This window comes from Methylobacterium sp. WSM2598 (genome assembly GCF_000379105.1).
In the GTDB taxonomy this organism is placed as follows: Bacteria; Pseudomonadota; Alphaproteobacteria; order Rhizobiales; family Beijerinckiaceae; genus Methylobacterium.
Genome location: NZ_KB900609.1, coordinates 5,868,395 through 6,042,583, shown reverse-complemented (window position 1 = coordinate 6,042,583; position 174,189 = coordinate 5,868,395). Strand labels below are relative to the sequence as shown.

General features: G+C 72.8%; 148 protein-coding genes, 1 tRNA gene and 2 pseudogenes. 74 read left to right on the top strand and 77 right to left on the bottom strand.

Going from position 1 to position 174,189, the window contains the following annotated elements; translation table 11 throughout:
* The 3 genes from MET2598_RS37515 to MET2598_RS0128185 all read left to right on the top strand — a co-directional run.
* Positions 1 to 1,553 (top strand): TonB-dependent receptor (locus tag MET2598_RS37515; RefSeq protein ID WP_018263142.1); only part of this gene is annotated, 1,553 nt, incomplete at its 5' end.
* 81 nt (positions 1,554 to 1,634) lie between these two features.
* Positions 1,635 to 3,065 (top strand): ATP-binding protein, encoded by a 1,431-nt coding sequence (locus tag MET2598_RS0128190; RefSeq protein WP_012336399.1) that lies wholly within the window; start codon positions 1,635 to 1,637, stop codon positions 3,063 to 3,065.
* A complete protein-coding gene (locus tag MET2598_RS0128185) occupies positions 3,062 to 3,700 on the top strand; it encodes a response regulator (protein WP_012336400.1) in 639 nt (212 codons plus the stop codon). Before MET2598_RS0128190 ends, MET2598_RS0128185 begins: the two co-directional genes overlap by 4 nt.
* Positions 3,701 to 3,762: 62 nt before the next feature.
* Here MET2598_RS0128185 and pyk read toward each other — a convergent pair whose 3' ends face one another.
* The 3 genes from pyk to MET2598_RS0128170 all read right to left on the bottom strand — a co-directional run bounded on the left by pyk (position 3,763) and on the right by MET2598_RS0128170 (position 7,762).
* Entirely contained in the window at positions 3,763 to 5,175 is a 1,413-nt protein-coding gene (gene pyk, locus MET2598_RS0128180; RefSeq protein ID WP_012336401.1) for a pyruvate kinase, read from the bottom strand.
* Between the two features lie 180 nt (positions 5,176 to 5,355).
* Complete coding sequence (locus MET2598_RS0128175; RefSeq protein WP_018263141.1) at positions 5,356 to 6,432, bottom strand: tartrate dehydrogenase; 1,077 nt, start codon at positions 6,430 to 6,432, stop codon at positions 5,356 to 5,358.
* A 31-nt stretch (positions 6,433 to 6,463) separates the two neighbouring features.
* Positions 6,464 to 7,762 (bottom strand): MFS transporter, encoded by a 1,299-nt coding sequence (locus tag MET2598_RS0128170; RefSeq protein ID WP_018263140.1) that lies wholly within the window; start codon positions 7,760 to 7,762, stop codon positions 6,464 to 6,466.
* Positions 7,763 to 7,941: 179 nt separating this feature from the next.
* Between MET2598_RS0128170 and MET2598_RS0128165 the strand changes: the two genes are divergently transcribed.
* Both MET2598_RS0128165 and MET2598_RS39955 read left to right on the top strand, forming a co-directional pair.
* Positions 7,942 to 8,646 carry a GntR family transcriptional regulator gene (locus tag MET2598_RS0128165; RefSeq protein WP_012336404.1) on the top strand — a complete coding sequence of 235 codons (705 nt, stop codon included), beginning with the start codon at positions 7,942 to 7,944 and terminating at the stop codon, positions 8,644 to 8,646.
* A 782-nt stretch (positions 8,647 to 9,428) separates the two neighbouring features.
* Positions 9,429 to 10,493: an acyltransferase family protein gene (locus MET2598_RS39955; protein ID WP_157182275.1), complete on the top strand. Its 1,065-nt coding sequence runs from the start codon at positions 9,429 to 9,431 to the stop codon at positions 10,491 to 10,493.
* A 202-nt stretch (positions 10,494 to 10,695) separates the two neighbouring features.
* Here MET2598_RS39955 and MET2598_RS0128155 read toward each other — a convergent pair whose 3' ends face one another.
* The 13 genes from MET2598_RS0128155 to MET2598_RS0128095 form a co-directional block, all read right to left on the bottom strand.
* A complete protein-coding gene (locus MET2598_RS0128155) occupies positions 10,696 to 12,930 on the bottom strand; it encodes a putative bifunctional diguanylate cyclase/phosphodiesterase (protein WP_018263138.1) in 2,235 nt (744 codons plus the stop codon).
* 329 nt (positions 12,931 to 13,259) lie between these two features.
* A complete protein-coding gene (coaA, locus tag MET2598_RS0128150) occupies positions 13,260 to 14,267 on the bottom strand; it encodes a type I pantothenate kinase (RefSeq protein ID WP_012336407.1) in 1,008 nt (335 codons plus the stop codon).
* Complete coding sequence (locus MET2598_RS0128145; protein WP_012336408.1) at positions 14,264 to 14,587, bottom strand: phosphoribosyl-ATP diphosphatase; 324 nt, start codon at positions 14,585 to 14,587, stop codon at positions 14,264 to 14,266. The genes coaA and MET2598_RS0128145 overlap by 4 nt, the downstream gene beginning before the upstream one ends.
* A gap of 204 nt (positions 14,588 to 14,791) precedes the next feature.
* Complete coding sequence (gene hisF, locus MET2598_RS0128140) at positions 14,792 to 15,568, bottom strand: imidazole glycerol phosphate synthase subunit HisF (RefSeq protein ID WP_018263137.1); 777 nt, start codon at positions 15,566 to 15,568, stop codon at positions 14,792 to 14,794.
* A gap of 81 nt (positions 15,569 to 15,649) precedes the next feature.
* Positions 15,650 to 16,411 carry a 1-(5-phosphoribosyl)-5-[(5-phosphoribosylamino)methylideneamino]imidazole-4-carboxamide isomerase gene (hisA, locus tag MET2598_RS0128135; protein ID WP_012336410.1) on the bottom strand — a complete coding sequence of 254 codons (762 nt, stop codon included), beginning with the start codon at positions 16,409 to 16,411 and terminating at the stop codon, positions 15,650 to 15,652.
* Positions 16,412 to 16,441: 30 nt separating this feature from the next.
* Positions 16,442 to 17,104 (bottom strand): imidazole glycerol phosphate synthase subunit HisH, encoded by a 663-nt coding sequence (gene hisH, locus MET2598_RS0128130; protein ID WP_012336411.1) that lies wholly within the window; start codon positions 17,102 to 17,104, stop codon positions 16,442 to 16,444.
* A gap of 23 nt (positions 17,105 to 17,127) precedes the next feature.
* Positions 17,128 to 17,613 carry a DUF2628 domain-containing protein gene (locus MET2598_RS0128125; RefSeq protein ID WP_012336412.1) on the bottom strand — a complete coding sequence of 162 codons (486 nt, stop codon included), beginning with the start codon at positions 17,611 to 17,613 and terminating at the stop codon, positions 17,128 to 17,130.
* Positions 17,614 to 17,666: 53 nt separating this feature from the next.
* Positions 17,667 to 18,269, bottom strand: coding sequence for an imidazoleglycerol-phosphate dehydratase HisB (gene hisB, locus MET2598_RS0128120; RefSeq protein ID WP_012336413.1), 603 nt, complete (start codon positions 18,267 to 18,269; stop codon positions 17,667 to 17,669).
* 257 nt (positions 18,270 to 18,526) lie between these two features.
* Positions 18,527 to 19,402 (bottom strand): S-methyl-5'-thioadenosine phosphorylase, encoded by an 876-nt coding sequence (locus tag MET2598_RS0128115; RefSeq protein WP_018263136.1) that lies wholly within the window; start codon positions 19,400 to 19,402, stop codon positions 18,527 to 18,529.
* A 196-nt stretch (positions 19,403 to 19,598) separates the two neighbouring features.
* Positions 19,599 to 20,495, bottom strand: coding sequence for a cytochrome c1 (locus tag MET2598_RS0128110; protein WP_026190986.1), 897 nt, complete (start codon positions 20,493 to 20,495; stop codon positions 19,599 to 19,601).
* Positions 20,496 to 20,594: 99 nt separating this feature from the next.
* Complete coding sequence (locus MET2598_RS0128105; RefSeq protein ID WP_018263134.1) at positions 20,595 to 21,881, bottom strand: cytochrome b; 1,287 nt, start codon at positions 21,879 to 21,881, stop codon at positions 20,595 to 20,597.
* 110 nt (positions 21,882 to 21,991) lie between these two features.
* Positions 21,992 to 22,555, bottom strand: a complete 564-nt coding sequence (gene petA / locus MET2598_RS0128100) for a ubiquinol-cytochrome c reductase iron-sulfur subunit (RefSeq protein WP_018263133.1) — start codon at positions 22,553 to 22,555, stop codon at positions 21,992 to 21,994.
* 266 nt (positions 22,556 to 22,821) lie between these two features.
* Positions 22,822 to 24,108, bottom strand: coding sequence for an MFS transporter (locus tag MET2598_RS0128095; protein ID WP_018263132.1), 1,287 nt, complete (start codon positions 24,106 to 24,108; stop codon positions 22,822 to 22,824).
* Between the two features lie 271 nt (positions 24,109 to 24,379).
* Here MET2598_RS0128095 and ribH point away from each other — a divergent pair, with 271 nt between their 5' ends.
* The 4 genes from ribH (at position 24,380) to MET2598_RS0128075 (ending at position 28,834) form a co-directional block, all read left to right on the top strand.
* The gene (gene ribH, locus MET2598_RS0128090; RefSeq protein WP_018263131.1) at positions 24,380 to 24,925 is read left to right on the top strand and encodes a 6,7-dimethyl-8-ribityllumazine synthase; all 546 of its coding nucleotides are present in this window, start codon (positions 24,380 to 24,382) and stop codon (positions 24,923 to 24,925) included.
* Positions 24,922 to 25,392, top strand: coding sequence for a transcription antitermination factor NusB (gene nusB / locus MET2598_RS0128085; RefSeq protein ID WP_012336420.1), 471 nt, complete (start codon positions 24,922 to 24,924; stop codon positions 25,390 to 25,392). The genes ribH and nusB overlap by 4 nt, the downstream gene beginning before the upstream one ends.
* Positions 25,393 to 25,483: 91 nt before the next feature.
* Positions 25,484 to 26,470: a thiamine-phosphate kinase gene (gene thiL / locus MET2598_RS0128080; RefSeq protein ID WP_012336421.1), complete on the top strand. Its 987-nt coding sequence runs from the start codon at positions 25,484 to 25,486 to the stop codon at positions 26,468 to 26,470.
* A 216-nt stretch (positions 26,471 to 26,686) separates the two neighbouring features.
* On the top strand, positions 26,687 to 28,834 hold the full coding sequence (locus MET2598_RS0128075) for a sodium-translocating pyrophosphatase (protein WP_018263130.1): 2,148 nt from the start codon (positions 26,687 to 26,689) through the stop codon (positions 28,832 to 28,834).
* 273 nt (positions 28,835 to 29,107) lie between these two features.
* Here MET2598_RS0128075 and MET2598_RS0128070 read toward each other — a convergent pair whose 3' ends face one another.
* From MET2598_RS0128070 to adh, 10 genes are all read right to left on the bottom strand, one after another.
* Positions 29,108 to 31,270, bottom strand: coding sequence for a molybdopterin-containing oxidoreductase family protein (locus tag MET2598_RS0128070; protein ID WP_018263129.1), 2,163 nt, complete (start codon positions 31,268 to 31,270; stop codon positions 29,108 to 29,110).
* 436 nt (positions 31,271 to 31,706) lie between these two features.
* Entirely contained in the window at positions 31,707 to 32,912 is a 1,206-nt protein-coding gene (locus MET2598_RS0128065) for a pyridoxal phosphate-dependent aminotransferase (RefSeq protein ID WP_018263128.1), read from the bottom strand.
* A gap of 253 nt (positions 32,913 to 33,165) precedes the next feature.
* Positions 33,166 to 35,466: a 1,4-alpha-glucan branching protein GlgB gene (gene glgB, locus MET2598_RS0128060; RefSeq protein ID WP_018263127.1), complete on the bottom strand. Its 2,301-nt coding sequence runs from the start codon at positions 35,464 to 35,466 to the stop codon at positions 33,166 to 33,168.
* A complete protein-coding gene (treS, locus tag MET2598_RS0128055; RefSeq protein ID WP_018263126.1) occupies positions 35,463 to 38,729 on the bottom strand; it encodes a maltose alpha-D-glucosyltransferase in 3,267 nt (1,088 codons plus the stop codon). The genes glgB and treS overlap by 4 nt, the downstream gene beginning before the upstream one ends.
* A 164-nt stretch (positions 38,730 to 38,893) precedes the next feature.
* Entirely contained in the window at positions 38,894 to 42,262 is a 3,369-nt protein-coding gene (locus MET2598_RS0128050; protein ID WP_018263125.1) for a maltotransferase domain-containing protein, read from the bottom strand.
* 232 nt (positions 42,263 to 42,494) lie between these two features.
* A complete protein-coding gene (locus MET2598_RS0128045; RefSeq protein ID WP_018263124.1) occupies positions 42,495 to 47,438 on the bottom strand; it encodes a malto-oligosyltrehalose synthase in 4,944 nt (1,647 codons plus the stop codon).
* Positions 47,438 to 49,255 carry a malto-oligosyltrehalose trehalohydrolase gene (treZ, locus tag MET2598_RS0128040; RefSeq protein ID WP_026190985.1) on the bottom strand — a complete coding sequence of 606 codons (1,818 nt, stop codon included), beginning with the start codon at positions 49,253 to 49,255 and terminating at the stop codon, positions 47,438 to 47,440. The genes MET2598_RS0128045 and treZ overlap by 1 nt, the downstream gene beginning before the upstream one ends.
* Positions 49,256 to 49,694: 439 nt before the next feature.
* Entirely contained in the window at positions 49,695 to 51,803 is a 2,109-nt protein-coding gene (gene glgX / locus MET2598_RS0128035; protein WP_018263122.1) for a glycogen debranching protein GlgX, read from the bottom strand.
* Between the two features lie 64 nt (positions 51,804 to 51,867).
* The gene (locus MET2598_RS0128030; RefSeq protein WP_012336431.1) at positions 51,868 to 52,233 is read right to left on the bottom strand and encodes a DUF779 domain-containing protein; all 366 of its coding nucleotides are present in this window, start codon (positions 52,231 to 52,233) and stop codon (positions 51,868 to 51,870) included.
* Between the two features lie 187 nt (positions 52,234 to 52,420).
* Positions 52,421 to 53,941, bottom strand: a complete 1,521-nt coding sequence (gene adh / locus MET2598_RS0128025) for an aldehyde dehydrogenase (protein ID WP_012336432.1) — start codon at positions 53,939 to 53,941, stop codon at positions 52,421 to 52,423.
* Positions 53,942 to 54,204: 263 nt separating this feature from the next.
* On the opposite strand from adh, the gene MET2598_RS0128020 reads away from it, so the two are divergent.
* Positions 54,205 to 56,088, top strand: coding sequence for a sigma-54-dependent Fis family transcriptional regulator (locus MET2598_RS0128020; protein WP_018263121.1), 1,884 nt, complete (start codon positions 54,205 to 54,207; stop codon positions 56,086 to 56,088).
* 24 nt (positions 56,089 to 56,112) lie between these two features.
* Here the strand turns inward: MET2598_RS0128020 and MET2598_RS0128015 are convergent, their stop codons facing one another.
* The 7 genes from MET2598_RS0128015 to MET2598_RS0127985 all read right to left on the bottom strand — a co-directional run bounded on the left by MET2598_RS0128015 (position 56,113) and on the right by MET2598_RS0127985 (position 61,600).
* On the bottom strand, positions 56,113 to 57,399 hold the full coding sequence (locus tag MET2598_RS0128015; RefSeq protein WP_018263120.1) for an adenylate/guanylate cyclase domain-containing protein: 1,287 nt from the start codon (positions 57,397 to 57,399) through the stop codon (positions 56,113 to 56,115).
* A 326-nt stretch (positions 57,400 to 57,725) separates the two neighbouring features.
* Positions 57,726 to 58,274 (bottom strand): RBBP9/YdeN family alpha/beta hydrolase, encoded by a 549-nt coding sequence (locus MET2598_RS0128010; protein ID WP_012336435.1) that lies wholly within the window; start codon positions 58,272 to 58,274, stop codon positions 57,726 to 57,728.
* A gap of 45 nt (positions 58,275 to 58,319) precedes the next feature.
* Complete coding sequence (locus MET2598_RS0128005) at positions 58,320 to 59,387, bottom strand: UV damage repair endonuclease (protein ID WP_018263119.1); 1,068 nt, start codon at positions 59,385 to 59,387, stop codon at positions 58,320 to 58,322.
* A gap of 66 nt (positions 59,388 to 59,453) precedes the next feature.
* Positions 59,454 to 60,224, bottom strand: coding sequence for a hypothetical protein (locus tag MET2598_RS0128000; RefSeq protein WP_018263118.1), 771 nt, complete (start codon positions 60,222 to 60,224; stop codon positions 59,454 to 59,456).
* A gap of 52 nt (positions 60,225 to 60,276) precedes the next feature.
* Positions 60,277 to 60,678: a DUF3618 domain-containing protein gene (locus MET2598_RS0127995; RefSeq protein ID WP_012336438.1), complete on the bottom strand. Its 402-nt coding sequence runs from the start codon at positions 60,676 to 60,678 to the stop codon at positions 60,277 to 60,279.
* Entirely contained in the window at positions 60,675 to 61,070 is a 396-nt protein-coding gene (locus MET2598_RS0127990) for a phage holin family protein (protein ID WP_012336439.1), read from the bottom strand. The genes MET2598_RS0127995 and MET2598_RS0127990 overlap by 4 nt, the downstream gene beginning before the upstream one ends.
* An 11-nt stretch (positions 61,071 to 61,081) precedes the next feature.
* Positions 61,082 to 61,600, bottom strand: a complete 519-nt coding sequence (locus MET2598_RS0127985; RefSeq protein WP_012336440.1) for a hypothetical protein — start codon at positions 61,598 to 61,600, stop codon at positions 61,082 to 61,084.
* Between the two features lie 335 nt (positions 61,601 to 61,935).
* On the opposite strand from MET2598_RS0127985, the gene MET2598_RS0127980 reads away from it, so the two are divergent.
* Positions 61,936 to 63,357, top strand: a complete 1,422-nt coding sequence (locus MET2598_RS0127980) for an alpha,alpha-trehalose-phosphate synthase (UDP-forming) (RefSeq protein ID WP_018263117.1) — start codon at positions 61,936 to 61,938, stop codon at positions 63,355 to 63,357.
* 16 nt (positions 63,358 to 63,373) lie between these two features.
* Here MET2598_RS0127980 and MET2598_RS0127975 read toward each other — a convergent pair whose 3' ends face one another.
* Positions 63,374 to 64,300 (bottom strand): LysR family transcriptional regulator, encoded by a 927-nt coding sequence (locus tag MET2598_RS0127975; protein WP_018263116.1) that lies wholly within the window; start codon positions 64,298 to 64,300, stop codon positions 63,374 to 63,376.
* A 92-nt stretch (positions 64,301 to 64,392) separates the two neighbouring features.
* Here MET2598_RS0127975 and MET2598_RS0127970 point away from each other — a divergent pair, with 92 nt between their 5' ends.
* Entirely contained in the window at positions 64,393 to 65,601 is a 1,209-nt protein-coding gene (locus MET2598_RS0127970) for an MFS transporter (RefSeq protein WP_018263115.1), read from the top strand.
* 1 nt (position 65,602) lies between these two features.
* Entirely contained in the window at positions 65,603 to 66,751 is a 1,149-nt protein-coding gene (locus MET2598_RS0127965) for a serine hydrolase domain-containing protein (protein ID WP_018263114.1), read from the top strand.
* Between the two features lie 227 nt (positions 66,752 to 66,978).
* Here the strand turns inward: MET2598_RS0127965 and MET2598_RS0127960 are convergent, their stop codons facing one another.
* Both MET2598_RS0127960 and MET2598_RS0127955 read right to left on the bottom strand, forming a co-directional pair.
* Positions 66,979 to 69,252, bottom strand: a complete 2,274-nt coding sequence (locus MET2598_RS0127960; RefSeq protein WP_012336445.1) for a CDC48 family AAA ATPase — start codon at positions 69,250 to 69,252, stop codon at positions 66,979 to 66,981.
* Between the two features lie 139 nt (positions 69,253 to 69,391).
* A complete protein-coding gene (locus tag MET2598_RS0127955; RefSeq protein ID WP_012336446.1) occupies positions 69,392 to 70,288 on the bottom strand; it encodes a metallophosphoesterase family protein in 897 nt (298 codons plus the stop codon).
* Between the two features lie 373 nt (positions 70,289 to 70,661).
* Between MET2598_RS0127955 and MET2598_RS0127950 the strand changes: the two genes are divergently transcribed.
* Complete coding sequence (locus MET2598_RS0127950; RefSeq protein ID WP_018263113.1) at positions 70,662 to 71,963, top strand: 3-deoxy-D-manno-octulosonic acid transferase; 1,302 nt, start codon at positions 70,662 to 70,664, stop codon at positions 71,961 to 71,963.
* A gap of 2 nt (positions 71,964 to 71,965) precedes the next feature.
* The gene (lpxK, locus tag MET2598_RS0127945; RefSeq protein ID WP_018263112.1) at positions 71,966 to 72,964 is read left to right on the top strand and encodes a tetraacyldisaccharide 4'-kinase; all 999 of its coding nucleotides are present in this window, start codon (positions 71,966 to 71,968) and stop codon (positions 72,962 to 72,964) included.
* Positions 72,965 to 72,968: 4 nt separating this feature from the next.
* Here the strand turns inward: lpxK and MET2598_RS0127940 are convergent, their stop codons facing one another.
* From MET2598_RS0127940 to MET2598_RS0127925, 4 genes are all read right to left on the bottom strand, one after another.
* A complete protein-coding gene (locus MET2598_RS0127940) occupies positions 72,969 to 73,187 on the bottom strand; it encodes a DUF2093 domain-containing protein (protein WP_012336449.1) in 219 nt (72 codons plus the stop codon).
* Positions 73,188 to 73,255: 68 nt separating this feature from the next.
* Positions 73,256 to 73,771, bottom strand: a complete 516-nt coding sequence (ldtR, locus tag MET2598_RS0127935; RefSeq protein WP_012336450.1) for a transcriptional regulator LdtR — start codon at positions 73,769 to 73,771, stop codon at positions 73,256 to 73,258.
* A gap of 167 nt (positions 73,772 to 73,938) precedes the next feature.
* The gene (locus MET2598_RS0127930; RefSeq protein ID WP_018263110.1) at positions 73,939 to 74,406 is read right to left on the bottom strand and encodes a DUF6163 family protein; all 468 of its coding nucleotides are present in this window, start codon (positions 74,404 to 74,406) and stop codon (positions 73,939 to 73,941) included.
* A 1-nt stretch (position 74,407) separates the two neighbouring features.
* Positions 74,408 to 75,469: an enoyl-CoA hydratase/isomerase family protein gene (locus tag MET2598_RS0127925; protein ID WP_018263109.1), complete on the bottom strand. Its 1,062-nt coding sequence runs from the start codon at positions 75,467 to 75,469 to the stop codon at positions 74,408 to 74,410.
* Between the two features lie 197 nt (positions 75,470 to 75,666).
* On the opposite strand from MET2598_RS0127925, the gene hemB reads away from it, so the two are divergent.
* From hemB to MET2598_RS0127900, 5 genes are all read left to right on the top strand, one after another.
* Positions 75,667 to 76,719 (top strand): porphobilinogen synthase, encoded by a 1,053-nt coding sequence (gene hemB, locus MET2598_RS0127920; RefSeq protein WP_012336453.1) that lies wholly within the window; start codon positions 75,667 to 75,669, stop codon positions 76,717 to 76,719.
* Positions 76,716 to 77,087 carry a hypothetical protein gene (locus MET2598_RS0127915; protein ID WP_018263108.1) on the top strand — a complete coding sequence of 124 codons (372 nt, stop codon included), beginning with the start codon at positions 76,716 to 76,718 and terminating at the stop codon, positions 77,085 to 77,087. The genes hemB and MET2598_RS0127915 overlap by 4 nt, the downstream gene beginning before the upstream one ends.
* A gap of 127 nt (positions 77,088 to 77,214) precedes the next feature.
* Complete coding sequence (locus tag MET2598_RS0127910) at positions 77,215 to 78,456, top strand: threonine ammonia-lyase (RefSeq protein ID WP_018263107.1); 1,242 nt, start codon at positions 77,215 to 77,217, stop codon at positions 78,454 to 78,456.
* Positions 78,457 to 78,614: 158 nt separating this feature from the next.
* Positions 78,615 to 79,148, top strand: coding sequence for an RDD family protein (locus MET2598_RS0127905; RefSeq protein ID WP_018263106.1), 534 nt, complete (start codon positions 78,615 to 78,617; stop codon positions 79,146 to 79,148).
* 117 nt (positions 79,149 to 79,265) lie between these two features.
* Positions 79,266 to 80,012 carry an arginyltransferase gene (locus tag MET2598_RS0127900; protein ID WP_012336457.1) on the top strand — a complete coding sequence of 249 codons (747 nt, stop codon included), beginning with the start codon at positions 79,266 to 79,268 and terminating at the stop codon, positions 80,010 to 80,012.
* A gap of 28 nt (positions 80,013 to 80,040) precedes the next feature.
* Here MET2598_RS0127900 and MET2598_RS0127895 read toward each other — a convergent pair whose 3' ends face one another.
* The 3 genes from MET2598_RS0127895 to MET2598_RS0127885 are packed head-to-tail and all read right to left on the bottom strand — an operon-like array spanning position 80,041 to position 82,488.
* The gene (locus MET2598_RS0127895; RefSeq protein ID WP_018263105.1) at positions 80,041 to 80,856 is read right to left on the bottom strand and encodes a hypothetical protein; all 816 of its coding nucleotides are present in this window, start codon (positions 80,854 to 80,856) and stop codon (positions 80,041 to 80,043) included.
* Positions 80,853 to 81,908, bottom strand: a complete 1,056-nt coding sequence (locus MET2598_RS0127890) for an AAA family ATPase (RefSeq protein WP_236728826.1) — start codon at positions 81,906 to 81,908, stop codon at positions 80,853 to 80,855. The genes MET2598_RS0127895 and MET2598_RS0127890 overlap by 4 nt, the downstream gene beginning before the upstream one ends.
* Before the next feature lie 4 nt (positions 81,909 to 81,912).
* A complete protein-coding gene (locus tag MET2598_RS0127885) occupies positions 81,913 to 82,488 on the bottom strand; it encodes a hypothetical protein (protein WP_236728825.1) in 576 nt (191 codons plus the stop codon).
* A 186-nt stretch (positions 82,489 to 82,674) separates the two neighbouring features.
* Here MET2598_RS0127885 and purB point away from each other — a divergent pair, with 186 nt between their 5' ends.
* From purB to MET2598_RS0127860, 5 genes are all read left to right on the top strand, one after another.
* Positions 82,675 to 83,982 (top strand): adenylosuccinate lyase, encoded by a 1,308-nt coding sequence (gene purB / locus MET2598_RS0127880; RefSeq protein WP_018263102.1) that lies wholly within the window; start codon positions 82,675 to 82,677, stop codon positions 83,980 to 83,982.
* Between the two features lie 147 nt (positions 83,983 to 84,129).
* Complete coding sequence (locus tag MET2598_RS0127875) at positions 84,130 to 84,978, top strand: D-amino-acid transaminase (protein WP_018263101.1); 849 nt, start codon at positions 84,130 to 84,132, stop codon at positions 84,976 to 84,978.
* Positions 84,979 to 85,060: 82 nt separating this feature from the next.
* A complete protein-coding gene (locus MET2598_RS0127870; RefSeq protein ID WP_012336463.1) occupies positions 85,061 to 85,429 on the top strand; it encodes a hypothetical protein in 369 nt (122 codons plus the stop codon).
* Between the two features lie 195 nt (positions 85,430 to 85,624).
* A complete protein-coding gene (locus MET2598_RS0127865) occupies positions 85,625 to 86,917 on the top strand; it encodes an adenylosuccinate synthase (protein WP_012336464.1) in 1,293 nt (430 codons plus the stop codon).
* A gap of 110 nt (positions 86,918 to 87,027) precedes the next feature.
* Entirely contained in the window at positions 87,028 to 88,287 is a 1,260-nt protein-coding gene (locus tag MET2598_RS0127860) for a hypothetical protein (RefSeq protein ID WP_018263100.1), read from the top strand.
* 207 nt (positions 88,288 to 88,494) lie between these two features.
* On the opposite strand, the gene rpoH is transcribed toward MET2598_RS0127860, so the two are convergent.
* Positions 88,495 to 89,385 carry an RNA polymerase sigma factor RpoH gene (rpoH, locus tag MET2598_RS0127855; protein WP_012336466.1) on the bottom strand — a complete coding sequence of 297 codons (891 nt, stop codon included), beginning with the start codon at positions 89,383 to 89,385 and terminating at the stop codon, positions 88,495 to 88,497.
* Between the two features lie 223 nt (positions 89,386 to 89,608).
* Complete coding sequence (locus tag MET2598_RS0127850; RefSeq protein WP_018263098.1) at positions 89,609 to 90,619, bottom strand: RluA family pseudouridine synthase; 1,011 nt, start codon at positions 90,617 to 90,619, stop codon at positions 89,609 to 89,611.
* Positions 90,620 to 90,712: 93 nt separating this feature from the next.
* Between MET2598_RS0127850 and MET2598_RS0127845 the strand changes: the two genes are divergently transcribed.
* Positions 90,713 to 90,788 (top strand) — tRNA-Glu (locus MET2598_RS0127845).
* 515 nt (positions 90,789 to 91,303) lie between these two features.
* On the opposite strand, the gene MET2598_RS0127840 is transcribed toward MET2598_RS0127845, so the two are convergent.
* Positions 91,304 to 91,666 carry a hypothetical protein gene (locus tag MET2598_RS0127840; protein WP_018263097.1) on the bottom strand — a complete coding sequence of 121 codons (363 nt, stop codon included), beginning with the start codon at positions 91,664 to 91,666 and terminating at the stop codon, positions 91,304 to 91,306.
* A 122-nt stretch (positions 91,667 to 91,788) separates the two neighbouring features.
* Here MET2598_RS0127840 and MET2598_RS0127835 point away from each other — a divergent pair, with 122 nt between their 5' ends.
* On the top strand, positions 91,789 to 93,618 hold the full coding sequence (locus MET2598_RS0127835; RefSeq protein ID WP_236728824.1) for a hypothetical protein: 1,830 nt from the start codon (positions 91,789 to 91,791) through the stop codon (positions 93,616 to 93,618).
* A 344-nt stretch (positions 93,619 to 93,962) separates the two neighbouring features.
* On the opposite strand, the gene MET2598_RS39940 is transcribed toward MET2598_RS0127835, so the two are convergent.
* Both MET2598_RS39940 and MET2598_RS0127830 read right to left on the bottom strand, forming a co-directional pair.
* Positions 93,963 to 94,283, bottom strand: coding sequence for a hypothetical protein (locus MET2598_RS39940; RefSeq protein WP_084673942.1), 321 nt, complete (start codon positions 94,281 to 94,283; stop codon positions 93,963 to 93,965).
* A gap of 669 nt (positions 94,284 to 94,952) precedes the next feature.
* Positions 94,953 to 95,273 (bottom strand): GYD domain-containing protein, encoded by a 321-nt coding sequence (locus MET2598_RS0127830; RefSeq protein WP_012336533.1) that lies wholly within the window; start codon positions 95,271 to 95,273, stop codon positions 94,953 to 94,955.
* Between the two features lie 736 nt (positions 95,274 to 96,009).
* On the opposite strand from MET2598_RS0127830, the gene MET2598_RS0127820 reads away from it, so the two are divergent.
* Positions 96,010 to 96,693, top strand: a complete 684-nt coding sequence (locus MET2598_RS0127820) for a helix-turn-helix domain-containing protein (protein WP_018263094.1) — start codon at positions 96,010 to 96,012, stop codon at positions 96,691 to 96,693.
* A 193-nt stretch (positions 96,694 to 96,886) separates the two neighbouring features.
* On the opposite strand, the gene MET2598_RS0127815 is transcribed toward MET2598_RS0127820, so the two are convergent.
* From MET2598_RS0127815 to MET2598_RS0127785, 7 genes are all read right to left on the bottom strand, one after another.
* On the bottom strand, positions 96,887 to 97,225 hold the full coding sequence (locus MET2598_RS0127815) for a c-type cytochrome (RefSeq protein ID WP_012336535.1): 339 nt from the start codon (positions 97,223 to 97,225) through the stop codon (positions 96,887 to 96,889).
* 232 nt (positions 97,226 to 97,457) lie between these two features.
* Positions 97,458 to 98,771 (bottom strand): NRAMP family divalent metal transporter, encoded by a 1,314-nt coding sequence (locus tag MET2598_RS0127810; protein ID WP_012336536.1) that lies wholly within the window; start codon positions 98,769 to 98,771, stop codon positions 97,458 to 97,460.
* Between the two features lie 354 nt (positions 98,772 to 99,125).
* Complete coding sequence (locus MET2598_RS37510) at positions 99,126 to 99,809, bottom strand: class I SAM-dependent methyltransferase (protein ID WP_150108789.1); 684 nt, start codon at positions 99,807 to 99,809, stop codon at positions 99,126 to 99,128.
* Positions 99,810 to 99,979: 170 nt separating this feature from the next.
* Positions 99,980 to 101,401 (bottom strand): hypothetical protein, encoded by a 1,422-nt coding sequence (locus tag MET2598_RS0127800; RefSeq protein ID WP_236728823.1) that lies wholly within the window; start codon positions 101,399 to 101,401, stop codon positions 99,980 to 99,982.
* Positions 101,388 to 105,068, bottom strand: coding sequence for a glycosyltransferase (locus MET2598_RS0127795; RefSeq protein ID WP_018263091.1), 3,681 nt, complete (start codon positions 105,066 to 105,068; stop codon positions 101,388 to 101,390). Before MET2598_RS0127795 ends, MET2598_RS0127800 begins: the two co-directional genes overlap by 14 nt.
* Positions 105,069 to 105,943: 875 nt before the next feature.
* The gene (locus MET2598_RS0127790; RefSeq protein WP_026190983.1) at positions 105,944 to 107,512 is read right to left on the bottom strand and encodes a hypothetical protein; all 1,569 of its coding nucleotides are present in this window, start codon (positions 107,510 to 107,512) and stop codon (positions 105,944 to 105,946) included.
* A gap of 366 nt (positions 107,513 to 107,878) precedes the next feature.
* Entirely contained in the window at positions 107,879 to 108,511 is a 633-nt protein-coding gene (locus MET2598_RS0127785; RefSeq protein WP_018263089.1) for a class I SAM-dependent methyltransferase, read from the bottom strand.
* Between the two features lie 496 nt (positions 108,512 to 109,007).
* Between MET2598_RS0127785 and MET2598_RS0127780 the strand changes: the two genes are divergently transcribed.
* From MET2598_RS0127780 to MET2598_RS0127765, 4 genes are all read left to right on the top strand, one after another.
* Positions 109,008 to 109,556, top strand: coding sequence for a hypothetical protein (locus MET2598_RS0127780; protein WP_018263088.1), 549 nt, complete (start codon positions 109,008 to 109,010; stop codon positions 109,554 to 109,556).
* 99 nt (positions 109,557 to 109,655) lie between these two features.
* Positions 109,656 to 109,982, top strand: coding sequence for a hypothetical protein (locus tag MET2598_RS0127775; RefSeq protein ID WP_018263087.1), 327 nt, complete (start codon positions 109,656 to 109,658; stop codon positions 109,980 to 109,982).
* Positions 109,983 to 110,129: 147 nt separating this feature from the next.
* Positions 110,130 to 110,357, top strand: coding sequence for a hypothetical protein (locus tag MET2598_RS0127770; protein WP_018263086.1), 228 nt, complete (start codon positions 110,130 to 110,132; stop codon positions 110,355 to 110,357).
* A 98-nt stretch (positions 110,358 to 110,455) separates the two neighbouring features.
* Positions 110,456 to 111,187: an FkbM family methyltransferase gene (locus MET2598_RS0127765; RefSeq protein WP_018263085.1), complete on the top strand. Its 732-nt coding sequence runs from the start codon at positions 110,456 to 110,458 to the stop codon at positions 111,185 to 111,187.
* A 12-nt stretch (positions 111,188 to 111,199) separates the two neighbouring features.
* On the opposite strand, the gene mutY is transcribed toward MET2598_RS0127765, so the two are convergent.
* Positions 111,200 to 112,417 carry an A/G-specific adenine glycosylase gene (gene mutY / locus MET2598_RS0127760; RefSeq protein WP_018263084.1) on the bottom strand — a complete coding sequence of 406 codons (1,218 nt, stop codon included), beginning with the start codon at positions 112,415 to 112,417 and terminating at the stop codon, positions 111,200 to 111,202.
* A 120-nt stretch (positions 112,418 to 112,537) separates the two neighbouring features.
* Between mutY and MET2598_RS0127755 the strand changes: the two genes are divergently transcribed.
* The 9 genes from MET2598_RS0127755 to MET2598_RS0127715 all read left to right on the top strand — a co-directional run bounded on the left by MET2598_RS0127755 (position 112,538) and on the right by MET2598_RS0127715 (position 121,342).
* Entirely contained in the window at positions 112,538 to 113,023 is a 486-nt protein-coding gene (locus MET2598_RS0127755; RefSeq protein WP_012336546.1) for a DUF721 domain-containing protein, read from the top strand.
* A 99-nt stretch (positions 113,024 to 113,122) separates the two neighbouring features.
* The gene (locus MET2598_RS0127750; protein WP_012336547.1) at positions 113,123 to 113,767 is read left to right on the top strand and encodes a DsbA family protein; all 645 of its coding nucleotides are present in this window, start codon (positions 113,123 to 113,125) and stop codon (positions 113,765 to 113,767) included.
* A 267-nt stretch (positions 113,768 to 114,034) separates the two neighbouring features.
* Positions 114,035 to 117,469, top strand: a complete 3,435-nt coding sequence (locus MET2598_RS0127745) for a chromosome segregation SMC family protein (protein ID WP_018263083.1) — start codon at positions 114,035 to 114,037, stop codon at positions 117,467 to 117,469.
* A gap of 158 nt (positions 117,470 to 117,627) precedes the next feature.
* Complete coding sequence (locus MET2598_RS0127740) at positions 117,628 to 118,005, top strand: AtpZ/AtpI family protein (RefSeq protein ID WP_012336549.1); 378 nt, start codon at positions 117,628 to 117,630, stop codon at positions 118,003 to 118,005.
* 88 nt (positions 118,006 to 118,093) lie between these two features.
* A complete protein-coding gene (locus tag MET2598_RS0127735; RefSeq protein WP_012336550.1) occupies positions 118,094 to 118,849 on the top strand; it encodes a F0F1 ATP synthase subunit A in 756 nt (251 codons plus the stop codon).
* A gap of 112 nt (positions 118,850 to 118,961) precedes the next feature.
* Positions 118,962 to 119,189 carry a F0F1 ATP synthase subunit C gene (locus MET2598_RS0127730; RefSeq protein ID WP_012336551.1) on the top strand — a complete coding sequence of 76 codons (228 nt, stop codon included), beginning with the start codon at positions 118,962 to 118,964 and terminating at the stop codon, positions 119,187 to 119,189.
* Between the two features lie 167 nt (positions 119,190 to 119,356).
* Complete coding sequence (locus tag MET2598_RS0127725; protein WP_012336552.1) at positions 119,357 to 119,920, top strand: F0F1 ATP synthase subunit B; 564 nt, start codon at positions 119,357 to 119,359, stop codon at positions 119,918 to 119,920.
* Positions 119,921 to 119,937: 17 nt separating this feature from the next.
* Positions 119,938 to 120,423 (top strand): F0F1 ATP synthase subunit B family protein, encoded by a 486-nt coding sequence (locus MET2598_RS0127720; protein WP_018263082.1) that lies wholly within the window; start codon positions 119,938 to 119,940, stop codon positions 120,421 to 120,423.
* A gap of 661 nt (positions 120,424 to 121,084) precedes the next feature.
* Positions 121,085 to 121,342 carry a DUF6894 family protein gene (locus tag MET2598_RS0127715; protein WP_012336554.1) on the top strand — a complete coding sequence of 86 codons (258 nt, stop codon included), beginning with the start codon at positions 121,085 to 121,087 and terminating at the stop codon, positions 121,340 to 121,342.
* A 5-nt stretch (positions 121,343 to 121,347) separates the two neighbouring features.
* On the opposite strand, the gene MET2598_RS0127710 is transcribed toward MET2598_RS0127715, so the two are convergent.
* Positions 121,348 to 122,112 carry an alpha/beta fold hydrolase gene (locus MET2598_RS0127710; RefSeq protein WP_012336555.1) on the bottom strand — a complete coding sequence of 255 codons (765 nt, stop codon included), beginning with the start codon at positions 122,110 to 122,112 and terminating at the stop codon, positions 121,348 to 121,350.
* A 244-nt stretch (positions 122,113 to 122,356) separates the two neighbouring features.
* On the opposite strand from MET2598_RS0127710, the gene MET2598_RS0127705 reads away from it, so the two are divergent.
* Positions 122,357 to 123,208, top strand: a complete 852-nt coding sequence (locus MET2598_RS0127705; RefSeq protein WP_012336556.1) for an FkbM family methyltransferase — start codon at positions 122,357 to 122,359, stop codon at positions 123,206 to 123,208.
* A gap of 109 nt (positions 123,209 to 123,317) precedes the next feature.
* Here the strand turns inward: MET2598_RS0127705 and sfsA are convergent, their stop codons facing one another.
* Entirely contained in the window at positions 123,318 to 124,028 is a 711-nt protein-coding gene (gene sfsA / locus MET2598_RS0127700) for a DNA/RNA nuclease SfsA (protein WP_026190980.1), read from the bottom strand.
* 357 nt (positions 124,029 to 124,385) lie between these two features.
* On the opposite strand from sfsA, the gene MET2598_RS0127695 reads away from it, so the two are divergent.
* The 8 genes from MET2598_RS0127695 to soxA all read left to right on the top strand — a co-directional run bounded on the left by MET2598_RS0127695 (position 124,386) and on the right by soxA (position 129,857).
* Positions 124,386 to 125,138: a competence/damage-inducible protein A gene (locus MET2598_RS0127695; protein ID WP_012336558.1), complete on the top strand. Its 753-nt coding sequence runs from the start codon at positions 124,386 to 124,388 to the stop codon at positions 125,136 to 125,138.
* Positions 125,139 to 125,151: 13 nt separating this feature from the next.
* Positions 125,152 to 125,658 (top strand): xanthine phosphoribosyltransferase, encoded by a 507-nt coding sequence (gpt, locus tag MET2598_RS0127690; protein WP_012336559.1) that lies wholly within the window; start codon positions 125,152 to 125,154, stop codon positions 125,656 to 125,658.
* Between the two features lie 122 nt (positions 125,659 to 125,780).
* Complete coding sequence (locus MET2598_RS0127685) at positions 125,781 to 126,608, top strand: formate/nitrite transporter family protein (RefSeq protein ID WP_026190979.1); 828 nt, start codon at positions 125,781 to 125,783, stop codon at positions 126,606 to 126,608.
* A 51-nt stretch (positions 126,609 to 126,659) separates the two neighbouring features.
* Complete coding sequence (locus tag MET2598_RS0127680) at positions 126,660 to 127,670, top strand: SDR family oxidoreductase (RefSeq protein ID WP_018263079.1); 1,011 nt, start codon at positions 126,660 to 126,662, stop codon at positions 127,668 to 127,670.
* A gap of 76 nt (positions 127,671 to 127,746) precedes the next feature.
* A complete protein-coding gene (gene soxX, locus MET2598_RS0127675) occupies positions 127,747 to 128,289 on the top strand; it encodes a sulfur oxidation c-type cytochrome SoxX (protein ID WP_018263078.1) in 543 nt (180 codons plus the stop codon).
* A complete protein-coding gene (locus MET2598_RS0127670; RefSeq protein WP_018263077.1) occupies positions 128,286 to 128,747 on the top strand; it encodes a SoxY-related AACIE arm protein in 462 nt (153 codons plus the stop codon). The genes soxX and MET2598_RS0127670 overlap by 4 nt, the downstream gene beginning before the upstream one ends.
* A gap of 4 nt (positions 128,748 to 128,751) precedes the next feature.
* On the top strand, positions 128,752 to 129,072 hold the full coding sequence (gene soxZ, locus MET2598_RS0127665) for a thiosulfate oxidation carrier complex protein SoxZ (RefSeq protein WP_018263076.1): 321 nt from the start codon (positions 128,752 to 128,754) through the stop codon (positions 129,070 to 129,072).
* Positions 129,069 to 129,857: a sulfur oxidation c-type cytochrome SoxA gene (gene soxA, locus MET2598_RS0127660; protein ID WP_018263075.1), complete on the top strand. Its 789-nt coding sequence runs from the start codon at positions 129,069 to 129,071 to the stop codon at positions 129,855 to 129,857. The genes soxZ and soxA overlap by 4 nt, the downstream gene beginning before the upstream one ends.
* 7 nt (positions 129,858 to 129,864) lie before the next feature.
* Here soxA and MET2598_RS40520 read toward each other — a convergent pair.
* Positions 129,865 to 131,000, bottom strand: a pseudogene (locus tag MET2598_RS40520) (IS630 family transposase).
* Between the two features lie 368 nt (positions 131,001 to 131,368).
* On the opposite strand from MET2598_RS40520, the gene nthA reads away from it, so the two are divergent.
* From nthA to MET2598_RS0127630, 3 genes are read left to right on the top strand one after another with little or no spacing between them, the layout of a single operon-like run.
* Complete coding sequence (gene nthA / locus MET2598_RS0127640) at positions 131,369 to 132,004, top strand: nitrile hydratase subunit alpha (protein ID WP_012336565.1); 636 nt, start codon at positions 131,369 to 131,371, stop codon at positions 132,002 to 132,004.
* Positions 132,001 to 132,744 (top strand): nitrile hydratase subunit beta, encoded by a 744-nt coding sequence (gene nthB / locus MET2598_RS0127635; protein ID WP_026190977.1) that lies wholly within the window; start codon positions 132,001 to 132,003, stop codon positions 132,742 to 132,744. The genes nthA and nthB overlap by 4 nt, the downstream gene beginning before the upstream one ends.
* Complete coding sequence (locus MET2598_RS0127630; RefSeq protein WP_012336567.1) at positions 132,741 to 133,049, top strand: nitrile hydratase accessory protein; 309 nt, start codon at positions 132,741 to 132,743, stop codon at positions 133,047 to 133,049. Before nthB ends, MET2598_RS0127630 begins: the two co-directional genes overlap by 4 nt.
* A gap of 86 nt (positions 133,050 to 133,135) precedes the next feature.
* Here MET2598_RS0127630 and rpsT read toward each other — a convergent pair whose 3' ends face one another.
* A complete protein-coding gene (gene rpsT, locus MET2598_RS0127625) occupies positions 133,136 to 133,402 on the bottom strand; it encodes a 30S ribosomal protein S20 (RefSeq protein ID WP_012336568.1) in 267 nt (88 codons plus the stop codon).
* 347 nt (positions 133,403 to 133,749) lie between these two features.
* Here rpsT and speB point away from each other — a divergent pair, with 347 nt between their 5' ends.
* From speB to recF, 4 genes are all read left to right on the top strand, one after another.
* Entirely contained in the window at positions 133,750 to 134,754 is a 1,005-nt protein-coding gene (speB, locus tag MET2598_RS0127620) for an agmatinase (RefSeq protein WP_012336569.1), read from the top strand.
* 600 nt (positions 134,755 to 135,354) lie between these two features.
* Complete coding sequence (gene dnaA, locus MET2598_RS0127615) at positions 135,355 to 136,839, top strand: chromosomal replication initiator protein DnaA (RefSeq protein ID WP_012330007.1); 1,485 nt, start codon at positions 135,355 to 135,357, stop codon at positions 136,837 to 136,839.
* A gap of 205 nt (positions 136,840 to 137,044) precedes the next feature.
* Positions 137,045 to 138,166, top strand: coding sequence for a DNA polymerase III subunit beta (gene dnaN / locus MET2598_RS0127610; RefSeq protein WP_026190976.1), 1,122 nt, complete (start codon positions 137,045 to 137,047; stop codon positions 138,164 to 138,166).
* Between the two features lie 173 nt (positions 138,167 to 138,339).
* Positions 138,340 to 139,488, top strand: a complete 1,149-nt coding sequence (gene recF, locus MET2598_RS0127605) for a DNA replication/repair protein RecF (RefSeq protein WP_012330009.1) — start codon at positions 138,340 to 138,342, stop codon at positions 139,486 to 139,488.
* A gap of 158 nt (positions 139,489 to 139,646) precedes the next feature.
* On the opposite strand, the pseudogene MET2598_RS39930 reads toward recF, so the two are convergent.
* Positions 139,647 to 139,838 (bottom strand): annotated as a pseudogene (locus MET2598_RS39930) (type II toxin-antitoxin system VapB family antitoxin); the annotation flags it as partial.
* A 120-nt stretch (positions 139,839 to 139,958) separates the two neighbouring features.
* Here MET2598_RS39930 and recQ point away from each other — a divergent pair.
* The 7 genes from recQ (at position 139,959) to MET2598_RS42390 (ending at position 146,939) form a co-directional block, all read left to right on the top strand.
* On the top strand, positions 139,959 to 141,806 hold the full coding sequence (gene recQ, locus MET2598_RS0127595; RefSeq protein WP_012330010.1) for a DNA helicase RecQ: 1,848 nt from the start codon (positions 139,959 to 139,961) through the stop codon (positions 141,804 to 141,806).
* Positions 141,807 to 142,024: 218 nt separating this feature from the next.
* Positions 142,025 to 144,238 carry a phosphoribosylformylglycinamidine synthase subunit PurL gene (gene purL, locus MET2598_RS0127590; protein WP_018263069.1) on the top strand — a complete coding sequence of 738 codons (2,214 nt, stop codon included), beginning with the start codon at positions 142,025 to 142,027 and terminating at the stop codon, positions 144,236 to 144,238.
* A 40-nt stretch (positions 144,239 to 144,278) separates the two neighbouring features.
* Positions 144,279 to 144,515, top strand: coding sequence for a BolA family protein (locus tag MET2598_RS0127585; RefSeq protein ID WP_012330012.1), 237 nt, complete (start codon positions 144,279 to 144,281; stop codon positions 144,513 to 144,515).
* Between the two features lie 55 nt (positions 144,516 to 144,570).
* On the top strand, positions 144,571 to 144,909 hold the full coding sequence (gene grxD / locus MET2598_RS0127580) for a Grx4 family monothiol glutaredoxin (protein ID WP_012330013.1): 339 nt from the start codon (positions 144,571 to 144,573) through the stop codon (positions 144,907 to 144,909).
* Between the two features lie 122 nt (positions 144,910 to 145,031).
* Entirely contained in the window at positions 145,032 to 145,931 is a 900-nt protein-coding gene (locus MET2598_RS0127575; RefSeq protein ID WP_012330014.1) for an NAD(P)/FAD-dependent oxidoreductase, read from the top strand.
* A gap of 151 nt (positions 145,932 to 146,082) precedes the next feature.
* On the top strand, positions 146,083 to 146,268 hold the full coding sequence (locus MET2598_RS37500; RefSeq protein ID WP_036270574.1) for a hypothetical protein: 186 nt from the start codon (positions 146,083 to 146,085) through the stop codon (positions 146,266 to 146,268).
* Positions 146,269 to 146,762: 494 nt separating this feature from the next.
* Entirely contained in the window at positions 146,763 to 146,939 is a 177-nt protein-coding gene (locus MET2598_RS42390) for a hypothetical protein (RefSeq protein ID WP_018263067.1), read from the top strand.
* A 3-nt stretch (positions 146,940 to 146,942) separates the two neighbouring features.
* Here the strand turns inward: MET2598_RS42390 and MET2598_RS0127560 are convergent, their stop codons facing one another.
* Together MET2598_RS0127560 and MET2598_RS0127555 are read right to left on the bottom strand one after the other, a co-directional pair.
* Positions 146,943 to 147,830 carry a hypothetical protein gene (locus tag MET2598_RS0127560; RefSeq protein ID WP_018263066.1) on the bottom strand — a complete coding sequence of 296 codons (888 nt, stop codon included), beginning with the start codon at positions 147,828 to 147,830 and terminating at the stop codon, positions 146,943 to 146,945.
* Between the two features lie 118 nt (positions 147,831 to 147,948).
* Positions 147,949 to 150,000, bottom strand: a complete 2,052-nt coding sequence (locus MET2598_RS0127555) for a M3 family metallopeptidase (RefSeq protein WP_018263065.1) — start codon at positions 149,998 to 150,000, stop codon at positions 147,949 to 147,951.
* Between the two features lie 160 nt (positions 150,001 to 150,160).
* Here MET2598_RS0127555 and MET2598_RS0127550 point away from each other — a divergent pair, with 160 nt between their 5' ends.
* Complete coding sequence (locus MET2598_RS0127550) at positions 150,161 to 150,958, top strand: extensin-like domain-containing protein (protein ID WP_018263064.1); 798 nt, start codon at positions 150,161 to 150,163, stop codon at positions 150,956 to 150,958.
* A 61-nt stretch (positions 150,959 to 151,019) separates the two neighbouring features.
* Positions 151,020 to 152,033 (top strand): L,D-transpeptidase family protein, encoded by a 1,014-nt coding sequence (locus tag MET2598_RS0127545; protein ID WP_018263063.1) that lies wholly within the window; start codon positions 151,020 to 151,022, stop codon positions 152,031 to 152,033.
* Positions 152,034 to 152,041: 8 nt separating this feature from the next.
* On the opposite strand, the gene MET2598_RS0127540 is transcribed toward MET2598_RS0127545, so the two are convergent.
* The 5 genes from MET2598_RS0127540 to MET2598_RS0127515 form a co-directional block, all read right to left on the bottom strand.
* Positions 152,042 to 153,145 carry a hypothetical protein gene (locus MET2598_RS0127540; RefSeq protein ID WP_018263062.1) on the bottom strand — a complete coding sequence of 368 codons (1,104 nt, stop codon included), beginning with the start codon at positions 153,143 to 153,145 and terminating at the stop codon, positions 152,042 to 152,044.
* Positions 153,146 to 153,386: 241 nt separating this feature from the next.
* Positions 153,387 to 154,427 (bottom strand): phytanoyl-CoA dioxygenase family protein, encoded by a 1,041-nt coding sequence (locus MET2598_RS0127535; protein ID WP_036270571.1) that lies wholly within the window; start codon positions 154,425 to 154,427, stop codon positions 153,387 to 153,389.
* A gap of 455 nt (positions 154,428 to 154,882) precedes the next feature.
* Complete coding sequence (locus tag MET2598_RS0127530; protein WP_018263060.1) at positions 154,883 to 155,617, bottom strand: ABC transporter permease subunit; 735 nt, start codon at positions 155,615 to 155,617, stop codon at positions 154,883 to 154,885.
* The gene (locus MET2598_RS0127525; protein WP_018263059.1) at positions 155,614 to 156,765 is read right to left on the bottom strand and encodes an ABC transporter permease subunit; all 1,152 of its coding nucleotides are present in this window, start codon (positions 156,763 to 156,765) and stop codon (positions 155,614 to 155,616) included. The genes MET2598_RS0127530 and MET2598_RS0127525 overlap by 4 nt, the downstream gene beginning before the upstream one ends.
* A gap of 303 nt (positions 156,766 to 157,068) precedes the next feature.
* Positions 157,069 to 158,010, bottom strand: coding sequence for a glycine betaine ABC transporter substrate-binding protein (locus MET2598_RS0127515; RefSeq protein ID WP_012330024.1), 942 nt, complete (start codon positions 158,008 to 158,010; stop codon positions 157,069 to 157,071).
* Positions 158,011 to 158,307: 297 nt separating this feature from the next.
* Here MET2598_RS0127515 and MET2598_RS0127510 point away from each other — a divergent pair, with 297 nt between their 5' ends.
* On the top strand, positions 158,308 to 158,622 hold the full coding sequence (locus MET2598_RS0127510; RefSeq protein WP_415926925.1) for a response regulator: 315 nt from the start codon (positions 158,308 to 158,310) through the stop codon (positions 158,620 to 158,622).
* Positions 158,623 to 158,900: 278 nt separating this feature from the next.
* On the opposite strand, the gene MET2598_RS0127505 is transcribed toward MET2598_RS0127510, so the two are convergent.
* Together MET2598_RS0127505 and rsmI are read right to left on the bottom strand one after the other, a co-directional pair.
* A complete protein-coding gene (locus MET2598_RS0127505) occupies positions 158,901 to 159,302 on the bottom strand; it encodes a YraN family protein (RefSeq protein WP_012330027.1) in 402 nt (133 codons plus the stop codon).
* Positions 159,289 to 160,242, bottom strand: coding sequence for a 16S rRNA (cytidine(1402)-2'-O)-methyltransferase (gene rsmI, locus MET2598_RS0127500; RefSeq protein WP_026190974.1), 954 nt, complete (start codon positions 160,240 to 160,242; stop codon positions 159,289 to 159,291). The genes MET2598_RS0127505 and rsmI overlap by 14 nt, the downstream gene beginning before the upstream one ends.
* A gap of 253 nt (positions 160,243 to 160,495) precedes the next feature.
* On the opposite strand from rsmI, the gene MET2598_RS0127495 reads away from it, so the two are divergent.
* Positions 160,496 to 161,710: a penicillin-binding protein activator gene (locus tag MET2598_RS0127495; RefSeq protein ID WP_026190973.1), complete on the top strand. Its 1,215-nt coding sequence runs from the start codon at positions 160,496 to 160,498 to the stop codon at positions 161,708 to 161,710.
* Positions 161,711 to 161,777: 67 nt separating this feature from the next.
* Here MET2598_RS0127495 and hemW read toward each other — a convergent pair whose 3' ends face one another.
* From hemW to MET2598_RS0127475, 4 genes are all read right to left on the bottom strand, one after another.
* Positions 161,778 to 162,941, bottom strand: a complete 1,164-nt coding sequence (hemW, locus tag MET2598_RS0127490; RefSeq protein ID WP_026190972.1) for a radical SAM family heme chaperone HemW — start codon at positions 162,939 to 162,941, stop codon at positions 161,778 to 161,780.
* A 194-nt stretch (positions 162,942 to 163,135) separates the two neighbouring features.
* On the bottom strand, positions 163,136 to 163,450 hold the full coding sequence (locus MET2598_RS0127485) for a YkgJ family cysteine cluster protein (protein WP_012330031.1): 315 nt from the start codon (positions 163,448 to 163,450) through the stop codon (positions 163,136 to 163,138).
* Positions 163,447 to 163,701, bottom strand: a complete 255-nt coding sequence (locus MET2598_RS0127480) for a hypothetical protein (RefSeq protein ID WP_012330032.1) — start codon at positions 163,699 to 163,701, stop codon at positions 163,447 to 163,449. The genes MET2598_RS0127485 and MET2598_RS0127480 overlap by 4 nt, the downstream gene beginning before the upstream one ends.
* Positions 163,702 to 163,776: 75 nt before the next feature.
* On the bottom strand, positions 163,777 to 164,196 hold the full coding sequence (locus MET2598_RS0127475; RefSeq protein WP_012330033.1) for an acyl-CoA thioesterase: 420 nt from the start codon (positions 164,194 to 164,196) through the stop codon (positions 163,777 to 163,779).
* Positions 164,197 to 164,603: 407 nt separating this feature from the next.
* On the opposite strand from MET2598_RS0127475, the gene MET2598_RS41620 reads away from it, so the two are divergent.
* The 6 genes from MET2598_RS41620 (at position 164,604) to MET2598_RS0127445 (ending at position 170,588) form a co-directional block, all read left to right on the top strand.
* Positions 164,604 to 164,813 carry a hypothetical protein gene (locus tag MET2598_RS41620; protein WP_150108554.1) on the top strand — a complete coding sequence of 70 codons (210 nt, stop codon included), beginning with the start codon at positions 164,604 to 164,606 and terminating at the stop codon, positions 164,811 to 164,813.
* An 83-nt stretch (positions 164,814 to 164,896) separates the two neighbouring features.
* A complete protein-coding gene (locus MET2598_RS37495) occupies positions 164,897 to 166,120 on the top strand; it encodes a caspase family protein (protein WP_036270569.1) in 1,224 nt (407 codons plus the stop codon).
* A gap of 134 nt (positions 166,121 to 166,254) precedes the next feature.
* On the top strand, positions 166,255 to 166,668 hold the full coding sequence (gene rpoZ, locus MET2598_RS0127460; protein WP_012330036.1) for a DNA-directed RNA polymerase subunit omega: 414 nt from the start codon (positions 166,255 to 166,257) through the stop codon (positions 166,666 to 166,668).
* Between the two features lie 228 nt (positions 166,669 to 166,896).
* A complete protein-coding gene (locus MET2598_RS0127455; RefSeq protein ID WP_012330037.1) occupies positions 166,897 to 169,098 on the top strand; it encodes a RelA/SpoT family protein in 2,202 nt (733 codons plus the stop codon).
* Between the two features lie 59 nt (positions 169,099 to 169,157).
* On the top strand, positions 169,158 to 169,748 hold the full coding sequence (gene pyrE, locus MET2598_RS0127450; protein ID WP_018263054.1) for an orotate phosphoribosyltransferase: 591 nt from the start codon (positions 169,158 to 169,160) through the stop codon (positions 169,746 to 169,748).
* Positions 169,749 to 169,937: 189 nt separating this feature from the next.
* A complete protein-coding gene (locus MET2598_RS0127445; protein ID WP_012330039.1) occupies positions 169,938 to 170,588 on the top strand; it encodes a LabA-like NYN domain-containing protein in 651 nt (216 codons plus the stop codon).
* A gap of 127 nt (positions 170,589 to 170,715) precedes the next feature.
* Here the strand turns inward: MET2598_RS0127445 and MET2598_RS0127440 are convergent, their stop codons facing one another.
* The 3 genes from MET2598_RS0127440 to MET2598_RS37490 form a co-directional block, all read right to left on the bottom strand.
* Positions 170,716 to 171,672: an NAD-dependent epimerase/dehydratase family protein gene (locus MET2598_RS0127440; protein WP_018263052.1), complete on the bottom strand. Its 957-nt coding sequence runs from the start codon at positions 171,670 to 171,672 to the stop codon at positions 170,716 to 170,718.
* A 10-nt stretch (positions 171,673 to 171,682) separates the two neighbouring features.
* A complete protein-coding gene (locus MET2598_RS0127435) occupies positions 171,683 to 172,687 on the bottom strand; it encodes a glycosyl transferase (protein ID WP_018263051.1) in 1,005 nt (334 codons plus the stop codon).
* A 182-nt stretch (positions 172,688 to 172,869) separates the two neighbouring features.
* A partial coding sequence (locus MET2598_RS37490; protein ID WP_036270568.1) for a methylmalonyl-CoA mutase family protein occupies positions 172,870 to 174,189 on the bottom strand: 1,320 nt, incomplete at its 5' end.

Below are 174,189 nucleotides of genomic sequence, written 5' to 3'. Positions count from 1 at the left end.
TGACGCCGGGCTGGGACCTGGCGGGCAACGCCTACCTGCGCCGCTTCAGCCAGCGCTACGTGGACGGCAACGACGGCAACTTCGAGAATTGCAGCACCCGCTCCAATTTCCGCGGCTTCCTTTGCTACCAGGACGACGGGTTCACCGCCGCGCCCGGCCAGACCCAGGCCCAGTTCCGCAACCAGTTCCTGCTGCTCGGCGCGGGCAACGCGCCGATCCCGTTCCGGGCGGGCATTCCCTGCGCCACCCTCGACACGGTCAAGACCGAGGCGACCGGCTGGGGCGGCTCGCTCCAGGCCACCAACCGCGACCGCCTCCTCGATCACGGCAACACCTTCATCCTCGGCGGCAGCATCGACGTCGCCGATTACAGCTTCAAGTCCGCCAGCCTGCTCGGCCTCATCAACCCGGATCTGAGCGTCACCACCAACCCGCTCAACCTCACCTACGGGCTCGTCCCGGGCCTCGGCACCGGGCCCCTGCGCACCGCCGCCGCCCTCGGCATCGCTCCCAGCAGCGTGATCGGCTCCAACCTCTCCATGGGCCTCTACGCCCTCGACACTTTCGACCTCACCGAGCAACTCTCGCTCACCGCCGGCGCCCGCCTGAACTTCGCCCGCATCGCGACCCGGGACCTGACCGGCTTCTCGCCCGACGTCACCGGCACCCGCTACTACACCCGCGTCAACCCGGTCGCCGGCCTGACCTACAGGGTCGCGCCCTGGCTCAGCCTCTACGGCGGCTACTCCGAGTCCAACCGCGCCCCGACCCCGCTCGAACTCGCCTGCGCCAACCCGAACCGGCCCTGCCTGCTGCCCAACTCGCTGGTCGCCGACCCGCCGCTCAAGCAGGTCGAGGCCCAGACCTACGAGGCGGGCCTGCGCGGCGCGGTGCCGGACTTCTACGAGGGCGGGCTGCTGAGCTACAAGCTCGGTTTGTTCCGCACCGACCTGACCCACGACATCCTGCAGGTAGCGGTGCCGGGCAACGCGGCCCGGGGCTACTACGTGAACGTGCCGGCGACCCGGCGCCAGGGTGTGGAGGTGGCGGCGGAGTACGCGGCGGAGCGGGTGAGCCTCTATGCCAACTACGCGCTGATCGACGCGACCTTCCAGTTCCAAGGCGAGTTGTCGTCGCCCAACAACCCCCTGGCGAGCGGGGACGGGCTGATCCGGGTGCGTCCGGGCAACAAGGTTCCGCTGGTGCCCGAGCACCAGATCAAGGCGGGGTTCGAGGTCGCGGTGACGCCGGAGTGGCGGCTCGGGATGAACGTGGCGGCGTTCTCGTCGTCGTTTTTCCGGGGTGACGAGTCGAACCTGAACCGGAAGCTGGCACCCTACGCGCTGGTGAACCTGACGACGAGCTATCAAGTGTCGCGGGAGGTGCAGCTGTTCGGTCTGGTGACGAACCTGACCAACACGCGGGTGGCGAATTTCGGGACGTTCATCGAGCCGAGCGCGGCCTTCGCGAACCGCTACGCGCTGACCGACCCGCGCAGCACGACCCTGCTGCAGCCGCTCTCGGTCTACGGCGGCATGCGCGTGACCTGGTGAGGGCGGCGCGCGTGGCCTGAGGCGGCCCGGCCGGGTCGGAGCGCCCCTGGCCGCGCCCCGCGCCGTACCGTATCATCCGGCATGCTCTCCGAGGCGACCCTTCCGCCGCAGCCCCGGCGCCTGCGCGTCCCGGCCCTGTGGTCCGGTCGGCCGATGCGCGCCCGACTGATGGGGGTGGTCGTCGTCATCAACCTCGTCGCGGCGGCGGTCTCGGGTGCGGTGATCATCCTCAAGGCGCGCACGGCGACGCAGGTCGAGACTGCCGCCTCGATCGCGGTGGTCGAGCCGCTCGTCGCCGAGACCCTGCAGATGATGCCCGACCTGCCCGTGGCGGGCGTGTTCCGGGTCCTGGCCGCCCGGTTCGAGACCCTGCGCCACGTGCGGGTGCGCCTCCTCGACGCCGGCGGCGCGGTGGTCGGGGACGGCCCGCCGCCGACGCCCGAGGGCCGGCGCAGGGCGCCGCGCTGGTTCGCGCGCCTGATCGCGCCGCCGGTCCTGCGCCACGCGGTGCCGCTCGTGGTGCGGGGGCAGCCGGTCGGCACCGCCCTCGTCACCACCGAGCCCTCGGACGAGATCGACGAGGTCTGGGGCTACGCGGTGGCGCTCGGCCTCACCGGCGCGGCGCTCAGCCTCGCCATGCTGGCGACCCTGTTCGTCGCCTTCGGGCGGCTGCTGCGACCGCTGGAGCGGGTCGCCGAGGGGCTCACCCGCCTGGAGCAGCGCGATTACAGCCCCCGCCTCGACCGCCCCGACACGCCGGAACTCGCCGTGATCGCCGCCCGCTTCAACCGGCTCGCCGAGGCGCTCGAGGGCGCCCGGGCGGCGAACCGCCGGCTCAACCGCGAATTGCTCACCGCGCAGGACGACGAGCGCCGGCGCACCGCCCTCGAACTGCACGACGAGTTCGGACCCTGCCTGTTCGCCCTGGAGGCGAATTCCGCCTCGATCGCCCGGATCGCCGCGACCCTCGACGAGCCGGCCCGCGGCCGCCTGCAGCAGCGCACCGACGACATCGCCGGCATCGTCAAGCGGGTCCAGGTCATCAACCGGGCGCTGCTGAGCCGCCTGCGGCCGGCCGGGCTCGGGCAGGCGCCGCTGGAGGCCTGCCTCGACCTGTTGCTGCGCGACCTCGCGCGGCACAATCCCGGCATCCGCATCGAGGGCCGCTTTCCCGGCCTGCGCCGCAGCTACGGCGACCTCGTCGATCTCACGGTCTATCGCTGCGTCCAGGAGGGCGTCACCAACGCCCTGCGCCACGCGCGGGGCCGGCGCGTCACCGCCGCGGCCGACGAGGCGGACGGGATCCTGCGGGTCCGCGTGGCGGATGACGGGGTCGGCCTGCCCGCGGCGCCCGGGGCCGGGCGCGGCCTGCCGGGCATGCGCGAGCGCGTCGAGGCCCTGGGCGGCACGCTCGTTCTCGGCCCCGCCCCGGAGGGAGCCGGGACGCTCCTCCTCGCCGCGATCCCGGTCGAGCCGGAGACCTCGCCCGCGCCGGAGACGCTGCCCGCATGAGCGGCATCCTGGTCATCGACGACCACCCGATCGTGCTGCAGGGCTGCCGCCGGCTGCTGGAGGATGGCGGCGCGGAGGTGCGGGTCGCCGCCTGCCTCGCGCAGGGCTACCGCGCCGTCCTGCGCCACCGGCCCGCGGTGGCGCTGGTCGACCTCGCCTTCGCGGGCGCGCCGCTCGCCGGCCTCGCGCTCCTGCGGCGCGTGGCCGGGCGCCGCCTGCCCACCCGCTGCCTCGTCTTCAGCATGCACGCCGACCCGGCCGTGATCGCGCAGGCGCTGGAGAGCGGCGCCCTCGGCTACGTGCTCAAGGACGCGCCCGCCGCCGAGCTGCTCCGGGCCGTCGACCGGGTCCGGGCCGGGCGGCCCTACCTCGACCCCTCCCTGGCCGCCGAGGTGGCGTTGCTGCGCCGGGATCCCGCCCGCAGCCCTCTGCAGCAGCTCAGCCCGCGCGAGCGGCGCATCCTCGCCCTGCTCGCCGAGGGGCGCACCCGCGCGGCGATCGCCGCCGACCTGTCGGTGAGCTACAAGACGGTGACCAATGCCTGCGCGGCCCTGCGCCGGCGCTTCGACCTCGGGTCGCACACCGAACTCACGCACCTCGCGGTCCGGCACGCCCGCGACCTCGGCGAGGTCTGAACGCGACCGGCCCGGCGCGCGCCTTCGGCGCTTCCGACCGGGCCGCCCGATCGGAAGGCGCGTCAGAGTTGGATGACGCGGATGTTGTTGGTGTTGCCCGCCGTGTGGAAGGGAATGCCGGCCGTCGCGACGATGAGGTCGGCGCGCCGGGCGAAGTCTTCCTGCTCGGCGGCGCGCGCGGCCTTGGACGTCATCTCCTCGTAGGAATCCACGTCCTCCGTGTGGACGCTGTGCGCGCCCCACATCAGGCAGAGCCGCCGCGCCGTCGCGAGGTTCGGGGTCAGCGCCAGGATCGGCACGGCCGGCCGCTTGCGGGCGACGCGCGCCGCGGTCGTCCCGCTCGTCGTGTAGGTCACGATCACCCGGGCGTGGACCGCCTCGGCGAGCGTGGCCGTGGCGGTCGCGACCGCGTGGGGCGGCGTCTCCTCCTCGCCCGGATCCGAGGCGGCGACGATCGAGCGGTAGAGCTTGTGCCCTTCCACGCTCCGGATGATGCGGTCCATCATCCCGACCGCCTCGACCGGGTACCGGCCCGTGGCCGACTCGGCCGAGAGCATGACCGCATCCGCGCCGTCGTAGATGGCGGTCGCCACGTCCGAAGCCTCCGCCCGGGTCGGAGCGGGGGCGGCCACCATCGAGTCGAGCATCTGGGTCGCCACGACGACGGGCTTGACCGCGAGCCGGCAGGCCCGGATCAGCTCCTTCTGGCGCCCGGGCACGTCCTCGTGCGGGATCTCGACGCCCAGGTCGCCGCGGGCGACCATCACGGCGTCCGACAGCCGGATGATGTCCTCGATCCGCTCCAGCGCCTGCGGCTTCTCGATCTTCGCCATGATGCCGGCGCGGTCCCCGATCAGGGCGCGCGCCTCCACCACGTCCGAGGGCTTCTGCACGAAGGACAAAGCCACCCAATCGACGCCGAGGTCGAGCCCGAAGGCGAGGTCCGCCCGGTCCTTCTCGGTGAGCGGGGAGAGGTCGAGCAGGGTGCCCGGCAGGTTCACGCCCTTGCGGTTGGAGATCGCTCCGCCGGTGATCACCTCCGCGGTGAGCGTGTCGGACCCGAGGCCGACGACGCGCACCCGCACCCGGCCGTCGTCGATCAGCAGGTCCTGGCCCGGCGCGGCCGCGGCGAAGATCTCCGGGTGGCGCAGCGGGATGGCCTGCTTGTCGCCCTCGCCGCCCTCCAGCACGAAGCGCACGGTCTCACCCGCCGCGAGGTCGAGCCGGCCGTCCCTGACCGTGCCGATCCGGATCTTGGGTCCCTGCAGGTCCTGCAGGATGCCGATCGGGCGGCCGACCTCCCGCTCCAGGGCGCGGATCGCGGCGTGGACCTTGGCGTGGTCCTCCTGCAGGCCGTGGCTGAAGTTGAGGCGGAACGTGTCGACGCCCGCGAGGAACAGGGCCTTCAGCCGGTCCGGGGCGGAACTCGCGGGGCCGACGGTGGCGACGATCTTGGCACGGCGGTGACGGCGCATGGGCTCTCGGCCCTGTGCGGGCCGCCTCTGCTGGGGCTTGGGACGATCAGGACGGCGCGGACATCGCTCAGGTTGGTCGGGGTCGGGGCGTCGGGACCGTCCGGTCGCCGGCGCGCGCGGATCCGCGGCGGCCGCGAACGGCCGCCCCGGGAGATCCCCGGGCGCGGCCGCGAGCTCACCTCACTCGTTGTCGCCCTGGACGGCGGCGATCACGGCGTCGGTGACCTGGCGCGTGGTGGCCTTGCCGCCGAGGTCGGGCGTGTGCAGGTTCGGATCCGCGGTCACGCGCTCCACCGCCCGCATCAGGCGCGCCGCCGCGGCCGGCTCGCCCAGGTGCTCCAGCATCTGCACGGCGGTCCAGAAGGTCGCGATCGGGTTGGCGATGCCCTTGCCGGTGATGTCGAAGGCCGAGCCGTGGATCGGCTCGAACATCGACGGGAACTTGCGCTCCGGGTTGATGTTCGCGGTCGGCGCGATGCCGAGCGAGCCGGCGAGCGCGGCGGCGAGGTCCGACAGGATGTCGGCGTGCAGGTTCGTCGCCACGATCGTGTCGAGGGTGGCCGGCTTCATCACCATGCGCATGGTCATGGCGTCGACCAGCATCTTGTCCCAGGTCACGTCCGGGAAGTCCTTGGCCACCTCGGCGGCGATCTCGTCCCACATCACCATGGCGTGGCGCTGCGCGTTCGACTTCGTCACCACGGTGAGGAGCTTGCGCGGACGGCTCTGCGCCAGCCTGAAGGCGAAGCGGATGATGCGGTCGACGCCCGCGCGCGTCATCATCGAGACGTCGGTGGCGACCTCCTCCGGGTGGCCCTGGTGCACGCGCCCGCCGACGCCCGCGTACTCGCCCTCGGAATTCTCGCGCACGATCACCCAGTCGAGCTCCGGGCCGCTCACGTGGCGCAGCGGGCTGGTGATGCCCGGCAGGATGCGGGTCGGGCGCACGTTGGCGTACTGGTCGAAAGGCTGGCAGATCGCGAGCCGCAGGCCCCACAGGGTGATGTGGTCGGGCACGTCCGGCGCGCCCACCGCCCCGAAGAAGATCGCGTCGTGGTTCCTGATCTGCTCGCGGCCGTCCGCGGGCATCATCACGCCGTGCTTCTTGTAGTAGTCCGAACCCCAGTCGAAGTGATCGAACCTGAACTTGAAGCTGCCGGACTTCTCGGCCAGCGCCTCCAGCACCTCGATGCCGGCGGCGATGACCTCGACGCCGATGCCGTCGGCGGGGATGGCGGCGATGGTGTAGGTCTTCATGAAGGGTCTCCGTGAGAGCGAGGGGAGGGTTTCAGCGCGCGACGGCGCCCGCGGGCGCGGAGCGCCGCCCCGCGCGGGCGACGACGAGGGTGAGGATCGCGGAGAGGACGAGGAGCGCGGCCACGAAGATCAGGCCGCCGGTGAAGCTGCCCGTCCGGTCCTTGATCCAGCCGATCACCCAGGGACCCGCGAAGCCGCCGAGGTTGCCGATCGAGTTGATCGTGGCGATGCCCACCGCCGCGGCCGAGCCGGACAGGAACATCGTCGGCATCGCCCAGAGCGGCGGCTTGGCCGCGCTGATGCCGATATTGACCAGGCTGAGGGCGGCGACCACCGCCGCGACCGAGGAGGCGCCGCCGGCGAGCATCAGGCCCGCGGCCGCGACCAGGCAGGCGATGACCACGTGCCAGGTGCGCTCGCGCGTCCTGTCGGAATGGCGCGCCCACAGGATCATCGCCGCCACCGCGACCGTCGGCGGCACGGCGTTGAGCAGGCCGACCGTCATCGTGGACAGGCCGAAGCTCTTGATGATCTGCGGCGCCCAGATGCCGAGCGTGTAGAGGCCGGCCGAAGTGCCGAAATAGACGAGCGCCAGCGCCAGCACGCGCGGATCGGCGAGGCCGCTCACGAGGCCGTGCTTGGCGGTCGGCCCCTTGCGCGCGTGTTCCTCGTTCATCTCGGCCACCAGCCACGCCCGCTGCTCCTCGGCGAGCCACGTCGCCTTCTCGGGCCGGTCCGTCAGGTAGAACAGCACCGCGATGCCGAGCAGCACGGCCGGGATCGCCTCCAGGATGAACATCCACTGCCAGCCGTGGAGGCCCATGATCCCCTCCATCTCGAGCAGCGCGCTGGAGATCGGCGAGCCCAGGACCACCGAGAGCGGGGCCGCGGCCATGAACAGCGAGACGACCCCCGCCCGGTAGCGCGCCGGGAACCAGTAGCTCAGGTAGAGGATGATGCCGGGAAAGAACCCCGCCTCCGCCACCCCGAGCAGGAACCGCAGGACGTAGAAGCTCCACTCGCCCTTGATGAAGGCGAAAGCCGCGGAGGTGATGCCCCAGGTGATCATCACGCGGGCGATCCACAGCCGCGCGCCGACCCGCTCGAGGATGATGTTCGAGGGCACCTCGAACAGGAAATATCCGAGGAAGAACACGCCGGCCCCGAAGCCGAAAACGGCCGACGAGAAGCCAAGGTCCTTGTTCATCGTCAGCGCGGCGAAACCGATGTTCACGCGGTCGATGAAGGCGATGAAGTAGAGAAGGCAAATGAATGGGACCAGGCGCCACGCGACCTTGCGCATGGTGGCCTGCTCGAGCGAGGCGTCCATCGTTTCCTCCGTGAGGGCGCCTGCACCGCGCGCCAGCTTTCGTGCCAGCTTCCATGCAAGCTCGCATGGCGTATGGCAGCGCGGGGAAGGAGCGTCAACCCTTCCGTTGCAACTTGCATGGAAGCTGGGAAACTTGCGCGGAAGCTGGTAAGTCGGCGGGGCGTGACGGGAGGGCGGGGATGGCGCGGTCGAGGGCGGCACGGGACGCGGAGGGCGAGAAGCGTCCCTCGCTCGTCGATGATGCTTACGCGGCCATGAAGCGGGCGATCCGGAATTCCGAATTCGCCCCCGGCTACCAAGCCTCCGAGCAGGAGATCGCGCTGCGGCTCGGCATGAGCCGGACCCCGGTGCACGAGGCCGCGATCCGCCTCCAGGAGGACGGGCTGGTGCGGGTGCTGCCGCGCCGCGGCATCCTGATCTGCGCCGTCGCGCCGGAGGACATGCGCGAGATCTACGACGTGATCATCGCCCTCGAAGGCCAGGCGGCCGAGCTGGTGGCCCGCCTGCCGGAGGCCGAGCGGATGCGCGCCGCGGGCGAACTCGCGGCCCACACGGACGCGATGGCGGCGGCGCAAGCCTGCGGCGATCTCCCGGCCTGGGGCGCCGCGGACGAGGGCTTCCACCGGACGCTCGTCGAGCGGGCCGGCAACGGGCGCCTGATCCGGATCATGCAGACCGTCAACGACCAGTCCCATCGCGCGCGGATGCTGACGCTCCGGCTCCGGCAGGAGCTCGACGCCTCCGTGGCCGAGCACCGCTCCATCATCGCGGCCATTCGCGCGGCGGACGCGGCCGGCGCGCACCGGCACGCCCGCGCGCACCGCATCCGCGCGCGCGACAACCTGCTTCCGCTGCTGGAGGATTTCGGGTTGCGGCACCTCTAGGGCGGCACCCGATCACGTTGCAATCGGGTGCCGCTCTCGATCTTTGATCCTGCCGCATTGTCCGCGACGAACCGGCATCCCCTTCGTCGGAAAATGCTCTAGCGCATGTCCCGCCGAAGGGGATGCCGGTTCAGCGTAGAAGCTGGGCTGAGATCAGAGACCTGGAGCAGGCGTCGGGCTCCGATCTGAGCGAAGTCCGCTCTCGCGGCGCTGCACTTGGTTGCTCTCGTCCGCCCGATGCTCGACCAAGTGGCTCACCGTTCCGGTCCAGGCGACGAGACCAGCGGCGCGATGGGCGCAGGCCGATCGGTCGTAGCGCGTCGCGGCGCGCCGCCAGGTCCCGAGGCGGCCGGTCGCCTTGACCCTGTGACGGGCTGCTGAGGGTGGGAAGCGCATGCCCAGGGTCACTGCGGCCGACACCCGGTCCGGGTTCAGCGCGATCTCTGGCGATCGCCGCGATCCCGATGTCAGCCGCCGTGGTGACCGTGGAGGCGAGTGACCGTTGCTCACGCGGGTCGGCCATCTCGGGACCTCCGACGCCATCGGGAAGCGAGGCAGCTCGCTTCGTGCACCCTTCGCGCCGTGACGCGGGATCTTCGAAGGGCAGTGCGGGGCAGTGGACGACGGCGTGCCCGCGTCTCGTGGAAGCCGCCGGCACCCGTCGCGCCCTCAAGCCAAGTGCCGGCCCACTTCCCGCTTGACGGATCTGTGCAGCGGCATCAAGTCGGTCTTTGCTGACAAACTCGGCCTTTAGAAAAAAATCAACTGCGTGGGGGGTGTTCATGCCGAAAGAAATTATTGGCATTCAGTACCTTAGAGGAATGTCCGCTTTATCGGTCGTATTTTTTCATATCGAACTTCAATTAGCTCATATCTACGAGGGATATAAAGCGCTGGAGAGCTTGCAGGCCGGCGTTGACGTCTTCTTCGTGATCAGCGGATTTGTGATGTATCACTCAACAAATGGCGGCTCGGCGCTGACCGGGCGCGAGTTCTTCGTTCGTAGAATAATTAGAATTGTTCCGCTGTACTGGCTTGCAACTTTGTCGATGGTATCGATAATCGTATTTGTCCCGCATCTTGGACAATCAGTGAAATCGTCGTTTGTGAATCTTGATCATCTTCTCGCATCTCTGTTTTTCTTTCCGATGACAAGCCCTGTCGCGCCGAATTTATTCCTTCCTCTCTTGCCAACGGGTTGGACACTCAACTACGAAATGTTTTTCTACTCCTTATTCGCGGTCGCGATTGCTTGCGGTGCTCGGCGGCAGGGCCGCGTGGTGACGATCGTTGTCGCGGCACTTGGGGCACTGGCGCTGGTGGGTATCCTGAACGATGCGCCGGGGCCGCTGGGGTTCTATACGGACCCGATCGTCCTCGAGTTCTGCTTCGGAATGATCGCCGCGTCGGTCTGGCGGCGCTGGACGATTCGGAGCCAGCCCGTCGCGTGCGCGGTGTTCGTTCTGGCGTGCGCGCTCATCATCTCCCTGCCCATCGTGGATCCGGCCTACCGCGTCCTGCGCTTTGGCCTCGTCGCCGCAGCCCTGGTATTCGCTGCCGCATGCATCTCTTGGAGGTCGTTCAATTTTCTCAAACTCATGGGCGACGTGTCCTATACAATGTATCTCTCCCACATGTTCGTTCTTGCAGCAGTCGTGCAGGTGTGGCGGAGGTTAGGTCCTCAGGTCGGATCCGGGCACATCCCGATCCTGTACACCGTCGCCGTGCTCACGGTGATTTGCGGCAGCATTGTCATCTGGCGTCTCATCGAGAAGCCTATCGACGCGGCGCTCAAATCCGCACTGCAGCGAAACTGGGCGTCGACGCCCGACGCCGCGATGAGCTGATGTCCGCTCCAGGGGAGAGCCTGGCCGAAGCGGATCCCGGATCCCAAGCCTGCGCGGTGCCTGAGCGCGGCGCCTGAGCGACGCCGACATCCGCATGGCCGAAATGGGAGAGGGCGAAGCCATCAACCGGATGTCGTATGACAAGCCGGCCCCTCGCCGCGCGACGGGCCGCCGGCGACGAGGCGCCGGGACCTCCGGCGGCTCACGCGACCCGGTGGCTGCGCGTGTCCGGGGCGAGCCACGCCTCCGCGGCCTCGGGCGCCAGCGGCGCGGCGAAGCGCGGCCCCTGCCCGACCGGGCAGCCGAGGGCGAGCAGGCCCTCGTGCTGGGCCTCGGTCTCGATGCCGTCCGCGATGACCTCGATCGCGAGGCCGGCGCAGAAGCGCAGGATCGCGTCGAGCACGGCCCGGTCGAGGGGCGAGGCCAGGAAGCGGCCCACCAGCGCGCGGTCGAGCTTCACCGCGTCGACCGGGTCGCTGCGCAGGCGGCCGAGCACGCCCGCGATGCTCGCCGAGGCGTCGAGGACGATGCGGACGCGCCGCGCGCGCAGCTGCGCCAGGGCGGCCCGCATCGGCCCGGGATCGGGCTGGACGAACAGGGCCTCGGTCACCTCGACCTCGATCATCTCCGGGGTGAGGCCGTGGCGCTGGATGCGCGCCGCGAGATCCTCCGCGAAGCCCGGCTCGCGCAGCTGCGGCGCGCAGGCCCGCAGCGCCAAGCGCCGGCCGGCGAGGCGCGCCGCCGTCCAGTGCCCGGCTTGCCGGAGGCTGCGCTCCGTGATCCAGGCGGCGATCCGGGCCGTCACGGCGGGCTCCGAGGCCGCGGCCGCGAGGGGATCCTGCCCGCTCGGTCCCGCGAGCCTGGGGACGGCCTCGAAGCCGACGAGGCCGCCATCCGCGAGGCGCAGCCGCGGCTGGAAGCGGATCTCGATCCGCTCCGCGCCGAGGGCGGCGGCGGCCTCCGCGGCGGCGGCGGCCTGCTTCTCGCCCGAGCTGCGCAGGTCGGGGGTGAAGCACCGGAAGGTGTTCTTGCCCGCGGCCTTGGCGGCGTAGAGGGCGAGGTCGGCGCGGATGAACAGGTCGGCGCTGCCGCAGCCATCCGCGAGCGCGATCCCGACCGAGGCGCCGAGCTGGAACACCTGCCCGCCCGGCGCCATCGGCGCGGCGAGCGCCCGCAGCACCCGCGCGGCGACCCGCTCGGCCGCCGCCGGCCCGCCCGAGGGGCCGATCAGGATGGCGAACTCGTCGCCGCCGATCCGCGCCACGAGGTCGGCCTCGCGGCAGAGGGCGCGCAGCCGCGCCGCGACCTCGACCAGGCAGGCATCCCCGGCCGCGTGGCCGAACGTGTCGTTGACCGGCTTGAACCCGTCGAGATCGACGAGCAGCAGGGCGCCGGGCCCCCGCTCCCGCGCCTGCGGCCCGTCCAGGGCCGAGAGCCGCGCCTGGAACACGCTGCGATTGGCGAGCCCAGTCAGCACGTCGGTCTCGGCGAGGAAGCGCGTCCGCTCCCAGAGCGTGTGCTCGGCCGTGATGTCCTGCTTGGTCCCGAAGAGGCGCAGCGGCCGGACGCCGTCGCACTCGACATTGCCGGTGAGGCGCATCCAGCGCCGGTTGCCGCAGGCGGTCACGATCTCGGCGTCGAGCACGAAGGTGCCGCGCTCGCGGATCGCCCGCGCCCGCGCGGCTTCCATGGCGGCGAAGGAGTCCGGGGCGTAGAGCCGGGCGATCTCCTCCCGGAGGATCGGGCTGCCGCGCGGCAACTCGAACAGGTCGTAGACCGTGTCGGTCCAGGACAAAGCCCCGGTGGCGAGGTCGCAGGACCAGACGCCGATCTTGGCGGAGTGACAGGCGCGGTCGAACAGGCTCTGCCGCTCCGCCATCTCGGCGCCGAGCCGGCGCAGCGCCGCCGCGGCGGCATCGCGCTCGCGCGCGGCGCGGCGGGCCTCGGCGTGCCGCGCGAGCACCCCTTCGGCGAGGGCCGCCAGGGCCCGGAGCTGGTCGCCCTCGGCCGGGCTCAGCCGGCGCGGCCGGCGCCCGAGCAGGGCCAGCACGGCCGGGCCCTCCGGCCCGGCGACCGGGCTGCCGGCATAGAAGCGCCAGCCCGCCGCCCGGCGGGCCTCCTCCGCGGGCGCCGCCGCGCGCAGGTCCGGCACGACGAGGAGGTCGCCTGCCCGCGCGACCCACCCGGCGAGCGCCTCCGCGAGCGCGCCCGCCTCGCCCGGCTCGCATCCCGCCGCGGGATCGCATCCCGCCGCGGGATCGCGTCCCGCCGCGACCACGGGCGGCGCCGCGGGCCGGGTCAGGATCGCGACCGGGACGCGCAGGCTGGTGCGCGCGAGCGTCGCCAGCCGTCCGAGATCGGCGACGAGGCGGTCCTCGCCCGTGTCACCACCGGCCACCCGCGGGTCGTCCTCGTCGCGGATGGGGGGCTGCTGCATGGGTCGGGCGCGGCTCCGGCGATGACGTCACCCGCTCACCTACGCGCCATTCGGTTAACGAGCGGTTACGGGCCGCTCATGCCCCAGTGGAGCGGCGGGCCGATACCGCACTTCAGCGCGAGGGACTAGGCCAGGACGCTAGGTTATGGGTCGGCCGGTGCTTGCAAGCGATGATCGAAACGGCGTGAGCGCTGCAACCGGGTGCCAGGCCGGCGAACGGATCGCGGCGCGGCCTGCCGCCTCGAGCGGACCTGCGTCGCGCGATGCTGCCCGGATCCCTGCTCCCGCGTGGTTCCTGCCGCCGAGCGGGTCCCTTCGGCGAAGGATGCTCAGAGCCGCCGCAGGGCCACGCTCTCGATGCGGTGGCTCGCGCCCTTGGCGAGGATCAGGCTCGCCCGCTGGCGGGTCGGCACGATGTTGTCGCGCAGGTTCGGCAGATTGATGCGCGACCACAGCCCGTCCGCGATGGCGATCGCCTCCTCCTCGCTCACCTCGGCGTATTTGCGGAAGTAGGAGAGCGGGTCGCGGAAGGCGGTGTGGCGCAGGCGCAGGAAGCGGTTGACGTACCAGCGGTGCAGGTCGTCCTCGTGCGCGTCCAGGTAGACCGAGAAGTCGAAATAATCCGACACGAAGGGGATCGCGGTGCCGTCGCGCGGCAGCCGCGCCGGCTGCAGCACGTTGAGCCCCTCGACGATCAGGATGTCCGGCCGGTCCACCACCGTGCTCTCGCCCGGCACCACGTCGTAGACGAGGTGGGAGTAGAGCGGCGCCGCCACGTGGCGCTTGCCGGCCTTGATGTCGGCGAGGAAGCGCAGCAGCGTCGGCGTGTCGTAGCTCTCCGGGAACCCCTTGCGCTCCATCAGGCCGAGCCGGGCGAGTTCCGCGTTCGGGAGCAGGAACCCGTCCGTGGTGACGAGGTCGACCTTCGGGGTGTTCGGCCAGCGCGCCAGCAGCGCCTTCAGCACCCGGGCCGTGGTCGACTTGCCGACCGCCACCGAGCCGGCGACGCCGATGATGTAGGGCACCTTCACCTCGCGCTCGGCGAGGAGGAAGCGCTGCGTCGCCTTGAACAGCCCCTGCGTCGCCGCGACGTAGAGGGAGAGCAGCCGCGAGAGCGGCAGGTAGATGGCGATCACCTCCTCGAGGGAGATGGGATCGTTGAGGGATTGCAGCCGCAGCACCTCCTCGGCCGTGAGGGTCAGCGGCGTGTCGGCGCGCAGCCGCGCCCACTCGTCCCGCGAGAAGACCCGGTAGGGCGAGAGGTGGTCGGTGGCCTCGTCGAGGCGCGCGGCGAGCTGCGCCTGCGGGGCGCTCGGGGCCGCCGCCCGCTCGTTCACGGCCGCCCCCGCGACGCCTTCTCGGCGAGCCCGCCCTGGGCCGTGCGCCGCTCCAGCTCCGCCATCACGTCCTCCAGCGCGACGCCGCTCCCGACGAGCACCACCAGCAGATGATAGAGCACGTCGGCGGCTTCCGACACGAGTCCGGCGCGGTCCCCCTGCACGGCCGCGATCGCGGCCTCGACTGCCTCCTCGCCGAGCTTCTTGGCCGGTTTCGCCGGCCCGGCCGCGACGAGCTTGGCCGTGTAGGACTGGTCCGGAGAGGCCGCGGCGCGGCTGCGGACGATCCTGTCGAGGTCGGCGAGGCTGAAGGCGGTCATCGGGTCCGTCGCGTCGGGGCCCGGCCGGAACCGGCCAGGCGATTGAGCCTTGTGTCCTGGCTGATCGCTGGTCAAGCGCGGCCGCTCGAAATCCCCTTCACCGCGCTCCCGCCCCGGCCTCGTGCGCCGCGATCCTCGCCGGCCCGGCGCCGGGGACGATGCCGGACCGAGACCCTCGGCGGCATGGCCCCGCGCATCTCCGCCTTAAGGGTCGAGCCGCATCGCCAGCCCCGCCGCCGCCATGTGGGCCTTGGCCTGCGCCACCGTCGCCTCGCCGAAATGGAAGATCGAGGCCGCCAGCACCGCGCTGGCATGGCCCTCCGCCACCCCGGCCACGAGGTCGTCGAGCCCGCCGACGCCCCCCGAGGCGATCACCGGCACGCTCACCGCGTCGGCGATGGCCCGGGTCAGGCCGAGATCGTAGCCGGAGCGCATCCCGTCCCGGTCCATCGAGGTGACGAGGAGCTCCCCCGCGCCCCGCGCCGTCACGGTGCGGGCGAAGGCGATCGCGTCGAGGCCGGTGGCGCGCCGCCCGCCATGCGTGAAGATCTCCCAGCGCGGCGCCTCGCCGGGGCCGGAGACGCGCTTGGCGTCGATCGCCACCACGATGCACTGGTTGCCGAACTTCTCCGCCGCCTCCGCAACGAAGTCGGGGTTGTTCACCGCCGCGGTGTTGATCGAGACCTTGTCGGCGCCCGCGAGCAGCAGCGCGCGGATGTCCTCCACGCTGCGCACCCCGCCCCCGACCGTGAGCGGCATGAAGCAGGCCTCCGCCGTGCGCTGCACGACGTCGAGGAGGATGCCGCGCGCCTCGTGGCTCGCCGTGATGTCGAGGAAGCAGAGCTCGTCCGCGCCCGCCGCGTCGTAGGCCTTGGCGGCCTCGACCGGGTCGCCGGCGTCGCGCAGCGCAAGGAACTGGACGCCCTTGACGACGCGGCCGTCCTTGACGTCGAGGCAGGGGATGACGCGGGTCTTGAGCACGCTCTCGTCACTCGATCCAGGGGAGGCGGCGTCCCGCGATCCCGCGTGAGGAGGGGCCCGGCGGCCCCCCGTTCAAGGCTATCACGCCCCGGCCCCGCGCGCCTGCTCGGCCCGCCGGATGGCGGCGAGCGCCTCGCGCGGGTCGATGCGGCCGTCGTAGAGGGCCCGCCCGGTGATCGCGCCGGCGAGCAGGGCGCAATCGGGCTCCAGCAGCCGGTGGATGTCGGCGATCGAGGCGAGCCCGCCCGAGGCGATGACCGGGATGCTCACGGCCTGCGCGAGCGCCAGCGTCATCGGGATGTTGAGCCCCTTGAGCACCCCGTCGCGCGCGATGTCCGTGTAGATGATGGCGGCGACGCCCGCATCCTCGAAGCGGCGGCCGAGCTCGTCGGCGGTGACCGTCGAGGTCTTGGCCCAGCCCTCGACCGCGACCTTGCCGTCCTTCGCGTCGATGCCGACCGCGATCTTCCCCGGGAAGCGGCGCGCCGCCTCGCGCACGAAGGCCGGGTCGCGCACCGCCGCGGTGCCGATGATGACGCGGCTGACGCCCTTGCCGAGCCAGCCCTCGACCGTGCGCATCTCCCGGATGCCGCCGCCGAGCTGGACCGGGATCGCGACCGCCGCCAGGATGGCGTCCACCGCCGCGGCGTTCATCGGCGCGCCCGCGAACGCCCCGTCGAGATCGACCACGTGCAGCCAGGAGAAGCCCTGGGCCGCGAAGGTCGCTGCCTGCGCGGCCGGATCGTCGCTGAACACGATCGCCTGGGCCATGTCGCCCTGCACGAGGCGGACGCAGCGCCCCTCCTTGAGATCGATGGCCGGAAACAGGATCACGTGCGTCACCGCGGGGCTGAAAGGGGGAAGGGGCGGTCCTCAGGGCCGCCAGCGCAGGAAATTGGCGATCAGCGCGAGGCCGAGCCGCTGGCTCTTCTCGGGGTGGAACTGCGTGCCCGCCACGTTCCCGCGCGAGACGATCGCCGTCACCGGCCCGCCGTAGTCGCTGGTCGCGACGACGTCGCCGGGCTCGCGGGGAGTCAGCGCGTAGCTGTGCACGAAATAGGCGTGGAGCCCGCCCTCCCCGGTCGGGATGCCGTCGAGGAGCGGCGTCGCCCGGTGGGCCCGCAGGGTGTTCCAGCCCATGTGCGGCACCTTGAGGCTCGGATCGGCCGGGCGGATCGGCGCCACGTCGCCGGGCACCCAGCCCAGGCCCTCGGTGGTCTCGTATTCGAGGCCCCGCGAGGCGAGGAGCTGCATGCCGACGCAGATCCCCAGGAAGGGCCGCCCGCGCTCCTGCGCCGCCTCCGTCATGGCCGCGACGAGGCCCGGCACCGCGTCGAGGCCGCGGCGGCAATCCGCGAAGGCGCCGACGCCCGGCAGCACCACCCGCTCGGCCCCGGCCACCACCTCCGGGTCGGAGGTCACGGTGATGCGCGCATCGTCGAGGCCCGCCTCCCGCGCCGCCCGCTCGAAGGCCTTGGCGGCGGAGTGCAGGTTGCCCGAGCCGTAATCGATGATGGCGACCGTGCCGGTGCTCACGCGGGTCTCTCCTCGCAGGGGCGTCACCGCCGCGCATCCGCCTCGGGGAAGAGGCCGAGCGCCGGGCTCCCGGTCTTGGCGAAGGGCGGCACCCGCGGGGGCACCGCCGCCGCCGGGGCGGCGTGGCGGGTGAGCCAGCGGCCGACCAGCTTCACCTCCGCCTCGGTCGAATCCGCCGCCGTCACCGCGTCCCGGGCCGGGCTGCCGCGCCGCTCGTAGGTCCAGCGGCGCAGGGAGGGCGCCTCGTAGCCGATCAGCACCGAGAGGAGCAGCGTGACCAGGAAGCCCGCCGGCGGGGACAGGTTGAGGGCGAGGCCCGCGCCCCACACCGCCACCTCGGCCACCAGCACCAGCAGCCCCGCGAGCCAGAGCCGGTGCCAGAAGAACCACAGGGCCGTGAAGGCGAAGGCCGACCAGATGAAGCGGTCGGGCACCAGCTTGGCGCGGTCGAGCGCGTCCGGCGCCCCGGGATCGACCTCGTCGGGCAGGTGCAGCGTGTAGGTGGACATCGTGCTCTCCAGGCCTGCTCTCTCGGGCTCCCGGCGCCGCAAGCGGGCGCCCGTCAGAGCGAGCCCTTCGTCGACGGGACCCGGTCCCCTTCCCGAGGGTCGACGGACACCGCCTGACGCAGGGCGCGTGCCAGCCCCTTGTAGCAGCTCTCGGCGATGTGGTGCTGATTCTCGCCGTAGAGCGTCTCCACGTGGAGCGTGATCCCGGCATTCATCGCGAAGGCCTGGAACCACTCGCGCACCAGTTCGGTGTCGAAGCCGCCAATCTTCTCGCGCGCGAAGTGGGTGCGGAATACCAGGAAGGGCCGGCCCGAGATGTCCACGGCGACGCGGGTCAGCGTCTCGTCCATCGGCAGGTGCAGGTCGGCGTAGCGCCGGATGCCGCGCTTGCTGCCGAGGGCCTGCGCGAAGGCCTGGCCGAGGGCGATGCCCGCATCCTCCGTCGTGTGGTGCTGGTCGACGTGCAGGTCGCCCGTCACCGCGACGTCGAGGTCGAACAGGGCGTGCCGGGCGAACAGCTCCAGCATGTGGTCGAGGAAGCCGATGCCGGTCGCGACCGAGGCGCGGCCGCTGCCGTCGAGGTCGAGGGCGACGGTCACGTCGGTCTCGGCGGTCCGCCGGCTGACCCGGCCGGTCCGGGAGGAGGTGTCGGTCATCGCGTGATCGGAATGAGAGCCGGCTGCCTTTTAACCGGGCAGCCCGGCGGAAAGCCAGCGGAGAGTCCGGCCCCGGTCGCCGGAGCGGCGGGGGACGGAGCGGAGCCGCCTCGGGCCGGTCCGCTCACGTGACATCCGGCTGATGGCTTCGCCATCTCCGATTTCGGCCATGCGGATGTCGGCCTCGCTCAGGCGCCGCGCTCAGGCGCCGCGCGGGCTCGGGATCCGGGATCCGCTTGATCAGAGCGGATCCCATATCAGCCCCCGAGCACGCGGCCCGCCACGGCGTCGAGCTTGGCGACGAGCGCCGGGTCCCGGTGCTCGGGCGGGGTGAGCAGGGCCCCGTCGAGGGCGCGGTCCGAGCGCACCGGGCAGGGCTCGTGCTCGGCGGGGAAGTCGCGGGCGAGCCGGCTCACGAGGCGCGCCGCCTTGGCGGCGTTCGCCCGCGCGACGGCGATCACCGCCGAGACCTCGACCGCGTCGTGCTCCTGATGCCAGCAGTCGAAATCCGTCACCATCGCGATGGTCGCGTAGGTGATCTCGGCCTCGCGGGCGAGCTTGGCCTCCGGCATGTTGGTCATGCCGATCACGTCGTAGCCCAGGCTCTTGTAGGTGATCGACTCGGCGTAGGTGGAGAATTGCGGCCCCTCCATGCAGACGTAGGTGCCGTTGCTGCGCACCGGGATCTCCTCCGCGTGCGCCGCCTCCAGGATGCGGGCCTGCAGGCCCGGCCCGACCGGATGGGCCATCGAGACGTGGGCGACGCAGCCGTCGCCGAAGAAGGACGAGGCCCGGCCGTGGGTGCGGTCCACGAACTGGTCGACGAGCACGAACAGGCCCGGATAGAGCTCCTGCTTGAACGAGCCGCAGGCCGAGAGCGAGACGAGGTCGGTGACGCCCGCCCGCTTCAGCACGTCGATGTTCGCCCGGTAATTGATGCCGGAGGGCGACAGCCGGTGGCCGCGCCCGTGCCGGGCTAGGAACACCACCGGGGTCGCGCCGATCCGCCCGATCCGCAGCGCGTCCGAGGGGTCGCCCCAGGGCGAGGCGATCCGCTCCTCGCGCAGATCCTCCAGTCCCGGCAGGTCGTAGACCCCGGACCCGCCGATCACCCCGAGCACCGCCTTCGCCATCGTCGTCTCCCGAAACCTGCCCAAACGAGAAGAGGCCCCTCGCGGGGCCTCTTCAAGGAGCGTGCCGCGCCTCATCCCAACGGCCCAGGATGCGGACGCATCGGGCCGCCGACCGTCTCGAAGGGTCGACGCCAGGCCGAAGGCGTGGCGGCCCTTCGAGAACGGAACCGACGGTCATGAGACGCGACCGCCGGGATCAGCCCGCCTTGTGCAGCTCGGGCTGCAGGCCGTGCGTCTCGCCGCCGACATCGGCCCACACCTTCTTCTTCACGTAGTAGAAGAGGCCGGCGAGGACCAGCAGGAACAGGATGGCGCGCAGGCCGAGCTGCTTGCGGGCGATCAGGTGGGGCTCGGCCGTCCACATCAGGTAGGCGATGACGTCGCGCGAGTACTGATCGACCGTCTCGGGCACCACCGGCTTGCCGTCCGCGCCCTTGGCGTAGGTGATCTGGCCGTCGCTGAGCGGCTTGGGCATCGCGATGATGTTGCCCGGGTAATACTTGTTGTAGTGGCCGCCGTCCGGCACCTGCACGCCGTGGGGCGGGGTCTCCTCGTAGCCGTTGAGGAGCGCGTGGATGTAGTCGGGCCCCTGCTCGGTGTAGCCGACGAAGGGCAGCCAATCGATCAGGAACCACAGCCCGCCGCGGCTGAAGGTGCGGGCCTTGGCCATCAGCGACAGGTCGGGCGGCGCCTTGCCGCCATTGGCGACCGCGGCGGCCTGCTCGTTCGGGAACGGCGCCGGCAGCTTGTCGGCGGGGCGGCCGGGCCGCTCGAACATCTCGCCCTGGTCGTTCGGGCCGTCCTTGACCTTGTACTCCGCGGCGAGCGCCTTGACCTGCGCCTCCGTGAAGTCCGGCCCGCCCTCCTCCGCGAGGTTGCGGAAGCGGACGTAGTTCATGCTGTGGCAGTTCGAGCAGACCTCGCGGTAGACCTGATAGCCGCGCTGCAGCTGCGCCTGGTCGAAGGTGCCGAACACGCCCGAGAAGGTCCACTTCTCGCGCGGGGGAAGGCTGCCGTGCTCCTCCGCGAGGGCGGCGGTGCCGGACAGGATCGCGGCGAGCGCGGCTGCCACGAGAGCGCGTGTTCTGATCATTCCCTCGATGTCCCTTGCCCTCGATGCCCCTTGCGGCGTCGTCATCGGCCAGTGTGGTTCAGGGGCGGGCCGCCTCGGGGGCGGCCCGCGATCGGCCCGTCAGCCCTTGGTCGGCGGGGCGGCGGCGGCGCCGGCCGGCATGCCGGAGGCCCCCACCTGCTTGCCCGGGCCCGTGACGCTCTCCAGGATCGAGCCCGGGAGGGGCCTGGGCGTCTCGAACAGGCCGACCAGCGGCATCACGATCAGGAAGTGGGCGAAGTAGTAGACCGTGGCGATGCGGGCCGCGATCACGTAGCCCCCCTCCGGCGGCTTCGCGCCGAGCCAGCCCAGCAGGAAGCAGCAGAAGATGAACACCCAGAAGAACTGCCGGTAGATCGGCCGGTAGTTCGAGGAGCGGACCCGCGAGGTGTCGAGCCAGGGCGCGAAGGCCAGGATGATCACCGCGCCGAACATCAGGATCACGCCGCCGAGCTTGTCCGGCACCGCGCGCAGGATGGCGTAGAACGGCAGGAAGTACCATTCGGGCACGATATGCGCGGGGGTCACGCCCGGATTCGCCGGGATGTAGTTGTCCGCGTGGCCGAGGTAGTTCGGCTGCAGGAAGATCCAGTAGGCGAAGAAGATGAAGAACACCACGACCGCGAACACGTCCTTGATCGTCGCGTAGGGCGTGAACGGGACCGCGTCCTTGCCGCTCTTGATCGGGATGCCGGTCGGGTTGTTCTGGCCCGTGACGTGCAGCGCCCAGACGTGCAGGACGACGACGCCGGCGATCATGAACGGCAGCAGGTAGTGCAGCGAGAAGAAGCGGTTGATGGTCGGGTTGCCGACCGAGTAGCCGCCCCAGAGCAGGCTCTGGATGGTGTCGCCGACGATCGGGATCGCCGCCAGGATGTTGGTGATCACGGTCGCGCCCCAGAACGACATCTGGCCCCAGGGCAGCGTGTAGCCGAGGAAGGCGGTCGCCATCATCAACAGGTAGATGATCACGCCCAGGATGTAGAGCACCTCGCGCGGGGCCTTATAGGACCCGTAATAGAGGTTGCGGAACATGTGCACGTAGACCGCGATGAAGAACATCGAGGCGCCGTTGGCGTGCATGTAGCGCAGCAGCCAGCCGAAATTCACGTCGCGCATGATGTGCTCGACGGAATTGAAGGCCTCGTTGGCCGAGGGCTGGTAGTGCATGGCCAGCCAGACCCCGGTGAGGATCTGGGAGGCCAGCATCACGATCAGGATCGCCCCGAACGTCCAGAAGTAGTTCAGGTTGCGGGGGACCGGGAAGGCGACGAAGGAGGAATGGACGAGGCCGACGATCGGCAGCCGCGCCTCGAACCACTTGGCTAAGCGGCTCTTGGGCACGTAAGTCGTGGCGTGTGCGCTCATGGGGACAGCCCGCTTCTTGGTTTCCGGGCATCGTCCGCGGGACCGGGGGTCCGCCGCCGACGATGCGGCACTCTCAACACATGCGCGGCCGGTCGGCCGCGTCCGCCGCGTCAGGCCGCCGCGCCCTCGCCGATCCGCACCTTGGTGTCGCCCTGGAAGGCGTAGGGCGGGATCGGCAGGTTGATCGGCGCCGGCCCGCGCCGCACCCGGCCGACCGCGTCGAACTGCGAGCCGTGGCAGGGGCAGGCCCAGCCCTCGAAATTGCCCTGGTGGCCGATCGGCACGCAGCCCAGGTGGGTGCAGTTGCCGTAGCTCACGAGCCACTGGTCGTGACCCTCCTTGACCCGGGCGTAGTAGGGCGCCGGGTCGATCAGGTCGCCCATCTTGACCGCCTTCATGTCCTCGATCTCCTTGGCGGAGAGGCGGCGCACGAAGATCAGCTTGCCGCGCCAGAACACGTTGATGATCTGGCCCTCGCTGATCGGCGAGAGGTCGACCTCGATCGGCGCGCCGGCCGCGATGGTCTCGGCGTCCGGGGCCATCGAGGAGACGAAGGGCCAGACCAGGGCGGCCGCACCGACCACGGCGCCCGCCCCGGTGGCGAGGAAGAGGAAGTCCCGGCGGGTCGACCCGTGCGGATGGGCGGCGTCAGAGGGGGCGACGGTGGTGGCCAAGTTCCGGCTCTCCCGAGAATCGTGAAGGGCGAGGATCCGCGCGGGCGCGGGGCGCCACGCATGGACCACATTCCTAGGGCTGGCTCCGAGGAGGCCCCTCGGTCCGGCGGACCGAAGCACCAGGCCCACGGCGCGTGCAATGCGACCGGGCGTCGCCCGCGCGGCCGCTCTCTGCCACGCTTCTAATCTGCGCGCCAGCGTGACGCGGCCCCGCCCGCCGGTTTTTTGCTGCGCTGCGGCGTCATCCGGCCGCGGGCGCCGCTCCTCTATTCGGCCGCCGGCACCGCGTGGCGGGCCCGCGCGTTGCGCAACCAGAGCACGAGCAGGATGCCGACGAGGCCCGCTGCCGAGATGACCAGCAGCCCGCCGGTGAAGTCGCCGGTGCGGTCCTTGATCGCGCCCACCACGTAGGGCGCGACGAAGCCCGAGAGGTTGCCGATCGAGTTCACCACCGCGATGGCGCCGGCCGCCGCCGCCCCGGAGAGCGCCTCGGTCGGCAGCGTCCACACCACCGGCAGGGCCGCGAAGATGCCGAAGGCGGCGCCCGAGAACAGCACCATCTTGAGCACCGGATCGGTCACCAGGGCGGCGCCGATCGTGCCCAGCGAGGCGCAGGCGAGCGCCGCCACGAGGTGGAAGTGGCGCTCCCGCCGGGCGTCGGAGCGCCGGCCCCACCAGATCATCCCGACCGTGCCCGCGATGTAGGGGATCAGCGTGACGAAGCCGGTCTGCAGGTTCGAGAGGCCGAAGGCCTTGACGATCTGCGGCAGGAAGAAGCCGAAGGCGTAGAGGAGCGCCACCGCCCCGAAATAGATGAACGCGATCGCGATCACGCGGGGATCGAAGATCTCGCGGGTGAGCGGCCGGTGGGCGGTGGGGCCGCGCGCGGCCTCCTCGCGCATGCGCGCCTCGAGCCAGGCGCGCTCCTCGGCCGGCAGCCACCGCGCCTCGGACGGCCGGTCCGTGAGGTACAGGAAGGTCGCGACCGAGAGCACGATCGCCGGCACCGCCTCGATGATGTAGAGCCACTGCCAGCCCTTGAAGCCGAGGAGCCCGTCGAGTTCGAGCAGCGCGCCCGAGACCGGCGCGCCGATCAGGCTCGACAGCGGGATCGCCACCATGAAGGCGCTGACGATCCGGGCCCGGTAGGCGGCCGGGAACCACAGGGTGAGGTAGAAGATGATGCCCGGAAAGAACCCGGCCTCCGCCGCGCCGAGCAGCAGGCGCATGATGTAGAAGCTGGTCTCGCCGCCCACGAAGGCCATGCCGCCCGAGATCAGGCCCCAGCTCAGCATGATGCGGGCGATCCAGCGCCGCGCCCCGAACCGCTCCAGGAACAGGTTCGAGGGCACCTCGAAGATGAAGTAGGTGAGGAAGAACAGGCCCGCCCCGAGCCCGTAGGCGGTGGCCGAGATGCCGAGGTCGCGGTTCATCGTGAGCGACGCGAAGCCGACGTTCACCCGATCCAGGTAGGCCACGAAGTAGCAGACGATCAGGAACGGGATCAGGCGTCGGCTGACGCGGCGGATCGTGCGGGTCTCGAGTTCGCTCATCGGCGGGGCGCATCCTCCCTCCGGGCTCGTCGGCCCGGCTCCCCCGCGCCTTGGACCGAAGCGGGCGCGCTGGCAAGCGCCGCGGCGCGCCGTGTCGCGCTTGTCCGCAACGGCGCTTCGGTCTAGTGCTCGCCCCTCCGGTCGGGACCGGCATCCGGTCGGGGCGCGCCGCAACGGTGGCGGCCCCGCGCGTTCGCCGCGAGTCGCCTCCGCACGTTCACCGCCGCAGGTTCACCTCTAGGTTTCTCAACCGTCCGATCGGGATCGCGAGATGGTCACGCCACGCCGAGACAGCGGGAAGGACCGCCCGTCGCTCAAGGATGCGCGCATCCTGGTCGTCGAGGCCCGCTACTACGAGGACATTGCCGACGAGCTCCTGCGCGGCGCCACGGCGGCGATCGCCGCCGCGCAGGCCGAGGCGGAGGTCGTGACCGTGCCGGGCGCGCTGGAGATCCCCCAGGCGGTGGCGATCCTGGTCGAGGCCGCCGCGCGCGAGGCCAGGCCCTACGACGCCGTGGTGGCGCTCGGCTGCGTCATCCGGGGCGAGACCGGACATTACGACATCGTGGCGGGCGAGAGCGCGCGGGCGCTGATGGACCTCTCGGTCCTGCTGCGCCTGCCGCTCGGCAACGGCATCCTCACGGTCGAGACCGAGGCGCAGGCGCAGGCGCGGGCCCGCGTCTCGGAGATGAACAAGGGTGGGGGCGCCGCCGAGGCGGCCCTCGCGGTGCTCGCGCTCAAGCGCGCGAAGGCCGCCGAGCGCCCCGACCGGACCATCGGCTTCACCCCCCGCCGCGCCGCGGAGACGCAGGAATGAAACCCGCCGAGCGCAGCGGCGCCCGCCTCGCCGTGGTCCAGGCCCTCTACGAGATGGAGATCTCCGGCAAGGGCGTCATCGACGCGCTGGCGGAGTTCGAGGCCTTCTGGATCGGCCAGGTGGTCGATGGCATCGAGCATCCCCCGGCCGAGACGGCCTTCTTCCGCGACGTGCTGCGCGGGGCGGTGGAGGAGCAGCGGCTCATCGACCAGCGCCTCGACGGGGCGCTCTCGGCCGGCTGGCCGCTGCGCCGGATCGAGGCGGTCCTGCGCGCGATCCTGCGGGCCGGCGCCTACGAGGTGATCTTCCGCAAGGACGTGCCGGTGCGGGTGGCGATCTCCGAATACGTGGACGTCGCCCACAGCTTCTACGGCGGCGACGAGCCGGGGCTGGTCAACGCGGTGCTCGACAAGGTGGCCCGGGCGGCGCGGGCCGAGGAGCTCGACAAGGCCGCCCGCGACGGGTGACGAGCGGGCGAGGCGCCGCCCGGTCCCGGCCCCGGCCCAGGGCCCGGCCTTCCGTCCCGCGCGGACGCGGCGCGCAGGGGAGCGAGTCCCGATGACCCCCCGCCCCTCCGAGGACGCGCTGATCGCCCGCTACTTCGCCCCGCTCGCCGGGCCTGGCGGGCTCGGGCTGCGGGACGACGCGGCGGAACTCGCGCCCTCCCCCGGCCACGACCTCGTCCTCACCACCGACGCGGTGGTGGCGGGCGTCCACTACTTCCCCGACGATCCTCCCGCCTCGATCGCCGTGAAGGCGCTCGGCGTGAACCTGTCCGACCTCGCCGCCAAGGGCGCGCGGCCGCGCGGCTTCCTGCTGACCCTCGCCCTCGCGGAATCCTGGACCGAGGCGTGGCTCGCCGCCTTCTGCGCCGGGCTCGGCGCGACGGCGCAGCGTTGGGGCTGCCCGCTCCTCGGCGGCGACACGGTCCGGGCGGCGGGCCCGACCCTGATCGGCGTCACGGCCCTCGGCGAGGTCCCGGCCGGCCGGATGGTGCGGCGCTTCGCGGCGAAGCCCGGGGACCGGCTCCTCGTCTCGGGCACGATCGGGGACGCGGCGCTCGGGCTGCGTCTGCGCGCGGAGCCCGCCTGGGCCGGCGCCCTCTCGGCGGCGGAGCGCGATCACCTCGCCGACCGCTACCTGCATCCGCGCCCGCGCCTGCCGCTCGCGCCCGCCCTCCTCGCCCATGCGGGCGCCGCCATGGACGTCTCGGACGGGCTGGTGGGCGACCTCGCCAAGATGCTGCGCGCCTCCGGGGCGGGCGCGGAGGTCGACCTCGCCGCGATTCCCCTCTCGCCCGCGGCCCGCGCCGCGCTCGCGGCCGAGCCGGGCCTGCGCGAGGCGGCCCTGACTGGCGGGGACGATTACGAGCTGCTCTGCGCGGTGCCGCCCGCCCGCCTCGGGGCGATCCGGGCCGAGGCCGAGGCGGCCGGGATCCCCCTGACGCCGATCGGCACCGTGACCGAGGGCCCCGCCCCGCCCCGGTTCCGGGACCGCGACGGCAGCGACCGGATCTTCGCCGGCGGCTCGTTCAGCCACTTCTGAGCACGACTTTCGTCGGGGTCGCCGGGCTGTCCGCACCCTTCCGGCGGTGGAGAAGCTTAAGAGCGTTTGCGCTCGCCCTGGAAGTTTGGCACTCAGGACCGGCGAGCCGGGATCAGGCCGGGCCGCTCATCTGGGGAGGGACACCCGCACGGGACGCCGCTCGCCACCAAGGCCGTCAACCGTCGCGGGGCATGGCCCGACATCAAGGACGGTAGAATGACCGCACTCCTGCTCATCATCCTGGGCGGCCTCTGCGCCGTTGCCTACGGCATTTACACCATCAACGACGTCATGCGGCGCGACGCGGGCACCCAGCGCATGCAGGAGATCGCGGGTGCCATCGCCGAGGGCGCCCAGGCCTACCTGCGGCGGCAATACGTCACCATCGCGGTGGTCGGCGTCGCGCTCTTCGCCCTGCTCTCCTACTTCCTCGGGATCAAGGTCGGGATCGGCTTCCTGATCGGTGCGGTGCTGTCGGGGGCGGCCGGGTTCATCGGCATGAACGTCTCGGTGCGGGCCAACGTGCGCACCGCCCAGGCCGCCACGCAGTCGCTCGGCGGCGGCCTCGACGTCGCCTTCAAGTCCGGCGCGGTCACCGGCATGCTGGTGGCGGGCCTCGCCCTCCTCGGCGTCGCCCTCTACTACACCTACCTCACGCGCCAGCTCGGGCTCTCGCCCGCGAGCCGCGAGGTCATCGACGCGCTGGTGGCGCTCGGCTTCGGCGCCTCCCTGATCTCGATCTTCGCCCGCCTCGGCGGCGGCATCTTCACCAAGGGCGCGGATGTGGGCGGCGACCTCGTCGGCAAGGTCGAGGCCGGCATCCCGGAGGACGATCCGCGCAACCCCGCCACCATCGCGGACAATGTCGGCGACAATGTCGGCGACTGCGCCGGCATGGCGGCCGACCTGTTCGAGACCTACGCGGTGACGCTGGTCGCCACCATGGTGCTCGCCGCGATCTTCTTCTCGGGCCAGACCGAGGTCGGCGGGCGCAACGTGCTCGAGACGATGCTGCTCTACCCGATGGCGATCGGCGCGGCCTGCATCGTCACCTCGATCATCGGCACCTTCTTCGTCACGCTCGGCGCCAACCAGTCGATCATGGGCGCCCTCTACAAGGGCCTGATCGGCGCCGGCGTGCTCTCCGTCGCCGCCATCGCGGGCATCAACTTCGTCCTGTTCGGCGGCTTCAACACCAGCTTCACCACCAACACGGGCGTCACCTTCACCTCGCTCAGCCTGTTCCTGTGCGCGGTGATCGGCCTGGTGATCACGGCGCTGATCGTGGTGATCACCGAGTACTACACCGGCACCAATTACCGCCCGGTCAAGTCGATCGCCTACTCGTCGGTGACCGGTCACGGCACCAACGTGATCCAGGGGCTCGCGATCTCCCTCGAATCGACGGCGATGCCCGCCATCGTGATCGTGGCCGGCATCATCTCCACCTACATGCTGGCCGGTCTGTTCGGCATCGCGGTGGCGGTCACCGCCATGCTGGCGCTCGCCGGCGTGGTGGTGGCGCTCGACGCCTTCGGGCCGGTCACCGACAATGCCGGCGGCATCGCCGAGATGGCCGGCCTGCCCAAGGACGTGCGCAAGTCGACCGACGCCCTCGACGCGGTCGGCAACACCACCAAGGCCGTCACCAAGGGCTACGCGATCGGCTCGGCCGGTCTCGGCGCCCTGGTGCTGTTCGCGGCCTACACGTCGGACCTCAACTACTTCGTGCAGAACGCGAGCCCGACCCAGTACCGCTACTTCCAGGGCGTGAGCGTCGATTTCTCGCTCTCCAACCCCTACGTGGTGGTGGGCCTGCTGCTCGGTGGCCTGATCCCCTACCTGTTCGGCGGCATCGCCATGACGGCGGTGGGCCGGGCGGCGGGCGCGGTGGTCGAGGAGGTGCGCCGGCAATTCCGCGAGAAGCCCGGCATCATGAAGGGCACGGACCGGCCCGATTACGGCCGGGCCGTCGACATGCTCACCCGCGCGGCGATCCGCGAGATGGTGGTGCCCTCCCTGCTCCCGGTGCTGTCGCCGGTGGTGCTGTTCTTCGTGATCAACCTCATCGCGGGCAAGGCCCAGGCCTTCGCGGCGGTGGGCGCGATGCTGCTCGGCGTGATCCTGACCGGCCTCTACGTGGCGGTCTCGATGACGTCCGGGGGCGGCGCCTGGGACAACGCCAAGAAGTACATCGAGGACGGCCATCACGGCGGCAAGGGCTCGGACGCCCACAAGGCGGCCGTGACCGGTGACACGGTCGGCGATCCCTACAAGGACACCGCCGGCCCCGCCGTGAACCCGGCGATCAAGATCACCAACATCATCGCGCTGCTGCTGCTGGCGGTGCTGGCGCACAGCTGAGCGGCAGCCGACCCGGAGCGAGGATGGGGCGCCCTCTCCCGAGGGCGCCCCATCGCACGTTCGGGGCGGTCGTCGCCCGAATCACTCTTGTCTCGGTCGCTATCGGTCGGGCCGCCACGGCGTCGGGGCGAGGGAGCCCGGTCGCCGCGGGGCGGCGCGCGGCCGGGTGCGCGCGGCAACCGGCGGCTGCGACGCGGGGGCGCGACAATCCCGTTTCCCTGCCCGCATCCCGCTCGGGGCGCCCCGCCCCCAGCGGGGCGGGGCGCCGTCGCCTCAATTGACGCGCGAGACCTCGACGAGGTTGTCGGAGAACGAGGGCGCATGCCCCATGTCGGTGAAGGCCGACGACGAGATGCTGTTCACCGTGCCCTCGTTGAGCTGGCGCCAGTAGCCGAGCGTGGCCACCACGATCCCGGACTTCACGTCGTCGGTGACGCGCGCCACGCCCTTGAAGCCGCCGCGGCCGTTGGCGACCCGCACGCGGTCGCCATCCACGATGCCGCGCGCCTCGGCATCCCGGGGGCTGATCATCACGAACTGCTCCCCCTGCCCCTTCTGCTTGTCCTCCATGTTCGCGTAGCAGGAGTTCAGGAAGTAGTGGCTCTTGGGCGAGACGATGTTGAGCGGGTAGCGCGCGGCGAGGTCGGGGTCGCTCGCGGGGGACTCGCGCGGGCCGAGATAGTCGGGCAGCGGGTCGAGCGCCTCGCCGGGCTGGAACCCCTCGTACATCTGCCGGAACGGCGGGGCGACGAAGTTCGTGGCGCCCTCGACCTTGAACATGCACTTGCCGGTCGGCGTCGGGAAGTTGCCCTCGCGGTGCGGCGCCCGGTCGTCGGGCGTGCCGACCTTCAGCCGGGCGAAGCCGTGCTCGCGCAGGTATTGCAGGTCGATGCCCTCGCAGGCCGGAGAGTTCCAGTCGACGTAGCGCTCCAGGCACTCCGCGTCCGACCACTTGAAGTTTTCCTCCTCGAAGCCGAGCCGGGCGGCCAGCCTCCGGAAGATCTCGTTGTTGGGAATGGCCTCGCCGGGCGCTTGCGCGCACTTGGTATTGTAGGTCAGGTAGAGGTGACCCCAGGAGAGGATCATGTCCTCCATCTCGGCGCCCATCGCGGCCGGCAGCAGGATGTCGGCGTAGGAGGCCGTGTCCGAGATGAAGTGCTCGGCCGAGACCAGGAACAGGTCCTCGCGCATCAATCCCTCGACGATCTTGTCGGTCTCGGGCGCCTGGGTGACCGGGTTCGAGTTCCAGCACATCATCGACATGATCGGGGGGTCGAGCTTCAGCTCGCCGGTGAGCGCCCGACCGATCTGCAGGTTGCTGACGACGCGGGTGCCCTCCGGGATCAGGTCGGGACGGCAGATGACGTCGAACTTGTAGGGATGCTCCCAGACCCCGAACTGCGTGATGCCGCCGCCGACGTGGCGCCACGCGCCGGTGAGCGCCGGGATGCAGGCGACGGCCCGGATGGTCTGGCCGCCGCCGTAGTGGCGCTCCAGCGCCACGCCGATGCGGATGCCCACCGGCTGGGCGGTCGCCATCTCGTAGGCGAGCTTGCGGATGTCCTCGGCCGGGACGCCGGTGATCTCCGCGGCCCATTCCGGCGTGCGCGTGCGCGCGCGCTCCTTGAGATCCTCGAAGCCGATCGTGTGGTTGTCGACGTAATCCTGGTCGACGAGGCCCTGCGCGATGATCGCGTTGATCAGCGCCATCGCCAGTGCGCCGTCGGTGCCGGGCTTCGGTGCGATGTGCCAGTCGGCACCCTTGGCGGTGCGCGAGGCGTAGGCGTCGATCACGACGACCTTGGCACCCTTCTGCTGGGCGTCCTTGACGATCGCCCAGTGGTGCAGGTTCGTGCTGACCGAGTTGCAGGCCCAGATGACGATGTACTTGGAGTGGATGTAGCTGTCCGGGTCGAGGCCCGCGGTCGGGCCGACCGTGAGCAGCCAGGCGGTGCAGGAGCCCTCACCGCAGAAGGTCCGCTCGGTGACGGTGGCGCCCAGGCGGTTGAAGAACGCGTCGCCGCCGTTGAGCCCGTGCACGAGCCCCTGGTTGCCGAGGTAGCTGTAGGGGGCGATGGCCTGCGGGCCGTAACGGTCGATGATCGCCCTCCACCGGGCGACGATCGTGTCCAGCGCCTCGTCCCAGGTGATGCGCTCGAACTGCTTCGAGCCCTTCGGGCCGACCCGGCGCATCGGGTAGAGAAGACGGTCCGGGTGGTAGTGGCGCTTCTCGTAGTCCTTCAGCTTCACGCAGAGGCCGCCGCGGGTCATCGGATGGTCGGGGTTGCCGCGCACGCCGAGGAGTTCGCCGTCCTTCACCTCGAACAGCATCGAGCAGGTGTCGGGGCAGTCGTGCGGGCAGCCGCCGAAGAAGGTCCCGGTCCGTCTCTCGGACTCGGCGCCGATCAAGGAATCGGGGTCGACGATCTCGTTCATGTTTCCTCCGCGGTCGAGCGCACAGCCTTCTTGTTCTTGGCGGGCCTGCCCGGTGCGGTGCCAGGATGCACTGATTGTCGGGCAAGTCCAAATGCGCGTTCGATGAAACGGCCGCCCCGGCGCGGGAACCGGGGCCGGCGCGGCGCGGAGCGGCACGCGGGAGCCGCGGCCGGGCGCCGGCCTCGCGAGGAGCCTGTCGTCCTGCGGGCGGGAAGACCGAGCGGCGCGCGGCCCGGCACAGCCCCGCGCCCGCCCAGGTGCGCCCGCCCAGGTGCGCCCGCCCAGGTGCGCCCGCTCAGGTGCACCCGCCCAGGTGCACCCGCTCAGGTCGGGGAGGGGCCGCTCCTCCCGGGGCGCGGTCCCTCGCGTGCCGGCCGCGCATCTGGACCGTGGGGGCTGCACCGCACCGCGGTGCGGACCGCGACCGCCCCGCCCATCAGCGGGCGAGCACCGGGGCGAGCCGCCGCACCGCCTCCTCCAGGTCGGCGGCGCCGCGGGCGAAGCAGAGCCGCAGGAAGCGCTCGCCGCCCGGGCCGAAGGCGGTGCCCGGGGCGACGCCCACATTGGCCTCGTCGACGAGGCGCATGGCGAGGCGGCGCGCATCGGGCTCGGCGGGAACCCGCGGGAAGGCGTAGAAGGCGCCGGCCGGCGGCGGCAGTTCGACGCCCGGCAGCCGCCCCAGTCCCTCGACCAGGATGCGCCGCCCCTCGCGGGCCTGGGCGATCTGGCCGGCGACGAGCGCCCCGCCCTCGCGGATCGCCGCCACGGCCGCGTGCTGCAGGAACGTCGCCACGCCGGAGGTCCCGTAGAGGACGAGCCCGTCGACGATCCGCCCGAGCGCCACCGGTCCTTCGAGCCAGCCGATGCGCCAGCCCGTCATCGCCCAGTTCTTCGAGAAGTTCTGGACGAAGAGCAGGCGGTCGCGGTCCTCGGGCTCCCAGACGTCGCGGAACGAGGGCGCGCGCCCGAGGGCCGCGTGGGCCGGGTCGAAGCTGAAGCGCCCGTAGATCTCGTCGGCGATGATCCAGAGGCCGTGGCGCCGGGCGATGGCCAGGACGGCGCGCAGGTCGTCGCGGCTCGCGGTCCAGCCGGTCGGGTTGGCGGGCGAGTTGAGCACGATGGCGCGGGTCGCCGGCGTGACCGCGGCGGCGAGGCGCTCCACGTCGAGGGCCCAGCCGGAGGCCGGGTCGAACTGCATCGGCACCATGACGCGGCGGGCGCCGTGCGCCGCGATGGCGCCGAAGAAGTTCGGCCAGGTCGGGGTCGGGATCACGACCTCGTCGCCGGGGGCGGCCGCGATCGCGAGCGCCACCTGGAACGCCTGCATGCCGCCGACCGTGACGAAGATCCGCTCGGGCTCCGCCGGGCCGCCGTAGACCGCCGCCACGTCATCGGCGATCGCCTCGCGCAGCGGCGGGATGCCGAGCATCCTCGTGTAGAAGGTGTGCCCGTCCCGGATCGCCCGGGCGGCGGCCTCGCCGATGAAGGCCGGGGTCGGCCGGTCGCCCTCTCCCACCCAGAGCGGGATCAGGCCCTCGCGGTCGGCACCGTAGGCGATCAGTTCCCCGATCCCGCTCGGCAGGACGCCGGCCGCCGCGGGATTCATCGGCGGCATGAGGGCGGGCACGGGGGTCGGGATCATGGGCGCGGCTCGCGGCAGGGAGGGACGACCCCCGAGCCATGCCCTCCCGGGCCGCCCGACTCAACCCTCATGCGCGCGCGGGCGCCCCGCGGCCGGGGAGAGGCGACGCGCCCGCGAGAGCCCCCGCGGGGATCATCCGAAATCCGACGGATTGCGTCGCCATCTCCCATTTCGGCCATGCGGATGTCGGCTCCGCTCACGCGCCGCGCGGGCTCGTCAGACGCTGTCCGGACGATCACGTCCGGACAGCGTCTCAGCCCTCGCGCACCAGGATCACGGTCCCCAGCGGCGGCAGCGACAGGGTCAGCGAGCAGGATTGCCCGTGCGAGGGGTCGCAGGACGCCTCCAGGCCCCCGTAATTGCCGACGTTGCTGCCGCCGTAGGCGGCCGCGTCGGTGTTGATCGCCTCCCGGTAATAGCCCGGGGCCGGCACGCCGATGCGGTAGCCGTGGCGGGGGATCGGGGTGAAGTTCGACACCACGATCGCGACCTGCCCCGCCTCGCGGCCCTTGCGGGCCCAGGCGATCACGCTGTTGTCGGCATCGTCCGCCACCAGCCACTCGAAGCCGGCCGCCTCCGTGTCGCGGGCGTGGAGGGCCGGCACCGCCGCGTAGAGGTGGTTGAGGTCGCGCACGAGGTCCTTGACGCCGCGATGGAACGCGTCGTCGAGCAGGTGCCAGTCCAGGCTCTGGTTGTGGTTCCACTCCCGCTCCTGGCCGAACTCGCCGCCCATGAACAGCAGCTTCTTGCCGGGATGGCCCCACATGAAGCCGAAATAGGCGCGCAGGTTGGCGAATCTCTGCCAGCGGTCGCCCGGCATCTTGCCGATGAGCGAGCCCTTGCCGTGCACCACCTCGTCGTGGGACAGCGGCAGGATGAAGTTCTCCGAGAAGGCGTAGAGCAGCCCGAAGGTCAGGTCGTTGTGGTGGTAGCGGCGGTGCACCGGGTCCTTCGAGATGAAGCGCAGGGTGTCGTGCATCCACCCCATGTTCCACTTGAAGCCGAAGCCGAGCCCGCCGGTATAGGTCGGGTGCGAGACGCCGGGCCAGGAGGTCGATTCCTCCGCCACCGTCATGGTGCCGGGGGCGTGCGCGTAGGTCGCCTCGTTGGTCCGGCGCAGGAAGTTGATCGCGTCGAGATTCTCGTTGCCCCCGTACTGGTTGGGGATCCACTCGCCGGCCCGCCGCGAATAGTCGAGGTAGAGCATGGAGGCGACCGCGTCCACGCGAAGCCCGTCGAGGTGGTACTCCTCCAGCCAGAAGCGGGCATTGGCCGCCAGGAAGGCCGAGACCTCGGTGCGCCCGAAATTGTAGATGTAGGTGCCCCAATCCTGGTGGAAGCCCTGGCGGGGATCGGCGTGCTCGTACAGGTGGGTGCCGTCGAAGAGCCCGAGCCCGTGCGCGTCGAGGGGGAAGTGGCCCGGCACCCAGTCGAGGAGGATGCCGAGGCCCGCCTCGTGGGCGGCGTTGACGAACTCGCAGAAATCCTCGGGCGAGCCGAAGCGGCTGGTCGGCGCGAAGAGCGAGACCGGCTGGTAGCCCCAGGAGCCGTCGAACGGGTGCTCGGTGATGGGCAGGAGCTCGATATGGGTGAAGCCCATCTCCTTGACGTAGGGGATCAGCCGCGCCGCGAGTTCCCGGTAGGTGAGGTAGCGGTTCCCCTCCTCCGGCACCCGCGCCCAGGAGCCGAGATGCACCTCGTAGATGCTGATCGGGCTGTGGCGGTGGTCGGCCTTGCCGCGGCTGCCCATCCAGGCCCCGTCGCGCCAGCGCGGCTGCGGCCGCCCGTTGAGGCGCGAGGCGGTCTCGGGCGGCTGCTGGGCCGCGAAGGCGACCGGGTCCGCCTTGAGCGGCAGGACCGCGCCGTCCGGGCCGCGGATCTCGAACTTGTAGTTCGTGCCCTTGGGCAGGTCGGGGATGAAGAGTTCCCAGACGCCGCCGTCGTGCCACAGGCGCATCGGGTGGCGGCGCCCGTCCCAGTCGTTGAAGTCGCCGACCACGCTGACGCGCCGGGCATTGGGCGCCCAGACCGCGAAGCGGAAGCCCGGCACGCCGCCGATCGTGACCGCCTGCCCGCCGAGCACCCGCTGCACCGCGTCGTTGCCGACGTCGCGCAGGAGCCCGATCTCGGCCTGGTTCAGCGTGGTGCCGAACTCGTAGGGGTCGCGCCGCAGCCGCTCGGTGTTGTCCCAGGCCTCGACCGCGATGCGGTAATCCGGGCGGCCCTCATGCGCGAAGGCGCCGACGAAGAAGCCGGCCGGGTGGCGGCGCTCCATCTCGATCCGGGCCTCGCCGAGGATCAAAGCCGCGGCGCGCGCCTCGGGCAGCACGGCCCGCACCTCCCACCGGCCGGGCGAGACCTCGTGCGGACCCAGGACCGCGAACGGATCGCCGTGGCCGGCCGCCATGATCGCCTCGACGGCGTCCGGGTGGAGCCCGGCGTGGCGGGCCGGCACGGCGGGGCGGGGCGCCTGGCCCGGCGCGTCCGGGGCGGCCGCAGGAATCGTCCGGGAGGGCGGGGCCGGCGGGCGGGCGCGGGTCGCGTCAACCGTCATTCGGGCACCTTTCTCATATGGTCCAGCAGGGAGAGCACGCCGCGGGCCGGAATCTCGATCCAGTCCGGGCGGTTGTTGGCCTCGTAGTCGATCTCGTAGAGCGCCTTGTTCAGCAGGCAGAGGCGCAGCAGGCGCTCGTGGGTGACGTCGTCCGCGACGGCGGCCCGGCTGCCGCGCACGGTGTGCCCGTAGGCCTCCAGGAAGGCGCCCTCGATCAGGCCGCGCCAGGCCGCGACCGCCGCGACCGTGCGGTCCTCGGCCTCGGCGAAGCGGGAGACGATCTCCCGGGTCACCGTCTCGCCGCCATACGCGAAGGAGCGCAGCACGCCGGCGACGTCGCGCAGCGGCGTCGCCTTGGCCCGCCGCTCCTCGACCGGCCGGGACGGCTCGCCCTCGAAGTCGACGATGATGAGGTCGTCCTGGGAGGCGAGCACCTGGCCGAGATGGTAATCGCCGTGGATGCGGGTCTTGTGGGCCCCGACCGGATCGAGGCGCCCGAGCCGGGTGATCAGCGCCTCGATCTCCTCGCGGGCGGCGAGGATCGCCGCGGCCGCCTCGCGGGCGCTCGCGGAGGCCGTGGCGGGGATCCCCGCGACGCCGCGCATCGCCTTCTCGCCCTGGCGGCGGGTATCGGCGACGAGGGCGGCGAGGTCCTCCGACGTGAAGGGCTCGGCCGCGAAGGCCGGGTCGTCGGTCTCCATCGCGAAGGCGCGGTGCATCTCGGCGGTGCGCTGGCCGAGCAGGCTCGCCCAGCGCAGGTGGGTGCCGAAGACCTCCTCGGGCGCCTGCGCCTCGCTCTCGGGCACGAGCACGATCGCGTCGAGGTCGCGGCGCAGGTACTCGCGCATCAGCGCCCACGCGTCGCCCTGGTTGCGCACGAAGGCCTGCAGCAGGGCGAGCGCCGTGCGGGTGCCGTCCCGGCCGACATGCTCGACCGTGCCGAGGAGCGCCGGCGTGTTGCGGAACCCCGTCACCTCGGTGAGGAAGCGGCCGACCTCGACCTCGGGATGGGTCCCGGTCTGGAGGCGGCGCAGGAGCTTCAGCATCAGCCGCGAGCCGAAGGCGATCGAGGTGTTGCTCTGCTCGGCCGAGAGCCGGCGGATGTCGGCCGGGTCGAGGTCGAGATCCGGGTCGAAGAGCGAGGTGGCGCGGAATTCGAGCCGCCCCTCCTCGGAGGGCAGGTCGCGGCCCTCCCGCATCCCGTCGACGACCGCGAGGGCGAAGTCCGGCGAGGAGGCCGCCCCGTACAGGAGGCCCATCCGCGGCCCGCGCCGCACCCGCGCGACGGCGTGGTCGAGGAGCGCCTCGTCCTCCCGGCCCTCGTCCACCGCGAGCGGCGTGAAGTATTCCTGGCGCTCGCCGCTCGAGAGCGACACGGACAGGCGCGGCAGCAGGTAGCCGCTCCGGCCCGAGCGGGCGGGCAGGACGGCGCTGTCGACGACCTGCACCTGCCGGATGCGCGAGCCCTTGGCCCCGAACCAGCGCCGCGAGCCGATGAAGCGCGGCGCCACCGTGCGCTCGAAGGCCTGCCGCTCGCGGCCCTGGATCAGGGTCTCGACGCCTCCGGTGAGCACGAGGGTGAAGAGTTCGGGCGCCTCCTGGCGCGGCGCCGCCTCGGCGTGGCCCTGCGCCAGCTTGAACCAGTAGAAGCCGTAGGCCGGCAGCGTCAGCAGGTAGGGCAGGTCGCCGATCGGCGGGAAGGAGGTGCCGCCCGTGAGCTCCACCGGCACCGCCGTGCGCAGCTCCGAGAGGTCGAGCTGCACCGCCTGCGGCGCCCGCGACAGGTTGGCGACGCAGAGCACCTTCTCGTCGTCGAACTCACGCAGCCAGGCCAGCACCTTGCGGTTGTCCGGGTAGAGGAAGCGCAGCGTGCCGCGGCCGAGCGAGCGGTGGTTGTTGCGGATGGCGATCATCCGCCGCGTCCAGTTGAGCAGGCTGGTCTGGGCGCGGCTATGGGCCTCGACGTTGACGGCGTCGAAGCCGTAGATCGGGTCCTGGATGGTGGGCAGGAACAGGCGCGCCGGGTCGGCGCGGGAGAAGCCGCCGTTCCGGTCGGGCGACCATTGCATCGGGGTGCGCACCCCGTCGCGGTCGCCCAGGTAGATGTTGTCGCCCATCCCGATCTCGTCGCCGTAATAGAGCACCGGGGTCCCGGGCATCGACAGCAGCAGGAACTTCATCAACTCGATCTTGCGCCGATCGTTCTCCAGCAGGGGCGCGAGGCGGCGGCGGATGCCGAGGTTGATGCGGGCGCGGCGGTCGGCGGCGTAGAAGCTCCAGAGGTAGTCCCGCTCCTTGTCGGTGACCATCTCGAGCGTCAGCTCGTCGTGGTTGCGCAGGAAGATCGCCCATTGGCAGCCCTCCGGGATCTCCGGCGTCTGCCGCATGATATCGGTGATCGGGTGCCGGTCCTCCTGCGCGATCGCCATGTACATCCGCGGCATCAGGGGAAAGTGGAACGCCATGTGGCACTCGTCCCCGTCGCCGAAGTACTGCGCGGTCTCCTCGGGCCACTGGTTGGCCTCGGCGAGCAGCATGCGGTCCGGGTAGCCGGCGTCGAGGGCGGCGCGGATCTTCTTGATGACGTCGTGCGTCTCGGAGAGGTTCTCGCAGTTCGTGTCCTCGCGCTCGATCAGGTAGGGGATCGCGTCGAGGCGCAGGCCGTCCACCCCCATGTCGAGCCAGTAGCGCATCACCTCGATCACCGCCTCCAGCACGCGCGGATTGTCGAAGTTCAGATCCGGCTGGTGCGAGTAGAAGCGGTGCCAGTAATAGGCCTTGGCGACCGGGTCCCAGGTCCAGTTCGAGGCCTCGGTGTCGAGGAAGATGATGCGCGTGTCGCGGTACTTCTCGTCCGTGTCGGACCAGACGTAGAAGTCGCGCCACTTGGAGCCCTTGGGGGCGCTGCGGGCGCGCTGGAACCAGGGGTGCTGGTCCGAGGTGTGGTTGATGACGAGCTCGGTGATGACGCGCAGGCCGCGCTCGTGCGCCTCGCGGACGAAGCGCCGGAAATCGCGCATCGTGCCGTAGGACGGGTTGATGCCCTTGTAGTCGGCGATGTCGTAGCCGTCGTCCCGCAGCGGCGAGGGGTAGAACGGCATCACCCAGATCGCCGTCACCCCGAGGTCGCGGATGTAGTCGAGCTTGGCGGTCAGGCCGTCGAAGTCGCCGATGCCGTCGTTGTTGGCGTCGAAGAAGGATTTGACGTGGACCTGGTAGATGATGGCGTCACGGTACCATTGCGGATCGCTGCGATCGATCATCGCGTCAGAGCCTCGTTCGACCGGGTTCCGTGCGCCGCGCGGGGACGGTCTCGTCCCGCATGAGCGCCTCTCGCCGGGAGGGAGTTCGGGAAACGACGGGTGCGGGTCGGCTCAGGGCGGGGGCCGCCGCGAGCCGCGAGCGGGTCGTGCTGCCACGCGCGGCCTCAGACCGCAACCCGGCGCAGCCGCCAGATCACGACCGAGCGCTCGGCCGGGTCGAGGGCGATGCGGTGGGTCCTGCCGCGCAGCTGGAACTTGTAGCCGAGCAGCAGGTCCTCGACCTCGACGGCGCCGTCGTCCGGCAGGCCGAATTCCCAGAGCGGCACGTCGTAGCTGCATTCCTGCCGGTTCCTCGGGTCGAGATTGACCATGACGAACACCGCGTTGTCCCGCTCCGGCGTCGCCCGCAGGTAGGCGAGGATCTGGTCGTTCCAGGCCGGCGTGAACACCACGTTCCGGAAGTCCCAGAGCGCCGGATTCTCCCGGCGGATGCGGTTGAGCTTGATGATGTGGTCGCGGATGTGGCCGGGCCGGTCGTAGTCCCAGGCCTTGATCTCGTACTTCTCGGAATCGAGGTATTCCTCCTTGCCGGGGATCGGGGTGCCCTCGCAGAGCTCGAAGCCGTTGTAGATCCCGTAGACGCTCGACAGGGTGGCGGCGAGCGTGCCGCGCACGATGAAGCCCGGCCGCCCGCTCGTCTGCAGGTAGAACGGGTTGATGTCCGGCGTGTTGGCGAAGAAGTTCGGGCGGTAGTACTCGCCCATCTCGCCGGCGAGTTCCTCGGAGTAGCTGGTCAGCTCCTGCTTCGTGTTGCGCCATGTGAAGTAGGTGTAGCTCTGCTGGAAGCCCGCCTTGGCCAGCTTCTTCATCATCTTCGGCCGGGTGAAGGCCTCGGCGAGGAAGAGCACGTCGGGGTAGCGGTCGTTGATGTCGCGGATCATCCAGTCCCAGAACGGGATCGGCTTGGTGTGCGGGTTGTCGACCCGGAAGATGCGCACCCCCAGCTCGACCCAGACGAGCACGGTGTCGCGCAGCGTCAGCCAGAGCGAGGGCAGGCTGCCCTCCCGGTAGAAGTCGACGTTGACGATGTCCTCGTACTTCTTGGGCGGGTTCTCCGCGTACTTGATGCTGCCGTCCGGGCGCCAGTCGAACCATTCCGGGTGCTGCGCGATCCAGGGATGGTCGGGCGAGCACTGGATGGCGAAGTCGAGGGCGACCTCCATGCCGTGGGCGTGGCTCGCCGCGACGAGGCGGCGGAAATCGTCGAGCGTGCCGAGCTGCGGGTGGACCGCGTCGTGGCCGCCCTCCTCGGCGCCCACCGCGTAGACCGAGCCGACGTCGCCCTCGCGGGCCCTCAGCGAGTTGTTCTTGCCCTTGCGGTTCTTGCGGCCGATCGGGTGGATCGGCGTGAAGTAGAGCACGTCGAAGCCGAGTTCGCGGATGGCGGGGAGCCGGGCGATCACGTCGTCGAAGGTGCCGTGGCGGTTCGGGTCGCCCGATTGTGAGCGGGGGAAGATCTCGTACCAGGCGGAGAAGCGGGCCGCGAGCCGGTCGGCGAACACTTCCAGCACCACCGGGTAGCGCGAGAGGTTCACCTTCTCGGAATTGCGGTGGATCAGGCGCTGGTGGTCCAGGATGCGGCGGCGCTGCGCGTCGGAGCCCGGCGCGTCGGCGTCGAGGGCGGCGACGAGGCCCCGCAGCGCGTCGGCGTCGCTGCCGTCCGCGAGCTCCGCCGCGCGCCGGACCAGGGCCACGCCCTCGATGGTCTCGAGATGCACGTCGACGCCCGCGAGGCGCTTCTTCTCCAGGCCGCGCAGCCAGGACGAGAAGTCGTCGCGCCACGCCTCCACCGTGTACTCGTAGCGGGCATTGCGCAGGAGCGGGAAGGAGCCGCCCCAGCGGTCGTTGTCGATGAACACCATCGGGTCGCGGCGCCACTCGCGCTCGCCGGCCAGCCGCGACAGCACCGCCGCGTTGATGACCTCGTGCCCGTCCGTGAAGATGTCGGCCTCGACCCGCAGGCGCTCGCCCACGACCCGCTTGACCGCCGAGCGGCCCCCGTCGATCTCCGGCGACACCGCCTCGATGACGACGCGCCCCTCCCCGCCCGGCTCGGATTTGCGCCGCTTCGGCGGCACCTGGGCGGCGATGCGCCGGGCCGCCAGGATGTGGACGGCGCCGGGGGGCAGGTCGACCGAGACGTCCGGCCGGAAGGGGAGCGGCGCCGCCTCGGGCGTGAGGTCCTCGAAGGGCCCGAGCTCGCCCCCCGTGCGGGCGATGAGCGGGCCGGGATCGACCGCGACGGCGGCCTCGCCCGGGTTGAACAGCACGATCACCGCGTGGTTCGCCGAGCCCGGATGGCCGGTATCGAGGCGCAGCAGCGCCACGTAGGGCGCGTCCGGCGCCGAGAGCCGCCACTGCGCGCCCTCGACGTTGGCGGCCGGCAACTCGGCCCGCAGGCGGTTGACGGCGCCGATGAAGCCCGAGATGTCGATGCCGCTGTCCGGCTCGCGGGAGGCCGGGCTCGTCTCGACCACGTGGAGCGGCTGCCGGTAGCCCCACTCGTAGCCGATCGGCATCAGCACCCCGGCCGAGAAGAAGGCCGCCAGCGCGTAGCGGGTCTTGAGCCGCCGCGCCACCGCCTCCGGCCCCCCCGCCACCCCGGCGGCGAGCCGGGCCATGTCGTGATTCTCCGGGAAGGCGATCGAGGGCGCGAGGATGCGCAGGCGGTCGTACTGCTCCAGCGCCCAGGGCGCCTTCAGGTCCCACCACGCGAAGCTGTTGAACAGGTAGTCGAAGCCGGCGCCCGCGGTGGCGCGGGCCTCCTCGAAGGTGCAGCCGAGCGTCTCGGCCGCGAAGAGCACCGCGTGGTCGCGGCCCTTCGCGGCGCCGATCAGCGCGCGCCAGACCTCCGGGGGCACCTTGTAGGCGGCGTCGCAGCGGAAGCCCCGCACGCCGAGCCCCTGCAGCCGGGCGACGTAGCGGTCCCAGAACCCGGTCAGCGCGGCGCGCGGGCCCTCCGCGTGGTAGTCGAACTCGGCGAGGTCGCCCCAGACCGTCACCTTGCTCGGGTCGTCCGGGTCGACCGCGGCCGGGCTCACCGGGGTGCCGGTCGCGTCGCGCAGGAAGAGGTCGGGCCGCTCGCGCACGAGGCGCCCGTCATTGGCCGCGTGGTTGACGACGAGGTCGGTCATCACCCGCAGGCCGGATTCGGCCGCCGCGGCCACGAAGCGGCGGATCTGCTCGTCGTCCGGCGCGCCGTCCGGGTCGCGGAAGCGGTCGTCGAGCCGGTCGGGATCGGCCACCGCGTAGAGCGAGCCCGAGCCGCCGGTCTGGTGGAACGGGTTGAGGTAGACCCAGTCGAACCCCATCGCGGCGATGCGCGGCAGCTCCGCGGTCCAGTCCCGCACCCGCCCGACGAGGAGCGGGAACAGGTTGTAGATGCGGGGGCCCGTGGCGGGCGGCGCGAGGTTGGCGGGCAGCGGCGTCACGGCGCGCTCGGCGGGCGTGGTGCTGGTGCGGGGTGCGTTCATCGGACCGATCCTGCCTGCAACCTCTCTGGAGCCTCGCATCGTGTGCCGCACGGCCGCGACGCCGCCGTGACCTTGGCCGGGGCGGGATTCGGCGCGGTTCCGCCCTCCCCCGGCCGGGGCAGGGTCCTGGAATCCTGGAATCCCCCGGGATTCTCGAATCCCCTGGGATCCTGGAATCCCCGCCCCGCTCCCGTCCGGGAGGGGGCGCCCGCGTCCGAACCCCGGCCGCGGCTCAACTCGATGCCGTTACCCGCCGCAGGACCGCGACGGGAAGCCTCCGGAAGAGGCGGTCGAGCGGAAGACGCCCGCCCTCCTCCCCCAGTTCCTCTCCGGTGACGAGATCGCGCCAGCGGCTGCCCTCCGGAACCGGGAGCGCGCTGCCGGCGAAGGCCCCGGCCAGGCGCGGCAGGTCGCCCGCCGCCTCGTCCTGCAGCAGGCTCTCCACGTGGCGCGGCAGCGCCACCAGGAGCTCGCCCCCGCCCGCCGCCTCGCCGCGCAGGAAGGCGAAGGCCTGCCCGGCGCGCGGCCCCTCCGCGGCGAGCGGCCGGTAATCGGCCTGCGCGTAGAAGCCCGGCGCCGCGGCGCGGTCGGCGAGGAGGCGCGCCAGCACCGCCTGCTTGATCCGCCCGTCCGGCCAGTGCGCCAGCATCTCCTCGACCGAGCCGCCCTCGGCGAGCGCCCGTGCCCGGGCCGCGTAGTCGACCGGGCGGCGGTTGTCGGGATCGACGAAGGAGAAGTCCCAGAACTCCGTGCCCTGGTAGGTGTCGGGCAGGCCCGGCAGGGTGCATTTCAGCGCCGTGCGGGCGAGCCCGGTCACCATGCCGATGCGGGCGAGCCGGGCCGCGAACGGCCGCAACGCCGTGAGGAAGGCGGAATCCGGGGCGATCAGCGCGTCGAGGAGCCGCGCCACCGCGCCCTCGTAGGCCTCGTCGACGTTGACCCAGCTCGACCAGCGCTTGCTCTCGCGCAGGGCCTTCTCCGCGTAGGTCCCGAGCCGCCCGCGGAACGCCGCCACCGCGCCCGCGTCGGAGACGTCCTCCAGGAGTTCGAGGGGCCACGCCCCCAGGATGGCCTGGAGGAGCATCCACTGGTCGTTGGCGTCCGGCGCCGGCTCGCCCTCGACCTCGCCGAGATGCGGCCCGGCGATCTCCCGCCAGCGCGCCCACTCGGCCCGCCACGCCTCGGGCATCGCCGAGAGGGCGAGCAGCCGGGCGCGGGCATCCTCGCCGCGCTTGGTGTCGTGGGTCGCCGTGGCGATCTGGGCGTTCGGCCAATCGCGGGCGCGGGCGGCCTGGAGGGCGTGGAAATGCTCCGCCGCAAGCCCGTACTCGCCGGGATCCCCGCCCACCTCGTTGAGCGCGAGGAGTTCGACGTAGCGGTAGAACAGCGTGTCCTCCAGGCTCTTGGCCATGACCGGGCCGGTCAGCTGCTGGAAGCGGCGGCGCACGCGGCGCACGATTTCGGGCGAGGGCCGGCCCGGGCCGTCGGTGTCGATGCGCCCCAGCAGCACGCCCTGGGCGAAGTCGTGCACCGAGCGGTCCGGCAGCCGCGAGTGCCGCTTGGCCCGGCGCACCGCCCCCTCGATCAGCCGCACGTCCTCCGGCTCCAGGTCGCCCTCGTCGAGGTCCTGGGGCATGTAGCTGCGATAGACCGGGAACCGCGCCACGATCTCGGTCAGGGCCTGGCGCAGGGCGTTGACCGAGAAGTCGCGGGTGCGCCGGTCGGCGTCGGCCACGCGCTTGAGGTCGGAGGTCAGCACCTCGAGCTCGCTCGCGAAGCTCGTCTCCAGGATCTCGGCCTTCACCTGGCGCAGGAGCAGGCCGTAGGACTCGTCGGTGCCGGTCGCCTCCGCGTAGAGGGCGCGCACCGCCTCCTGCTTCGCGCGGTCGACGAAGAGCCCGTCGATCTGGTTGAGCACGTCGTAGCCGGTGGTACCCGCGACCGGCCATGGCCGCAGGCGCTCGCCGGGCTCCAGGATCTTCTCCACCACGATGTAGAAGCCCGGCCCCACGGCGGCCTGGAGGGCGCGCACGTAGCCGGCCGGGTCGGCGAGGCCGTCGATGTGGTCGATGCGCAGGCCGTCGATCCGCCCCTCGCGGATGTGGCGGAACAGCATGGCGTGGGCGCCCTCGAACACCGCCGGGCGCTCGACCCGCAGGCCCGCGAGCGAGTTCACGTCGAAGAAGCGGCGGTAGTTGATGTCGCTCGCCGCGACCCGCCAATGGGCGAGCCGGTAGGATTGCGCCTCCAGGATGCGGTGGAGCGCCCCGAAACTGTCGGGGTGGCCCTTGAAGCCGTTCACCAGGGTCACGGCCCGGTCGATGGCGTGGCGCAGCTCCGGGGCGTGCGCCACCGCCTCGGCGAGGCGCTGCTTGAGGCCGTCGGCCTCGGCCGGGAAGCCCGCGAGGCGCGCCTCCTCGGTCTCCTCGCTCATCCGCCGCAGGCGCTCGGAGATCGACAGCACGGTCGCGGCGGCCTCGTCCCCGGCCTCCGGCAGGGCCGCGAGCGCCCGGTCGAGGATGATCGGGTAGCTGAGCGGGGAGATCGGGAATTTGTGCTCGTAGTGCCAGACCGAGAAGCCGCCCTCGGCCGGGTCGAAGGTGAGCGTGAGGTCGCCCTTCTCCAGCGCCTCGCCGTAGCGGGTGCCGAGGAAGGGCACGACGAGCTTGTTGTGGGCGCCGAGGCGCTCCCAATCGATGTCGAAGGCCTGCGCGGCGGGCGAGAGCGGCCCCCATTCGAGGACCGAGAGCCACCAGGGATTGTCGGCGCCGCCGACCCCCATGTGGTTGGGCACGATGTCGAGCAGGAGCTTCAGGCCGTGCGCCTTCAGGGCGTCGCTGAAGCGGATGAAGGCCTCCTCGCCGCCGAGTTCCGGGTTGATCTCGCGGTGGTCGACGATGTCGTAGCCGTGGGTCGAGCCGGGCCGGGCCTTGTGGATCGGCGAGGCGTAGACGTGGCTGATCCCGATCCCGGCGAGGTAGGGCACGATCCCGACCGCGTCGTCGAAGGTGAAGTCCTTGTGGAATTGCAGCCGGTAGGTCGCCCGCGGGGGCTCCGAGGCGAGGCGCGCGGCGCCCGAGCGCGGCCCGCGATCCTCCGAGGCCAGGGAGGCGGCGAGCTTGGCGAGCGGCCCACCCGGGGCCGCGATCGCGTCGAGGTCGCGGTCGAGCTTGCGGCGCCAGTTCGGGTAGCCGTCGGTGATGCCCGGCATGTTGGCCTGGCTCACCTCGCCGAGCACGTCCTCGTACTGCACGGCGGTCAGCACCGAGGGCGCGCGGGCGAGGTAGCGGGCGGCGGCGTCGAAGGGCGGCTGGTCGGGCGGCTCGGCGCCGGGCTGCAGGTTCTCGCCGTGCAGCGCCTCGGAGAGGCGGCGGCGCTCGGTCACCCGCTCGGCCCGCTCGCCCTCCGCCCGCTCGGCGTCGTAGAGCCCGAGCGACTGGCGCAGGTCCGTGTCGACGCCCCGCCACCAGCCCACGAAGGTCGGCAGGTCGTGGGTGGTGATCGCGCAGAGCGCGTCGCGCGGATAGGCGCCCGGGCTCTTGAAGGAGCCGCCCTCCCCGCGCTCGAAGGCCAGGATGCGGTAGCTCAGGATCCCGGCCTGCATCAGCGCGTCGGAGAAGCCCTCCGGCGCGGTGCCGAGATCCTCCGCGATGACGAGGCACTTCGCCCGGTGGCTCTCCAGCCGCAGCACCGCCAGCATCGGCCCGAACGGCATGGCCACGTAGGCGCCGTTCCTCGCCCCGCGGCCGAGCGGGATCAGGTAGAGCCGGGCGAGCTGGAAGGCGTGGTCGATCCGGATCGCCCCGGCATGGCGCATGTTGGCCTGGACGAGGGCCCGGAAGGCCGCGAGGCCGTCGCGCTCCAGCGCCAGGGGGTCGAAGGGCGGCAGGCCCCAATCCTGGCCGCTCGGGGCGAGGAGGTCGGGCGGGGCGCCGATCGACAGGCCGGCGGCGAAGCGCTCGGGATGCGACCACACTTCCGAGCCGCCCCGGTCGGCGCCGACCGCGAGGTCGCGGTAGAGGCCGAGCCGCATGCCGGACGCCTGCGCGGCCGCGGCGGCCTCGGCGAGCTGCCGGTCGGCGAGGAATTGCAACCAGGCGTAGAAGGCGATGCGCTCCGGGTTCTCCCGCACGAAGGCGCGCACCTCCGGGGTGCCGTTGCGCCGGTAGGGCTCCGGCCACTCGCCGAGCCAGTGGGCGCCCTGGCGGCGGAAATGCTCGGAGAGCGCGTCGAAGCTGGCGTGGGCCTCCAGGCTCTCGCCGCCCGCGGCGCGGAAGGCGAGGAAGTCGGTGTCCCGCCCGGCCCGGGCGCGGGACTCCTGCCAGAGCGCGTCGAGGACCGGCCCCAGCACCTCCCAGACGCCCGCGTGGTCGACGAGGGCCGCGTCGCGCAGGCGCGCGATCTCCGGGCGCCTCTCCTCCAGGAGCGCGGCGGCCCGGCTGCCGGCAAAGCCCGGCACGGCGGCCGGGTCGATGTAGAGCGTCTCCAGGAAGAGCCGCGAGGAGGGCGAGTAGGGCGAGACCTTGTGGCGGTCGCTCGGGAACAGGGCGTGGACGGGGCTCAGGCCCAGGAAGGCGGCGCCGCGCGCGCCCGCGTCGCTCGCCGCCCGGGCGGCGTCCGCGTAGGTGCCGATGCCGAGATTGCCCGCCGAGCGCATGCCGTAGAGCTGCACGGCGAGGCCCCAGTCCCGGGCGCCCTCCTCGCCGAGCGCCCGCGGCCGCCAGCAGCGATGCGGCGCGGCGATCACGGTCGCCTCGGCACGCTGCTCGCCGAGGCCGACGGAGAGCCGGTGGTAGCCCGGCGTCAGGGGCGGCAGGTCGAAGCCCGAATCCGCGTCGCCCGCCGCCACGAGGGCGCGGCCGTCGCGGGCGCTCCCGCGCTCGTCGACGAGGCGCCAGGTGAGGCTGCCGCCGCCGCGCGCCCGCACCGGCACCCGGGAGGCCCGGCGCGCCTCGACGGGCAGGAGCGGCGGCACGAGGCCGCGGCGCAGGGCCTCGACCCGTGCGAGGCTCGCGCGCGCCTCCTCCTCGGTCCCGCAGGGCAGGCCCATGGCGGCGAGCACGCCGCAGCGCACCTCCAGCGGCGTCTCGACCCGCTGGCCGAAGGCGTCCGTGTAGCTGGCGGCGACGCCCGCGAGATCGGCGAGCCGCGCGACCACATCCTCGGACACCGCCATCACGCCACCCCTCTCGCGAAGAACCCGGTCCAGGCCGGCAGGACGATCTCGCCGCCCTCGCGGCAGGTTGCAGCGGGCGAGACCCAGATCAAGCGCCCCTCCGGCGTCGGCAGGGCGAACTCCGCACCGAAATTGGCGACGAAGCGCAGCGTGCCGCCCGCGAAGCGCCAGGTGACGTCGACGACGTCCGGCCGCGGCAGCCGCGCCGTGCCGCCTTGCCAGCCCGACCGCGTCAGCGGCACGACCTCCCGCGCGCGCGTCGCCAGCAGCGCCCTGGTGTCGGCCAGCACCTCGCGGTGGGGCGAGCGCTCCCGCTCCGCCCAGTCGATCGTCGAGCGCCGGAAGGTCGCCTCCGCGGTCGGGTCGGGGATCGCCTTGGCCTTCTCCTCGTCGGCGAACGCGGCGAAGTGGCGGAATTCCCGCCGCCGCCCCTCGCGCACCGCCTTGTTCAGCGCCTCGTCGGGCGCGAAATCGACGAAGAACTGGAAGGGCGCGGAGGCCGACCATTCCTCGCCCATCCAGAGCATCGGGATCTGCGGGGCGAGCAGCAGGCCGGCGCGGGCCAGCGCCAGCCGGTCGGGATCGGCGAGGTGGCTCAGGCGCTCGCCCATCGCGCGGTTGCCGACCTGGTCGTGGTTCTGCAGGAAGGTGACGAAGGCCGAGGGCGGCAGGTGACCCGAGGGCTCGCCGCGCGGGTGGTTGTCGAGGGTGCGGAAGGGCTCGCCCTGATAGGCGAAGCCCTCGGCGAGGCTGCGGGCGAGGTGCGCGACCGGCCGGTCGGCGAAGCTGCCGTAATAGCCGGCCGCCTCGCCGGTGAGCAGCACGTGCCAGCCGTGATGGAGGTCGTCCGCCCATTGCGCGGTGTGCAGGGTTGGCCTGCCCCCCTCCCCGCGCTCCAGCCAGCGGGCCTGGTTGGCCTCGTTCTCCAGGATCAGGTGAACCTCGCGGTCGCCCGCGGCCGCGCGGATGCGGGAGCCGAGTTCCGCCAGGAAATGGGTGTGGGAATCGTCGAGGATCGCGTGGACGGCGTCGAAGCGCAGGCCGTCCGCGTGGAATTCCTCGATCCAGTACAGGGCGTTGTGCAGGAAGAAGTCCCGCACCACGCGCCCGCTCTCGCCCCCGTCGAAGTTGATGCCGGCGCCCCAGGGCGTCTGGTGGCGCTCGGTGAAGAAGGTCTTGGCATAGGCGTGGAGGTAGTTTCCGGCCGGGCCGAAATGATTGTAGACGACGTCGAGGAAGATCATCAGCCCGAGCCCGTGGGCCCGGTCGATCAGGCGCTTGAGGTCGTCGGGGGTGCCGTAGGCGGAATCGGGCGCGAAGGGCAGCACGCCGTCGTAGCCCCAGTTGCGCGAGCCCTTGAAATCGGCGAGCGGCAGGAGCTCGACCGCGGTGACGCCGAGGTCGCGCAGATCCTCGAGCTTGGCCGCCAGCGCCGCGTAGGTGCCCTCCGGGGTCGCGGTGCCGACATGGGCCTCGTAGACCACCGCCTCCTCCCAGGGCCGCCCGCGCCAGCCCTCGTCCGTCCAGGCGAAGGCGCCCGGATCGACGACCTGGCTCAGGCCCGCGACGTCCTCGGGCTGGAAGCGCGAGGCGGGGTCCGGGACGACGAGGTCTCCGTCGATGCGAAAGCCGTAGCGGGCGCCGGCCCTGGCCTCGGGCCGGGTCAGGCGCCGCCAGCCCGCGCCGACCTCCGGCATCGGGTGCTCGGCGCCGTCGAGGACGAGGGCGACCTCGCGCGCGGTCGGCGCCCAGAGCGCGAAGCGCACGCCCTCCGGCTCGACCTGTGCGCCGAAAGGCATGCTGTGCGCGCGCCGCATCGAATTCACCCTTCTCGTGCCGGTCGGAGGCGATTGGCCCTGCGCCGGGCCCCTCGACGAGGCAATCCGCCGAGCTTCCGCCGGTTCCGCCCCGCTGCCGGGCTTCGCGCCCGCAGCCGGGCGGTGGGGCGGCGGCGCCACACCGGGTGCCGGGGGGCCATCCCCGGCCCGCCGCATGGCCGGTTTCATGGCCGGTTTCATGGCTCGCTGCGTCGACGGATCCGCCCGATCACCGGATCCGTCACCCTCGCGCCATGCCCTCGCGTCGTCCGGCAGGGTCGGCCGGCCGGCGACGAGCGCGTGCCGGGGAGGGACGTGCTCAAACGACATCCGGTTGATTGCGTCGCCATCTCCCGTTTCGGCCATGCGGATGCCGGCTTCGCTCAGGCGCCGCGCAGGCGTGTGATCCGGGATCCGCTGCGATCAAGCGGATCCCGGATCACACCCCCGGGCTGCGCCCCGGCCGCGCCATCGGCCGGCCGAAGACCAGGAGCGCGCGGCCCGGCAGGGTCACGGTCGCGCCCGTCCGCACCGGCTCGTGATGCGCCGGAATCCCGTCCGGAACGGTGGTGTCGAAGAGCGGCGTCCAGGGCCCCCCGATCGCCCGGGCGAGGTGGAAGGCGACCGGGTCCGGCGAGGCGTTCGCCAGCAGGAGCAGCCGCTTGCCGTCCGGCGCGTCATTGCCGATCTGCATCCCGAAGGAGCGCCGCGCCCCGTCCGCCCAGGCCGCCGCGTCCATCTCCTGCCCGCAGGGCGAGAGCCAGTGCACGTCCTTGAGGCCCGCCGGCGTCACCGTCTCGCCGGTGAGGAACTTGCGGCGGCGCAGGGCCCGGTGCGCGCGCCGCAGCGCCAGCAGGTTCGCCAGGAACCCGGTCAGGGCCGGGTCGCCCCCGTCATCCTCCCAGTCGACCCAGGAGATCGGGTTGTCCTGGCAATAGGCGTTGTTGTTGCCGCCCTGGCTGCGCGAGCGCTCGTCGCCCATCAGCAGCATCGGCACGCCCTGGGCCAGCACGATCGTGGCCAGCATGTTGCGCTTCTGGCGCGCCCGCACGGCCAGGATCGCCGGGTCGTCGCTCGGACCCTCGGCGCCGTAATTGCACGAGACGTTGTGGCCGTGGCCGTCGCGGTTCTCCTCGCCGTTCGCCTCGTTGTGCTTGCGCTCGTAGGCGACAACGTCGGCGAGCGTGTAGCCGTCGTGGGTGGTGATGAAGTTGATGCTCGCCCCCGGACCGCGGCCGGAGGGGGCGAAGATCTCCCGGGAGCCGGTGAGGCCCTGGGTCAGCCGCGGCAGCGTGCCGTCGTCGCCGCGCCAGAAGCCCCGGGCGGCGTCGCGGAACTGGTCGTTCCAGTCGCTCCAGCCGATCGGGAAGCCGCCGAGCTGGTAGCCGCCCATGCCGAGGTCCCAGGGCTCGGCGATCAGCTTCACCCGCGACAGCACCGGATCCTGCAGCATCGCCTGCAGCACCGCGGCGCGAGGGCTGAAATCGTGCGGGCTGCGCGCGAGGCTCGACGCGAGGTCGAAGCGGAACCCGTCCACCCGGTAGGTCTGGACCCAGTGGCGCAGCGAATCGAGCACCATCTGCATCACCCGCGGGTGGGCGACGTCGAGGGTGTTGCCGCAGCCGGTAAAGTCGAGGCAGTCGCGCCGGTCGTCCGGCCGCAGCTTGTAGTAGGCGGCGTTGTCGATGCCCCGGAAGGACAGGCTCGGCCCTTCCCGGTCGGCCTCGCAGGTGTGGTTGTAGACGACGTCGATCAGCACCTCGATCCCGGCGGCGTGGAGCTGGCGGATCGCCGCCTTGAGGCCGGGCGGGCCGGCCGTGCCGAGATAGCGCGGCTCGGGCGCGAAGTAGTTGAGCGGCGAGTAGCCCCAGAAGTTCGACAGGCCGCGATCGACCAGGAAGCGGTCGTCGACGAAGGCCTGGACCGGCAGGAGCTCGATCGCGGTGACGCCCAGGCGCAGGAGGTGCTCGACGACGGCCGGGTGGCCGAGCGCCGCGAAGGTGCCGCGCCAGGGCAGCGGCACGCCCGGATGGGTCTGCGTCAGCGCCTTGACGTGGGCCTCGTAGATCACGCTGTCGACGAGGGGCCGGCGCAGCGGCGGGTCGTCGGCGACCTCGGCCTCGGGCGCCGCGACCACGCCCTTCGGCATCATGGCGGCGCTGTCGCGCCGGTCGATGAGGTCGTCGCGGTGCAGGCCGCGCCGGTAGGCGTAGAGCGCGTCGTGCCAGCGCACCTTGCCGTGGATCTCCCGCGCGTAGGGGTCGAGGGAGAGCTTGTGCGGGTTGAAGCGGTGGCCCTGCCCCGGGTCCCAGGGCCCGTGCACCCGGTATCCGTAGAGCTGGCCCGGCAGCAGGCCGGCGACGTAGCCGTGCCAGACGTCGTCGGACCGCCGCGGCAGGCGGATCACGTCCGTCTGGTGGCGCCCGGTCGGGTCGAACAGGCAGAGGTCCACGGCCGTGGCATGGGCCGAGAACAGGGCGAAGTTCACCCCGCGCCCGTCGAAATGGGCACCGAGGGGGGCCGGCAGGCCGTCGTCGAGGGCGATCATCCGGCTTTCATCGGCGCGGCGATGGCCTACGGTCAAGCCTCCCGCAGGGATCGCGCGGCGGGCCTCAGCCGTTCAGGGCCCGGCTCTCCGCATCGGTGAACACCCGCGAGCGCACGTGGAAGCGCACGTCCCGGCCGTTCTCCAGCGAGAACATGCCGCCGCGGCCCGGCACCACGTCGATGATGAGCTGCGTGTGCTTCCAGTACTCGAACTGGGCCCGGCCGATGTAGAAGTCGGCCCCGCCGATCCGGCCGAGGTGGACGTCGCCGTCGCCGATCAGGAAGTCGCCGACCTGGTAGCACATCGGCGAGGAGCCGTCGCAGCAGCCGCCGGATTGGTGGAACAGGATCGGGCCGTACTCGGCCCGCAAGGTCTCGATCAGGGCGAGCGCCGCGTCGGTGGCGGTGACGCGCGGGGGGAGATCGGTCATCGGCGCTCCTCCGGGATGCCTGCTTGTGTCCTGCGCCGGGGCGGGTCTCCGGCGTGATCGGCCGGGACCGAGGCCTCCCGGCGCAACCTCGCTGAGATGGGCAACACGCCGGGGCACGAGGGGGTTGCGGGTCCGGGCGGGTCGGGACGGCGCCCGCCGGCCCGAAGGCCGGCGGGGGAGCGGGGTCTCAGAAGAAGCCGAGGGCCTTGGGCGAGTAGCTGACCAGGAGGTTCTTGGTCTGCTGGTAGTGGTCGAGCATCATCTTGTGGGTCTCGCGCCCGATGCCCGACTGCTTGTAGCCCCCGAACGCCGCGTGGGCCGGGTAGGCGTGGTAGCAGTTCGTCCACACCCGGCCGGCCTGGATCTCCCGCCCGAACCGGTAGGCCCGNGTCCCGTCCCGCGTCCACACCCCGGCGCCCAGCCCGTAGAGCGTGTCGTTGGCGATCGCCAGCGCCTCGGCCTCGTCCTTGAACGTCGTCACCGACAGCACCGGCCCGAAGATCTCCTCCTGGAAGATCCGCATCCGGTTGTGGCCCCGGAACACCGTCGGCTTCACGTAGAAGCCCTCGGCGAACTCGCCCGCCAGCACCGCCCGCTCGCCGCCGGTCAGCAGCTGCGCCCCCTCCTGGCGGCCGATGTCGATGTAGGACAGGATCTTGGCCAGCTGCTCGCCCGAGGCCTGGGCGCCGATCATCGTGGCCGGGTCGAGCGGCGAGCCCTGCCGGATCGCCTCCACCCGCGCCACCGCCTTCTCGATGAAGCGCTCGTAGATCGATTCCTGCACCAGCGCCCGGCTCGGGCAGGTGCAGACCTCGCCCTGGTTGAGGGCGAACATCGCGAAGCCCTCCAGCGCCTTGTCCAGGAACGCGTCGTCCCGCGCCATCACGTCCTCAAAGAAGATGTTGGGCGACTTGCCCCCCAGCTCGAGCGTCACCGGGATCAGGTTCTGGCTGGCGTACTGCATGATCAGCCGCCCGGTCGAGGTCTCGCCCGTGAAGGCGATCTTGGCGATGCGCGGCGAGGAGGCCAGCGGCTTGCCCGCCTCCAGGCCGAAGCCGTTGACGATGTTGAGCACGCCGGCCGGCAGCAGGTCGCCGATGATCTCGGCCAGGACCAGGACCGAGGCCGGGGTCTGCTCGGCGGGCTTGAGCACCACGCAGTTGCCGGCCGCCAGGGCCGGGGCGAGCTTCCAGACCGCCATCAGGATGGGGAAGTTCCACGGGATGATCTGGCCGACCACGCCGAGCGGCTCGTGGAAGTGGTAGGCGACGGTGTCGTGGTCGATCTCGGAGAGCGAGCCCTCCTGGGCGCGCACGCAGCCGGCGAAGTAGCGGAAATGGTCGATGGCCAGCGGGATGTCGGCGTGGGTGGTCTCGCGGATCGGCTTGCCGTTGTCCCAGGTCTCGGCCAGCGCCAGCAGGTCGAGGTTGTCCTCCATGCGGTCGGCCATCCTGGTGAGGATGCGGGCGCGCTCGGCCGGGGCGGTGCGGGCCCAGGCGTCCTTGGCGGCGTGGGCGGCGTCGAGGGCGCGCTCGATGTCCTGGGCGTCGGAGCGGGCGACCTCGCAGATCAGCCGCCCGGTGAGCGGCGACGTGTTCTCGAAGTAGCGGCCCGCCGCCGGCGCCACCCACTGCCCGCCGATGAAGTTGTCGTAGCGCGCCGCGAACGGCGAGGCGGTCTGGCCGCGCAGGAATTCCGGCTTGTTCATGGTGTCCTCCCAGGATCGTCGCCCTCGTCGGGTGCGGGGCGAGCCGTCCTGTCCTGAGCAGCCCGCGTGCCAGGCCGCCGCCGCCGCCCCGCCGCCGGATCTTGCGGCGCGGTAAGTCCCTGGCAATGCTTCGGTCGACCGGAATTGCGGGCGTCCGACCGAGATCTGCGACGACGCTTCTCGGTGATGGTGCCAGATTTCCCTCGACTGAGGCTGCGACAGCTGCAACAGCTGTCGCAACATGCGACAGAGGGAGGCTGAGCATGGAGAGCCGCGTGGCGACGCCCCGCACGCTCCTCGCCGCGCGCCAGCGCATGGTCGGCAAGGGCGGGCTGGAGGGGGTGCCGGACCCGATCCTGCGCTCCTGGGAGCGTTGCGCGGCGCTCGGCCTCGATTTCGGCACGAGGCCGCGGGTCGAGCCGGTCACCGAGCGGGAATTGCGCGAGGCCTGCGAGCGCAACGAGGCGCTGCGCCGCCGCTGCCGCCCCGAGATCGAGGCGCTCCACGCCGACGCGCAGGCGACCGACAGCCTCGTCATCCTCACCGACGCGGAGGGGCTCGTCCTCGACACGCTCGGCAGCACGACCTTCGCGGGCCGCGCCGCGCAGGTGGCGCTGCGGCCCGGCGTGCCCTGGAACGAGGCCGCCACCGGAACGAACGCGATCGGGACCGCCCTGGTCGAGCGGCGCCCCGTCGAGGTGCGCGGGGCCGAGCACTACTTCGAGCCGCACCGGATCCTCAGCTGCGCCGCGATGCCGATCCTCGGCTCGCGGGGCGAGACGCTGGGCGCCCTCGACCTGTCCGGGCCGGCCGCGGTCCACCACATGCACGCGCTCGGCCTGATCCGCCTCGCGGTGGACGCGATCGAGCACCGGCTGTTCGACGCGGTCGCGTCCGACCGGGCGGTCCTGCGCCTCCACGCGGACCCGGCGCTGCTCGGGACGCCGCGGGAGGGCGTGCTGGTCTTCGACGGGGCGCGGCTCGTCGGCGCCAACCGCGCCGGGCTGGCGCTCCTCGGCCTCGACTGGAGCGCCATCGACCGCGCGGATCTCGACCGGCTCTTCCCCGACCTGCGCGCGCCGGTCCCGGGCCCGCTCCAGCTGCGCGACGGGGCGGGCCGCCTGCTGCACGGGCGGCTCCAGGCGGAGCCGGCCCGCCCGCGCCCGCGACCGGGCCGCGCCCCGGCGGTGCCGGCGGGCCCCGACGCACCGGTCTTCGACGCGGCCACCGCCGACCTGCTGGCGCGGGCCGTGCGGCTCCTCGACGCCGGCATCGCGGTCGTGGTCGAGGGCGAGACCGGCACCGGCAAGGAGGTCTTCTCCCGCGCGGTCCACGCCGCCTGCGCGCGGGCGCGGGCGCCCTTCGTCGCGGTGAACTGCGCGGCCCTGCCCGAGAGCCTGATCGAGGCGGAGCTGTTCGGCTACGAGCCGGGCGCCTTCACGGGCGCCGCCAAGCACGGCGCCAAGGGCCTGCTGCGGCAGGCGGATGGCGGGCTCCTGTTCCTGGACGAGATCGGCGACATGCCGCTCGCCCTGCAATCGCGCCTGCTGCGGGTGCTCCAGGAGCGCGAGGTGCAGCCGGTCGGCGGCGGCCGCCCGGTCACGGTCGATTTCGCGCTGATCTGCGCCACCCACCGCGACCTCGGCCAGCTCGTGGCGGAGGGGCGCTTTCGGGCCGACCTGTTCTACCGCATCGCGCCCTACCGGGTGACGCTGGCGCCCCTGCGCGCGCGGGCCGACCGCCGCGAGGTCGTGCAGCGCCTCTGGGAGCGCCTCGGCGGCGCGGCCCGGGGGATCGCCCTGGCGCCCGCCTGCGCGGCGCTCCTCGCCGAGGCGGAGTGGCCGGGCAATTTCCGGCAGCTCGTCGGCACGCTGCGCGCCCTCCTGGCCCTCGCCGATCCGGGCGACGTGGTCGGGCCGGAGCGGCTGCCCGACAGCTTTCGGGCGCGACCGCCGGCACTGCCCGCGGCTCCGGCGGCGCTCGCGGCTCCCGCCCCCTCCGCCGCGGCCGAGAGCCTCGACGCGATCGCCCGCGACGCGATGCGGGCGGCCCTCGACGCGGCGGGCGGCAACGTCTCGGAGGCCGCGAGGCGGCTCGGGATCAGCCGCAGCACCCTCTACCGGCGCTGCCTGTCGGAGCGGGCCTGAGCGGCCGTCGCGGCCGGCCCCGCCTCAGGCGATGGCGGCGACCGGCGGGGCCGTCCCTTCCGCGGCCGGCGCGTAGTAGGCCATGGCCTCGCGGCGCCCGCGCAGGGGGGCGCGGCTGACCTCCCGCCACGCCCCGCCGCGCGCGCCCGCCGCGCGGCAGGCGGCCTCCGAGGCCAGGATCGCCACCCCGTGCACCTTGGTGGCCTGCTCCAGCCGGGCCGCGACGTTGACGGTGTCGCCGAGCACGGTGAATTCCAGCCGCGCCTGCTGGCCGATGATGCCGCAGAAGACCTCGCCGTAATGCACGCCGATGCCGATCCCGTGCGGGCGCGCCCAGCGCGCGCTCGGGCGGCCGGCCAGCGCCGCGAGGCTGCGCGCGAAGGCGAGCGCCCGGGCGGCGTCGTCCGGCCGCGGCTCGGGCAGGCCGAAGACCAGGAGCGCCCCGTCGCCGATGAACTTGTCGACCACCCCGCCGTGCAGGCGCGCGAGCCGGATGATCCGGCGGCGGAAGGCGGTGAGCAGCACCGAGAGCGCGTGGGGATCGAGCCGCTCGGCCAGGCCCGTGGAGCCGCGCAGGTCGACGAAGACGATCGCGGCGAATTGCCGGCGCCCGGCCCGCAACCCCTCGACGTCGTCCGCCAGGCGGGTGACCAGCTCCTCCGGCAGGAAGCGCGACAGCGAGGCCCGCCGGCCGGCCTCCCGGACGGCCGAGACGGCGAGCACTGCCAGCAGCGTCGCCACGAGCGCGACCAGCACCCAGATCGTCAGCGCGACCCGCGAGACCTGGGCCCGGCGCGCCTCCATCAGCGCCGCCTCCTGCTGCTCCATCTGCCGCAGCAGGCCCCGGATCTCGTCCATCAGCGGCTTGCTCGGGCCGCCCGCCAGGGCCCGCGCGACGGCGTCCCGCCCGTCGCGCAGGGACAGGTCCACCGTGGCCGCGAGATCGGCGCGCTTGGCGGCGATCAGGCCGCGCAGCCGCTCGGCCCGCGCCCGCTGCTCGGGAGCATCGCGCACCAGGGCCTCGAGCTCCTCGAACTCGTCGGCGATCATCGCCTCGCTCGCCGCGAAGGCGTCCAGGAATCGGGCGTCGCCGGTCAGCAGGAAGCCGCGCTGCTGCGTCTCGGCCTCCTGCACGGCCGAGAGGAGGTGGCCGAGCTGCGCGTCCACCATGACGGTGTGGCGGACCGCCTCGGTACCCTGGTGCTGGTACACGAACGCGCCGAGCGCGATCAGCATCATGCCGATCAGCGCCGCGAAGCCGGCGCTCATCCGGACGGCGCCCGGGCTGCGGAGGAGGCGGAGGCGGCGCACGTCCCGTCGTTTCCTTCCCGAACACCTTCTCGCGGAGTCTTGCCCGAAGCCGTGAAGAACCGGTTCCTCGCGACGCGGCGGCCGGGCGATCCGGCGCGAGAGCCGGACGGACCGGATGTCGAACGGGACCGGCCCGGGCCGGTTCCCCTGCCCCGGCGCCGCAGGACGCGGTCATGCGACAGCCGATTGATGGCTTCGCCATCTCCGATTTCGGCCATGCGGATGTCCGCGTCGCTCAGGCGCCGCGCGGGCTTGGCATTTCGGCTTCGCTCAAGCGCCGCGCGGGCTTGGGATCCGGGATCCGCTGCGATCACGCGGATCCCCGATCAGAGCCCGCGCAGGAAGCCCGCGAAGCGCATCAGCCCCTCGGGCCAGGGGCCGTGGCCGCTCTCGCCGTTCAGGTGCCCGGCCTCGCCCGCATCGACGAGCTCGGCGCCCCAGGAGGCCGCGAAATCCTCGGCCCGGTCATAGGCGGTCCAGGGATCGGAGCGGCTCGTGACCAGCAGGGCCGGGAAGGGCAGCGGCTCGCGGGGGATCGGCGCGAAGGCGCGCAGCAGGGCCGGCGCGTCCGGCCGCTCCACGTCCGGCAGCGCGACCAGGAAGCCGCCCCGCACGGCGCCCGGGGGCAGGAAGGGGGCGGCCTGGACCGCCGAAACCACCCCGAGGCTGTGCGCGACGAGCACGACCGGCCGCTCGGCCGCCCGCACCGCGGCGACGACCGCGTCGCGCCACGGCTCGGGCTCCGGGCGGTCCCAGTCCGGCATCCCCACCCGCCGCGCCGTGGAGAGCCGCTCCTCCCACCGGCTCTGCCAATGATCGGGCCCGGAATTGGTGTAGCCCGGGATGACGAGGATGTCGCAATCGGCGCTTCGCATGGTGCCCGAGCGATAGCGCGTGCGGGCGCAGCCGTCGAGGCGGGCTCACTCGGCCGCGAGGGCGAGCGGGCCGCCGACCTGACGGGCGAGGCCGGTCGAGGCGAGGTTCTTCAGCTTCGCCTCGATCTCGAAATCGCTCCAGGCGAGGTGGAGGGCCACGACGTCGTTCAGCGCCCGGTTCCACATCAGGTCGGAATGGGCCGCGAGCGCCCGGCCGCTCAGGCCCGCCGCCAGCAGCGCGGCGAAGTCCGGGAGGGCATCCGGGTCGTGGCCGACCAGCAGGTCCTCGCGCGAGACGCTGACGTGGCTCACCGGCCGCACGCCCCGCCAGGACTCCCGGATCCGGGCGATGCGCGGATCGTCCGGCGCGATGTAGTGGCCGCGGCTGTGGATCCAGTGGTGGTGGAGATCGAGGACCACCGGCACGAGGTCGCCGAGTTCCAGCACGTCGTCGAGCCCGAAGGAATCCTCGTCGTTCTCCACGGTGACGAGGTGGCGCGCCGCCTCGCTCACCCGCGGCAGGGTGGCGCGGAAACCCGCGAGGCCGGGCTCGCGGGCGCCGACATGGATGTTCACGTGGGCCCCGTGCGGGTGCCAGCCGGCGCCGTAGCCCATCATCGCCATGACCTCGGCGTGGTAGTCGAGTTCCGCGATGCCGTTGGCCAGGGCCGCCGGGTTGCGCGCGGCGAGGATGCAGAAGGGCCCCGGATGCATGCTGAGCCGCACGCCGCCCGCCCGCGCCGCCTCGCCGATTCCCGCGAGCCCCGCCTCGATGGACCGGCGGAAATCCGGGTCGGCGTAGAGGTCGCGCACCTCGGGATGGGTGTAGCCGGGCAGGATCGCGCTCGCGAGGCGCAGGAGCCGCTCCAGCGGCGGGCGCGCGGCGACCCAGCCGATCTGGCGCCGCAGGGCCGCGAGGTTGTGGCCCACGACCGCGGCCAGCTTGTCGCGGGCGCCGGCGGGGTCGAGCCGGCGCAGATGCGCGATGGTGACGCTGGTGACGTTCATCGCCAGCGCCGCCTCCTTGGCGGCCTTGAGCGTCGGGTGGGTGCCGGGCGCTTCGTCGGGGATGAACTTGCAGCAGAAGCCGAGGCGGGGGCTGTCGTCCGTCATGGGCCGACAACGCCGGGGCCCGGGCCGGGTTCGGGGCGCGGTCCGCCCGCGCCCCGGGAAATCGGCTCAGTGCGTCTGGATCGTCGGCCCGCCCGGGCGCGGCGTCGCGCCGCCCTGATCGGCCTGGCGCAGCTCGTCCGTGGCCGCGTGCGCCGCCGCGGAGGCCGCGTCCTGCGCTTGGTCGAGGGCGGATTCGACGAACTGGCGGCCGCGCTCGGTCGCCTCGCGGGCGTAGCGCAGGCCCTGGTCGCGCACCTCGTCCGCCCAGGCGCCGACCGTCTCGTCCTCGCGGCGCGTGCGCGGCAGGAGGGCGCCGATCATCAGGCCGGCTGCCAGGCCGACCACGCCGACGAGGAGCGGGTTCTCGCCCACGAAGCGCTCGACCGCGCTCTGGCCGCGGGAGATCTGCGCCGAGCTCCGCTCGCGCAGGTCGGCGTAGCGCCGGGCGCCGGACTCGATCGCGTCGTTGGCGTAGTCGCGGGCGCGGTCGAGGGTCTCCGAGCCGCCCTGCTGGAAGCTGCCATAGGCCTGGCTGGCGCGCTGGTGGGCCTGCGAGACCGCGTCGCTCGCCGTCCGCCGCAGGCGCTCGGCCGCGGCGTCGGCGGCCTGCCGGATCTGCTCGGCGGTCTGACCGGCGGTGTCGCCGACCTTCGCGGCGAAGTCCGAGGCTTGGCTCGAGGCTTGGCCGGTGCCTTGGCCCGGTGCCTGTCCGCCGGCCGTCCCGGCCTGCGCCCGGGCGGTGTCGTGGTCCTGGTGGAGATTGCGCTCCGGCCCGGCGCCCGGGACGTGGGCGGAGGGGGCGTCCGGAGTTGCGGGCTTGATGGTGTGGTCGGCCATGTCGTGCATCCTTGTCGTGCAGCCTTGGCTTGCGGGCGCGGTCCGGCCCGCGTCAGATCTGCGCGGCCTCCGGACGGGCAACCCCGTCGGCGGCCGGGTGGTCGGTCGGGCGGTCCGGGTCGTAGATGCGCACGGCGCCGTCGTTCAGCACCGGCACCGTCGCGGCGCGCGCCGCCGTCGCTTCCTGGTGGAGGCGGCGGCGATTCTCCTCGGAGACGCGGTGCAGCAGCCAGCCGACGCCTGCCACGATCAGCATCACGGGCACCGGGTTGCGCCGAACCGCCGCCAGCGCCCCGTCGTAGAGGCCGCTCATCGGCGACTGGCGCACCGTGCCGAGCATCTCGTCGACGATGCTGGCGGGCGACAGCCGGTCCTGGATGCGGTCGATCGTGTGATCGAGCCGGGCCCGGGTCTGCTCGATCTCCTGTTCGAGCTCCGAGATCGACTGGGTCATCCGGACACCCTCTCGGACAGGACTCGCGCGTCCTGGCGCACTTGGCGGGTCGTGCGGGTGGGCGTGAGGGTCGAGAGCGACATCGCGCGGCTGCCCGCCAGGGCGAGGCCCACCGCCACGACCAGGAACACGCCGCCCACGATGAGGGCGGCGAGCGCCTCGGAATGGACCAGGGTGGCCAGCCACTTCACCAGCGCGTCGACCAGGACCAGCAGCGCGACGACCGCGAAGACCGCCGCCCCCACCACCATGCCGAGCCCGAGGAACAGCGTCCTCAGATTGTTCGACATCTCGGTCCGGAAGAGGGCGATCTCCTTGCGGGCGAGGTCGGTGGTCTCGCGCAGGGCCTCCGCGAGGAGACCCTGGATGCTGCCATTGCTCGGTTCAGCCATCGCCGCCTCCGTCAGACAGGGCCACGCCCGCCCGCCCGGCGCTCGGCCGCGAAGGCCTCGCGGCCCGGCATGGCATGGCGCGGATGGGCCGAGGACTTGATGAAGCGCGCCGCCAGGAAGCCGGTCACGAAGGTGGCGATCGCCACGGCGGCCGGGCGGCGGCGCGCCGCGGCCTCGATGTCGCTGTAGAAGTCCTCGAAGCTGCGCTCGCGGATCGAGCCGGAGAGCTGCTCCAGGCCCTCCGCGGCGCTGTCGAAGAAGGCCCGCACGTTCGGCTGGCTCTCCAGGCCCTTGCCCGATTCCCTGAGAGCCCGGGCGAAATCCTCGACCGATTGCGCCGCGTCGTCCTTGCGCCGCGCGACGTAGCCGGTGACCTGCTCGCGCGCCGCGTCGACCAGGCCGTAGCCGCGCTCCACCGCGACGTCGCCGAGCTGGCGCACGTCGTCGCGCAGGCCCGTCCAGCCGGCCGGATGGTCCGCGCCCGGCCCCGGCCCGGCCTGATGCTGCCCGTTCTGATAACCCGCGCTCATCACCCAAGACTCCTTGAGACATCATCATGGCGCGTCGGACGCCCGCCCGGCGCGGTCTACGATTGAGCGAGTAACCGCAGCCGGGTCGCCCGGTTCCGCTGCGGATGCAAGGCCCGTTCTCGTCCGGCCCGCGGCCGCGCCGCAGCGCGGCGAAACCGGGGCGATTCCTGTGGAGCGCCGTGCCCGGCGGAAAGCGCCGCCGTGCAACCGATGCGTTCCGCGAGGGTTGACCAAGGGCCGCGGATCGCGCTTGCATTCCGCCCATCCTACGCTCGCGCCGTGAGGGAGGGGCCGGGGCCCGGAACCCTCCCCCGCTCAGGGAGTCCGTAACCGCCGTGTCACGCCTGATCATCGTCTCGAACCGCGTCGCCGTCCCGGAAGCGGGATCGAAGGCCGTCGCGGCGGGCGGCCTCGCGGTCGCGTTGAAGGAAGCGTTCACCGCGTATCGGGGGCTGTGGTTCGGGTGGAGCGGTAAGATCGCCGAGCAGCCCTCGGGCGCGCCGGCCATCGCGGATCGCGGCCGGGTGCGCTACGCGGTGATGGACCTCTCGCCCCAGGATCACCGGGAATATTACAGCGGCTTCGCCAACCGGGCGCTCTGGCCGATCATGCACTACCGGCTCGGCCTCGCCGCCTACTCGCGGGCCGACTACGCGGGCTATCAGCGGGTCAACCGCATCTTCGCGCAGGCCCTGGCCGGCCTGATCGAACCCGGGGACCTGATCTGGGTGCACGATTACCACCTGATCCCCCTCGCCTCGGAGCTGCGCGGCCTCGGCGTGGCCAATCCGATCGGCTATTTCCACCACATCCCGTGGCCCTCGGGCGAGGTGTTCAACACGCTCCCGGCCTCGAACGAGCTGCTGCGGGCGGTGGCCGATTACGACCTGATCGGCCTCCAGACCGAGTGCGACGTCCACAATCTCTCGCGCAACCTCGTCGACGAGCTGCGGGCGATCCCGCTCGGCGGCGGCTCGCTGATGGTGGATGGGCGGCGCACCCGCATCCGCAGCTTCCCGATCGGCATCGACGTCGAGGGCTTCCGGCAGGCGGCGGACCGGGCCGGCATGAACCGGACGGTGCGGGACACGATCGCCGGGCTTCGCACGCGCAAGTTGCTGATCGGCGTCGACCGGCTCGACTATTCCAAGGGCGTGCCGGAGCGGATGGAGGCGGTGGAGCGCTTCTTCGCCTCCAACCCCGACCAGCGCGGCAACGTCGTCTTCCTGCAGATCGCCCCGAAATCGCGCACCGAGGTGCCCGAGTACGAGCAGCTCAGCCGCGACGTGAACGAGGTCCTGGGCAACATCAACGGCTCGCTCGGCGAGCCGTCCTGGACGCCGATCCAGTACGTCACCAAGGCCTATCCGCGGGCGGTGCTGGCGGGCCTGTACCGGGCGGCGCGGGTCGGCCTGGTGACGCCGATGCGCGACGGGATGAACCTCGTCGCCAAGGAATACGTGGCGGCCCAGAGCGAGGACGATCCGGGCGTGCTCGTCCTGTCGAAATTCGCCGGCGCGGCGCGCCAGCTGCCCGAGGCGCTGCTGGTCAACCCCTACGACCGGTTCGAGGTGGCGGAGGCGATCCGGGCCGCCCTCTACATGCCCAAGGCCGAGCGGCTGGAGCGCTGGAAGCCGATGGTCGAGCGGCTCGGCCGCGAGGACGTGGATTGGTGGGCCCGCACCTACCTGACCGAGCTCGAAGCCTTCCGCACCATCGAGCGCGAGCCGCCGACGGCCGCCGAGGCGGCGCAGTAGCCGCGGGACGCGGCGCTCAGGAATCCTGCGCATCCTGCCGGCAGCGGAGCGGATCGGTCTCGCGCAGCAGGTTCTCGCCCATGAAGGCCACGAAGGCGGCGAGCTTGGGCGAGGGGTGGCGGCTCGCCGGCCACAGGATGTGGAAGGCGCCGACCTCGCGCAGGTGATCGCGAAGGACGGCGACGAGCGCGCCGCGCCGCAGGGACCGCTGCACCGCGAAGAGCGGCAGGCAGGCGAGGCCGAACCCCTCCTCGGCGAGGCAGAGCTGCGGTTCCAGGGTGCTCGCCACCGCGGTCACCGGCAGGGCGAGGTCGAGATCCGCGCCGTCCCGCACCAGGGGCCAGCGCTGCAGCTTGCCCGTCGTGGGATAGCGGTGGTGCAGGCAGGCATGGGCGAGCAGGTCCTCCGGCGCGCGCGGCGTGCCGCGGGCCGCGAGGTAGTCGGGCGAGGCGACGATCCGGTGCGAGAAGGCGCCGAGCCGGCGCATCATCAGCCGCGAGTCGCGCGCCTCGCCGGTGCGGATCACGGCGTCGAAGCCCTCCTCGATCACGTCCACCAGCCGGTCGGTGAAGTCGAGATCGAGGGTGATCTCCGGATAGGCCCGCATGAAGGCCATCACCGCCGGCATCATCAGCATGCCGATCAGGGGCAGGCTGACGCGCAGCGTCCCGCTCGGGGCGCGCCGGGTCCGGGAGAGTTCGATCTCGGCGGCCTCGATCTCGGAGAAGATGCGCCGGCAGCGGTCGAGGAACATGGCGCCCTCCGGGGTGAGCGTGAGCGAGCGCGTGGAGCGGTGGAAGAGCCGGACCGCGAGCCGATCCTCCAGCCGCGCCACCGCCTTGCCGACCGCCGAGGCGGAGAGGCCGAGCCGCGCCGCGGCCGGCGCGAACCCGCCCGCCTCGGCCGTCTGCACGAAGGCGTTGAGTGCGCCGAGATGCTCCATGGGCCCCCCCCGATTGCGGACGCGGATGTCCGCGATGTCGGGAATTCTAGCCTCATTCCGCAGGGTCAGCGAGGCCCCTACCCTCCCGGGCCATGAGAACGCCCCCCGCCTCCCACCCCTCCCGCGGCGAGGGCCTGCCGCTCCCGGGCCTCCTCGCCCTCGCCATGGCGGGTTTCATCACCATCCTCACCGAGGCGTTGCCGGCCGGCCTGCTGCCGCAGATCGGCGCGGATCTCGCCGTCTCCGAGGCCGTCGCCGGGCAGTTCGTCACGGTCTACGCCGCCGGCTCGCTCCTCGCCGCCATCCCGGTGACCGCGGCGACGCGGCCGCTGCGGCGGCGCCCGCTGCTGATCGCCGCGATCGCCGGCTTCGCCGTCGCCAACACCGTGACGACCCTGTCCGGCTCCTACGCCCTGACCCTCGCGGCGCGCGCGGTCGCCGGCATCTCGGCGGGGCTGCTCTGGGCGCTCCTGGCCGGTTACGCGGCCCGGATGGTGCCCGAGGCCGCGCGGGGCCGCGCCATCGCGGTCGCCATGGCCGGCACGCCGCTGGCGCTGTCGATCGGCATCCCGGCCGGCACCTTCCTCGGCGCCCTGATCGGCTGGCGCGCCTGCTTCGGCCTGGTGACGGGGCTCAGCGGTATCCTGATCGTCTGGGTTCTGGCCGCCCTGCCCGATCCTCCCGGACAGGCGGCCGGCCGCGGGCTGCCGCTCTCCCGCGTGGCGTCCATGGCCGGGATCCGGCCGGTCCTCGCCGCGACGCTGACCTTCGTGCTCGCGCACACCATCCTCTACACCTACATCGCGCCGTTCCTCGACGCGGCGGGGCTCGGCGCCCGCACCGATCGCGTGCTGCTCGTCTTCGGCGCGGCCTCGGTGCTCGGCCTCGGCATCGTCGGCCTCCTCGTCGATCGCCGGTTGCGGACGCTGACGCTCCTCAGCACGGCCCTGTTCGGCCTCTCGGCGCTGGGTCTCGCCCTCGGCGGCGGCGCGGCGCTCCTGATCGCGGCGGTCGCCGCCTGGGGCCTCGCCTTCGGCGGCGCCGCGACGCTGTTCCAGACGGCCCTCAGCCGGTCCGCCGGGGAGGAGGCGGACGTCGCGCAGGCGATGCTGGTGACGACCTGGAACCTCGCCATCGCGGGGGGCGGCCTCGTCGGCGGCCTGCTCCTGGAGCGGGTCGGCGCCCAGGGCCTGCCGCCGGCGCTCATGATCCTGCTCGTCCCGAGCTTCCTCGTCGTCCTGCGCGCCCGGCACCACGGCTTCCCGCCGGCCGCGCCACCCTCACCCCTCGAAGGAGCGTGACATGTCCGCGACCTCGCTGATCCTGCGGCTCGACCGCGTCATCGACGGCGCCCTGGCGGCCGAGCGCATCGTCGGCGCCGTCGTTCTGGTGGGCCGGGACGGAGAGACCGTCTACGCCCGCGCCGCCGGGCTCGCCGACCGCGAGGCGGCGGCGCCGATGCGGCCGGACACGATCTTCCGGCTCGCCTCCGTGTCGAAGCCCTTCGTGGCCGCGGCCGCGCTGGCCCTGGTGGCGCAGGGTCGGCTCGCGCTCGACCGCCCGATCACCGAGTGGCTGCCGGATTTCGCGCCGCGCCACGAGGGGCGGCCGGCGCGCATCACGCTCCGCCACCTCCTCAGCCACGCCTCGGGGCTCGGCTACGGCTTCCTCGAACCCGCGGACGGGCCGCTGCACCGAGCCGGCGTTTCGGACGGGATGGACCGCTGCGGCCTGACCCTCGCGGAGAACCTGCGCCGCCTCGCGGGCGTGCCGCTGCTGTTCGCGCCGGGCACCGGCTTCCGCTACGGGCTCGGCCTCGACGTCGCCGGGGCCCTGGTGGCGGCCGCGACCGGCCTGACGCTGCCGGAGGCGGTGCGCCGCCTCGTCGCGGAGCCCCTGGGCCTGCGCGACACCGGCTTCGCCCTCGGCGACGCCTCCCGCCTCGCCGCCGCCTACGCGGACGGGGTGCCGCTCGCGCGCCGGATGCGCGAGCCGGACACCCTGCCCTTCGGGCCGGGCCTGGCCGGCATCGCGATGGATCCGGCCCGCATCTTCGATCCGGAGGCCTTTCCGTCCGGCGGCGCCGGGATGGTCGGCACGGCCGCGGAGGTGATGCGCCTCCTGGAGGCCCTGCGCGGGGGCGGCGCGCCGCTGATGCCGCCCGACCTCGCGGCGGAGATGGGCCGCGACCAGGTCGCCAAGATCGACCTCGAAGGCTCGCCCGGCTGGGGCTACGGGCTCGGATTCGCGGTGCTGCGCGATCCGCGGGCGGCGGGGGTCGCGGAGACGCCCGGGACGTGGCGCTGGGGCGGCGTCTACGGCCACAGCTGGCTCGTCGACCCGGCCCGCGGCCTCACGCTCGTGGCCCTGACCAACACCGCCCTCGAGGGCATGTGGAGCAGCGGGCGCTTCGCGCTCGACCTCAGCCGGGCGATCGCGGCGGCCCCGTGACCGGCCGTGGGCGCCGCCCGATCGATCCCGGCCGCGCGGCGCTTGAGCGAAGCCGACATCCGCATGGCGAAGCCATCCGTCGAATGTCGCATGCCAAGCCCGCGCGGCGCTTGAGCGAAGCCGACATCCGCATGGCGAAGCCATCCGGCGGATGTCGCATGCCAAGCCCGCGCGGCGCTTGAGCGAAGCCGACATCCGCATGGCGAAGCCATCCGTCGGATGTCGGATCACTCGGCCGCCTGCCGGATCGGCATGAACCCGATCGGCTGGCGCTGCGGTCCCTCCTGCTTGAGGGTGCGCAGCATCGTCTCGTAATCCTGCTCCATCTCGGGCGTCACCGAGGGGCGCGTCTCGTGCAGCGCGGCCTCGAAATGCGCCCGCGTCACCTCGCTCGCCGCGAGGTCCGCCCGCAGCGCCATCAGGCCGGCCCGGCGGGTGAGGTCCTCCAGGTCCGCCCCGGTGAAGCGCACGGTGCGGGCCGCGAGGTCGTCGAGGTCGACGTCGCGGGCGAGCGGCATCCCGCGGGTGTGGATGCCCAGGATGTGGCGGCGGCCCTCCGCGCTCGGCACCGGCACGTAGACGAGTTCGTCGAAGCGGCCCGGCCGCAGCAGGGCCGGATCGACCAGGTTCGGCCGGTTGGTGGCGGCGATCACCACCACGCCCTGCAGCTCCTCCAGCCCGTCCATCTCGGCCAGGATCGTGTTGACCACCCGCTCGGTCACGGCGGGCTCGCCGAGGCCGCCGCCGCGCACCGGCGCGAGCGAGTCGATCTCGTCGATGAAGATCACGGTCGGGGCGACCTGCCGGGCCCGGGCGAACAGGCGCGAGACCTGCTGCTCGGATTCGCCGTACCATTTCGAGAGCAGGTCCGAGGACTTCGTCGCCACGAAATTCGCCGAGGCCTCCCGCGCCACCGCCTTGGCGAGCAGCGTCTTGCCGGTGCCGGGCGGCCCGAACAGCAGGAAGCCCTTGGCCGGCCGGATGCCGATGCGCCGGAACGCCTCCGGGTTCTTGAGGGGCAGTTCCACGCCCTCGCGCAGGCGGGTCTGGACGTCGCCGAGCCCGCCGACGTCGTCCCAGCCGACATTCGGCACCTGGATCATGATCTCGCGCAGCGCCGAGGGCTGGACCCGCTTGAGGGCGTTGAGGAAATCCTCGCGGCAGACCTGCAGGGTCTCGAGGATCTCCGGCGGGATCCCCTCCTTCAGGTTGATCTGCGGCAGCACGCGCCGCAGCGCGTCCATGGCCGCCTCGCGGGCGAGCGCCGCGAGGTCGGCCCCCACGAAGCCGTAGGTGGTGCGGGCGATCTCGTCGAGGTCGACGGTGTCGCCGAGCGGCATGCCGCGGGTGTGGATGGTCAGCACCTCGCGCCGGCCCGGTTCGTCGGGCACGCCGATCACGATCTCGCGGTCGAAGCGGCCGGGCCGGCGCAGGGCCTCGTCGATCGCGTCGCGCCGGTTCGTCGCCCCGATCACCACGATGTTCTGGCGCGGCTCCAGCCCGTCCATCAGGGTGAGGAGCTGGGCGACGATGCGGCGCTCCACCTCGCCGCGGGCCTCCTCGCGCTTCGGCGCGATCGAGTCGATCTCGTCGATGAAGATGATCGCGGGCGAATTGCGCTGCGCGTCGGAGAAGATCTGGCGCAGGCGCTGCTCGGATTCCCCGTACTGGCTGCCCATGATCTCCGGGCCGGCGATGTGGAAGAACTGCGCCTCGGTCTCGTTGGCGACCGCGCGGGCGAGCAGGGTCTTGCCGGTGCCGGGCGGGCCGTAGAGGAGCACGCCCTTGGGCGGGTCGATGCCGAGACGCTGAAACAGCTCGGGGTGGCGCAGCGGCAGCTCCACCATCTCGCGCACCTGGTCGACGGTGCTGCCGAGCCCGCCGATGTCGTCGTAGGTGACGTCGGCGCGCCGCGCCTCCTTGGGCTCCTCGTAGATCGGCCGCAGGTCGATCTCGGTCTCGGCCGTGACCTGCACGATGCCGCGCGGCTGGGTCGAGACCACGACCAGGCGGATCTCCTGAAGGCCGTAGGCCGGCAGGTTGAACATCGAGCGCAGCTCGGGCGGCACGTCGTCGTGGCCCATCCGCGACTGCACCGAGGTCGAGATCACGTCCCCGGCCATCAGCGGCCGCCGGAAGAAGGTGCGGCGCAGGGCCTCGGCCGAGCCCTGCAGGCGCAGGTTCTTCTGGGCCGGGGCGAGCACGACGCGGTTCGCGGGCCGCACCTCGGCGCGCTTGATCTCGACGTGGTCGCCCGAGCTCACCCCCGCATTGACGCGCTGGAGGCCGTCGAGGCGGATGATGCTGAGGCCCTCGTCCTCGGCGCCGAGGGCGATGGCGAGCGCCGTGGTGTGGCGCTTGCCGACGATCTCGATCGGGTCGCCCTCCTGCAGGTGCAGGCTGCGGAGAACCGCCGCGCCCACCCGGGCGACGCCGCGCCCCACATCCTGCGCCCGCGCATTCGCCACCTGCGCGCGCACGCTGCCCGTGTCTTCCGCCATCCCGATCCGCCTCTCGCTGCGCGGGCGCCCGGGCGCCCGCGGCGCCGGGCGGGGAGCTCGCCCGTCCGCGTGGGGCCCCGTTCGGCGGGAGAACGCGGGGGCCGCGCGGATTGTTCGGCGCGCGGCGAATCGCGCCCGCTCAGCCGTAGAGGGTGAGGATTCCGAGGTCGCCGATGCGGTCGTCCGGGAGCAGGCCGCGCAGGGTCGCGGTGACGGCGTAGCCCGTCGCGGTCCGGGCGAATTCGTAGAGGTGGTAGCCGGCGCAGTGGCTCAGCGCGCCGCCGCGGGCCGAGGCGGAGGGCGCCCCGATCACCGGCACGCGCCGCCCGTCCGGCCCGATCACGAAGGCGACCGAGCCGACGTGGTTGTGGCCGTGCAGGACGAGGTCCGCGCCGACCCGGCGGATCATCGCCTCGACGGCGGACGCGTCGGTCAGGTTGCGCCCGGGCAGGGCCCCGCCGACATGGGGCGGGTGGTGGATCATCACCACGCGGCAGGGCGCCTCCGGCTCGCGGGCGAGGCTGCCGAGCAGCGCTTCGGCCGCCGCGATCTGGCGGGTTCCGAGCCGGCCGCTCGCCACGAAGGGCGCGGTCGGGATCGCCGAGGACAGCCCGACCAGGGCGAGCGGCCCGCGGCGGCGCAGGTAGGGGAAGGCGCGCTCGCCTCCGGCATCGTCCCGCGTCCAGGGGCCGACCGCGTCGAGGAGCCCGTCGAGGGAGCCGCGCACGTAGGCGTCGTGGTTGCCCGGCACGAAGCTCACCGCCTCGGGCCCGCCCAGCGCCTCCAGGAACATCCGGGCGGTCTCCCACTCGCTCGGCAATCCGATGTTGCAGAGGTCGCCCGTGCAGGCGATGTGGTCGGGCGCGGCCGCCCGCAGGTCGGCGACCAGCGCCTCCAGCACCGCCATGTCGTGCGTCAGCTTGCGGCCGCGGCTCCAGTTCACCCAGCCGGTCGCGCGCTTGCTGAGCAGCTGGCGCAGGCGCGGGCGCGAGAGCGGCCCGACATGGGGATCGGTGAGGTGGGCGAGGCGGAACATCGCGACGGCGAACGCGGGGGCGCCTCCGGTGGCGGCCCGGAACGACTCCCCGCCGCCGGGCGGCTTATGACCAAGGCCGCGCGGCGCCGCAAGCGCCCGCGGCGCCCGCACGCCCCGCCGCGACGCGCGGATCGGGGCCCGCGCGAGGTTGCGCCCTGCACTCAGGGGGCGCTAGACGGCGGGCTCCGGAAGCGGGATACGGCGGGTGGGGTCCGAGTCGGTCCCCCGCGGCGCCGGCTCCCCGCGGCCTCGCCCGAGGTCCGCCGCAGCGTCATCTCATGAGCCCTGTCCTCCGCACCGGCCGCCTTCCCACCGGCTGTCCCGGCGGTCCGTCCGCCCCTTCCCGCGAGCGCGGGCCGGAGCGGGGCGCCGGATGAGCGCCCCCGCCATGCCGTTCCTGCTGCGGGCCTACCATCACGGGCTCCTCGCCCTCGAACCGGCCCTGATCGGCCTGCTCGCCTGGCGCCGCCGCAAGGGCAAGGAGGATCCGGAGCGGCTGCCCGAGCGCGTCGGGCGCGCCGGCAAGCCGCGCCCCGCCGGGCCCCTCGTCTGGGCGCACGGCGCCAGCGTCGGCGAGGCCCTGATGCTGCTGCCGCTCGTCGACCGCCTCGCCCGCCGCGGCTTCACGGTGCTGGTCACCTCCGGCACCCGAACCTCGGCCGACCTCGTCGCCGCCCGCCTGCCCGCGGGCGCCCTGCACCAATTCGCGCCCCTGGACGCGCCGCGCTACGTGGCGCGCTTCCTGGACCATTGGCGGCCGGACCTCGCCATCGTGGCGGAATCGGAACTGTGGCCGAACACCATCCTGGCCCTCGATGCCCGCCAGGTGCCCCTGATCCTCGTCAACGGCCGCATGTCGGAGCGCTCCGCCCGGGGCTGGGCCCGGCTGCCGGCCTTGGCGCGGGCGGTGCTCTCGCGCATCGCGATCTGCCTCGTCCAGACCCGCGAGGAGGCCGAGCGCTTCCTCCGGCTCGGGGCGCCGCGGGTCGTCGTGTCCGGGAACCTGAAATTCGACGCCCCCGCCCCGCCGGCCGACCCGCAGGCCCTGGCCCAGTTCTCGGCGATGCTGGCCGGGCGGCCGGTCTGGCTCGCGGCCAGCACGCATCCGGGCGAGGAGGCGGGCATCATCGCGGTCCATCGGCGCCTCGCCGCGCAGCGCCCCGGCCTGATCACCCTCGTCGTGCCGCGCCATCCGCGCCGCGGCGCCGAGATCGCCGCGGCGGGCCGCGCCGCCGGCCTGCGCGTCGCGCTGCGCAGCCGGGGCGGCCTGCCCGACGCGCGCACCGATCTCTACGTCGCCGACACGATCGGGGAGCTCGGCCTGTTCTACCGCCTCGCGCCCGTCGCCTTCATCGGCGGATCCCTGGTCGAGCGCGGCGGCCAGAACCCGATCGAGCCGGCCCGGCTCGACACCCCGATCCTGCACGGGCCCCATGTCCGGAACTTCGCCCAGGCCTACGCGGTGCTGGGACAGGCCGGGGCCGCCTTGGCGGTGGCTGACGAGGACGCCCTCGCGGAGGCCCTGGGCCGGCTCCTCGCCGACCCGGCGCGCCGCGCCGCGATGGCGGCGGCCGGGCGCCGCGCGGTGACGGCCTGCGGCGGCGCCCTCGACCGGACCATGGCGGCCCTCGAACCCTTCATCTGCCAGATGAAGATCAGCGGCCGGTTCGGCTGAGGATGCGGGCCCCGGACTTCTGGTGGCGCGATCCGCCTTCCCTGCCGGCCCGGCTGCTCGCGCCAGTCGGGGCGCTCTACGGCGCCGCCGCGGCGCGGCGAATGGCCCGGCCTGGCGCGCCGGCCCCCTGCCCGGTCGTCTGCGTCGGCAACGTCACCCTGGGCGGGGCCGGCAAGACCCCGACCGCCCTGGCGCTCGCGGCCCTGCTGCGGGAGCTCGGCGCGCGCCCCGCCTTCCTGAGCCGGGGCTACGGCGGGTCCCTGCCGGGGCCGCTGCGCGTCGATCCCGCCGCCCACGGCGCCGCCGAGGTCGGCGACGAGCCCCTGCTCCTCGCCCGCGCGGCGCCCACCATCGTCGCCCGGGACCGCCCGACCGGCGCTGCGGCCTGCGCGGCCGCCGGCGCCGACGTGATCGTGATGGATGACGGGCTGCAGAACCCGTCCCTGCGCAAGGATTGGTCCCTGGCCGTCTTCGACGCCGGGGTCGGCATCGGCAACGGCCTGCCCTTCCCGGCCGGGCCGCTGCGGGCGCCGCTCGGCGCCCAGTGGCCCCTCGTCTCGGCCGTGCTGGTGATCGGGGACGCGGCGCAGGGTCGCCCGCTCCTCGCGGCGGCGGCGGCGCGCGGCCTGCCCGCCCTGCGCGGGCGGCTCGCGCCGGACGCGGCGGCCGCCGCGGCGCTGCGCGGCCGCCCCGTCCTCGCCTTCGCGGGGATCGGCCGGCCGGACAAGTTCTTCGAGAGCCTGCGCGCGGTCGGGGCGGAGCTGCGCGGGACGCGCGCCTTCCCGGACCATCACGCCTACCGGGCGGGGGAGATCGCGGCGCTGGAGCGGGAGGCGACGCGGCGGGGCCTGACCCTCGTCACCACCGAGAAGGACCGCGTGCGCCTGCCCGCCGCCATGGCGGTGGCGGTGCTGCCGGTGCGGCTCGCGCTCGCGCCGGACGACGCCGCACTCCTGCGCGCGCGCCTCGCGGCCCTGCTGAGGGGGCGGGCCGGGCCCTGACCGCTCAGGGCCGCCCCGTCTCCCGCAGCCGCTGCATCACCGCCTCCGGCCCGGCATAGGCCTCCTGGCGGGCCACGCTCCAGTAGCGCAGGTCGTCGAGGGCGATCTCCGCGCCGGTCACCGCGCAGCGCACGAAGCGGCCAGGGCGCACCACCCGCAGGTTGCTGTCGCCGTACTCGACCACCGCCTCGCCCGTTCCGCCCCGATCCATCCGTCCCAGCATCGCGTCCTCCGGCCCGATCTCCGCGTGTAGGACGCCGCGGCCCGGCTGTCGACGGGGGCCGCGCGGGCTCACAGGCGGTAGCGGATCTGGTCGGTCCAGAACCGCTCCAGGCGGGCCAGCGACTGGTTCAGGCGGACGAAATCGTCCTCCGAGATGCCGCCGATCGGCTGGATCGTCCGGGCGTGCTTGTCGTAGAGGCCGCGCACGATCTCGTGCACCTCCCGGCCCTTGTCGGTCAGGCTGATCCGCACCGAGCGCCGGTCGGTCTTCGAGCGGGCGTGGTGCAGGTAGCCGGTCTCGACCAGCTTCTTCACGTTGTAGGAGACGTTCGAGCCGAGATAGTAGCCGCGGGTGCGCAGCTCGCTCGCGGTCAGCTCCTTGTCGCCGATATTGTAGAGCAGCAGCGCCTGCACGCTGTTGACGTCCTCGCGGCCGCGGCGCTCGAACTCGTCCTTGATGACGTCGAGCAGGCGGCGGTGCAGCCGCTCGACGAGGTGCAGGGCCTCCAGGTATTGGTTGCGCACCACCGGCGCGGCTTCCGGGGCCCGGGCCTGCTCGGCCACCTTCAACGCCTGGTTCTTCATGGTTTCGCCTCTCTGTACTGCCTGCTGGGCGGTGTTGTCCGCTCCGCTTATGCAGCCAACCTAGGAGGGCCCCGTGAATGTGGGTTTAAACGATACGCTAAATTCTCGATTTACCGATGTGGGTAAATCGACGATAAAGCCGCCGGTCGCGGCCCCGGCGTCCCCGGTCACCGCATCTCGCGCGAGGCGAGCCAGGAGACGGTGAAGTAGAGGACGACGATCGTCCCGTCGAAGGCAAGGTTCGGCACACTCATCGGCAGGAGCTGCGGGGTGAGCAGCGCCAGCACGAAGGCCGAGGTCGCGGCGAGCAGCCAGACGACGCCGCCCCAGGCGGTGCCGAGCCAGAGCCCGACCGCGGCCAGGAGGTCGATCACCCCGAAATAGATGATGACCGCCTGACGCCCCACCGGCGCGCCCTCGAAGGGCTGGGCGCCGGGCCGGGCGCCCAGGATCTCCGCCCAGGCGCTGAGGCCCTTGATCATCCAGATCACCGCGACGATGCGCATGAGCCAGATCAGCACCACGTCCCAGCGGGTGCCGGGCGGCTGAGGATTGCGCTCGATGCGGTCGCCCCCGTCCTCCGACAGGGCGAGGCCGCGCGAGGGGCCGCTGCGGGCCCTGGGGAGGCCGCGCATCTCAGGTGAACCGGGGCTCGTCGGGCAGGGGCGCGAAATGCGCCTCCACCGCCTCCGCCGTGACCGCCTCGAGGCGCTCGGGCCGCCAGCGCGGGGCGCCGTCCTTGTCGATCAGGGTGGCGCGCACCCCCTCGTAGAAGTCGTGTCCTTCGAGGATGCGGGTGACGATCCGGTACTCGGTCAGCATCGCCTCCGGGAAACTCATGGCGATGCCCCGGCGCATCTGCGCGAAGGCGACGGCGACGCTGGTGGGCGAGCGCGTGCGGATCGTGGCGGCGGCCTTGCCCGCGAAGGCGGAGCCCTCCCGCGCCGCCGCGTCGAGCCGGGCCAGCACCGCCGCCACGCTCTCGGCCGAGAAGCAGGAATCGATCACCTCGCGGGCGGCGTGGAGCGGCCCGGGCGGGGGCGCCTCGCTCTCGCCCAGCGCCGCCTCGACCGGCTCCCCCGCGGCGAGCCGCTCCGTGATCGCCTCGAAGGCGGCGGCCGGCGCCGCCCGCGTCGCGAGCCCGAAGGCGAGGCCGTCCCCCGGCCCGACCCGGTCGCCGGTGAGGGCGAGGTAGGTTCCGAAGGCGCCCGGCAGGCGCGGCAGCGCGTAGGTCGCCCCGACATCCGGGAAGAAGCCGATCCCCACCTCCGGCATCGCGAACAGGTAGCGCTCCCCCGCGACGCGGTGCGCGCCGTGCAGCGACAGCCCGACGCCCCCGCCCATCACGATCCCGTCGATCAGCGACACGATCGGCTTGGGGTAGCGGTGGATCAGGGCGTTGAGCGCGTATTCCGCCCGCCAGAAGGCGTCGGGCGCCCGCGGGCCCCGCGCCCGCGCCTCGTCGTGGAGGTGCCGGATGTCGCCGCCCGCGCAGAAGGCGCGCCCGGCGCCGCGCAGCACGATGCGCGTCACCCCGGGATCCGCCAGCCACGCGTCGAGGGCGGCGCGCAGGCGCCGCACCATGCCGAGATCGAGCGCGTTGAGGGCCTGCGGGCGGTTGAGGGTGAGGCACCCCGCCGTCCCCCGCCGCTCGACCAGGACGTGGGTCTCCGCGTCGCCCGCCATATCGCCCGCCATCGGCATCCTTCCTGACCTGCTGGGGCCGTAAACCAGCCGCCGGGGAGTGCGTCAACGCGACGGGCGCGCCCGTTTGCTGCCTGCCATGCGGCCGGGGCCGTCCCGGACGGGTTCCGAGGCGGCGCGGGTCTGTGCTAGGGCTTCATGAGAAGAATGACAGCGGCCCGTGCCCGCGGGTCCGGGAGGTCTCGAATTCGATGTCGCAGATCCAGCCCTTCGTCCGGCCCCTCGCCCGCGACGCCGCCCGGACCGAGACCGCCCCCGGCCTGTCCCTGACCCAGCGGCCGCGCCGCAACCGCAAGGCGGAGTGGTCGCGCCGGCTCGTGCGCGAGACCGTGCTGACCCTCGACGACCTGATCTGGCCGCTCTTCGTCATCGAGGGCGAGCGCCGGCGCGAGCCGGTGCCCTCCATGCCGGGCGTCGAGCGGCTGAGCGTCGACGAGGCGGTGCGCGAGGCCGAGCGCGCGGCCGCCCTGCGGATCCCGGCCATCGCCTTCTTCCCCTACGTCGAGCCCTCGCTGCGGGACGAGACCGGCTCGGAGGCGCTCAACCGCAACAACCTCGTCTGCCGGGCGGTGCGGGCCGTGAAGGCGGCGGTGCCGGAACTCGGCGTGATCACGGACGTCGCCCTCGACCCCTATACCAGCCACGGCCATGACGGGCTCCTCGACGACACCGTGATCGTCAACGACGAGACCGTGGCGCTCCTGGTCGAGCAGAGCCTGATCCAGGCCGAGGCCGGCACCGACGTGATCGCCCCCTCCGACATGATGGACGGGCGCGTCGGCGCGATCCGCGCGGGGCTCGACCGCTCGGGCTTCCGCGACGTGCAGATCATGGCCTACGCGGCCAAGTACGCGAGCGCCTTCTACGGCCCGTTCCGGGACGCGATCGGCACCAGCGCGACGCTCAAGGGCGACAAGCGCACCTACCAGATGGACCCCGGCAACACCGAGGAGGCGCTGCGCGAAGTCGCGCTCGACCTGGAGGAGGGGGCCGATTCCGTGATGGTGAAGCCCGGCCTTCCCTACCTCGACATCATCCGGCGGGTGAAGGAAGGCTTCGGCGTGCCGACCTTCGCCTACCAGGTCTCGGGCGAGTACGCGATGATCGCGGCGGCGGCCCAGAACGGCTGGCTCGACGGCGAGCGCGCCATGATCGAGAGCTTGGTGGCCTTCAAGCGCGCGGGCGCGGACGGCATCTTCACCTATTTCGCGCCGCGGGTCGCGGAGCGCCTGCGGGCCGGGTGAGGACGGCCGTCATCCTCGCCGCGTCGGCGGTCGCCCTCGCGGCCTGCGCGCCCGACCTCGACCCCGCCCAGGAGCGGGTCTGCCGGCGCGTGCTGCCGACCCTGGTGGCGGAGGGCGGGCGGGCGCGGGTGCTCGGCGCCGCGCCCGGGCGCGCGCCCCGCAGCATCCGCATCGACTTCGTCGAGGAGCGCCCCGGGCGCCCGCCCCTCACCCGCTGGGTGGTGTGCCGCTTCTCGGAGATGAGCCGCGTCGATCTCGGCGGGGTGCTGAGCGACCGCGGCCAGGTCGGCGAGGCCGCCCTCTACCTCCTCAAGCACTACTACCTCGACACGCCCGACGCGGCGGCGGCCGAGCCCGCCCCCGGCTGACGCCGCGGCCGGGCGATCGCCCCTGGCCGGTGGGCCGTGCCGACGCGCGCATCGACTCCGCGGGCGGCCGGGATCATTCTGACGGCGGGAATCGCCGCGGATGCGGCGCCGAGCGCGAGGGCGTGTCTTGAGCGAACCCTACGTCATCGGCCCGGACGACGTCGCCCGGGCCGCCGAGACCATCCGGGGCCACGTGCTGCGCACGCCGCTGGTGCCGGCGCCGCGCCTGTCGGAGGTCACCGGCGCCCGGGTCTTCGTCAAGCACGAGAACATGCAGGCGACCGGGGCCTTCAAGGAGCGCGGCGCGGCCAACCGCCTGAGCCGGCTCGACGCCGACGAGCGCCGCCGCGGCGTGGTGGCGATGTCGGCCGGCAACCACGCCCAGGCGGTGGCCTATCACGCGAGGCGCCTCGGCATCCCGGCCACGATCGTGATGCCGGCCACGACCCCCCTCGTGAAGGTCGAGAACACCCGCGCCCACGGCGCCACCGTGCTCCTGGAGGGCGAGACGCTGGTCGAGGCGGCCGAGACCGCCCGCGACCTCGTCGAGACGCGGGGCCTCGTCCTGGTCCACCCCTACGACGACCCGGCCGTGATGGCCGGCCAGGGCACGGTCGCCCTGGAGATGCTGGAGGATGCGCCCGACCTCGACTGCCTCGTGGTGCCGATCGGCGGCGGCGGGCTGATGGCCGGGATGGCGGTCGCCGCCTCCGCCCGGCCGGACCTCGACCTCTACGGCGTCGAGGCGGCCTTCTACCCCTCCTTCCTGAACGCGATCGACGGCGGCGCGCGCCCGATCGGCGGGCCGACCCTGGCGGAGGGCATCGCCGTCAAGACGGTCGGGCGGTTCACCCTGCCGATCATCCGCGACCGGGTGCGGGAGATCCTCCTCGTCGGCGAGCCCGAGATCGAGCGCGCGGTGCACGACTACGCCACCCTGCAGCGCAGCCTCGCCGAGGGGGCGGGGGCGGCCGGGCTCGCGGCCTTGCTGGCCCATCCCGACCGCTTCGCCGGGCGCAAGGTCGGCCTCGTGCTCTGCGGCGGCAACATCGACGCGCGGCTCCTGGCCTCCGTGATGGTCCGCGAGCTGGAGCGGGAGGACCGCATCGTCTCCTTTCGCCTGACCGCGAGCGACCGCCCCGGCGTGCTCGGGCGGGTGACCGGGCGCCTCGGCGAACTCGGCGTCAACATCCTGGAGGTGTCGCACGGGCGCCTCCACCTCGACGTGCCGGCCAAGAGCGTGACGATCGACGTGACCATCGAGACCCGCGGCCCCGGCCACACCGCCGAGATCCTGGCGACGCTCGCGGCCGAGGGCCTCGATCCGCGCCGCATCGGCCCGCACGGCACCGCCACGGCGACGGCCTGAGCAGACTTGCGCGGGGCAAGTCTGCCGGGAATCTTGCTCCCGCGCCATTCCTGCCGCCGACCCGGCGACCCCCGCCCGATGATGCGAAGGGCGGGTCTTGAGCGAGGCCGGCCGCGACGCCACTTGATCTTCGGAACGCACCCGAGGGAGCGCGGGCGATGGCGAATTCGTGGCAGGGCAACAACTGGCAGGACCCGTCCTGGCAGGGGCAGGGGCAGGGCTGGCAGGGGCAGGGCTACCCGCAGGCCGCGCCCGGCTACGGCACGCCTTTGCCCGTCGCGCACGCCTCGCTGACGCGGCGCTTCCTCGCCTACCTCCTCGACATCCTCTTCATCTTCGGCTTCACCTGCCTGCTCTGGCTCGCGATCGCCTTCCTGGGCGTGATCACCTTCGGCCTCGGCTGGACCCTGTTCGCGATCCTGCCGGCGAGCGGCATCCTCTACAGCGCGATGACCCTGGGCGGGGCCGGACAGAGCACCTACGGCATGCGGATGCTGGGATTGCGCGGCGTGCAGGCGGAGACCGGCGCCCCGGTCGACTGGATCACCGCGGGCGTGCACGCGCTGCTGTTCTACGTGGCGGTCTCGACCTTCCTGCTCTGGCTGTGCGACCTCGGCATCGGTCTCCTGCGGGCGGATCGCCGCACCGGCCACGACCTCGTCGTCGGCCTCGCGATCGTGCGCGTGGCCTGAGCGGGGGCTGGGGATGAGCCGGGAGCTTCGTGCGTGGGGCCTTGTTGAGCCGCCGAACGGGAGTGCTATGGTGGGGTCCGCGGTGCGCGCGCGCCGCCCCAGCGAGCGGTCCCCAGCGTGACGAGCCATCCGCGCGACGCCCCTCAGTTCTACCTCACGGCGCCCTCGCCCTGTCCCTACCTGCCGGGTCAGCACGAGCGGAAGGTGTTCACGCACCTGGTCGGGCGGCGCGCCCGCGACCTCAACGAGATCCTCACCCAGGGCGGCTTCCGCCGCTCGCAGACCATCGCCTACCGGCCGGCCTGCGAGACCTGCCGGGCCTGCGTCTCGGTGCGGGTGGTGGTGGGGGATTTCGAGCCGAGCGCGAGCCAGCGCCGGGTGCTGAAGCGCAACCGGGACCTCGTGGGCCAGCCGCAGCCGAACCGCCCGGCCTCGGAGCAGTACGCGCTGTTCCGCCGCTACCTCGACGCCCGGCACGGCGACGGCGGCATGGTCGACATGACCGTGCTCGACTACGCCATGATGGTCGAGGACAGCCACGTCGAGACGCACCTCGTCGTCTACCGCAAGCGCGGGCCGGACACGGCGATCAACGGCCGCGGGGTCGGGGCGCCGATCGCCGTCTGCCTGACCGACGTCCTCTCGGACGGGCTCTCGATGGTCTATTCCTTCTACGAGCCGTCCGAGGCCGACCGCTCCCTCGGCACCTTCATGATCCTCGACCACATCGAGCGGGCGCGGCTGCTCGGCCTGCCCTACCTCTATCTCGGCTACTGGGTCGAGGGTTCGCGCAAGATGGATTACAAGGCCAAGTTCGGGCCCCAGGAGCGCCTGATGCCGCAGGGCTGGGCGCGGGTGGGCTGAGTTCGCCGAGGGAAGGCAGCCCGGTCGGTCATTCGGCGCGGTGGGGCGGCAGGATCGGGCGCAGGATCTCCCCTGGGCGGGCCGGCAGCGGGGTCGCGTCGCCGGGGCGGCGCACGAGGACGACGCCCCGCGCCGGACCGACCGGCTGGCCGTTGCGCCAGCACCCGAAGTACGCGGTGATGCGGTAGAGGCCTGGCGTCATGTCCAGCGCGACCGGCGGGACGTCGCGCGTCGTCCCCTCGCCGAGGTTCACGCTCACGACGGAGAACAGCCGCTGGCCGGCGACGATCAGGCGGCGCAGGCAATCGGCCGGCGGACCCGCGCCGCGCTCGATCCGCATCGCGAAGCCGTAGGAGCCCGGATCCTGCACGGCCAGGAGGGCATTCGCCGTTCCGAGGTAGTTCGCGGGCGCGGCCGCGACGCTCGCGGTCAGGATCGGCCCCACGTCGAGTTGCGCGTCCTCGACCGTGAACCGGCCCGAGGGGGCCGGCGCCACGGTGATCTCCAGGCTCGGGCTCATCTCCACCTTGTGCAGGGTCCCGTACCAGCCCGTCTCGTAGCCGACATAGCCTCCGCCCGCCCGCGCGGCGGGCAGCGGGGCGACCGGCGGTTCGGCGCGCAGGGGCCCGGACGGAAGCGGGCCGGCATGCGGCTCCGCCCAGGGAGGCGGGGCTGGGCGCGCCGGCGCGGGCGCCTCCGCCACCGCGAGGCCGAACCAGAGCGCGGCCGCGACGGCGGCGCCCAGCAGCGGCATCGGCCCGAGCAGGAAGGCGGCCCGATAGGTGCCGTCCCGCTGCCAGAGACGGCGGTGGATGTAGGCGAGCTTGGCAAGGGCCGCGCTCATGCGGCACGCCCCGTCGCCGCCTCGACGTCGTCGGCGGTGAGGGTCGCGAGATCGACGCTGCCGGCACCGAGAAGCGGCCCGATCCTGACCGCCTGCGCCTCCCGCGCGCGTTCCAGCAAGGTTCGGGCGGTCCGGGCATTCGCGAAGCTCGGTCGCGCGCGCTCGCGCGCGAAGGAGGCCCTCAGGCGCGCGTCGCACCCGTCCTCGAAGCGCAGCCCCTCCGCTTCGGCCATCGCCCGGATGATCGCGAGCAGTTCGTCGTCGTCGTAGGGCGCGAAGGAGAGGGTCTTCGTGAAGCGCGAGGGCAGGCCGGGATTGCTGTGCAGGAAGTCCTGCAGCGGTTCCGGGTAGCCCGCGACGATGACGACCAGCCGGTCGCGCTGGTCCTCCATCTCCTTGAGGAGGGTGTCGATCGCCTCCTGGCCGAACGCGTCGCCCTGCCGCGGCGCGAGCGCGTAGGCCTCGTCGATGAACAGCACCCCGTCGAGCGCCTCGGCGATGCGCTGGCGCGTCTTGAGCGCGGTCTGGCCGACATAGCCCGCCACCAGCCCGGAGCGGTCGGTCTCGACGATGTGGCCGCTCTCGAGAACCCCGAGTTCGCGCAGGGCGGCGCCGTACAGGCGGGCGACGACGGTCTTGCCGACGCCCGGCGGGCCCGTGAACACCATGTGCAGGGAGAGGGGGCTGACCGGCATCCCCGCGTCGCGGCGGGCGGCCTCGACCTTGAGGCGCTCGATCAGCGTGCGGAGTTCCGCCTTCACCTCGGCGAGGCCGATCAGCCGGTCGAGCGAAGCGACGGCCTCGTGCGGGCCGGTCGGGACGACGCGGAAGGCGCCCGGGCGCATGCCGGCGACAAGCGGCCAGAGCCGCATCACGCGCGCGACCGCGCAGGCATTCGCACCCGCGACCAGGGTTGCGAGCGAGCCGTAGCCCAGCCAGGCCGGGACGGTCGGCGTGATGCGGAACACCGACAGGATGGACAGGCCCACCATCGCGAGCATGCACAGGCTGACGACCGGTGTCGGACCGAGCTGGTCGCGAAGCCACCTCAAGGGCTTAGCCATCCGCGCGGCCGCAGCGCGCGGAGGGGCGCCACGTCACCGGCTGGGTCGCCTCGCCCGCTCCCGGCGGGACCTGCCACGCCGGCATCAGCGCGAGGGTCGCGGCGCCGCCCGCGCGGAAGACCGCGAGGGTGCCGCGTCCCGCCTCGTAGGGTGCCGGATAGGGGATCGCGACGCGGCGCGGGGCATCGGGCAGGCTGAAGGCGGTAGAGACGTAGGGGCCCGACCGCAGCCGGATCGACCCCGCCGCCGCCTTCGGTGCGCGCACGATCGACACCCAGGCGAGCCTCACGGCGCAGCGTTCGCGCCGCTGCCGGATCTGCGCGACCAGGGGATCCGACGGGTCGAGCGTCGCCACGGCATCCTGAAGATCCTCCGGGGCGACCTCGTCGAGGAGGCTCACCGACGCGGCGTCTGGACCGGTCGCCTGCCGCGTGGCGGGCAGGATCCAGAACCAGCCGAGGAGCGCGGTCAGCACCGCGACCGCGGCGGCCGGCCCGGCACCCGGCCATCCGGCCGCCTCCCGACCCGCCGCGCGGGCATTCCCGTCCGGTCCGGCCAATCCAGCCATGCTCCGCATCCCGAAGACAGCGCCTCGCCGCGGCGACGCATCCCAACTGCCGCTACGTCAAGTTAGGGCATGCGGTCGCCTCGCGGGTCAAGGCGGTTCGCGGCGGCGCGGCGGCGCGTTGAGCCCCTCCCCGCCCCGTGCTACCCGCGCCCGCATGCTCAGATCCTTCCGCATGCGAGGCGCCCGATGATCCCCCGTTACAGCCGCCCCGAGATGACGGCGATCTGGTCGCCGGAGACGCGCTTCCGGATCTGGTTCGAGATCGAGGCGCACGCCACCACGGCGCTCGCCGAGATCGGCGTCGTGCCGAGGGAGGCCGCGGAGAAGGTCTGGGAGAAGGGCCGCGACGCGGTCTTCGACGTGGCGCGCATCGACGAGATCGAGCGCGTCACCAAGCACGACGTGATCGCGTTCCTGACCCACCTCGCCGAGATCGTCGGGCCGGAGGCCCGCTTCGTCCACCAGGGCATGACCTCGTCGGACGTGCTCGACACCTGCCTCAACGTGCAGCTGGTGCGCGCCACCGACCTCCTCCTGGCGGATCTCGACGGGCTGCTCGCCGCCCTGCGGCGCCGGGCCTTCGAGCACAAGCTCACCCCGACCATCGGCCGCTCGCACGGCATCCACGCCGAGCCGGTCACCTTCGGGCTGAAGCTCGCCCAGGCCCACGCGGAATTCGCCCGCGCCCGCGAGCGGCTCGTCGCGGCCCGGCGCGAGGTCGCGACCTGCGCGATCTCGGGCGCCGTCGGCACCTTCGCCAATATCGACCCGCGGGTCGAGGAATACGTGGCCGAGAAGATGGGCCTGACGCCCGAGCCCGTCTCGACCCAGGTCATCCCCCGCGACCGCCACGCCATGTACTTCGCGACGCTCGGCGTGATCGCCTCCTCGATCGAGCGGCTGGCGATCGAGGTGCGCCACCTGCAGCGCACGGAGGTGCTGGAGGCGGAGGAGTACTTCTCCGAGGGCCAGAAGGGCTCCTCGGCCATGCCGCACAAGCGCAACCCGGTCCTGACGGAGAACCTGACCGGGCTCGCCCGCATGGTGCGCGCCTACGCGCTGCCGGCGATGGAGAACGTCGCCCTCTGGCACGAGCGCGACATCTCGCATTCCTCGGTCGAGCGGATGATCGGGCCGGACGCCACCGTCACCCTCGACTTCGCCCTGGCGCGGCTCACCGGGGTGATCGACAGGCTGCTCGTCTATCCGGACAACATGCAGCGCAACCTCGACCGGCTCGGCGGCCTCGTCCACTCGCAGCGCGTGCTGCTGGCCCTGACCCAGGCCGGCCTGTCGCGGGAGGACGCCTATCGGCTCGTGCAGCGCAACGCGATGCCGGTCTGGCGCGGCGAGGGCGAGTTCCTGACCCTGCTCAAGGCCGATCCGGAGGTGAGCGCGGCGCTCTCGCCCGAGGCGATCGAGGCCTGCTTCGACCTCGGCTACCATTACAAGCACGTCGACACGATCTTCCGCCGCGTCTTCGGCGAGAGCTGAGGGCCGCTCGGCCCCCCGGGGACGCCCCTCCCCGAGCCCCGGGGCGGCGCAACCGCCTCCCCCGCATGCCGGAGGCCCGCGGAATGCGCTTGCGGCGGGATCGTCTCCGATGCTTGAAGGAAAAGCTGCCCCGCAGGACCATCACCCATGTCGCGCATCGTCTACGTCAACGGCCGCTTCCTCCCCTACGCCGAGGCGGCGATCCCGATCATGGATCGCGGCTTCCTGTTCGCGGACGGGATCTACGAGGTCAGCGCGGTGCTGAACGGCCGGCTCGTCGACAACGCGGCGCATCTCGCCCGCCTCGACCGCTCGCTCCGGGAGATCGGCATCACCAATCCCTTCGATCAGGAGGGCTGGACCGCCCTGGAGGAGGGGCTCGTGGCGCGCAACAGCCTCAAGGAAGGCCTCGTCTACATGCAGGTCACGCGCGGCGTCCACGAGCGGGACTTCCCCTTCCCGCCCGCCGGCACGCCCCCGACCGTGGTGATGTTCACGCAGGAGAAGAGCGTCGCGGCCAACCCCCTGGCCGAGCGCGGCGCCAAGGTGATCTCGGTCGAGGACCTGCGCTGGAAGCGCCGGGACATCAAGTCGGTGGCGCTCCTCGCGCAGGTGCTGGCCAAGCAGCAGGCGGCGGCGGCCGGCGCCAACGAGGCCTGGATGCACGAGGACGGCTTCGTCACCGAGGGCGGCTCCTCCACGGCCTTCATCATCACGGAGGACGGGCGCATCGTCACCCGGCCGCTCTCGACCGCGATCCTGCCCGGCATCACCCGCCAGGCCGTGATCCGCCTCGCCGCCGAGGCCGGCCTGACCATCGAGGAGCGCCCCTTCTCCCTCGACGAGGCGCTGCGGGCCGCGGAGGCGTTCTTCACCAGCGCCTCGGCCCTGGTGATGCCGGTGGTCGAGATCGACGGCCAGCGCGTCGGCGGCGGCCAGCCCGGGCCCCACACCCGCCGCCTGCGCGGGCTCTACCTGGAGATGGCGACCGCCTGAGGTCCCGCGCCGGCCTCCTGAGCTTTGCCGGAACCGGACGGCGCCCCGCCCGGTTTCCCTGGCGAGACCTCAGGAGAGAGAGATGCCGAAGCTGACGCACGGTGCCGTGCTCGCGCTCGCCGCGCTGATGGGCACCGCGGGCCTCACCACCGCGGGCTTCACGACCGCGGGCTTGGCCCAAACGCCCGGCGCGCCGCTCCAGGGGCGGGACACCTCGCCCCTGCCGCCGCCGAACGAGCGCATCCCCGAGAAGATGCGCCCGCCCTCCGATACCGACGCGACCGGCTCGACCCTCAGCGACAGGCTGGAGAGGTCGGACGGCGTGCTGAAGCCGCCGACCTCCGCCACGCCCGACATGACCGTGAAGCCGCCGGTGCCCGACCCGAACTCCACCCGGGTGATCAGGCCGGGCGACCTGCCGGGCAACGGGCCGGCGACCGAGGCCAAGTAGGCGCGAGGCCAAGCAGGCGAGGCCAAGTCGGCGCGAGGCCAAGTCGGCGCGAGGCCGAGCAGGCGGGTCGGGCGGCGCGCGGCGTTCCCCGGCCTTCCTTGATTTCCCGGCCCGGATCGCCCAAGACCGCCCGATGCGACAGCCCCGGCCCGCCGCCGGGGCTGTCCGTCTGCGTGCACAGGATCGGATCAGAGGATGGCGAACGTCGTCGTCGTGGGCGCCCAGTGGGGCGACGAGGGCAAGGGCAAGATCGTCGACTGGCTCGCCGAGCAGGCCGACGTGGTGGTGCGCTTCCAGGGCGGCCACAATGCCGGCCACACGCTCGTGATCGACGGGGTGACCTACAAGCTGTCGCTGCTCCCCTCCGGCGTCGTGCGCGGCGGGACGCTCTCGGTGATCGGCAACGGGGTCGTGGTCGATCCCTGGCACCTCGTCGACGAGATCGCGCGGATCGGCACGCAGGGCGTCTCGATCACGCCCGAGACCCTGCGCATCGCGGACAACGCGACCCTGATCCTGCCGCTGCACCGCGAGCTCGACCATTTCCGCGAAACCGCCAACGCCACCCTGAAGATCGGCACCACGAAGCGCGGCATCGGCCCGGCCTACGAGGACAAGGTGGGGCGGCGCGCCATCCGGGTGGTCGACCTCGCCGACGAGGCGCTCCTCGGCGCCAAGATCGAGCGGCTCCTCGCCCACCACAACGCCCTGCGGCGCGGCCTCGGCATCGAGGAGGTGGACGGGGCGGCGCTCAAGGCCGAGCTCCTCGCGATCGCTCCCAAGATCCTGCCCTACGCCGACACGGTGTGGGTGCTCCTCGACGAGGCGCGGCGCGGCGGCCAGCGCATCCTGTTCGAGGGGGCACAGGGCGCGCTCCTCGACGTCGATCACGGCACCTACCCCTACGTCACGTCCTCGAACATCGTCGCCGCGCAGGCCGCGACCGGGTCGGGCCTCGGCCCCTCGGCGATCGGCTACGTGCTCGGCATCGTCAAGGCCTACACGACCCGGGTGGGCGAGGGCCCCTTCCCGACCGAACTCACCGACGCGATCGGCGAGAAGATCGGCGAGCGCGGCCGCGAGTTCGGCGTGGTCACGGGCCGCAAGCGCCGCTGCGGCTGGTTCGACGCCGCCCTCGTCCGCCAGACCGTGCGCACCTCCGGCATCGACGGGATCGCGCTCACCAAGCTCGACATCCTGGACGGGTTCGAGACGATCAAGATCTGCACCGGCTACCGCCTCGACGGCAGGCTGATCGACCACCTGCCGGCGAGTCAGGCGGACCAGGCCCGGGTCGAGCCGGTCTACGAGACCATCGACGGCTGGTTCGAGACCACCGCGGGCGCGCGCTCCTGGGCCGAACTGCCCGCCCAGGCGATCAAGTACGTGCGGCGCATCGAGGAGCTGATCGGCGCCACGGTCGCCCTGCTGTCGACCTCGCCCGAGCGCGACGACACCATCCTGGTCCACAATCCCTTCGAGGATTGAGGCCGGTCGGCTTTGCCCTTCGGGGATTGAGGCCGGTCGGCTTTGCGGCCGGGTGTGGCGCCGCGAAGCTTGACGCGGCCGCTCTGCCGCGACATGGCAGGCGCCGGATCATGGCAGATTACTATCCCCTGCTCGCCCGGGCGCTCGACGCGCTGCCCGACCGCTCGCCGGACATGCGCGAGGCGGTCTACGAGCGCGCGCGCGCGGCCCTGACCGGGCAGCTGCGCTCCCTCGACCCTCCCCTCTCCGAGGAGGACATCGACGCGGAGCGCCGCTCCCTCGACGCCGCGATCGGCCGGCTCGAGGACGAGTTCGGCGCGAAGGTGCCCGAGCCTGCCGCCGCGGCCGCCGTCCCCGGCGAGGCGCCCGCGGCGGCGGTCGCGCCGGCGGCGGTCCCCGCGGCCGCGGAGCCGCCTCCCCCGTCCGAGCCCGACCTGCCCGAGCCCGGGCCCCCGGTCGCCCTGAAGCTGCCCGAGCCCGAGCGCCCGCGCCCGGTCGAGACCGCGGCGGACTTCGCCCCCGACGATTCGCCGGCCCGGCAGCGGCCGCGCATCGACGTGGTGCGGCCCAAGGGGGACCGCTCGCGCCTGTTGCGCAACGGCATCGTGGCGGCGGCGCTGGCGGCCGTGATCGGCGCCATCGCGGCGGCGGCTTGGTCGCTGCGCGACACCCCCGCGACCGTGCAGTCGAAGATCAGCGAGAACGCCGCCGAGCGCCCGCCCGAGCCGCAGGATTCCAAATTCGCCGACCGCGTCGGGGGCGAGCGCGCGCCGGCCGCGCCCCCCGTGGCGGCGGCGGCCCCGCCGCCGACCCGCGCCGGCGCCCCCGACATCACCATCGCCCAGCGCGCCACCCTCTACGAGGAGGCCGGCGGACCGAATAACGGACCGCGGGCGGCCGCCGGCCAGGTGGTCTGGCGCCTCGATGCGGTCAATGCCGGCCAGGGTCAGCCGCTGCAGACGGTGGTCCGCGCCACCGCGGAAGCGCAGGAGGCCGGCCTGACCGTGGCCATGGTGATCCGCCGCAACACCGACGCGACGCTGCCGGCCTCGCACGTGATCGAGCTGACCTTCACCCCGACCGACCCCTCGCGCAATGTCCGCGACGTCGGCCTGCTGCAGTTCAAGGACGACGAGAGCGCCCGCGGCTCCCCGGTCTCCGGCCTGCCGGTGCCCGTGCGCGAGAACATCTTCCTGATCGGCCTCTCGAACCTCAAGGGCGACATCGAGCGCAACACCGACCTGATGCTGCGGCGCAACTGGATCGACCTGCCGATCCGCTACGCCTCGGGCGGGCGGGCGATCCTGACCTTCGAGAAGGGCAGCGCCGGCGACCGGGTGATGCGCGAGGCCTTCGAGCAGTGGAAGTGAGCCGCGCGGCGTCGCACGGCCCGCCGGGCACGGCCTGATCCGCTTCCCGGACGGTCACGTCCGGACAACGTCCGACACGCCCGTGCGGCGCCTGAGCGAAACCCAAATCCGCATGGCGACGCAATCCGTCGGATCTCGTACGACCCGTCGCGACGCGCCCCAGGGCGCTTCGCGCCGTCGCGGAACGGCGCCGCCGGCGGAAGGTCTCTAGGCCGGCACGCTCGTCCGCGCGGTCTCGCGGCTGGCGAGGTTGCGCTTCACGGCGTCCTGAACCTTCTCGAACGCCCTGACCTCGATCTGGCGCACCCGCTCGCGGGAGACGCCGAACTCGCTCGACAGGTCCTCCAGGGTGATCGGCTCCTCGGCGAGGCGCCGGGCCTCGAAGATGCGCCGCTCGCGCGGGTTGAGCACGCTGAGCGCGTCCCGCAGGGCGGCGAGGCGGTTCTGCCCCTCCTCCTCGCGGGCGAGCACGGCTTCCTGGCTCGGGCTGTCATCCACCAGCCAATCCTGCCACTCGCCCTCGCCCTCCTCGCGCAGGGGGGCGTTGAGCGAGGCGTCGCCGCTGAGGCGGCGGTTCATCTCGATCACGTCCTGCTCGGGCACGCCGAGGCGCGTGGCGATCTGCTTCACCTGCTCGGGGCGCAGGTCGCCCTCGTCGAGGGCCGAGATGCGGCCCTTCGCCTTGCGCAGGTTGAAGAACAGCTTCTTCTGGTTCGCGGTCGTGCCCATCTTCACGAGCGACCACGAGCGCAGGATGTATTCTTGAATCGCCGCCTTGATCCACCACATGGCATAGGTGGCCAGGCGGAAGCCCTTGTCGGGGTCGAAGCGCTTCACGGCCTGCATCAGGCCGACATTGCCCTCGGACACGACCTCGCCGATCGGCAGGCCGTAGCCGCGATAGCCCATCGCGATCTTGGCGACGAGGCGCAGGTGGGACGTGACCAGCTTGTGGGCCGCCTCGCGGTCTCCGTGCTCGCGCCAGCTCTTGGCGAGCATGTACTCCTCCGTCGGCTCCAGCATCGGGAAGCGACGGATCTCGTCGAGATAGCGGGACAGGCCCCCCTCATTGGCGAGCACCGGCAGTGCAGCAGCCATTCAAACCTCCTGGAAGCTCCCCGGCGAGGGCGAGCGCGAACGGCCTCCGAGCGGCCGGCCGTCCGAACGGCCTTTATAGCAGGCCGGGGCGCCGGCGGGTAGCGACGGACGGGTGGTCCGCCGCGATCAACGCGCAACCCTCGGGTTGGTGCATGCGTCGCGATGCGCCGCCCCGCCGCCGGCGTTGGGGCGGCGGAGGCGCGGGAGCGCGCCGCTGCGGCGCTCAGACGCGGGCCGCGCCCCCGGCATGCGGGCCGAGCGCCGCGACGAGCCGCGCGAGGTCGGCGGGCAGCGGGCTCTCGAAGCGCAGGACCGCGTGGCTGCGCGGATGGAGGAAGCCCAGCACGGCCGCGTGCAGCGCCTGCCGGCCGAGGGCGTCGAGGGCCTCCCGCGCCTCCGGATCGAGGCGGGCGGCCTTGGTGCGGAAGGCCGCCCCGTAGGTTCTGTCGCCGAGGAGCGGGTGACCGCGATGCGCGAGGTGGACGCGGATCTGGTGCGTGCGTCCCGTCTCCAGCCGGCAGCGGATCTGGCCGACCGGCTCGCGCGCCCCGAGGACGGCCTCGGTGCGGTAATGCGTGACCGCATGGCGGCCCTGCTCCGCGCGCACGACCGCGATCTTCTCGCGGTTGCGCTCGGAGCGCGCCAGGGCGGCGTCGATCGTGCCGTTGCGGGGCTCGGGCACGCCCCAGACCAGGGCGAGGTAGGCGCGCTCCAGCATGCCCGAGCGCCCGTGATCGGCGAATTGCAGGCTCAGGCCCGCATGGGCGAGGTCGTTCTTGGCGACCACGAGGAGGCCGCTCGTGTCCTTGTCGAGGCGGTGCACGATGCCGGGCCGGCGCACCCCGCCGATGCCCGAGAGGCTGGCCCCGCAATGGGCGAGCAGGGCGTTGACGAGGGTCCCGTCCGGATGTCCGGGCGCCGGATGCACGACGAGGCCGGCGGGCTTGTCGATCACGATGAGGTCGTCGTCCTCGTAGACGATGGCGAGATCGCGCGCCTGCGCCACGGGCGTCGCCGGCAGGGCCTGCGGCACCGCGACCGCCACGCGCTGCCCGCCGGCGACCTTCACGGCCCCGTCCCGGATCTCCGCCCCGTCGAGGCGCACCCCGCCCTCGCGGATCAGTCCCTGGAGGCGGTTGCGCGAGAGGTCGGGCCACAGGCGGGCGAGCGCGCGGTCGAGGCGCTCGGGCGCCCCGCCTGCCGGAATCTCCGAGACCCTGACCTCGTTCTCCACCCTGCACTCCCGTCGAAAAGCGTCCGCCCGCTGCGTTTTCAGGCTTGTGCAGCCGGGAGCCCGTCGCTATACCCCCGCTCACCGCTCGGGCAAGCTCCCATCGTCTAGCGGTCTAGGACGTCGCCCTCTCACGGCGAAAACAGGGGTTCGAGTCCCCTTGGGAGCGCCATCTCTATCAAGCTCTTGGCTTGTCGTCGCCCGACCCGAACTCAACACATCTGCCATCGATCGGCATGGACAGAGGCGGACAGGGATCCTGTCCAGTGCCATGTCCGAACGGGGATCGATCTCAGCTCCGAGCCCTCCGGCCCGCGCCCCTTTCGGAACCGGCAGCGACCCCCTGATCCGGGATCCGCTTTGGTCAAGCGGATCCCGTATGACATCCCCGATCCAGCGGTCGGTCGGTGCAGCGATCGCCCGGGCTCCGCCCCGCAGCGAGCCCGGCCGCCGCAACCGTCGGGCGACAGCCCGCCATGGGACCTCGCTTGCATGGCGGCTTGCGCGGACCGGCCCAGGGCGAGGGTGAGTGGAGGCCCCGCCTTCCCCGGCCCGACTGGACCGGCGAGTGTGGCACGGCGGCGCGGGGCGGCGTTGATCGGGATGAAGCGCCACCGACGAGCTGCGCGGGTGGGTGAGGCGGAAAGCGCCCGTGCCCGCCATCAGGGCACGCCCGGGGCCGCCGCGTCACCGGCAGCGGTAGAAGAACGTCTTCTGCCCGTCCTCGGTCTGAACCAGCATCGCGCCGCCTGCGCCGACTTGCCACTGGGCAGCGCGGGTCCAGCGGTCTGCGCCGGAGGCACACTGCATCGTGACCGCGACCTCGTCGCCCTGAGGGCGCTTGCTCACGAGCTTGCAGCGCATGTCGTGGCCCAAGACCTCGGCCGACGTGATCCTGACCGCCGTGATGTCGGGGTTGGCCACGCCCGCCTTGGCGGTGGCGCACTGGTCCTGCATCGCGGCCCACAGCCCCTCCCAGGGCGAGGCCGCGTGGGCGGGAGCGGGGAGGACGGCGACCAGGGCGAGAACGCGACCGCGATAACCAATCACCTTTGATCCTCCTGCCTATCCTTCTCGCCGGCCGCTTACCCGACTCGGATGCGCAACGCGACCGACGGCCTCGGGATGCGCGGCTGCCGGCATCGCCGCTGCGTGCTCGTCCCGGGGAGCATTTGACCGACGTCGGGGCTTGCCTCAACGGGCTGCTTCGACTACCGCACGGGCCCGTTGGACGGAGAAGCGCTCGCCCTCAAGCAGGGGCGCCCCACTGTATCCGGATGTTGCGCTCGATCCTCCCCCGACTGACGCGCCTTCTTCGCTCCGCGCGTCGGTCATCGCCCAGCCTTGGGACGATCGATCGCGTCGAGATCACGGGCGAATGTCTGGAGATTGAGGGCTGGGGAAGCGATCGCGCCCCGGTTCTCCGCTACGACGGCCGGATCGTGCCCCTCGCCCACCGGCAGGTGCCGCGGCCTGATCTGACGCCGATCTTCGGCGCCGGCTCCGAGCGCTGGGGCTTCGCTCTCACCGCCAAGCTGCCCCACCCGGACCCGGATCTCTCCAAGCTCACCCTGCGTCTGAGCCGGACCGTCGTGCTTGATGCGAGCAGGAACCCCGGACTGTTCGTGCGCGACGGCGAGGTGCAGGCCCGCGCCGCTGCCCTGGCGGCGCAGCCCGGCCCGGACGCCATCGCCGCGCTGATCGACGACGCGTCCCGGGCCGGCGCGCACCGGCTCGTTCACCGGGTGGCGCTCCGCCTCCGCGACGCAGGGCAGGCCACCCTCGCCGAGGAGGTCCTGCGGGCCGGGCTCGCGGTCGCGGCGATCCGCCACCTGTGCCTGCGGGATCTCATCACGCTGAGCGCCGAAGCGGGCCGATCCGAGGACGTCGTCGCCTTCGCGGAAGAGGCCCTGGCGGAGCACGACCTGCTCCCCGCGCTCAAGCTGACCGCGGCGATCCACCTTGCCCGCTGCGGACGAGCCCAAGCCGGAGAGGCGCTGCTGCGCGACGTTCTCGCTGCTGATCCGACCAGCCGGCGCGACGTCGCGATCGCGGAGCAGACGATCCGCCTGTTGCGGGAGGTCGACGAGGCCGGCTTGACCGCGCTGCTGGACCGTGTCGAGGGGACCTACCGCAGGGTCGGCCCGCAGGACGTCGTCGAGGAGGCGGCCCGCTGCCTCGACGCCGAGGCGCCCTATCTGGTCCTGCGCCTGGGTGATGGGGAGGCCGCCTACATCACGCTCGGCAGCGACGACGAGGCGACCTATCCCGATTTGTACAGTCAGAACCGCGAGGCTCTGGCCGAGGTCTGGTTCCGCGACACGGCTTTCGCGCACGACCCGCGGCTGCCCGAGATGCTCGGCAGCTTCGATGCCGCCCTGGCCGAAGCGGATTGCCTCGGCGTCTGCAGCCGGCATGTGGCCCGGGAGCTCCACGCCAAGGCGACCGGCCGAAGCCTCATCTGGGCGATCAACCCCTTGCGCAAGCTCGCCCAGCTTGCCGAGCTCGATCCGGCCAGCACCCCGCATCGGACGCTCTGCGACCCCTACATGCACTTCGTCCTCGCCTCGAGCGGCGGCCTCGCGCGCCTCATCGAGGGGCGGGCGCAGGTCGGGATCGTCACCTGCCACGCCGATCTCGCGACGGCCTTGCAGCACCATTACCGCATCGGCCACGTGGAGCTGATCCAGGTCCCGGGCGAGAAGAGCCACGGCGCGGTGCTCGGGGCGGAGATCATCGCCGGCCGCCATTGGCCCGACCGCTACGATGCAGTTCGCGCGCTGCTTCGGCACGGCAACCGCCGTGGCCAACTCTGGCTCCTGGCCGCGGGCTTCCTCGGCAAGATCTACGGCGGCGACCTGAGGCGGTCGGGTGCCGTGGTCATCGACATCGGCTCCATTGCCGACCTGTGGATGGGCAAGGCAACCCGCAACTTCCCGACCCTGTCGCCGGAGCTGATTCCGGGGACGAGCATGGCGCGGATGCAGCGAAGAGGCGAATGACGATCGGCAGCGACAAGCGATGCGCCTGATCGTGGGGCGTCGCGCGCCCCGCGCCTGTACCCAGGGTTAGGGGCAACGGAAGAGGTCGCCGCTCGCCTTGCTGGCGAACAGCGTGGACCGGCGCCGGCGGGCTGTGCGGATGCCGATCGGGCGCGAGCACCGCGGCTTCGACCCGATCGACCGGCGCGAGCTCTCGGTGGTGATCTGCTTCCGGCGTGCGGGCGGACTTTGCGAGGGCTGCGGGCGGCCGCACCTGCCGCCGGTGGTCCGCCTCCGGGTCGGGGATCAGGACGCGCCAGGCCGAACGGCTGCGCCGGCCTCCCGGCGCAGCCGCCCCGCACAGCTCAGTAGTAGCGGTGGTGACCCCAACCGTGGTGACGGTAGTGGCCCCAACCGTGGTGATAGTGATGGCGGCCCCAGCCGCCCCACACCGGGCGGTAGTGGTGGTGATGGTGATACCCCCAGCCGCCCCAGTAGGGTCGATGATGGCGATGGTGTCCGTACCACTGCACCTCGTGCAGACTGGCCGTGTCGGTCTGCCCAGCCAGGCTCACCGCCGCACCAAGCGGTGAGGCCTGAGCGTTGCCGATCGACACGGCGGGTGTCAGCTGGACCAGGGCAGCAACGGTGAGCGATGATAGCACCGTCAGAGATCGGTTGAACATAACAGTCTCCTCCCCCCTCAGGGGGCATTCGGGCGTGGCTGAACAACTTGCCAGCGCCACGCGGCCTGACCTGCCCGCGACCAGGTGTCATTTGCTGGCAACGAGACACGGTTGCATGCAAAGTGCTACGAGATGGCCGGCAGCTGACAGATGATGCTTTGCATGATCGTGTCTTTGCTGTGTCGAATGACACTTTGCTCCGTTCCAGATGAGCGGTTGCTGAACGAATTCAGGGGAGCGCTGCCGCTGGAATGGGCGTCACGTGAGGCGATCACTTCCCCGGCCCCTGCCCGGCTGGCCGCCCCAGCGGACAGCGCGCCGGCGGGGTTCGGCCGAGCCGCAGCCGGTGACGCTCACACCCGCCGTGCCGATCAAGGGGTCCGTCGCCCCGGACGCCGGCCGAGAACGGCTGACCTCGAAAGAGGGGGGATGGTGGGGAGCGGCAAGGCCGTGGCAAGCTTTCTTGCCGCGCCGTTCACCGCGCTCCTTAGCCGGTGGTTCAAGATTGTCTCCTACCCTGCCCTCATGACTTCGGGGCTGGGAGGCAGAACCCGAGGCGGCCGGGCAACGTCCCGGATCGACGGAGACCAGAGGTGGAGAAGGCCCCGTCCGCTCGGCCGAAGCCGGCGGTGGGGCCTGCTTCGTCTCAGGCGCCGACAGCCGGTCAGATCAGGCGCGCCAGCGTGGCGGCTCCTCGTAGGAGAGAGACTGAACGATCTGACGGTAGGCGGCCTCCGGGAAGGCTTTCAGGGTCTGCGCCCGGATGTTGCCGAGCATGCCAAGCTGCAGGCTGAAGCGAGCCGCCACGGCGTCGTCCGGCGCTTCGTAGACCGCCACGATATCGTAAGCCCCCATGGTCAGGAAAAACTGCTTGAAGTTTCCGCCCATGTCCGCCAGCAGCCGCTTGGCAGCATCGAGCCGGGCGGGCGAGTCGGACGCCGAGCGTGCGCCCTGATCAGTCCAGTTCGCCAGCATGATGTAAGTGGTCATCGCACACCTCAAGTTTCGAGCATGACCGAGCCGTCATTCTACAACAGATTGCGCTCGGGCGAACATGAAAGATCGTGCCCTGCCCGCTCGCTTAGTTCAGGCCGGCGTTAAGAGCGCGCAACGAAACGGGGCTGGCGGCGGCGGACTATGGCGAGGGGGAGACTGCTACCAAATCCGCTTGATCCCTTCGGGATGGCGGATTTGGGCTTCGCTCAGGCGCCGCGCGGGCTGGTGATCCGCTTGATCCCTTCGGGATGGCGGATGTGGGCTTCGCTCAGGCGCCGCGCGGGCTGGTGATCCGCTTGATCCCTTCGGAATGGCGGATGTGGGCTTCGCTCAGGCGCCGCGCAGGCGTGTGACACGGGAGGAACCGGCCGGCATGGCTGGCTGCACTTGCTGAGCAATATCCCTGACGCGGCCGAGCCGGACGCAATCGTTTTCGAGCCGGTCTTGCCGCCCAACGACGGGTCGGTCCTCGATGCCGCCACGCGGGAGCGGCTGGGACGGGAAGTGCAGCCCCTCCGCGCCGCCGTCCTCGGCGGCCGGCAGGGAGCCGGCGGCCGCGAGCCGGCCGAGCGGCCTCGTGGCGGCTGCTCCCGCGGCGAGGCGCGCCGGAAGGGCACCTCCGCGCCTAGGTGGATGTCCTTAGGCGCTTGCGCTTAAGAGACCGCCCGGAATGTCGCCTCGCCCGCTTTCGGGTCACTCTCCTCATCCAATCAGGACGAGGACGGAACCGATGGCACTCGACACCGCAGCTCTGCACCCCCGCGCGGTCGAGAGCGCCTCCTGCCCCAGCCTGCACGACGGTGACCTCTTCGCCGGCTGCCCCGAGCTCATCGGCTCGCCCTCGACCTTCGCCCGTGACGAGGAGATCTACGGCGAGGACGAGGACGCCGAGTTCGTCTACAAGGTGATGACCGGCGCGGTGCGCACCTACAAGATCCTGGGCGACGGCCGGCGCCAGATCACCGGCTTCCACCTGCCCGGCGACCTGTTCGGCTTCGAGCCGGGCGAGGTCCGCGGCCACACGGCCGAGGCGATCTGCGACACCAGGGTCGTGGTCTTCAGGCGCCGCCAGATCGAGCGGGTCGCGGCCGCGCGCGCCGAGGTGGCCGTCCAGCTCTGGGGCTTGGCGACGCGCGATCTCAGTCAGGCGCAGCACCACATGCTCCTGCTCGGGCGCGGCTCGGCGCAGGAGCGGGTGGCGGCCTTCCTGCTCGCGGTGGGCGAGCGGCTCGGCAGCACGGGGAGCGTCGCGCTGCCGATGACGCGCCGGGACATCGCCGACTACCTCGGCCTCACCCTGGAGACCGTGTCGCGCACGATCTCGCAGCTCGAGGGCGCGGGCGCGCTGGTGCGCGCGGGTGCCCGGCAGGTCACGCTTCGTCGCGGCCGCATGCGGCGGCTGACGGAGGAGTGAGACACCGTCACGCGGATCGGGGGAATTCTGGACCCGCGGCGGCTCGGACCGCTCCGGGTCCCTTCGCGTGAGAGGGCGGCCCGCGGCCGACGACGTCCCTCGCTGGATCCGCCGCCCATGGCGGCTCATCGCTGCCGATGGAAGGGTTCAGGTCGGCCCGCGATCCTGCGCCGTCGTTGGGCGGCCGCCCGGCTCACCGCTCCAGACTTGTGAGGTAGCGGATCACGTCCTCGACCTGCCCCGGATCGAGCTGGAACTCCGGCATGCCCGGGTGACCCGTCCGGATGCCCTCCGCGAGCGCCTCGGCAAGATCCGTGACGGGATAGCGGGTGTGGAGGTCGCGAAAGCGCGGCGCCTGGGCCAGCGGGCTCTCGCCGACGCGCCCGACCGCGTGGCATCCGGCACAGTGGACCCGCACGAAGGTGCGCCCGCGCGTGACGTGGGGGTCCTCGGCCGCCTCCGCCCACCCCGCGTGCAGGCTCAGGACTGCGAGAAGCCCGACCGCGGTCAGGACTGAGGTGGGCACGCGCATTGGTATCTCCCGCTGGTTGCCGGCGCGGCGACTTTCCGGACAACCTCGTCCGGGTGCAAGCCTCGGCATTCCGTCTCATCCGCCGTCCGGACGAGCACGTCCGGACGGCGTCTGCCAAGCCCGCGCGGCGCTTGAGCGAAGCCGACATCCGCATTGCCGAAATGGGAGATGGCGACGCAATCCGTCGGATGCCGCATGATTTGAGATCCGGTTGATCCTAGCGGATCCCGGATCACAAGGACGTCGCGACCATGCCGACGACGGCAACCGCCATCACGGCGGTGGCGAGCCAGCCGAGCCCCTTGAGCCATCCCGTCACCGCGAAGCGCCCCATCACCTCGGGCCGCGCCGCGACCCACATCATCACGGCCATCACCGGCACGGCGACGACGCCGTTCAGCACCGCGCTCCAGAACAGCGCCCGCACCGGGTCGAGGCTCGGCGTCAGGCTGATCAGCATGCCGACCAGGGTCGCGAGACCCACCACGCCGTAGAAGGCCTTGGCCTCCTGCACGCGGCGCGCGTAGCCGACCGGCCAGCGCCACGCCTCGCCGACGGCGTAGGCGGAGGAGCCCGCGAGCACCGGCACGGCGAGCAGCCCCACCCCGACCACGCCGAGCGCGAAGACCGTCTCGGCGAAGGGTCCGGCGATCGGCCGCAGCGCCGCCGCCGCCTCCGCGGAGGTGCGGATGTCCACGGTCCCGTGCGCGTGGAGGGCCGCCGCCGCGGTGCCCAGGATCGCGAGCGCCACGAGGTTCGACACCGCCATGCCGGCGAGGGTGTCGACCTCGATCCGGTGCAGGGCCGTGCGCCCCTGCTCGGGCGCGTGGATCAGCTCCCGCCGCCGCGGATGCACGTGCAGGTCCTCGGCCTCCTGGGACGATTGCCAGAAGAACAGGTAGGGGCTGATGGTGGTGCCGAAGATCGCGACCACGGTCGTGAGCGCCTCGCGGTCGAGGCCGATCCGCGGCAGCAGCGTTCCGAGCGCGAAGGCGCGCCAGTCCACCCGCGTGGTCGCGAGCGCGGCGAAATACGCGAACAGCGCGAGGGTCAGCCACTTCAGCACCGCGACGTAGCGCGAATAGGCGAGGAGCATCTGCAGCACCACGCAGATCCCGGCAAAGAGCAGTACCAGGAGCCATCGCGGCGCGCCGGGGAGCAGCAGCGTCGCGGCATCGGCCATGGCGCCGAGATCCGCCCCGAGATTGACGGTGTTGGCGATCACCAGGAGGGTCACGGTCACGCGCAGCAGCCCGGCCGGGGCGTGGCGCTGCAGCACTCCGGCGATGCCGTGGCCGGTGGTGCGCCCGATCCGGGCCGAGATCATCTGCACGGCGGCCATGAGCGGGTAGCTGTAGAGGAGCGTCCAGCCGAATCCGTAGCCGTAGGCCGCCCCGGCCTGGGCATAGGTGGCGATGCCGCTCGGGTCGTCGTCCGAGGCGCCGGTGATGAGGCCGGGGCCGAGCACCCGCAGGAGCCGCGGCTTCGACGGCCCCACGACCGCGCTCGTCTCCTCGGGATCGTCGTCTCGGCTGACCTGCTGCATCCGGCCCTCACGCACCCATTCGGACGACGGCGCTCCCGCGGCCGCGCGGCCGTCGCGAAGCGCCACCGTACCGTGCTCACCGCCGCCGTCGAGGTTGAGTCCGCGGCCCGCTCGGGCGCCATCGAGCGCCGCGACCCGGTGCGAGGGTTGCGGCGGCACACGACCCGGCCCTCTCGCGTCGATCACGGCGGCGACAGGCCGCCACCCGCCCGCGTTCGGGTTACGCAGCTTGGGTCCCGCGGTGACGGTTCACGGGTGCGCTCGGGCCGGGATCGCCTCGCGGGGCACCTGCGATGGTCGGCCCGGCCGCAGGAGCCGCCCCCTTCCTGCTCGGGCCCGACCGGGCCGGAGGAGCTACGCCTTCTTGACGAACACGACCAGCTGATTGTCCCCGGTCGGGTCATCGACCGGACTCGGCAGCGACAGGAATCTCCAATCGCTGAACCCCTCGGCGATCGTCTCGGCGAAGAGCCTCGTCCGGTCCGTATCCTGCGGCGTGACGTCCTCGATGATGTAGATCCCGCCCGGCTTGAGATGGGCGAATGCCTCGAGCAGCAGGCAGGCATTGGCGCGCAGTTCGTGCAGGCCGTCGTCGATGATGACGTCGTAGCCCTCGCCGACCCCGAACGAGCGGAACATCGCCGAGATCGTGCTCGGCTCGAGCTGGTTCACGAAGGCGGTCTTGATGCGCTCCTCGGCGAACAGGATGTCTCGATCGATGTCGGCGCCGTAGATCTCGGCATGCGGAAAGAAATCCCGCCATCCGCGCAGCGAGGCTCCAGGCCTGCCATTCGGCCCCATCGTGGAGGGGGCGCCCTCCTTGTTCGTTCCGAGCCCCACCTCCAGCAGCTTCAGCGGCTCATCCTTGACATCTCTGAACAAAATATCGTAAATCAAGCTATAGTTATGTTTGGTTCCCTTATCGCTTCCATGGCCAGTCATGATTTCACACAGCTGTGTGCGATGTTTGTATCCAAGTTCTTCCGCGCGCTGAACAACAGCGTTTATCTGGGTCGTCTTTAGGCAGCTGTGCTGCATGAAGTGCCTCCTGCCGCAGGATCGACGCGGGGCAGCTAATTGTCGGGCGGCCGCGCTGTCAATGATCATGTCCGAGTTCTGTCGTTGACCGGGCAAAGCTCGGCGCCGCCCTGGTTCGCCGGATGAGTGGCGCTGTCCTCCCGGGACGCCTCGGCGCCGCCGCTTCCCGGTCAGGGCCCCGCCGCGATCCGGATCGCGATGCCGGAGAGCGTGACGCGCGCCCACTCGCTGAGGACGCGCACGGTGAATTCCGAGTCCTCGGTCTCACGCTCGGAACTCCAGCTCAGGGTGATGAGCGGGCCGTCCTCGACCGCCTGGAGCACGGCGGCCTGCCGCGCCAGGGTCTCCCGGCCGTAGGACCGCGTCACGGAGAACTCGATGCGGGTTCCGGGCTCGACGCTCCCGAGGAAGGTGGCCGTCAGCGTGCCCGCGGGAAGTCCGACGTAGGGACCGCAGAGCAGGAGCTTGTCCGGCGGGTGACGCGAGGCCTCCAGCGATCCATCGGCGCGACGCTCCCCGTATTGCGTCGCGCACCGGCGGGTCGCGAGCCGAACGGGGCCCTTGCTCAGCATGTAGGGAAGCCAGCCCGTCACGCCCCCCGCCGCGGCCGGATGCGAGCCGGCGCCGGGGGGACACTCCGCGCCGGGATCGGCGGTCGGCCGGGGGCGGTGGTGCGAGACGACGCGGCTCAGCGCCGCGAGCCGCCGCGCGACGTCGCTCCCTGCCCCGTCGCGCCGGTGGCGCGGGGCGCCGTCCCGCTGGGCCGCCAGCGCGCCGACCCTGCCGGCCGCGCGGGCCAGCGCGACCGGGTCCGCGGTCTCCCCGTCCGCCTCCAGCGCGCGTCCGAGCGCCAAGCCGAGACGGAGGCTCGTCAGGGAGGGCGTTCCGGGAAGGTCGGCGGAGACGAGGCGCAGCAGCCCCATCGAGGCCGCGGGCGCGACGGTCTGTAGGCTCTCGAGGAGCCTGCTGAGGAGCGGCTCGTCGCGGCCGAGCGCCAGGCGGGCCCGGAGCAGCTCCTCGGCCGGGCCGAGATCGCCGCGCCGGACGAGGTCGAGGAGCAGCACCTCGACCGCGCGCCGGTGGGCGCCGTCGATCGCGAGCGCGAGCGTCGCGAGGTAGAGCCGGTCCGCCTCGTCGCCGCACTCCATCACCCGCCCGGCGAGTTCGGCGCGCGCGACCTCGATCTCCAGTTCGGGGAAGTCGGTGAAGCTCCTCCCGATGCACCGGGCGATCGCGTCGGCCTCGGGCTGGAAAACCCAGTCCAGTTGCGACGCGGCCGCGGTCACGCCGGCCCGCGCGACGCCGAACTGCACGACCCGCTCCCAGAGCGGCAGCAGGAGGCGCAGGAAGGTCGCGCGGCACCCGCCAGCGATGATCCCCGTCACCTCGACCGCGCGCTCGACCTCGCGGCCTCGGGCGTCGAGGGTCGAGACGTGTCGCGGGATGGCCGCCAGCTGATCGCGCGTGAGCGCGCGGATCATCGCCGGCAGGGCATGCGCGTCGGCCTCGGCGAGGGCCTCCCAGGCGGCCTCCACGCCGCCGGCATCCTCGCGATCGGAGGACGGGGGAGCGAGCGAGTTAGAGGTCGTCATCGCCGTCGTTTCGCCTGACATCGACCGGAGCGCGGGACGTCCATTGCACGTGGACCGGCTGATTGAGCGTGATGAACTCGTCGGAGGCCAGAAAACTCCGCACGAGTTCGTCGCGGCTGCCTCCGCCGCGCAGGAACGCGAGGTGGGCCGAGCGCTCCTGCTCGTTGCTGGGGCGCTTGAGCAGGCGCGCGTAGAGCGCGAGGACGAAGGCGTCGTCGTCCTCGCCCTCGAATTGTTCGAGACGGATGATCTCCGCCCGGCCGCCGCCCGCGGCGCGCCCGCGGGCCGCGCGTCCCTCCGCCGATTCGGACAGGGACCTCCAGAACACGGCCCGGCTCAGGCCGTCGCGCAGAGCCGAGAGGGCCGCCGCGAGGCCGCCCGGATCCGCGTCGCGGCGCAGGAGCCTCCGGTACGCGACCTGCACGAAGAGCTCGTCCTTCAGGCTCGCGAGGTGGTCCACGGTGGGACCGGGCGTCGAAGCCGCCCGGTCACCGCGCGGCGCGGGCGCCTGAGCCGGCGCGCCGCGCAGGACCCTGACGTCGTGATGGTCCTCGTAGAGCCCGACCACCATGTGGGCGAAGCGCTCGGCGATCACCGACCATTCGTGCTGCCCGATCCAGCGCTCCTGGCGCGCGCGAAGCGCCGCGGCGAGGTCCGGGTCGGCGAGCACGCCCCGGATCGCCTCGGCCACCTCGAATGGCGAGCAGCCGCTCGCCTGATGGACGAGGTCGCGGACGTCGTCGAACAGCGCCAGCGGGGTCGTGACGACCGGCCGCAGCGCGGACAGGCCGTAGCGGACCGCCCCGCTCGCCGATTCCCCGGAATGCTGATAGGGGAACGCGATGACGTCGCAGGCCTGCAGGAGCAGGTGCGTCTCCTGGTCCTCGAGGAAGTCGGTGATCATGATGACGCGATCGGCCAGTCCGAGCGTCGCGATCAGGCTCCTGCACCGCTCCAGTTCCTCCTCCGCCTCGGGCGCGGGATGGAGCGCGTTGACGAGCAGGAGCAGGGCATCCGGGTATTGGCCGAGGAGGACGCCGAAGGCGAGGATCAGTTCCAGGATGCCCTTCGGCGGCAGAAGGAAGCCGTAGCAGCCGATCACCGGGCCGACGTCGCCGAGGTTCAGGAACCGTCGCACGGAGGCGGGATCGAACCCCGTGGGACGCATGACTCCGTGGGGGATCTTCACGACGTTGTCGACGAGGCCGAACTGCTTCAAGCGATTGACGTCGTTGACCGAGTGCACGACGAGCCGCGTGGCCTTGGCGAAGGCGTCGGCGTGGGCGGCGATCGACTCGAGCTCGCCGTCGCTGACGGCCGGGGCGGTCTTGTGGAAGAAAACGTAGGAATCGACGCCCATCGCGCTCAGGGCCGAGACGGCGTCGGCGAGTGCCTGAAGCGTGTGAAAGCCGTAATTGTATTGGAAGACGACGACATCGATGCCCTGCTCCTTCACGTCGATGAGCAGGCGATCCAGGTTCTCGCGGCGGTCTGTCCAATTTCTCACGACGTTGCCGGAGTCCGGCCTGAGCGTGTCCCAATGGTTCGAAAAGATGGTGATATCGAACCAATTTTCAGGCAGATGAGATACTAAAAATTCAGAATACGTTGCGATGCCGCAGCGCGTGTTCCACGTCGAAACCCAGCCGAGCTTGAGTTTCTTCGACGGCATTGTGCCATCGATTCGGTCAACGAATGCGTTGATCATCTCGGATGCGGCCGTCCATGTCATCGTGGAAACCGTTTGCTGTCCGCGCAGCGATTTCTGGAGGGTGGTGTGGTCGGAGCGTTGCGCGAAAACCGACCGCATCCGCGCGGCCAGATCGTCGATCCGGGCGCGCACCCACATCGCCTGCGCGGCTCCCAGATGGCTCGTGCTGAGCTCGAAGTCGTAGTCGACCAGCCACGCATTCTCGTCGGAGCAGAAATCCATCTGGCCGCTGTAGCCCGTGACGATGACCGGCAGCCCGTGCGCCATCGCCTCGGCGGCGGGGAGATTGAACCCCTCGCCCCGCGACGGCAGCACGACCGCGTCCGCGGCCGCATTCAGCCCGGCGAGCTGGTCCGCGTCGAGGTCGTCGAAGATGATGCGCACCACGGGCGCGTTCGGACTGCTCCTGATCACCCTGTCGTACCAGGTCTGCACGACGTTCGTCTGATTGCGATGGGTCTTGATGACGAGCTCGACCGGATCTCTGCGCGTGAACGCGGCCGCGTAGGCGAGGAGCAGTTCCTCGATGCCCTTGCGGGCGAGGCCCGACGAGACGTGCAGGAAGACGAACGGCGCCGCCGCGCGGGCGGGCCTGGGCAGAACGGGAGCATGCTCGATCCCGAGCCCGCAGACCACGGCCGGGACGCTGATGCCGGAATTGCGGTACACCCGGCGCACGAACGCGGTGAGGGCGAGCAGGCCGTCGAGGTAGCGGTTGATCAGCCGGCAGGCGGAATGGTTGATCTCGCTCTCTTCCCACGCCAGGGCCGCGAGGTGCAGGTCGCCCAGCATCCCGGCGGGCCGGAGCGGGTACATGTTGCGCACGGACACGATTGTGGCCTCCGGCGCGAGCGGCAGCGGCTCGAGGAGCGGCCGGACCTCCGGATTGGCCGCCACCCCGGCCTCGTCGAGCACGTAGCCCGGCACGCCTTCCATCGGGACGAGCATCGCCTCGGTGGCGGCCCGGCGGTCGAGCGCGTCCGCCAGGCGGCGATTCATCAGGGCGAGGCTGTAGGACGTCTCGCAGGGCCCCTCGACGATGTATTGGCGCCTGACCTCCGGGGCGCGCGCCCGGGCGCCCCGCCGCCCGGATGCCGGGGCCGCGTCCCGGACGGCGAGGCCGGGCGGCAGGTGGGGCGTCAGGAAGGCCATCAGCGCCTGCGCGACGGTGTCGCGCGCGAAGTCCTGCAGCCGCCGGCGCTGGGCGCGCTTCACCGCGCGCCGATAGGGGCCGTCCGTGAAGAGCCGCCGCAGGCCGGCGGCGAGTTCCTCCGGGGAGGTCGTCGCGAGGCGGATGCCCGCCGTGCCGAGGGTTCCGCCGATCGCCGCCGTGTCGAAGGCCAGGACGGGCAGGTCGAAGGCCATCGCCTCCAGCAGGGGTACGCCGAAACCCTCGTGCTCGCTGAAGGAGACGTAGGCGTCCGCCGTCCGGTAATGGCCGTAGAGGTCCTCCTCCGACACGTGCCCGGTCACCTGCACGCGATCCTGCAATCCGGATCGCGCGATCTCGCGCAGCAGGTCGTCGGCGTAGCGCTCGCCGTCGCCGCGGTGCCCGACGAGCGTCAGGAACAGCGGGTGATCGAATGCGTCGCGGTACCGCTTCATGAAATCGACGAGGTGGATCTGTCCCTTGTTCGCGCAGATCCTCCCGACGAACAGGAGCTGGTAACGGGGCTCCGAGAGCTGCTGCAATCTCTGATTAAATGGGCGCGTCCGGATCTCCGTGAAATCGCGCAGGAGCGGGATCACGACCGGCGAATCGTACCCGCGCCGTACCAGTTCGGCCGCGTTGAACACGGAGTCCGCGATCGCGACCGGGGCGAAGCGCCTGAGGTCCTGGAGCTGGTGCAGGCCGAGCGCGGCATAATGGCGGAGGGCGCCTCCGGGCTCGAAGAATTCTGGAGGTGTAATATTGTGGTATACTAGGATTTTCTTGCAATCGATGGCCTCGATCAAGGGCAGAAGATCGTGACCCATCGAATGATGGACGAGAAGTATATCATCCGGATTGGCATCAATTTCCTCAATCAAATTCAACCTGTCGGATAGACGATCATCTCTGTGTTGAACGTAAATTTCGGATCTCAGACCCCGTTCCGCGAAAATGTCTTTGATATAGAACATCGCGTTCGTTACGGCATCCCCGACCGCAGACCCCGAATGGAATTGAAATAATCGGAAGTCTTGCATCTCGCAGCCGTATAATAAAGCGCCGATACTATAAGTCTTGGTTTGCATAGAGTCAGTGTAGCTGCGTGTAACATCAACAGGTCAAGCGGGTCAACCGATGGTCGAGCACGGCTCCGCCTCACCCCGTGCGAGGTGATCGTGTGCCGTCCATGGACGGTCGCGCGCGTCGCCCCGCTCGCCGCAGAGGCCGCGCCCCGCATCGGCCGCGATCCCCTCCGCACGGGCGCGCGGCCCCGGCCGCTCCCGATGGGCAGCCCGGGCAGCGGAGCGCTTCGGCCTCGCGCGCCACCTGGCACCACCAGCTGGCGTCACCCCTGGGCGACGGCGGCCCGCTCGCCGCGTCCGGGCTCGGCCGGCCGACCCGCGTTCGCGCGACGAGTCCGAAGTTCCGCTCCGTCGCCTCGCGCGCGGCGCCGGCGCGGGCTTGCCGCGATCACCCGCCCCGGACCGCCGGGATCGGCCGGGTCCGGCGGCGGGCGCCGATCACGGGCCCTCGTGCCGCGCGGGCGGTCGAGGGCGACGCGGACCTGCCGGTCGGCGACGAGCGGCGCCGCGCGGGCCCGCACCCCGGCCTTCTCCCGACGCCCGCCCAGCCGCGCGAGGGCCGGCCTCGCCCGCGCCGGGCCCCGATCCCGGGGCCGTCACGCCGCCATCCCGCCGCCCGACCGGGTGATCACGATCGCGATCGGTTCGCGGCTGTAGGCCGGATCGACGTACGGCTCGACCTGCCAAGCGGTCTCGGAGCCGCCCAGTCGTTCCGCGAGGGCGTCGACGATCTGCCGGTGATCGGACCCGGCGATCCCGATCATGAGCGCGACGCCGTCCGCGGCCAGGAGCGGCAAGGCGTCGACCAGTGTGGCGAGCCGCACCGCGAGGTCCGCGCTCTGATCATCGATCATGAGCTCCACCGACGCGGGAAGACGGCCCCGGAGCGACGCGCCCGGTTCCCCATCCGCGTGCACGGTCGAGATGGAGGCCCGCTTGTGACGCACGGCTTGGTCGCGCGTGACCGCGGTGACCGTCGAGCCCGGAAACACCTCGCTCAGGAACTCCAGGTCGAACCCGGTCCGAAACGCGCGTCCCGGCCGAAACCCCGGCAGCCCCGGATAGAGGTGGCGGATGCCGAACTTCACGATGGTGGGAGACGACCAGCGCGACGCGAGGGAATCGAGCAGCCTGGCGCAGGGCGGCTCCCCTTCGAGCGACGAGAAACCCGCGTCCATGATGGTGGACACGGCGTCGGCGCGCGTCACGCCCGCGGGCGGGTTGATGAGGCGGGCCGCGTTCAGCATCTGGGTTCGGACGGAGACCCGCTGCAGCGGATCGGACCGGTATACGGACGACTTCGTTTCCGCCGGAATGGCGCCATCTCCGATGGAGAATTGCGAAATGTAATGTGCATGCGCGGCCGTCTCGCGGAAGATCTGGCCCCACTCGAAGGCCGGATCCCGCATCAGGGCCGCCAGCCAGGACGTGAGCCAGGAATGCACGATCCTGACGTCGGGCCATCCTCCGCATTCCCAGACCTCCTTCCACATCCTGCAGTAGCAATTGTACTGCTCGGCGTTGAGCGCCGCGTCGGAGAACGTGAAGTCGCGCCCGATCAGCTCCGGATGATAGAGCATGAAGTTCAGAAGGTCCTGGTCGTTGGTGCAGAGCTCCGGCGGCACGGCGCCGCCGTCGCGCAGGCGCTCGCGCCACCCGCGCAGGAAGGCCGCGACGCCCGGCTTGTCCGACCGAAACAGGATCACTCCGGCATTCACGTAGCCGCGCCGGCGCGTGTCGATGAGGGAGGTCGCGGCCCAGTTCCCGTTGACCTGCTCGACCCCATTCTCGCATTCGGCCATCGCCAGGAAGTCGTAATCGTCAAGCCTGTCGAATGCATGACTCAGATCGCCGATCACCAAAGTGTCGCCGTCTATCGACAATGTATAATCGAAAGGGGAGCGATCGCATATCATGACTTTCAAAGAAGGTAATTTTCCTTCGGATTTCAGGTAGGCGAGATATTCGGAGTCGCTCTCTGACTCGATCAAGGGGCAGACATGATCGAAAATATCGCTGAAATTCTTCTTGGTTTCGTCAACGGCGTCCGTGAAGATGGCGATGCCGAGATCCGGATTGGTCGCCCTCAGGCTCTTGGCCGATTCGATGCAGCTCTCGACGTATCGAGCACCGTACGCGCAGTATATCGCTCCACGGTTGTTCATTCTTCATCTCCTGCGACCGCCATTCCGACGCCACGGAACTGGCGGGCGAGCCCGATCCGCCGGACCGGCCTCGTCATCGACGCGCGCGGACGAGCGCCGGCCCGCGGCCTGCGCGGGGGCGAACCGATATCGTCCCCGCCGGGAAACAGGCCGGCGGCCATTCGGTCAAGGCATCGCGGGCGCCCATCCCCGACGGGCGCGGTCCAACCCTTCCGGCCCGCGGCCCCCTGCCCCGTCCGCGGGCGGTCCCGCGCGCGGGATCGGGGGCCGGGGAATGCGAAGCGCCCCGGGTGGCGGAGGGGCGGCGGAGGCCGCCCCCGCGATCCCCGTCACGCCCCCGCTGGCGCTCCGAGGCGGGGGGCAGAGTCAATCGACGTGGGACGCCAAGTGCGCCGGCAGCTGCCAGTCGACCTTCGGGTCCGGATGGTGCGCCGGCGGCTCCTTGCTGCCCCTCCAGGCGAAGCCGACGCCGTTCGACGTCTGGCAGGCGCGAGTCTTCCAGCCCTTCCATTTCAAATAGTCCAGGCCCTCGCCGACGGCCGGACAGTAGATGTCGTGGAAAACGATGATGGACTCCGGCAACATGTACCGTTCGACGGCGACGGTATCGACCAGCGGTGCCGGATATCCGTGGTCGCCGTCGAGAAGCGCGAAGGACCAGCGAGGCCGTTCGCCGTTCCGGCGAGCGATCTCGATCGGGATGCCGGGACTGATACCGGCGTGGAGGCGGCAGTTCTGGAGCACGTCCGCGGCGCGAAGAGACGCCACGATCTCCTCCTTCCGGTCGGTCCCGAGGATCGGGTCGACCACCTCGAAACACGAGAAATTCCTGGCAAAGTGCGCGGTGGTCCAAGCGTAGTAGCAGCCGATTTCCAAGCCGACGCCGTGGTTGAATATCTTGGACGCGTTGTACATCAGTATAACTTCGTCGCGGTTTGCGTAGCCGATCTTCTCGAGCGACGCGTGGCAGTACCACGCGTGCGAGAGTCCCTCACGCACGCCAAGCTCCAGCCTGCCCCAGGGCGGCGAGTCCGGCGGCCCCGAGGCCAAATTCGGAAAAGCGTCATCTAAGAAAATTGTCTCAAGATTCGGAGAAACATAATCACCTGGACGTAACGACATTATTTCTACCTCGTGAACTGACGGAGTTCGATAACATGTTGTGGAACAGACACAATGCCGGTGCGGTAAAAGGTTAGCTGCTGGGCCACAGCATGGCAAGAACTCCCGCCCGGTCGGTGCAAGCAGTGCCCGGTTCGGGAACGTGTCAGTGCTCGGCGGCGCCCGCGCTCCATTTCTGCCGCGGGATCCGCCCGGCGATCCCGGGCGCGGATCCCCGCCGGCCCGCCGGCAGGGGCCGCGGCGCGCGAACCCGCGGTCCGGCCGGCGCGGGAGCGTGCGGGACAACCCGCGGTCGCGGGCCGGATCGGCAGCGGCGCAACCCGACGTGCGGCGCCGGATCCCGGCCCCGACGGCACGACGGTGAGGCGGGACGATGAGCCCGCTCGACATCTTCGCCATCGGCACCTTCCTCAGCGATCTCGCCGACGCCGTGCCGTCGCTCGTCGGCCTCGCGACGCCGCGCGAGGCCGAGCGGCGCGCCCGCGCCCCGCCCCCGCCGCACGGGACACGGGCGAGCGGTCCCCGGGCGAGGGGTGACGCCCACGCCCCGGCGCGCTTGATCCGAATCAATGCCGCGCGCCTCCACCGGACCCAGGGTTCGGATGCAGGCCGCCGCGTCGCGCGGTCCCGCTGGTCGGAGCCGGCGGGGCGCTCGCCGGCCGAAGCCGTTGCAAGCAAGAGGGATGGGGGCCCGATGAGCGCTCTGTCGCCGCCGCTGCTGTGGACGTTCGGGTTCCTGCTCGGATGCGCGGGACTGCGAACGTCGACCCGCTACGCGCACCACCTGACGCCGGCTCTGACCTGGGTCGCGGTCGTGCTGGCCTTCGCCGTCCTGTTCGCTCTGAGCCTGCGGACGGACACGGCCCCGGAGCGAGTCCTCGGACGCGATCCCGCGACGATCTCGTTCCTCGAAGCGTTGTAGAAGGCCGGCGCGGCGGCGGCCGCATCGGACCGCCGCGGTTGTAGGCCGGATCAAAGCGGGCGAGCGCGCGCTGCCCGCCCTCTGATCGCGGGGGATCGTGTGAGTGCGGCTCGTCACAAGTTCGCCTCTCTGCCCGTTCTGGCGGCTCTGGCCTCGGTCGGCGCGGTTCTCGGCGCCGCCGCGCAGGACCGTCCCGCGACCACGGCCATGAGTTGCGGGCAGGCCCGGGGTCTGCTGAGGGCGCGCGGCGCCCTGGTGATGGGCACCGGCGGCTTCACCTACGACCGCTTCGTGCGCGACCGCAGCTTCTGCGAGCCGACGGAGGTGACCGCGAACGCCTTCGTGCCGACGCGCGACAATCCCCAGTGCCTGGTCGGGTACCGCTGCATCGAGCCCGGGCGGGACTGGTTCGGCGACGACGAGTAGCGCCCGGGACGCGGTCGCCCGCGCTCCGGCTCCGGTCGCGTCGAACCCCGCGGCACTCGTGCCCGCGGCCCAGCCATGCAATCGCTGACGGTGCGTCGCAGCAATCGGCGCAGTAGTTTCGTTGCGATGCGAAGCAAGGAGGAGCCGATGGAAGCCCTCGCCATGCCGCTGGCATCGGCGGCGGTGTTCACGCTGGGATGCGCCATCCTGCAGGTGTTCGGGCGCTACGCGGAGCGTTTCACCCCCGTCCTGGCCTGGACCGCGATGCTGCTCTGCGCGGCCGTGCTCATGGTCGCCAGCGTGCAACATCGGATCGCCCGTGGCGGCGACAATCAGATGCTGCTACCCGACCCCTGGCTCTCGACGATCCCTTGAGTCTCGCCCCTGAGTCTCGCCCCTGAGTCTCGGGCCGGCGCGGGAGACCGGCGCGCTCCTCGATTCCCTCGACCGCACGGTTCGGCTACGGTCACGCTATGACGATTTCCTACGCCCAGCGCCTTGAGGACATCCTCCTGCTGCGTGCCCTGCGCGACGTGGAGCGCGGATTCTACGTCGATCTCGGCGCCCACGACCCCGTCATCGATTCCGTCACCAAGCTGTTCTACGAGGCCGGTTGGTCGGGGATCAACGTCGAGCCGTCGCCGCACTGGTTCGCGAAGCTCGCGGCGGACCGGCCGCGCGACGTCAACCTCAATTTCGCGGTGACGGACCGTTCCGGCACGCTCACCTTCCACGAACTGACCGGCACCGGCCTCTCCACCGCCTCCGACCTCTTCGCCGAGCGGCACGTGGCGGCCGGGTTCGAGCGCGTCACCTACGAGGTGCCGACCCGCACGCTGGCGGAGATCTGCGAGGCGCATGCCCCCGGTCCGATCCACTTCCTGAAGATCGACGTCGAGGGGAGCGAGGAGGCCGCCCTGCGCGGCATGGATTTCCGCCGCTTCCGCCCCTGGATCATCCTGGCGGAGGCGACCGAGCCGCTCACGGACGTGCCGAGCTTCGCCGCCTGGGACCCGCTCCTGGTGGAAGCCGGCTACGACTTCGTGCTGTTCGACGGGCTCAACCGGTTCTACGTCGCGCGGGAGCGCCCGGAACTGGCGCGGTTCTTCGTGTGCCCGGCGGACGATTACGTGCGGGCCTGGGCCGTGCGCGCGGAGGAAGCGATGCACCGCGAGATCGCCGCGCTCAAGGCGCGCCCGGCCTGATCGGCGCCGGCCTCAGCGCTTGCGCGGCCCGTCCTTGCGGATGGGCGCGGCCGAGGCCGGGCGGCGCGGCAGCACCTTCGGCAGCGGGCCCCGCCGCGGGACGGCCGGGGGCTCGGGCGGCGTGGCGAGGTCCGGCGGCGGGGCGGGCGGCGGCGCCGGCGCGGCCCGCGGCTCCAGGGCATGGGCCAGCACCTTCCTCATCGCCCCGGGGAGGGGCTCGTCCGCGAGCGCGTCGCGGGGGGTGAAGCGCATGCCCTCCGGCGCCTCGGTGCGGGCCGCGACGCGGGCGAGGAAGACCGTCAGTTCGAGCGGGAAATGCGTGAAGGTGTGGCGCACCACCCCGGGCAGCCGCTTCCAGCGGGCATCGAGCGGCGCGTCGAGCAGGCCGTGGGCGGGGTCGTAATCCGGCGTCCAGGCGCTCGTCGGCGGCTCCGCCATGCTGCCGAGCAGCCCCTCGGGCGGGCGGGTGCGCAGCAGCACCGCCTCGTCGCCGGCCCGCACCGCCACGAAGGCGGCGCCGCGGCGCAGGAGGCCGGGCTCCCGCCGGATCTTGCGCGGGAAGCTCTCCTGCAGCCCCTCGGCGCGGGCCCGGCAGGGCGCCATCCAGGGGCAGAGGGCGCAGGCCGGCCGCTTGGGCGTGCACAGCGTCGCGCCGAGATCCATCACCGCCTGCGCGAAATCGCCCGGCCGCGTCCGCGGCACCAGCGATTCGGCGAGCGCCCGGATCTCCGCCCGCGCCGCCGGCAGCGGCGTCTCGATCGCGAAGAGCCGCGACACCACCCGCTCGACGTTGCCGTCCACGGCGGCGGCCGGCCGGTCGAAGGCGATCGCCGCGATGGCCCCGGCCGTGTAGGCGCCGATGCCCGGGAGCCGGCGCAGCCCCTCCACCGTGTCGGGGAAGCCGCCCGCCGCCGCCACGGCCTTGGCGCAGGCGTGGAGGTTGCGGGCCCGCGAGTAGTAGCCGAGCCCCGCCCAGGCGCTCATCACCGCCTCCTCGGGGGCCGCGGCGAGCGCCGCCACGGTCGGGAACCGCTCCAGGAAGCGGGCGAAATAGGGCTTCACCGCAGCGACGGTGGTCTGCTGCAGCATGATCTCCGACAGCCAGACCCGGTAGGGGTCGGGCACGCTGCCCGGCGCGGCGCGCCAGGGCAGCGCGCGGCGGTGGCGGTCGTACCAGACCAGGAGGTCGGCTGCGTCCGGCCTTGAGTGCGACGCGGCGGGCGCTACCATGCCGCCTCGCTTAGCCCGTTTTCCCGCCCCTGGGGAGCGGCCTCGCGGCGCCCTCCCGGGGAACGAAGCCTTCATGCCCGCCGGGGTCTCGTGCTCCGCAAACGCCAGGATGACGCCCCGATGGCCCGCCCCAAGCCCCTGAGCGAACTGATCGAGCGGTCCCTCGGGCCGGTCTTCGCCGCCCAGGGTTTCGCCTCGACCGACATCCTCGCGTCCTGGCCCGAGATCGTGGGCGAGCGGCTCGCCGGCTTCTGCCAGCCGGAGAAGTTCGAGTGGCCGCGCCGCCACGGCGGGCGGGCCGGCGAGGCGCGCCCGGCACCCGGCACCCTGGTGGTGCGGGTCGAGGGAGCCTTCGCCCTCGAACTCCAGCACCTCGCCCCCCTGGTGATCGAGCGGATCAACCGGCATTACGGCTTCGCCTGCGTCGGCCGGCTGAGCCTGCGCCAGGACCGGATCGCCCGCGGCGCCAAGCGCGCGCCCGCGCCCCCGAGCCTCGATCCGGCCCGCCGGGGCGAGGTGGCGAAGGCGGTCTCCGCCATCGGCGAGGACGGGCTGCGCGACGCCCTCGACCGGCTCGGCATCGCCGTGATGACCGCCCGCGGGTGAGGGTGCGCGGCCCGGGCGACACCCCGGCGCCTTGCCAGGACGCGGCGGCGATTCTACCGCTCCCGTTCCACTCCCCCGGCTCGTCTCGGAGACCCATCCATGATCACCCGGCGCGACGCGTTGACGCTCACCGGCTCGGCCCTCGGCGCGGCCCTGCTGCTGCCCGGGCTGCGGCTTCCTGCCCTCGCGCAGGCCGCCTCGCCGGATGCCCTGATGCAGCCCGGCCCCCTCGGCGACGTCTGGCTCGGGCCGGCCGAGGCGAAGTGCACCATCATCGAGTACGCCTCGATGACCTGCTCGCACTGCGCGGCGTTCCACAAGACCACCTGGCCGGCGCTCAAGGAGCGCTGGATCGACACCGGCAAGGTGCGCTTCACCCTGCGGGAATTCCCCCTCGATCCGCTCGCCACGGCGGCCTTCATGCTGGCGCGGGCGGACGATTCGGCGCGCTACTACCCGATCACCGACCTGCTCTTCGACCAGCAGCCGACCTGGGCCTTCGTCCCGAAACCCCTCGACGCCCTGGAGCAGATGATGCGCCAAGCCGGCTTCTCCCGCGAGAAGTTCGAGGCGACCCTCAAGGACCAGAAGCTCTACGACGCGATCAACACCGTGAAGGAGCGCGGCATGGCGGTGTTCAAGGTCACCGCGACGCCGACCTTCTTCATCAACGGCCAGAAGTTCCAGGGCGAGGTGTCGATCGAGGGGCTCGAGAAGGTGATCAAGCCGATCGTCGGGGCGTGATCGCGCGCCGCGGCGCGGGCCCCGTTCCCTCCCGCCACCCACAGGAGCCGCCGCCGCGGCGACACGGCGCGAGGCGTTGACCGGGGCCGGCGCGGCCCTCGGGGCGGCCCTGATCTCCGGGCCGCCCTGATCTCCGGGCCGCCCTGATCTCCGGGCCGCCCCTCCGCGCGAGGGGTCCGATTCCTGCGCCAAGACCCGCGCCAAGACCCGGCGCCGGCGCGTCGGATGAGGCGCGAGGGGCCGCGCCGCGCCTTCCGGTCGTCACCCATGCGTCTCACCCGCCTGCGCATCGTCGGCTTCAAGACCTTCGTCGAGCCGAGCGAGGTCCCGATCGAGCCCGGCCTCACCGGGATCATCGGGCCGAACGGCTGCGGCAAGTCGAACCTGGTCGAGGCCCTGCGCTGGGTGATGGGCGAGAGCTCGCACAAGAGCCTGCGCGCCTCCGGCATGGACGACGTGATCTTCTCCGGATCCGGTGGCCGACCCGGCCGCAGCCACGCGGAGGTGACGCTGACCCTGGACAACAACGCCCGCACGGCCCCCGCCGCCTTCAACGGCGCGGACGCGCTCGACGTGACGCGGCGGATCGACCGGGGCGCCGGCTCCACCTACCGCGTCAACGGCCGCGAGGTGCGCGCCCGCGACGTGCAGCTGCTCTTCGCCGACGCCTCGACGGGTGCGCGCTCGCCCGCGATGGTCCGCCAGGGCCAGGTGGCCGAGATGATCGCGGCCAAGCCCCAGGCGCGGCGGCGGGTGCTGGAGGAGGCGGCCGGGATCGGCGGCCTGCATGCCCGCCGCCACGAGGCGGAGCTGCGCCTGCGCGCCGCCGAGGAGAACCTCGCCCGGGTCGAGGACGTGCTCGGCGCGATCAGCTCCGGGGTCGATTCCCTGCGGCGGCAGGCCAGGGCCGCCGCGCGCTACCGCGAGGTCGCCGCCGCGATCCGCCGGGGCGAGGCGCTGCTCCACCTCATCGCCCACGGGCGGGCCCGGGAGGAGGCGGCGCGGGCCGGGCGGGAGGCCGCCGCCGCCGCCGAGCGGGTCGCCGCCGCGCAGGCGGGGCAGGCCGCCGCCGCGACCGCCCAGGCCCTCGCCGCCGCCGGCCTGCCCCGCCTGCGCGAGGAGGAGGCGCGGGCCGCCGCCGCGCTGCAGCGGCTGACCCAGGCGGCGGCGGCCCTCGATGCCGAGGAGAACCGCGCCGCCGAGCGCCTGCGCGACCTCACTCAGCGCCTCGCCGACCTCGCCCGCGACGCCGCCCGGCAGGCGGAGAGCCGCGACGACGCGCGGGCGAGCCTCGCCCGCCTCGAGGCCGAGGCCGCCGCCCTGGCGGCCGACCCGGACGGGGCGGGGGCGCGCGCGGCGGCCGAGCAGCGGGCCGTCGCCGCCGAGGCCGCCCTCGCCGCCGCCGAGGCGGCGCTCTCGGCCGCCCAGGCCGCCGCCGCCGAGGGGAGCGCCCGCCGCGGCGCCCTGGAGCGCGCCCTGCGCGACGGGCGCACCCGCGCCGAGCGCCTCGCCGCCGAGCGGGCGCGCCTCGCCCGCGAGCGGGCCGGCGAGGCCGACGAGGCGCCGGCGCTCGCGCGCCTGCGCGCCGCCCTGGCGGAGGCGTCGGCGCTGAGCGAGCAGGCCGAGGACGAGGCCGCCGCGGCGCGCGAGGACCTCGCGGAGGCCCGCGACGCGGAGGCGCGCGGGCGTCCGGCCCTGGCCGACGCGGAGCGCGAGGCCGCCCGCCGCGAGGCCGAGGCGGGCACCCTCGCGGGCCTGGTGGCGCCTCCCGCGCGCTTCCCGCCGCTCCTCGACGCGCTGCGCGTCGCGCCGGGGCACGAGGCGGCCCTCGCGGCGGCCCTGGGCGAGGATCTCGACGCGGCGACCGACCCGGCCGCCCCCGCCCACTGGGCCGGGGCGCCGGAGGATCCCGCCGACCCGCCGCTTCCCGCCGGTGCCCTGCCCCTCTCGCGCGTGGTGGACGGCCCGCCGCTCCTCGCCCGGCGCCTGCGGCAGGTCGGGATCGTCGCCCGCGGCGAGGCCGCCGCCCTGGCGGCGCGCCTGCGGCCGGGCCAGCGCCTCGTCACCCTCGCGGGCGACCTCGTGCGCTGGGACGGCTTCACGGTCTCCGCCGAGGCGCCCTCGCCCGCCGCCCTGCGCCTCGCCGCGCGCGCCCGGCTCGACGCGCTGCGGCAGGCAGCGGCCAAGGCCCGCGAGGCGGCGCAGGCCGCCCGCGCCGCCGGCGCGGTGCGGCAGGAGCGGGCGCGCGAGGCCGCCGCCCGGGAGACGCGGGCCCTCGACGCGGCCCGCCTCGCCCGCACCCGCCTCGACGCGGCCCGCGCCGCCCTGGTGGCCGCGGAGCGCCGCGCGGCCGAGGCGGCGGCGCGGCGCGCGGCCCGGGACGAGGCCGAGGCGCGGCTCGCCGAGGAGGCCGAGGAGGCGGCGGCCCGGATCGAGGCCGCCGAGGACGCCCTCGCGGCCCTGCCGGGGCAGGCGCCGGAGGATCTCGCCCGCCTGCGGCAGGCGGTGGCGACCCGGCGCGCCGCCGCGGCCGAGGCGAGGGCCGCCGCCCTCGCCCTCGCCCGTGCGGCCGCGGAGCGCCGCCGCCGCGCCGCCGCCCTGGCCGAGGAGCGGGCGCGCTGGGGCGACCGCGCCCTGCGCGCCGCGGCCGCCCTCGACGACCTCGCCGGGCGCCGCGCCGCGGCCGAGGAGGAGCGGGCCGCCCTCGCCGGGGCACCCGGCGCCTTCGCGGCCGAGCGGCGGCGGCTCGCGGGCGCCGGCCGGGAGGCCGAGGCGGCGCGGCGCGCGGCGGCGGATCGGCTCGCGGCCGCCGAGGCCGGGCTCGCCGAGGCCGACCGGCGCGCCTGGGCCGCCCTCGAGGCCCTCGGCGCGGCGCGGGAGGCCCGGGCCGCCGCGGCGGCGGCGCAGGAGGCGCTGGCGCGCCGCCTCGCCGAGGTCGCCCGGGCGATCCCCGAGACGCTCGGCGCGACCCTGGAGGCGCTCCCCGCCCTCGCCGGCCTCGCCCCGGGCGAGGCCCTGCCGGAGGCGGAAGCGGTCGAGGCCCGGCTCTCCGGCCTGCGGGCCGACCGGGAGCGGATCGGGGCCGTGAACCTGCGGGCCGAGGCGGAACTGGCCGAGGCCGAGGAGCGGCGGGACGCGCTCTCGCGCGAGCGCGACGACCTCCTGGAGGCGATCCGGCGCCTGCGCGGGGCCATCGCGAGCCTCAACCGCGAGGGGCGCGAGCGGCTGCTCGCCGCCTTCGCGGCCGTGAACGGGCATTTCGAGCGCCTGTTCACCACGCTGTTCGGCGGGGGCACCGCCGAACTGACGCTCGTCGATGCCGAGGATCCGCTGGAGGCCGGCCTCGAGATCCTGGCCCGCCCGCCGGGCAAGAAGCCCCAGACCATGACCCTGCTCTCGGGCGGCGAGCAGGCGCTCACCGCCATCGCGCTGATCTTCGCGGTGTTCCTGACCAACCCGTCACCGGTCTGCGTGCTCGACGAGGTCGACGCCCCCCTCGACGACGCCAACGTCGAGCGCTACTGCGACCTCCTCGGCCGCATGGCCCGGGACACCGACACCCGCTTCCTGGTAATCACCCACAACCCCATCACCATGGCGCGGATGGACCGGCTGTGCGGGGTCACCATGGCGGAGCGGGGCGTGTCGCAACTCGTCTCGGTCGACCTCGCGGGGGCGCGGGCGCTCGCCGAGGCGATGTGATGCCGCGGGGCGTGGCCGTTCCCAATCCATAAGGCGGAACAAAGACTTATGGCTACCTCACGGATCCTTGACTCGCACTGTGGGCGAAACTATGGTGCGCCCGCTCGAAGGGGGCACCCGGGCTGGACAACTTCGCCCCTCCGACGCGGAGTCGCGCCATGACCGGCACCGACCCGCGAGACGAGGGCGGCATGGGCCGGGAGCCTGCCCCCGACAGTGATCTCTCCGCGAGGCTCAAGCGTCTCGAAATGCAGATCGACCGGAAGCGGCCCCCCGCCGCTCCCGATCCTTCGTCGCGTTCCGAGACCCGCCAACCCTCGCCGCTCGGCCTCGCGCTGCGTCTGTCGACGGAGTTCGTGTCGGGCGTCGTGGCGGGCGGGCTGCTCGGCTGGGGCCTCGATCGGCTTCTGGGCACCAAGCCCTGGGGCATGATCGTGCTCGTCATCCTGGGCTTCGCGGCGGGAGTGCTGAACGTGATGCGCGTGTCGGGGTTTTTTCGGCCCGCGGACACGAAGAAAAACGAAACGGGGACTTGATCATCGGGTGGATGCCGTGCATCCGCCAGCGCGGATCAGGCGCCGAGCGGACGACCGCGGCGCCGATGGATAGAGGGGCGGGACCGGCATGGCCGTGAAGTTGGATCCGATCCACCAGTTCGAGCTGAAGCCGCTGGTCTCGTTCGGTCATATCGGCCACCAGCACATCGCGTTCACCCAGTCGGCGCTCTACATGTTCGCCGCGGTCGGGATCATCGCGCTGATCACCCTGGTCGCCACCCGCCAGCGCGCGCTGGTGCCGGGGCGGATGCAGTCGCTGGCCGAGGCGTTCTACGAGTTCATCGCCTCCACGGTGCACCAATCGGCCGGGCACGGCAGCGAGCGCTTCGTGCCGCTCGTGTTCTCGCTCTTCATGTTCGTGCTGGTGCTCAACCTGTTCGGGATGATCCCCTACGCCTTCACGGTGACGAGCCACATCATCGTCACCTTCATGCTGGCGCTGGTGGTGATCCTGACCGTGGTCATCTACGGGTTCATGGCGCACGGGGTGCACTTCCTCGACCTGTTCGTGCCGCCGGGCGTTCCGGGCTGGCTGAAGCCGCTCATCGTGGCGATCGAGGTGGTGTCCTTCATCTCCCGCCCGATCAGCCTCTCGGTCCGTCTCTTCGCCAACATGCTGGCGGGCCACATCGCCCTCAAGATCTTCGCGGGCTTCGTCCCGGCCCTGCTCGCCGCGGGCATCTGGGGCATCCTCTCGCCGCTGCCCCTCGCCCTGTCGGTCGCCATCACGGCGCTCGAGATGCTGGTCGCGGTGCTGCAGGCCTACGTCTTCGCGACGCTGACCTCGATCTACCTCAGCGACGCGCTGCATCCCGGCCACTGACGGCCGGTTCCTCCCGGCCGTCCCGGCCGGGGTGCCCCCTCCCCACCCCGGTTCGCCCTGTCGCGGCCGGATCCCACCAGCCAGACGACTAGACGACCTCAGGAGTACTCAGATGGATCCCGTTGCTGCGAAGTACATCGGCGCCGGTCTCGCCTGCCTCGGCATGGCGGGCGCCGCCGTGGGCCTCGGCAACCTCTTCGGCCAGTTCTTCGCGGGCGCCCTGCGCAACCCCTCCGCGGCCGACAGCCAGCGCGCCAACCTGCTCCTCGGCTTCGCGCTGACGGAAGCGCTCGGCATCTTCTCGCTCCTCGTCGCGCTGCTGCTCCTGTTCGCGGTCTGAGGCGTCGACGCCCGGGCGCCTCGTCCGGGAGCGGCCCGTCGCCGCTCCCCGTCTGACGGGCGCCCCCTCCCGTCGCGGAGGCCCGCCGGCGCGCGGGTGCCGCGGCGTCTTGCGCCGGCCGCTCGGCCGGCGCGCTGCTTGAGGCTCCCGCATTCCCGGACGACACGATGGCGCAGCCCACACCCCATGCCGGCCTGCAGGAAGGCCTGATCCACGAGCCGGCCTCCGAGCATGGCGGCGGCTTTCCTCCCTTCCAGAGCACCACCTTCGCGGCGCAGATCCTCTGGCTCGCCATCGCCTTCGGGCTGCTCTACTACCTGATGTCCCGGGTCGCGGTGCCGCGCATCGCCGGCCTGCTGCACGACCGTCAGGCGCGGCTCGCCGCCGATCTCGATGAGGCGTCGCGCATGAAGACCGGCGCGGATTCCGCCCGAGGAGCCTATGAGCGCTCCCTCAAGGAGGCGCAGGACAAGGCCAAGGGCATCGCCCAGGCGACCCGCGACAGCCTCGCGGCCGAGGCCGAGACCCGCCGCAAGGCCCTGGAGGCCGACCTCGCCGCCAAGCTCGCCGAGTCCGAGGCGCAGATCCGCGCCCGCACCGCGACCGCGATGGGCAGCGTGCGCGAGGTCGCGGCCGACGCCGCCACCGCCATCGTCGAGCGCCTGATCGGCCAGAGCCCCGACCGCGCCGCCGTAGAGGCGGCCTACGACCGCACCCAGACCGTGCACTGAGCCGGAGGACCCGAGAGATGTTGGAACCGGAATTCTGGGTCGCGGTCGCCTTCGTGATCTTCTGCGGCATCGTCTGGAAGGCCGGCGGCTTCGACCAGATCATCAACGGCCTCGACCGCCGGGGTGAGCGGGTGCGCCGCGAACTGGAAGAGGCCCGCCGCCTGCGCGAGGAGGCCGCCGCGCTCCTCGCCGGCTACCAGAAGCGCCGGGGCGAGGCCGAGCGCGAGGCCGAGGCGATCGTCGCCAATGCCCGGGCGGAGGCGGAGCGCGCCGCCGCCGAGGGCCATGCCCGCCTGAACGACTTCGTCGCCCGCCGCACCAAGGCCGCCGAGGCCAAGATCGCGCAGGCCGAGGCGCAGGCCGCCGCCGAGGTGCGGGCCGCCGCCGCGGAGGCCGCGGTGCGCGTCTCCGAGACCATCCTGCGCGAGAAGGTGACGGGCGACGCCGCCCAGGACCTGATCCGCCGCAGCCTCGGCGACATCCGCACGCGCCTGCGTGCCTGATACGGGATCCGCTTGATCGAAGCGGATCCCGCATCCCAAGCCCGCGCGGCGCCTGAGCGAAGCCGACATCCGCATTGCGAAGCAATCAATCGGATGGCGTATGACCCGCACGGCCCGACGGGCCGCGGGGCCCCACCCGCGCGAGAGAGCCGCCCCCCCGGGGCGGCTTTTTTCATGGTCGGGAGCGTCAAGCCGCGACCGGCCGAAGCCCGCGACCTCTGCCGCGACCGTCCCGCGCCGGGCGCGCATGCGACACCCGGTTGATGGCGTCGCCATCTCCCATTTCGGCCATGCGGATGTCGGCCTCGTACAGGCGCCGCGGATCAGCTCGGTCCATAGGCCCGTCGAGGGCCCGCCGCCCCCAGGCTCCGGCCCGCCGATTCGGCTCCCCGGGATAGCCCTCGGTTGAGGCCGGCGGGTGCATTCAGCCTAGTCCGATTTTGTCCATTGCCCAGCGTCAGGCCGCTAAGGGGTATGATTGAAAAGGACTTTTTCGCGCGCGGCGCCCGCCCGAGCGGCCAGTGGAAGCGCTGCCACAAGTTGCTCCGGCCTTGCTGGGAACTAACCTATGTTATATTCGAACCTGGATCGGTGAAGGCTGCGAGGAGCCGTCACCGACAGCAAATACCAAATTCAACTCGGGATGAGGCGTTAAGGATCGATGACCCTCTACTACTTTCATTTCCAGAATGGGTCGCGCATGATCCTGGATGCAGAGGGGATGGACCTTCCGAGCCGGGCGGATGCGCTCGAACGCGCGACCCACCTGGCGACGGACCTTCTGCGGGACGGTGACATCGTCTGCGACTGGCGGCGAAGCGCGATCCGGGTCGAGGACCAGAATCACTGCCGGGTGCTGCGGGTGCCGATGGCGAGCGTTCAGGCGCGGGCCAGCCGCCAGCGACTCCGCGCCCAGTGAGGCTCTCAGGGGCGCTCCGCCAGAAAGCCGAGCACGCCCTGCTTATGCACCTTGTCGCCGACGGCGAGATTGTGGTCGCGGTTGGGGATCTCGAGGCTGCGCGCCTCCGGGATCAGGGCGGCGAGTGCGGGTCCGGACCCGGCGATGTGGTCGGTGGTGCCGACCGAGACCAGCGTCGGCACCTCGATCTGCGCCACCTCCGCGCGCGAGAGGGTCTGCCGCGAGCCGCGCATGCAGGCGGCGAGCGCCCGGAGATCGCTGCGGGTCTGCTCGGCGAAGATCCGGAAGGAGCGCGCCACCGGATCGGTCACGTCGGCGCTCGACGGCGCCTCCATGGCCTCCGAGATGCCGCTCGGCAGCCCCCTGCCCTCGACGAGGTGGATCCCGAGTCCGCCGAGCAGCGCCGAGCGCACCCGGTCCGGATGCAGCAGCGCCAGGAAGGCCGTGATGCGGGCGCCCATCGAGTAGCCCATCACGTCGGCCCGCCCAAGGCCGAGATGGTCGAGGAGCCGGCGCGCATCCTCCGCCATCAGCTCGGACGCGTAGGCCTCCGGCTCGTAGAGCTTGCCGCTCTCGCCGTGCCCGCGATTGTCGAGGGCGATCACCCGGTAGCCCGCCTCCGTGAGCGTCCGGACCCAGCCCGTGTTGACCCAGTTCGTGCGGTGGTTCGAGGCGAAGCCGTGGATGAGCAGCACCGGGTCGCCCGCACCCCGCTCCGGCCGGGCATCCAGATAGGCGATCGTCACCCCGTCGGAATCGAAGGTCTGCATCGGCGGCGGGCTCCCCTGCGGCGTCCCCGCCCTCTATCGGGCAGGACGGCGCCCGGCAATGGCCGGGCGTTGCGGGTAGGACGGCGCCCGGCAATGGCCGGGCGTTGCGGGCAGGACGGCGCCCGGCCATGGCCGGGCGTTGCGGGCAGGACGGCGCCCGGCAATGGCCGGGCGTTGCGGGCAGGACGGCGCCCGGCCATGGCCGGACGTTGCGGGCGGCCCGCCGCGGTGGCATAGGCGCGCGATGGCGACCTCGACCCATGCGATGACCCAATCCCTTGAGCCCTTCGGGACCTACGCGCCCACCGGCCTCGTGCGCTGGATCGTGGCCCGGACCCAGCGCCTGCCGGCGGAGGAATGGGGCGCCCGGCGCCTCGCGCTGATCCTGCGCCGCTGCGCCATCCGCCTGCTGCGCGGCCGGCCCCTCGACGTCGAGCGCTACGGCGCCCGCATGCGGCTGCACCCCTACAACAACAACTGCGAGAAGAAGGTGCTCTTCACCCCGCAGTTCTTCGATCCGGCCGAGCGCCGGCTCCTCGCCGAGCGGCTCCGGCCGGACTGCGTCTTCATCGACATCGGGGCGAATATCGGCGCCTACGCGCTGTTCGTGGCCGGGATCAGCGGGCCCTCGGCGCGCATCCTGGCGGTCGAGCCGCAGCCCGACATCTTCGACAAGCTCGCCTACAACATCGCCCAGAACCCCTTCGGCACGGTCAAGGCGGTGGCCTGCGCGGTGGCCGACAAGGCGGGCGAGCTCACGCTGTTCGTCGACCAGCGCAACAGCGGGGAATCGAGCCTCAAGGTGGTGGGCACCAACGAGGGCGCGGCGATCCGCGTGCCGGCGGTGACGCTCCTCGACCTCGTGCGCGCCGAGGGCCTGCCGCGCATCGACGCGATGAAGCTCGACGTCGAGGGGGCGGAGGACCTGATCCTGGAGCCCTTCCTGCGCAAGGCGCCGCCCGCCCTGCATCCGGGGATCATCGTCCTGGAGGACGGCACCGACCTCTGGCAGACCGACCTCTGCGCCCTCCTGCTGAGCCACGGCTATCGCCGCCTCGCGCGCACCCGCCTCAACCTCATCTTCGAGAAGGCCTGATCCGGGATCCGCGTGATCGACGCGGATCCCGGATCAGGCGCCCGCGCGGCGCCTGAGCGAGGACGACCTTCCGCAGGGCGACGCCATCAGCCGGCCGGCGTATGACGGGTCAGGCCGGCAGGATCGGGATCTCCGCCTCGATGGCGACCTCGTCCGGGTCGAGCCGGCAGCGATAGGCCACGGTCGCGACGCCGGCCTCCTGCGCCCGCCGGAAGGAGGCCGCGAAGGCCGGGTCGACGTCGCCCGCCACGGTGAAGCGTCCGGCCCGCATCTGCACCACGACGATCACCATCGCGCGCCCGCCGCCGCGCACCACCGCGGCGAGCTCCTCCATGTGCCGGGCGCTGCGGGCGGCGATGCAGTCCGGGAACTCGGCGAGGCCGGCGTCCCGCATCATGTGGCAGTTCTTCACCTCGACGTGGATCGGGCCGGCCGGATGCTCGGCCAGGAAGTCGACCCGGCTCGCCCGGCCGTAGCGCACCTCCGGCCGCAGGGACGTGACCCCGGCGAGCGCCGGCAGGCGGCCCTCCCGGAAGGCCTCCGCCACCAGGTGGTTCGGGCGCATCGTGTTGATGCCGACCCATTGCGGGCCGCCCGGCAGGTCGGCCTCGACCATCTCCCAGGACCACGCGAGCTTGCGGCCGGGGCTGGTCGCGGCCGAGAGCAGCACCGGGCGCCCCGGCGCCGCCAGGCCCAGCATCGCGCCCGGATTGGCGCAATGCGCCGTCACCAGGCGGCCGTCGGCGAGTTCGACGTCGGCGAGGAAGCGCTTGTAGCGGCGGACCAGCCGCCCCTCGGTCAGCCGGGACGGGAAGCGCAAGGCGGGCACGCGGGCGACGACATGACCCCCCTTAGCAGGGCGCGCCGCCCGGCGCGACGCCCGTGCCGCCCCCTGCGGCGCTCAGGGGCGCGGCGGCGCCGGCACGATCGCGCAAGATCCAGCGCGTTCCCCGCCGCCCAGCGCTCCCCTCGCCCAGGCCGACGCCGCGCAGGCCGAGCGCCGCGCAGGCCGAGCGCCGCGAAGGTGGCGTCCCGCTCCGCGATGCTCCCGTTGCGGAAGGAGCGCGGGCTGCCGGGCGTCTCGCGCGACCGCGGCGGCGGGTCCGAGACCGCCGGCCCCGGCGCTTGAGCCGCGCGTGGGCGCGCGATACAGCGGGAGCCCAGCCTGGAGGCCCGCGTGAGCGACGACAACCCGAATGCGGTGACGGCGGCCCTGCTCGTCATCGGCGACGAGATCCTCTCCGGGCGCACCAAGGACAAGAACATCGGCTACATCGCCGAGTACCTCACCCAGGTCGGCATCGACCTGCGCGAGGTGCGGGTCGTGCCGGACGTGGCCGAGGAGATCGTCGGCGCGGTCAACGCGCTGCGCGCCCGCTACACCTACCTGTTCACGACCGGTGGCATCGGGCCGACCCACGACGACATCACGGCCGATTGCGTGGCGGCGGCCTTCGGCGTCGGCATCGAGGTCGATCCCCGAGCCCGGGCCATGCTGCTCGAACGCATCCCGGAGGCGGAGCTCAACGAGGCGCGCCTGCGCATGGCCCGCATCCCCTTCGGGGCCGAGCTGATCGAGAACCCGATCTCGAAGGCGCCCGGTTTCATGATCGGCAACGTGATCGTGATGGCGGGCGTGCCCGCGATCATGCAGGCGATGCTCGACGGGATCGCGCCGCGCCTGCGCACCGGCGCCCGGATGCTCGCCGAGACGGTCGAGGCCGGCGGCCTGCCCGAGGGCCTCTACGCCGGCGACCTCGCCGCGCTCGCGGCGCGCTTCCCGGGCGTCTCGATCGGCTCCTACCCGTCGATGACGCCGCAGGGGTTCCGCAACCAGATCGTCGCCCGCGCCAAGGACCCCGCCCAGCTGGCGGCGGCCCGGGCCGAGATCGAGACCCTCGTCGCCCGCCTGCGGGCGGCCCGGGACTGACCGGAGGAACAGGATGGCGGCCCCTGGCGACAAGGCTTTCCCGGTCTCGTGGGACCAGTTCCACCGCGACGCGCGGGCGCTCGCCTGGCGCCTCGCCGGGGCCGGGCCGTTCGAGGCGATCGTCTGCATCACCCGCGGCGGCCTCGTGCCCGCCGCCGTGGTGGCGCGCGAACTCGGCATCCGCCTGATCGAGACCGTCTGCATCGCCAGCTACCACGATTACCAGGAGCAGGGCGCGCTCCACGTCATCAAGGACGTGGCGCCGAGCATCCGCGCGATCGGCGACGGGACCGGGCGCGGCGTCCTCGTCCTCGACGACCTGACGGATACCGGCAAGACCGCGCAGGTGGTGCGGGGCATGCTGCCGAACGCGCATTTCGCCACGGTCTACGCCAAGCCCGCCGGGCGGCCGCTGATCGACACCTTCGTCACCGAGGTCAGCCAGGACACCTGGATCTACTTTCCCTGGGACATGGGCCTCGCCTACCAGGCCCCGATCCATCCGGGCACGGCGGGCTGAGGCGGCCCCTGCGGCGGGAACACGGGGCCGGCGCCGGGCTTGGACCGGGGCCGGGCGTCCCGGCGCGAGACCCCATGCGAGGCCTCATGGGAGGCCTCGTCGCGGGCCTCACGGGAGGCCGCATGTCCGGACCCGAGCCCGAGCGGAGAGGCCGCGAGCACGACGTCGCGGACGAGGTCGAGGCGGAGCGCTGGCCGAGCGCCATCGTCATCCACGAGGTCATCCGCCACGAGGGGGTCGAGGAACTCGCCCGCACGGTCTCCGCGCTGCTGCTCTCGGGCCTCGCGGCCGGTCTGGCGATGGGCCTCTCCCTCGTGGTCCAGGGCGTGATCCGGGCGCGGCTGCCCGAGGCCCCCTGGCGCGACCTCGTCTCCGGCTGGGGCTACACGATCGGCTTCCTGATCGTGGTCCTCGGGCGCCAGCAACTCTTCACCGAGAACACCCTCACCCCGGTGCTCCCGCTCCTGCACGACCGGACCCTCGCGATGCTCGGGCGGCTGCTGCGCCTGTGGGGCCTGGTGCTCGCGGCCAACCTCGTCGGCACGATCCTGTTCGCCCTCGCCATCGCCCGCACCGAGGTCTTCGACGAGGGCCTGCGGGCGCAGTTCCGCGACATCAGCCGCCACACCCTCGCGCATCCGTTCTGGCCGACCCTCTCCAAGGCCGTGGTCGCCGGGTGGCTCATCGCCCTGATGGTCTGGCTGCTGCCCGCCGCCGGAGGCGCGCGGCCCTTCGTCATCCTGCTCCTGACCTACGTGATCGCGATCTGCGGCCTCGCCCACGTCGTCGCCGGCTCCGTCGAGGCCGCCTACCTGGTCTTCCTCGGCGAGGCGGGCTGGGGCGACTACGCCGCCCGCTTCTTCCTGCCGACGCTGATCGGCAACGTCTTCGGCGGGGTCGCCCTGGTCGCCGTGCTGAACTGGGGGCAGGTCGCGCCCGACGTCGAGTGAACGCGAGCCGCCGGCATTCGTTGGGCAGGCGACGGACATCCCCCGAGCAGCATGGAGCAGCCGATGGTCTACGCGCACAAGCCCCTCGACCAGCAGGTGATCGTGATCACGGGAGCGTCGAGCGGGATCGGCCTCGCCACGGCGCGCCGGGCGGCGCGCAGCGGCGCCCGAGTGGTGATGGGCGCCCGCAACGCCGAGGCGCTCGCGATGATCCAGGACGAGATCGGGCACGACGGCGGGCAGGCGGCCCACGCGGTCGGCGATGTCGGCCGGCGCGAGGACGTGCAGGCCCTGGCCGATACGGCGATGCAGCGCTTCGGCCGCATCGACAGCTGGGTGAACGACGCCGGCATCTCGATCTTCGGGCGGCTGGAGGAGGTCAGCGACGCGGACAGCGACCGGCTGTTCCGGACGAATTTCTGGGGCACCGTCTACGGCTCGCTGGTGGCGCTCCCCTACCTGCGGCGGCAGGGCGGCGCGCTGATCAATGTCGGCAGCATCGCCTCCGACATGGTGATCCCGCTCCAGGCCATGTACTCGGCGAGCAAGCACGCGGTGCGGGGCTTCACGGACGGGCTGCGGGCGGAGCTGGACATGGAGGGGGCGCCGGTCTCGGTGACGCTGATCAAGCCCGGCTCGATCGACACGCCCCTGACCCACCACGCCCGCAACTACATGGACCGCGAGCCGCAGCTGCCCCCGCCGGTCTACCACCCGGACGAGGTGGCGCGGGCCATCCTGCACGCCGCGGTGCATCCCCAGCGGGAGATCTACGTCGGCGGCGGCGGCCGCGCGATGACCGGCCTCAAGAAGGTGGCGCCCCGCGCCTTCGAGCGCCTCGGCGCCGTGATGTCCCAGGCCCAGCGCGGCGCCGAGCCGCCGCGCGACCCGCGCGGGTCCCTGCACGAGCCGGGCATCGACGGGCAGGTCCAGGGCGGCCACCCGGGCTACGTGCGGCGCACCAGCACCTACACGCGGGCGCAGCTCCACCCGCTGACCACCGGGGCGGTGATGGCCGGGGTCGGGCTCGCGGCGGCGGCGCTGATGAAGCGGCGGGCGTGAGGCGATCGGCCGCCCGGCGCAACTCCTGACGCGGCCCGTCGCGGCCCCATCTCCGGCGGCGGACCCTCGGAAGCCGATGCGACGCCGCCTCGATCCCCCGCGCGACCCGATCCGCCGCCCGCGCCCGGGGCACCGCCCGCGGCGCCGGGGGCGATGCCTCCCGGCGCGGTGCCTCGGGCCGCGCGGGCTCGCGGCGGCCTTCGCCCTCGCCCTCCTCCCCGCCCTCGCCGCCGCGGCGGTCCCGGCGATCGAGGGCGACGCCATCCCGGCGCCGCTCACCGGCACCGCGGGCGACCCGGCCCGCGGCCGCGCCATCGCCATCGACCCGCGGCGCGGCCTCTGCACCCTGTGCCATGCGGGCCTCGGCGGCCGGCCGGAGGGGGATGTCGGCCCGAATCTGGCGGGGATCGGCGCGCGGCTCTCGCCCGGGCAGATCCGCCTGCGGCTCGTCGACGGCCGCGTCTTGAATCCGGACACGATCATGCCCTCGTATCTGCGCGTCGAGGGCCTCGAACGGGTCGCGCCGGCCTGGCGCGGCCGGCCGGTGCTGGAGGCGCAGGAGATCGAGGACGTGATCGCCTACTTGGCGACGCTGCGCGGCGGAGGGGAGACGCGATGACGAGGCCGGACCGGCGATCCATCCTGGCGGGCGGCGCGGGGCTCCTCGCCGTGACGCTGGTGCGCCCGGCTCGCGCCGCCGAGCGGCCGCCGCGCGAGCCGACCCTGAGCGCCATCCGGCGCTTCGCCGGCGACGCGCCGATCCGTCCCGGCCGGGTCAGCCTCGACCTGCCGCCGCTCGTGGAGAACGGCAACGCCGTGCCGCTCTCGGTCGCGGTCGAAAGCCCGATGACCGAGGCCGACCACGTCCGCCGCATCGCGGTCTTCAACGACAAGAACCCGCAGCCGAACGTGCTCACCATCCATCTCTCGCCGCGCGCCGGGCGGGCGGCGGTGTCGACCCGCATCCGGCTCGCGGATTCCCAGACCGTGACGGCGATCGCCGAGATGTCGGACGGCAGCTACTGGTCCGCCACCGCCGACGCGATCGTGACCCTCGCGGCCTGCGTGGAGGGATGACGCGATGGCCCGCAGCCTCATCAACGTGCCGAAGAGCGCCGCCGCCGGCAGCGTGATCGAGATCAAGACCCTGATCTCCCACCCGATGGAGACCGGCTTCCGGCCGGGCGCGGACGGGCGCCTCGTGCCGCGCAACATCATCACGGAGTTCGTCTGCCGCTTCGAGAACGAGGAGATCTTCCGGGCCGAGCTGTTCCCGGCGAGTTCCGCCAACCCCTACCTGACCTTCACGACGGTGGCGACGCGCAGCGGCACCTTCACCTTCACCTGGAGCGGCGACAACGGCTTCTCGCAGACCGAGCGCGCCGCGATCGCGGTGACGTGAGGCGCCCGCCGCCCCGCCGGCCCGGCCTCGCCGGGCTCCTCCTGCTCTGCCTCGGCGGGGCCGCGGCCGCGGCCGAGATCCCGCCCGGCGAGCGCCGCTCCGGCTTCGACCAGATGACGCCGGAACTGCGCGCCATGCAGCGGGACGAGGCGGCCCATCCGGGCCTGCTCTGGGTGGCGGACGGCGAGGAGGCCTGGGGGACGGCGCCGGCCTCGGGCGCCCCGGCCTGTTCCGGCTGCCACGGGCCGATCACCGCGATGCGCGGCGTCTCGGCGCGCTACCCGGCCTTCGACGAGGGAGGGGGCGGACCGGTCGACCTGGAGGACCGCATCAACCTGTGCCGCCGCCGCCACCAGAACGAGGCGCCGCTCGCGCCCGAGACTCGGCCGCTCCTGGCGCTCGCGGCCGCGATCGGGGCGCAGTCGCGCGGGCTCCCGGTGGCGCCACCGGCCGACCCGCGCCTCGACGGGGCGCGGGCGGAGGGCCGCGCCCTGTTCACCCGCCGCCTGGGCCAGCTCGGCCTCTCCTGCGCGGCCTGCCACGACGCGCAGTGGGGGCGGCACCTCGGGGCGGCGGTGATCCCGCAGGGCCACCCGACCGGCTACCCGCTCTACCGGCTGGAATGGCAGGATCTGGGCTCCTTCCGGCGCCGGCTGCGCAATTGCCTGACCGGGATGCGGGCCGAGCCCTTCCCGCCGGACGCGCCCGAGCTGGTGGCGCTGGAACTCTACCTGATGCAGCGCGCCGCCGGCCTGCCGGTGGAGACGCCGGCCCTGCGGCCCTAGTACCCTGTCAGGCTTCAATTGATGGGTAGAGGCTGCGCAGCTTGTCGCGAGCTTGCCCGGCGGTGAGGTGCCAGTTCACCTTTGTCTGCCCGGCGTTGCGGGCCTCCTCCCACCGAGCAACCTGTTGGGTGAGCGTGTTCACCTGGGCGATGCGCCGGGCCAAGCATTGCTGCCCCAGCGCGCTCAACTCGATCTCGGCCATGTTGAGCCACGAGCCGTGCTTGGGCGTGTGATGAAGCTCGATGCGCGCGGCCAAGCGGCGCGCCTCGGCGGCCGGGAAGGCCTCGTACAGGCTGGCCAGGGCATGAGTGTTGAGTTGATCCATCACCAGCACCACCCGCTCGGCCTCGCGCTAGCGCCCGTCGAGCAGGTCGCGCACGACGCGCGCCCAGTCCACGCGGCGTCGCTGGGCGGTGACGGCCACGTGCCGCCAGCCCGCCAGCGGCTCGCAGGCGAGGAACAGGCTCGCCACGCCGTTGCGCACGTAGACGTGGTCGTGGCGCGCCACTGCCCCGCGGCGCGGGGGCAGCGCCGGGCGGGTCTCGCCGATCAGTTGTTTGAAGCTCTCGTCCAGGCACACCACCGGCCGACGCGGATCATAGGGCCGGCAGTAGACCTCCAGCACGTCCTCCATGTGGAAGACGAACTCCGCCGAGTGCTTGGGCGGGATGCACCACATCTTCCTCAGGTGCGGCTTGAGAGTGTTTTTTTGAGTGTCTGACGCACCGTCTCGTGAGATACGCCCGGCACGTGCTGCAGTTCAACCATGCGGCCGGCCAACAGGCGCAGCGTCCAGCGCGCCCGTCCTTGAGGCGGCGACGAACAGGCCAGGGCGATCAGGTGAGCCTCCGCTTCGCCGTCGAGCGCGCGGGCGTAGAGGCGCTGGCCCTTGCGGTAGGGGCTCAGCGCCCGCTCCAGCCCCTCCTCGACGAAGCGCCGTCGCACCCGCTCCACGCTCGCCGTTCCGACCCCGACCCCTTCGGCGATTCGCTCGTCGGGCCAGCCCGGTCCCGCGGCGCTCGCGTCCGCCTTGAGCAACACCTGCGCGTGCTTGAGCCGGCGCACCTCGGCCTTCCCGCGCGACACCAGCCCAGAAAGCTCATCCCGCTCCGCCGCCGTGAGCGTCACAACGTACTTCTTCATCGCGCGCCTCCCGGGATACAGCCCCACCAACGCGCAACTCATCAAATCAGACCAGACAAGCCACTAGAGCATTTTCCGACGAAGTGGATGCCGGTTCGTCGCAGACAATGCGGCAAGATCAAAGACCTAGAGCAGCACCCGATTGCAACGTGATCGGGTGCTGCTCTAGCCGGATCCGCGCCGGCGCGACGGTTCCGGCATCACGACGCGTCCTCCTGCCGAGGTGCTCCCCGGCTCGCGCGCGCTCGCGCCTCCCGGGCCGGCGATCCCGCTGCGTGCGCCGGGATCGGTGCGGGATCCCCCGCCCGCCGAATCGCGGCGTGACGGCGCCGCGGCGACGGTCTAGACCTCTGGCCGGGAGGGACGGCATGACGGATCACCACCACGATCACCCGCACCCGCATGGCAGCGAGCTCTCGCCCATGGACCTGCGGGTGCGGGCGCTCGAATCCATCCTGGTCGAGAAGGGCTACGTCGATCCGGCCGCCCTCGATGCGCTGATCGACACCTACGAGACCAAGGTCGGCCCCCGCAACGGCGCCCGGGTCGTCGCCCGGGCCTGGGTCGATCCGGCCTACCGCGCCCGGCTCCTCGACGACGCCACCGCGGCCATCCGCGAACTCGGCATCGGCGGACGCGGCGGCGAGCACATGGTCGTCGTCGCCAACACGCCCGAGGAGCATAACCTCGTCGTCTGCACCCTCTGCTCCTGTTACCCCTGGCCGGTCCTCGGCCTGCCCCCGGTCTGGTACAAGTCGCCGCCCTACCGCGCGCGGGCGGTGATCGACCCGCGCGGCGTCCTGCGCGAGTTCGGCGTCGAACTGCCCGCGACCACCCGGATCCGCGTCTGGGATTCGACCGCGGAGCTGCGCTACATGGTTCTGCCGATGCGGCCCGCCGGCAGCGAGCACCTCGACGAGGCGGCGCTGGCCGACCTCGTGACCCGCGACGCCATGATCGGCACCGGCCTCCCCCTCGCTCCCGACCAGGTGGTGCGCGCATGAATGGCGGTCAGGATCTCGGCGGCATGCACGGGTTCGGGCCGATCGGCTTCGAGGCCGACGAGCCCTGGTTCCACGCCCCCTGGGAGCGGCGCGTCTTCGCCATGGCGATGGCGATGGGGCTGACCGGGACCTGGAACCTCGACGCGAGCCGCGCGGCCCGCGAATCCCTGCCGCCGGCCGAGTATCTGGCGGCGAGCTACTACGAGATCTGGCTCCGGGCCCTGGAGAAGCAGCTGACCCATCACGGCCTCGTCGAGGAGGCCGAGCTGCGGGCGGGCGCCGCGCTCACGCCCCCCGCGCCGATCACCCGCGTGCTCAGGGGCGAGGAGGTCGCGCCGCTCTTCGCGCGCGGCTTCCCGAGCAACCGCCCCGCCGCGCGGCCCGCCCGCTTCGCGGCGGGCGACGAGGTCACCGCCAAGGTCATGAACCCCGCGGGCCATACCCGCCTGCCGCGCTACGTCCGCGGCCGCACCGGCACGGTCGAGCGCGTGCACGGCACCTTCGTGTTCCCGGATTCGAACGCGCGCCTCGCCGGCGAGAACCCGCAATGGCTCTACACGGTGCGCTTTCCCGGGGTGGAATTGTGGGGCGAGGAGGCGGATCCGGGCCTCAGCGTCTCGGTCAACGCCTTCGAGAGCTACCTGGAGCCGGTGCGCAGGGCGGCCGCGCCGGCGCCGGGAGATGGGCCGGCAGGCGCGCCGGCGCCGGCAGGCGCGCCGGCGCCGGCAGGCGCCGCATGAGCGCGCCCGAGGCTTCCCCCTTCGCGGCGCCCTGGGAGGCGCAGACCTTCGCCCTGGTGGTGGCGCTGCAGGAGCGCGGCCTGTTCACCTGGGGCGAATGGGCCGAGGCGCTCGGCGCGGCGAGCCGGCGCGGCGAGCGCCCGGCCGATTACGCGCTCTGGCTGGAGGTGATCGAGGACCTGCTCGGCGCCCGCGGGGTGACCTCGGCCGAGGCGCTCTCCGAGCGCCGCGACGCCTTCGCGCGGGCCGCCGCCGCGACCCCGCACGGGCAGCCGATCCTGCTCGCGAACGATCCCGGCGCCTGATCCGGGCACGAAAAAGCCCGGCTCGCGCCGGGCTGGTTGCTCTTGCCGGAAGCTCTTGCCGGAAATCTCTCGCCGGAACCGGCCGGTCACGCCTGGAGGGCGTTCACCCGGGCCGTGAGGCGCGAGACCTTGCGGGAGGCCGTGTTCTTGTGAACGATGCCCTTCTGCGACGCGCGCATGATCTCCGGCTCGGCGCTCCGCAGGGCGGTCAGCGCCGTGGCGGCGTCGCCCGAGGCGATCGCCTCCTCGACCTTGCGGATGAAGGTGCGCATGCGGCTGCGGCGCGAGCGGTTGATCGCCGTGCGCTTGGCGATCTTGCGGGTCATCTTCTTGGCCGACACGGTGTTGGCCATCGGTCTTCCTCATTCTCGAAAAGCGCGATGCACGAGGGCCCGGGGGCGTGACGGCGTCGCGGACAGGGCGCGGAAAGCACGGAAAGCCGCCGGGGCGAGCCGGCGGGTTCGCGAGACGCCGTCTATAGCCGCGCGTCCCGCCATCGTCAACGCGAGACTCCCGGCCGCCCCTGCCTGTAGGACAGAACCCATGCCAACGGCCCGGCATGCCGACGCGCCGGGCCGTCGAGCACCCCGAGTTTCCGACACCGAGCCAAAGATTTGGCGAGAAGGCTTGACGACGAGTCGAGAACCGAACCGGCGGTCGTGGCAAGCGACCGCCGGCCTCATCAGACGGAGCCCCGATCATGACTTCCCCGGCCGACGATCCGACCCGCGCCGCGCGGCTCGCGCGCTTCCAGCCCCTCTCCGGGATGGCGATGCCGCGCTTCGCCGGCCTCGCCAGCCTGATGCGCCTGCCGGTGCTGAGCCCGGAGGCGGCCATCGCCGAGCCGGTCGAGATCGGCCTGTTCGGCATCCCCTTCGACAGCGCCACCACCAACCGCCCGGGCGCGCGCCTGGGGCCGCGCGGCGTGCGCGAGCAATCGGCGCTGATGCGCCTCGTCAACCCGGCGACCGGGATCTGCCCCTACGAGCTCTGCGCCTGCGCGGATCTCGGGGACGTGGCGGTCAACCCGGTCGACGTCGCCGACACGCTCGGCCGCATCGAGGCGTTCGCGGCGCCCCTGCGCGCGGCGGGGCTGACGCTCCTCGCGGTCGGGGGCGACCACCTCGTCAGCTACCCGCTCCTGCGCACGGTCGCGGCGGGCCGGCCGGTGGGGCTGATCCACATCGACGCCCACAGCGACACCACCGACAGCTATTTCGGCGGCGCCAAGCTCACGCACGGCACGCCGTTCCGGCGCGCCATCGAGGACGGCGTCCTCGACCCGCGGCGCACCGTCCAGATCGGCCTGCGCGGCACGCTCTACGCCCGCGACGAGCGGCAATGGGCCCTCGACCAGGGCATCCGCATCCTCGACATGGAGCGGGTGATCGCCGAGGGGCTGCCCGCCGCGGTCACCGAGGCCCGCGCGGTGGTCGGGGCCGGGCCGACCTACCTGACCTTCGACATCGATTCCATCGACCCGGCCTTCGCCCCCGGGACGGGCACGCCGGAGATCGGCGGCTTCACCTCCCGCGAGGCGCTCTTCCTCCTGCGCGGCCTGCGCGGCCTCGACCTCGTCGGCGCCGACCTCGTGGAAGTCGCCCCGCCCCTCGACCCCTCCGGCACCACGGCCCTCGTCGGCGCGACCATCGCGTTCGAGCTGCTCTGCCTCCTCGCCGAGGCGCGGGCGCGCCGCGCCGGGTGAGGCGGCCGGGGTGCTGTCAAGCCCGGGGCGCGTCCCAACACCCTGTCCACCGCCGTGTCCCCGGCCCCCTCCCCGCTCTCGACATGACCGGACCCCGGCGCCGGCCCGAAGCCGGCCGGAATCCCGCCGATTCGGGAACAGCGCGGCACATCAAGGGCTTGCGGGGGGACAAGCTGTGCGCGGGCCGTGAGTCGCCGACGCGGTCAAGCCTCCGTTCACCACGCCGCCAACGCTTCCTGTTGCGAAGCTTCACCAGGCGGGCGTAACCTTCCTCCGTCGCGCTCGGGGGTGCGGCGCTTCCCCATCTTCCACAAGTCACGATTCGGTCGGTGGCCCGTTGCGGCACCGCGCCGTGAGTCGTGCCGTCGGGGCGGCTTCGCCGGGGGCGGCTTCGCGAGGATCTGCAAGGGCCTGTCGCTTAAGGAAAACGAGAGTTCTTGTTGATAGACCGGTGAGGAAGGCGGGGACGGGGCTGGGGGCAGTTGACTCTTGGTTCCTCACCTGTGCCGACATGGTTCGAACTGGGACATGTCGGGAGTTGCGTATCGGCGTACGGGCCGCGGGCGGGAAGCCGCGGGCGGTCCGAGAGAGGACCCATCAATGCGTGTGGATGGCGGCTTGGCGGAAGGGGTCGATCCGGGCAGGGGCGCTGGCGGCGACGTCGCGGCGGCGTGGCAGCGGGTCAAGCGGCGCCTGCGGGCCGAACTCGGCGAGGATGTCTTCGCGAGCTGGTTCGCGCGGCTCGAATTGCAGGACGTGGCGGGCGGCACCGCCCGGCTGACCGTGCCCACGCGCTTCCTCAAGAGCTGGATCGAGTCCCACTATCTCGACCGGGTCCTGGCGACCTTCCGCAGCGAGGCGGACGGGATCGACGGCATCGAGGTCGGGGTGCGCGGCCCGATGGCCCCGGCCCGGGCGGCGCCGGGCGCGGCGGCCTCCGCGCCAAAGCCCGCCTCGCCGATCCGGACGCCCGGCGCCGCGCCCGCGGCCCCGGCCACGATCGAACTGCCCGACGCGGATCGGGCGCAGCGCGGCGAGGGCGACCTCAGCGGCGCCCCCCTGGACGCGCGCCTGACCTTCCAGACCTTCGTGGTCGGCCGCTCCAACGCCCTGGCGCACGCGGCGGCCGAGCGCGTCGCGGGCCACGAGGGCTCCGGGCCGATCTACAACCCGCTCTACTTCCACGCGGGCGTCGGCCTCGGCAAGACGCACCTCCTGCACGCGATCGGCCACGCCGCCAAGGAGGCGGGGCGCCGGGTGATCTACCTCACCGCCGACCGCTTCATGTACGGCTTCGTCAACGCCCTGAAGACGCAGAACGCCCTCGCCTTCAAGGAGCGCCTGCGCGCCATCGACGTGCTCATCCTGGACGACGTGCAGTTCATCCAGGGCCGCTCGATCCAGGCCGAGTTCGGCCACACGCTCAACGCGCTGATCGATGCCGGCCGGCAGGTCGTGGCCGCCGCCGACCGTCCGCCGACGGAACTGGAGAGCCTCGACGAGCGGGTGCGCTCCCGCCTCGCGGGCGGACTCGTGGTCGAGATCGGCACCCTCGACGAGGCCCTGCGGGCCACGATCCTGCAATCGCGCCTGGAGGCGGTCCGCGTCAGCCATCCGGGCTTCGAGGTGAGCCCCGCCGTCGCCGAGTACGTCGCCAAGGCGATTACCGCGAATGGCCGCGACCTCGAAGGGGCGGTCAACCGCCTCCTCGCCCACGCCACGCTCACCGGCGCCCCGGTGACGCTGGAGACGGCCGAGACCGCGATCCGCGACCTCGTCAAGAACCGCGAGCCGAAGCGGGTCAAGATCGAGGACATCCAGAAGCTGGTGGCGAGCCGCTACAACGTCTCGCGCTCGGACATCCTGTCGGAGCGGCGCACCGCCGCCGTGGTCAAGCCGCGCCAGATCGCCATGTACCTCTCCAAGGTGCTGACGCTGCGCTCCCTGCCGGAGATCGGCCGCCGCTTCGGCGGGCGCGACCACACCACCGTGCTGCACGCCGTGCGCAAGATCGAGAAGGCGATCGGGGAGGATTCGGCCCTCAGCGACGAGGTCGAACTCCTCAAGCGCATGCTGCAGGATTGACGCCGCGCCGCCGGGCGCCGCCGGCGGTGCTTCGGCGGGGTCCGGGGCGGGGCGCCCCGCCCCGGACCCCGCCTTCCCGCGCGGGCGGCCCCGGCTTGCCTTCGGGATGGAGCTTCGCCAAAGTTTCGACCCCGTGCGGGGCACGGGAAGCGATGCGGTGCCGGCCCTTGCGGGCCGCGAGAGTGTGAGACGGCGGACCACCCCCATGAGAGTCACAGTCGAGCGCGCGGCCCTCCTACGGTCGCTCGGCCACGTGCACCGCGTCGTCGAGCGGCGCAACACGATCCCGATCCTGTCGAACGTGCTGCTGCGCTCCAGCGCCGACGGCCTGCAGCTGAGGGCGACCGACCTCGACATCGAGGTCACGGAGACGATCCCGGCCGACGTGGTGGATGGCGGCGCCACCACGGTGCCGGCCCACGTGATCTACGACATCGTGCGCAAGCTGCCCGACGGCGCCCAGGTCTCCCTGGAGACGACGGGCGAGACCGGCCAGATGCAGATCCGCTCGGGCCGCTCGCGCTTCATGCTGGGCGCCCTGCCGGAGGCGGATTTCCCCAACCTCGCCGCGGGCGAACTGCCCCACCGCTTCCAGCTCCAGGCCGCCGAGCTGAAGAAGCTGATCGACAAGACGCAGTTCGCGATCTCGACCGAGGAGACGCGCTACTACCTGAACGGGATCTTCTTCCACACGATCGAGACCGAGGCGGGCTTGCGCCTGCGCGCCGTCGCGACGGACGGGCACCGGCTCGCGCGGGTCGAGATGCCCGCCCCCGAGGGCAGCCGCGGCATGCCGGGCATCATCGTGCCGCGCAAGGCCGTGGCCGAGATCCAGAAGCTCGTGGAGGATGGCGGCGACAGCGTCGGGGTGGAACTCTCGCCCGCCAAGGTCCGCTTCACCTTCTCCAGCGGGGTGACGCTGATCTCGAAGCTGATCGACGGCACCTTCCCGGATTACCAGCGCGTGATCCCGACCGGGAACGACAAGCTCCTCACCGTCGAGCGCGAGCAATTCGCCAAGGCGGTCGACCGCGTCTCGACCATCTCCTCGGAGCGCGGGCGCGCGGTGAAGCTCGCGGTCGGCGGCGGGCGGCTGTCGCTCTCGGTGAACAACCCGGATTCCGGCAGCGCCACCGAGGAACTCGACGTCGATTACGAGGCCGCGCCCCTCGATATCGGCTTCAACGCCCGCTACCTGCTCGACATCACGGCGCAGCTCGACGGCGACAGCGCCCTGTTCAAGCTCGCCGATCCGGGCTCCCCGACCCTGATCCAGGACAAGGAGGGGGCGCCGGCCCTCTACGTGCTGATGCCGATGCGGGTGTGAGGCGGGCGCGCTCCCGCGCCGGTCGCGCCGGGTTCCGCCAGGCCCGGCCCGGCGGCGCGGGTCCGCGCTCCGCCGGGCCGCGACGGCGCTCCGTGGCGATCGATCGCGTCGGGCCGCGGGCGAGGGATCTTGCAACCCGGCGCCGGGACGGGTGATTGGGTGGCCCAGGACCCATGGCCGCCCCCGATCCCTTCCGCGTCACGCGCCTCATCGCCCGCGACTTCCGCAACCACGCCAGCCTCGACCTCGGCGTGGGCCGGCCCTTCGTGGCGCTGGTGGGCGAGAACGGTGCCGGCAAGACCAACATCCTCGAGGCGCTCTCGCTGTTCGCGCCCGGCCGGGGCCTGCGCCGGGCCGATTTCGCCGCCATGGCGCGCGAGGGCGGGCCGGGCGGCTTCGCGGTGTCGCTCAGCGTCGAGGGGCCGCACGGTGAGCACCGCGTCGGCACCGCCTGGGAGCCGCCGCAGGGGCGCGAGGAGCGCGGCGGGCGCCAGTGCCGGATCGACGGAGCGAGCGCCCCCTCGCCCACCGCCTTCGCGGAGCAGTTGCGGGTCGTCTGGCTCACCCCGGACCTCGACGCGCTGTTCCGCGGCCCGGCGGGGGATCGGCGGCGCTTCCTCGACCGCCTCGTCCTCGCGGTCGATGCCGGCCACGGCAGCCGCGTCAGCGCCCTTGAGCGTGCCCTGCGCTCCCGCAACCGGCTGCTGGAGGAGCGGCCCGAGGACGGGCCCTGGCTCGACGCGATCGAGCGCGAGGTGGCGGAACTGGCGATCGCCGTGGCGCTCGCCCGGCGCGAGACGGTGGAGCGCCTCGACCGGCTGATCCTCGCCACCCGCGACGCGGCCTCGCCCTTCCCCTGGGCGGGGGTCCGGCTCGAGGGCGACATCGACGACCTCGTGGCGGTCTGGCCGGCCGTGGACGCCGAGGACCGCTTCCGCGCGACGCTGCGCCAGAACCGCTTCCGCGACCGCGCCGCGGGCCGCACGCTCGCCGGCCCGCAGGCCTCCGACCTCGTGGTGCGCCACGGCCCCAAGGACGTGCCGGCCGGCACCGCCTCGACCGGCGAGCAGAAGGCGCTGCTGATCGGCCTCGTGCTCGCCCATGCCCGCCTGGTCGCCGGCATGAGCGGGCTGGCGCCCCTCGTCCTCCTCGACGAGGTCGCGGCCCATCTCGACCCGCGCCGGCGCGCGGGCCTGTTCGACGCCCTGGAGGCGCTGCCGGGGCAGGTCTGGATGACCGGGGCGGATCCGGCGCTGTTCGCGGAACTCGGGAGCCGCGGCGACGTGGTCGCGGTGGCGGAGGGGCAGGTGCGGCCCGGCTGAGCCGCCTCAGGGGCGGGCGGAGGGAATGTCGGTCCGCACGACATCGTCGCCGACGAAGGGCAGGGGCACGTCGGGCGGCACGCGCGGGAGCATGGTCCGACGAAGGGGATGCCGGTTCGGCGAAGACCATCTGCCGAGCCGGTGGCCGGATCGCGCGCGACGCGCTCCTGGATCGGTTTGGCGCGCTCGCGCAAGGGGGGCGTCCCCCGACGCGCGATGCGTGACGCTTGGCGCCGTTGCGGCGCGTTCGTGAGTGCCATACGCACGGCATCCGTCTTGCTCACGCGCGCGATCGACGCCAGCGTCGCGGCGAGGCGCTCCACCTCGTCGTCCTGGTCGTTCAGGGGCATCGAGACCCTGCCTTTGGGACGCCCGGAGAGCTGTGTCGACCCGGGCCGGCCGCGATCGCCGCGACGGCCCCGAACCGGAGGCGGGACGCGGCGCCCGCCCGACCTTGAAGCAGGGACCCGATGACCTCACGCCTCGACGAGGCCCGCGCCGCCCTTCAGACGACCTTCGGCTACGAGGATTTCCGGCCCGGCCAGGCGGAGGTGATCGGCGCCGTGCTCGACGGGCGCGACGTGCTCGCCGTGATGCCGACCGGCTCCGGCAAGTCGATGACCTACCAGCTCCCGGCCCTGGTCGAGCGCGCCCTCACCGTGGTGGTCTCGCCGCTGATCGCGCTCATGCACGACCAGGTGCAGCAGATGCGCGGCTTCGGGGTCGCGGCCGCCACCCTCAATTCGAGCGTCGACGAGGCGAGCGCCAAGGCGGCGTGGCGCCAGATCCGCGCCGGTGACCTGCGCCTCCTCTTCGTCTCGCCCGAGCGCCTGCTGATGGAGGGGCTGATCGAGGCGCTGCAGGGCGCGGGCGTGCGGCGCCTCGCCGTCGACGAGGCGCATTGCGTCTCGCAATGGGGCCACGACTTCCGGCCGGAATACCGGGAGCTCGCCCGCGCCCGCGAGGCCCTGGGCGGCGTCCAGATGGTGGCGCTCACCGCCACCGCCGACACGGCGACGCGGGCCGACATCACCGAGCGGCTCTTCCCGGCCGGGCGCAGGCCCGAGATCTTCGTCCACTCCTTCGACCGGCCGAACATCCGGCTCACCTTCGCCCCCAAGGAGCACCCGACCCGGCAGATCAGCCGCTTCCTGCGCACCCGCCGGTCGGAGAGCGGCATCGTCTACTGCTCGTCGCGCAAGCGCACCGAGCAGCTCGCCCAGATGCTGCAGGAGGAGGGCGTCAACGCCCTGCCCTACCATGCGGGCCTCGACCAGGGCACGCGGATGCGCAACCAGGACGCCTTCCTGCAGGAGGACGGCATGGTCATGGTGGCGACCGTCGCCTTCGGCATGGGCATCAACAAGCCGGACGTGCGCTTCGTCTGCCACGCCGACATGCCCTCGAACGTCGAGGGCTACTACCAGGAGATCGGCCGCGCCGGCCGCGACGGGCTGCCGGCCGACACGCTCACCCTCTACGGCCTCGACGACATGGCCCTGCGCCGCCGCCAGATCGAGGAGAAGGACATCCCGGACGAGCGCCGCCGGGTCGAGCGCCGCAAGCTCGACGCGATGATCGCGCTCTGCGAGGGCGCCACCTGCCGCCGCCAGTCGCTCCTCGCCTATTTCGGCGAGGCGAGCGCCCCGTGCGGGCGCTGCGACCTCTGCCGGGGCGGCGTGGCGCTGGTCGACGGCACCGTGGCGGCCCAGAAGGTGCTCTCGGCGATCGTGCGCACCGGCCAGCGCTTCGGCGCCGCCTATGTCTGCGACCTCGTCCACGGCAAGGAGACCGACCAGATCCGGCGCAACGGCCACACCAAGCTCAAGACCTTCGGCGTCGGGGCCGACAAGCCGGTCGCGGCGTGGCGCTCGATCCTGCGCCAGCTCTTCGCGGCCGGCGCCGTCGCCGAGAACCAGGACGGCTATGGCGGCCTCGCCATGACCGAGAAGGGCGAGGCGATCCTGTTCGGGCGCGAGCCCGTGCAGCTGCGCCCGGACCCCGAGCCGAAGGCCCCCAAGGAGCGCCGGGCCCGCGGGGCGGAGCGCGACGACACGCTCGGCCTCTCGTCCGAGGACGAGGCCCTGTTCCAGCACCTGCGCGGCCTGCGCGCCACCCTGGCCCGCCAGGAGGGCGTTGCCGCCTACATGATCTTCCCCGACCGCACCCTGGTCGAGATGGCCCGCGCGAAGCCGGTCGACCTCTGGGCCCTGCGCTCGGTCCACGGCGTCGGCGAGCGCAAGCGCGAGGCCTACGGCGAGGCCTTCGTCGCGACGATCGCGGATTTCCTCGCCGACGCCGCCAAGCGCGCCGGCTGAGGCGCCCGCCCGGAGCATTCCGCCGAGGCGCCTCGGCGGCAAGGCCGTTGCTCCGCTCCCGGCACGGTCGCCTCCCTCTCCGACCGGGGAAACCCTCGCCGCCAAGCTGGCAAATGCGCGGGCCGATGCGCCCTCGCGGGTCCGCGCCCATTGCCCTCCCTCCCCCGGCTGCCGTATGCGCTGGGCCTCGACCGCGAGGCCGCCGCAGAGGGTGCCGCATGATCCGCAACGACATCGCCATCACGCCCGACCTCGTGCGCCAGCACGGCCTCACCGACGAGGAATACGCCCGCTTCAAGGAGCTGATCGGCCGCGAGCCGACGATCACCGAACTCGGCATCGTCTCGGCGATGTGGAACGAGCACTGCTCCTACAAGTCCTCCCGCATCCACCTGCGCACGCTGCCGACCAAGGCGCCCTGGGTGATCCAGGGGCCGGGCGAGAATGCCGGCGTCATCGACATCGGCGACGGGCTCGCCTGCGTGTTCAAGATGGAGAGCCACAACCACCCGAGCTTCATCGAGCCCTACCAGGGCGCGGCGACCGGGGTCGGCGGCATCCTGCGCGACGTGTTCACCATGGGCGCCCGGCCGATCGCGGCGCTGAACGCCCTGCGCTTCGGCTCCCCCGACCATCCGCGCACCCGCCACCTCGTCTCGGGCGTCGTCGCCGGCATCGGCGGCTACGGCAATTCCTTCGGCGTGCCGACCGTCGGCGGGTCGGTCGGCTTCCACCGGCGCTACGACGGCAACATCCTGGTCAACGCCATGGCGGTCGGCCTCGCCCGCGCCGACGCGATCTTCTACGCGGCCGCCACCGGGGTCGGGAACCCGATCGTCTATCTCGGCTCCAAGACCGGCCGCGACGGCATCCACGGCGCCACCATGGCCTCGGCCGCCTTCGACGAATCCTCCGAGGAGAAGCGCCCGACCGTGCAGGTCGGCGATCCCTTCGCGGAGAAGCTGCTGCTCGAGGCCTGCCTGGAGCTGATGGCCTCCGGCGCCGTGATCGCGATCCAGGACATGGGCGCGGCCGGCCTGACCTGCTCGGCGGTCGAGATGGGCGCCAAGGGCAATCTCGGGGTCGAACTCGACCTCGACGCGGTGCCGACCCGCGAGGCGGGCATGACCGCCTACGAGATGATGCTCTCCGAGAGCCAGGAGCGCATGCTCATGGTGCTCAAGCCCGGCATGGAGGAGGAGGCCAAGGCGATCTTCGTGAAGTGGGGCCTCGACTTCGCGATCATCGGCCACACCACCGACACGCTGCGCTTCGTCATCAAGCATGGCGGCGAGACGGTCGCCGACCTGCCGATCAAGGAGCTCGGCGACGAGGCCCCGCTCTACGACCGGCCGCACCGCACGAACATGCACCACCCGGTCCTCAGGGCCGAGGACGTCCCGGCCCCGGTGACGCACGGCGAAGCCCTGCGGAGGCTGATGGGCTCGCCCGACCTCGCCTCGAAGCGCTGGGTCTGGGAGCAGTACGACCACTACATCCTCGGCAACACGGTCCAGAAGCCGGGCGGCGACGCCGCCGTGGTGCGGGTCGAGGACGGGCCGAAGGGCCTCGCGCTCACCACCGACGTGACGCCGCGCTACTGCGAGGCCGACCCGGTCGAGGGCGGCCGCCAGGCGGTGGCCGAGGCCTACCGGAACATCTCGGCGGTGGGCGGCCGGCCGCTCGCCGTCACCGACAACCTCAATTTCGGCAATCCCGAGAAGCCCGAGGTGATGGGCCAGTTCGTCGGCTGCATCCAGGGCATCGGCGAGGCCTGCCGCGCCCTCGACTTCCCGGTCGTGTCCGGCAACGTCTCCCTCTACAATGAGACCAACGGCGTCGGCATCCTGCCGACGCCGACGATTGGCGGCGTCGGCGTGGTCGACGACGTGCGCCGGATCGCCACCCTCGCCCTCAAGCGCGAGGGCGACGCGCTGGTGCTGATCGGGCGCAGCCAGGGCTGGCTCGGCCAGTCCCTCTACCTCGCCGAGATCTGCGGGCGCGAGGAAGGCGCGCCGCCCCCGGTCGACCTCGCCGCCGAGCGGAGGAACGGCGAGTTCGTGCGCGGGCTGATCGCCTCGGGCCTCGTCGACACCGTCCACGACCTCTCGGATGGCGGCCTCGCGGTGGCGCTCGCCGAGATGGCGATGGCCGGCCGGATCGGCGCGGCACTGCCCGAATGCCCGCTGCCGATCCCGGCCCACGCCTACCTGTTCGGCGAGGATCAGGGCCGCTACCTGCTCGCGGTCGAGCCCGAGACGGTGCCCGACCTGCTCTACAGCGCCGCCGCGCAGGGGATCGACGCCGCCGTCATCGGCGTCACCGGCGCCGATTCATTGACCCTGCCGGGCGACGAGATCATATCCGTGGAGGAGCTGCGCGCCGTCAACGAGGCGTGGCTGCCGACCTACATGGCCGGGCCCGGCGCCTGATCCCGAGGGCCGGATCCCGGCGGAGACGGAGAACGCTTCGATGCCCATGGACGCCCGCGAGATCGAGACGATGATCCGGGAGGCCCTCCCGGACGCGACGGTCGAGATCCGCGACCTCGCCGGCGACGGCGACCACTACGCCGCCACCGTTGTGTCGGCCGCCTTCAAGGGCAAGTCGCGGGTGCAGCAGCATCAGATGGTCTATGGTGCATTGCAGGGTCGCATGGGCGGCGTGCTTCACGCGCTTGCGCTCACCACGGGCGTCCCCCAGGATTAGGGCACCGCATCAGCTGCCGGCGGGCGCGCCGCACCGCCCGCACCGAGAGGACATCATGACCGACATCAACAGCCGCATCGAGAGCGAGATCAAGTCCCAGGACGTTGTCGTGTTCATGAAGGGCACGCCGCAATTCCCGATGTGCGGGTTCTCCGGCCAGGTCGCGCAGATCCTCAACTACCTCGGCGTGCCCTACAAGGGCGTGAACGTGCTGGAGGACATGGAGATCCGCGAGGGCATCAAGGCCTACTCGAACTGGCCGACCATCCCGCAGGTCTACGTGAAGGGCGAGTTCGTCGGCGGCTGCGACATCACCCGCGAGATGTTCCAGTCGGGCGAGCTGCAGCAGCTGCTCTCCGAGAAGGGCATCGCGGTCAAGACCGCCGCCGCCTGAGGGCGAACACCGCCGGACCGGCACGGGAGGGGGCGCGCGAGCGCCCTTTTTCGTGCCCGCCGTGAACCCTCCGCCCCCGGCCGCGTCTGTACCCGAGAGGGGCGGCAGCGGCGGATGGTTCCATGTACGACGTCATCATCGTGGGCGGCGGGCCCGCGGGTCTGAGCGCGGCCCTGGTGCTCGGCCGCTGCCGCCGCACCGTGCTGCTCCTCGACGCCGGGCACCCCCGCAACGCCGTGACGCCGCGCATGAACGGCTATCTCGGCCATGACGGCTGCCCCCCGGGCGCCCTGCGCGACCAGGGCCGGGCCGAACTCTCCCGCTACCCGACCGTCGAGGTCCGCGACGCCGACGTGGCCGACGCGCGGCGCGACGAGGAAGGCTTCACCGTGGTTCTGGCGGATGGCCGGCGCGAGGCCGCCCGCCGCCTCGTCCTCGCCACCGGGCTCGCCACCGAATTGCCGCCCGTCGAGGGATTCCGCGACTTCTGGGGGCGCGGCGTGCACCACTGCCCCTATTGCGACGGCTACGAGAACCGCGACGCGCCGGTGGCGGTCTACGGACGCGGCGGCTGCGGCAAGGGCCTCGCCCTGGAACTCACCGCCTGGACCCGGGACCTGACCCTGTGCAGCGACGGGCCGGCGGAGCACCTCTCCGGGGAGGACCGCGCGCGGCTCGCGCGCCAGGGCATCCGCCTCGACGAGCGCCCGGTCGCCCGCGTCGAGGGCGAGGACGGGCGCCTCGCCCGCATCCGCTTCCGGGACGGCGCCGCCCTGCCCTGCGGCGCCATGTTCTTCACTCCCGCCGAGTGCGTTCCCTCGCCCCTCGTCGCGCGGCTCGGCTGCGACCTCACCCCGAAGGGCACCGTGCCGACGCGCGACTACGAGCAGTCGAACGTCCCGGGCCTCTACGTGGCGGGCGACGCCTCGCGCCGGGTGCAGTTCGCGATCGTGGCCGCCGCGGAGGGCGCCATGGCGGCCTTCGCGATCAATACCGAGCTCCTGCGCGAGGACACCGCGTGAGCCGAGCTTTCGTCCGCCTGATGCGCACGCACGTTGCGCCCATCGCCGCGGTTCATGCCGGCCGGTAGGGCGGTGCGCGGGCGCTTCAAGAATACCCTGCCCGGCAAAACGTTGTTAAGCTTACCGGGTGATTTGCAGCGGGGGGTTGAGCATGCTGGCTTTGGCGAGGGTGTGGCGCGTCCGGCTCTCCCGGGAGCCGCAGCCCGGAGCGCGGGCGGGGGCGCCGCCCGCGCCGGCCCTGGCCGGGCCTCCGGCCGAGGGCGAGCAGGAGCGTCGCGGACTGACCGCCCGCGAACTGATCCGGATGGCGCAATCGGCGCGCATCACCCGCAACTGAGCGTCGCGGCCCCGGCGCCACGGGGCCCGCACGATCGCCGCGCGGCGCTGGCGAGCCCGGCGGCGGACCCGATTCGTCCCTGCGGGAGCGCGCGGGGCGCCGGAGCCCTTCACGAGGCCGGGGCGGCCTGCTTCGCCGCATCGGGCCGGCCGCCGGGCGACCCGCAACCTGTGATCCCCTGAGCCGGTCATCCCGTGGCCGTCGCGTGGTCGGCCGGCAGCAACCAGCGCGCGATGCTTCGCGCGCCGGGCGCCGACGTCCCGCAGCGCAGCGGGGAAATCTGCGTGCGCTGCCGCACATCCATCGCGGCGACTGTTCACTACTTCTTGCGAAAGCCGAACCGCCCAAGTCCTCGGGACTTGCGGGGGAGGTGCAAAACTTTTTGCATGGAGCCACGACGCGGGCGGAACTGTTCAGCTCGCTCCGTGTTTCTCAGTATCCTGTATGCGTACGCGTACCCCACCAGCCACGGGCTCCGCGCCCGGGGGACCGCTATGCCCGATTTCGACGCCCGCCATCTCGACGACACAGAGGCCCTCGCCCGCCTCGCCGAGATCCTGCACCCGACCAAGGCCCTGCGCGGCCAAGCCAAGGCCCGCGGCCGACGCCGCGTGCGCGAGGGCTTGGCCGACCCCGCGAAGCCGGCCGACAAGTCGGACGAGGCGGCCTGACCCTCACCAGATCTGCGGCGTGATCAGGCCCCGGCTGGTCACCACGACCCAGGCCTTGCCCCGGCGCTCGATCGCCTCGACGCGCCCGACGCCCGGCACCGTGTCGCCCGGGCCCACCTCGATCAGGCGCCGGTTGCGGTTCTCGATCATCGCCACGCCGTCGTAGACGTCGCGCAGCACCCAGCTGTCCACCATCGCGGGCGCGGTCGGGGCGCTGGGCGCGGCCGGCGCGGCGGGCTTGGCCGCGGGCTTGTCCGGCAGGCTCCCGGTCAGGGTCGGCTCGGCGCTCGCGAGCTTCGGGGCCGGCGCCGGCGCGGGCGCGACCGCCACCGGGGCCGGCGCCGCCGCGCGCTGGCGGTCGAGCCGCTCGCCGAGGGCCGCCACGCGGGCCTGCTGCTCGCGGTCGAGATGCTCGATCCGGTCGGAGAGGCCGGCGAGCTTGGCCGCCGCGTCGCTCCCGACCTTGCCGATCCGCTCCAGCCGCTCGGCCATTTGACCGAACTGCGCCGCCGCCTCGCTCCGCGCGGCCTCGGCGGCCGCCTGCGCGGCGCCGGAGCGCTCCTTCACGAGCTTGAGGTCGCCGGCGAGGCGGGCGGATTCCGCGGCCTGCGCGTCGAGGCGCGTCGCCAACTTCTTCCACTCGGCGAGGCCGACCGCCGCGCGCTCCGCCCGCGCGCCCTTCCCCATCAGCGCCACCGCGGCGCCGCCGCCGAAGGCCCCGACGCAGAGGCCGCCGATCAGCGCCGCGACCGGCAGGCCGAGCTTGACGCGCGGGCGCCGCAGCCGCGGAAGGGCCGCCCGGGCGCGCGCCGCCACGTCCTTGAGACGCCCCTCCGCGGAGGCCGCCTTCGTGCCGGGCGCGTCCCCGGCCTGATCCTTGCCGTCGCTCATGACGAAAAGCTTCCTCGCCGTCCTGGAAGCTTTTGGTTAACGATAGTTCTTTACCGAATGGTTAGCGCCTCAGGGGCTGCGGAGCGGCGCGGGGTCGCCCCGCGCCGGGGTGCGGTCCTCAGGCGGCGAGCCCGCGCTTGCGCAGGAGCGGGTCGATGCTCGGCAACCTGCCCCGGAAGGCCGTGTAGGCGCGGCGCGCGTCGCGCAGGTTTCCGGCCCCGTACACGAAGGTGCGCAGGCGCTGCGCGGTCTCGGGGTCGAAGATGTCGCCGGCCTCGCGGAAGGCGTCGAAGGCGTCCGCGTCCAGCACCTCGGACCACAGGTAGGAATAGTAGCCCGCCGCGTAGCCGCCCGCGAAGATGTGGGCGAAGTGCGGCGAGCGGTGGCGCATGCTGATCTCGGCCGGCATCCCGATCCGGGTCAGGGTCTCGGCCTCGAAGGACCCGACATCGAGTCCCGCCTCGGCCGCCTCCGACAGGTGCAGGTCGAGGTCGACGATCGCCGAGGCGGCGTACTCGACGGTGGCGAAGCCCTGGTTGAAGGTGCGGGCGGCGAGGAGCCGCTGCAGCAGGGCCTCGGGCATCGGCTCGCCGGTGCGGTAGTGGCGGGCATGGGCCCGCAGCACCTGCGGTTGCTCCAGCCAATGCTCGTAGAGCTGCGAGGGCAGTTCCACGAAGTCGCCCGCCACCGCCGTGCCGGCGAGGAGCGGGTAGGTGACGCTCGAGAGCAGGCCGTGCAGGGCGTGGCCGAATTCGTGGAACAGCGTGCGGGCATCGTCGAAGGACAGGAGCGCGGGCTCGCCCTCGGCGCCCTTGGCGAAGTTCATCACGTTGACGATGATCGGGGTGACCTCGCCGGTGAGCCGCTCCTGCGAGCGGAAGGCGCTCATCCAGGCGCCGGAGCGCTTGCTCGGCCGCGCGAAGTAGTCGCCGAGGAACAGGCCGACGACCGAGCCGTCGCGGTCGCGCACCTCCCAGGCCCGGACGTCGGGGTGGTAGCGCGGGACCTCGGCCAGTTCCGCGAAGCGCAGGCCGAACAGGCGCGAGGCGGTGTCGAAACAGGCCGCGATCACCCCGTCGAGGGGCAGGTACGGCTTGATCTCGCCCTCGTCGAGGTCGTGCTCGGCCCGCCGGAGCTTCTCCGCGTAGTGGCGCCAGTCCCAGGGCGCCAGGGCGAAGTTGCCGCCCTCGTCGCGGATCAGCCCCTGCAGCCGGCCGCGCTCCGCCGCGGCCCGCGCGCGGGCGGGCGCCCAGACGTCGCGCAGCAGCGCCAGCGCCGCCTCGGGCGTCTCCGCCATCGTGTCGGCGAGCTTGAACGCGGCGAAGTTCGGGTAGCCGAGGAGCCGCGCCCGCTCGGCGCGCAGCTGCAGGGTCTCGGCGATGATCGCCTGGTTGTCCGTCTCGCCCCCGTTCTCGCCGCGCCGGATCCAGGCCGTGTAGGCGCGCTCGCGCAGGTCGCGTCGGGTCGAGAAGACCAGGAACGGCTCGATCAGCGAGCGGGCCAGGGTGATGACGTGGCCGCCCTTTCCCCGCTCCGCCGCGGCCCGGGCGGCGGCGGCCCGCAGGAAGGGCGGCAGCCCGGCGAGGTCCTCCTCGGTCTCGAGCGGCAGCACGAAGCCGCTCTCGTCGGCGAGCAGGTTCTGCGAGAAGCGGGTCGCGAGTTCGGCGAGCCGCGCCGCGATCGCGGCCATGCGCTCCTTGGCGGCGGGGTCGAGATCGGCCCCGGCCCGGCGGAAGAGCGTGCGGTAGCGGTCGAGGACGCGGGCCTCCTCCTCCGACAGGTCCGCCCCGTCGACCGCCCTCACCCGGGCCCAGAGCGCCCCGTTGAGGAAGAGCGCGCTGTGGTGCCGGGCGAGGCGCGGCGCCATGACCCGCTCCACCGCCTGCAGGTCCGGATTGGTGTGGCTGCCGGCGAGGTTGAAGAACACGCCGCCGACGCGCTTGAGCGCCTGGCCCGAGCGCTCGAGCGCCGCGACCGTGTTGGCGAAGCTCGCCGGCTCCGCGCTCCCGGCGATGACGGCGATCTCGGCCTCGTGCGCCGCGAGCGCCCCGGCGAAGGCGGGTTCGTAATGGGCGGGTTCGATCCGCTCGAAGGGCGGCACTCCGTGGGGCGTCGTCCAGACCGGGTCCAGGAGCGGGTTGCCGGGAGGGGTCGCCGGGGTGCCAGCCATGCGCGTGCGTCCTTTGCGGAATCGAGTCGCGGCCGACGATAGAGGGTGGCGGGTCCGGCGCAAGCGCGCGAGGCCGCGCCGGAGCGCGGAACGGGGGAACGGCGTGGCCGTTGAGTGCCGGCCGGCGCCCGGTGGGCTCCGGCTCGATCCGGGAGAGATCGTGACCCGCCGCCCTGCGCTCCTCCTCGCGCTCCTCGCCGCCGCGCCGGCCCTCGCCCAGGCGCGCGACACCCCGCCCCTGCCGCCGCCGCGGCCGGACCTGCCCGCGCCGGCGCCCCATCCCGCCACGGCCCCAAATCCTGCCACGACCTCAAGTCCCGCCACGGCTCCGGCTCCCGCCCCGCCCGCCGCCGAGGCGGCTCCCCTGCCGCCGGAGCGCCCCGCCGACCTGCCGGCCGGGCCGGCGGCACCCGCGGTGCCGGACGACACCGCCTGCCTGCGCCGGCTGGAGCGCCTCGGCGCCCGGGCCGAGCCGCTGCCGGCACTGGCGGACGGGCTCTGCGGCGCCCCGAAGCCCCTGCGCGTCGTCGAGCTGCCGGACGGGATCCAGCTCTCGCCGCCCGCCACGCTCACCTGCCGGGCCGCGGAGGCGCTGGCGCGCTGGAGCACCGAGGTGCGGGTCCTGGCCGAGCGCGACCTCGGCCGCCCGCCGAGGTCGCTGCGCATCTCGACCTCCTACGAGTGCCGCGGCCAGAACCACGATCCGGACGCCAAGCTCAGCGAGCACGCCTTCGCCAACGCGATCGACGTGATGGGCTTCACCTTCGAGGGACGCGAGCCGATCGGCATCGGGACGCAGGCCGAGGGCACGCCGGAGGGCCGGTTCCAGGCGGCGGTGCGGGCCCGCGCCTGCGCCTTCTTCCGCACCGTCCTCGGGCCGGGCTCGGATGCCGAGCACGGCAACCACCTGCACCTCGACGAGCGCGAGCGGAATGCCGGTCACCGCCTCTGCCAGTGAGCAGGGAACGGCCGGGCCCCGGTGCCGTTTGTGGCCCACGCAGGAGCGGAGGCGTGAGGCGATGCGACGGGTGCTGGCGGTGTGCGTGGCGAATGTCCTGGTGCTCGGTGCGGCGGCGGCCGCGCCCGCCCTCGACCGCGACGCGGTCAACGGGGCGCGCTTCGAGGCCGGCGCCCACCGCAAGCCCGCGGGCAAGCGGCCCGATCCGGTCCTGATCAAGGCGCAGGTGCTTCTCGACCGGGCGCGGTTCTCCCCGGGCGCCATCGACGGGCGCGACGGCGACAACCTGCGCGGGGCCCTCAAGGCCTTCGCCGAGGCGAAGGGGATGCCGGCCAGCGGGCACCTCGACGGCCGGCTCTGGGAGGCGCTGGCGGCGTCGAGCCAGGATCCGGTGCTCACCGATTACGCGCTGACCAAGGCCGATGCGGAGGGACCCTACGCGGAGGAGATCCCCGCCAAGATGGAGGACCAGGCCGAGCTCAAGGCCCTGTCCTATACTGGGCCCGCCGAGATGCTGGCCGAGCGCTTCCACATGAGCCGGGCGCTGTTCGACGCCCTCAACCCGGACAAGGACCTGGGCCGCGCCGGGACGGTGGTGACGGTCGCGGCGGTGCCGCCGCTCGCCACGGACCGGCCCGGCAAGGGCCTGCCCGAGGAGCCGAAGGTCGCCCGCATCGTGGTCGGCAAGGAGGCGCTGCAGGTGCGCGCCTACGGGGGCGACGGCGCGCTCCTCGCCGTCTACCCGGCCTCGGTCGGCAGCGAGGAGAAGCCTGCCCCGGAGGGCCGCTTCAAGGTTGAGGGCGTGACCTTAAACCCGACCTACACGTACGACCCGAAATACGCCTTCAAGGGCGTCGAGGCGACGCGCAAGTTCACGATCAAGCCCGGCCCCAACAACCCGGTCGGCCTGGTCTGGATCGAGCTCTCGGCCGAGTCCTACGGCATCCACGGCACGCCCGAGCCGGAGAAGATCGGCAAGTCCGAGTCGCACGGCTGCATCCGGCTGACCAACTGGGACGCCCGCGACCTCGCCCTCCACGTGGCGAGGGGCGCCACCGTGGAGATCGGCGAGTAGCGCTCGGGTCAGCGCGGCGCCAGGATCGGCAGCCGGCGGACGGAGATCGCCACCTCCTCCCCGGCCCGGGCGAGGGCGCGGGCGAGCCGCCCCCCGGTCCCGAGGCCGAACTCGGCGATGACGAGGCGCCGGATCGCCTCGACCTCGCCCTCGGTCGCGCGGTCGAGGGGGCGGCCGGCGAGTTCGGTGGCCGGCAGGATATGCGGCGCCTCGATCCGGTCGTCCCAGCCGGTGGCCCAGACCCGCCGCGCCAGCAGCTCGTTCGTCGCCCGGTAATGGGCCGCCGCCCGCTCCAGCATGCCGGCGTCGAGGGCCTGGAAGGCGCCGCCGAGGCCCCGCTCGGCCGCGAGCGCCTCGATCCGCGCCGTCACGGCGCGGGCCTGCTCGCCGCGTCGCGCGATCCCGGAGGCGGCGAGCCGCCGCGCCACCTCCGCCGAGACCGGGTCGAGGCTGCGGTTGGCGCGGCAGGCGAGGTCGTCCGCGCTCATGAGCGGCAGGAGACGGTCCGCGAGGCCGAGTTCCGCCGCGACGCGCACGATCAGCGGCGCGTCCGCGCGCCGGTCCCGGTAAGGCACCACGCTGACGCGTCCCCGCGCGGCCCGCGCCCAGCCGTCGAGCCCGTAGAGGTAATCGTAGCGGCGGTGCCCGAGATCCGCCGCGAAGGCGGCCGCGAAGGGGCGCCGCTCCGCCAGGAATTGCAGGCGCCAGAGATGCTGCGACTGGAGATAGGCGGCTTGCGCGCGGACCGTGAGCAGGATCTCGGGCTCGTAGCCGTGGCGGCGCAGCAGGTCGCAGAGCAGCCCGGGCGCCGGGTGCCAGGACGGGAACAGGCACAGGCCCTCGTAGGAGATCACCACCGCCTCGGCCCGGCTCGCCGCGAGGCGCGAGGCGAGCGCGTCGAGGAGCTCCCGGCGCTCGCCGAGCGGCCGGCGTCCCGCGAGCGCCGCCCCCAGGTGCTGGTGGCTGAGATGCGGCAGCGGCGCCGCGCGCGGCGTCAGGTCGGGATAGAGGATCCCGGCCTCGCGCAGCGCGGCGCGGTGGCGGAACAGCACGGTCTGCAGCGACGAACTGCCGGTCCGCGGCGTCCCGATATGGATGATGGCGCGGCGCATCGGACCGCGTCAGGCCAAGTGCCGACCGCGAGACACCGAACAGTGACTGTACAGCAACATGTATATTCGGTCTTTCGTCGCATTCATCCGCCAAGCTTACAATTCTACAAGCATTCGATAAAGCCCCGCTCGGCATCGAGCCGGGAAGTTGTCACATAACAATCACTTGGAGGGATTTTTCGCTGCGACGAGCGCCGGATCTCGGTGGGATGCGCGGGGAGGCCGCGCTGGCGCGGGCGGCTCAGCGTGCCTCCTCCCGGACGGGATCCCCCGCGCGCACGCGTCCCGCCGGCCGCCATTGGCTGCGCCCGAGGCCGAGCCGCTCCGCGAGGGCGAGCAGGCCCCAGAACAGCGCGAACTTGCGGCCCCTGAGGCCGGGCAGCGCCCAGGGATCGAGCCCGACGAAGGGCAGGAAGGGATTGCGGCGGCTGGCGGCGTAGATCTCGACGCGCAGGCTCGGCCGCGCGGCCGCGCCGCGGGCGTGGAAGCCGCAGGTGTCGCCGACCACCAGGGTGTTGCCCGGGACCGCGAATCGGACCGGCTCCGCCAGGCCGAGGCGGGGGAGTTCGTCGGGCCGGATCCGGAAGGCGCCGCCGCCTCCCGCGGCGGGATCGCAGGCGTCGATGCTCCGGCGCCGCTCCCAGGCGAGGCGCCGCCGGGAGCGCGTCGCCGAGCCGCGCACATACGTGAAGGGGCCCTCGTCCGCCGGCACGTCGTGCAGGAACAGCCACGCCTTCATGGTCGGGTGGAACGTGTCCATGTGCAGATCGCCCTGCGGGTCGGCCGGCCCGTCGAGCCGCGAGAAGATCGTCTGAATGTAGACCTCGGGCTCGGCGTCGAAGCTCGCGACGTAGCGGAGCCGGCCCTGGAAGGCCGGCATGGCGAGGAGGCGGCGGCAGGCGGGCAGGCCGCGCAGGGTGGCGAGCGTCAGGGGCACCCGCCGGGTCACCGCGTTCCCCTCGCGGAACTGCTTGGCCGGCAGCGGGAGCGAGGTGACCTCGCGCACGAGATCCGCGAAGTGATCGGGCGCCAGGAAATCCCGCACCTCGATGTAGCCCTGTGCGGCGAGTTGGCGCCGATCCTCCTCCGTCACCAGCGGCGCGAGCGCCGCGCGGCGCCGCGCGGTCATCGCCGCGGCGAGCCGCACCCGCCAGACATGCAGGCCGCGCCGGTTCAGGCGGACGCTGCCGAGCACCGGATTGATCCGGAACGACTTCGCCCCCGTCAGGATCTGGGTGGCGTAGAATGGTGCGAGAACAACATGCGAAAGATGGAGTGCCATTTCGATAACCAACGCATTTCTCATCTCGACAATGCAATTTTGAATCGTGGCAGAAAACCGAACCGCCCCGGCAGGCGCCGCTTTCTTAGCGGTTAGGGCAGGTTAAATTATGCCATCGGGTCGCGACCGGACCGTCGTGAGACTATATATCCCGAAATATTGGGCTGGTTTTCCCGGCCGGCGGAGGAATGGATGGCGATGACGGGCTGACCTCGGCGCGTCTTGTCGGGTCGCAGGGGCGCCGGCGGCCGAGAGGAAGGAGATGGCCGCGGCCCTCCTGACCCAGCGCTTCCCGTGCCGGCGCGACTCGCGGCCCGGGCGGCGCGCCGCGGGAACCCAAGGTCGCGGCTCCCGCGCGCACCGATCGGGCGATCCCGGTCCGCGGGCGGCGCGTCCGAACCGAGGACCGGCGACGGCCCGGCGGGCGCCGCGCTCCCCGGGACGGTTCCCCGCCCTCAGCGCGGCGGGACCGGCCGAAGCAGCGCCTCGGCCGCGAGCATGGCCGCGTCCGCCAGGAAGGCGAGCGCCGCCGCGGCCGCGGCACCCTGCAGCAGCGCGAGGCCGTTCTGGTTCTGGAGCCCGACTACGATCGGGGTGCCGAGGGTCGGCGCGCCCGCGAGCGCGCCCACCGCCGCGGTCGCGACCGCGACCACCATCACGACCCGCAGGGCGGCCAGGATCGGCCCGGCCGCGAGCGGCAGGTCGACCTGCCGGAACAGCTGCGCGGGGGTGAGCCCCACGGCGAGGGCGGCGTCCCGCACCTCCGCCGGGACCGTGGCGAGGGCGTCGATGGTGGCGCGCATCACCGGCATCAGCCCGTAGGCCGCCAGGGCCAGGAGCGTCGGCGGCGCGCCGAAGCCCAGGATCGGCAGGGCGAGGCCGATCACCACCACCGGCGGCACCGCCTGGGCGGCGGCGGCGAGCGCGTCGATGGCGCCGCGCAGGCGCGCGTCGCCGCTGCGGACCGCCAGGATGCCGAGGCCGAGGCCGAGGCCGCCCGCGAGCGCGAAGCCGCCGAGGGCGAGGAGGAGGTGGCGCTGCGCGAGCCAGAGCAGGCGATCGAGGGGGACCGGCGCCCCGGTCCCGAGCCCGACCGCGCGGGCGATCGCGGCGGCGGCGGCGGGATGCGCCGCGGCCGCGAGGGCGAGACCCACCGTCGCGCTCCCGAGGGCGGAGACCAGCCGGCTCACGCGGAGGCTCCCCGGGTGGGGCGCAGGGCCGCGAGCGCGCGATCCGCCGCGAGCGACAGCGCGACCACCGGCGCCGCCCCGAGCAGGATCAGGTCGGGGGCGAATTGCGCCATGCCGTCGAACACCACCGCGCCGAGCCCCCCCGCCCCGACCAGGCCGCCGAGGGTGGTGAGGCCGATCGCCTGCACGGCCGCGACGCGCAGGCCCCCGAGCAGGATCGGGGCGCCGAGGGGCAGCCGCACCCGGGCGAGGATCTGGACCGGCCGCAGGCCGAGCGCGCGGGCGGTCTCGATCACCTCCGGATCGGGCGAGGCCAAGCCCTCGGCGAGGCTGCGCACCAGCGGGAGGGCGAGGTAGGCGGCGGTGCCGAGGATGGCCGGCGTCGGCCCGATCGCCGCGAGCCCGAGGCCGCGCAGGGATGGGAGCAGGGCGAGCAGGCCCGAGAGGAGCGAGACCAGGGCGGCGAAGAGCGCGAGGGCGGGCACGACCTGCACGCCGTTGAGGACCGCGTCGATCAGGCGGGCGCCCGCCCCGCCCCGCAGCCGCAGCAGGGCGAGCGGCACGCTGGCGCCGCCGCCGAGGGCGAGGGCGCCGGCCGAGAGGGCGAGGTGCTCGCCGAGGGCGGCCCTCAGGGTCCCGGCGCGGGCGCGGCCCTCGACCACCAGCGAGACCCCGTCGAGGAGCCCGGCCCGGAGCGCGAGCACCGTCCCGAGCAGCGCGAGCGCCGCGACGGCGAGGCCGGCGGCCCGGATCCCGAGGGCGCGCGCCGCCTCCACCGCCAGCAGCCCGATCGCCGCGGCGGCGATCCAGGCACCCGAGGCCAGGGAGGCGCGGGCGGCGGGGGGGCGGCCGGCGAGGTGACCGGCCGCGGCCGCGCCGAGGCCGAGAGCGAGCACCGCCAGGGCCGCCAGCCCCGCCGCGAGGGCCAGCGCCGCCGGGCCGCGCCCCCGGCCCGCGAGCAGCGCCGCCGCCGCCAGGGCGAGGAACCCGGCGGCGGGGCCGGTCCAGCCGGTGCCGACCGGCGTGCCGGGGACCAGGCGGTTCGGCGCGAGGGTCAGGAGCGGCAAGCCGAGCAGCGCGGCGAGGGCCAGGGCGGCCGCCGCGAGCGGCAGGACGCGCCGCGCCCCGGGGAGCGGGACGGCGCTCACGGGGCGGGTACGCGGCGCGGGCGCCCGGCATCGCCCGGACCGGCCGCCCGTGCGACGCAGCCCGCGCGGGGCCGACGACCGAGCGCCTCGCCCCGCCCGGCCTCGCCGCCCGGCGCGCCCTCGCGGCACGGTTCGGCACGGCCTTCGGCGGGCCCGAGACCGACCGGGCGGCTCCGCCGGACGACGCCTCTCTGCGGGACCTGCTGGGGAAGGCGCATGTCGTCGTCCTGGTCGTGATCCTGGCCGTGATCCTGGCCGTGATCCTGGCGGCCGTGCCGGGCGCGCACGGGCCCGCCCACGCCCTCAGCCCTCCGCCAGATAGCGGCGGGCCACCGCCTCCGGCGTCCCGCCCTCGACGGTGATCGCCCCGTTGAGCCGCCGCAGGGTCGGGAGGTCGAGCCGGGAGAAGATCCCGTCGAGGGCCGGGGCGATCGCCGGGTGGCGGGCGAGCACCGGGGCGCGGAAGACCGGCGCCGGCTCGTAGACGATCTGGGCGCCCAGGGGATCCTCCATGACCACCACGTCGAGGGCGGCGATCGCCCCATCGGTGCCGTAGACCATGCCGGCATTCACGCCGCTGATGCCCTGGGCGGCGGCCCGCAGGGTGACGGAGGTGTCGCCGCCCGGCAGGGTGATGATGCGCTCGCGCGGCAGGACGAAGCCGTAGGCCTTCTCGTAGGCGGCGAGCGCCGCCGGGCTCTCGACGAACTCGGCGGAGGCCGCGAGCTCGATCAGCCCGCGCCGCACCGCCCCGGCGAAATCCGCCATGCCGGACAGCCGCTCGCGGCGGGCGAGGTCGCCCCGCACGGCGATCTGCCACGAATTGTTCGCCCGCGCCGGGGTGAGCCAGACGAGGCCGTGCGGGGCGTCGAAGCGTCGCGCTGCCGCGATCGCGGTCGCGGCCGATTTCCAGGCCGGATCGGTCTCGGTGCCCGAGAAGAAGGCGGCGTTGCCGGTATATTCCGGATAGGCGTCGATCTCGCCGGCCGTGATCGCCGTCCGGACGATCCGGGTCGGGCCGAGCTGCAGGCGCGCCACCACCGGGATCCCGAGGCCGCGCAGGGTCTGGGCGATGATCTGGCCGAGCAGCGTCCCCTCGGCATCGCCCTTCGAGGCGACCGTCACGGCCTCCCCGTCGGCGGAGGCCCGGCCGCCCGCGAGGGCGCCGCCGAGCCCGAGCAGGAGGAGGCGGCGGTTCGGGCCCGGGCGCGGCCGCGCGGCGGACGATTTCGCGGGCGTTTTCATCCCTGCCCTCCCTCGGCGCACAGGCCGGCCGCCGCGCGGCCCCGCGCTTGACATGGTGCGCGTTCCGGGCGACGCCTCAACCGCCCTCCCGCCCGGCGAGGGTGCGGTTCCGCGGCGAGCGCGGGCGCGCCGATCCGTCGCCCTGGCGGCTCACGGTGAGTGCGACAAGTCCAGGGTGACAGCGTGACCTCGGTCCGAGGTGTTGAGGAAAGAGCCTCCGGCGTGAGCACGGATACAAGCGACCAGATCCTGAACGGCGCCCGCGTCCTCGTGGTCGAGGACGAGGCGGCGATTTCCATGCTCCTGGAGGACATGCTCCTGGACTTCGGCTGCGACATCGTCGGTCCGGCCGCTCGGCTGAGCACGGCCCTGGAGATGGCCGAGAAGGAGAGCTTCGCGGTCGCGATCCTGGACGTCAACGTGGCGGGGGAGCCGATCTATCCGGTGGCCGAGGCGGTGGTGCGGCGCGGCCTGCCCCTCGTCTTCTCGACGGGCTACGGCGGCGCGGGGATCCGCGAGCCGTTCCGCGACCGCCCGGTCGTGCAGAAGCCCTTCAGCCAGCAGGACCTCAAGCGCACCCTGATCCAGGCGATCCAGGGCCATCCGGGCTGAGGCGCGGCTCCGGCTCCTGCGCGCGCGCGACCCGGTTCGCCTCCGCCTCGACGCGGCGCTTGAACGCGCCCCAGGCCATCAGCGTGCAGCCGCAGCGGTCGCACTGCACCGGCGCGTCCTCGTGCAGCACGGCGGGAAATCGCACGGCCGGGCTGCCGCAGGCCTCGCAGCCGAATCCACTCCGCATGGCGCCCCCTTCCGGCTGCTTCCTGCAGCATACGCTACCCATGCTGCGCTGCACGGAAGATGAACGCCGGCTTCGCACTTGCCAACCGCCGTCAGGACATTTCCAACGCGAAGGCCGAGACGAGGTGACGCGGCCAGCGCCGCGGCGCGACGAAGACGGCGTCCGCCCGCAGGGTGAGCCCGGCGCTCCACGGGTTCCGGGCCATCCAGGCGCGCGCCGCCCGCGAGAAGGCGCGGCGCTTGCGCGCGTCGATGGCGGCGGCGGCCTCGTCGAGGGTCGGCCGCGCCTTCACCTCCACGAAGGCGACGACCGCGCCCCGCCGCACCACGAGGTCGATCTCGCCCCCCGCCGCGCTGTAGCGCCGGGCGAGCGGCCGGTAGCCCTTGACGAGAAGGGCCAGGAGGGCGAGCCGCTCCGCCCCGTGCCCGCGCAGGTAGGTCGCGCGGCGGCGCTGCGCCGCCCGCCGCGCCGGGCCGGCCTCAGCCCTGGTCATCGCCGCGCCGGGCCAGCGCCAGCGCCCGGGCGTAGACGTCCCGGCGCCTGAGGCCGGTCTCGTCGGCGACGAGGGCGGCCGCGTCCTTGATCGAGTGGCGGGCGAGCGCGGCGGAGAGCCGCGCGTCGAGGTCGGCGTCGGCCTCGGGCCCGGGCGCCGACTCGACCGCCGCCCCGATCACCACCACCACCTCGCCCTTCGGCGGGCCGGAGGCGGCGAACTCCGCCGCGAGCCCGCCGAGTTCGCCCCGGCGCACGGTCTCGAACAGCTTGGTGAGTTCCCGCGCGACCGCGGCCGCCCGCCCGCCCCCGAGGATCTCGGCCGCGTCGGCCAGCATCTCGGGCAGGCGGTGGGGGGATTCGAACAGCACGAGGGTCCCGGGCACCTCCGCCAGGGCCGCGAGGCGGGTGCGCCGGGCTCCGGCCTTCTGGGGCAGGAAGCCCTCGAAGAAGAAGCGGTCGGTCGGCAGGCCCGCCGCCATCAGGGCGGTGAGGGCCGCGGAGGGGCCGGGCACCGGCGTCACCGTGATCCCCTCGGCGATCGCCGCCTGGACGAGCTTGAAGCCCGGGTCGGAGACGAGGGGCGTGCCCGCGTCCGAGACCAGGGCCAGCGCCTCGCCGGCCTTCATGCGGGCGATCATCCGCTCGCGGACGCTCTCGCCCGAATGCTCGTGATAGGACAGGAGCGGGGTGGTGATGCCGTAATGCGCCAGCAGCGTGCGGGTGACGCGGGTGTCCTCGGCCAGGACCGCGTGCGCCGCCGCGAGCGTGGCGAGGGCCCGGAAGGTCACGTCCTTCAGGTTGCCGATCGGGGTGGCGACGACGTGCAGGCCCGGGGCGAGGGATTCGGCCTCGGCGGCGAGGCCGAAAGCGGTGAACACGGCCGGTCCGCGCCCGGGCGCGGCGGGGCGGCGGGCGGACTCGTCGGCGCGGTCGCTCATGGCGTCATCGGTCGCGGCGGGATCGGACTTCGCGGGATCGGACATGGCCTGATCGGTCGTGGCCTGATCGGTCGTGGCGTCATCGGTCATGGCGCGGTTGTCGCATGATTGCGGCGCGGAAGACCATAAGCTTTTCCCCGACGGAAGGGGGAGTGCGGCGCGGCGACCTGCCGTTTACTTTTCCTGAGGAGACTTTATGCAGCGGGGCGTGATCCGTCGGGCGTCGGGGCGGCCGCAGCGGGGGAGCGGGGTGATGGCGGCGTTGCGCGTGGGATGGCCTGGATGGCGCGCGGCCTGCGCGGTGCTGGCCCTCGGCCTGTCGGCCTGCGGCGGGAGCGGCGTGAGCCCGGTCGTGGCGACCCGGCCCGGCGCGGAGGCGACCGCCCCGGCGGCGCCCGCCCCCGGCACGCCCGACGCCTCCGCGATCGGCCAGGGCAGCGTCACGGTGGCGCTGATCCTGCCCCTCACGGGGCCCGGCGCGGCGGCGGGCGCCGCGATGCGCAACGCCGCGGAACTCGCCGTGGCGGAATTCCAGAATCCCGACCTGAAGGTCCTGGTCAAGGACGACCGCGGCACGCCCGACGGGGCCCGCGACGCCGCCGCGTCGGCCCTGGCGGAGGGCGCCGAGATCGTGATCGGCCCGCTCTTCGCCGGGAGCGTCCAGGCCGCGGCCGGGGCGGTGCGGGCGGCCGGCAAGCCGGTGGTGGCCTTCTCGACCGACGTGAGCGTCGCCGGGCGCGGGGTCTACCTGCTGAGCTTCCTGCCGCAGCCCGAGGTCGACCGGGTGGTCGAGGAGGTGACGGGTGCGGGCCGGCGCTCCTTCGCGGCGCTGATCCCCGAGACCACCTACGGCAACGTGGTGGAGGCGCAGTTCCGCGAGGCGGTGGCCCGCAAGGGCGGCCGGGTGGTGGCGCTGGAGCGCTTCCCGGCCGGCAACCCGGCCGCCGCGGTGGCGCGAATCGCCCCGCTCGTCACCGGGCCGGGAGCGCAGGCGGACGTGCTGTTCCTGCCCGACACGCCCGAGGGCCTGACCGCCACGGCCGGCGCCCTCACCCGCGCGGGCTTCAACCCGGCCCGGGTGAAGCCGGTGGGCACCGCGATCTGGAACGATCCGCGGGTCTTCGCCCTCCCGGCCCTGCAGGGCGGCTGGTTCGCGGCGGTGGAGCCCGGCGGCTACGCGAATTTCGCCCAGCGCTACCGGACGCGGTTCGGCGGCGAGCCGGTCCGGGTCGCTTCCCTGGCCTACGATGCGGTGTCGCTCGCGGCGGCGCTGAACCGGCAATACGGGTCGCAGCGCTTCGCCGAGACGACGCTCACCAATCCCTCGGGCTTCGCGGGGATCGACGGCACCTTCCGCTTCAAGGCCGAGGGGCCGAGCGAGCGGGCCCTCGCCGTGTTCGAGATCCGGGGCGGGTCGAGCGCGGTGGTGAGCCCGGCGCCGCGGGCGCTCGGGCCGTCCGGGACCTGAGCGCGGCAAGGTTCTCCCGGCACCGCTCTCCCGCGCCCTCGACCGGCGGCCGCCCCGCCGCCCGCGCTCACGCCGCCAGTTCCGCCACCACGGCGTTGAGGACCGGGGCCCCCTTCGGGGTGGCGGCGATCCGGCCCGCCTGCGTCACCCGCACCAGATCCTCGGCGAGGAGCCCGTCGAGCCGCCGCCGGTCGAGGGGGCGGCCGGCCAGCCGCGCGAAGCGCGCCGGGTCGATGCCCTCGGCGAGGCGCAGCCCCATCACCAGGAACTCGTCCCCCTCCTCGGCTTGCGTCAGCGCCTCGGTCCGCACGATGCCGTGGCCCTCCCGCGCGACCCGGGCGAGCCACGCCTCAGGGGCCCGCTCCGTCACCGTGCCGGTGCGGCCCCCCGGCAGGACGAGGCGGCCGTGGGCGCCGGGACCGATCCCCGCATATTCGCCGTAGCGCCAGTAGAGCAGGTTGTGGCGGGATTCGGCGCCGGGCCGGGCGTGGTTCGAGATCTCGTAGGCCGGCAGCCCCGCCGCGCCGCAGACCTCCTGCGTCACGTCGAACAGGGCCCGGGCCGTGTCCTCGTCGGGCGGCACGAGCCGGCCCGCGGCCGCGAGCCCGTGGAAGGGCGTCCCCTCCTCGATGGTGAGCTGGTACAGCGAGAGGTGCTCGGCCGCGCGCGCGATCGCCTGCCGCAGCTCCGCCGCCCAGGCGGCGGGCGTCTGGTCCGGCCGGGCGTAGATCAGGTCGAAGGAGAAGCGCGCGAAGTGGCGCGACGCGGTCTCGACCGCCGCGAGCGCCTCGGCCGCGCTGTGCAGGCGCCCGAGCCGCCTGAGCGCCCCGTCGTCCAGCGCCTGCACCCCGAGCGAGACCCGGTTGACCCCGGCGAGCCGGTAGCCGCGGAAGCGGTCCGCCTCGACGCTGGTCGGGTTGGCCTCGAGCGTGATCTCGGCCCCGGGCGCCACGGTCCAGGCCGCCGCCACCGCGTCGAGGAGCGCCCCCACGGTCGCCGGCTGCATCAGCGAGGGCGTGCCGCCCCCGAGGAAGACGCTCGTCACCGTGCGGCCGGGCGCCAGCGCGGCCGCGTGGGCGATCTCGCGCGCGAAGGCCGCCCGCCACGCCGCCTCGTCGGGGGGCGCGTGGCGGACATGGCTGTTGAAGTCGCAGTACGGGCACTTCGCCGCGCAGAACGGCCAGTGCAGGTAGACCCCGAAACCGACGTCCCGGGTCGGATGATCGATCATCCGGGGGATGTGCCGCCGCGCCGCGCCCGGCACAAGCCCTCAGGACGCCGCGGCGCCGGTCTCATCCGACCTCCGGTTGATGGCTTCGCCATCTCCCCTTTCGGCCATGCGGATGTCGGCGTCGCTCAGGCGCCGCGCTCAGGCGGCGCGCAGGCGCGTGATCCGGGATCCGCTTCGATCAAGCGGATCCCGGATCAGGAGGCCGGGTCCGCCGGCACCGGCAGGCCGTGCCGGCGGCGGGCGAGCAGGCATTCCGGGTCGCCCGGCTCGCAGGTGCGGCAGACCTCCGGGCGCACCGCGTAGACGCGGCAGCGCACCGCGACGCCGACCCGGCCCTCCAGGGCGCTGCAGCGGTCGCCGAGGCAGCGCATGCGCCCGGCCGGGTCGTCCACGTACGCGGCCGGGATCGCCGCCAGCGCCGCGTCGTCCTCGGTCGAGAAGCGCGGCCACTCGGCCGAGTAGGCGCAGCAGGCGCCGCAGGCCTGGCAGGCGAAGGTCGGGTCGCTCACTCCGCGGGCGGCGCGAGGCGCAGGGCGTTGGCGGCGACGTGCTCGCGGTAGCGCGCCACCACGGCCCCCATGCCGCCGCCGGTCAGCAGCGTGCCGGTGGCCTCGATCAGGGCGCTCACCTTCTCGCTCACCATCTGGTGCGATTCCGCCACCGCCTCGGCGTCGCAGGCTGCGAGCTTCACGAGGCGCTGCGCGATCACCCCCTGGGCCTCGACGGCCAGGAGCATTGACTCAACCCACATTTCGAACATGCCCGGCTCCGGGAGCCGCGTGCTGCGGCGGACCCTATCAATGCGCGGAACATTGAAAGGTCCCCTACCGCCGCGTCATGGCCGCTCTGCCTTGGCCGCAGGCGGCACCGGGCGCGGCCGCCCCTCGTCGTCGATCGCCACGAAGGTGAAGGTCGCCTCCGTCACCTTCTCGCGCAGCTGCGTGCGGAAGCGCCGGGCCCAGGCCTCGATCTGGATCCGCATCGAGGTGCGGCCGACATGGGCGACGCGGGTGTAGACGCAGAGCACGTCCCCGACCCGCACCGGCCGGATGAAGCTCATCGCCTCGACCGCCACGGTGACGACGCGGCCCTGCGCCCGCTCGACCCCGGCGATGCCCCCCGCCTGGTCCATCTGCGACATCACCCAGCCGCCGAAGATGTCCCCGTTGGCGTTGGTGTCGGCCGGCATCGCGATCGTGCGCACGGTGAGCTCCCCGCGCGCAAGCCCGTTCGTGGTGTCCTCGGTGTCGGCCATGTCGCTCTCCCTGCCGGACTCGCGGTCCCGCGGGACGATACCTCGAAGATCGGGCGAACGGGCTCCTTATCCGCACGCGGCCGCCCTCCGACGCGCGCGAGCGGGTTGCCGATGAGGGAGTCTGCGGTCGGCCCGCCATCACGCAATCGCCCCAATCCCCGTGCGGATTCGGCCCGCTTCCCCTGCGAAAGCCGCCCTCCCGATGCCACTCCGAGCAATCGACGCGCGCCGCCTCCGTCTTATCGCTCCTTTCCCTGGCTCTCCCATGGGAAGGCCATGCCTCCGACACCGTGCTGAAATCAGATCTCAAGAAATGTTGGACCAAGCAGTCCCTGCCCGCGAAGGCTCGCTTCGTCAACATACTAACGATGTGTTTCAGATCGCGCGGACGATTGCACGGTATTACGGTGGACGGTGACGACGGATGGGATTGGGCCGCGCGCTGGAGATTGGACCGCGGCCGGCGGGCCGTCCTGATCGACGACGCGTATCGGGATCGCCAGGTCTGCTCCGTCCAACTCGACACGTCGGGCAAGCGCCTCGTGCCCGACGGTTGCGGCTTCTCGGGCACTTTCGAGTTCGACGAGGGCATGTCGGCCGTGTCCTTCGCGGAGTGAGCGGCCGGCGCGAGCCCGATTCGCAGCGAGCCCGGCCTGCGCAGCGCTTGCGCCGCGCCACGTTCGAATGCAGGGAATCCGGGATGCGCGCATCGCGTCACCCGGAGGGATCTGTGCGGCGGATCGGGGTCTGGCTGGTCCTGTGGGTCTGCGCGCTCCTCGGCTCGGAGGCCGCGGCGGCCGATCGGCTCGCCTTCGTGGTCGGGGTCGACACCTACCCGAATCTCGGGCCGGGCGCCGCCCTGGAGCGTCCGGTCGCCGATGCCAGGGCGGTGGGGGCGGCCCTCGAATCGATCGGGTTCCGGGTCACGCTGCTCACCGCCGGGGTGACGCAGGAGACTTTCCTGCGCCGCTTCTCGGTCTTCGCCGACCAGGTCCAGCCCGGCGACACCGCCCTGTTCTACTTCGCCGGTCACGGCATCGCGCTCCAGGGCACGAACTACCTGATCCCCTCCGACATCCCGGCGATCGAGCCCGGCCAGGAGCTGCTCGCCCGCAACCGCGCGCTCGCCGAGGCGGATCTGAGCGCGGCCCTGCGCGAGCGCGGCGCGCGGGTGGTCGTGATGGTGATCGACGCCTGCCGGGACAACCCCTTCCCGCGCAGCGGGACCCGCAGCGTCGGCCTCACCCGCGGCCTCGTCCGGACGGAGCCGGCGGAGGGCGTCTTCTCCCTCTACGCGGCGGGCGCCGGCCAGCAGGCCCTCGACCGGCTGCCGGGGTCGGATCCGAGCCCGAACTCGGTCTTCACGCGGGTCTTCGTCGCGCAGATCCGGCGGCCGGGCGTCAGCCTGATCGATCTCGGCGAGACCGTCCGGGACGAGGTGGTGCGGCTCGCCGAGACCGTGCCGCACAAGCAGGTGCCGGCCTATTACAACGAGGTCCGCGGCGCCCGCTTCCTCAGCCTCTCGGGGAGCGATCCGGCCCCGGCCGAGCCGCCGCGGCCGGCTCCCGCCCCGGTCCCGCTGCCGGCGCCGCCCCCGCCCCTCCCGGCGCCGGTCCCGAGCGCGGGGCCGGCCCCGCCGCGGGTCGCCCTCCCGGCCCCCGCCCCGGAGCCGCCGCGCGAGATGCGGGTCGGCCTGTTCAGCCACCCGATCCGGCTCGACCCGTCCGGCGACAACTGGCTCGCCCTGCGCAGCCGCCCGAGCGCCAGCGAGGGCGTGCGCCTGATGAAGCTCGGCCCCGACGCGCTCTTCACGGTGCTCGGGCGCCAGGGCGCCTGGCTCAACGTGCGCCTGCGCGGCGGCGAGACGGGCTGGGTCCACGGCGATTACGTGGGCTGCTGCCGCCGGGCGCCCGTGACGCCCTGAAGCCCGTGAGCCCTGGGCCCCTTGGGCGCCCGGCCCGCACCCGTCGCCCCGCGGCCGGTGCTTGTTGCAAATTGGCATCTCGTGTAGAGAGACCCATCCCCGATCCGCCGTTCGCCTGAAGGAAGGAGCCGCGCATGGCTCGCGTCACCGTTGAAGATTGCATCGACAAGGTCGAGAACCGGTTCGAGCTCGTCCTGCTCGCCGGCCATCGGGCCCGGCTGCTCTCGTCCGGCGCGCCCCTCACGGTCGACCGCGACCGCGACAAGAACCCGGTCGTGGCCCTGCGCGAGATCGCCGACGAGACCATCACGCCGGACGACCTCAAGGAGCAGCTGATCCACTCGCTCCAGAAATACGTCGAGGTCGACGAGCCGGAGCCGGAGGCGGTGCCGCTCCTGTCGAGCTCGCCCGCCGCCGCCGCGGTGGCGCCCCAGGCCGCCTCGGGCGACGACAACGACATCCAGTTCGACCGGATGAGCGAGGAGGACCTGCTGCGGGGCCTCGAGAACCTCGCGCCCCCGACCGAGACCGAGGACGAGGGCGACTGACCCTTCCGATCCCGGACGGACCCGCGGAACCCGGCCCTCGCGCCGGGTTTCTGCGTTCCGGGCAGGGCCGCCGCGCCCCCTTGCGACGAGAAGGATCTGGCGCGGGGCGCGATTCCCCCCGATAGTCGGACATCCCCTCAAGCCTCGTCGCCAAGGCCCGCGCGGCCGCCTTCGTGCGACGGCGCGCCGCCCGCGTCGGGCGGCAGGGCGTCAGGAGACCACCGGCGGATGATGCGCCAGTACGAACTCGTCGAGCGGGTGAAGGCCTACAACCCCGCCGCCGACGAGGCGATGCTCAACCGGGCCTACGTTTACGCGATGCGGGCGCACGGCTCGCAGATGCGCGCCTCGGGCGACCTGTTCTTCGCCCACCCGCTCGAAGTGGCGGCGATCCTGACGGACCTGCGGGTCGACGACGCCACCATCGTGGCCGCCGTGCTGCACGACACGGTGGAGGACACGGCCGCCACCCTGGAGGAGATCAACCGCACCTTCTCGCCCGAGATCGGCACGCTCGTCGACGGCCTGACCAAGATCAAGCGCCTCGACCTCGTCTCCAAGCAGGCGGCCCAGGGCGAGAACTTCCGCAAGCTGCTGCTCGCCATCGCGGCGGACGTGCGCGTGCTGCTCGTCAAGCTGGCCGACCGGCTGCACAACATGCGCACCCTGCAGCACATGCCGCCGGAGAAGCGCGTCCGCATCGCCCAGGAGACGCTCGACATCTACGCGCCGCTGGCGAGCCGGATGGGCATGCAGGAGCTGCGCGAGGAGCTGGAGGACCTCTCCTTCCGCAACCTCAAGCCGGATGTCTACGCCACGATCAGCCGCCGGCTCGACGACCTGACCGCCAAGTCCGAGCGCCTCGTCGAGAGCATCGAGCGCGATCTCGTCCAGAGGCTCGCCGCCAAGGGCATCGTCGCCAAGGTCAAGGGCCGGCAGAAGCGCCCCTACTCCATCTGGAGCAAGATGGAGCGCAAGTCAGTCGCCTTCGAGCAATTGTCCGACATCTTCGGCTTCCGGGTCATCGTCGATTCGGTCGATACCTGCTACCGGGCGCTCGGGGTCGTGCACACGACCTGGCCGATGGTGCCGGGCCGCTACAAGGACTACATCTCGACACCGAAGCAGAACGATTACCGCTCGATCCACACCACGGTGATCGGGCCGAAGAGCCAGCGCGTCGAGCTGCAGATCCGCACCGCCGAGATGGAGGAGGTGGCGGAGTACGGCATCGCCGCGCACGCGCTCTACAAGGACGGCTCGCCCCACCTCGCCACCGAGAGCGGCGCCTACCAGTGGCTGCGCCGCACCATCGAGCTCCTCGCCGAGGGCGACAGCCCGGAGGAGTTCCTGGAGCACACCAAGCTCGAACTCTTCCAGGACCAGGTCTTCTGCTTCACCCCGAAGGGCCGGCTGATCGCGCTGCCGCGCGGGGCGACCCCGATCGACTTCGCCTACGCGGTCCACACCGAGCTCGGCAACGCCGCGGTCGGCGCCAAGATCAACGGCCGCATCGCCCCGCTCCTCACCGAGTTGCAGAACGGCGACGAGGTCGAGATCGTGCGGGCGGACGGCCAGACCCCGCCGGCGGCCTGGGAATCCCTCGTCGTGACCGGCAAGGCCCGGGCGGCGATCCGGCGGGCGACGCGCTCGGCGGTGCGGCGGCAATATGCCGGGCTCGGGCGGCAGATCCTCGACCGCGCCTTCGAGCGGGCGGGCAAGAATTTCTCCGACGAGAAGCTGCGCGGCGCCCTCCCCCGCCTCGCCCGCACCTCCGCCGAGGACGTCTTCGCGGCGGTGGGACGCGGCGAGATGTTCTCGGGCGACGTCGTGAAGGCGGTCTATCCCGACTACAAGGACGAGCGCCGCAGCCAGCCCGCCCCGAGCGCGCCGAGGCCCCACGTCAACGGCGCCGGCCGCCTCTCCCTCGACAAGGACCAGACCGTGCGCCTGACCTGGCCCGGCAAGGGCGGCGAGGACGCGATCCCGATCCGCGGCCTCGACCGCGACCTGCCGGTGCGCTTCGCGCCCGAGGGCGGCGCGGTGCCGGGCGACCGCATCGTCGGCATCCTCACCGCCGGCGAGGGGGTGACGATCTACCCGATCCAGTCCCCGGCGCTCGCCGATTTCGACAACGAGCCGGACCGCTGGCTCGACGTGCGCTGGGACGTGGACGGCGGCACCCACCAGCGCTTCCCGGCCCGCATCGCCCTCCAGTCGATCAACGAGCCCGGCAGCTTCGCGCAGATCGCCCAGGTCATCGCCGACCACGACGGCAACATCGACAACATCTCGATGAAGCGGCGCAGCCAGGACTTCACCGACGTGCTGATCGACCTCTCGGTCTGGGACCTCAAGCACCTCAACGCGATCATCTCCGAGCTGAGGGCCAAGCGCGTGGTCAGCAAGGTCGAGCGGGTCAACGGCTGACCCGGTTGCACCGCGAACGCGCCCCTGCCACAAGCCCCGGAACCGGAGGACCCCGCTCGATGACGCCCGACGACCTGCTCGAGGAATTCCGCGCCGCCGGCGCCCTGCTCGAGGGCCACTTCATCCTCTCGTCGGGCCTCCACAGCGCCGTGTTCCTGCAGAAGATGGCGATCTTCAGCGATCCCGTGCGCACCGCGCGGGTCTGCGCCGGGCTCGCGTCCGTGATCCGCGACCGCTACGGCCCGGTCGACCTCGTGGTCTCCCCGGCCATCGGCGGCATCGTGCCGGGCTACGAGACCGCCCGCGCCCTCGGCGCCCGGGCGATCTTCGTCGAGCGCGACCCGGGCGGGCCGTTCCAGCTGCGGCGGGGCTTCAGCATCCCGGCCGGCAGCCGCGCCGTCATGGTCGAGGACATCGTCACCACCGGCCTGTCCTCGCGGGAATGCCTCGCGGCGCTGAGGGACCAGCCCGGCGAGGTCGTGGGCGCGGCCTGCCTGATCGACCGCTCCGGCGGGCGCGCCGATCTCGGCGCCCCCCTCGTCGCCCTCGCCACCCTCGACATCCCGAACTATCCTGCCGACCAACTCCCGCCCGACCTCGCCGCCATCCCGGCCGTGAAGCCGGGCAGCCGCGCCACGACGCCGGGCTGACTGGACGCGCGTCAAGCTCAGCTTGACACGGAGCGGCCCTACTCCTTACCTCAACGCTATTGCAGGCCGCGGGCCGGCGCGCCCTACGCGGCGGATGTTTTCGCGATCATCCGATCTGTCGATGTCGCGCCGAATCCACGGACGTCGCCGCCATTTCCGCCGGCCCCGCCGCGCGGTCAGGAATAACAAATGACATATCAGCGCAGCGCCCTCTTCATCGACGGCGCTAATGTTTACGCGACCACCAAGGCGCTCGGCTTCGACATCGACTATCGAAAGCTTCTCGCAGACTTTCGGTCCCGCGAGAATCTTATTCGGGCATTCTACTATACCGCTTTGATTGAAGATCAAGAATACTCGTCGATCCGGCCGCTGATCGACTGGCTCGACTACAACGGTTACCGTGTCGTGACGAAGCCGGCTAAGGAATTCACCGATTCGACCGGGCGGCGCAAGATCAAGGGCAACATGGACATCGAGCTGACGATCGATGCCCTGGAGCTCAGTCCCTACATCGACCACATGGTACTGTTCTCGGGCGACGGCGACTTCAAGCCCCTGGTCGCCGCGATGCAGCGGCGGGGCGTGCGCGTGACCGTGGTCTCGACCATCCAGACGCAGCCGCCGATGGTGTCGGACGACCTGCGCCGGCAGGCGGACGACTTCGTCGACATCGTGCACCTGATCCCGCGCATCGGCCGCGACCAGAGCGACCGGCCGACTCGGCCGATGCGGCCCCACCCCGACGCGGGCGGGGAGCGCGGGCCCGCCCGCTCCCCGGTCAGCCTGGAGCAGCGCTACGGCATCCGTCAGAACGAGGAGGAGGCGGACGAGGAGTGATCCGGGATCCGCTTGACCAAGGCGGATCCCGGATCACGCGCCTGCGCGGCGCCTGAGCGCGGCGCCTGAGCGCGGCGCCTGAGCGACGCCGACATCCGCTTTGCCGAAATCGGAGAGGGCGAAGCGCTCAACCGGATGTGGTGTGAGCCGCCTCCCCGCCCGCGACCGCGCGGGCGAGCGCGGTGAGGCCCTCCCGGCTGCCGCGCGGCGCCGTCCAGCCGAGGCCGGCGAGCGCCTCCGCCCGGGCGACGAGCGAGCCCGCGAGGCGTTCGCCGAGTTCGCCGCGGCCCGCGAGCCGCAGGGCCGCCGCGACGAGCGGCGCCGGCACCGGCATGAGCCCGGGCGGGCGGCCGAACCCGGCCCTGAGCGCGGCCAGCATCTCCGGCACGGTGAGCGGGTCCGGCTCGGCCACGATGAGCGGCCGCCGCAGGAAACCGGGGGCGCGCAGCACCGCCTCGACCGCGTCCGCGAGCGTCTCGACCGAGACCAGGGAGCGGCGTCCGCGCAGGCCGCCGAGGGGCAGCGGGACGGGCCGCGCCGCCAGGGCGAGGAGCGCGGCCATGTTCCCCTTCACCCCGGGTCCGTAGACCAGGACCGGGCGCAGGGCCGCGAAGTCGATCTCGACCGCGGCGAGGGCCTCCTCGGCGGCGAGCTTGGAGCGGCCGTAGGCGTCGGTGGGGGCCGGCGCGTCCGCCTCGGTGAGGGTCCCGGGCGCCGAGGGGCCGCACTGCGCCCGGATCGAGGACAGGAACACGAAGCGGCGCACCCGCGCCTTGGCGGCGGCCTGGGCGAGGCCGCGCGTCGCCTCGGTGTTGAAGGTCCGGTAATCGTCCTCCGGCGCCCCCGACATGGCGTGGGCGAGGCCGGCCGAGTGCACCACCGCGTCGACGCCCGCGAGCGCCGCCGCCATGTTCTGCGGCCGGGCGAGGTCCCCGACCACGGCCCCGCTCGCCCCGGGCGGCAGCGCGACCGGCCGGCGCAGCAGCACCCGGACCCTGTAGCCGCGGCCGGTGAGGTCGCGCAGGAGGTGGCGGCCGATGAAGCCGGTGGCGCCCGTGAGCGCGATGAGCGGGGCAGCCGTCATGGGGTCACATTCATGGGGTCACCGGGATGGCGCGCGGGGTCGCGAAGGCGCGCAGCACGAGGGCGACGAGGCCGCCCGCGACCGCCAGCGCCGAGAGGGCGGCCGGCCAGGAGGGCCAGGCCAGCGTCGCCCCGGCGAGACCCGCGAGGGCGAGGTTGAGGCCGAAGACGGTCCCCACCACCTCCGGCACGCCGTAGCCGTTCGTCGTGGCGCGCTGGTAGAAATGCGTGCGGTGGGCCTGCCAGACCGGCTCGCCGCGCCGCAGGCGCCGCAGCAGCGTCAGGGTCGCGTCGGCGAGGAAGTAGAGCGGCAGCAGGATCGCGGCGGCGAGGCCGCCCTCGGCGGCGAGCCGGTAGAGCAGCCACGCCATCACGAGGCCGAGGGGCAGCGAGCCGACGTCGCCGAGGAAGAGCCGCGCCACCGGCCGGTTGAACGGCGCGAAGCCGAGCACCCCGCCGAGGAGTGCGCCGGCGACGAGGGTGACCTCCGGCGGCAGGACTCCGCAGGCGCCGAAGGCGAGGAGCGCGGCGAGCAGCGGCACCGCCTCCGCGACGGTCATCCAGTCGAGCCCGTCCATGAAGTTCACGAGGTTGACGAACCAGAGCCCGGCGAGGAGCGAGAGGCCCCATTCGAGCCCGGCCGGGATCCCCGGCCAGAGCCGGACGGGGGTCGCCGCCAGCAGCGCTCCGACCGCGAGGGCCTGGAGCGCGAGGCGCGGCAGCGCCGGCAGCGGGCGCAGGTCGTCCACGGCCCCGACCAGGGCGAGTCCGAGCGTCGCCGCGGCGAGGCAGGCGGCCTCGCGCCCGACGGGCAGCGGCCAGAGGGCCGCCCCGACCAGGAGCGCCGCCCCGATGACCGCGACGCCGCCGCCCTGCGGCGTCGGCACCCGGTGGCTCGAGCGGGCATTCGGCCGCGCCAGGGCGTAGCGTCGCAGGAGCGGGCGCAGGGCCAGGATCAGGGCGGCCGCGCCGGGCGCGGCGACGAGCAGGGCGGTGACGGGGGCGGGCAGCGGCATCCCGGTGATCTACGCGGGATGCCGGGTCGAGGGAAAGAGCGCGCCGGCGAGGCGGCCTGATCCCGACGCCCCGGGATGCCGGCGCGTCGGGCCGTTGACCGTCTCGGATCGCCGCCACCACGCCGAAGGCTTGACGACGATCCGAGAACGGAACCGGCGGTCGTGGGACATGACCGCCGGGATCAGAACACCTGCTCGCGGTTCGGCACCGGGCCCTGCGCCTCGCGCGCCGCGAGGGCGCGCTCGACCACCTTGGCGAGGCCGACCATGATCGCGTCGATGGCGTAGTCCTTCGGCGTGTAGACCGCCGCCACGCCCATGTTCTTGAGGACGAGCTCGTCCTCCGGCGAGATGATGCCGCCCACCACGACCGGGACGTGGTCGAGCCCCTCGCGGCGCAGCCGCGCCTTCACCTCGCGCACCAGCGGCACGTGCGAGCCGGAGAGGATCGACAGGCCGATGACGTGGGCGCCGCGCTCGCGGGCCTTGGCGACGATCTCGTCCGGGGTCTGGCGGATGCCGTCGTAGCTGACGTCGAAGCCGACGTCGCGGGCGCGCAGCGCGATCTGCTCGGCCCCGTTCGAGTGGCCGTCGAGGCCCGGCTTGCCGACCACCAGCTTGGGGGTCTCGCCGAGCCGCTCGCCGAGATCGGCGATGAGCAGGCGCGCCTCCTCGGCCGCCCCCGAGGTCACGGTCTCGGGCGTGACGCCGGTGGGCGCCCGGTACTCCCCGAAGACCGCGCGCAGGCGCGCGCCCCACTCGCCCGTCGTCACCCCCGCCTTGGCGCAGGCGATCGAGACCGGCATGATGTTGGCGCCCGAGCGGGCCGCCGCGTCGAGCTCGTCGAGGGCGCGCGCCACCGCCTGCGCGTCGCGCTCCGCCCGCCAGGCGCGGATGCGGCCCTGCGCCTCCATCTCGACCGTCTCGGAGACCGTGAAGATCGCCCCGTCCCCGGCGGTGAGCGGCGAGGGCTCGCCGGTCTCGAAGCGGTTGACGCCGACCACGACCTGCTCGCCGCGCTCGATGGCGGCGATGCGCTGCGCGTTCGACTCGACCAGCGCCCGCTTCAGGGCGCCGGTCTCCACCGCCGCCACCGCGCCGCCGAGCGCCCCGATCCGCTCCAGCTCGGCCCGGGTCCGGGCCTTCAGCTCCTCGACCTTGGCGTCGATCACCCGCGAGCCGTCGAAGATGTCGTCGAATTCGAGCAGGTCGGTCTCGTAGGCGAGGATCTGCTGCATGCGCATCGACCATTGCTGGTCCCAGGGCCGCGGCAGGCCGAGCGCCTCGTTCCAGGCCGGCAGCTGCACGGCGCGGGCGCGGGCGCGCTTCGAGAGCGTCACCGCCAGCATCTCGATCAGGATCCGGTGGACGTTGTTCTCCGGCTGCTGCTCGGTGAGGCCGAGGGAGTTGACCTGCACGCCGTAGCGGAAGATCCGCTTCTTCGGGTCCTTGATGCCGTAGCGGTCGCGGGTGATCTCGTCCCAGAGATCGCTGAACGCCCG

Coding starts and splice junctions, on each gene's coding strand:
- MET2598_RS0128190 (WP_012336399.1), top strand. CDS start 1,635: ATGCTCTCCGAGGCGACCCTTCCGCCGCAGCCCCGGCGCCTGCGCGTC.
- MET2598_RS0128185 (WP_012336400.1), top strand. CDS start 3,062: ATGAGCGGCATCCTGGTCATCGACGACCACCCGATCGTGCTGCAGGGC.
- pyk (WP_012336401.1), bottom strand. CDS start 5,175: ATGCGCCGTCACCGCCGTGCCAAGATCGTCGCCACCGTCGGCCCCGCG.
- MET2598_RS0128175 (WP_018263141.1), bottom strand. CDS start 6,432: ATGAAGACCTACACCATCGCCGCCATCCCCGCCGACGGCATCGGCGTC.
- MET2598_RS0128170 (WP_018263140.1), bottom strand. CDS start 7,762: ATGGACGCCTCGCTCGAGCAGGCCACCATGCGCAAGGTCGCGTGGCGC.
- MET2598_RS0128165 (WP_012336404.1), top strand. CDS start 7,942: ATGGCGCGGTCGAGGGCGGCACGGGACGCGGAGGGCGAGAAGCGTCCC.
- MET2598_RS39955 (WP_157182275.1), top strand. CDS start 9,429: ATGCCGAAAGAAATTATTGGCATTCAGTACCTTAGAGGAATGTCCGCT.
- MET2598_RS0128155 (WP_018263138.1), bottom strand. CDS start 12,930: ATGCAGCAGCCCCCCATCCGCGACGAGGACGACCCGCGGGTGGCCGGT.
- MET2598_RS0128145 (WP_012336408.1), bottom strand. CDS start 14,587: ATGACCGCCTTCAGCCTCGCCGACCTCGACAGGATCGTCCGCAGCCGC.
- MET2598_RS0128125 (WP_012336412.1), bottom strand. CDS start 17,613: ATGTCCACCTACACGCTGCACCTGCCCGACGAGGTCGATCCCGGGGCG.
- hisB (WP_012336413.1), bottom strand. CDS start 18,269: ATGACCGACACCTCCTCCCGGACCGGCCGGGTCAGCCGGCGGACCGCC.
- MET2598_RS0128115 (WP_018263136.1), bottom strand. CDS start 19,402: ATGGCGAAGGCGGTGCTCGGGGTGATCGGCGGGTCCGGGGTCTACGAC.
- MET2598_RS0128110 (WP_026190986.1), bottom strand. CDS start 20,495: ATGATCAGAACACGCGCTCTCGTGGCAGCCGCGCTCGCCGCGATCCTG.
- MET2598_RS0128105 (WP_018263134.1), bottom strand. CDS start 21,881: ATGAGCGCACACGCCACGACTTACGTGCCCAAGAGCCGCTTAGCCAAG.
- MET2598_RS0128095 (WP_018263132.1), bottom strand. CDS start 24,108: ATGAGCGAACTCGAGACCCGCACGATCCGCCGCGTCAGCCGACGCCTG.
- ribH (WP_018263131.1), top strand. CDS start 24,380: ATGGTCACGCCACGCCGAGACAGCGGGAAGGACCGCCCGTCGCTCAAG.
- nusB (WP_012336420.1), top strand. CDS start 24,922: ATGAAACCCGCCGAGCGCAGCGGCGCCCGCCTCGCCGTGGTCCAGGCC.
- thiL (WP_012336421.1), top strand. CDS start 25,484: ATGACCCCCCGCCCCTCCGAGGACGCGCTGATCGCCCGCTACTTCGCC.
- MET2598_RS0128075 (WP_018263130.1), top strand. CDS start 26,687: ATGACCGCACTCCTGCTCATCATCCTGGGCGGCCTCTGCGCCGTTGCC.
- MET2598_RS0128070 (WP_018263129.1), bottom strand. CDS start 31,270: ATGAACGAGATCGTCGACCCCGATTCCTTGATCGGCGCCGAGTCCGAG.
- MET2598_RS0128065 (WP_018263128.1), bottom strand. CDS start 32,912: ATGATCCCGACCCCCGTGCCCGCCCTCATGCCGCCGATGAATCCCGCG.
- glgB (WP_018263127.1), bottom strand. CDS start 35,466: ATGACGGTTGACGCGACCCGCGCCCGCCCGCCGGCCCCGCCCTCCCGG.
- treS (WP_018263126.1), bottom strand. CDS start 38,729: ATGATCGATCGCAGCGATCCGCAATGGTACCGTGACGCCATCATCTAC.
- MET2598_RS0128050 (WP_018263125.1), bottom strand. CDS start 42,262: ATGAACGCACCCCGCACCAGCACCACGCCCGCCGAGCGCGCCGTGACG.
- MET2598_RS0128045 (WP_018263124.1), bottom strand. CDS start 47,438: ATGGCGGTGTCCGAGGATGTGGTCGCGCGGCTCGCCGATCTCGCGGGC.
- treZ (WP_026190985.1), bottom strand. CDS start 49,255: ATGCGGCGCGCGCACAGCATGCCTTTCGGCGCACAGGTCGAGCCGGAG.
- glgX (WP_018263122.1), bottom strand. CDS start 51,803: ATGATCGCCCTCGACGACGGCCTGCCGGCCCCCCTCGGTGCCCATTTC.
- MET2598_RS0128030 (WP_012336431.1), bottom strand. CDS start 52,233: ATGACCGATCTCCCCCCGCGCGTCACCGCCACCGACGCGGCGCTCGCC.
- MET2598_RS0128020 (WP_018263121.1), top strand. CDS start 54,205: ATGGAGAGCCGCGTGGCGACGCCCCGCACGCTCCTCGCCGCGCGCCAG.
- MET2598_RS0128010 (WP_012336435.1), bottom strand. CDS start 58,274: ATGCGAAGCGCCGATTGCGACATCCTCGTCATCCCGGGCTACACCAAT.
- MET2598_RS0128005 (WP_018263119.1), bottom strand. CDS start 59,387: ATGACGGACGACAGCCCCCGCCTCGGCTTCTGCTGCAAGTTCATCCCC.
- MET2598_RS0128000 (WP_018263118.1), bottom strand. CDS start 60,224: ATGGCCGACCACACCATCAAGCCCGCAACTCCGGACGCCCCCTCCGCC.
- MET2598_RS0127995 (WP_012336438.1), bottom strand. CDS start 60,678: ATGACCCAGTCGATCTCGGAGCTCGAACAGGAGATCGAGCAGACCCGG.
- MET2598_RS0127990 (WP_012336439.1), bottom strand. CDS start 61,070: ATGGCTGAACCGAGCAATGGCAGCATCCAGGGTCTCCTCGCGGAGGCC.
- MET2598_RS0127985 (WP_012336440.1), bottom strand. CDS start 61,600: ATGAGCGCGGGTTATCAGAACGGGCAGCATCAGGCCGGGCCGGGGCCG.
- MET2598_RS0127975 (WP_018263116.1), bottom strand. CDS start 64,300: ATGGAGCATCTCGGCGCACTCAACGCCTTCGTGCAGACGGCCGAGGCG.
- MET2598_RS0127970 (WP_018263115.1), top strand. CDS start 64,393: ATGAGAACGCCCCCCGCCTCCCACCCCTCCCGCGGCGAGGGCCTGCCG.
- MET2598_RS0127965 (WP_018263114.1), top strand. CDS start 65,603: ATGTCCGCGACCTCGCTGATCCTGCGGCTCGACCGCGTCATCGACGGC.
- MET2598_RS0127960 (WP_012336445.1), bottom strand. CDS start 69,252: ATGGCGGAAGACACGGGCAGCGTGCGCGCGCAGGTGGCGAATGCGCGG.
- MET2598_RS0127955 (WP_012336446.1), bottom strand. CDS start 70,288: ATGTTCCGCCTCGCCCACCTCACCGATCCCCATGTCGGGCCGCTCTCG.
- MET2598_RS0127950 (WP_018263113.1), top strand. CDS start 70,662: ATGAGCGCCCCCGCCATGCCGTTCCTGCTGCGGGCCTACCATCACGGG.
- lpxK (WP_018263112.1), top strand. CDS start 71,966: ATGCGGGCCCCGGACTTCTGGTGGCGCGATCCGCCTTCCCTGCCGGCC.
- MET2598_RS0127940 (WP_012336449.1), bottom strand. CDS start 73,187: ATGCTGGGACGGATGGATCGGGGCGGAACGGGCGAGGCGGTGGTCGAG.
- ldtR (WP_012336450.1), bottom strand. CDS start 73,771: ATGAAGAACCAGGCGTTGAAGGTGGCCGAGCAGGCCCGGGCCCCGGAA.
- MET2598_RS0127930 (WP_018263110.1), bottom strand. CDS start 74,406: ATGCGCGGCCTCCCCAGGGCCCGCAGCGGCCCCTCGCGCGGCCTCGCC.
- MET2598_RS0127925 (WP_018263109.1), bottom strand. CDS start 75,469: ATGGCGGGCGATATGGCGGGCGACGCGGAGACCCACGTCCTGGTCGAG.
- hemB (WP_012336453.1), top strand. CDS start 75,667: ATGTCGCAGATCCAGCCCTTCGTCCGGCCCCTCGCCCGCGACGCCGCC.
- MET2598_RS0127905 (WP_018263106.1), top strand. CDS start 78,615: ATGGCGAATTCGTGGCAGGGCAACAACTGGCAGGACCCGTCCTGGCAG.
- MET2598_RS0127895 (WP_018263105.1), bottom strand. CDS start 80,856: ATGAGCGCGGCCCTTGCCAAGCTCGCCTACATCCACCGCCGTCTCTGG.
- MET2598_RS0127885 (WP_236728825.1), bottom strand. CDS start 82,488: ATGGCTGGATTGGCCGGACCGGACGGGAATGCCCGCGCGGCGGGTCGG.
- purB (WP_018263102.1), top strand. CDS start 82,675: ATGATCCCCCGTTACAGCCGCCCCGAGATGACGGCGATCTGGTCGCCG.
- MET2598_RS0127875 (WP_018263101.1), top strand. CDS start 84,130: ATGTCGCGCATCGTCTACGTCAACGGCCGCTTCCTCCCCTACGCCGAG.
- MET2598_RS0127870 (WP_012336463.1), top strand. CDS start 85,061: ATGCCGAAGCTGACGCACGGTGCCGTGCTCGCGCTCGCCGCGCTGATG.
- MET2598_RS0127865 (WP_012336464.1), top strand. CDS start 85,625: ATGGCGAACGTCGTCGTCGTGGGCGCCCAGTGGGGCGACGAGGGCAAG.
- MET2598_RS0127860 (WP_018263100.1), top strand. CDS start 87,028: ATGGCAGATTACTATCCCCTGCTCGCCCGGGCGCTCGACGCGCTGCCC.
- rpoH (WP_012336466.1), bottom strand. CDS start 89,385: ATGGCTGCTGCACTGCCGGTGCTCGCCAATGAGGGGGGCCTGTCCCGC.
- MET2598_RS39940 (WP_084673942.1), bottom strand. CDS start 94,283: ATGTTCAACCGATCTCTGACGGTGCTATCATCGCTCACCGTTGCTGCC.
- MET2598_RS0127830 (WP_012336533.1), bottom strand. CDS start 95,273: ATGACCACTTACATCATGCTGGCGAACTGGACTGATCAGGGCGCACGC.
- MET2598_RS0127820 (WP_018263094.1), top strand. CDS start 96,010: ATGGCACTCGACACCGCAGCTCTGCACCCCCGCGCGGTCGAGAGCGCC.
- MET2598_RS0127815 (WP_012336535.1), bottom strand. CDS start 97,225: ATGCGCGTGCCCACCTCAGTCCTGACCGCGGTCGGGCTTCTCGCAGTC.
- MET2598_RS0127810 (WP_012336536.1), bottom strand. CDS start 98,771: ATGCAGCAGGTCAGCCGAGACGACGATCCCGAGGAGACGAGCGCGGTC.
- MET2598_RS37510 (WP_150108789.1), bottom strand. CDS start 99,809: ATGCAGCACAGCTGCCTAAAGACGACCCAGATAAACGCTGTTGTTCAG.
- MET2598_RS0127800 (WP_236728823.1), bottom strand. CDS start 101,401: ATGACGACCTCTAACTCGCTCGCTCCCCCGTCCTCCGATCGCGAGGAT.
- MET2598_RS0127790 (WP_026190983.1), bottom strand. CDS start 107,512: ATGAACAACCGTGGAGCGATATACTGCGCGTACGGTGCTCGATACGTC.
- MET2598_RS0127780 (WP_018263088.1), top strand. CDS start 109,008: ATGAGCCCGCTCGACATCTTCGCCATCGGCACCTTCCTCAGCGATCTC.
- MET2598_RS0127770 (WP_018263086.1), top strand. CDS start 110,130: ATGGAAGCCCTCGCCATGCCGCTGGCATCGGCGGCGGTGTTCACGCTG.
- MET2598_RS0127765 (WP_018263085.1), top strand. CDS start 110,456: ATGACGATTTCCTACGCCCAGCGCCTTGAGGACATCCTCCTGCTGCGT.
- mutY (WP_018263084.1), bottom strand. CDS start 112,417: ATGGTAGCGCCCGCCGCGTCGCACTCAAGGCCGGACGCAGCCGACCTC.
- MET2598_RS0127755 (WP_012336546.1), top strand. CDS start 112,538: ATGGCCCGCCCCAAGCCCCTGAGCGAACTGATCGAGCGGTCCCTCGGG.
- MET2598_RS0127750 (WP_012336547.1), top strand. CDS start 113,123: ATGATCACCCGGCGCGACGCGTTGACGCTCACCGGCTCGGCCCTCGGC.
- MET2598_RS0127745 (WP_018263083.1), top strand. CDS start 114,035: ATGCGTCTCACCCGCCTGCGCATCGTCGGCTTCAAGACCTTCGTCGAG.
- MET2598_RS0127740 (WP_012336549.1), top strand. CDS start 117,628: ATGACCGGCACCGACCCGCGAGACGAGGGCGGCATGGGCCGGGAGCCT.
- MET2598_RS0127735 (WP_012336550.1), top strand. CDS start 118,094: ATGGCCGTGAAGTTGGATCCGATCCACCAGTTCGAGCTGAAGCCGCTG.
- MET2598_RS0127730 (WP_012336551.1), top strand. CDS start 118,962: ATGGATCCCGTTGCTGCGAAGTACATCGGCGCCGGTCTCGCCTGCCTC.
- MET2598_RS0127725 (WP_012336552.1), top strand. CDS start 119,357: ATGGCGCAGCCCACACCCCATGCCGGCCTGCAGGAAGGCCTGATCCAC.
- MET2598_RS0127720 (WP_018263082.1), top strand. CDS start 119,938: ATGTTGGAACCGGAATTCTGGGTCGCGGTCGCCTTCGTGATCTTCTGC.
- MET2598_RS0127715 (WP_012336554.1), top strand. CDS start 121,085: ATGACCCTCTACTACTTTCATTTCCAGAATGGGTCGCGCATGATCCTG.
- MET2598_RS0127710 (WP_012336555.1), bottom strand. CDS start 122,112: ATGCAGACCTTCGATTCCGACGGGGTGACGATCGCCTATCTGGATGCC.
- MET2598_RS0127705 (WP_012336556.1), top strand. CDS start 122,357: ATGGCGACCTCGACCCATGCGATGACCCAATCCCTTGAGCCCTTCGGG.
- gpt (WP_012336559.1), top strand. CDS start 125,152: ATGGCGGCCCCTGGCGACAAGGCTTTCCCGGTCTCGTGGGACCAGTTC.
- MET2598_RS0127685 (WP_026190979.1), top strand. CDS start 125,781: ATGTCCGGACCCGAGCCCGAGCGGAGAGGCCGCGAGCACGACGTCGCG.
- MET2598_RS0127680 (WP_018263079.1), top strand. CDS start 126,660: ATGGAGCAGCCGATGGTCTACGCGCACAAGCCCCTCGACCAGCAGGTG.
- soxX (WP_018263078.1), top strand. CDS start 127,747: ATGCGACGCCGCCTCGATCCCCCGCGCGACCCGATCCGCCGCCCGCGC.
- MET2598_RS0127670 (WP_018263077.1), top strand. CDS start 128,286: ATGACGAGGCCGGACCGGCGATCCATCCTGGCGGGCGGCGCGGGGCTC.
- soxZ (WP_018263076.1), top strand. CDS start 128,752: ATGGCCCGCAGCCTCATCAACGTGCCGAAGAGCGCCGCCGCCGGCAGC.
- nthA (WP_012336565.1), top strand. CDS start 131,369: ATGACGGATCACCACCACGATCACCCGCACCCGCATGGCAGCGAGCTC.
- nthB (WP_026190977.1), top strand. CDS start 132,001: ATGAATGGCGGTCAGGATCTCGGCGGCATGCACGGGTTCGGGCCGATC.
- MET2598_RS0127630 (WP_012336567.1), top strand. CDS start 132,741: ATGAGCGCGCCCGAGGCTTCCCCCTTCGCGGCGCCCTGGGAGGCGCAG.
- rpsT (WP_012336568.1), bottom strand. CDS start 133,402: ATGGCCAACACCGTGTCGGCCAAGAAGATGACCCGCAAGATCGCCAAG.
- speB (WP_012336569.1), top strand. CDS start 133,750: ATGACTTCCCCGGCCGACGATCCGACCCGCGCCGCGCGGCTCGCGCGC.
- dnaA (WP_012330007.1), top strand. CDS start 135,355: ATGCGTGTGGATGGCGGCTTGGCGGAAGGGGTCGATCCGGGCAGGGGC.
- dnaN (WP_026190976.1), top strand. CDS start 137,045: ATGAGAGTCACAGTCGAGCGCGCGGCCCTCCTACGGTCGCTCGGCCAC.
- recF (WP_012330009.1), top strand. CDS start 138,340: ATGGCCGCCCCCGATCCCTTCCGCGTCACGCGCCTCATCGCCCGCGAC.
- recQ (WP_012330010.1), top strand. CDS start 139,959: ATGACCTCACGCCTCGACGAGGCCCGCGCCGCCCTTCAGACGACCTTC.
- purL (WP_018263069.1), top strand. CDS start 142,025: ATGATCCGCAACGACATCGCCATCACGCCCGACCTCGTGCGCCAGCAC.
- MET2598_RS0127585 (WP_012330012.1), top strand. CDS start 144,279: ATGCCCATGGACGCCCGCGAGATCGAGACGATGATCCGGGAGGCCCTC.
- grxD (WP_012330013.1), top strand. CDS start 144,571: ATGACCGACATCAACAGCCGCATCGAGAGCGAGATCAAGTCCCAGGAC.
- MET2598_RS0127575 (WP_012330014.1), top strand. CDS start 145,032: ATGTACGACGTCATCATCGTGGGCGGCGGGCCCGCGGGTCTGAGCGCG.
- MET2598_RS37500 (WP_036270574.1), top strand. CDS start 146,083: ATGCTGGCTTTGGCGAGGGTGTGGCGCGTCCGGCTCTCCCGGGAGCCG.
- MET2598_RS42390 (WP_018263067.1), top strand. CDS start 146,763: ATGCCCGATTTCGACGCCCGCCATCTCGACGACACAGAGGCCCTCGCC.
- MET2598_RS0127560 (WP_018263066.1), bottom strand. CDS start 147,830: ATGAGCGACGGCAAGGATCAGGCCGGGGACGCGCCCGGCACGAAGGCG.
- MET2598_RS0127555 (WP_018263065.1), bottom strand. CDS start 150,000: ATGGCTGGCACCCCGGCGACCCCTCCCGGCAACCCGCTCCTGGACCCG.
- MET2598_RS0127545 (WP_018263063.1), top strand. CDS start 151,020: ATGCGACGGGTGCTGGCGGTGTGCGTGGCGAATGTCCTGGTGCTCGGT.
- MET2598_RS0127540 (WP_018263062.1), bottom strand. CDS start 153,145: ATGCGCCGCGCCATCATCCATATCGGGACGCCGCGGACCGGCAGTTCG.
- MET2598_RS0127535 (WP_036270571.1), bottom strand. CDS start 154,427: ATGGCACTCCATCTTTCGCATGTTGTTCTCGCACCATTCTACGCCACC.
- MET2598_RS0127515 (WP_012330024.1), bottom strand. CDS start 158,010: ATGAAAACGCCCGCGAAATCGTCCGCCGCGCGGCCGCGCCCGGGCCCG.
- MET2598_RS0127510 (WP_415926925.1), top strand. CDS start 158,308: ATGCTCCTGGAGGACATGCTCCTGGACTTCGGCTGCGACATCGTCGGT.
- MET2598_RS0127505 (WP_012330027.1), bottom strand. CDS start 159,302: ATGACCAGGGCTGAGGCCGGCCCGGCGCGGCGGGCGGCGCAGCGCCGC.
- rsmI (WP_026190974.1), bottom strand. CDS start 160,242: ATGAGCGACCGCGCCGACGAGTCCGCCCGCCGCCCCGCCGCGCCCGGG.
- MET2598_RS0127495 (WP_026190973.1), top strand. CDS start 160,496: ATGGCGGCGTTGCGCGTGGGATGGCCTGGATGGCGCGCGGCCTGCGCG.
- hemW (WP_026190972.1), bottom strand. CDS start 162,941: ATGATCGATCATCCGACCCGGGACGTCGGTTTCGGGGTCTACCTGCAC.
- MET2598_RS0127480 (WP_012330032.1), bottom strand. CDS start 163,701: ATGTTCGAAATGTGGGTTGAGTCAATGCTCCTGGCCGTCGAGGCCCAG.
- MET2598_RS0127475 (WP_012330033.1), bottom strand. CDS start 164,196: ATGGCCGACACCGAGGACACCACGAACGGGCTTGCGCGCGGGGAGCTC.
- MET2598_RS37495 (WP_036270569.1), top strand. CDS start 164,897: ATGCGCGCATCGCGTCACCCGGAGGGATCTGTGCGGCGGATCGGGGTC.
- rpoZ (WP_012330036.1), top strand. CDS start 166,255: ATGGCTCGCGTCACCGTTGAAGATTGCATCGACAAGGTCGAGAACCGG.
- MET2598_RS0127455 (WP_012330037.1), top strand. CDS start 166,897: ATGATGCGCCAGTACGAACTCGTCGAGCGGGTGAAGGCCTACAACCCC.
- pyrE (WP_018263054.1), top strand. CDS start 169,158: ATGACGCCCGACGACCTGCTCGAGGAATTCCGCGCCGCCGGCGCCCTG.
- MET2598_RS0127445 (WP_012330039.1), top strand. CDS start 169,938: ATGACATATCAGCGCAGCGCCCTCTTCATCGACGGCGCTAATGTTTAC.
- MET2598_RS0127440 (WP_018263052.1), bottom strand. CDS start 171,672: ATGACGGCTGCCCCGCTCATCGCGCTCACGGGCGCCACCGGCTTCATC.
- MET2598_RS0127435 (WP_018263051.1), bottom strand. CDS start 172,687: ATGCCGCTGCCCGCCCCCGTCACCGCCCTGCTCGTCGCCGCGCCCGGC.